The organism is Candidatus Obscuribacterales bacterium (assembly GCA_019744775.1).
Lineage (GTDB): Bacteria > Cyanobacteriota > Vampirovibrionia > Obscuribacterales > Obscuribacteraceae > SBAT01.
On record JAIETZ010000004.1, the window covers coordinates 346,029 to 576,714 of the forward strand.

General features: G+C 47.2%; 192 protein-coding genes (2 of these 192 only partly in view). 78 read left to right on the forward strand and 114 right to left on the reverse strand.

All coding sequences use genetic code 11. The features are described 5' to 3' along the window. The 3 genes from K2Y22_11020 to K2Y22_11030 form a co-directional block, all read right to left on the reverse strand. Positions 1 to 601, reverse strand: partial view of a hypothetical protein gene (locus K2Y22_11020; GenBank protein ID MBX9878977.1) — the 5' portion only. Its footprint begins 575 nt before the window's first position; 601 of the gene's 1,176 nt are visible here — the first part of the coding sequence; the start codon lies at positions 599 to 601; its stop codon lies beyond the left edge, outside the window. Between the two features lie 136 nt (positions 602 to 737). Continuing rightward, positions 738 to 2,066 carry a hypothetical protein gene (locus K2Y22_11025; protein MBX9878978.1) on the reverse strand — a complete coding sequence of 443 codons (1,329 nt, stop codon included), beginning with the start codon at positions 2,064 to 2,066 and terminating at the stop codon, positions 738 to 740. 32 nt (positions 2,067 to 2,098) lie between these two features. Continuing rightward, entirely contained in the window at positions 2,099 to 2,539 is a 441-nt protein-coding gene (locus tag K2Y22_11030; protein ID MBX9878979.1) for a hypothetical protein, read from the reverse strand. 107 nt (positions 2,540 to 2,646) lie between these two features. Between K2Y22_11030 and K2Y22_11035 the strand changes: the two genes are divergently transcribed. The 3 genes from K2Y22_11035 to K2Y22_11045 all read left to right on the forward strand — a co-directional run bounded on the left by K2Y22_11035 (position 2,647) and on the right by K2Y22_11045 (position 5,126). Beyond that, a complete protein-coding gene (locus K2Y22_11035) occupies positions 2,647 to 3,129 on the forward strand; it encodes a YbjN domain-containing protein (protein MBX9878980.1) in 483 nt (160 codons plus the stop codon). Between the two features lie 72 nt (positions 3,130 to 3,201). Next, entirely contained in the window at positions 3,202 to 3,951 is a 750-nt protein-coding gene (locus tag K2Y22_11040) for an inositol monophosphatase family protein (GenBank protein MBX9878981.1), read from the forward strand. Next, a complete protein-coding gene (locus tag K2Y22_11045; protein ID MBX9878982.1) occupies positions 3,948 to 5,126 on the forward strand; it encodes a ribonuclease D in 1,179 nt (392 codons plus the stop codon). Before K2Y22_11040 ends, K2Y22_11045 begins: the two co-directional genes overlap by 4 nt. Here K2Y22_11045 and K2Y22_11050 read toward each other — a convergent pair. From K2Y22_11050 to alaS, 5 genes are all read right to left on the reverse strand, one after another. Further along, positions 5,123 to 5,584 (reverse strand): hypothetical protein, encoded by a 462-nt coding sequence (locus K2Y22_11050; GenBank protein MBX9878983.1) that lies wholly within the window; start codon positions 5,582 to 5,584, stop codon positions 5,123 to 5,125. The two genes, K2Y22_11045 and K2Y22_11050, sit on opposite strands and share 4 nt — an antisense overlap. After that, positions 5,581 to 6,402, reverse strand: coding sequence for a hypothetical protein (locus tag K2Y22_11055; protein ID MBX9878984.1), 822 nt, complete (start codon positions 6,400 to 6,402; stop codon positions 5,581 to 5,583). The genes K2Y22_11050 and K2Y22_11055 overlap by 4 nt, the downstream gene beginning before the upstream one ends. Positions 6,403 to 6,492: 90 nt before the next feature. Continuing rightward, positions 6,493 to 7,437: a branched-chain amino acid transaminase gene (locus K2Y22_11060; GenBank protein ID MBX9878985.1), complete on the reverse strand. Its 945-nt coding sequence runs from the start codon at positions 7,435 to 7,437 to the stop codon at positions 6,493 to 6,495. A gap of 92 nt (positions 7,438 to 7,529) precedes the next feature. Then, positions 7,530 to 7,949 (reverse strand): ribonuclease HI family protein, encoded by a 420-nt coding sequence (locus K2Y22_11065; protein MBX9878986.1) that lies wholly within the window; start codon positions 7,947 to 7,949, stop codon positions 7,530 to 7,532. Further along, positions 7,946 to 10,630, reverse strand: a complete 2,685-nt coding sequence (gene alaS / locus K2Y22_11070; protein MBX9878987.1) for an alanine--tRNA ligase — start codon at positions 10,628 to 10,630, stop codon at positions 7,946 to 7,948. Before alaS ends, K2Y22_11065 begins: the two co-directional genes overlap by 4 nt. 170 nt (positions 10,631 to 10,800) lie before the next feature. Here alaS and K2Y22_11075 point away from each other — a divergent pair, with 170 nt between their 5' ends. Together K2Y22_11075 and K2Y22_11080 are read left to right on the forward strand one after the other, a co-directional pair. Then, complete coding sequence (locus K2Y22_11075) at positions 10,801 to 11,706, forward strand: NAD(+)/NADH kinase (protein ID MBX9878988.1); 906 nt, start codon at positions 10,801 to 10,803, stop codon at positions 11,704 to 11,706. Between the two features lie 5 nt (positions 11,707 to 11,711). Then, positions 11,712 to 13,082, forward strand: coding sequence for a MurT ligase domain-containing protein (locus K2Y22_11080; protein MBX9878989.1), 1,371 nt, complete (start codon positions 11,712 to 11,714; stop codon positions 13,080 to 13,082). A 60-nt stretch (positions 13,083 to 13,142) separates the two neighbouring features. Here K2Y22_11080 and K2Y22_11085 read toward each other — a convergent pair whose 3' ends face one another. Then, positions 13,143 to 14,207: a tetratricopeptide repeat protein gene (locus K2Y22_11085; protein ID MBX9878990.1), complete on the reverse strand. Its 1,065-nt coding sequence runs from the start codon at positions 14,205 to 14,207 to the stop codon at positions 13,143 to 13,145. 79 nt (positions 14,208 to 14,286) lie between these two features. Here K2Y22_11085 and K2Y22_11090 point away from each other — a divergent pair, with 79 nt between their 5' ends. Next, a complete protein-coding gene (locus tag K2Y22_11090) occupies positions 14,287 to 14,802 on the forward strand; it encodes a gamma carbonic anhydrase family protein (GenBank protein ID MBX9878991.1) in 516 nt (171 codons plus the stop codon). Positions 14,803 to 14,904: 102 nt separating this feature from the next. Next, positions 14,905 to 15,711, forward strand: coding sequence for a serine protease (locus tag K2Y22_11095; GenBank protein MBX9878992.1), 807 nt, complete (start codon positions 14,905 to 14,907; stop codon positions 15,709 to 15,711). Here K2Y22_11095 and K2Y22_11100 read toward each other — a convergent pair. After that, positions 15,708 to 16,742 (reverse strand): lysophospholipase, encoded by a 1,035-nt coding sequence (locus K2Y22_11100; protein ID MBX9878993.1) that lies wholly within the window; start codon positions 16,740 to 16,742, stop codon positions 15,708 to 15,710. The genes K2Y22_11095 and K2Y22_11100 overlap by 4 nt on opposite strands. A 150-nt stretch (positions 16,743 to 16,892) precedes the next feature. On the opposite strand from K2Y22_11100, the gene carB reads away from it, so the two are divergent. The 7 genes from carB to K2Y22_11135 all read left to right on the forward strand — a co-directional run bounded on the left by carB (position 16,893) and on the right by K2Y22_11135 (position 29,573). Next, the gene (gene carB / locus K2Y22_11105; GenBank protein MBX9878994.1) at positions 16,893 to 20,165 is read left to right on the forward strand and encodes a carbamoyl-phosphate synthase large subunit; all 3,273 of its coding nucleotides are present in this window, start codon (positions 16,893 to 16,895) and stop codon (positions 20,163 to 20,165) included. 171 nt (positions 20,166 to 20,336) lie between these two features. Further along, positions 20,337 to 20,921, forward strand: coding sequence for an NAD(P)H-dependent oxidoreductase (locus K2Y22_11110; GenBank protein MBX9878995.1), 585 nt, complete (start codon positions 20,337 to 20,339; stop codon positions 20,919 to 20,921). Between the two features lie 94 nt (positions 20,922 to 21,015). Beyond that, the gene (gene deoC / locus K2Y22_11115) at positions 21,016 to 21,684 is read left to right on the forward strand and encodes a deoxyribose-phosphate aldolase (protein MBX9878996.1); all 669 of its coding nucleotides are present in this window, start codon (positions 21,016 to 21,018) and stop codon (positions 21,682 to 21,684) included. A gap of 97 nt (positions 21,685 to 21,781) precedes the next feature. After that, complete coding sequence (locus tag K2Y22_11120; protein ID MBX9878997.1) at positions 21,782 to 22,120, forward strand: hypothetical protein; 339 nt, start codon at positions 21,782 to 21,784, stop codon at positions 22,118 to 22,120. Positions 22,121 to 22,128: 8 nt separating this feature from the next. Next, entirely contained in the window at positions 22,129 to 24,552 is a 2,424-nt protein-coding gene (locus tag K2Y22_11125) for an endonuclease MutS2 (protein MBX9878998.1), read from the forward strand. 125 nt (positions 24,553 to 24,677) lie between these two features. Continuing rightward, positions 24,678 to 28,772 carry a hypothetical protein gene (locus tag K2Y22_11130; protein MBX9878999.1) on the forward strand — a complete coding sequence of 1,365 codons (4,095 nt, stop codon included), beginning with the start codon at positions 24,678 to 24,680 and terminating at the stop codon, positions 28,770 to 28,772. 21 nt (positions 28,773 to 28,793) lie between these two features. After that, entirely contained in the window at positions 28,794 to 29,573 is a 780-nt protein-coding gene (locus K2Y22_11135) for a glycosyltransferase family 2 protein (protein MBX9879000.1), read from the forward strand. Here K2Y22_11135 and K2Y22_11140 read toward each other — a convergent pair whose 3' ends face one another. Beyond that, positions 29,574 to 30,662: a glycerate kinase gene (locus K2Y22_11140; protein ID MBX9879001.1), complete on the reverse strand. Its 1,089-nt coding sequence runs from the start codon at positions 30,660 to 30,662 to the stop codon at positions 29,574 to 29,576. Between the two features lie 106 nt (positions 30,663 to 30,768). Here K2Y22_11140 and K2Y22_11145 point away from each other — a divergent pair, with 106 nt between their 5' ends. Continuing rightward, a complete protein-coding gene (locus tag K2Y22_11145; protein MBX9879002.1) occupies positions 30,769 to 31,230 on the forward strand; it encodes a hypothetical protein in 462 nt (153 codons plus the stop codon). 57 nt (positions 31,231 to 31,287) lie between these two features. Here K2Y22_11145 and K2Y22_11150 read toward each other — a convergent pair whose 3' ends face one another. The 6 genes from K2Y22_11150 to K2Y22_11175 form a co-directional block, all read right to left on the reverse strand. Further along, complete coding sequence (locus tag K2Y22_11150; protein ID MBX9879003.1) at positions 31,288 to 31,899, reverse strand: WYL domain-containing protein; 612 nt, start codon at positions 31,897 to 31,899, stop codon at positions 31,288 to 31,290. A gap of 140 nt (positions 31,900 to 32,039) precedes the next feature. Further along, complete coding sequence (locus tag K2Y22_11155) at positions 32,040 to 32,789, reverse strand: hypothetical protein (protein MBX9879004.1); 750 nt, start codon at positions 32,787 to 32,789, stop codon at positions 32,040 to 32,042. A gap of 12 nt (positions 32,790 to 32,801) precedes the next feature. Next, positions 32,802 to 33,353 (reverse strand): DJ-1/PfpI family protein, encoded by a 552-nt coding sequence (locus tag K2Y22_11160; protein MBX9879005.1) that lies wholly within the window; start codon positions 33,351 to 33,353, stop codon positions 32,802 to 32,804. A 10-nt stretch (positions 33,354 to 33,363) separates the two neighbouring features. Next, entirely contained in the window at positions 33,364 to 33,888 is a 525-nt protein-coding gene (locus K2Y22_11165) for a hypothetical protein (GenBank protein ID MBX9879006.1), read from the reverse strand. Beyond that, positions 33,872 to 34,762: a zf-HC2 domain-containing protein gene (locus K2Y22_11170; protein ID MBX9879007.1), complete on the reverse strand. Its 891-nt coding sequence runs from the start codon at positions 34,760 to 34,762 to the stop codon at positions 33,872 to 33,874. Before K2Y22_11170 ends, K2Y22_11165 begins: the two co-directional genes overlap by 17 nt. Beyond that, a complete protein-coding gene (locus tag K2Y22_11175; GenBank protein MBX9879008.1) occupies positions 34,762 to 35,385 on the reverse strand; it encodes a sigma-70 family RNA polymerase sigma factor in 624 nt (207 codons plus the stop codon). Before K2Y22_11175 ends, K2Y22_11170 begins: the two co-directional genes overlap by 1 nt. Positions 35,386 to 35,558: 173 nt before the next feature. On the opposite strand from K2Y22_11175, the gene K2Y22_11180 reads away from it, so the two are divergent. Further along, positions 35,559 to 36,923: a nicotinate phosphoribosyltransferase gene (locus K2Y22_11180; protein ID MBX9879009.1), complete on the forward strand. Its 1,365-nt coding sequence runs from the start codon at positions 35,559 to 35,561 to the stop codon at positions 36,921 to 36,923. Positions 36,924 to 36,965: 42 nt separating this feature from the next. After that, complete coding sequence (locus tag K2Y22_11185; protein MBX9879010.1) at positions 36,966 to 37,430, forward strand: septal ring lytic transglycosylase RlpA family protein; 465 nt, start codon at positions 36,966 to 36,968, stop codon at positions 37,428 to 37,430. Here the strand turns inward: K2Y22_11185 and K2Y22_11190 are convergent. Together K2Y22_11190 and K2Y22_11195 are read right to left on the reverse strand one after the other, a co-directional pair. Then, the gene (locus K2Y22_11190) at positions 37,427 to 39,007 is read right to left on the reverse strand and encodes a tetratricopeptide repeat protein (GenBank protein MBX9879011.1); all 1,581 of its coding nucleotides are present in this window, start codon (positions 39,005 to 39,007) and stop codon (positions 37,427 to 37,429) included. The genes K2Y22_11185 and K2Y22_11190 overlap by 4 nt on opposite strands. A 36-nt stretch (positions 39,008 to 39,043) precedes the next feature. Then, positions 39,044 to 40,846 carry a GAF domain-containing protein gene (locus K2Y22_11195; GenBank protein ID MBX9879012.1) on the reverse strand — a complete coding sequence of 601 codons (1,803 nt, stop codon included), beginning with the start codon at positions 40,844 to 40,846 and terminating at the stop codon, positions 39,044 to 39,046. A 356-nt stretch (positions 40,847 to 41,202) separates the two neighbouring features. Here K2Y22_11195 and metK point away from each other — a divergent pair, with 356 nt between their 5' ends. The 3 genes from metK to nagZ all read left to right on the forward strand — a co-directional run bounded on the left by metK (position 41,203) and on the right by nagZ (position 45,069). Beyond that, positions 41,203 to 42,456 (forward strand): methionine adenosyltransferase, encoded by a 1,254-nt coding sequence (gene metK, locus K2Y22_11200; GenBank protein MBX9879013.1) that lies wholly within the window; start codon positions 41,203 to 41,205, stop codon positions 42,454 to 42,456. A 76-nt stretch (positions 42,457 to 42,532) separates the two neighbouring features. Further along, positions 42,533 to 43,495, forward strand: coding sequence for an adenylate/guanylate cyclase domain-containing protein (locus tag K2Y22_11205; protein ID MBX9879014.1), 963 nt, complete (start codon positions 42,533 to 42,535; stop codon positions 43,493 to 43,495). Between the two features lie 2 nt (positions 43,496 to 43,497). Then, complete coding sequence (gene nagZ, locus K2Y22_11210) at positions 43,498 to 45,069, forward strand: beta-N-acetylhexosaminidase (protein MBX9879015.1); 1,572 nt, start codon at positions 43,498 to 43,500, stop codon at positions 45,067 to 45,069. An 11-nt stretch (positions 45,070 to 45,080) separates the two neighbouring features. On the opposite strand, the gene nth is transcribed toward nagZ, so the two are convergent. The 4 genes from nth to K2Y22_11230 are packed head-to-tail and all read right to left on the reverse strand — an operon-like array spanning position 45,081 to position 48,967. Continuing rightward, on the reverse strand, positions 45,081 to 45,755 hold the full coding sequence (gene nth / locus K2Y22_11215; GenBank protein MBX9879016.1) for an endonuclease III: 675 nt from the start codon (positions 45,753 to 45,755) through the stop codon (positions 45,081 to 45,083). 7 nt (positions 45,756 to 45,762) lie between these two features. Beyond that, complete coding sequence (gene ispE / locus K2Y22_11220; GenBank protein MBX9879017.1) at positions 45,763 to 46,695, reverse strand: 4-(cytidine 5'-diphospho)-2-C-methyl-D-erythritol kinase; 933 nt, start codon at positions 46,693 to 46,695, stop codon at positions 45,763 to 45,765. Positions 46,696 to 46,706: 11 nt separating this feature from the next. Further along, positions 46,707 to 47,564 carry a 16S rRNA (adenine(1518)-N(6)/adenine(1519)-N(6))-dimethyltransferase RsmA gene (gene rsmA / locus K2Y22_11225; protein ID MBX9879018.1) on the reverse strand — a complete coding sequence of 286 codons (858 nt, stop codon included), beginning with the start codon at positions 47,562 to 47,564 and terminating at the stop codon, positions 46,707 to 46,709. Then, on the reverse strand, positions 47,561 to 48,967 hold the full coding sequence (locus K2Y22_11230; protein ID MBX9879019.1) for a hemolysin family protein: 1,407 nt from the start codon (positions 48,965 to 48,967) through the stop codon (positions 47,561 to 47,563). Before K2Y22_11230 ends, rsmA begins: the two co-directional genes overlap by 4 nt. A gap of 308 nt (positions 48,968 to 49,275) precedes the next feature. On the opposite strand from K2Y22_11230, the gene K2Y22_11235 reads away from it, so the two are divergent. Then, positions 49,276 to 49,608, forward strand: a complete 333-nt coding sequence (locus K2Y22_11235; GenBank protein ID MBX9879020.1) for a hypothetical protein — start codon at positions 49,276 to 49,278, stop codon at positions 49,606 to 49,608. On the opposite strand, the gene K2Y22_11240 is transcribed toward K2Y22_11235, so the two are convergent. Further along, complete coding sequence (locus K2Y22_11240) at positions 49,577 to 50,326, reverse strand: DUF4013 domain-containing protein (GenBank protein MBX9879021.1); 750 nt, start codon at positions 50,324 to 50,326, stop codon at positions 49,577 to 49,579. The genes K2Y22_11235 and K2Y22_11240 overlap by 32 nt on opposite strands. Beyond that, positions 50,326 to 51,153 carry a 5'/3'-nucleotidase SurE gene (gene surE / locus K2Y22_11245; GenBank protein MBX9879022.1) on the reverse strand — a complete coding sequence of 276 codons (828 nt, stop codon included), beginning with the start codon at positions 51,151 to 51,153 and terminating at the stop codon, positions 50,326 to 50,328. Before surE ends, K2Y22_11240 begins: the two co-directional genes overlap by 1 nt. Before the next feature lie 167 nt (positions 51,154 to 51,320). Between surE and K2Y22_11250 the strand changes: the two genes are divergently transcribed. Further along, positions 51,321 to 52,427, forward strand: coding sequence for a hypothetical protein (locus tag K2Y22_11250; protein MBX9879023.1), 1,107 nt, complete (start codon positions 51,321 to 51,323; stop codon positions 52,425 to 52,427). A 9-nt stretch (positions 52,428 to 52,436) separates the two neighbouring features. Here K2Y22_11250 and K2Y22_11255 read toward each other — a convergent pair whose 3' ends face one another. Next, positions 52,437 to 52,883: a helix-turn-helix domain-containing protein gene (locus K2Y22_11255; GenBank protein MBX9879024.1), complete on the reverse strand. Its 447-nt coding sequence runs from the start codon at positions 52,881 to 52,883 to the stop codon at positions 52,437 to 52,439. Positions 52,884 to 53,055: 172 nt separating this feature from the next. Here K2Y22_11255 and K2Y22_11260 point away from each other — a divergent pair, with 172 nt between their 5' ends. From K2Y22_11260 to mqnE, 3 genes are all read left to right on the forward strand, one after another. After that, a complete protein-coding gene (locus K2Y22_11260) occupies positions 53,056 to 54,234 on the forward strand; it encodes a diguanylate cyclase (GenBank protein ID MBX9879025.1) in 1,179 nt (392 codons plus the stop codon). A gap of 23 nt (positions 54,235 to 54,257) precedes the next feature. Continuing rightward, positions 54,258 to 55,448: a DNA double-strand break repair nuclease NurA gene (locus tag K2Y22_11265; protein ID MBX9879026.1), complete on the forward strand. Its 1,191-nt coding sequence runs from the start codon at positions 54,258 to 54,260 to the stop codon at positions 55,446 to 55,448. A gap of 102 nt (positions 55,449 to 55,550) precedes the next feature. Further along, a complete protein-coding gene (mqnE, locus tag K2Y22_11270) occupies positions 55,551 to 56,732 on the forward strand; it encodes an aminofutalosine synthase MqnE (protein MBX9879027.1) in 1,182 nt (393 codons plus the stop codon). On the opposite strand, the gene K2Y22_11275 is transcribed toward mqnE, so the two are convergent. Then, positions 56,729 to 57,739: a tetratricopeptide repeat protein gene (locus K2Y22_11275; protein MBX9879028.1), complete on the reverse strand. Its 1,011-nt coding sequence runs from the start codon at positions 57,737 to 57,739 to the stop codon at positions 56,729 to 56,731. The two genes, mqnE and K2Y22_11275, sit on opposite strands and share 4 nt — an antisense overlap. A gap of 151 nt (positions 57,740 to 57,890) precedes the next feature. Here K2Y22_11275 and dprA point away from each other — a divergent pair, with 151 nt between their 5' ends. Next, entirely contained in the window at positions 57,891 to 59,024 is a 1,134-nt protein-coding gene (gene dprA, locus K2Y22_11280) for a DNA-processing protein DprA (protein ID MBX9879029.1), read from the forward strand. Here dprA and K2Y22_11285 read toward each other — a convergent pair. Then, positions 58,981 to 59,481 (reverse strand): GNAT family N-acetyltransferase, encoded by a 501-nt coding sequence (locus tag K2Y22_11285; GenBank protein MBX9879030.1) that lies wholly within the window; start codon positions 59,479 to 59,481, stop codon positions 58,981 to 58,983. The genes dprA and K2Y22_11285 overlap by 44 nt on opposite strands. 13 nt (positions 59,482 to 59,494) lie before the next feature. Continuing rightward, a complete protein-coding gene (locus K2Y22_11290) occupies positions 59,495 to 60,277 on the reverse strand; it encodes a TatD family hydrolase (GenBank protein ID MBX9879031.1) in 783 nt (260 codons plus the stop codon). 111 nt (positions 60,278 to 60,388) lie between these two features. Here K2Y22_11290 and K2Y22_11295 point away from each other — a divergent pair, with 111 nt between their 5' ends. The 4 genes from K2Y22_11295 to hflX all read left to right on the forward strand — a co-directional run bounded on the left by K2Y22_11295 (position 60,389) and on the right by hflX (position 65,029). Beyond that, positions 60,389 to 61,156, forward strand: a complete 768-nt coding sequence (locus K2Y22_11295; protein ID MBX9879032.1) for a 1-acyl-sn-glycerol-3-phosphate acyltransferase — start codon at positions 60,389 to 60,391, stop codon at positions 61,154 to 61,156. 48 nt (positions 61,157 to 61,204) lie between these two features. Next, on the forward strand, positions 61,205 to 61,765 hold the full coding sequence (locus tag K2Y22_11300) for a TonB C-terminal domain-containing protein (protein MBX9879033.1): 561 nt from the start codon (positions 61,205 to 61,207) through the stop codon (positions 61,763 to 61,765). Continuing rightward, positions 61,752 to 63,212 carry an FAD-binding protein gene (locus K2Y22_11305; GenBank protein MBX9879034.1) on the forward strand — a complete coding sequence of 487 codons (1,461 nt, stop codon included), beginning with the start codon at positions 61,752 to 61,754 and terminating at the stop codon, positions 63,210 to 63,212. Before K2Y22_11300 ends, K2Y22_11305 begins: the two co-directional genes overlap by 14 nt. 89 nt (positions 63,213 to 63,301) lie before the next feature. Further along, the gene (gene hflX, locus K2Y22_11310; protein ID MBX9879035.1) at positions 63,302 to 65,029 is read left to right on the forward strand and encodes a GTPase HflX; all 1,728 of its coding nucleotides are present in this window, start codon (positions 63,302 to 63,304) and stop codon (positions 65,027 to 65,029) included. Here the strand turns inward: hflX and K2Y22_11315 are convergent. Then, positions 65,026 to 67,194 (reverse strand): S8 family serine peptidase, encoded by a 2,169-nt coding sequence (locus K2Y22_11315; protein MBX9879036.1) that lies wholly within the window; start codon positions 67,192 to 67,194, stop codon positions 65,026 to 65,028. The genes hflX and K2Y22_11315 overlap by 4 nt on opposite strands. A gap of 159 nt (positions 67,195 to 67,353) precedes the next feature. On the opposite strand from K2Y22_11315, the gene K2Y22_11320 reads away from it, so the two are divergent. Next, the gene (locus K2Y22_11320) at positions 67,354 to 67,818 is read left to right on the forward strand and encodes a hypothetical protein (GenBank protein MBX9879037.1); all 465 of its coding nucleotides are present in this window, start codon (positions 67,354 to 67,356) and stop codon (positions 67,816 to 67,818) included. On the opposite strand, the gene K2Y22_11325 is transcribed toward K2Y22_11320, so the two are convergent. The 14 genes from K2Y22_11325 to K2Y22_11390 form a co-directional block, all read right to left on the reverse strand. Then, positions 67,815 to 68,504 (reverse strand): pirin family protein, encoded by a 690-nt coding sequence (locus K2Y22_11325; protein MBX9879038.1) that lies wholly within the window; start codon positions 68,502 to 68,504, stop codon positions 67,815 to 67,817. The genes K2Y22_11320 and K2Y22_11325 overlap by 4 nt on opposite strands. Before the next feature lie 107 nt (positions 68,505 to 68,611). Continuing rightward, positions 68,612 to 69,817: a S41 family peptidase gene (locus tag K2Y22_11330; protein MBX9879039.1), complete on the reverse strand. Its 1,206-nt coding sequence runs from the start codon at positions 69,815 to 69,817 to the stop codon at positions 68,612 to 68,614. A 142-nt stretch (positions 69,818 to 69,959) separates the two neighbouring features. Continuing rightward, positions 69,960 to 71,633 (reverse strand): UbiD family decarboxylase, encoded by a 1,674-nt coding sequence (locus K2Y22_11335; protein MBX9879040.1) that lies wholly within the window; start codon positions 71,631 to 71,633, stop codon positions 69,960 to 69,962. 139 nt (positions 71,634 to 71,772) lie between these two features. Further along, positions 71,773 to 72,165, reverse strand: a complete 393-nt coding sequence (locus tag K2Y22_11340) for a type II toxin-antitoxin system VapC family toxin (GenBank protein MBX9879041.1) — start codon at positions 72,163 to 72,165, stop codon at positions 71,773 to 71,775. Next, positions 72,156 to 72,416 carry a hypothetical protein gene (locus tag K2Y22_11345; GenBank protein ID MBX9879042.1) on the reverse strand — a complete coding sequence of 87 codons (261 nt, stop codon included), beginning with the start codon at positions 72,414 to 72,416 and terminating at the stop codon, positions 72,156 to 72,158. Before K2Y22_11345 ends, K2Y22_11340 begins: the two co-directional genes overlap by 10 nt. A 62-nt stretch (positions 72,417 to 72,478) precedes the next feature. Then, positions 72,479 to 72,883 (reverse strand): type II toxin-antitoxin system PemK/MazF family toxin, encoded by a 405-nt coding sequence (locus K2Y22_11350; protein ID MBX9879043.1) that lies wholly within the window; start codon positions 72,881 to 72,883, stop codon positions 72,479 to 72,481. Then, on the reverse strand, positions 72,876 to 73,121 hold the full coding sequence (locus tag K2Y22_11355) for a ribbon-helix-helix domain-containing protein (protein ID MBX9879044.1): 246 nt from the start codon (positions 73,119 to 73,121) through the stop codon (positions 72,876 to 72,878). The genes K2Y22_11350 and K2Y22_11355 overlap by 8 nt, the downstream gene beginning before the upstream one ends. A 159-nt stretch (positions 73,122 to 73,280) precedes the next feature. Beyond that, the gene (locus tag K2Y22_11360; GenBank protein ID MBX9879045.1) at positions 73,281 to 74,270 is read right to left on the reverse strand and encodes a hypothetical protein; all 990 of its coding nucleotides are present in this window, start codon (positions 74,268 to 74,270) and stop codon (positions 73,281 to 73,283) included. Between the two features lie 104 nt (positions 74,271 to 74,374). Continuing rightward, positions 74,375 to 74,962 (reverse strand): RdgB/HAM1 family non-canonical purine NTP pyrophosphatase, encoded by a 588-nt coding sequence (rdgB, locus tag K2Y22_11365; protein MBX9879046.1) that lies wholly within the window; start codon positions 74,960 to 74,962, stop codon positions 74,375 to 74,377. Beyond that, on the reverse strand, positions 74,959 to 77,229 hold the full coding sequence (locus tag K2Y22_11370) for a bifunctional (p)ppGpp synthetase/guanosine-3',5'-bis(diphosphate) 3'-pyrophosphohydrolase (GenBank protein MBX9879047.1): 2,271 nt from the start codon (positions 77,227 to 77,229) through the stop codon (positions 74,959 to 74,961). The genes rdgB and K2Y22_11370 overlap by 4 nt, the downstream gene beginning before the upstream one ends. Positions 77,230 to 77,376: 147 nt before the next feature. Continuing rightward, a complete protein-coding gene (gene lpxK / locus K2Y22_11375; GenBank protein ID MBX9879048.1) occupies positions 77,377 to 78,456 on the reverse strand; it encodes a tetraacyldisaccharide 4'-kinase in 1,080 nt (359 codons plus the stop codon). Next, positions 78,443 to 79,738 carry a 3-deoxy-D-manno-octulosonic acid transferase gene (locus tag K2Y22_11380; GenBank protein MBX9879049.1) on the reverse strand — a complete coding sequence of 432 codons (1,296 nt, stop codon included), beginning with the start codon at positions 79,736 to 79,738 and terminating at the stop codon, positions 78,443 to 78,445. The genes lpxK and K2Y22_11380 overlap by 14 nt, the downstream gene beginning before the upstream one ends. Before the next feature lie 15 nt (positions 79,739 to 79,753). Continuing rightward, positions 79,754 to 82,285, reverse strand: coding sequence for a primosomal protein N' (priA, locus tag K2Y22_11385; GenBank protein MBX9879050.1), 2,532 nt, complete (start codon positions 82,283 to 82,285; stop codon positions 79,754 to 79,756). A gap of 131 nt (positions 82,286 to 82,416) precedes the next feature. Further along, positions 82,417 to 82,911: an HNH endonuclease gene (locus tag K2Y22_11390; protein ID MBX9879051.1), complete on the reverse strand. Its 495-nt coding sequence runs from the start codon at positions 82,909 to 82,911 to the stop codon at positions 82,417 to 82,419. A 436-nt stretch (positions 82,912 to 83,347) separates the two neighbouring features. Here K2Y22_11390 and rpsB point away from each other — a divergent pair, with 436 nt between their 5' ends. Genes rpsB through glmS form a run of 5 tightly spaced genes read left to right on the forward strand, consistent with a single transcriptional unit; the run spans position 83,348 to position 88,362 of the window. After that, entirely contained in the window at positions 83,348 to 84,181 is an 834-nt protein-coding gene (rpsB, locus tag K2Y22_11395) for a 30S ribosomal protein S2 (GenBank protein MBX9879052.1), read from the forward strand. Between the two features lie 46 nt (positions 84,182 to 84,227). Next, entirely contained in the window at positions 84,228 to 85,118 is an 891-nt protein-coding gene (gene tsf / locus K2Y22_11400; GenBank protein ID MBX9879053.1) for a translation elongation factor Ts, read from the forward strand. Positions 85,119 to 85,172: 54 nt separating this feature from the next. Further along, positions 85,173 to 85,910, forward strand: coding sequence for a UMP kinase (pyrH, locus tag K2Y22_11405; GenBank protein MBX9879054.1), 738 nt, complete (start codon positions 85,173 to 85,175; stop codon positions 85,908 to 85,910). Further along, complete coding sequence (frr, locus tag K2Y22_11410) at positions 85,907 to 86,467, forward strand: ribosome recycling factor (protein MBX9879055.1); 561 nt, start codon at positions 85,907 to 85,909, stop codon at positions 86,465 to 86,467. Before pyrH ends, frr begins: the two co-directional genes overlap by 4 nt. A 5-nt stretch (positions 86,468 to 86,472) precedes the next feature. After that, on the forward strand, positions 86,473 to 88,362 hold the full coding sequence (gene glmS, locus K2Y22_11415) for a glutamine--fructose-6-phosphate transaminase (isomerizing) (GenBank protein ID MBX9879056.1): 1,890 nt from the start codon (positions 86,473 to 86,475) through the stop codon (positions 88,360 to 88,362). A 144-nt stretch (positions 88,363 to 88,506) separates the two neighbouring features. Here the strand turns inward: glmS and K2Y22_11420 are convergent, their stop codons facing one another. Together K2Y22_11420 and K2Y22_11425 are read right to left on the reverse strand one after the other, a co-directional pair. Next, positions 88,507 to 91,182 (reverse strand): hypothetical protein, encoded by a 2,676-nt coding sequence (locus tag K2Y22_11420; protein MBX9879057.1) that lies wholly within the window; start codon positions 91,180 to 91,182, stop codon positions 88,507 to 88,509. A 105-nt stretch (positions 91,183 to 91,287) separates the two neighbouring features. After that, on the reverse strand, positions 91,288 to 92,286 hold the full coding sequence (locus tag K2Y22_11425) for a tetratricopeptide repeat protein (protein ID MBX9879058.1): 999 nt from the start codon (positions 92,284 to 92,286) through the stop codon (positions 91,288 to 91,290). 59 nt (positions 92,287 to 92,345) lie between these two features. Here K2Y22_11425 and hemW point away from each other — a divergent pair, with 59 nt between their 5' ends. From hemW to K2Y22_11440, 3 genes are all read left to right on the forward strand, one after another. Further along, positions 92,346 to 93,458, forward strand: coding sequence for a radical SAM family heme chaperone HemW (gene hemW / locus K2Y22_11430; GenBank protein MBX9879059.1), 1,113 nt, complete (start codon positions 92,346 to 92,348; stop codon positions 93,456 to 93,458). Positions 93,459 to 93,568: 110 nt separating this feature from the next. Further along, positions 93,569 to 95,122, forward strand: coding sequence for a protein kinase (locus K2Y22_11435; protein MBX9879060.1), 1,554 nt, complete (start codon positions 93,569 to 93,571; stop codon positions 95,120 to 95,122). A 67-nt stretch (positions 95,123 to 95,189) separates the two neighbouring features. Further along, on the forward strand, positions 95,190 to 95,396 hold the full coding sequence (locus K2Y22_11440) for a hypothetical protein (protein ID MBX9879061.1): 207 nt from the start codon (positions 95,190 to 95,192) through the stop codon (positions 95,394 to 95,396). A gap of 51 nt (positions 95,397 to 95,447) precedes the next feature. Here K2Y22_11440 and aat read toward each other — a convergent pair whose 3' ends face one another. From aat to K2Y22_11460, 4 genes are read right to left on the reverse strand one after another with little or no spacing between them, the layout of a single operon-like run. Then, on the reverse strand, positions 95,448 to 96,074 hold the full coding sequence (gene aat, locus K2Y22_11445) for a leucyl/phenylalanyl-tRNA--protein transferase (GenBank protein ID MBX9879062.1): 627 nt from the start codon (positions 96,072 to 96,074) through the stop codon (positions 95,448 to 95,450). Continuing rightward, the gene (locus K2Y22_11450; GenBank protein ID MBX9879063.1) at positions 96,061 to 96,408 is read right to left on the reverse strand and encodes a c-type cytochrome; all 348 of its coding nucleotides are present in this window, start codon (positions 96,406 to 96,408) and stop codon (positions 96,061 to 96,063) included. The genes aat and K2Y22_11450 overlap by 14 nt, the downstream gene beginning before the upstream one ends. Continuing rightward, complete coding sequence (locus tag K2Y22_11455) at positions 96,398 to 96,949, reverse strand: dihydrofolate reductase (protein ID MBX9879064.1); 552 nt, start codon at positions 96,947 to 96,949, stop codon at positions 96,398 to 96,400. The genes K2Y22_11450 and K2Y22_11455 overlap by 11 nt, the downstream gene beginning before the upstream one ends. A gap of 4 nt (positions 96,950 to 96,953) precedes the next feature. Beyond that, entirely contained in the window at positions 96,954 to 97,763 is an 810-nt protein-coding gene (locus tag K2Y22_11460) for a thymidylate synthase (protein MBX9879065.1), read from the reverse strand. 98 nt (positions 97,764 to 97,861) lie between these two features. On the opposite strand from K2Y22_11460, the gene pruA reads away from it, so the two are divergent. From pruA to K2Y22_11475, 3 genes are all read left to right on the forward strand, one after another. After that, positions 97,862 to 99,439 carry an L-glutamate gamma-semialdehyde dehydrogenase gene (gene pruA / locus K2Y22_11465; GenBank protein MBX9879066.1) on the forward strand — a complete coding sequence of 526 codons (1,578 nt, stop codon included), beginning with the start codon at positions 97,862 to 97,864 and terminating at the stop codon, positions 99,437 to 99,439. Positions 99,440 to 99,667: 228 nt separating this feature from the next. Then, positions 99,668 to 119,365 carry a hypothetical protein gene (locus K2Y22_11470; GenBank protein MBX9879067.1) on the forward strand — a complete coding sequence of 6,566 codons (19,698 nt, stop codon included), beginning with the start codon at positions 99,668 to 99,670 and terminating at the stop codon, positions 119,363 to 119,365. Between the two features lie 114 nt (positions 119,366 to 119,479). Then, complete coding sequence (locus K2Y22_11475) at positions 119,480 to 119,917, forward strand: YlqD family protein (GenBank protein MBX9879068.1); 438 nt, start codon at positions 119,480 to 119,482, stop codon at positions 119,915 to 119,917. Positions 119,918 to 119,956: 39 nt separating this feature from the next. On the opposite strand, the gene K2Y22_11480 is transcribed toward K2Y22_11475, so the two are convergent. The 4 genes from K2Y22_11480 to K2Y22_11495 form a co-directional block, all read right to left on the reverse strand. Then, a complete protein-coding gene (locus tag K2Y22_11480; GenBank protein MBX9879069.1) occupies positions 119,957 to 120,919 on the reverse strand; it encodes a sigma-70 family RNA polymerase sigma factor in 963 nt (320 codons plus the stop codon). 227 nt (positions 120,920 to 121,146) lie between these two features. Next, entirely contained in the window at positions 121,147 to 122,139 is a 993-nt protein-coding gene (ccsB, locus tag K2Y22_11485) for a c-type cytochrome biogenesis protein CcsB (GenBank protein ID MBX9879070.1), read from the reverse strand. Continuing rightward, positions 122,132 to 123,526, reverse strand: a complete 1,395-nt coding sequence (locus K2Y22_11490; GenBank protein MBX9879071.1) for a cytochrome c biogenesis protein ResB — start codon at positions 123,524 to 123,526, stop codon at positions 122,132 to 122,134. The genes ccsB and K2Y22_11490 overlap by 8 nt, the downstream gene beginning before the upstream one ends. Next, complete coding sequence (locus K2Y22_11495; protein ID MBX9879072.1) at positions 123,523 to 124,524, reverse strand: polyprenyl synthetase family protein; 1,002 nt, start codon at positions 124,522 to 124,524, stop codon at positions 123,523 to 123,525. Before K2Y22_11495 ends, K2Y22_11490 begins: the two co-directional genes overlap by 4 nt. A gap of 171 nt (positions 124,525 to 124,695) precedes the next feature. On the opposite strand from K2Y22_11495, the gene K2Y22_11500 reads away from it, so the two are divergent. Then, positions 124,696 to 125,883, forward strand: a complete 1,188-nt coding sequence (locus K2Y22_11500) for an LL-diaminopimelate aminotransferase (GenBank protein MBX9879073.1) — start codon at positions 124,696 to 124,698, stop codon at positions 125,881 to 125,883. Positions 125,884 to 125,885: 2 nt separating this feature from the next. Here the strand turns inward: K2Y22_11500 and K2Y22_11505 are convergent, their stop codons facing one another. Further along, complete coding sequence (locus K2Y22_11505) at positions 125,886 to 127,289, reverse strand: IPT/TIG domain-containing protein (GenBank protein ID MBX9879074.1); 1,404 nt, start codon at positions 127,287 to 127,289, stop codon at positions 125,886 to 125,888. Between the two features lie 129 nt (positions 127,290 to 127,418). On the opposite strand from K2Y22_11505, the gene K2Y22_11510 reads away from it, so the two are divergent. Next, the gene (locus tag K2Y22_11510; GenBank protein MBX9879075.1) at positions 127,419 to 128,150 is read left to right on the forward strand and encodes a dienelactone hydrolase family protein; all 732 of its coding nucleotides are present in this window, start codon (positions 127,419 to 127,421) and stop codon (positions 128,148 to 128,150) included. After that, positions 128,105 to 130,780, forward strand: a complete 2,676-nt coding sequence (locus tag K2Y22_11515) for an N-6 DNA methylase (GenBank protein ID MBX9879076.1) — start codon at positions 128,105 to 128,107, stop codon at positions 130,778 to 130,780. The genes K2Y22_11510 and K2Y22_11515 overlap by 46 nt, the downstream gene beginning before the upstream one ends. On the opposite strand, the gene K2Y22_11520 is transcribed toward K2Y22_11515, so the two are convergent. The 3 genes from K2Y22_11520 to K2Y22_11530 form a co-directional block, all read right to left on the reverse strand. Beyond that, positions 130,777 to 131,433: a hypothetical protein gene (locus K2Y22_11520; protein ID MBX9879077.1), complete on the reverse strand. Its 657-nt coding sequence runs from the start codon at positions 131,431 to 131,433 to the stop codon at positions 130,777 to 130,779. The two genes, K2Y22_11515 and K2Y22_11520, sit on opposite strands and share 4 nt — an antisense overlap. Positions 131,434 to 131,443: 10 nt before the next feature. Then, complete coding sequence (locus K2Y22_11525; GenBank protein MBX9879078.1) at positions 131,444 to 132,526, reverse strand: tetratricopeptide repeat protein; 1,083 nt, start codon at positions 132,524 to 132,526, stop codon at positions 131,444 to 131,446. Between the two features lie 116 nt (positions 132,527 to 132,642). Then, entirely contained in the window at positions 132,643 to 133,824 is a 1,182-nt protein-coding gene (locus K2Y22_11530; protein ID MBX9879079.1) for a 3-hydroxyacyl-CoA dehydrogenase, read from the reverse strand. Positions 133,825 to 134,095: 271 nt separating this feature from the next. Here K2Y22_11530 and K2Y22_11535 point away from each other — a divergent pair, with 271 nt between their 5' ends. Continuing rightward, on the forward strand, positions 134,096 to 134,452 hold the full coding sequence (locus tag K2Y22_11535) for a hypothetical protein (protein ID MBX9879080.1): 357 nt from the start codon (positions 134,096 to 134,098) through the stop codon (positions 134,450 to 134,452). 10 nt (positions 134,453 to 134,462) lie between these two features. Beyond that, positions 134,463 to 135,455, forward strand: coding sequence for a dipeptide ABC transporter ATP-binding protein (locus K2Y22_11540; GenBank protein ID MBX9879081.1), 993 nt, complete (start codon positions 134,463 to 134,465; stop codon positions 135,453 to 135,455). Here the strand turns inward: K2Y22_11540 and K2Y22_11545 are convergent. The 13 genes from K2Y22_11545 to K2Y22_11605 all read right to left on the reverse strand — a co-directional run bounded on the left by K2Y22_11545 (position 135,441) and on the right by K2Y22_11605 (position 154,129). After that, positions 135,441 to 136,241 carry a replication-relaxation family protein gene (locus K2Y22_11545; GenBank protein MBX9879082.1) on the reverse strand — a complete coding sequence of 267 codons (801 nt, stop codon included), beginning with the start codon at positions 136,239 to 136,241 and terminating at the stop codon, positions 135,441 to 135,443. The genes K2Y22_11540 and K2Y22_11545 overlap by 15 nt on opposite strands. A 124-nt stretch (positions 136,242 to 136,365) precedes the next feature. Then, positions 136,366 to 139,179, reverse strand: coding sequence for a hypothetical protein (locus K2Y22_11550; protein MBX9879083.1), 2,814 nt, complete (start codon positions 139,177 to 139,179; stop codon positions 136,366 to 136,368). 198 nt (positions 139,180 to 139,377) lie between these two features. Beyond that, positions 139,378 to 142,383 (reverse strand): type IV secretory system conjugative DNA transfer family protein, encoded by a 3,006-nt coding sequence (locus tag K2Y22_11555; protein MBX9879084.1) that lies wholly within the window; start codon positions 142,381 to 142,383, stop codon positions 139,378 to 139,380. A gap of 17 nt (positions 142,384 to 142,400) precedes the next feature. Then, positions 142,401 to 143,042, reverse strand: a complete 642-nt coding sequence (locus K2Y22_11560; GenBank protein MBX9879085.1) for a hypothetical protein — start codon at positions 143,040 to 143,042, stop codon at positions 142,401 to 142,403. Between the two features lie 16 nt (positions 143,043 to 143,058). Further along, positions 143,059 to 145,872: an ATP-binding protein gene (locus K2Y22_11565; protein ID MBX9879086.1), complete on the reverse strand. Its 2,814-nt coding sequence runs from the start codon at positions 145,870 to 145,872 to the stop codon at positions 143,059 to 143,061. 9 nt (positions 145,873 to 145,881) lie between these two features. Further along, a complete protein-coding gene (locus K2Y22_11570) occupies positions 145,882 to 146,223 on the reverse strand; it encodes a hypothetical protein (GenBank protein ID MBX9879087.1) in 342 nt (113 codons plus the stop codon). 10 nt (positions 146,224 to 146,233) lie between these two features. Next, a complete protein-coding gene (locus K2Y22_11575) occupies positions 146,234 to 146,902 on the reverse strand; it encodes a DUF2225 domain-containing protein (protein MBX9879088.1) in 669 nt (222 codons plus the stop codon). A gap of 136 nt (positions 146,903 to 147,038) precedes the next feature. Then, entirely contained in the window at positions 147,039 to 150,086 is a 3,048-nt protein-coding gene (locus K2Y22_11580; GenBank protein MBX9879089.1) for a DUF4064 domain-containing protein, read from the reverse strand. Between the two features lie 227 nt (positions 150,087 to 150,313). Next, positions 150,314 to 150,745, reverse strand: a complete 432-nt coding sequence (locus K2Y22_11585; protein MBX9879090.1) for a hypothetical protein — start codon at positions 150,743 to 150,745, stop codon at positions 150,314 to 150,316. A gap of 51 nt (positions 150,746 to 150,796) precedes the next feature. After that, positions 150,797 to 151,399, reverse strand: a complete 603-nt coding sequence (locus tag K2Y22_11590; protein ID MBX9879091.1) for a hypothetical protein — start codon at positions 151,397 to 151,399, stop codon at positions 150,797 to 150,799. A gap of 3 nt (positions 151,400 to 151,402) precedes the next feature. Continuing rightward, positions 151,403 to 152,089, reverse strand: a complete 687-nt coding sequence (locus K2Y22_11595; protein MBX9879092.1) for a hypothetical protein — start codon at positions 152,087 to 152,089, stop codon at positions 151,403 to 151,405. 121 nt (positions 152,090 to 152,210) lie between these two features. Next, entirely contained in the window at positions 152,211 to 153,149 is a 939-nt protein-coding gene (locus K2Y22_11600; protein MBX9879093.1) for a hypothetical protein, read from the reverse strand. A gap of 20 nt (positions 153,150 to 153,169) precedes the next feature. Next, positions 153,170 to 154,129, reverse strand: a complete 960-nt coding sequence (locus K2Y22_11605) for a hypothetical protein (protein ID MBX9879094.1) — start codon at positions 154,127 to 154,129, stop codon at positions 153,170 to 153,172. Between the two features lie 254 nt (positions 154,130 to 154,383). Between K2Y22_11605 and K2Y22_11610 the strand changes: the two genes are divergently transcribed. Continuing rightward, complete coding sequence (locus tag K2Y22_11610) at positions 154,384 to 155,022, forward strand: hypothetical protein (GenBank protein MBX9879095.1); 639 nt, start codon at positions 154,384 to 154,386, stop codon at positions 155,020 to 155,022. Here the strand turns inward: K2Y22_11610 and K2Y22_11615 are convergent. The 3 genes from K2Y22_11615 to radA all read right to left on the reverse strand — a co-directional run bounded on the left by K2Y22_11615 (position 155,019) and on the right by radA (position 159,970). Next, on the reverse strand, positions 155,019 to 156,287 hold the full coding sequence (locus tag K2Y22_11615; GenBank protein ID MBX9879096.1) for a replication-associated recombination protein A: 1,269 nt from the start codon (positions 156,285 to 156,287) through the stop codon (positions 155,019 to 155,021). The two genes, K2Y22_11610 and K2Y22_11615, sit on opposite strands and share 4 nt — an antisense overlap. Before the next feature lie 209 nt (positions 156,288 to 156,496). Then, complete coding sequence (gene uvrC, locus K2Y22_11620) at positions 156,497 to 158,389, reverse strand: excinuclease ABC subunit UvrC (protein MBX9879097.1); 1,893 nt, start codon at positions 158,387 to 158,389, stop codon at positions 156,497 to 156,499. 99 nt (positions 158,390 to 158,488) lie between these two features. Continuing rightward, positions 158,489 to 159,970: a DNA repair protein RadA gene (gene radA, locus K2Y22_11625; protein MBX9879098.1), complete on the reverse strand. Its 1,482-nt coding sequence runs from the start codon at positions 159,968 to 159,970 to the stop codon at positions 158,489 to 158,491. A 156-nt stretch (positions 159,971 to 160,126) separates the two neighbouring features. Between radA and lgt the strand changes: the two genes are divergently transcribed. Further along, positions 160,127 to 160,924, forward strand: coding sequence for a prolipoprotein diacylglyceryl transferase (lgt, locus tag K2Y22_11630; GenBank protein MBX9879099.1), 798 nt, complete (start codon positions 160,127 to 160,129; stop codon positions 160,922 to 160,924). Here lgt and K2Y22_11635 read toward each other — a convergent pair. Genes K2Y22_11635 through K2Y22_11645 form a run of 3 tightly spaced genes read right to left on the reverse strand, consistent with a single transcriptional unit; the run spans position 160,917 to position 164,070 of the window. After that, the gene (locus tag K2Y22_11635; protein ID MBX9879100.1) at positions 160,917 to 161,939 is read right to left on the reverse strand and encodes a D-glycerate dehydrogenase; all 1,023 of its coding nucleotides are present in this window, start codon (positions 161,937 to 161,939) and stop codon (positions 160,917 to 160,919) included. The two genes, lgt and K2Y22_11635, sit on opposite strands and share 8 nt — an antisense overlap. Continuing rightward, positions 161,939 to 163,594 carry a glycerol-3-phosphate dehydrogenase/oxidase gene (locus K2Y22_11640; GenBank protein MBX9879101.1) on the reverse strand — a complete coding sequence of 552 codons (1,656 nt, stop codon included), beginning with the start codon at positions 163,592 to 163,594 and terminating at the stop codon, positions 161,939 to 161,941. Before K2Y22_11640 ends, K2Y22_11635 begins: the two co-directional genes overlap by 1 nt. After that, complete coding sequence (locus K2Y22_11645) at positions 163,594 to 164,070, reverse strand: hypothetical protein (protein MBX9879102.1); 477 nt, start codon at positions 164,068 to 164,070, stop codon at positions 163,594 to 163,596. The genes K2Y22_11640 and K2Y22_11645 overlap by 1 nt, the downstream gene beginning before the upstream one ends. A 245-nt stretch (positions 164,071 to 164,315) precedes the next feature. Between K2Y22_11645 and K2Y22_11650 the strand changes: the two genes are divergently transcribed. Further along, entirely contained in the window at positions 164,316 to 167,294 is a 2,979-nt protein-coding gene (locus K2Y22_11650) for a CHAT domain-containing protein (GenBank protein ID MBX9879103.1), read from the forward strand. 215 nt (positions 167,295 to 167,509) lie between these two features. After that, complete coding sequence (locus K2Y22_11655; GenBank protein ID MBX9879104.1) at positions 167,510 to 168,766, forward strand: hypothetical protein; 1,257 nt, start codon at positions 167,510 to 167,512, stop codon at positions 168,764 to 168,766. Positions 168,767 to 168,989: 223 nt separating this feature from the next. Here K2Y22_11655 and K2Y22_11660 read toward each other — a convergent pair whose 3' ends face one another. Together K2Y22_11660 and K2Y22_11665 are read right to left on the reverse strand one after the other, a co-directional pair. After that, a complete protein-coding gene (locus tag K2Y22_11660; GenBank protein MBX9879105.1) occupies positions 168,990 to 169,223 on the reverse strand; it encodes a hypothetical protein in 234 nt (77 codons plus the stop codon). Between the two features lie 143 nt (positions 169,224 to 169,366). Beyond that, a complete protein-coding gene (locus K2Y22_11665; GenBank protein MBX9879106.1) occupies positions 169,367 to 170,605 on the reverse strand; it encodes a hypothetical protein in 1,239 nt (412 codons plus the stop codon). A 105-nt stretch (positions 170,606 to 170,710) separates the two neighbouring features. Between K2Y22_11665 and K2Y22_11670 the strand changes: the two genes are divergently transcribed. From K2Y22_11670 to K2Y22_11685, 4 genes are read left to right on the forward strand one after another with little or no spacing between them, the layout of a single operon-like run. Next, positions 170,711 to 171,604 (forward strand): SDR family oxidoreductase, encoded by an 894-nt coding sequence (locus K2Y22_11670; protein ID MBX9879107.1) that lies wholly within the window; start codon positions 170,711 to 170,713, stop codon positions 171,602 to 171,604. Then, positions 171,604 to 172,467 (forward strand): peptidoglycan editing factor PgeF, encoded by an 864-nt coding sequence (pgeF, locus tag K2Y22_11675; GenBank protein MBX9879108.1) that lies wholly within the window; start codon positions 171,604 to 171,606, stop codon positions 172,465 to 172,467. Before K2Y22_11670 ends, pgeF begins: the two co-directional genes overlap by 1 nt. Before the next feature lie 41 nt (positions 172,468 to 172,508). Further along, positions 172,509 to 174,167 carry a CAP domain-containing protein gene (locus tag K2Y22_11680; GenBank protein ID MBX9879109.1) on the forward strand — a complete coding sequence of 553 codons (1,659 nt, stop codon included), beginning with the start codon at positions 172,509 to 172,511 and terminating at the stop codon, positions 174,165 to 174,167. Then, complete coding sequence (locus K2Y22_11685) at positions 174,160 to 175,110, forward strand: VWA domain-containing protein (GenBank protein MBX9879110.1); 951 nt, start codon at positions 174,160 to 174,162, stop codon at positions 175,108 to 175,110. The genes K2Y22_11680 and K2Y22_11685 overlap by 8 nt, the downstream gene beginning before the upstream one ends. Before the next feature lie 12 nt (positions 175,111 to 175,122). Here K2Y22_11685 and K2Y22_11690 read toward each other — a convergent pair whose 3' ends face one another. The 7 genes from K2Y22_11690 to K2Y22_11720 all read right to left on the reverse strand — a co-directional run bounded on the left by K2Y22_11690 (position 175,123) and on the right by K2Y22_11720 (position 182,179). Further along, positions 175,123 to 175,668, reverse strand: a complete 546-nt coding sequence (locus K2Y22_11690; GenBank protein MBX9879111.1) for a universal stress protein — start codon at positions 175,666 to 175,668, stop codon at positions 175,123 to 175,125. A 68-nt stretch (positions 175,669 to 175,736) separates the two neighbouring features. Further along, positions 175,737 to 176,705, reverse strand: a complete 969-nt coding sequence (locus K2Y22_11695) for a hypothetical protein (protein ID MBX9879112.1) — start codon at positions 176,703 to 176,705, stop codon at positions 175,737 to 175,739. Positions 176,706 to 176,982: 277 nt separating this feature from the next. Beyond that, entirely contained in the window at positions 176,983 to 177,465 is a 483-nt protein-coding gene (locus tag K2Y22_11700; protein ID MBX9879113.1) for a hypothetical protein, read from the reverse strand. 13 nt (positions 177,466 to 177,478) lie between these two features. Continuing rightward, positions 177,479 to 179,245 carry a VWA domain-containing protein gene (locus K2Y22_11705; protein MBX9879114.1) on the reverse strand — a complete coding sequence of 589 codons (1,767 nt, stop codon included), beginning with the start codon at positions 179,243 to 179,245 and terminating at the stop codon, positions 177,479 to 177,481. Between the two features lie 3 nt (positions 179,246 to 179,248). Beyond that, positions 179,249 to 179,767, reverse strand: a complete 519-nt coding sequence (locus K2Y22_11710) for a hypothetical protein (GenBank protein MBX9879115.1) — start codon at positions 179,765 to 179,767, stop codon at positions 179,249 to 179,251. Then, complete coding sequence (locus K2Y22_11715) at positions 179,764 to 180,396, reverse strand: tetratricopeptide repeat protein (protein MBX9879116.1); 633 nt, start codon at positions 180,394 to 180,396, stop codon at positions 179,764 to 179,766. Before K2Y22_11715 ends, K2Y22_11710 begins: the two co-directional genes overlap by 4 nt. Positions 180,397 to 180,619: 223 nt before the next feature. Continuing rightward, the gene (locus K2Y22_11720) at positions 180,620 to 182,179 is read right to left on the reverse strand and encodes a NuoM family protein (protein ID MBX9879117.1); all 1,560 of its coding nucleotides are present in this window, start codon (positions 182,177 to 182,179) and stop codon (positions 180,620 to 180,622) included. 203 nt (positions 182,180 to 182,382) lie between these two features. On the opposite strand from K2Y22_11720, the gene nuoL reads away from it, so the two are divergent. Both nuoL and K2Y22_11730 read left to right on the forward strand, forming a co-directional pair. Next, entirely contained in the window at positions 182,383 to 184,371 is a 1,989-nt protein-coding gene (gene nuoL, locus K2Y22_11725; GenBank protein ID MBX9879118.1) for an NADH-quinone oxidoreductase subunit L, read from the forward strand. A 3-nt stretch (positions 184,372 to 184,374) separates the two neighbouring features. Continuing rightward, on the forward strand, positions 184,375 to 184,587 hold the full coding sequence (locus K2Y22_11730; GenBank protein MBX9879119.1) for a hypothetical protein: 213 nt from the start codon (positions 184,375 to 184,377) through the stop codon (positions 184,585 to 184,587). Between the two features lie 5 nt (positions 184,588 to 184,592). On the opposite strand, the gene K2Y22_11735 is transcribed toward K2Y22_11730, so the two are convergent. The 4 genes from K2Y22_11735 to K2Y22_11750 form a co-directional block, all read right to left on the reverse strand. Further along, complete coding sequence (locus tag K2Y22_11735; protein MBX9879120.1) at positions 184,593 to 184,946, reverse strand: type II toxin-antitoxin system PemK/MazF family toxin; 354 nt, start codon at positions 184,944 to 184,946, stop codon at positions 184,593 to 184,595. Beyond that, positions 184,933 to 185,211, reverse strand: coding sequence for a hypothetical protein (locus K2Y22_11740; GenBank protein MBX9879121.1), 279 nt, complete (start codon positions 185,209 to 185,211; stop codon positions 184,933 to 184,935). Before K2Y22_11740 ends, K2Y22_11735 begins: the two co-directional genes overlap by 14 nt. 89 nt (positions 185,212 to 185,300) lie before the next feature. Next, positions 185,301 to 185,630: a type II toxin-antitoxin system PemK/MazF family toxin gene (locus K2Y22_11745; protein MBX9879122.1), complete on the reverse strand. Its 330-nt coding sequence runs from the start codon at positions 185,628 to 185,630 to the stop codon at positions 185,301 to 185,303. Positions 185,631 to 185,638: 8 nt separating this feature from the next. Beyond that, on the reverse strand, positions 185,639 to 185,929 hold the full coding sequence (locus tag K2Y22_11750; GenBank protein ID MBX9879123.1) for a hypothetical protein: 291 nt from the start codon (positions 185,927 to 185,929) through the stop codon (positions 185,639 to 185,641). A 265-nt stretch (positions 185,930 to 186,194) separates the two neighbouring features. On the opposite strand from K2Y22_11750, the gene K2Y22_11755 reads away from it, so the two are divergent. Together K2Y22_11755 and K2Y22_11760 are read left to right on the forward strand one after the other, a co-directional pair. After that, complete coding sequence (locus K2Y22_11755; protein MBX9879124.1) at positions 186,195 to 188,201, forward strand: 2-oxoacid:acceptor oxidoreductase subunit alpha; 2,007 nt, start codon at positions 186,195 to 186,197, stop codon at positions 188,199 to 188,201. Between the two features lie 37 nt (positions 188,202 to 188,238). After that, positions 188,239 to 189,117 (forward strand): hypothetical protein, encoded by an 879-nt coding sequence (locus tag K2Y22_11760; GenBank protein ID MBX9879125.1) that lies wholly within the window; start codon positions 188,239 to 188,241, stop codon positions 189,115 to 189,117. A 57-nt stretch (positions 189,118 to 189,174) separates the two neighbouring features. Here K2Y22_11760 and K2Y22_11765 read toward each other — a convergent pair whose 3' ends face one another. After that, positions 189,175 to 189,672 carry a hypothetical protein gene (locus K2Y22_11765; protein MBX9879126.1) on the reverse strand — a complete coding sequence of 166 codons (498 nt, stop codon included), beginning with the start codon at positions 189,670 to 189,672 and terminating at the stop codon, positions 189,175 to 189,177. A 152-nt stretch (positions 189,673 to 189,824) separates the two neighbouring features. On the opposite strand from K2Y22_11765, the gene K2Y22_11770 reads away from it, so the two are divergent. The 3 genes from K2Y22_11770 to K2Y22_11780 all read left to right on the forward strand — a co-directional run bounded on the left by K2Y22_11770 (position 189,825) and on the right by K2Y22_11780 (position 193,211). After that, the gene (locus K2Y22_11770; protein MBX9879127.1) at positions 189,825 to 191,381 is read left to right on the forward strand and encodes a hypothetical protein; all 1,557 of its coding nucleotides are present in this window, start codon (positions 189,825 to 189,827) and stop codon (positions 191,379 to 191,381) included. A 79-nt stretch (positions 191,382 to 191,460) separates the two neighbouring features. Continuing rightward, positions 191,461 to 192,630: a hypothetical protein gene (locus K2Y22_11775; protein MBX9879128.1), complete on the forward strand. Its 1,170-nt coding sequence runs from the start codon at positions 191,461 to 191,463 to the stop codon at positions 192,628 to 192,630. A 20-nt stretch (positions 192,631 to 192,650) separates the two neighbouring features. Next, on the forward strand, positions 192,651 to 193,211 hold the full coding sequence (locus K2Y22_11780; GenBank protein MBX9879129.1) for a tetratricopeptide repeat protein: 561 nt from the start codon (positions 192,651 to 192,653) through the stop codon (positions 193,209 to 193,211). Positions 193,212 to 193,282: 71 nt separating this feature from the next. Here the strand turns inward: K2Y22_11780 and K2Y22_11785 are convergent, their stop codons facing one another. The 5 genes from K2Y22_11785 to gap form a co-directional block, all read right to left on the reverse strand. Further along, entirely contained in the window at positions 193,283 to 193,519 is a 237-nt protein-coding gene (locus K2Y22_11785) for a hypothetical protein (GenBank protein ID MBX9879130.1), read from the reverse strand. A gap of 187 nt (positions 193,520 to 193,706) precedes the next feature. Continuing rightward, positions 193,707 to 194,621, reverse strand: a complete 915-nt coding sequence (locus K2Y22_11790; protein MBX9879131.1) for a cation diffusion facilitator family transporter — start codon at positions 194,619 to 194,621, stop codon at positions 193,707 to 193,709. Between the two features lie 4 nt (positions 194,622 to 194,625). Further along, the gene (locus K2Y22_11795) at positions 194,626 to 195,678 is read right to left on the reverse strand and encodes a tetratricopeptide repeat protein (protein ID MBX9879132.1); all 1,053 of its coding nucleotides are present in this window, start codon (positions 195,676 to 195,678) and stop codon (positions 194,626 to 194,628) included. Positions 195,679 to 195,681: 3 nt separating this feature from the next. After that, a complete protein-coding gene (locus tag K2Y22_11800; protein MBX9879133.1) occupies positions 195,682 to 196,905 on the reverse strand; it encodes a phosphoglycerate kinase in 1,224 nt (407 codons plus the stop codon). A gap of 73 nt (positions 196,906 to 196,978) precedes the next feature. Next, positions 196,979 to 198,004 (reverse strand): type I glyceraldehyde-3-phosphate dehydrogenase, encoded by a 1,026-nt coding sequence (gene gap / locus K2Y22_11805; protein ID MBX9879134.1) that lies wholly within the window; start codon positions 198,002 to 198,004, stop codon positions 196,979 to 196,981. Between the two features lie 236 nt (positions 198,005 to 198,240). On the opposite strand from gap, the gene K2Y22_11810 reads away from it, so the two are divergent. Then, positions 198,241 to 198,465 carry a NifU family protein gene (locus tag K2Y22_11810; GenBank protein MBX9879135.1) on the forward strand — a complete coding sequence of 75 codons (225 nt, stop codon included), beginning with the start codon at positions 198,241 to 198,243 and terminating at the stop codon, positions 198,463 to 198,465. Here the strand turns inward: K2Y22_11810 and K2Y22_11815 are convergent. From K2Y22_11815 to K2Y22_11825, 3 genes are all read right to left on the reverse strand, one after another. Next, positions 198,443 to 199,183 (reverse strand): enoyl-CoA hydratase/isomerase family protein, encoded by a 741-nt coding sequence (locus K2Y22_11815; GenBank protein MBX9879136.1) that lies wholly within the window; start codon positions 199,181 to 199,183, stop codon positions 198,443 to 198,445. The two genes, K2Y22_11810 and K2Y22_11815, sit on opposite strands and share 23 nt — an antisense overlap. A gap of 5 nt (positions 199,184 to 199,188) precedes the next feature. Continuing rightward, positions 199,189 to 199,482, reverse strand: a complete 294-nt coding sequence (locus tag K2Y22_11820; protein MBX9879137.1) for a hypothetical protein — start codon at positions 199,480 to 199,482, stop codon at positions 199,189 to 199,191. Between the two features lie 135 nt (positions 199,483 to 199,617). Beyond that, entirely contained in the window at positions 199,618 to 200,409 is a 792-nt protein-coding gene (locus tag K2Y22_11825; protein ID MBX9879138.1) for a hypothetical protein, read from the reverse strand. Here K2Y22_11825 and K2Y22_11830 point away from each other — a divergent pair. Then, entirely contained in the window at positions 200,369 to 202,024 is a 1,656-nt protein-coding gene (locus tag K2Y22_11830; protein ID MBX9879139.1) for a 5'-nucleotidase C-terminal domain-containing protein, read from the forward strand. The two genes, K2Y22_11825 and K2Y22_11830, sit on opposite strands and share 41 nt — an antisense overlap. On the opposite strand, the gene K2Y22_11835 is transcribed toward K2Y22_11830, so the two are convergent. Continuing rightward, positions 202,021 to 202,596, reverse strand: a complete 576-nt coding sequence (locus K2Y22_11835) for a hypothetical protein (protein MBX9879140.1) — start codon at positions 202,594 to 202,596, stop codon at positions 202,021 to 202,023. The two genes, K2Y22_11830 and K2Y22_11835, sit on opposite strands and share 4 nt — an antisense overlap. 239 nt (positions 202,597 to 202,835) lie before the next feature. Between K2Y22_11835 and K2Y22_11840 the strand changes: the two genes are divergently transcribed. Continuing rightward, entirely contained in the window at positions 202,836 to 203,759 is a 924-nt protein-coding gene (locus tag K2Y22_11840; GenBank protein MBX9879141.1) for a hypothetical protein, read from the forward strand. 6 nt (positions 203,760 to 203,765) lie between these two features. Here the strand turns inward: K2Y22_11840 and K2Y22_11845 are convergent, their stop codons facing one another. Continuing rightward, complete coding sequence (locus K2Y22_11845) at positions 203,766 to 204,902, reverse strand: amidohydrolase family protein (GenBank protein MBX9879142.1); 1,137 nt, start codon at positions 204,900 to 204,902, stop codon at positions 203,766 to 203,768. 11 nt (positions 204,903 to 204,913) lie between these two features. Continuing rightward, the gene (locus K2Y22_11850) at positions 204,914 to 206,275 is read right to left on the reverse strand and encodes a glutamine synthetase family protein (GenBank protein ID MBX9879143.1); all 1,362 of its coding nucleotides are present in this window, start codon (positions 206,273 to 206,275) and stop codon (positions 204,914 to 204,916) included. Positions 206,276 to 206,388: 113 nt separating this feature from the next. Here K2Y22_11850 and K2Y22_11855 point away from each other — a divergent pair, with 113 nt between their 5' ends. From K2Y22_11855 to K2Y22_11875, 5 genes are read left to right on the forward strand one after another with little or no spacing between them, the layout of a single operon-like run. Further along, positions 206,389 to 208,098 (forward strand): tetratricopeptide repeat protein, encoded by a 1,710-nt coding sequence (locus K2Y22_11855; protein ID MBX9879144.1) that lies wholly within the window; start codon positions 206,389 to 206,391, stop codon positions 208,096 to 208,098. A gap of 15 nt (positions 208,099 to 208,113) precedes the next feature. Further along, positions 208,114 to 209,679: an aldehyde dehydrogenase family protein gene (locus tag K2Y22_11860; GenBank protein MBX9879145.1), complete on the forward strand. Its 1,566-nt coding sequence runs from the start codon at positions 208,114 to 208,116 to the stop codon at positions 209,677 to 209,679. A gap of 18 nt (positions 209,680 to 209,697) precedes the next feature. After that, a complete protein-coding gene (locus K2Y22_11865; protein MBX9879146.1) occupies positions 209,698 to 210,366 on the forward strand; it encodes a thioredoxin family protein in 669 nt (222 codons plus the stop codon). 14 nt (positions 210,367 to 210,380) lie between these two features. Beyond that, positions 210,381 to 212,051: a lysophospholipase gene (locus K2Y22_11870; protein MBX9879147.1), complete on the forward strand. Its 1,671-nt coding sequence runs from the start codon at positions 210,381 to 210,383 to the stop codon at positions 212,049 to 212,051. After that, the gene (locus K2Y22_11875) at positions 212,026 to 212,757 is read left to right on the forward strand and encodes a sulfite exporter TauE/SafE family protein (GenBank protein ID MBX9879148.1); all 732 of its coding nucleotides are present in this window, start codon (positions 212,026 to 212,028) and stop codon (positions 212,755 to 212,757) included. The genes K2Y22_11870 and K2Y22_11875 overlap by 26 nt, the downstream gene beginning before the upstream one ends. On the opposite strand, the gene K2Y22_11880 is transcribed toward K2Y22_11875, so the two are convergent. Then, entirely contained in the window at positions 212,747 to 213,922 is a 1,176-nt protein-coding gene (locus tag K2Y22_11880) for a cysteine desulfurase (GenBank protein MBX9879149.1), read from the reverse strand. The genes K2Y22_11875 and K2Y22_11880 overlap by 11 nt on opposite strands. A 118-nt stretch (positions 213,923 to 214,040) precedes the next feature. Between K2Y22_11880 and K2Y22_11885 the strand changes: the two genes are divergently transcribed. Further along, on the forward strand, positions 214,041 to 214,538 hold the full coding sequence (locus K2Y22_11885; GenBank protein ID MBX9879150.1) for a hypothetical protein: 498 nt from the start codon (positions 214,041 to 214,043) through the stop codon (positions 214,536 to 214,538). Positions 214,539 to 214,594: 56 nt separating this feature from the next. On the opposite strand, the gene K2Y22_11890 is transcribed toward K2Y22_11885, so the two are convergent. The 10 genes from K2Y22_11890 to K2Y22_11935 form a co-directional block, all read right to left on the reverse strand. After that, the gene (locus tag K2Y22_11890; GenBank protein MBX9879151.1) at positions 214,595 to 214,978 is read right to left on the reverse strand and encodes a type II toxin-antitoxin system VapC family toxin; all 384 of its coding nucleotides are present in this window, start codon (positions 214,976 to 214,978) and stop codon (positions 214,595 to 214,597) included. Beyond that, positions 214,971 to 215,219: an AbrB/MazE/SpoVT family DNA-binding domain-containing protein gene (locus K2Y22_11895; protein ID MBX9879152.1), complete on the reverse strand. Its 249-nt coding sequence runs from the start codon at positions 215,217 to 215,219 to the stop codon at positions 214,971 to 214,973. The genes K2Y22_11890 and K2Y22_11895 overlap by 8 nt, the downstream gene beginning before the upstream one ends. A 59-nt stretch (positions 215,220 to 215,278) precedes the next feature. Continuing rightward, positions 215,279 to 215,749 carry a hypothetical protein gene (locus K2Y22_11900; protein MBX9879153.1) on the reverse strand — a complete coding sequence of 157 codons (471 nt, stop codon included), beginning with the start codon at positions 215,747 to 215,749 and terminating at the stop codon, positions 215,279 to 215,281. A 30-nt stretch (positions 215,750 to 215,779) separates the two neighbouring features. After that, the gene (locus tag K2Y22_11905; GenBank protein ID MBX9879154.1) at positions 215,780 to 216,544 is read right to left on the reverse strand and encodes a hypothetical protein; all 765 of its coding nucleotides are present in this window, start codon (positions 216,542 to 216,544) and stop codon (positions 215,780 to 215,782) included. 76 nt (positions 216,545 to 216,620) lie between these two features. After that, a complete protein-coding gene (locus K2Y22_11910) occupies positions 216,621 to 217,658 on the reverse strand; it encodes an inorganic phosphate transporter (protein MBX9879155.1) in 1,038 nt (345 codons plus the stop codon). A 10-nt stretch (positions 217,659 to 217,668) separates the two neighbouring features. After that, a complete protein-coding gene (locus K2Y22_11915; GenBank protein ID MBX9879156.1) occupies positions 217,669 to 218,301 on the reverse strand; it encodes a DUF47 family protein in 633 nt (210 codons plus the stop codon). 62 nt (positions 218,302 to 218,363) lie between these two features. Next, a complete protein-coding gene (locus tag K2Y22_11920) occupies positions 218,364 to 219,278 on the reverse strand; it encodes a hypothetical protein (GenBank protein ID MBX9879157.1) in 915 nt (304 codons plus the stop codon). A gap of 71 nt (positions 219,279 to 219,349) precedes the next feature. Beyond that, positions 219,350 to 220,114, reverse strand: coding sequence for a 1-acyl-sn-glycerol-3-phosphate acyltransferase (locus K2Y22_11925; protein MBX9879158.1), 765 nt, complete (start codon positions 220,112 to 220,114; stop codon positions 219,350 to 219,352). A gap of 353 nt (positions 220,115 to 220,467) precedes the next feature. Beyond that, positions 220,468 to 220,860 (reverse strand): hypothetical protein, encoded by a 393-nt coding sequence (locus tag K2Y22_11930; GenBank protein MBX9879159.1) that lies wholly within the window; start codon positions 220,858 to 220,860, stop codon positions 220,468 to 220,470. Next, on the reverse strand, positions 220,850 to 221,956 hold the full coding sequence (locus K2Y22_11935; GenBank protein ID MBX9879160.1) for an alpha-hydroxy-acid oxidizing protein: 1,107 nt from the start codon (positions 221,954 to 221,956) through the stop codon (positions 220,850 to 220,852). Before K2Y22_11935 ends, K2Y22_11930 begins: the two co-directional genes overlap by 11 nt. Positions 221,957 to 222,109: 153 nt before the next feature. Between K2Y22_11935 and K2Y22_11940 the strand changes: the two genes are divergently transcribed. Genes K2Y22_11940 through K2Y22_11970 form a run of 7 tightly spaced genes read left to right on the forward strand, consistent with a single transcriptional unit; the run spans position 222,110 to position 230,619 of the window. Continuing rightward, positions 222,110 to 223,900 carry a hypothetical protein gene (locus K2Y22_11940; GenBank protein MBX9879161.1) on the forward strand — a complete coding sequence of 597 codons (1,791 nt, stop codon included), beginning with the start codon at positions 222,110 to 222,112 and terminating at the stop codon, positions 223,898 to 223,900. Between the two features lie 19 nt (positions 223,901 to 223,919). Continuing rightward, positions 223,920 to 224,870, forward strand: a complete 951-nt coding sequence (locus tag K2Y22_11945; protein MBX9879162.1) for a ketopantoate reductase family protein — start codon at positions 223,920 to 223,922, stop codon at positions 224,868 to 224,870. Beyond that, the gene (locus tag K2Y22_11950) at positions 224,845 to 225,423 is read left to right on the forward strand and encodes an ureidoglycolate lyase (GenBank protein ID MBX9879163.1); all 579 of its coding nucleotides are present in this window, start codon (positions 224,845 to 224,847) and stop codon (positions 225,421 to 225,423) included. The genes K2Y22_11945 and K2Y22_11950 overlap by 26 nt, the downstream gene beginning before the upstream one ends. Positions 225,424 to 225,444: 21 nt before the next feature. Beyond that, entirely contained in the window at positions 225,445 to 226,542 is a 1,098-nt protein-coding gene (locus K2Y22_11955; GenBank protein MBX9879164.1) for a ring-opening amidohydrolase, read from the forward strand. 6 nt (positions 226,543 to 226,548) lie between these two features. Beyond that, a complete protein-coding gene (locus K2Y22_11960; GenBank protein ID MBX9879165.1) occupies positions 226,549 to 229,155 on the forward strand; it encodes a thiamine pyrophosphate-requiring protein in 2,607 nt (868 codons plus the stop codon). Between the two features lie 14 nt (positions 229,156 to 229,169). After that, positions 229,170 to 229,883 carry a tetratricopeptide repeat protein gene (locus tag K2Y22_11965; protein MBX9879166.1) on the forward strand — a complete coding sequence of 238 codons (714 nt, stop codon included), beginning with the start codon at positions 229,170 to 229,172 and terminating at the stop codon, positions 229,881 to 229,883. Position 229,884: 1 nt separating this feature from the next. Next, the gene (locus K2Y22_11970; GenBank protein MBX9879167.1) at positions 229,885 to 230,619 is read left to right on the forward strand and encodes a methyltransferase domain-containing protein; all 735 of its coding nucleotides are present in this window, start codon (positions 229,885 to 229,887) and stop codon (positions 230,617 to 230,619) included. A gap of 4 nt (positions 230,620 to 230,623) precedes the next feature. Here the strand turns inward: K2Y22_11970 and K2Y22_11975 are convergent, their stop codons facing one another. Further along, positions 230,624 to 230,686, reverse strand: the final stretch of a protein-coding gene (locus K2Y22_11975) for an FdhF/YdeP family oxidoreductase (GenBank protein ID MBX9879168.1). 2,127 nt of this gene lie beyond the right edge of the window; 63 of the gene's 2,190 nt are visible here — the last part of the coding sequence; the start codon falls outside the window, past its right edge; the stop codon is at positions 230,624 to 230,626.

Below are 230,686 nucleotides of genomic sequence, written 5' to 3' on the forward strand. Positions count from 1 at the left end.
TTGCATTACTAACTGGACAGCTAATTGGTTTCGCCGGCTTGCCGCAAGTGCCGCTATTTTTACTTGTCGTTGGTTTACTACCAGTGCAAGGCGGTTTGGACGAAGTCTTGGGTGGTTTTGAACATGGTGGTTTCTTTTCACCCGGACACGGTTTTTCTTCTTCAGGAGGACATTCCTCAGGCGGCAATTCCGCAATAGGAATCACAGGCGGCATCGTAAATCCTGTAGGCAAACAAGGCGGCGGACAATCCGACGGCAACTTCTCTTGCGGCGGAGCCGGCTCTTGAGCCTTCTTAACCTCAACTACATAACCATTGAGTTCATCTTCATTTTCTTCTTTTTCTTTAGCGGTCTGTCCGACAGGTTCAGCAATTACTGTTCCTGAAAGCGTATCGCCCGTCGCCATATCTTCCGGCAAATTGACACTGATTTTGCCGTTTGGCGTATCAAAAACTGTGGTGTTTAAACCATCACCAATTTTGGACGTTGCACTTATTTGGCTTTGTCCAGTGACTTTTGCAATTAGCACCGGATTGTAAGCAATAAGCGTGGTTAAAGCAAAAGTACTTAGGGTCAACCAACCCAACTTTTTCTTGTTCATTTTCCCGTCCTTTTAGAAAAATCCGACTAATTGCGCAATGCGCACGTCGATCCTTTTACGCCACGGGTGTTATACCCAGGTGGCAATCATCAGCGCGCCATAATCGCGCTATGTAAACGAATCCTAAGTAAAAATATTAGCGAGTAAGTGTCCAGCGTCCTGTAGAACCAGCTTGAGTCCACGTACCTTCCAGCGTTCTTCCGTCAGCGGACAAATTAAGGCTGGCCGTACCATGTACGTTAATCCAATGTTCGTAGTAAGAAAAGTTTACAGTGCCGGCTTTGGGATCATAAACGCCTTCTTCAATCACGCCCTGTTTATCCGCCGCTTGCTGCCAATGACCTTTCACTTGCTGCAAACCATTCGGTTGATTGCTTACTTCCAGTGTCATTGGACCGTAAGTGGAACTCCATGTACCAGCAATGCTTGGTGTCGCAGGTTGACTAGCTTGCTGTGGAGGCGGTTCAATGGGTCGAGTACTTCCGTAGGGCTGAAAATAAGTGACATTGATTATTGGCGGTTCCAGCACCCATGCAACGAAACTAAAAGATCCACTTCTTATCGCGCTGACATTCATTGACTTTGTCCAAGTGCCTGTTTGTTTTTCCAGCTTGACTGTTTGTTTGTCGCCACCATCTAGTTGCACGACACCTGGAGCCAAATTGTTAATTTGAAGATCTACCGGTTCACTTATTCCGTCTAGTCCCCAAACTGTGACAGCAAGAGTGGTTGTCTTGCCGCGTTCAATGTCGGTCAGTCCACATTTTAAGTCCACAGCAAGAATCGTAAATTTACCAGTGGCAATTGCATTGCCTTCGCGCATTTCAATTGTTGTCGTGCCTTGAACATTGTTGGGACACTCAACCACCAGCTTGCGTGGCGACTCGCAAAACTTGACCAACTCTTTGCCTGCAACTTTTACAGATGAATTATTAAAATCGCCATCGCACGGACCACGACACTGTATTGGCCAACCAGCTTGAGCGTAAGGTGGGAGCATGCAAGTCCCTGGATACTTGGCACAAGGAAGCGGTGGAGGCTTATCGTAAATTTTGACGCTGGTCGAACAAACTCTTGTGCCCTTCTTATCTTTCAAGACAAGATCAACAATATTGTTGGCTGTCGGCATTACACATTTGAAATCGCCAAGACGGCAAGGAGCTTTCTGATCGGCGATTTCCACTACATAACCATTTAATTCGTCTTCGTTTTTTGTTTGCTCAGTTTGATTTCTGCCCTTAGGTTCAATAATCACCGAGCCGGATATAGTGTCACCTTCCGATGTATCATCCGGCAGATTAACTCGCAACTGTCCGTTTTTTGTATTAAACAAGATGGCAGACATTCCACCACCGTTGACAGGCATGGCTGTTGCTGTTTGAGAATAAGCAGGCTGACAGTCTATGTCAAAGTGAAAAATAAACTGAAGCAGAAGTGCAACCAGAGTGAGAACCCGTAGTGTCATAAACGCCGCTCTTTCAACTCTAAATGCTGTACCTAGTGACCACTGCAGCTGCTACCAGAACTGTATCCGCCACCGCCGCTGCAAGTCCCGCCGCTGCTATAGCCTCCACCAGAGCTATATCCACCGGAGGAGCTTCCGCCACCTCCAGAGAATCCACCGCAACTATCAACAATTCCCATCACAGAATTGAAAATACTAAGTCCCGTGTTCACCGCAGCCGCACACTCTTCCGGTGTTGGTGCAGGGTTATAAACTCTGCCGGTTACGTAGTCTCTGTGAACAGTGAAATGGACGTGGGGATTTTTCGTGACGATAACAGTACCAACCAAAACATCACTACCGCTGTACTGAGTGCGCGACACACCGCCCTGCAACATTGGGGCCGACGCATCTTGAGCTATTGCGGGCACGAAAGTTCCAGCGAAAGTTGCTAGTGAAAGCACAAGCACCAATGAGTTACTGATATGCCTCATACAAGCATCCCCCCGATCTCGCCACATTCCCTGTGCCCGTACGAGCACTATTTGAAACAACATGTAAAGTATTATTATCGGGTATACTAAATCACGGTGTCAACGACATGGGGCCACAGCATATGGGTCTATTTGGAACACACAAAGCCACCAAGGGCAGCGTCGAAGAAGTAGCGAGCATGATAAGCACTTACTTCAAGAGCCGCGGGCTCAATCCCGATCATCAGGTATTGAAGTCTTCCGAAGGATGCGGCTGGTGGATGAAGCAAGGCTCGGCAAAGGTGTATATCTTTGTGCAAGATGCCGCTGGCGGTCCGGTGTTGCGTCTTACCAGCCCTCTTGTTTTCATTCCCAAGGAAAACCAGGAAGCGTTTTTCAGAAGGCTGCTTGATATCAATTGCAACTTGAGCAGTTGTGCTCTAGCCACCCACGGCGATGTTGTATTAGTTGTTGCACAACGACCGACCTTAGGCTTAAACCAAGAAGAGGTTGATGAACTCGCTTGGTCTGTTGCCTATGTGGCGGATTTGCTGGACGAAGAACTCTCCGGGCAATTTAAAGCTCAAATGTATTCCGACGATCACGCATAGGTAAATACTACGATTACGAAGGACGACATAGGTTTCGTATCTGGTCTGGCAGTGGAAGCAGGCCGGTTGGCCATGGCCATGCGCGAAGGCGTCGGCATCAAGGAAAAAACCGGTCCGCATGATCTTGTTACGGAAGCAGATCATGCTTGTTCAGATATTCTCACCGCCGGACTGCGCAAAAGATTTCCTAACGACATAATCATTTCCGAAGAAGATGAAAATCACCATCAGGAAATTTCCAGCGAAAACATTTGGCTTGTAGATCCAATTGACGGAACAGACAATTACGTCAAAAACGACGGCCAATATTGTGTAATGATTGGCCTTTTGCACAAATTAAAACCGGTCTTCGGCTGGGTATACGCACCTGTCAGCGAACGTCTTTATTTCGGCGGACCAAATCATGGCTCGTTTTTACAAACAGGAGAGCTGCAAGCAAATGCTTGTGCGCCTTTAGGCGACATGCTGGAAATGAAACAAGTAAGGCTGGCAATGGGGCGCCGTGACCGCAGGAATAATCCCTGGATAGGTGACATTCCCGAAATAGAATGGCTGGTTACCGGTAGTATCGGTTTGAAAGTAGCAAGAATTCTCGATAACGAAGCGGATCTATTTGTACATCTATCAGGAAAATTGAAAGTATGGGATTCGGCCGCACCGGTTGCTTTAGCGCTAGGCGCAGGTCTGGATGTAGGGTCATTGGAATCGAATGACTTACATTTTCCACTGCCTGCCATCCGACACGACAGCACAATTGTTATTGGCAAAACCGGCGCTCTCGATTGGTCGCGCAAATACTTAAAGCAGAGGACCAGCCCATGAGCATCATCGTCAATCAACAAGGATTAGATGATCTCTGTGCTCGCATAGACAAAGCAAAACGCTTTTGTCTCGACATGGAATTCATTCCGGAAAAGACCTACAGCACAGAGTTGTGTCTCATTCAAGTTGCGCTCGATGATCTAGTGACGATAATTGATCCATTGGCTGTGCCCAACTTAAAACCTCTTTGGGAAAGAATTGCCAATCCGGAAATTCTTGTTGTGCTTCACGCAGCAGATCAAGATCTCGATCTCGTCTATGCTAATTCCGGACTTGTGCCGCAAAACATCGTCGACACTCAGCTTGCTGCAGGATTTGCCGGCTTTGGCTATCCGGTTGGCTATGCAAAACTTTTGCAAACATTGCTGCAAGTAAGCATCTCAAAAACAGAAAGCTACACGGACTGGATGGTTCGTCCGTTGACGAAAGAACAAGTAGAATACGCCCTCGACGATGTTCGCCACTTGCTTCCTCTTTGGGATCGCGTTGAAGCTAATCTCAAAAAACTCAATCGCTTACCTTGGGCACTTGAAGAATGCCAACGTTACACCGAGCAGGAATATTACATCAAAGACCGCTCGCGGGCCTTCATGCGTGTGAAAGGTGCGAGCTCGCTACCAAGACGCGGACTATCCGTATTACAGCAACTCTACTGGTGGCGCGACGGAGAAGCAGCTAAAAACAACAAGCCTGTACGAACAATTATTTCCGACAATATTCTGCTAGAGCTAAGCAAGCGTCCTCCGCAGCGAATAGAAGACATGCAGAGGCTGAGAAGTCTGCGCCCCGATCAAATTCGCCATTACGGCAATGACATTTTGCAGGCTGTAAAAGTCGGACTGGAAGTCTCGATGGATGACTGCCCCAGTTGGCCGCACTCATCAGCCCCAACCAAACGTGACGTCCTGCAAGGTGATCAACTATACGCAGTTCTAAAAGTGATTTGCTACGACCTCGATCTAGCACCGGAGTTAGTAGCCACTCGCGACGAAATCCAACTCTTAATCCGCATTCACCGCGGCGAGAAAGATGACAACGGCACCTTACCATTGCTTATCGGCTGGCGCAAAGAAATTGCGGGACAAAAACTCCTCGACATTCTCAGCGGAGCAAAAGTCAGCTGGAAGATGGGCAACTCCCAGCACCCTATCGAACTTCAAATAGATAACAATTAGACTTTCTCGACTTTTCGACGAATCCAAAAAGCAGAAAAACCGCACACCATAGCCAGCACTAGCGTACCAGCCACTACCGGAGTTAGCTCCAAACTGACTGGAAAGTAAAAGTAAAACGGATCTGTATGTGAGATCGCTCTAGCTGATGTTAAGGCAAACCAAATGCCTAAGTTGGTCAACGAAAAACAACAGTACAGTACAACAATGTAAATGAGAGAATTTGCGGTAAGCAGTTTTCTTGGTAAAAGAAAGCTAGCCACAAACGCCAACACAACAAAAACGATGTGCGCTAAGGCAACAGACTTGAGATAGCGAGGGTGCTTCAGAAGTTCTGTTGAATCCGCAACAAACTGCTCTGTAAGAGAAGTTTGCATCCAGTAAGACATTCCAAAAAGAACGATACTTCCCAAAAGAGCAAACGCAATCGCTGGCAGCAACAAGGCGCTATGTGACTTCACTCCAGATGCCCTTCCTTGTCCGGATTTCGATAGATGTGAATTTTATACCGACTATCAGGAGCGTATGTGTTCTTAAAGTTGGTTGGGTTAAGCGTCGCAACTGGTGCATCCGGATGCAGTTTCTGCAAAGTTTGAGTCACATGTCCTTTGCCGTCCGTCGCCGATACTATTGCTGAATGGTTGTAGTAGTGACCCTTGCCGTCAGCGCCAGTGTCTTCGACTAAAATTATGTCGCCAGGCTTGGCATTTTTGCCATCCTTCACTTCTTCATAGCCGTGTTGGTGCAAGTAATTTGGAGTTACTTGCTCGTTACGCGCTTTAGCTGTATTTTCCTCCGGCGGAGAACCTTCAATGTGTGACTTCACCAGAAAATGACAGTTATACGAATTCATCGGACGATCTTTTAGATCCTGGATTACACCGAGTGATTCATTTGGAAAATTTGGCTGCGGTTTGTCTCCGGCATTACCGTGTATCAGTTTGCCTAAACCAGCATCGAGCTCAGAGGCCAATTCCGCCAAGCGCTGTTGCACATCCTTACCATAATCATGACTAGCTATCTGATCAATAGTGTCGCCCATCTGTTGCAGTCCACTAGCCATATTGCTCAAGTCCAGATTTAGCGGCAATTTAGGCAAGGTGCCCTTTTCCTCCATCTCTACATTTTGCTTAGCGAGACTGGCGTATTCTTTCGGTCCCAGCTTGGCATACTCGGGCGAGTTAATTGCCTCCGAGCCTACTTTGGAGGGGGACGCTGCGTGATCGGAAGCAACAGGCTTTTCCGATACTTCCTTAGCTTGAGGGTTCTTATTGGCCACTTAATGTCTCAACAAAGGGACTTTCTCCATTATTGGCGAGCCAATACGGAGTGTCAATTAACAAACGGGCTATTTAATGAATTATCGGGTTTACTTAGCCGCAGCAGACTTGGCATAAACGGGCGTCAGCCATTTCTTATACTTTGGCATTTCACCACGGCAAATAGACTCGTACATGTCTTTTATCTTCTGTGAGATAGGTCCAACGCCGCCATCACCAACTGGGCGTCTATCAACTTCAAGAATTGGAGCCACTTGCGCGCCTGTACCGCAGAAGAATAATTCATCGGCAACGTACAACTCGCTTCTGTCGACTGAGCGAATTACTGTCTTCAATCCAAGCTCAGCTTCAGCAAATTCCATTACTGTCTCGCGAGTAATACCTTCCAAAATATTTTCCGAAACAGGTGTCGTTATCAACTGCCCGTTGCGCACCATGAAAATATTCATCGCACTACCTTCAGACACGTGTCCGTTTTCGGACAACACTATGCAGTCATCAAAGCCCGCGCGTACAGCATCTGTTTTTGCAAGTGCGGTATTTGCGTAAGCACCAATAATTTTTCCGCGTGCTGGAATTGCATTGTCTTCCACGCGGCGCCAATTTGAAACCATTACCTTGAGACCAGGTGCACCATGAAAATAATCACCAAACGGCACGGTAAACATACAAAACTCAGACGGGTTATCTGTGAGTGTCGGACCAATTCTCATGCCTGATTTGTAAGCGCTCGGACGGATGTAGGTATCTGTCTTCGGAGCATTTTTGCGCAAAAGTTCAATTGTCAGATCGCAGAGTTCATCTACTGAAAAATCAACGTTCAAATACATGATTTTCATGCTGTCGAACATGCGCTCGAAATGTTCTCTCAAGCGAAAGACATACATCTCTTGCGTCTTGTCTGACCAGTAGCCACGAATGCCTTCAAAGACGGCTGTTCCATACAGGAATCCGTGCGTCATGATGCTTATCTTCGCATCTTCCATGGGCACGAATTTGCCTTCAAAAAAGGCATATGACTTATCTTGGCTCACGGCAATCTCTCTTTGAAAGGGACATATACTTAGTAGATCTAAGCTTCATTATGGCACTAGATGCCGCTTTGAGCTCACACTGGAATTTTTATTTAGCCAGCTCCAGGGCCTATATCCATAGCTAAATTGGCTAGTCTATCAGCCTCTTTGTTTTGCTCTCTGCGCACATGGACAATTACAAAGGAAGCAAAACGGTTTTTAAGTGCCTGAGCTTTCAGAAATAGCGGCTTCAGTCCCTCGTTTTTGACTCGGTATTCGCCATTCATCTGCTTAACCATAAGCTCTGAATCTGTGCGCACTTCAACGCTTTTGATGTCGCACTCGATGCTCTTTTCAAGCGCTCTTATGAGGGCCGTATATTCAGCCACGTTATTCGTCGTAGTGCCGAGAAATTCACTTATGCTGGCAACCGGCTGCCCACCTTTTGTTATGACGGCGCCAATTCCTGCCGGACCGGGATTTCCGCGCGAGCCGCCATCTGTATATATGATCGCTATGTCGTTGCCGGTCATGCTTTTGCATTCATCTCTTGTTGAACAAGAGCCTCTGTTTTGGACAGTGCTTCACCAAGTTTTTCCGGCATCTTGCCGCCGGCTTGCGCCAATTGTGGACGCCCACCACCACCGCCACCACAAATAGTGGCTGCTTCTTTAATAAGCTTACCGGCATTTAGTCCACGCTTCACCAGCGGCTCGGAAACACCTGCGACAAGAGTCACTTTGTCGGCAGCTAGTGCGCAACCAACAATAACAACCAAGTCATTTGCTTGCGTGCGCATTTGTTCAACAACAGCTTTCAAGCCATCTGCTGAAACGTTGTCTACTGTGGAGACAATTAAGCGAATGTCGCCTATTTGTTTAGCTTTGGCTAAAAGTTCAGGGACTTTGGACATTGCCAATTTCTCTTCCAACTGTGCGGCCGCTTTTTCTCTGGCTTTTAACTGATCTTGCAAACGTTCTATCTGATCAATCAAATCGCCAGGACGTACTTTCAATCTATCCGCAACTTGCGAAAGAATATTCATGTGCTGGCTTATATGCAGCCAAGCTTTTGGCCCGGATAGAGCTTCCACACGGCGAACGCCTGATGCAACGCTGCCTTCGGAAATTATTTTGATAGGCCCAATTTCGCCAGTTGATGCCACATGTGTGCCACCACAGAATTCAAGGCTGGCATCGCCCATCTTCACAACGCGCACTACGTCGCCATATTTTTCACCAAACATGGCAATGGCGCCGGTGTTTTTTGCCTCATCCAAACTCATCTCGACAGTTTTGACAGGCAAGTTCATTCTTACCCAGTCATTCATTGTCTTTTCAATTTGCTGAAGTTCTTTAGCTGTCGGTTGACGCTCGAAGCTGAAGTCAAAGCGCATTGTTTCCGGTCCGACTTGCGAACCAGCCTGTACAACGTGCTTGCCCAATAATTCTCTAACAGCAGCATGGAATAAGTGCGCAGTGCTGTGATGCAACACAGTCTGCTCGCGCCTGTCTTTATCAACTAGTGCTTTGACTAATTGATTAGCTTCGATTGATCCGGATAATGCGCGCACTCTGTGAACGTGCAATCCTTCGTGCTTTTTAGTGTCAAGAACAGTAAGCATGCCCTCATCAGAAGACAGCAAGCCGGTGTCACCAACTTGTCCGCCTGATTCGGCATAGAAAGGAGTTTGATCAAGAACAACTTCAGCTTCCTGTCCCTCTTCTAGCTGTTCGACAAGTTTGCCTTCTTGAACAAGTGCGACAATTTTACTTTTGTCTTCGACTGCGCTGTATCCGGTAAATTTAGTTGTACCGTGTTCTTTGAGAACTTTACCTAGAGCCTCATCACCAGTGATGATGACATTGAATTTGTTGACCGAAGAAACATCTTCGTGTTCTTTCTTGGCTTGAGCAAAGCCATCCATATCCACAGTCTTTTTATGTTCAACTGCAATTTCCTGCGTCAACTCCACAGGGAAGCCATAGGTTGCATAAAGATTGAAAGCAGAGCGACCATCGATAACAGGCTCTTTGCCGCCAAGAAGTTCTTCAAGCAAGCTCATTCCACGATCGATTGTTTTACCAAAGCGCTCTTCTTCTTCGCGAATTGTTCTTTCAATCAATTCCTTACTTTGCTTGAGTTCAGGATAATGATCGCCATAAATATCAACAACTGTCGGCACCAGTTTGTAGATAAATGGTTCGTTCAAGCCAAGCAAACGTCCAAAGCGAGCAGCTCTGCGAATAATGAATCTCAAAACATAACCACGGCCGATGTTACTTGTACGCACACCATCAGCAATTAGGAAGGTGACGCAACGAGCATGATCTGTGATGATCTTTAAATAGACATCTTTCTCATTACCCTCTGATCCATCGTAATTGACATTCGCCAACTTGCCGGCCGCTTCCAGAATTGGGAAGAGCAAATCTGTTTCAAATGTATTGCGCTTCTTCTGAAGAATGGTCGCAACACGCTCAAGACCGGAGCCTGTGTCTACGTTTTTCTTCTCTAAAGGTGTGAATTTGCCGTTCTCATCCTTGAAGAGTTCCATCAAGACCAAATTCCAGAACTCTAGATAGCGATCACATTCGCATTTACCAATGCCGCATTTTTCCGGATCGTCATTGCAGCCGTATTCACGACCTCTATCGTAATAAAGCTCGGTACAAGGTCCGCATGGGCCTGTTGGTCCGGGAGGTCCCCAGAAATTGTCGGCACGACCTAGGCGATGAATTCGTTCTTTAGGAACGCCAACTACTTTGTGCCAAATATCATAAGACTCATCGTCAGCTGCATTTTGCTCGTCTCCGGCAAAAACAGATACGGAAATTCTATCCGGCTCCAAGCCAAGATCTTTGGTGCACAATTCCCATGCCCAAGGAATTACATCCTTCTTGAAGTAATCGCCAAAGCTAAAGTTGCCCAGCATTTCAAAAAAGCTGTGATGTCTTTGCGTGCGCCCAATATTTTCAATGTCTGAGTCTTTACCGCCTGCTCGAGTAACTTTCTGCACGGTTACAACACGTGGCGGATCTGTAGGCGGCTTTAGTCCCAGGAAAATCGGCACGAAAGGAACCATGCCGGCTGAGGTCAAAAGCAAAGTCGGGTTATCAGGAATAAGGCTTGCCGAAGGCAAGTACAAATGCCCCCGTTTGTCGCGGAAGTACGCAACAAATTTGTCGCGAATCTGAGCTCCAGTAAGCGTCATTGCTAATAACCTCGAATGCCGCAGTTGTTCTGCGGGATCATTAAGTATATCAGTTGACAGCGGGGGACTGACACGGGCAGCCAAATCTGCTAACCTTCAAGTCCTGAATGCTTGAGTATCCTTAATCTCAACTGTTCTTGAGAACCCTTTGTCATAGATAGTCAAAAGCCGTGAAGCTCTCAAGAGTCCTTATCGTTTACAAGAAATCGACTTACCAGATTCAAGGGGTCGAGCATAAAGAGCCGCGCTTTTTAGAGCTAATTGAACAAGGTCACGCCTCGGTCACGCGTGTTGTTCGCGCTCACGATGAACACTACGGCACTCTTGAAAAAATAAAAGGCGAGCTCACACGTCGCAACATCGAATACTACATGGCGGCACGCGCCGATCTCAACAAAAAAATTGTCACTGATGTAGATCTCATAGTTTCCGTGGGCGGTGACGGCACTTTTCTGGATGCCTCTCATCACACTTTGACGATTCCAATTCTTGGCGTAAATTCGGCGACGTCCTCCAGCTTTGGTCACTTTTGTATTGCCAACGATAGAACTTTCAGCCAGACACTCGATGATATCGAAGCGGGCAAATTAACGCCTAAACCAATTCTACGCTTGGAACTAGTGTTGAACGGTCAAGCAATCAGCCAGCAAGTTTTGAACGAAGTGCTCATCTGCCATAGCAACCCGGCCGGCACAAGCCGCTATTTCATCGAAGTTCCAGGCAAACGCGAAGAGCAAAGATCTTCAGGAATTCTAGTTGGACCGCCGGCAGGCTCAACTGGATTTTTAAGAGCAGCAGGCGGAAAAGTATTTCCAATTACCGATCGCAGCTTCCAATATGTAGTACGCGAGCCCTGCCCGCGCCCCAATGAAAATTGGCATCTGACCAAGGGGCTGATCACAAATCTCGCTGAAGAAATGAAAATAGTATCCGAGACAAGAACAGCAGCTATCTTTATCGACGGCGCTCATATTGTCTACCGCTTCCCATTAGGCGAAGAACTCATTATTCGCGCAAGCAAAACAGATCTCATGGCCTACATCGACCCAAATCTCAATCAAATTTTTCAAGGATGAGTATTTTGTCGCAGGTAACCGACAGTCTTGCTATTGCCGCCGGAAAATTATCCGCGCAAGCTATTCGCGTTGCCGGATTGGGACTCGGTACCAATCTACCCGGAAAAGTTGCAAGGCGTCTGTCTCCTTCTGTTTTACACAAGTTGGCAAAGCAAAGCAGACTTGGTGTAATTGCGGTGTCAGGCACCAATGGAAAAAGCACGACTTCCGGATTTCTAGCTTCAATTCTTTCCAAAGCCGGCTACAAACTGGTGCATAACCGCCAGGGTGCAAATTTGGTAACAGGAATCACCGCCACGCTAATTGATAATGCCAACTGGCAAGGCAGATTGGACACCGATTATTGCTTGTTCGAAATAGACGAGGCAGCGCTTCCTTTAGTTGCCGCCGAGATTGAAATTAACCACGTCATTGTAACCAATTTATTTCGCGATCAGCTTGATCGATTTGGTGAACTTGACACCACTGCCCGCCTAATCAACAAAGGCATTGCCATCAACCATTCGAAGACAGTTTTAAATGCGGACGATCCAAATGTCGCAAGCCTTGCTCCTGAAAGCGATCATCTTTTTTACGGTATCGAATCGATCAATCCCACATGCGTAAGCCAAATTGGTCAGCTTGCCGAACTTTCCTATTGCGGCAAATGCGGCAGTGAATACAGCTATGACTTGATATTTTACGGTCAGTTAGGACACTACGCTTGCCCGAAATGCAGCAATAAGCGACCCAAGCCTGACGTGCAAGCGCATAATGTGACCGTTCATCCGGCAGGTTCCACTTTCCGCGTCAGTCACGGCCACATATCAGCTGAGATTCACCTAAATCTGCCTGGCATGTTCAATGTCTACAATGCATTGGCAGCTGCCGCAATTGCTTTCCAATTGGATATTGCCGGCGAGACAATCAAAGAAGGACTAAATAAGTATTCAACACTATTTGGCCGATCAGAGAAGATCACAATCGAAGGCAAAGCAGTGATTATCCAGCTTATAAAAAATCCGGCCGGTGCTTCGCAAGTTGTGTCCGCAGTTGCTTGTGACCCAAATGCCAAAATCCTTATCGCAATCAACGATAACCTAGCCGATGGACGAGACATTTCCTGGCTCTGGGACGCTGAGTTTGAACAATTGTCTGACGCCAAAGAAGAAGTCATAGTCAGCGGACAGCGCGCAGAAGACATGGCAGTGAGAATGAAATATGCCGGATTGCCAACCGGGCAAATTAGAGTTGTTACTCCACTGGAAGCAGCCTTAAAGCAAGCACTCGAGTCAACAGACGATGATCAGACTTTGTGGATACTGCCGACATACACTTGCTTGCTTGAAATGCAAAAGATTTTGAAGTCGATGGGCTACAACCTGTCGGGCACATAGGCACATAATAAGAAAGGGTCGGCATGCCGACCCTTTCTCTAATTACCTTAGAAGTGAAGATTACTTCTTAGCGCTTTGCTTTGGTAGACTGTTTAGACCTTCCGTTGCTGCTTTGATGTTCGGATTGATTTCCTTCACTTTGTTGTACTCAGCGCGCGCCTCATCGTACATGCCTTTTGCTTTGAGGGCTTCAGCATATTCGAGATGGCTGGCTGTGTCGTTCGCATTCAACTTGATGGCTTCTTTGTACTCTTTTTGAGCTCCATTGAAATCACCAGTTGCATTCAAAGCACTAGCCAATCTTCTATGTGCTGGTCCAAAAGTTGGGAATATCTTGAGGGCCTTGCGCTGCTCAACAATAGCTTCCTTGTGGTTGCCTTGCTTAGCCAACATCCAACCCAAACCGCTGTGTGCATTTGGATGTTCCGGAGCAATCTTCAAAGCTTGTCTGAAGCTCTTAATTGCACCATCAGTATCACCGGAATCACCTTGGATATTACCGAGGTTGATATAGGCTTCAGGAGAAGTCGATTCCATTTGGATGGCGGTTTCTTCTTCTGCGATGGCTTCTTTTACAAGACCCTTTTGCGCAAGCAAAACACCAAGATTGACGTGCGGTGCAGCATCTTTGTCGTTTAGCTTAATTGATTTACGGTAAATATCGATAGCTTCATCGTTTTGACCGGTTGAAGCAAGCATCATGCCGAGATCAAGATGGGCACGGAAGCTTGTCGGCTTCAGCTCGACTGCCTTGCGGAATTCAACGATGGCTTCTTTGTTTTTGCCTTGGTTAGCGTAGATTTGTCCAATTACTACATGGGGCAAGAAGTATGTTGGATCAAGACGAAGAGCTGTTTGTTCTTCCAAAACTGCTGTTTCGTAATCGTCGGAGGCGGCCAATACGGCGCCCAATCTCTGGTGAGCCTTAGCGCTGTCCGGGTTAAGACGAATGGCTTCCCTGTACTGAACGGCTGCTTCTTTGGTTTTCATTTTTGCAAAGAAATCGTTGCCTTTTTCAATACACTTGTCAGCAGCTTGAACATCTGCCGGACTGACTGCTGCAAAGGCGCTAGCGCAGCTACCTACGAGCAGAAGTGAAAGAGCTATTGGCTTCAGGCTTTTCAAGGTAAATCCCCCTCTAACTAAACCGGGAGATATTATAACCTTCTCTAACCTTCTTATATGAGACGTTACAATAAACCTGATGATATATCCGTATAAAGAACTAAAACCTCAAATCGACGCAAGCGCTTACGTAGCGCCGAGTGCAGCCATTATTGGCGACGTTCGCTTAGGAAAAAATTCAAGTGTCTGGTTTAACGCAGTGTTACGTGGCGACATCAATTCAATTGTCGTTGGCGCAGACAGCAATATCCAGGACGGTTGCCTCTTACATGTCACCCACGAACTACCAGTAGTCATTGAAGACCGCGTCACCATCGGACATGGCGCTATCGTGCATGGATGCCACATTGAGTCTGATTGCTTAATCGCAATGGGCGCGGTAATTCTTGATGGTGCCCATATCGGGCAAGGTTCATTAATTGCCGCCGGGGCGGTTGTCTCCCCCAATGCAAAAATCCCACCAAAGAGCCTGGTGATGGGCGTTCCTGCCAAAGTAGTTCGCCAGATGTCCGATGAAGACTTGAATCGGACAAAATTCAACTGGCAGCATTACGTCGAATATGGGCGCATTTACAAAGAGCTTCCCTTAACATAAGTCCAGTTTTTCATTTAAAAATACGTGGTCTCCCCAATGACCAGACAGTTTTGCGCATCTATACTTAGGAGCAGCGATAGTCCCTAAATTACAGGCGACACTTTGTCTTACTTCGAAGACTTACTCGATGACATCAAACAGAAGCAGCGTCCGGTGGATACGGTCCACTACAAAATGCTTTCTGAATCCGGCATTGCCTTAAAACAACCTAGCACTGTACCCGCCGAAAGGGTCAAACCAGTCGAGTCCTTGGTGCGCGCCGGCAACAGCCCAATGACCATGGCTCACAACCGGCTAAATCACAAAGAAGCTATCTTTCGTGTCTTTGCGCGACAAAGCGATGGAGTAAACGTAGGGTCTGGATTCTTTTATGCTGCAAGCGGGGAGTTCATGACAGACCTGCACGTCGTCGGTGAAGCTAACACTTGCCAGGTTTTGCTCAATAACGGACAGGTTTTAAAAGCAGTGGTGGACAGACGAGATCACAATACGGACCTGGCTTCCGGTCATGTGGTTGAACCCAAGAAATCCTTACCTTATTTGATCTTGGAAAAACCAGCCTCGGTTGAGACTTACACTGGTAAAACCTATTCGGCCGGTTACCCCGACGGTAGAGAATTCACTATCGTCCCTGGAAACACCAGCAAGTTGTCGTTTTCAGGAATTGCCTCGGCAGGTGCTTTAGAAATAGGGGAAAACCCATCGCGAACAGTAATTGTCACAGACATTGAGACGCGAGCAGGAATGTCCGGTGGCGTATTATTCAACAAAGACTTCCTGCCAATCGGCATAATCGATAAAGGCACCAAACCGGGATCGAAGTCACCAATCAGTATTTCAACACCAATCACTGATGGCATAAGAATGATTAAACAACCAGTGACTTACAAACTTGAGTCCAAGTTTTAAGATCCAAGTTTTTTACTCGACGATGAATTCGGTTTAGATGCTGACTTGAATATCACGCCTTTTACCTGCGTTTGCGGCATGTGTTGAGTCAACCAGCCGGAAATTGCTTCCAGTGTATTGTCATTGATAAATGCAGTCTCTAAAAGCACGTGCCCACGTGAGTCCAGCCATCTTACTGTTTGATCTTTGGACTTCAAATTAGTCATCAAATCAACTATGCCGTCGGCTTTTATAATCTTGTCGGCACTGCCCTGAATAATAAGTACGGGAATATGCGGCGGGATGCTGCGCACATAAGCAAGTGTTTCCTTCATTGTTTTGCGGCTACCCAGAAGAGCTTTGAGACTCAAAGAGCGACGGGTCAGAGGATCTTTCAAAGCTTCATCGGTGATTCTTGGATCGTCTGACGTGTACGACTTAATGTACGGCTCCATGTTTAACTCGCGCCCGGGGTTTGTACAAAACTTCGCAGCGTCAACAACCATTTGCTTACACAGTGAATGGTGATGAGCAATTGCCGGGCTGGAAAGAATCAGTCCGTCTGTTAGATCCGGGCGAACGCCGGCCAGATGAAGAGCAAGGTCTGCTCCAAGACTTTCACCGATACAAAACATCGGTCGATTGGGATAAAGCGAGCGCATGCGCGCTGCCAGATTTACCAAATCCTCGTAGGATTTTTCGTAGCTTACCTTGTCTCCGCCTTTGAAATTGCCTTTGTCGTCGTGCCAGCGTCCATAGCCGCGCAAGTCCTGCGCAACAACCACATAACCTTTGTCGGCCAAATAGCCGCCGAGCTTATCGTAGGCAGCGCCATGCTTCATCAATCCATGAATGGCAATAACTACTCCTTGTTCGTTTTTGGTCTTATCCGACCATTCGTACACGGGCAATTTCAGCTCGCGAACTAGAACGCCCTGGTCGTTTCGTTCTGCCTGAGTGAATCCAGGCGGACAAGGCGAGGCAATGCAGAGAATTACTGCAAGAGACAACTGCGCAATTTTTCTAGTAAAAGAGCTACCGTGAGCTTGCATTTAAGACCCAGTTTCAAAGATAAGCCGCTACTAGTCATGTACCAACAGATCTAATATTTCAAAACATGGAGACCTGATGTCAAGTGATAAAATCTTGCAGACAAAACTAGTACACTGTCAGTGTTTTCACCTCACATTGAGATTGGACATATGCCTAAACGTACCGACTTGAAAAAGATTCTGGTTTTGGGGGCTGGTCCGATAACGATTGGTCAGGCGTGCGAATTTGATTACTCAGGCACACAGGCTTGCAAGGCGCTCAAAGAAGAGGGTTTCGAAGTCGTCCTTATAAACTCCAATCCGGCGACGATCATGACCGATCCGGAAGTGGCAGATAGAACATATATCGAACCGGTAACTGCATCTGTTGCGCGCGAAGTTATCAAAAGAGAAAAGCCGGATGCACTTTTGCCGACAATGGGTGGTCAAACAGCATTGAACGTGGCTGTTGAATTAGCTGAGTCAGGTTTTCTGGAAGAACAAGGTGTTGAACTCATTGGCGCCAAGCTCAAAGCAATTAAGTTGGCAGAGGATCGCGATCTCTTCAAAGCCAAGATGCTTGAGATTGGATTGTATGTACCAAAATCCGGCATCGCCAGAAAATTGGGTGATGTAAAAGACATCGCCAATGAAATTGGTTTTCCCATCATTATTCGTCCGGCGTTCACGCTAGGTGGCGCAGGTGGCGGTATTGCCTACAACCAAGAAGAATTAGATGAAATTGCTCAATCAGGTCTGAATGCCAGCCCAGTCAACGAGATATTGCTTGAGGAAAGTGTACTTGGATGGAAAGAGCTCGAGTTGGAAGTTATGCGCGATTGCCAGGACAACGTGGTAATCATCTGCTCGATTGAAAACTTTGATCCTATGGGCGTGCACACAGGCGATTCCATAACAGTTGCGCCATTGCAGACAATAAGCGACAAAGAGTATCAAGAGTTACGCAACGCTGCTATTAAGGTAATTCGCGCTGTCGGAGTAGATACAGGCGGCTCAAATATTCAATTCGGTGTGTGCCCTGAAACAGGCCGCATTGTAGTCATCGAAATGAATCCGCGCGTCTCACGTTCATCAGCACTAGCCAGCAAGGCTACCGGCTATCCAATTGCAAAAATTGCCGCCAAATTAGCAGTTGGTTTGACGCTCGATGAAATCCCCAACGATATTACTAAATCAACACCGGCATCTTTCGAACCGGTAATTGACTATGTAATTACCAAAATTCCACGCTTCAATTTCGAGAAATTCGCCGGCGCCGACAATACGTTGACGACACAAATGAAGTCTGTCGGAGAAGTGATGGCAATTGGCCGCACCTTCCAAGAATCAATGCAAAAGGCTTTGCGCGGACTGGAACTGGGTCTAAATGGTTTTACAGCAATACCCTCAAGACTGGAAGCTGACACCAGCGAATGGCGTAAGCGATTGTCGGTTCCAAACCGCCACCGCCTAACAGATATTTTTGGCGCCTTTGAAGCAGGCTTGCCTTTAGATGAAATCGAAGAGCTGACCAACATCGATCCATGGTTTCTAGATAACTTGCTGGAAATCTGGCAAGAGACCAAACAATTAAGCGGCAAAAGCTTAAATGACTTGGATAAGGCCTACATGACTCACTTGAAGCAGCTTGGATTTTCCGATAGACAAATTGCGCACGCAATTAGCAGAGACGGCAAGAAAGTAAGTGAAGATCAAGTCTTTGAATTGCGCTCGCAGTTCAAGATTTTCCCAACTTACAAAACAGTTGATACTTGCGCGGCAGAATTTCTTGCTTCGACGCCGTATCTTTATTCAACTTACGAGAAAGAATCGGAAGTACCACCTTCCAACAAACAGAAGGTAATTATTTTGGGCGGCGGTCCTAACCGTATCGGTCAAGGTATTGAATTTGATTATTGTTGCGTACAAGCAAGCTTGGCTCTGCGTGAAATGGGATTGGAAGCCATCATGGTCAACTCTAATCCGGAAACTGTTTCCACCGATTACGACGTTTCAGACAGGCTCTACTTTGAACCTCTAACGCTAGAAGACATCACGCACATTGCAATGGAAGAAAAGCCGCTTGGTGTAATTGTTCAACTTGGCGGTCAGACCCCACTAAAATTGTCGCGAGGGCTGGAAGCTCGCGGCATCAAAATTCTCGGAACTGCACCTGAATCAATCGACAGAGCTGAAGATAGGGCACTCTTCAACGACATGATCAAGAAACTCGGCTTGCGTCAACCGCCTGGCTCAACTGCCTACAGCATGGAAGAGGCACAACGTATCGCCAGAGAAGTTGGTTATCCGGTTTTAGTCCGCCCAAGTTATGTGCTTGGTGGTCGAGCAATGGAAATTCTTTATAGTGAAGAAGAATTGCAACGTTGGCTTTCCACAGCTCTTAGAGTTGAGCCGGATCGTCCAGTGCTAATCGACAAATTCCTGGAAAACGCAATTGAAATTGATGTCGACGCTATCTGCGACGGACAAGAAACAATTATTGCCGGCATCATGGAGCACATTGAACAAGCCGGCGTGCACTCAGGTGATAGCACTTGCGTGCTGCCGACTCAATCTATTCCGCTCAAAACGCTTGAAGAAATTCGCTCGGCAACAGAATCATTATCACGCGAGCTAAAAGTAGTCGGCTTGATGAATATTCAATTTGCCGTCAAAGATGAATTGCTCTATGTTCTGGAAGTCAATCCACGAGCCAGTCGCACAGTGCCTTTTGTATCGAAGGCAACAGGTGTTCCATGGGCAAAACTAGCGGCTAAAGTAATGGCAGGCAAAAAGCTTTCCGAATTGAACATAAGCCAGCGTCTAATTCCGCCGCATGTTTCTGTAAAATCCGTGGTTATTCCTTTCAAGCGTTTTCCAGGCGCGCAAATTGCTCTTGGTCCGGAAATGCGCTCGACAGGCGAAGTGATGGGAGTTGCCTCTCAATTTGGACTAGCATTCGCCAAAGCACAACTTGCCGCAAGTCACGATCTGCCTGTCAAAGGCCGTGTTTTTATAAGCGTTTCGGATCATTACAAACAAGAAGTGGTGCCGATTGCACAAAGCCTTTATCAGTTAGGCTTTGAACTTGTCGCCACACGCGGAACAGCATCCGTTGTCAGATCAGGCGGCATTCCTGTAGTGACAGTCAACAAAGTTTCCGAAGGCAGACCCAACTTGGTTGACCGCATCAAAAATGGCGAGATCAATCTAGTCATTAACATCCCATCTGGACGCACTGCGCATGTCGACGATCAAGTAATTCGACAAGCGTCTATCAATTACAACGTCCCTGTTGTGACAACCTTATCTGGTGCCCGGGCGACCGTATCAGGTATTTCTGCTCTACAAGCTGGTCCATTGGCAGTGAAGAGCCTGCAGGAATACCACAGCAATATTGCCTACTGGGAAAAAGCAACACGTGAAGTACCCAGCAACGCATAGTTTTTTGTCATTTCGACCGAAGCGCCAAAGGCGCGGAGTGGAGAAATCTGCTACATGTGCTCGAAGAATCTGTTAGACCACGTACAGCATGTATTCAGCGCGGCAGATCTCTCCACTCCTTCGCTAAAGCTCAGTCGGTCGAGATGACAATTTTTGAGAGGAAAGTTCAAAATGTCAACTAAACCAAAAGTGCTTGTTTTCGCAGGTTCACTGCGTAAAAGCTCCTTCAACAAAAAGCTCGTCAAAATTGCCGAAGCAGGTGCAAAGGAAGCTGGTGCTGATACCACGTTCGTTGATCTTGCTGATTTTGATCTGCCTATCTTCAATCAGGATAACGAAGATGCAAACGGACTGCCATCAGGAGCGCGCAAACTCAAAGACTTGATGTTAAGTCACGACGGCTTTTTGGTTTCTGCCCCTGAGTACAACAGCTCAATTACAGCAGCATTGAAAAATGCTATCGATTGGGCATCACGTCCAGTGCAAGGCGAGGGCACACTAGCTTGTTTCAAAGGTAAGGTGGTTGGACTCATGAGTGCTTCACCAGGCGCCTTGGGCGGGTTACGTGGGCTGGTTCACGTACGAGCCATCTTCAATAACATCTTTTCGCTGGTAATACCCGAACAAGTGGCCGTCAGCAAAGCCAATGAAGCATTTAACGACGACGGCTCCTTGAAAGATGCCAAACAGCAACAAGCTGTCATGGATATCGGGCGCAATGTGGCAAAAATTGCAGCCAAGCTGAAAGCTCCATAAGGAAGACTGGCAAAAGCCAAATCCCTGCTTTCAAAGCGCTATAATTGTCGCCTTCATAGACCTTTTGCAAGGGGGATGACCCGTGAGCCAGGATATTGCTAAATACATAGATCACACACTTTTGAGTCCACAAGCCACTCGTGCTGAGATAACCAAGCTTTGCGAAGAAGCTAAAGAGCATAATTTCTACTCTGTATGCGTCAATCCCTGCCATGTTCGCCAGGCAGTAAAAGAACTTTCTTCCAGCAAAGTAGCTGTTGCCTGCGTAATAGGATTCCCTCTGGGAGCCAATCTCACGGATATAAAAATTGCCGAAGCACAACGTGCAATTTCCGAAGGCGCGGAAGAGCTTGATTTGGTTATTAACATCGGCGCCCTCAAAGATGGCGATATTGACTATGTCACAGACGAAATTCGCTCAATAGTAAAAGTATCCAAAGGTGCTCCTGTTAAAGTAATTATCGAATGTGACCTATTAACAGACGAAGAGAAAACCGCTGCTGCTGAAGCATGCGTCAAGGCAGAAGCAGCCATGGTCAAAACTTCAACCGGCTTTGTCAAAGACGGCAAAGGTGCAACTGTAGAAGACATTCAATTGATCAAGAAAGCCATTGCCGGCAGCTCTTTGGGCATCAAAGCCAGTGCAGGTATTCGTGATTTGGAAAAGGCACAGACCCTTATTGATGCAGGCGCCACACGCCTGGGAACATCGGCCGGCGTTGCAATAGTCAAGGGCAAACAGCCCGCAAAAGCAGGCTACTAAAGCGATAGCGGGATTCTTAAGTCCCTTGCCAACCCTGTATTATGGGACAAATTAGATGTAAAGATGTTAAAATCATACTCCACGTGGAGGTGAGGATATGACATCTATGTTCGAGCAGCCGATGGTCAAGCTTTTAAGGATTCTATCGCCAACTATTAATTGGCTAGAAACCAGAGGAACCGTTGAAGTTGCGGACGTCCCCACAGACCACTTGGAAGCCATTAAGCAGTTAGAACGCATAGGCGTTGTTCACAAGCGTAACAATCGTTGCTATGAACTGCAAAGAATTCGTCTGAAGAAACTCATGGGCAGCATGGGCATTAACACGCTGACTCCTATTGAGCCGACACCTTCGCCGACTGTCACTCAAGTTGCGCCGACAATTGAATTGCCGGAAGCTACAGTGCCGATGCCGGTAAATTCTGAACTCAACTAATAACGACCTTGGTTAGCACAAGGCAAGACTGCCGCACCCGCACATTACGCGCTCTTGAATGGGACAGGCTGAAATCTTTGCTTGCCGATGAAGCGCATACTGCTAAGAGTCGAGAACTCTGCTTAAATCTCATGCCTGCGTCAGGACTTAGTGTCTGCCAAATTCTTCTGGAAGAGACAAAAGAAGCTGCGAGTCTCATTGAAAGCAGATCAGGTTTCAACTTTGAACATCTGCCTGATCTAGAAGAAACAATTCAACGACTTAAAGCCGGAGCATCACTTTCCGGCAAAGAACTTGCATTTGTCAAACACACTCTTACAGCGACAAGACTTACACGTTCGAGCTTGTCACTTTTGGACAAAGCAAGTTTTCCGCAGCTGACAAAATTTGCCAACGAATTATTTTCTCTGGAAAAATTAGCCAATGAAATTGAGGCGGCTATTGAAGATGACGGTGAAGTCAAAGATAGTGCCAGTCCGACTCTTAATCAATTGCGCGGACAAGTGCATCATCTGGATAATCAAATACGCGACGAGCTAACGAAAATAATTCACAAGAATGCTCAATCAAAAGTTTTGCAAGAGCCTATTTTCACCAAGCGAAATGATCGGTATGTATTACCTGTTGTCGCCAGCATGCGAGGCTCCATCGACGGCATCGTTCACGATAGTTCCGCTTCCGGATTGACTGTCTATGTTGAGCCAATAAGCGTTGTCGAACTAGAAAACAAACTCCGCTTAAAACAAGCGGAAATTGAGAGAGAAATCGCGCGCATATTGTCGCTATTAAGTGCTTCTTGCCACGCCCATCAAGGCGAAATTGAAGTCTCGTTCAACACTCTTATCCAGTTGGACTTCATCATGTCTCGCGCTCGACTGGGGCTAAAATACAACGGCTACTGCCCACCGCTTGCCAAAGACGGTCCATTAAAACTTATTGCTGCGCGTCACCCATTGATGGTGCTTAGAGAAAAAACGCAGGGCGCACAAACTACAATTCCCAACGACATAAAACTATCAGCAGACGAGAGATCTTTTATCATCACCGGTCCAAACACCGGCGGCAAAACTGTTTACTTAAAGACAGCCGGGCTTCTCTCTTTGATGATCAAATCAGGACTTTCACTGCCGGTGCAATCGGGATCCGAGGCGCTTTATTTCAGTGAGATTTACGCAGATATCGGTGATGAACAATCCATCGAACAGAATCTTTCAACTTTCTCATCGCACATGACTAACATTGTGGAAATTATCGATGCGGCAAAACAAGGTGATTTAGTTTTACTAGATGAAGTTGGCGCAGGCACAGATCCCAAAGAAGGCGCAGCTTTAGCAAGAGCAATTCTTGAGCAGTTAAATTCGGCAATGGTCTATACAGTTGCCAGCACACACTACGGCGAATTGAAAACACTTGCCTATGCCATCAAAGGCTTTATCAACGCCAGCTTAAAATTTGACGAAGCAAATTTGGCACCCACATATCACTTGCAAATTGGTATTCCAGGTTCATCTAAAGCAACCACAATGGCGCGACGCCTGGGACTCAACGCCAATGTTGTCGAAGCAGCAGAAAAATTTCTATTAGCCGGCGAAGCCGACCTGCAAAAAACAATTGAACAGTTAGAGTCAAAACTGAAGGAAGTATCTCAACTCGAAGAGCAAGCGGAAAAAGCAAATAAATTAGCCGTCCTGAAAGAAAGCGAAGCCTTAGCCCAACTAGCGGCAATCGAAAAAGAAAAAGAGAAACTCAAGTCAACTTACGCCAGACAGTTGGAAAAAGATCTCCACTTCGCGCAAGAGACTATTCGCAGCACCATCAAAGACTTACAGAGCAAGCCCTCATCACAAAAAGCTCAGCAAGCTCAGAAGGACATGGCTGAAATTAGACAAGCCCTTCATTGGTCCGATAACGAGATAGGCAAAAGCCTGCCTCAAGACATCAAAGTCGGTCAACGCGTAAAGGTCACCTCGCTCAATCAAACAGGCATAGTTTTAGAAATCCCATCCTCAATCGAGCCAACTAGCCAGGCAACAGTGAAAGTCGGCAATTTCCCGGTTAAGGTAGCGCTCACGGATTTAATAATCGTCGACCACAGCCAAGTTAATAAACCTCAGAAATCTCAGAAGATGAAATATCAAAGTCAGCCTGTAACAGCCTCAAGCGCTCAAGTTAATGTGTTTGTGCAAACTGCCGCCAACACACTAGATTTGAGGGGACACCGGGTTTTGGAAGCCATGGATGAACTGGAGAAATTCCTAGACCACTCAACCGTCGCCCATATTAGTCCGGTGATGATAATTCACGGACATGGCACAGGGGCTGTAAAAGCCGCCGTGCGCGATTATTTGAAGACCTCGTCGTATGTCGATTCATCTCGCCCAGGAGAACCTTACGAAGGCGGAGACGGTGTCACCGTTGTCGAATTAACCTAAAATCTGGATAGATGCGTCTCAAATAAGGGAATTTTCGTATTTCTCCCAAATACAGACAGCCAACGCATAATTAAACTAGGTAGAAATAAACACCCAGTTGCGATGCACTAATCCGGAGAGAAGGCATGGACGACGATAAGCAGGTCACCAAACCAGAAATCGCCTCAGAGGGCTCTAACAGCGCCATGAACGCGCCTTTAGAGAAAGCTGCCGCAGCAGGCAAACAAGACTCATCAGGCGCCTTGTCGCAAGCAGCCACCGAATCTGCCGAAGCCGAAAAAGGCAAAAAGTGGACAGGTGGACAACCAGGCGTTGCCCAACGGGACACTTCGTTCGACTCACCGGCTTCTCAACCAGCTGCGGCAAACACTCGCCCAAGCTCAATTTTCGATTTGGTCAACCAAGCTAGAACCGCACCGGCTCCTGAAGTTGCACCAATTCAAACAACAGAAAACTTCAATCGTCCGCAAGCTGCAGATAGCCGCGTACCAAGTGGTAACTGGAACGACTCAAATTTCTTGAGCCCACTTCCAATGCTTGATGCGTCAATGAATCAAGCGACAGAACAACAAGCTTTCCAACAATTGGCCTATGCACAAGCTGCAGTAGATCTGCTAACGCCGAATAATGTGCGCATTATCGTAAATGATTTAGAGAAGCTACAACGCGCACTTCCACTGGAAATGGAATCCACCAAAAGAGCCGCCATGCAAGAGCGCATTGCTACAGGCACTCGTATTCTCGACAGCCGCTGGGAATGCCCATTACGTCTTGCATTCGGCATGTTGAAAATAGCCTCCGCTGACGGACAACAACCACCGGTAGACGCGTTTCGTCTCTTGCAAGAAGCAGCACGCATAAATCCGGCTCTAAAAGACGATCCGGATGTCAAAGCAACAATGGATAAGTGCGCAAGTCTCTATGGCAATATGGCACAAGCTGTTAAACAGTCCATGGAACAAGCTGTTGTTGCCGGCGCTCAAACACCTGTTCAACAAGAAAGATCCGCCTTTCAAAACGATCCACAATTAGCACAAAGACTTGCTGAGCAAGGACGCAAAGCTCAACTGGATTCACCAGATCCATATGTACATGCCCGCGAGTCCGAAGTTCTAATGAGGACACAAGGCGTTCTCAGTCAAGACGCCAAACGTGAGCATAACTTGGCTATTGAATCAGCCAAGAAAGTTAAGAACTCCAAGGGCGAAAGCTACAATTTAGTTCTTGGCGAAATCACAAAAACCAAGGGCGTTATTACTGAAAAACAAGCTGCCCTAGCGAAACTGCAAGAGCAAATCGCGGAAGCTAAAAAAGCCAGCAAATCCATTGCTTCTGAAGTTATGGCAATTGAAGGTGCACGTGCCGCTGAAGAGCAGAAAACGCGCAGCGCCAATCTCTGGGAAGCTGGTACGACAATCTTCAGCCGTACACTCAAGTCCGTAACCGGCGACGCAGAAAAAGAAGACAATGCCCACAACGCTAAAGTTGCTGAAATGGTCAAGCGCGGCAACGCGTTACGAGATCTCGAAACAAAGCGTAAGGCTTTGGAAGGTGAGATCAAGTCTTCGCAAGATACTCTTAAAACACAGCAGACAAAACTAGCCGAAGTCGGCAAGCCGATTGCAGAAAAACATGTCGGCTATGCCAAGGCTCTTTTACAAGATGCTGAGGCTTGCACCAGTCAAGCCGCCAAAGCACTTGCGGAAAACAATACAGAAGAATTGCAGAAGAGTCAGGCCAAGCAATTGACCGACCTCGTAGAAGCAGCAAAGCAATTAAATAGAGCAGAAAAAATCACTCCGGATTTAGCAAACAACGAAGAGATCAAACAGCTCAAGCAGAGAAATTCCATCGTAAGTTCTTCAATCGGCGAAAACATCAAGGACCTTACGCCAGCACAACAACAAGATCTCGACGATCGCTTTTTAGCTGTGGTTAACGTTTACAATCAACAACGCTCTGACCAACTACAAGCAGCAATTGCCGGCGGCGCCAAACCAACAGAAGCTCAAGCAGCCCTGGTCAAGGAATTAGCCGACCTCGCCGGTTTTGTTCCTGAACTGCAAAAGGATGCAAAATTAAGAGCAGCAGTCGGACAAATTCTCAAAGGCGAGCGAATCACCGAAGAAAGTTTGACTGAATCAGCCAAGATTGAATCGAAATCGTTGAAGTTAAAGGAAAACGTCTTCCTTGGCGAACAAGCCATGCAACAATTTCAGGGACTCTTCCTCAACAGACAGTATAAGGATGCAGCAGAGTCCTTAAAAACGGCAATGGAGAACCAGAAGCCGCACGTTAAGCAATTGAGAAACGAATTGGGGCAAATAACAGAAGCACTAGGCTCCTGCACGACCCTTGAGCAAATGGCTCTTCTCAAACAAGGAAAGCAGGCCCAGGAAGAACTTATTGCTAAGGAAGAAAGCAAAGTTCTACAGTCAATTGGATTGCTCTACCTAACTGAGAAGCTTCCAATGCAGAAAGAAGACGGCTCGACTGTAGAGGTGCAAGGCCCGGGCTTCAAGCCGGAACAAGCAATTCAAGCACTAAATCAAGCCAAGCTGGATTTTCCAGGTATCGAGCGTAATCCTTTGTTTGAAAAACAAATGCTGATGGCTCAGGGACTTGAAAAAGACGTCAAAGCTATGGAGATAAAAGCTCGCGAAGATTCAGAAAAGGCCAAAGAAGCAGGAATAGATTTTGCCACCACTTTAACTAGCTGGGGTGGCGCTGCTGCCGGGGGCGCTCTGGCGACGGCTGGTCTTGTTGGCGCAGGTGTTATGGTAGCCGGAGCTCCAGTTACCGTTCCGATTGCTTTGACAATCTTAGGAGCATCAGCTCTTGTAGGCGCAGCAACAGGCGGTTTGACTAAGTGGGGTCTAGCAAATGCATTTGATGCCAAAGACAAAGACATGGGCAGCAACCTCTCCAAAGGTGCTTGGATAGGCGGCACAACAGGATTGGGTGGTGGAGGACTGAAAGTCGGCGGCATGGTTCTTGCAGAAGGGCTTGTCCTGGCAAAAGGCGGAACCACTCTATATCAGGGCGTCAAATATGCCGATGTTATGAATAAAGTCACAAAGGTAGCACCGATGAATAATACGGTTGCTGCAATACTCAAGGGGGCCAACGGCAATGTAGCCAGAGAAGTTAAACTTGGTGAAGAAATTCTGGAAGCACAACTAAAGCAAGGCAAGATAACTCAAGAAACATTCGACACGGCAAAGTCCTGGTTGTCTGGTGCCGGAACCGTTAAAGGCACACCAGTTAATACAGCCGAAATCCTGCAGAGTGTAGGAGTAAATATGGGTGACGATGTTCTCACCGCCGCTGGATTGAGAATGCAAGCAGCTGGAGGAATGGGTGGCACAAGAGCTATTGATGCCGGCTGGGAAGCGCTGAAAGCGGGTCTACCGCAAGCAAATAATCCTGCCTATCAATGGTGGCATGTACCTGGACACGTCATGAACCTAGGCAGAAGCGGAGTGAACAGCGTAAAAAATCTAGGTACGTTAGCAGCTTATTCAGCACCATACACCGCAGGTAGAACATTTGCTGCCGGTACGGCACTAGCTGCAGGTACCGGAACTTATAACGCCTACAAATATGGCTCAAAAGTAGCTGAAGGCGAAATGACAACAGGCGAAGCCTTTACCGCAACGCTAGGAAACACGGCCGTGGATACAACTGTAGGACTAGCAAGCATGGGAGCGCTTCGCGCGTTTTCTGCAAATCCTGCACTTATTGCCGACATAAAGACTATGGGAATGGCTTCAGTCGGGACAGGGGCTCTCAACTGGATGACTCGAGGAGCATTGAATAAGATGGGCGCCAAAGTGACCGGCGCCGGCTGGGCACAAGCACTTAGCCACGATAATGCCGGCATAGTTGCTCCATTCTTGCGCAACGCTGTACCGCTTGGCGCAAATCCGTTCAAGAACGTTGTTGTCGCAAGCGAACAATCCGATGCTGAATCAAATCAAGTGGCAGGTGTAAAGGGCGATCTCAGAAACTACGAAAGAGAAGTAGCTTCCGAAGGTACCGCAGACGGACAAGCTGAGAAGCCGACAGAAAAAGCTGAAGAATCACAAAAGCAAGATGTGGCTCAACAGGCTCCAGCTCCACAGCAAGCTATGCAGCCAAGCCCTGTAGTAGCCAACGTCGAAGAGACTAGAGAAGCACCTTCGACTGATGGTCCACCACAACCAATTACAGATAGCTAGTACTTAGCCTATACTTAGGGCATGCAAATTCCGTCCATATCGGTCATCGTTCCTGCTTACAACGAAGAGCGCCGCCTGGCAAGCACGCTGGAATCCATCTACGCGCACCTGAAAAAGCGTGGTGCACCCTTTGAAATACTTGTAATAGACGATGGCAGCCTGGATCACACTGATGACATAGTCGAAGAATTCGGCAAGAACAGGCAAGAAGTTCGCCTGATTTCCTATCACCCAAACAGAGGCAAGGGTTATGCCGTTAAGCTGGGTATGCTTTCCGGTCAGTATGATTTGCTCTTGTTTGACGACGCTGACGGGAGTTCACCTATTGATCAGCTTTCCCTTCTAGAGGCAGCTATTGCAGAAGGCAATGACATCGCTATTGGATCACGCAACTTGCCGCAAGAAGGCAAAACAGTTAAGACAGAAGTGTCTCGCAAATACATAGGCAACACATTCAACCTTATTGTGCAATCGCTCTTATTGCCCGGCATCCAAGATACGCAATGCGGATTCAAGTTGTTCAATCGGAAAGCTGCCAAAGATATTTTCTCCGTGACGCAGCTGGATGGATTTGCTTTCGACGTAGAACTGCTGTACATAGCTCGACTGCGCGGTTACAGAGTAAAGGAAATTGCTATTAACTGGACTAACGTAGCCGGGTCTAAAGTCAATGTTGTAATCGATGCCACAAAAATGCTTGTCGATGTTTTAAATATTGCAGGCGGTTCACTATTGGGCCGCTATAGAAAACTAACGACAAAGCAAGCTAAACAGCTTGGTTTGAACCAAGAGGAAAAATAATCAGTACGTTGAACGCATGAATTGCGCGATGTGTTCCTGAATGTCTTTGGCTGCCAATTGCTTAGAGCTACCACCAAGATCAATAACTTCTGTTATTCCGGACGCACGCCAGTTGCAATCATTATCAATAACAGCAGCAGCGACTATGAGTTTTTTACATGCGTTTTTGCATAGAGCGGCTAATTCTCCGGATGCTTTTCCTGAAAGTGACTGTCTGTCTAGTTTTCCCTCTGCACTTATTACTAGATCCGCCCACTGAGTTTTTCTTTCTAAGTCCAGCAACTGTGAAAGCCAATGGAAGCCGGAAATAAGTTGCGCATTCAGAGCCACAGCCAAGCCAAAGGCTGTTCCGCCAGCGGCACCTACTCCAGGAACGTCGCGCATATGCTTCCCTGTTGAACTCTCAAGAACATCAGCAAAACGACTAAGTCCCATTTCTAATTGCTGAACGGCGCTTGCGTCAGCGCCCTTTTGTGGTGCAAATATTTTTGCTGCGCCAATTGCGCCAAGCAACGGATTCTGCACGTCAACGGCAATTTTTAACGACTCTATTTTCTGTAAAGCGGACAAATCACAAGATACTATCTGCCCAAGGTGTCGCCCACCAAGCGAGACTTCCGACTTGTTCTCGTCGAAGAATTTAGCACCGAGCGCTCTTAATGCCCCTGAGCCACCATCGGTAGATGCACTTCCACCAAGTGTTACTACGATGTTATTCTGTCCTTTTTTCAGACAGTCCAATAGAGCTTCACCCAACCCAAATGTATGAGCAGACAAAGCTTTTCTCTCCGGCTCAATTAACCCGAGCCCGCAGCAGGTCGCAAGTTCAACAACAGCGCAATCCGGCAGCTGCAACCACGAAGCCGTATGCACTTCACCAATCGGTCCCTGGCAGTCTACTTGTTCAAAGTTTCCACCCAAAGCGTAGTGCAAACATTCAAGAGTACCGTCACCGCCATCAGCCAGCGGAGTCAGTTCAATCCGGCAATCAATTGCCGACTCGATTAATCCTGCCTCAATAGCTCTGGCAACCGTTACCGGCGACATCGTGCCTTTAAAGGCGGAAGGTGCAATCAAGATTTTCAGCATGTCATAAAAAAGCGTTGCAATTTGTTTTCAATGGACAGTTTACCTCTCGTCAGCTGGAAAGAGATGAAACATACTGATAATAGGAAAACACTCAGGAGGGTTCTGTATGTCAAAGGACGAAGGAAAACACCTGCTGGATAGACTTCTGAGCGTTGCCTGGCATTCGGAAAATAATGCTTCGTACTCGTCGAGCCAAATTGATGATGTAAGACCATATATAGAACAAAAACTCTGGCCCGGGAAAAATTATTTACTGGCAGGACTTTCTCATTTTTCGCAGTACCGCATCATCGGCACGCACCTTGAGACACGCCGAGCTGGGTACTTAGCGGTACTTTGCGAACGGGGCGATCGCTTTCACTGCGTGAGAGTATGCGACGCTTTAATGGCTGATGGATTTGAAGAAATTCTCGGCGAAGACGAACTGCATTGGTTAGCAAGCTTGCCTGCCGACACGCTAATAGGACCGGCTTACGATAGTTGCGGAAAGCGCATTCCAACAGCTTTTGCTATATGGCGCACCATTGAGCAAGATGCGCCTATACATTTAGAAATAGCGCGCAAATAGATTTACGAACGGGCGCATTCAATGCGCCCCTACAAAACAGGAAGATACTTTATGCTGCTATGACGCGAAGGGCAAATGACTATAGGTCAATGAATCTGCCGGTGCTTGAAAGTGTCTTGGTGTTTGAATTAGTTCTTTGATGCGATCTACGCGGAAGATCATTTCTTCATCACGTTCGTGGCAGTACGCCACCATTTTCCAAAGTCCTGATTCTTTGTACAACGCTAGTGGATTTAAGGTAACAACATCCACTGACTCTCTAGCAAAACTATAGTAATGAGCGCGCACGGTACGATGGTTAATTAGTGCTTGCTCGAGAGTAGGTAAAGTGCGATCGGTTGAATACATCGGATAGTTACATGGAGACTCTTCAGCTTCTACCTGATCAATTTCAGCCATGGCACAAGCCCTAGCCAACTCGTCTTCTTCCAGTTCTCCTGAGCTGAAAATAGATTCTAAAATCACTTCGGCAATTTCATCTGAAAGTCCTGCCAGATCCGGCGAAATATGCTGAGATATTTTGCCTATTATCTGCCTGATTAATTCATCTCGATCTTTGGCTTGGATGCTTATGCCTTCCACCAACTTATCTAACAGCCGCGCACCAGTCAAAAGCAATATGGCTTCCTCGGGAGTCAAATCCAACGAGAACTTCTGTCCCATCTGCATGCCTATACTCCTCATAAGTTAAGCCCAGTCCGCCTGAGCCTGTGGACCCCTAACCACTTCTCCTTGACTTCTTCTTTCAGTCTACACCGCAAGGCGAAATCCCGGTAGGGTTAAAGATCCTAGAGCTTTTCTGGTACCGCTTAATTCAATATGCCCAGGCAAGAGTCGAAAACGCGCTTGGCAGCACAAATTAGACCAATTCGAGCCCTGATTAACTCCGGATCGGACAAAGGCAAACCATCCAAAATATGAGACTGGTTTATCTCCAAAGCAAGGCCATCTATATAAGCATAAAAAGACTCATTTTTAGAGTGATGATATTTCGCGCTCTGCAACCAAAATTCATCCAACAAAAGCACCAATTTCTTATTAGCCTCATTGAAAGCCGGTTGGAGAATATGTATATCCCGGAGACACAAAACCTCAATTTCCTGCCATTGGCTGTCACTTAAAACAGGAAGCTCAAGGCAAGACTCAATGAGGTTCAAGCGTGGCTCTCTCACTTGCTGCAATGCGGCAGATAATCTTTGTCCTGTATAGCGCCAGTCAGTCCTGACTGCTTGAGTGCCCAATCCTCGCGGTAGTTCATTTTTTAGTATGTTGTGCACCACTAGAGCCAATGCGCGATTCGAAACTGTAAGGTTGATAAAGCCATTGCCGGCTACTTCCACTTTCTCCAACAAGTCAGAATCAATGAACTTAGCGATAGCTTGCGCTAACGGCTCGGCGGAATTTTTGGATTTTCCGGATAACCTAGCGGCGATTGCACAGGCATAATCTCCTCTGCCATCCTTAGTGGCAGATAGAATTTCTATCTCACCGTCTGCCGCCACTGATCCACTTTGCCACAAGGCAGAGCAGATGAGTTCTTTCAATTGCGTCCGAAGCATTTCCTTGTCGACTCAATGAGCGCGCACGCGGCCCAAAGTCTCCACAATTGTCTCGCCGAATTTTTTGGCAGCTTCCGGTCCATCCGCTGTAATTATGTTGCCGTCAGCAACGACATGCTCTTTCAGGTATTGAGCCTGTCCTTCTTTGAGTACATTTATTGCCGTCTCATCGGGCCAAACTGTAGCTTTCTTGGAGCGCAAGACGCCGGCTTTGGCAAGAACGGCTCCCGACAAGCAAATAGCTGCAACCACTTCACCCTTGTCATTCAAATGGGAGATTATCTTGTGGAGACTGGTATCACTCCAGAGGTGGCTTGGTGAGCCCATTCCACCTACGACAATGACACCCTGGTAATTGCTCGCGTTGGCATCCTGGACAGTCAAACTCGGACTGACTTTAGCTCCAAGCATTCCTTTTGCTTCACCCATGCGAGTTGAAGCAACATCCACTTGAGCACCTGCTGCTTCGAGAATTTCCTTTGGTGTCAGAAGCTCCTCATCACGAAATTCTTCCGGAGCAATCACCATCAAAATTCTTTTGCCGGCAAGCTTTTTATCGGCCATTTTTCCTCCACTACGGAGCACCAGTTTTGCTCCACATGTTGCGAACTTTGTTTATAAGGTTGTTCACACCGTCAGGCATGGCATCTGTCTGTGATCCACCCGACTGTTGGCGTCTTTTTGCGTCCATGTATTGGCGCATGCATTCTTCCAATTGCAATTGCTGCTCTTGATTGAGAATTTGCCTCTTGCGTAAATATATCGATGTGGCAAGCGATCTTAATTGTTCTTTCTTGCGAGCTATGGATTGTTGAAGCGAAACTACCTCAAGCGGATCCGACTTAGTGTCGGCCAGCAAATCCGATAGCCTCTGTTGATCGGCAACCATTTCCGGTTTTATCTGGTTGTAAGAACGATCCCACTGACCGTCAAGAACTGCCAATTGTTGTTGTTGCTGCTGGCTCAAATGGAATTGAGACCAGTCAATTGGGCAATGTGGATCAGTCGCAAAAGAAGCAGACGCGCAGGGTCCGGATGCGGCCAAAATAACCAGCAAAGACAAGGTAATTTGTTTTAGCGTGCTAGTTTTCATAGACAAACTGATCTGGATTATCTCCTTGGTCCTCGAGAGCAGAATCTATCATATAGGCTTCGGCGGTCAGATGCGAGTAACTTTGTTGCTGGCGAGTAACAAAAGCGACCACCAAACCAAGCGCAACAATAGCTGCTGCTATCGCATATGAACGCCGTTTGAACGGTATGACTTTAGCCGGCTGCTTTGGGCGAGCAGCAAAAGGAACGACTTGCAACTTGGCTTTTATTTCCGGCCATAGATCAAAGTCTTCGGGGATATCAGGTTTGTAATTTGTGCGAATAATATTTCCGACTGAATCAAGTTGGTCAAAATTGCCCTTGCAAGTAGGACACTGCATCAGGTGAGCAACGACATTGCGGTGGCGCAATGTGGCCACTTCTTGATCCAGGAATGCCGACAGCTCGCTTTGAATAAGAGCGCAGTCTTCGTTAAGACGTGAGCGCAATGCCGGCCAAATATTAACTTCAATGTCTTCCGGTAAGGCAAGGGCATTCTGGATAAGTCCACTAACTGTCTGCAGTTCACCTTTCTTTGTCGAACAATCGCCGCAGCTATCAAGATGCTCGCGGACGCCTTCAATGGTGGCCGGTGGCAGTTCACAGTCGACATAGGCGGATAAATCTTCTTCGGAGACGTGATCGCTTGATTCAATCTTGCCTGAGATAGCCTGCCAAATATCAGGCACATCGTCCGAGCTACGAGCGCCTGCCAAAAACTTGCTCAATCCGCCAAGTTTGTTAAAGGCATTACGACATGCCTCGCACTCCTTCAGATGAGTGTCGACAATCGTGGCGCGTTCAGCATCAAGCTCTCCGTCAAAATGAGCGGATAAGTCTTCCTTGAAGTTTTCGCAGATAGTCTCAAAATCTGGACCCATTAGCTGGAGACCTCACTGATTGAACCGGATTCTTCCAGGTATGGCTTTAGCAGTTCCTGCAATTTGCTCCTGGCACGGGCGATCCGGGACTTTACGGTGCCCATTTCGGTCTTGGTTAGTATGGCAATCTCCTCGTAACTCAAGCCTTCTACTTCTCTCAAGACGATGGCGGTACGAAACTGTTCCGGCAATTGGAGCATTGCGTTGCGAATTACGCCATTAATTTCACCACTGAGAACCTTTTCATCCGGTTTCATGGACGGATCAGGCACATCCCGGCTTGGACCGTCCTCGTCTTCGTTGCCCCAGGACTCATCCATGGACAAAGTAGACAGGCGCCGCGGGCGTTTTCTTAACTCGTCATAGAACAAATTGGTAACAATTTGCGTAAGCCAGGCTCGAAAAGAAGAGGGGTTACGCAAGTTGTTTATAGAGCGCCAGACACGGATAAAGACTTCTTGGGCCAAATCCGACGTATCATTCCAGTCGGGCGCTAACTGGTAAATAAGGGTGAAGACTGTCCGCTGGTGGCGTTTTACCAACTCTTCAAAAGCTGCCGGCTCTCGGCGCTGGCAAGCTAGGACTAAGTCTCTGTCGCTTCTTTGGTTTTGAGAACTAACCATTGATTAGAATTACCTCCCGCTTAATCCTAACATTCTGAAATCTCCGATAGGTTAAGCTTTTAGGGCATTGAAACCAAAGCAAACCAACCACAAACCCCGCACTTGCTTTGACTCCCAGCCCAGGCGAAAGTTCCTGATTTTAAGGTAAATGAAGACCAAGTATAGGATTAAACATGGCAAGCGCTCCCTCTCTGTTTATTGACAACGAGCATCTTTCAATCGCCACCGATCTTTATCAGATAACTATGATGGCTGGATATTGGGCTTTACAACCAGGCCGTCGAGCAACGTTCGAATTATTTGCCCGCAGACTTCCGGCAAATAGGGGCTGTCTAATTGTTGCCGGAATTGAACAGGCGATTCACTATTTGACTAATTTTAGGTTTACCAAAGAGGACATTGCCTTTCTCAAAAAACAACCGGCTCTGGCAAATACCGATGAGAAGTTCTTCGATTACCTGAGAAATTTTGCCTTCCGAGGCGATGTGTTTGCAGTGCCTGAAGGTACACCAATTTTTCCTGATGAACCAATCGTGCGAGTAACAGGTTCAATTATGGAAGCGCAGCTTGTTGAGTCTTATCTTCTCTCCGTAATCAACGCTCAAACGCTAATTGCCTCGAAGGCGGCAAAGATTATTGAAGCGGCAAACGGCAAACCTGTCTTCGAATTTGGTCTAAGACGAGCACACGGCCCGCAAGCAGCAATTTACGCCTGCCGTGCAGCTTACATTGCCGGGTTTGCCGGCACGTCGAATGTTTTGGCGGCAAAATTGCTCAATCTGCCCGTAGTCGGCACGATGGCTCACGCGTGGGTAATGGCCGGCCAAAACGAAGAAGAAGCATTGCATGAGTTTCGCAAACTTTACCCGCAAGCTACTTTACTCATTGATACCTACAACACGGAAAACGGTGCCGTATTGGCTTGCCGCACGGGTGAAAAACTCTCAGGAGTACGCATTGACTCAGGCGATCTTTATCAATCAAGCATAAATGTCCGCCAAATTCTCGATGAGGCAGGTCAGGCAACAACGAAAATTCACGCCTCCGGCGATCTCAATGAAGTCCTTATCGCTGATCTGGAAAAGAGAAAAGCGGCCTTTGATTTTTATGCGGTGGGCACTGAGCTCATGGTCTCTAAAGACTCGCCATCGTTAAACATCGTCTACAAATTGGTTTCCGTAACAGACAAAAATGGCAGGTGGCATCCTGTAGCTAAAAAAAGCTCCGGCAAAAGAACAATTGGCGGTGCCAAGCAAGTCCACCGAAAACTCGATGCATCCGGCAGATTTTCAGGCGACATTATTAGCCTAGATGATGAGGACGTCCCCGAGTCGCGCAAACTTCTGCAACAAATTATTTCCGATGGAGAGCTTTGTCAAAAATTGCCCAGTCTTGATGAGATTCGCCAGTATTGCGCCAAAAGCCGCCAGGAGTTGGGCTCCGAGTTTTTCAAAACCGGCGCAGACTATCCTAAATATTCGGTTGAACTGAGCCCACACTTGAATAACTTGCAAAACCAGGTTCTTGAGGCAATTTAATCTCGGGCACAAAGGCGTCGCACAAGGGTAAAATATACTCTTATGAAGACGTCAACCAACAACAAGCACTGGTTAGATTTTTCTGGTACCACATTTGGTGCCGTGCTTCTTTTGATGACAATCGTTGCTCCATCTTGTCGTGCCAATTCGAGCAATCTGCAAACCTGGCTATTAATTGCCGATAAATCAACCTCTACAAATACTTCATCACCTAAATCCTTCAGCGGCAACGCTTCCTGGTACGGCCCTGGATTTCACGGCAAAAAAACGGCTTCCGGACAAATTTTTGACATGAATAAATGCACTGCGGCACATCTAAAGTTGCCCTTTTCTACGCGCGTTCTGGTTGAAGATCCACGAACCGGCAATACTGTCATAGTGACTATAAATGACCGCGGTCCATACGTACGCACAAGAGTGATGGATTTAGCAAAAGGGGCCGCTAAAAGACTGGGCACATTTAGTCGCGGCGTTGCTTACATTGACTGTCTTGTCTTGGACGACTAATCGCTAATTTTTGCCTCTATCGCCTCGGCGCGTTTATTCATCTCTTCTGCTTCTTGCGTACGATGCATAAGCATCAGAAGCACTGCATAATTGCGCAAGCTGGCAGCCACGACAGGGCTATCGGGTCCAAAAGCCTTTTCACGCATCGCCAATGACTGTTTATACAAGGGCTCTGCTTCGGCATATTTGCCTTCTTGCCGGTAAAGTCTTGCCAAATTATTCAGGCTAGTGGCAATGTCACCTTCGCTTATGCCGCTTGTTTTTTGTCTTATGTCAACAACACGTTGAAATGACTTTTCAGCGTCGCTGTCTTTGCCTTGTTCTCTATAAAGAAGCGCTAGATCATTGACGCTATTTGCCACATCCGGGTGGTCGGGACCATACGCATTTTCATAAATGGCCACCACTTTCTTGCTCAAGTCTTCAGCATCGAGAAGCTTGCCTTCTACGCGATAGACTTCGCCCAGGTTGTGCATGGCGTCTGCCACAATTGGATTGGCATCACCAAGATTGGCTTGTCTTATATCCAGCGATCGTTTGTATACAGGTTCAGCCAATTCAAATTTTTCTTCTTCGCAATAAAGATTACCCATATCTTCCAATGTGTCGGCAACTTCCAGACTACCGTCACCAAGAGTCTTTTCACGAATGGCAAGCACTTGCTTATAAGTAGCTTCCGCCTCCGGGTAATTTCCCTGCAAACGGTTGAGCATGGACAAATTGCTTAAGCAGGTAGCAGCTTCCTTGCTTTCAGCACCTTTGGTCTTTTGCACTATGTCCAGACCCTGTTGAAAATGTTTCAATGCCTTTTCATAGTCTTCCTTGCGGCTATAGACAAGGCCAAGATTGTTGTACGCAGTGGCAGTGTCCAGACTATCGGCACCATGCACCTTTTGTGAAATCGTTAAGGCTCTGGCATAAAGTTGTTCGGCATCGTTAAGTCTATTTTCTTCTCGATAAAGAACAGCTAAATTGTTCAGACAGACAATGACATTGGCATTGTCCTCGCCATAATTTTTTTCAACAGTTGCCAGCGCTCTTTGCAAAGCGTCTTCAGCTTCTTTTCGCTTACCTTCCTTGTTATATAGAATTGCCAAGTTATTTAAGGCTTTGGCGACTTCGGGATCATCGGGGCCCTTTGTAGACTCAACAATTTTCAAAACTCGTTTATAAGCTTCTTCCGATAATGAGTACTTTTTGCGCAGCAAGTAATGCTGACCCATATTATTTAGAGTGGGCACTAAAGTTTGATTATCAGCACCTGCGATTTTTTCCTTAACAGCAAGAGCCCGTTTGTAAGTAGCTTCCGCCAAATCATATTGCTGGCTTGAGTCATAAGCGAGGGCTAGATTATTAAGTGTTGTCCCTAAGCGCGGGTCATCCTCAGGGAACTCTTCGGCATCCTTAACGGCGGAAGTATACTCTCTAATTGCATCGGCAAACTTTCTCTTGCTGTAAAAATTCTGACCGGCATCCATGTGCGAATCCCAGCTATTCTCATCGCACAGCCCGACCGAACCGAGCCCAAAGGAAAGCGCCAGCAAAGACGAAATAGCGAGTGTAGCAATCGATTTCATTACCCTTATTCTAGCGAGCGGAAAGAATATGGGGTGTTAAATTGTGGATTCTATTAAGGGGCATGCAGGCAAACTGACAGTAAATGTACTGCCGGCATTCTCCTTGCTGTCACACTTGATTTGCCCCTTGTGGGCATCAACAATTTGCTTACACAAATACAGACCTAAGCCCATGCCGCGATTTGCTTCCTTGCCGGCTGCGCCCTGAAAACAGCGCTCGAACAATTTACCGGAATCTTCTTGCGAAATACCCGGACCACTGTCCTTTACAGCGATATGTATCTTGTCGCCGGTACTCCAGGCTTTGACTGTAACTTCCTTACCCGAATCGCTGAATTTAATTGCATTATCGAGCAAGTTTTGCAAAACGCGCCGAATAGATGTTTGATCCACTTCAGCCATACGAAAATCACTGGACATATCCACTCTTATATCAATGCCACGGTTGAGTGCCAAAGGTGAAAGATCGGTGACGGAAGTTTTGATAATTTCACGCATATCAGTTTCAACTAAAGCCAGTGAATGAATGTCTTTTTCATAACGGAAAACATCAAGCATGTCCTGGATCAATTGAAGACAGCGTTTGTTGGTAGTCACTATCTGCAAGAGAAGACTTCTTTGCTGATCGTTCACATCGCCCAACTTGCCGTCAGCAATAAGTTCAACGATGCGATTTACGCCTAAAAGAGGTCCTTTTAGATCGTGAGTAAGCGTTGCGGTAAAATCTTCACGCTGTTCCAAAAGCAAAGTTCGCTGCTCTGTTTCTTCAACTCTTTTACGGGCTATGGAACTGCCCAAGACGTTGGCTACGGCTCTTAAAAAGGTTATCTCATTGTCGTTGAAAAGTCTCTTTGCTTTGGAGTAAACGGCAATGACGCCGTATGGACTGTCATGCCCTTTGACTACAACACTCATAGCACTGGTGGCACCGTGCTCACGCATGAAAGAAGTCTTGAAGCGATCTTCGTGTGCTAGATCTTCGACCAACACGCATTCATCAACAATAAGCGTGTAGCCGGCTAAGGACTCCTTTCCGGCACTAACTGCCGCCTGTCCAACTAAGTCTCCGGGAAAACCGACAGAAGCTTTGACCACAAGTGATCTGCCCATCGGCAATAATTGCATAATAGTGCAATAGTCAACGCCTAAAAGTGAAACCACCTGATGAGCCGCTTGCATGAATACCTTGTTCAGATCGGCTCCGTCTAGGGCGATGCGACCCAGTTGGGCAACAGAAACCTGAAGGTGGAGGTTGTCCGCAAGGGTTACTTGGGCTGATTTCAAGTCTCTTTGAGCCAGTACTCGTTCAATGAATTGTCCAAGCTGCACGCTTGTCGCCTGCAACAAGTCCAACAAATTATTGTCCAACTGCTTCTGGTCACGGCTAAAAAACTCAATCACACCGACAACTTCATTAGCCAAAATAATTGGGAATCCAAATGCGGCATGCAGTCCATACGCTTCTGCTGAGTGCATGCGCAAAAAGCCGCTGTCCTGGGTGACGTCGTCACTCCAAACGTGAGACTTATCCTGCCAAACCTTGCCCGGCATCCCCTGTCCTTTTGCATAAAGCAACTTGCGGCAGGCTTCGACAAAGTCCTTAATTTCGAAGGAATCTTCCTTCCAGACATTCAAGCAAACAAGCATGTCTTCCTGCTTGTCCAGGTGCCATATGAGTCCGACATCCAAACCCATATGTTGGCAGATGATCTTGAGGACCTGCCTAATTGCTTCTTCCAAATCAACACTATTGGCCAGAACGCTGACAATAGCGTACTGAACCCGCAAATGACGCTGGCTACCTTGCCAATCATCCTGCCCTGAACCTGCAAACATCATGTCCGCCCCAATCGAAATTGATGTTCAAAGGATTTCGCTAATTGTCGTGCTAATTCGACGAAGCCCTTACCAACCCTGTAGTTTAGTATACTCTCACATAGCACTCTAGCCTAGCCTCAAAAGTGTGATCTTGACTAGCCGAGTTTTCAAACTGACAAGATAATACTGGCTCAATTTAGAGTTCCTGGATAGTACTTAAATTGGCGGAGCGGGTTGAAAAGGTGATAGCATAAGCTGGAAGTTGAGCTTGTTTCAGCGTTTTCATGCATTGACGCTTAGAAATTCAAGCCAGATTAGTCACTGGTCAAATTCGGCTGGCGAAGCCAAAAAGTGACCGCTAACAAGGAGAAATGCACTTGTCTCACCGTTACCTTTTTACATCCGAGTCAGTTACTGAAGGACACCCCGACAAAATTTGCGATCAAATTTCAGACGCGGTGCTTGATGCCATCCTCACCCAGGATCCCACAGCACGTGTTGCTTGCGAATGTTCAGTAACAACAGGACTTGCGTTGATAACCGGTGAAATCACAACGAAGACCTTTGTCGACGTTTCCAAAATTGCCAGAAAAGTAATTGCCGATATAGGCTACGAAGGTGAACGCTCGGGCGGCTTTGACGCTCACAGCTGCTCGGTTCTTGTAGCATTGGATGAACAATCGACCGATATTGCCGGCGGTGTAACTGATTCTCTGGAAGAAAGACAGGGCAGTGCCGACGCTTCCAGCTCGACAGGCGCCGGCGACCAGGGCATGATGTTTGGTTTTGCTTGCAACGAGACTCCTGAACTTATGCCGATGCCTATCTCAATTGCGCACCGCATTGCGCGCCGATTGGCTGAAGTACGCAAAGAAGGCATTCTCAAATACTTGCGTCCTGACGGTAAGACACAAGTGACAATTGAATATGAAGGCGATAAGCCTGTCAGAATCGACACTATCGTTGTCTCTACTCAACACGATCCGACAATTGACGGCATCACCGATAACGTCAAATTGCAAAAGCGCATTGAGTCTGATTTGAAAGCTTATGTAATCATGCCTGTCTTCCAGGACATGCCGATTAAACCAAATGATTCCACACGCTACTTCATCAACCCATCGGGTCGATTTGTAGTTGGCGGACCGCAAGGCGATTCCGGTTTAACCGGACGCAAAATAATTGTCGATACGTACGGCGGTTATTCAAGACATGGCGGCGGCGCGTTTTCTGGCAAGGATCCAACTAAAGTAGATCGCAGTGCAGCATATGCGGCACGTCACATCGCAAAAAATATTGTCGGCGCAGAACTGGCCGAACGTTGCGAAGTGCAAATTGCCTATGCAATCGGTGTAGCTCATCCTGTATCAATCCATGTCACAACCTTCGGCACCGGCAAAATCAACGACGATGAAATCGGTGAGATTGTCAAAGCCAATTTTGACTTGAGACCGGCAGCAATCATCAAGAATTTTGACTTAACCAATTTGCCTAAGAAAAACAACGGACGGTTTTACCGCAATGTTGCCGCCTACGGACATTTCGGCCGCACAGATTTAGATCTGCCATGGGAAAAACTGGACCGTGTTAACGACCTCAAGCAGGCTCTTAAGCAAGCTGTTCGGGCCTAAGATAAATTCGCGCCTAAGTCATTAATTGCCGATATAATACTTTCAGTGGACTTAAGACTACGGAAAGCATGACTCCATGACTATTGGCTCACTGACGGTTAATCCGGGCGCCCCTGATAGCTATTCAGTTAGACTGGAAAAAGGCAGTTCTTTTAGGATTGGCCGCAAATCTCCTGTTGCCGGCGAAGGCAAGCTGGTCTTGCCATCTGCCGAGGTTTCGGCCCAGCACGCTGAAATCACCCACATGCCGTATGGGCTTATCATTCGCGACACCGGCTCAACGAATGGTACACAGCTAAACAGCGAATGGCTCATACCTGGACGCGAGTACATTTTACGCAACGGCGATCGCTTAACCATCGGTCCATTCAATTTATTAGTCGAACTAACACAGGAAGGCGGCGGCACCGGTCTTGATGCAGACATGGAAACCACCCGCTTACGCATAGATGTGGTCAATGCCACCATTCTCGTAGCTGACTTAAAAGGCTTTACCGGGTTGATGGAAGCTTATGCTCAAGATCCGGGAATTGTCATGCAGGCAGTGCAGCAAGTCTTTCAATATCTAAGAGAAGAAATTCGCACCAACCAAGGTCAGTTGGACAAAATTGCCGGCGATGCAATCATGGCTTACTGGCATGCAGATCCATCTGCACCCAACGAACATGCACTCAAAGCTTGCCAGAGTGCCTTGCAGTTACGCTCTGTAATTAAGACTATTGCTCGCGATCGTAATTACTGGCCCTTCCCGGATTTCCCTCTACAGTTAGATATGGCGATTGCTTCTGGACCTGTTGCATCAGGCACGCTTTTATACGATGAATCAAATCAGGCGGTGTTAGGTGACACGGCGAATTTGGCATTTCACCTAGAAAAACTTATCGGCGAGGACAATGCCGGAGACGTAGTTGTGGAAAGTCACGCCTACGATCTTTCCAAAGATTCCTTCAGCTATGAGAGTCTTGGACAATTCAACATCAAGGGTAGACAGCAACCGGTCACAGTTTTCAGACTGGTCGACTATTTGAGGAATCGATAAAAGTGGCGGCGAGCGAAAGGCTTAAACAAGCAGCAGGTCGTCTCATCGTTGGCAAAGTCCCCGGTAAAATACTTGACGATGAGTCACGTCGCCTGCTTCAAGATGGCACCATGGGCGGTGTTACGTTCTTCAAGGACAATGCGGATAATTTGTCTCAATTGTCTGATTTGGTTTTCGACATTGTGGAAGCTTACGCTTCCGGAACCGAAGCTGTACCTTTCATTACTGTCGATCAAGAAGGCGGAGCCGTCCAACGCTTTGACCAGGTAATTACTCCCCTGCCTTCAGCAATGGCTTTAGCTGCTTGTCAAAACGTGAACACAGTTCGAGACATTACCGCTATTAATGCTCAGGAATTAAAGCTCCTGGGCTTCAACTGTCTATTGGCACCTGTTCTAGACATCACTATCAATGAAAAGAATCCGATTGTTTCAACGCGCGCTTTCAGCAACAACATCCGCACGGCACAGTCACTAGGCAAAGAAGTAATTGAGACTTTGAAAAGTCAGGCAATGCTTGCAGTAGGAAAACATTTTCCAGGACATGGCGGTACAACCGATGATACCCATCTTGCATTGGCCGTAAATGATAAAAGTCTTGCGGAACTGACGGAAACCGAACTTCAACCATTCAAAGAAAATATTTCTCGGCTGCCGGCAATGCTTACATCGCACGTATGGTTCAGCAGCATTGATGAAAATCCCTTACCGGCTAGTTTGTCTTTGAATATAACCACCAAGCTTTTACGGGAAAACCTGAAATTTGATCGTCTTGTAATTACCGATGATCTTCTGATGAAGGCAATAACCAACAAATGGGGACTCGGCGAAGCTGCGGTTATGGCTCTTGAAGCCGGCGCCGACGTAATACTCACATGCGGCACCGCAGCAGAAATCATGTCCGTTCATCAAGCCATAATTAACGCCGTCGAATCAGGCCGGCTCACAGAAGAAAGATTGGAGCAATCACTTACGCGCCTGGAGCGTGCTTTGTTGCCATTGTCCAAAGAACGTTATTTCAGTATTCGCGCAGGCAAACGTCATGATGCAATTACTAAGATCGAAAGCTCACTCACAAAGAATCGCAAAATTGCATTTGAAGCATCCATATCTGCGATAACTCAATTACGTGGAACCTTGCCGGATTTGAATTCCGAAAACTGGATAGTCGTAAGCCCCGATCACCCGCGATATCCTCTTGATCTGGCAAGCTTTGTAAATCGCTCCGGACTTAACATTCGTCAAATACGCTACAGCTTAAACCCAACTCTGGAAGAGTGTCAGTCAATCCAAACTGAAGTAAAAGGCCACAACTGCATCTACCTGACCTTCCGAACAGCTATCTATCAAGAACAGGTATTGCTCGGCAATATGCTGAAATCAGAATGCAAAAACACATTAGCTGTGGCAACGGATGCACCATTTGATGCCAACCATTTACCCAACTGGGAAAATTACCTAGCTACATTTGATCCAAGCGATTTAGCCATGGAAGCATTAGCAAGCATCCTCTGTCTCAAGAGAAAACCAACGGGACAATCACCTGTGGCACTAAGCACCGCTTCAATCAAGTAATTGATTAGTAGTCAAATCAGACTTGATGGACACAAGTGATTGACAGGACAATTCGGACAGTCCGGTTTTCGCGCGTAACAGGTGCGTCTTCCATGCCAGATGAGAGTTATCGATAGTTTTGACCAGTCTTGTCCGGGAAACAGCTTTTGCAAATCCTTCTCGATTTTCAGAGGATCTTCTTGCCTACTAAAACCCAGTCGCTTAGACAGTCTTTGCACATGTGTATCAACTGACCAACCAGGAATATCATGTGCTACACCCAATACAACATTGGCCGTTTTACGCCCTGCTCCTGCTAATGTGGTCAGCTCTTCAACTGTTTTAGGCACTTTACCGCCAAACTTTTGAATCAGTCCTTCTGCACAAGCTTGTATATTACGTGCCTTGGCGTTGAAAAACCCGGTCGGGCGAATAAGTTGCTTTACTTCTTCCAGGTTGGCTTCCGCCAGAGCCTTGGGTGTCGGGAAACGCTTGAATAATTTAGGCGTGACTTTGTTTACGGTTACATCAGTACACTGCGCAGAAAGAATAACAGCTATCAGCAGTTCGAAATCATTCTTGAAGATGAGCTCGCAATCAGCATCCGGATATCTCTTGCACAATAGATCCATAATTTCTTGCGCGGTATCCTTGCTTACCTTTTTAAATTTAAACGCAGTTGTGGTCGCTTTAGGTTTAGTCGGCATGAGTCAATTACCCCAAAACCTTAAGACCATTTTTTACCGAGCTGGCTAACAAAATATCTAATTTGTCCGCCTCAGATCGGGCTTTTAGCTTGCTGCGAACAAAATGCGCCATTTCCAAATCGCTGGTTAGAGCAAAAATGGTCGGACCACTGCCTGTCAGTTGCACATAAGGACAACCGTAAGATTGAAGCATCTGCTTCAATTCAGCCAACTCAGGATAATGGGCATAGACAACAGGTTCAAAGACATTGCCGAACGCCTCGATAGCACTCTCAAGTTCACCAAACGAAATTGCCCCTACGGCATTTTCCAGATTCGGTCGACGAATGCCGCCACTCTTTTCGGCAAGATAGATATCGTATTGCTTGTAGACCCATGGAGTAGAAAGCGCAATGTTTTTTGGTTTGACCAAACAAAAGTTGAGCGGCATACTTGATTCAACAGACTTCAAAAGATCACCACGCCCCAATCCCACAGCTATGCCGCCTGCGACACAAAAGGGAACATCCGCACCAAGTGTCCGCGCCAGATCTTGCAATTCTTCGCCGGCAAGAGGTTGACCGTAAAATTCGTTCAATGCCATAAGCGTAGCGGCTGCGTTGCTGCTGCCACCGGCAAGTCCTGCCGCTATAGGAATGTTTTTCTCTACGTCTACTCTTATTGAAAGTGGTTCTAATTGCGGGCATTTCTTGAAAAACGCGTAAGCTGCCTTATAGATCAAATTGGAATCATCCAGAGGAAACTGCTTTTTGTCTTGCCCTTCCCTCAGCATGATGTCGACATTAAAGGCACCGCGCGTGAACGCAAAGGTCAGGTTATCGCCAAGATCAATTGCTTGCATCAAGGTGGCAACTTCGTGATAACCATCCGGCAGAAGGCTGACAATATCAAAGGTCAAATTCACCTTCGCCTGAGTCTTCACTGCCAATTGCCGCGTCATCGCTGCTTCTCTCACTGTCTAACGTCGTTTAAAGCATCCGCCAACAAAGCAAATTGCTTCAAGGACAACCTTTCGGCTCTTACTTGCGGGTCGAAAGAAAGCTTCCTAAAAACATCGTCTAATTTGTCTTGAGGCAGATTGAGGAAAGACAATGTGTTTTTCAACATCTTGCGGCGCTGACTAAAACCTGCCTTTATGACCTGACGCAAAAGCTTGTTGTTTGTACATTCAATTGCCGGTTTTTCTAATAGATCAAATCGAACAACGGCTGAATTGACATTGGGAACAGGATAAAAAGACTCTTTGGGCACTTTGCGAATTAACTTAGCATTTGCGAAGTAATTAACAAGCAGTGTCACCTGGCTGTAATCCTTGCCGCCAGGGGTTGCTGTAAATCTTTCGGCAACTTCCAGTTGCACAGTAAGCACGACTGACTTAATGCGCTTAAGCCAGGCTGAAGGTTCACCAATCTCACCAAATAAATGCGCGATTATTGGAGCCGTAATCTGGTAAGGCACATTGCCTACAACAGTCAGCTTTTGTCCATCAGTCAAGGCAGAGTTAATGTCATAACGCAAGAAATCGCCGTGCACCACTTCTAGATTGCCGGCATTGAGTTTATCCAGAGACTGAACAGCTTCTCTATCTAATTCAACGGCGACAATATTGGCACCGCTTTCGATAAGAAAACGTGTGAGAAAGCCTGCTCCCGGACCTATTTCCAAAACCCTTTCGCCAGGCTCCAGTTGAGCTGCCTCAACAATGTCCGACAAGGCTTCGGTATCAACCAAAAAATGCTGACCAAGATGTTTCTTGGTGTGAAAGCTTCTTGCCAGTTCAATTAGCTGCTGTTGTGAGGGCAATGTCACTTGGTCGCCTCAACCGACTTAGACTTCTTGCCATTGCCGGATGCAGGCTTAGAGCCGTCAGCTGCTTTTCCATCCGTATCTTGCGAAGCCTCAGCTGCCTCATGTGATTCAGGCACGGCACAAACAAATGGCGTCTTTATCAAACGTACTTTGATGATTCGGTGACGGTCGGCTTCCTCGACCCTGAGTGTAAATTCTTCAGTGCCGACTTCGTCGCCCGGCTTCGGCTCACGACCCAATAGACCAAAGACATGACCGCCTATGGTATTGAACTGTTCATCGGTAATCTCAAAGCCTAGCTTATCCTTCACTTCATCAAGGGAAACTTTGGCATCAAGCAGATACGAACCATCCTTATCTACTTGAACGTATTCTTCGACAATCTCGTGTTCATCGGCAATATCGCCGACAAGCTCTTCCAAGAGGTCTTCTATCGTCACCAGCCCACGCGTGGCGCCGTATTCATCAACAACAATAGCCATGTGTGTTTTGCTTGAACGAAACTCCGACAAAAGGTCATTGACGTTTTTGTTTTCCGGAATGATAAGAATTTTGCGGGCTAACTCGCGCACTTTGGCATTTTCTTTGCGCTCAACAAAAGCTCTTAGCGCATCACGAATGTGCACGGTTCCGAATATTTTGTCTATGTCTTCTTCATAGACAGGCAAACGTGAAAGACCATGCTTCAATGCCAGGTCGCAGAAGGTGCGAATCGTTTCATCAGCCTGCATGCAAATCATGTCGGTTCTCGGCGTCATAACTTCTGAAGCTTCCGTGTCGGAAAAATCAAAAACGCTATGCAGCATTTCTTGCTCTTCTTCTTCCAGTACACCTTCTTCGTGGCTGGCTGACACAAGCATTTTCAACTCTTCTTCCGAGTGAGCAAAATGCCTGCGAGGAGCGTCTTCAACATTTAACAAGCGCAGTACGAACTCAGTAAAGCCGTTCAATATAATAATGAATGGCGTAGCAAGCCAGCACCAGCCTTCCATAGGCCAGATAAGCGGCATAATTACTTGCTCGGGACGTTGGAATGTCCAGGTTTTTGGAATCAGTTCACCAAATACCGTTTGTACAAAAGCAGTTATGGAAAAGGCTGCAACATAACAAGCAACTTTGGCTGCGGCAATAATATGAGGTGCAAATCCTGCAGCTGTGCCGGCACCTATTACGGCATCAGCTAAATCGCTGGCAAAAGCTTCTTCGCCGACAGCACCAAGGGCCAGTGTCGACAAAGTGATACCAAGTTGGCAGGCGGCAATGAATCTATCGGGATCGTTTAAGGCTTGCTGCACCATGCCGGCAGTTTTATTTCCTTCTTCAACCAATTGGTCTATGCGACTGCGGCGCACACGGGCAAGGCCCATTTCTGCCGCCACGAAGAAGGCATTAACAAGGATCAAAAATAGGATGAGCAGAATCTGTAAAATAAAAAAACTCAGTTACGCACTAGCGCAACTGACCCCCTTGAACAAAAATTGCAAAACTAAAAGATCCCCAGTGGTACACAACTGGGGAGGTTCATCAGAACTGGCAATACTACTTCGAGATTCTTCCATCTGTTTTGCTGCTTAAGATTTCCTGGCACGTCTGCCAGAAACCTCCAACACATATCCTATCATAGGCATTTTCGAGGTTATCAAGATATTATCCCTATCTATAGCCGGCAAACCGTCCCTTCATGCCATAATTTGCCCGTCAAACCGCTCTTGTGAACAAGCAAATGCGCATTTTTGCCATCAATTTACTCGTTTTAGCTGCAATGGCTCTGTCCGCGCCGGTTTTTGCCGAAGCAAGCAGTTCCGAGAATCTTAATGTCCCGAAGCTGTCAGATAATCTGGACACCTCGCAAAGGCTTATCATCCGCTTGTATTACATCAAGGATTTGGCACTCGATAATCTGAGACATTTTGCACCTAATGAAGTCGAACAGCTTGACAATTGCTTAGAACTAGTTAAGCAATTAACCGACAAGTGGGAGCTGTCCGTCTCGTTTCCGAAAATACCTTTAATTAGTCCGCTGCAGAATTGGTTGCCGCAATAGGTGGCTTTACAGAAGCCCAGGCTTGAGCAAGTAGTGTAGCGTTGATTACTTGTCCGACAAATAGCGTTGTCGGCAAAAAGAAAAGACCGACAACAGTAACTATTGGAATAACTGTCATCACGACCTGAATGCCCAATCCTAATAACCAGGCTGTAACAAATATCTTGGGCGCCTTTGCTATCTGCATGTAGACTCTCATAACCTGCCAACCGGCTGACATATTTTCTTCAACAGCGAAGTTAACCAGCAAATACGATAGTGTCATGTTGGCTAACATAGTCAGCACAACAATATCGATAATGGCAAAGACTGCAAACGGCAAGAAATATGGAGAAGCAAAATCCATGAAGCCTGACATTGTGCCGATAGACAAAAGACCAAGTGCACTTATAGGAATAGCCACCGTGAAAACAAACTGCACGGCCATCCAACTAAGACCGGACATCAACAAATCCATCCAGTCATTCCAGTCGGGCAATTTTGCATTTGTGTCAGCGGCACGCACACGCGCAACACGCAACACATAGCCGGTAATTAAGGCACTCAATGCCAGTGACACCGGCAAAGTCATTAAAGACGCAGCCCCTAATACCAATACAGCAGCGCTGAGCATACCACCCATGCCTGTTTTGAACATCCATTCCGGATCACGAAAGACACCATCTAAGGCTAATTGAGCGTCAAGTTGATTTTGCCGGGCGCTGTCTGCGCTCATCATTAAGATCTCTCTTTCAAGCTTTGCGGCTCATTCATCGAATGGGCAAAATCTTTCAGCAAACCAAACAAAGACTGAGAATCAGTCATAGTCTTCATTGTTTCTCTATTGGTCATATTGAAAGCAATTGGAGTAATTGAGATCATTTGATTCAAAATTGCCCAAGTATCCGTGCCTTCTTCTTTGGATTCTTCTACGGCATGTCCGGACAACCAGTAATAAACTCTACCGCGCGGATCCATGCGCTTGTCGAAGTGATCGTTGTAGAGTCTGACACCCAGTTCGGTAATTGCTACGCCTTTTATTTCGCTTGCCGGCAGGGCAGGAACATTCACATTCAAAAGTGTCTTCCCCGGTAATTTCACGGAAGGCAAAACCTTCAAAAGTCTGGCAACAAATTCTGCTGCCACGGAAAAATCTTTGTACCCATAACCAGCCAGGCTGACAGCAATGCTTGGTATTTGCAGAAAAGCACCTTCCATGGCTGCTGAAACGGTACCAGAGTAAAGGATTTCATTGGCGAGATTGGGTCCGTGATTAATTCCCGAGACAATCAAATTCGGTATTTCCGGCAGCAGGGCGCTAATTCCAAATTTAACGCAATCGGATGGAGTACCTGTCGTCGACCAGGCACCTTTGGCATTGCCCGGCAAGGTGACTTCTTCCACTCTTAAAGGATCATGCAAGGTAAGTGCGTGGCCGGTTGCGCTGCGTTCTCTATCGGGCGCGACCACATAGACCTGGTATTCAGGCTCTTGGGACAACCGTTGCGTAAGGGTTTGGATTCCGTTAGAGAAGATTCCGTCGTCGTTTGAAATTAGAATGCGCATTAGGTATCCCGATAAGCTTGCTATAAGAGTATAACTCTTGCCCTGGAAACCCACCTGAAACCGAGCCGGGCTTGCTCTTAGGTTGTAAAACCAGTAGTATGCCTTGAGGAGCAAGACCTGCCTGCCGGGCAGATGATCTTAATTTCATTGAGAATTGGGGCTAGAACATGTTTGAAAGATTTGGACCGGAAGCTTTAGCGATTATCGAAGATGCCAAAGTGGAGAGCCAAAGACATAAGGCAGGGTACGTAAACACTACTCATTTGCTCATGGCATTGACCAATGCCGGCGCGGAGATCGCCTGCCAGGCGCTCAATTCGGTAAACGTAACCTATGACAGCATAGGCAGGGAAGCAGCTAAACTCACAGTTAAGCGCGGCGCAGAAGTCGTTTCCGTCTTTCCTCAGCGCTCGTCGGCTTCCTACACCGAAGGCAGCATCGGATTTTCCGAAGCCGCTGCAGAAGTGCTGCATGGCGCACGCGATCAAAGCCGCTACTTCGGTCAATCATCAGTAAATCCAGAGCATATACTTTTGGCAATTACCGAATCTAAACAAGCCAGCGCCATGAAGATTCTTGAAGAGCTAGGTGCCAATATTACTTTCCTTCGCAGACAAGTAATGAGCCTAATGGCGCATGAAGTATTTGCCAGCGACACAGCACCACTTCTGCGCACTACACTCATAGACGGGCTGACGGATGTCATTTCGCACAACTTACAAGCTTCAGATTCACTAAGAAAACTCTCTCAGCGAGCAGCAGGCAAAGAAAAGACTCACAGGAATGGTTTGCCTGATGACAATGAAATCGTGCACATGGCTTTGGTCAGTTACATTCCTGACTTTCTCTATACTCAAGTTACTTTCCAACGCTATTTATTGCAAAAGTCTATTCATTGTTTGACGGAACGTACTGGTCCACTTGATCAAGAATTGTCGGCAAGCATTATTTCGTCTGCAGCACAAAACTTGCGCAAAGAAGTAAGAGAAACAATTGAGTATCTCTGGAGTCACGAGTATCGCATCTTCACACAAGTCCTTGATGATGCCGAACATGATTTGATCGGAAGCGTCATTGAAGATCTCTGGTGGACTGAATCAGAAGAATTGGCTCTTGAAGAACTTTTCGATAACGCGCTGGAAGATCACAGACGCAAACAAGTCTTGAGCCTGCAAAAGCGTAGACTAGAATTAGCGCAGCGTCTCAATCGCCTAAGAGAACGTCTGGAAAGCACCATTCACCAGAGCTTCCAAAAACGCAAAGCGACTGCGTAATAGTTCTGACTACTTCAATACAAACGGGCAACTAATACAAAATGCCTTGGCAAAGGCTATCGGCTTGCCTTCAATATCATACCCTTCCTGAATGCTGCACTTAAGCGTGCCGCCACAATCAGGACACTCAATATCACGTGCGCCCTCAAGAATAGCTTCGCCCAAAGACTCGCGCTCAAGCCTCTGAGCCTCGGATTCGTCCAGGTTGGGTCTAGCTTCCACTTCTAAAAGTAATCGTGGCTCAACAGAAAGTGCTTTGGCCAACAATTGTCTGTCCGTAGAAGACAACCAAGACTCCATACCTGCTTCAATCTCTTCAATTCTCAACTGACCAAGGCGTGACAATTTGCCCAGATCGCGAACGGTCATATTGCGAAAGTCCCGAAGTTGTCCGACTCTTTGGGCAAGGGTCGGCGCCAAAATCATCTTTGCAGGCAGGGGGCGGCTTTGTTTCACGTTTCTACTTTTGTATTTGAAGTTTTTATGTTTGAAGACCTACTAAAATACCAATAAAAGAGCTAGAAGTTGCAAGCAATGGCTCAGACTTACAAATATGTTAAATAGACGGGCAAATGAAAAATCAAGTCTCCTGCCGCGGGCAAGCCGCCAGCGCCGGGAAACCATGCTTATGTCCCGAGAGTCTTTTAAACATCTCCTTCTCAAGTACTGCCAGCGCGAGATTCGCGATGGGCGGGACTTTTGCCTGGCTGGTCTAAAAGTCCTTGAATACGAGCAGGTTTTTCAAGCAAGCGAACAAGCAGCAGACCAGCTATTGCGGCTTGTAGAGGATATTTGCCTGCGCAGCCAGCGCGAAAAGGACCGGCTTTGCCGTCTCGATTCCGGCATTTTTATCCTTGTATTGCCCGACACGGATAAAGAAGCGGCGCAAAACACTCTAGACCGCCTAGCAGTCACCTTAGCCGGAGCCAAAAGCCACTATCACCAGAAGCCACTCAAAGCCAGCACTACCTTTCGCGTGGCTCATTCAAAAGACCTTGGCGCAAATATTGAATCTTTATTGAATGCAATTGGTTGTTGCCTTGATGAGAGAGGCACTATCGAGCTCTTGCAGTCTCAAAAACAATCGGAATTACCATCCACAGATTCGGCTACTTTTGAAATTTGGCGCCGCCGATATAAGGAAATAGCCGGCATTGAAACACAAGCGATGAACATCCAAGGTCATGAAGTTACTAAGACAAATCACAGCGCATGCGATAGTTGGGCGAATAAAAAAATAGTCTTGGAAAAATTCTCTTTTGCGCACAACGGCATGGACACAATAACCAAACGCTTGCGTGTCTTGGAAGAACTGGATCATCCTTCAATTAATGCGGTAAGAGATTTTCAATTCGAAAACAATGAAAGTCTTTGGGTAGCAAAACCGCTTTTGTCTTACCCTTCACTCAAAACGTATATACAAAAGGCCACCATCAGCGAAAGCATAATTCTAGATTGGTGCCACCAGTTACTCAATTTAATCATCTATCTGCAATCCCTTGTGCCGCCTGTCGTTCCGCCATTATTCAGCGAGGAAAATTTGCTTATTGGAGACAACTGCCAACTCATTTTGTCCAACTTCGAAGCAAATTATTTGTTTGCCTGCCTGAAACACGGGGAACAAAATAGCAGTAACACTGATGTGAATTATCAAGCAGTAATTGTTAGTTTGGGTCAGCTCATGCTCAGTATTTCAAACGACAGAGATTCAAAAATTGCAAATCTTCTGCAACAGCTGAAAGATCCTCTCTCAAAAGAATTGAACACTGCTTACAAAGTGCGTCAGGCATTGAAACCATATGCTTAGACATGCGAGAGTGCCAACCAACAATGCTCGACTTCCGCAAGCTTATGTCGCAAATTCAACAGATAGGCAAAGAGTCTCTTCTGGACAAATTGCCTAATGAAGACATTTTGGTCAATGCAACGCAAGTATACGAATCGGCAAAAGAAGCAGCAGTGCAATTTGCCAATCGCATTGAAAGTAATGCAGCCCTTGTTTATTGGCCGGCAGCAACGCCTTTGGAAGTTTTTGGTCACGATTATCGCGTTGAGAAAAACACTAAGCCGTTAACAGTGGTTGCTGTCGACGGCTCGCAAATTATGCCTAGCCACCATGAAGTCTTGAGTTGTTATCTTCTCAATGTCGGAATTACTGTAATTAGCTACGGCGTCGAGAAACCCGCAGTTTTGGAAAGTCAGCCGCATCTTTTCCATAAACCGGATGACTTATACCCATTGGTCAACAAAAGGCGAATTCACATAGATGAACTTTACGTTTCACTAGAACGTAATTTGCTGGAACTTAAAACACTCCTAGAAAGAGCAATCGAGGCAAAATCCAGAGACTTGCCGGTAATAGCTTTCATGGACGGCTCACTATTGCCATGGTCGGTGGACAAAATGCCTGAGTCCTATCAACAAGAATTCTTCCAAAGATTCATTGGCACTCTTAATGAATTTCAAAAAGAAGAGATACCTGTCGTTGGTTATATAAGTCACAGTCGCAGCTCAGACATTGTTAACTGCTTGCGCATCTGGCAGTGCCCATATGAAAAATCCGATTGTCGAAAGAATTGCGGTCATTTAAACGAAGAAAATTTTCCCTGTTCAACAATTTGGCCATTATCCGATAGGCAACTACTCTCGGGCGAACTGGAAAGACACAAACGAACAGCAACATTTGCTTCGGGCGCAGTGGTATCAAAAATAATGCCGCCGCAAACACAAATTTGCCTTTCTTATTTACACACCGGATACGAAGTTGCGCGGCTGGAATTTCCTCGCTGGGTTTTTGAGCGCAAAGACCTCTTTGAGTTGATGTTTTCAGCAATTGCCGCCCAGGTAGAAAAAGGGCAGGGTTATCCTGTTTCCTTATCTGAGGCTCATCACTTGGCTGTCATAAGAGGGGCGGACAGATTGAAATTTTTTGACCTGCTTGCCAGGCAGTTGATATCTCTTGGACTGAAAAGGGTCTCCACGAGCCCGAAAGAGAATAGAAAACGGCGCGGAGTCGTTTAATCTTGACATCAGCCGGTCCGTAATATTAAGGATGACATGTTACGATCTGTAGTCGGCGCTCAGGCGCCCTGATTCTTAGTCCTGCGTAATGAGGAGTCCAGCGTGTCTACAGCACTTGATCAAGCTTTGAATGCAGCCAACCCGTTGAGCGATATCGCCAACAAAGTAGTGAAAGGCGAGCGCATAAGTCGTGATGAAGCTATTCGCATGTACCAATCAGATGATCTTGTCACCATTGGTGCCATCGCTGAATTTGCTCGCATGCGCAAAGCAGGACCCGGCAAAGAAAAGTATGTTTACTACATTCACAACATGCACTTAAATCCAACGAATTATTGCATGGAGACTTGCCGTTTTTGCAGTTATGCTAATCCAGAAGATCAAAAGCGCGCTTACACATGGACTGTAGACAAAGTTTTGGAAGAAGCAGGCAAAGGCGCCGCATTAGGTATTCGCGAAATTCACATGGTCGGTGGTTTGAATCCAGCTTGCGACATCAACTACTACGAAGAAGTGATGTCTGCCTTGCGCAAAAACTTTCCGCATATTCACATCAAGGCAATGACTGCCGTTGAAATAGATTACCTGGCAAATCTGGAAGGCATCAGCGTTGAAGAAACTCTTGAGCGCTTGATCAAAGCCGGACTGCAATCTATGCCAGGCGGTGGCGCTGAAATATTTGATGAAGCCGTGCGTGAAAGAATGGCTGTCAAAAAGACTCCAGCCGATCGCTATCTCTACATACACGGAGCCGCTCACAAGCTCGGCTTGAAGAGCAACGCAACCATGCTCACAGGCATTGGTGAATCTATCGAAAACAAGGTTGACCATATTTTGTTATTGCGCGAGCAACAAGACAAAACCGGCGGCTTTATGTGCTTCATTCCATTGAAGTGCTACTACGAAGGCACCAATATTGCCGATGAAGTAACCGAACCAACCGGCTATGACATTTTGAAAGACGTAGCAATTTCACGCATCTTGCTCGACAACTTTGATCACATCAAAGCTTACTGGATTCAACTTGGCGAAAATCTTGCACAAGTTGCCTTCTCCTTCGGCGCAGACGATATGGACGGCACAATTCTCGAAGAGAAGATTACTCACGCTGCAGGTACAAAGACTCCTCTGCAGTTAGCCAAAGAGTCATTGGAATATCAAATTGCCTCAGCCGGTTACATTCCAGTTGAGCGCGATACGGTCTATAACATTGTCAGAGTTTGTGAGCCTGTACTTGAAGCAGGCATGCCTGAGCCATTGAAGACTCTAGAGCTTGCGCATTAGCGAATAGCTTGTCCGCCACGCAGACCTAAGTTCTGAAAAGAACTGTCACCTTGGGGCGCTTCAAATTTATCAAGCTTGTCTTCCAGACTTGCTGTTACGTTATTCTGTGGTTTTTGAGCGAGATTTTCCGCATGAGCAAGTCCTTGCTTGAATCTTTCATCGTATGGATTGAGCTTCATTGCCTGTTTGTAATAGTCGACTGCTTTATCCGGTTGATTCAGTGCAATGTATACAGTCGCCAGATTGCTTTTGCAAATTGCCTGATTGGGTGACTTTTCATCAAGAGCAAGATACAAATTCAATGCTACTTCATAGTCGCCTTTCATGTAAGCGCGCATTGCCGCACTGGATATTGAGCGGACTTGCACACTGCGAGAATCAAGTCCCGCGTACTTTTTCATCTTCTCTTGAAGCGCCGCTACAGCATTACGATATTCCACTTTTTCCGGTTTAGAGGCTAATGCTTTGCGGTAGCTGGAAAGTGCTTCGGCTAAATTGCCCGAGCCTTCATCAATGATACCGAGACTGAAATTCGCATCAACGTTATTTGGATCAAGCTGAATTACTTGCTCAAATAGATCGCGAGATTCAACCAGCTTGCCACCGCGAAATAGTTTTACTGCTTCGGTCAAAAGTTTTGTTGTCTGCTCTTCATCGGCTGCTTTAATTGCAACTTGTGCACGTTGAATGGCGCAATCTACATCATTGACTTGCGTAGTGTTATCCGTAACCGGTTCAGACGGTTGTGCGGAAGAAATTGCTTGGGAGGAAGGCAAGTCTTTGGTCAAACGGTTTAGACGTTCTTCGGTCGTCCCTTGCAGACTTTCACCGAAGACATTTTTTTCCAATCGGGCGAGCCTAGTGTTTGTGTCCTGACCGACAAAATCATGCAGGAAAAAGCGATTTTCCAGCTCGGATAAGGTCGCTTCATCTCCGGCGAAGGCAGGAAGTGCCATGATGAGAGCAAATATTAGACTGGTTAATTTTGCAAGTTTCGCCAATTTCATAGATCCGTTAGCCCTTGAGTTCTCAGTCAGTCGAGCCATTTCCAGGCGAAATTAATGGTAAAGACTTCCAATTAATCTGTAATTGGGGAAACTACGTAAAAGCAAAAAGTCATGAGCTTATACTGGAATCCGCTGTTAATGGGTGCCGACTATGGAAAATACCCTGGACCAACTAAGCGACGAAGAATTATCCTGCTGGCTGGCATTCAGCTACCTGTCAGGGGCCGGCATCGGCACGCGGCGCATTGCCGCGCTCTACGAGAAGCTCAACAGCTTAATTCCAGTCTGGGAAGGCACACGAAAGGTTCTGGAAAGCCTCTCGCTTTTCACCCCGGACATGATCGACAAATTCCTGGCAAAGCGTGACGCCATTGACCCGGAAAAGCTTTTGAAAGAAGTACGAGATCAAGGAATTGAGGCTTATCCTCTCTGCCACCCGGACTATCCCTATCGACTAAAACAGATTCATGATCCACCTTGTGTCCTCTATGTCAAAGGCAAATTGCCCGCGGACTCTTTTGATCACGCCATTGGCGTTGTCGGCACCAGACGCCCGACCTCCTACGGTTCACGAATCGCCAAAGAGGTGGCGGCAGGGCTTGCTTCCAACGGAGTACTTATCGTAAGCGGCATGGCTATTGGTATTGATTCTTACGTGCACAGAGCAACAATTGACGCCGGCGGACAAACCGTGGCGGTTGTAGCGTCCGGCGTTGACCAATGCTACCCGTCATCAAATAAGCCACTCTACGAAATGCTTATCTCTGGACAACACGGAGCAGTGGTATCTGAATACTTCCCTGGCGTCAAACCGGAATCGTGGAGATTCCCTGCCCGCAATAGAATTATTAGCGGACTAAGTCAGGCAGTTGTCGTTATAGAAGCCGGTGAAAAATCCGGTGCGCTAATCACCGCACGCATGGCATTTGAACAAAGTCGCGATGTATTTGCATTCCCCGGTCGCATTGACAGTCCAGCGTCCGTCGGCGCCAATAATCTCATTTCCAAAAACATGGCTAAACTTACAGTCAGCTACGAAGATGTCTTGAAAGAACTCAATTGGGTATCAACACCAAAATTAAGCGACAAGGTGCAAGTAGTCGAACTTTTCGGAAGGGAAAAGGACATCTACGAATTGCTTTCCAACGAGCCAATGCACTTCGATGTATTGTGCGAAAGAACAGGCATTGCCCCTGGCGAACTTTCAGCCAGCCTGACAATGCTTGAATTAGCTGGAGTTGTTAACCGCCAACCTGGCGATTGGTATGCGCGGGAACATCAGTAGACGCGTGCACATCCAGTCGGTACGGTATCCAATCAGCCATTGAGATTGCGCCTAGTCGGTCATAGAAATCAATTGCTAGTTTGTTCCAGTTCAAGACTTTCCAGTCCATGCGTGCGTAGTTTCTTTCTTTAGCAATTTCATTCAAGCGTTCAAATAATGCTCGTCCGACTCCGAACTTCCGCGCACTGGGTCTGACAAAAAGATCTTCAAGATAAAGTCCTGCTTTGCCTTCCCAAGTTGAATACGACTGAAAGAAAAGAGCAAATCCGGCAGGTTCGCCTTGAACTTCGGCAATGAGACATTCGAAAGGAGGATTTTCTTTCTGCAATTGCTCACGCACCATCTCCGGTGTTGAAGTCACCAGATGAGCAGCATTTTCGTATTCAGCCAATTCAGTTATAAAAGTATTTATTAGTTCAGCATCGGCTACTGTAGCCATGCGGCAATTAACGGTCATTGTTGTCTCCGATTTAAGAAGGCAGATTGAAAAGTCGGCGAGCGTTTTCTACTGTTTGCGAGGCTATTTCATCAAGCGATACGCCTCTTAGCTGAGCAAGCTTTTCAGCCGTATGCCAGACATATGAAGGCTCATTGCGTTTTCCTCGCATGGGTTGCGGCGCTAAATATGGACAATCTGTTTCCACAAGAATGCGATCAGCTTTGACTAATAGAGCTGCTGCTTGAATATTTTTTGCGCTGCTAAAAGTGACAATGCCGGAAAATGAAACGTAAAAGTCTAACGCCTCAATACGGGGCAACACTTCCGGTCCACCAGTGAAACAGTGAAAAACACCGCGAACTTTTCCTTGACCAACTTCTTCAAGTAATTGGAAAGTATCGTCAAACGCCTCGCGCGAATGAATAATTAGAGGCTTGTTTAAATCGCGGGCGATTTCAATTTGCGCCTTGAAGCAAGCGAGTTGGGCTTCTCTATCGCTGTGGTTGTAGTAGAAATCCAAGCCGCATTCACCGATGCCTACAACGCGATTATGCTTGGCGGCTTCGCGGATTGTTTTATCTGCCTCGTCATTCCAGATGCTTGCCTCATGTGGGTGAAGCCCAACACCAATGAAAATTTCCTTGTACTTCTCAGTCAGCTTAACCATCTCGGGAATGGTTTTCAGGTCGACACCGGCCTGCACAATTTGCACGACGCCTTCGGCAAAAGCACGCGCGATGACCTCTTGCTGGTCCTCGGCAAACGAGTCCCAGGTTAAATGGGCATGGCTGTCGATAATTTGACCCTTCGGCATGGGCACTATTGTAGCCAATCAGGCATCTTTGTATAAAACCCTGTTGCCAAGGGGCGGTTAAACGGGGGGTCGTAAAGGGTACGAGAAAGGTGGGCCAACTGAGGTTATGTCATGCCAGACTTCTTCAGCGTTTTATACGGCATTTACTTCTTCACGATGGGTTTCGTGCTACTGACTGTGTCCGCCGCAGTTAAGGTCGTCACTTTTCCTTTCGACAAGACCGGCAAGCTGACTCATCATTTCTCAAGCTTGAGCGGACATCACTTTATACGCGTCAACCCTGGTTGGTCGGTCAAATTCGACGGGCTCTCGACGATCGAGCCAAACATGAGTTATGTATTTGTTTCCAACCATCAATCCCTAATGGATATCTTGGTCCTTTACGGCATTATGCGTCCATTCAAATGGGTTTCCAAAGAGGAGATGTTTCGCGTCCCCGTTATCGGCTGGACACTTACGCTCAACCAATATGTCCGAATCAGACGCGGCAATGGCTCCAGCACAAAAGAAATGCTCAAATCCTGTCGATATTGGTTATCTCAAAAGACTTCGGTAATGATGTTTCCCGAAGGCACGCGCTCGCCAGACGGCGAGATTCAAAAATTTCGTTATGGTGCCTTTAAGTTGGCGGCAGATGCTGATGTACCAATTCTTCCTATCGTGATTGATGGTACAAGGCAAATCATGCGAAAAGGATCTCTGCAAATTGGTTTTCATTCAGATATAAGAGTAAAAGCTCTCGCTCCTGTCTATCCCAAGGATTTCAATTACGACTCTCATGCCTTAAGTAATTACGTACGCAGTCAAATGATCGTTGAATTGAGTAAATTACGTCAAGAAGCCCAAGAGCAGGAAACGCTAGGCATGTCGGTAGCATAAAGCTATTACTGCTGCTATATTTTGAGCTATACGTTAAGACAAGGCTCAATGACAACTCGAATCCTTCTTGCTGGTCTTCTCACTCTTACTACTGCGGGGTTTGCCCTCAGCAAACCGGCATTACATGGCTCCGTTGGGCAAGACGAAAATATCGCACCGGCAAAGCCGGGTAAGTCATCTACTTCACTTGGAAGAAGTGACATTGAGAAGACCTTTGTTCCGGAAAACAAGCCCGAAAGCAAAGAAATAGAACTTGCCTGGGACGCTTGGCACAAACGTTTGGCAGAAGCAATTTATGCGCGCTTTGATTTTTTAGCTCTGCAAAAGTTTGAGGACAGCCCTCCTTTAGGAGTCAAAATCCGCTATGTAGTGACCAAGGATGGCCGCATTGACGGACTAACGGTATTGCAGAAGTCTTCAAATATGATGTTCGATACTCTCGCCTGTCACGCAATTATGTGGCAAGCAAGAAAACCTGATCTTTTAAAATTCCCCGAGGGATCAAACAGGCAATCGGTAGAAAAATTTGCCACCTTCACACAAAACATGGGTGATGAGGGTTATAAGGCAACCGAAGGCGATAAGGAGACGGTAAATGTCGGACACTAAGTATCATCAGTTAGAGCAGGAATTAGTCGGCATCGTCGGACGTGATCATGTTTTATCATCACCCGTGGATCTTGCAGTATATGAATGTGACGGAGAAACGCTGGATACGGCTCGTCCGGATTTAGTTGTACTTCCCGGAAACTCCGACGAAGTATCGGCAGTTGTGAAACTAGCCAATAAGCACAAAGTGCCTATTTCCCCTCGTGGCGCAGGTACTGGACTATCAGGTGGTGCCACCACAATCATGGGTGGTATCAGTCTTGTTCTGACGCGCATGAAGAAAATAATCAATATTGATCCGGAAAATCTCACCGCAACTGTAGAAGTTGGCGTAACCAATATTGCTGTTTCCAAGGCAACAGCCAAATGGGGTCTTTATTTTGCTCCGGATCCATCCAGCCAAATTGCATCAACAATTGGCGGTAATATCGCCGAGAATTCCGGTGGTCCGCATACGCTTAAATACGGCATGACAAACCAGCATGTAGTGGGCGTAAAGGTAGTTCTACCGGACGGTCGAGTTACAACTTTTGGCGGCAAGGCGCGTGACAATTCAGGATTGGATCTTCTAGGTGTCTTTATTGGATCGGAAGGCACACTCGGCATTGCGGTTGAAGCTACGTTGAAGCTAACTCCGTTACCTAAGCAAATTGAAACTATGATCGCCTATTTCCCCTCAGTAGAGAAAGGCGGGCAAGCCGTATCAGACGTTGTTGCTCATGGCGTAATTCCAGCTGCTATGGAAATGATCGACAAACTAACTCTCAATGCTGTTGAGGACGCTTTAAAGTTAGGACTGCAAAAAGATGCGGGTGCACTTTTGATTGTCGAACTCGACGGACAAAAGGCAGGCATTGCCGCACAAAAAGAAATTGTTATTGATTGCGTCAAGAAAAATAGCGCCACTAATATTTCATGGGCAGAAAACCCTCAGGAAAGAATGTCTATATGGAAGGCGCGTAAATCGGCCTTTGGAGCGCTCGGCCGAATTGCTCCACATGCATATGTGTTGGACGGAGTAATTCCAAGATCAAAACTAGCTGAGGCAATTTCTTCAATTGCAGCCATCAGCGAAAAATACAAAGTGATGATCGCAAATGTATATCATGCAGGCGATGGCAATTTGCACCCGGCCATTTTGTTTCACCGCGACAATCAAGAAGAGACTCTGCGCGTGATGAATGCAGCCCGGGAAATTTTAGAGCTGTGCCTGATGCTGGGCGGCACATTATCAGGCGAGCACGGTATAGGAATTGAGAAATTGGACGAGATGCCTTTGGCTTTTAGCCAAACAGATCTCCAATGCATGTCTTATGTGCATACTGCTTTCAATCCAGAAGGTATATTGAACCCCGGCAAGGTTGTTCCGAACCTCAAATCTTGCGGTGAGTCAGGCATTCGCCCCTTGCTGCGTCACCAGCTATCGGCAGCCGGAACATTAAATTAGGCGTCTAATAATTGCCATTTTGGGGTATGATCCCACTGTGAGACTTCAATACTGGGTGCCAAAAAACAATCAGAGAGGTAGTAACTAACTTGCACGGCAAACTTGATCTGTCGAAAAGTAAAGGCCTGAAAAAATCTGAAATTAAGAAGCTTGAACGACTTCTTCAAGAACGCATCCCAGTCGATAAAGTACTCACGCTAGATATTGCCGAATCGGCTGCAGAATTCTCCCACGAAACTGGTTATCCTATATCTCTGGTCATTGACCGGCGTGGTCAGGTCGTAAATGTCACCCTCGGGCAACCCTCCGATGTAAATATGCCGGAGTTGCGCGGCGTGCGTGTGGGACCGGGACGTCTTTGCGGTCATCGCATTATTCATACCCTTTTAGTAAACGGCGGCAATAAGGTCAATCGCCAGACTCCATCTAAAGAAAGTCTGCAAGTCCTTGCTCGTCATCGCCTTGATCTTTTAGCAACGATTGAAGTAAACCCTCAGGGATCATTTAGTAGCAAGAAAGGTGAACATGGCGTATTGGCCGATGTTGTCCATATCGCACATTTGCTGCCTAAGCGTTCCAGCGATGGTGATATTTGGAAGCTGATGCAACCATCTACTGTTCGCATGGCCGAAACTGAAGATTTTGCAGGGTTGATATCTTCTCTGGAAGATGAATTTTCCAAGCTTGCTCCAAACCTGAAATTAGGCAAAGGCGAAGAACGCGCAGTTTTGGCAGGACTAATAACTGCAGAAACCGATGCTTGGATGGTGGAAGACGAACTAGATGAGCTTGCTCAACTAGCTCGATCGGCAGGAGCTACTGTATGCGGTCGCCTTACTCAAAGCCGCTTTACGCCTGACGCACGATACTTTTTCGGCTCCGGCAAAGTGCAGGAGCTTGCCCTTCTCGTACAAGAGATGGGGGCCAATCTGGTTATCATTGATGATGAGCTGACTCCAAATCAACAACGCAATTTGGAAGAGATTGTCGGCGTCAAAGTAATTGATCGGACAGAACTAATTCTCGATATTTTTGCTCAACGCGCACAGACCAAAGAAGGAAAACTGCAAGTTGAGCTTGCTCAACTCAACTATCTTTTCCCACGACTAATCGGTAAAGGATTGACCTTGAGCAGACTGGGCGGCGGAATAGGAACAAGAGGCCCTGGTGAAACCAAGCTTGAAGTTGACAGACGCCGTATCCGCGATCGCATTACGCTTTTGCAAAAGCAAACAGTCAACATTCACAACTATCGTCAAACACAAAGACGCAAGCGCCAGGATGAACATTTGCCGACAGTAGCGCTTACTGGTTATACAAACTCAGGCAAATCAACTCTTTTGAATGCTTTGACTAAAGCTGAAGTGCTTGTGGAAAACAAACTCTTCGCTACGTTGGATCCGGCAACTAGAAGAACCGTCCTGCCGGACAACAGTCCTGTATTGATGACAGACACGGTAGGATTTATCAAAAAGCTGCCGACAGATCTTATTGCGGCATTTAAAGCAACACTTGAAGAAGTTGCCATGGCAGATGTTCTTATGCACGTTGTTGATGCTTCGCATCCAAACGTCTTAGACCAGATAAATTCCGTCTACGATGTATTGAGCGAGCTTTCCGCTATCGATAAGCCGATGATCACTGTCTTGAATAAAGCCGATGTCGTGCGTCAAGAAGATTTAGAATGGCTCGCAGCACAAGTGCCAAATCCAATTGTCGTTTCAGCAATTAAGCGCCAAGGTTTAGGTGGACTACTTAAACAAGTGCAGTCGATTCTCGAAGAGGTTTGTCCGGAGCGACGTCTTTACTCAGCTTAGTGTCCTTTGTCCGGTGTAGCAGGCTTTGGAGCCGGAGCTGAACGTCTCGGTTGGTTACCGCCGGACCTTGATCCTCTGGATTGACCGCCCCTGTCCCCACCACCGGAACTGCCGGCTGCGGTGCCGCTTCCTGCTGAGCTACTGCTGCTATTTCCTCCACCGGAACTACCGCCGCCGCCTCCGTAGCTGCCGCCACCACCCGAGCTGTCACCGCCTCCTCCTGAGCTACCGCCACCACCGCCTGAGCCGCCGCCACCTCCGCCTCCACCACCGCCCGAGCTACCGCTTGGTGGACTACCGCCTCGTGACCCGCCGCCACCACCAGTGCCACCACTGGCAGTTCCACCACTGGCAGTTCCACCGCCTGAGCTGGTTCCTGTACCTTTTGATGGTTCCGACGAGGATGCGTGAGATGTTCCCGGTGCAGAAGCATTTGATGTTTCCGGTGCTGACGAATTTATTGCATCCGCCGTAGATGGTTTCGTTGGCTCTGGAGAAGACGCATTCGCTGTCTCCGGCGCAGATGCTTTTGGTGCTTCCGGCGCTGGTGCATTTGCAGTCTCCGGTGCCTGCGGTCTCGTCGGTTCCGGCGCTGGTGTATTTGCTGTCTCCGGTGCAGATGCTTTTGGTGCTTCTTGCGCTGGTGTATTTGCTGTCTCCGGTGCAGATGCTTTTGGCGCTTCTTGCGCTGGTGTATTTGCTGTCTCCGGCGCAGATGCTTGTGGTGCTTCTTGCGCTGGTGTATTTGCTGTCTCCGGTGCCTGCGGTCTCGTCGGTTCCGGCGCTGGTGTAGCCGGTGCAGATGCATTGGTGGTTACAGGTTGAGATGTTGCAGGTGACGACACAGGTTTGGGAGGCGTTGCAGTTTGAGTACCTGTTTTAGCAGTTGTGCCCGATTGTGGACGCGGCTTCGGAGTTCTCTCCTGAGGTCCTGTTGCAACCATGCTGCCCTCAACAAATGTTCCAGATGCGGCCAGTGCTTTTTCAGCATTGATAATTCCATATCCAAGTCCGGGACCTGAAGACGTTGTGCCTTTCGTTAGACAATACAGTACTTCGTCAGCAGTAAAAGTTGGATGGTTATTCCAAACAATTGCTGCCACAGCAGCTACTTGAGCTGCTGCAAACGACGTGCCACTAACAGTGACGAGCTTGCCCGTATTATCAGTTGCGAAAATGTTACTACCTGGAGCACCAAACCACACAGGACCACCGTAATTGGAAAAACTACAGCGCTGTCCTTCCTTGTCTGCCGCACCCACAAGAATTAGGTTTGGACTAATCCAACCGTTTAGTCTCATACCGGCATTTCCGGCTGGAGCAAAAACGAGTCCGCCATCATCGTGAAACAACCCTATCATGGCGTAGACCAGAGGATGACTCTTTAGCGTCCAACCAGCATCAATTGGACAAGCACCAATAACAACTATCGGTGAATTCGTTTTTTTGCGGGCTTCAGCAAAACCCATGATTATGTGTTCGTCATCCGTTCCATATTGATTACCAATTTTGATTGACATTGCGTAAGCGCCCGTATCCGCACCGGCTATGTCTTTGTTGTTATTACAGATTGCCGCAGCCACGCTTGCGACCTTGGTGCCGTGACCTCCCTCGGGGACTTCATCTAATTGATAATTGCCGCCGTATGAGCTTCCATAAACTACGTCCGCTCCGCCACTAGGGCATTTCCCCTGAAGATCTCCCAATGCAGTTATTCCTGAATCCATAAAAGTTATGTAGTGGTTGTACGCCTTGGACACTTGCCATGCCTTTGGAAAGCTGCAATAGAACAAATTCCATTGATTGGAGAAATACGGATCATTGGCTGCAGCTGAAGTTTGATTCCATGCACAACGGTAGTTAAGCTGTGCACCCACGACCGATGGGTCTTTCGCTAGCGTTGCACAAATTTCAGGTGCCTTGCCCGCTGGAGTCTGAATTCTCAGTAAATGCGCAAAAGTCAAACTACGATCAGCGACTACCTTTGCACCAAGTGATTTCACTAATTCAGTACATTTCAACTGATCAGCGGGTACTGCCAGAACAATATCAGGCTCATAATTCAGTCCGGAAGCATAAGAAGGCGGAACGATACCGGAGAGTATCAAACTGAAAACAACCAAAAATTTCGCAGCAAGAGACCTTATTGAATCACGCTGTCCCATTGATCCTCCCAGTCCAGAGCACAATACTAAGCCTTCTATACATATACCCGCATACTCATACCCGCATACTCACGCTTGGCACCACCAGTTAATGTTAAGCCCTGGTGACTATCAGCTTGCCTATGGGTATATCTGAAATTGGTGAGCGAGAGGCTGCATATGTTAATTCGACTAACGCTGAGTTTGTCATTATTGCTGGCAACAGCATTCTATAATCCTGCCTTTTCGCAGAATCAACCTACCTGGCGACAAACTCTCGGAACACAACAGAAGCAACAGAATTTTTGGGATGGCTGGTTTAAGAATGATCAAGCGCAAGTCACAGCGGAAAACAATCGCAAAAAATGGAATGAACTGCAATTGAAGGCTGAATGCAAAACAACCTTGATGAATCCGCAACTACGTGGCTCAAATGACCCCTCGAAGACTTTTAAGAATATGCTTGGTCAAACAAATACCACTTCCGGGCACATGGCTGGTTACAATGGCAATCAAGGATATGGAACAAATTACGGCACCTATCAGGATGGTGGTCAGCGAGTTACCGGACAGTATGACGGTATGGGCGCAATGGGACAAGACACTGGCGCCGCTCCGGTATCGAGAGAAATGCCACGGTATTAATATAGTTTCGACATATCAAATAAAAGTACTTCTGTCAGCTCGAGAGCAGTCAGACTCAGTTCAGACTCATTGCTAACGGCCACACCATCTCCGTACTGGATCTCCAAATCCCCGATTCGTGCATGGCCTTTTACTACCTGCAGCCAGCAGTGCAATGGCACGGCAAGAGACTGACCAGCATCAATGCTGGATCCCAACAGCACAACATTTTGATGAATACAGAGGCTACTCTCAGAGACTTCTGGTCCGGCTAGAATTTTCCATGAGTTTTTACCGAGTTCAATTTGCTTCTGTTCATAGCCTGGTTGAATACCAGATTTTTCCGGACGAATCCAAATCTGTAATAGGTGAACAGGTTCAGAAGCAGAATGATTGAATTCGCTATGTACGACGCCTGTGCCTGCGCTCATGCGCTGTAATTCGCCTTTACGAATAACTTCACATGTACCCATGCTGTCTTTGTGTTCGAGAGCGCCTTCTATTATGTAGGTAATAATTTCCATGTCCCTATGAGGATGCGAACCAAAGCCCTTTCCGGGATCGATCACATCTTCATTGATCACGCGCAACGGTCCAAAACCCATATGTTCGGGATCGTAATATTCAGCAAATGAAAAACTATGCTTACTATCCAGCCAGTCTGAATTGCTTGATCCTCGTTCGGATGCCTTTCTCACACGAATCATATGAGATACCTCTTTAAGATTTCTGCCCTTGGCACTTAAGAAATCTGCCCCTGGCGCCAATCACTCAGCGTAGGGGCAGAATACCCTCGAACCCAACAATACGGCTTTTACGGAACGAATGAGAGGCTGCCGGAAGGAGCTGGATTGTGCAGTTGGGCAATCTTTTCCTTGAGGTAATCGAGTGCCATTTTTACCTGCTCTTCCTTATCTTTGATTTGAATATCCGGAGCTACACCTACTTTGTTGATGTCGCTGCCGTTTGGCGTGAAGTACTTCGACACTGTAATGTGAATAGCCGCACCCCCCGGTAGACGGTTGATCTCTTGTACGAGACCTTTGCCGTATGTGCGAGTACCGATAACCACAGCGCGAGAGTTATCTTTCAGTGCACCGGCTAAAATTTCACTTGCTGAAGCACTATCTTCATCTACAAGGATAACCATTGGCTGATGCGTGAGTGGCTCACCGGAAGCAACGTCAGTGTGCTTGCCATGGCGTCCTATGGTTGAAACAATTGCTCCATCTTCCAAGAGCATATCGGCAATTTCCAAAGCGTTGGAAAGTAATCCGCCTGGATTGTCTCTCAAGTCGACGATTAAACCATCGGTTGTGGACAACTTCTGCAAAGCCATTCTGAACTCTTTGGATGCATCGTTGGAGATAAAAGTCGAGAGTTGGATGTAACCAATGTTCGGTTGCATGATTTTGTAGGACACAGCGTGAATGGTTATTTCTGCTCTAACGATGTTGAACGCCACAACTTGCTCTTTGTGCTTAACTGCAATCTTCACAGGGGAGCCTAGCTGACCGCGAATTTTTTCAGCGGCTTGCTCTGGCGTAAGCCCGATAGCAGAAGAGCCGTCGATCGCTACAATTTCATCTCCAGCTCTTATTCCGGCAATTTCGGCAGGGCTGTTTTCAATTGTGCGGGTGACGATTAATTTGGTGTTGTCCTTCGATTGCTGGAGGTTTATTCCGATGCCGACAATTCTGGCATCTATCGCATCGTTTTCATCCTGGAAGGCTCTAGGATCTAAAAAGCGAGTATAAGGATCAGACAAGCTCTCGAGCATGCGCTTGATAGCCGCATGAGCGTCGCTGCTGTTACGGATTTGCGCGTCGTACTTGTGCTCCCACGCTGTCCAATTCTGATTGTTGAAATTGGCATCGTAGTAGTTGTCTTTTACCAACTGCCAGGCGCGATGATAAATTTCCTGCGGTTGCGAACGATGTCCCTGGGCAGGCTGGTACATCATCGTAAAAGACACAAAAAGGGCCAACAAGCATGACCCGAGGCGCTTGCTCAACTGCATATGTTTCCGTTTTAGTTGGGTTTAGCCCAGGGAACTCAACTCGAAAAGCCCGAATGAAAGAACTGGACTAGTTTTCAGGGATGACTCTTCTGTTATGCCCGAAATTCACATTTCTAAAACTTAGAACATTAAATCTTCTGGTTCAAAACCCGTAATCGTGCCAGCGCTGGGTTACGAGGCTTTTTATGTCCTCAGACATGGTCAATTCTCGTGGCCAATCACGGTTAAAACCTTCCGAGCGCCACTTGCGAGTGGCATCAATACCCACTTTTGAGCCATAACCCAGAATTGGGCAGGCGTGATCCAGAATGTCCAAAGGGCCATCCACAAACATCGTATCCCGCTTGGGGTCACAGTTGCCAAAGACATTGAGGGCAACTTCGGATAAGTTTTGGACGTTGATGTCCTTGTCGACAATAATCACAAACTTAGTGAACATCAGCTGTCCAAGCCCCCAGACAGCTGCCATAACCTTGCGAGCATGACCTGGATAACGCTTGTCGATGGAGATAATGGCGCAATTATGGAAAACTCCTTCCCATGGCAGATTCATATCCACAATTTCCGGCACGAGTAATTGAACCATCGGCAAAAAGATGCGCTCGGTTGCCTTACCTAAATAGCAGTCTTCTTGTGGAGGCTTGCCGACAATAGTTGTCTGATAAATGGGACTGCGTCTGTGTGTAACAGCAGTCACGTGAAACACAGGGAAAAGGCCAGCCAAACTATAAAAGCCTGTGTGATCACCAAAAGGACCTTCTTCTTTTAACTCTTGCTGGTCTACATATCCTTCTATAACAATTTCGGCCGCTGCCGGCACTTCCAAGTCGACGCTTACGCACTTGACCAATTTAACCGGTGACTTGCGCAAGAATCCGGCAAATACCATCTCGTCAATATCCGGCGGTAAAGGAGCTGAAGCAGCATATGTAATAGCTGGATCACAACCAAGAGCCACTGCCACTTCCAGACGGTTGCCCGGCTTCTCATACTGGCTCTTATCGAAAAACGTGCCGTAATTCGGCGGCTCTTCCGGCTGATACGATGGAGATGGATTTGCACCCGCGTGAGAACGGGCTGCGTTGCCAATGCTGTCGAGCATTTCTTGCAGTCGTCCGGTTTCTTCATCGGATGGTCTAAAGCTTATTGCAGCTTGTCCGCCTTTACCTGTTAAGTGGGCAGACTCCATTGAGTCGCGACGCGAATCTTCAAAATGACGAGCTCCGTCGTGATGCTTGTGCCAGTGCATACCTGTCGTTGTGTTGTCGTAACGCTGCAGTCTGTAAATGGCTACGTTGCGAATGCCTGATTTGGGATCTTTGGTGATGACCACAGGCAGGGTAATAAAATCACCAGCATCAAGCGGCCAGCATTTGATGACAGGCAATTTGTCGAGCATCGCCTGAGTCGGATCAGTTACAACAACTTCCTGACATGGAGCTGCCATTCTTGTCACTTTAGGCGGGAATTGACCGACCTCCATGAGAGTTGGAAGCATGGCCATTTTGGCCATTATTGTTTCCGGCACTTTGGGTTTAACAAGCTTGCGAATTCTGTCGGCTATCTCGTCGAGATTATCTACCTCAAGCGCCAGGTTCATTCTCTTAGTCGAACCAAAGGCATTGATAAGCACAGGCATGTCATAGCCTTTGACGTTGGTGAACAAGAGCGCCTTGTTCTTCCCTTCCGGCGATTTGCTTATGCGGTCCGTTATCTCGGCGATTTCCAAGTCAGTCGAAACCGGCACATCAATGCGCTGCAGCTCACCTTCCTTCTCCAGGACTTTCAAAAATTCACGTAAATCGTTATAAGCCATAAAACGCCTCAAGTGCTTGAGTCAGTCAATTGACAAGTCAAAGACCATGTATTTTAGCCGCTTTTGCGCTCATTTCCCTGATACGCGACTTAAGCAACGAGCTTCAAGACAACTCTTGCTTTCCAGCCAACAATACGTCTTAAGCCAAAATGGGAATCTGACGCAGGTGGTCAAAATGTCGATCCCTGCTAAATAGAATAAGCTCATGCTGAATAGCCAGAGCGCCAATCCAAATATCGTTGGTCGGAATTGGCGTACCTTGCTTTTTCAACTGCAGGAAAATTCGAGCATAATGGTGACTGGTATTGTCGTCAGGACAAAGGACATTTACTCGCGGAGAATTGAGAAATCGCACTAAGAGCTGTTCGTTTTCATTACCGCGCGATCCTAGAAGAAACCCAGCGCGCAACTCAGCTAAAACCACAAGTGGCACAAAAATTTCGCTCGCGCGCCGCAATGCTTCCTTAGCCGAATTATCACCTTTGGAAAAATCAACGTAGCGGTTGGTATCAATGGCAATTCTCACTGCCACATCTCGTGGTCTATTTCCTGTTGGGCCAGTATCGCCTGATCAAATTCGGGATCATCATTCCATCGTCCCGATAATTCATCGAGATCAGTGTGTGTGGCACCACCAGGCAAAATTCCTGCCGCCTCACAAAGTGCCTCAACCAGCGCAGTATTCAGGCTTATAGAGTCGGATTTGGCACGCCTGCTCAACAGTTTTTTGACTTGCTCAGGCACATTCCTAATAGTCAGCTGAACGGTTTTTTGATTATGCATGCTTTTCATGTATACATTATATCTGGTAGTGCATACATTGACAAATAACATTCGCGAATTGGCTAAACCAGGGGATTGTCTCCGATGGCGGACTGGATCCCTTTAACGATTTCCTCAAGGGACTTTTCCGAAACGGGCTGCCCTAATGGTCCGTTAGGGTTCAAGCAAGATTTCGCCATAGTGCTTACATAATCACAACGCGCAAATGAGTCTTTTGGTAACCCGCCTTCGCCCTTCGAAACGAATTTGTGAAACGATGGAAAAGGTTTTGCTAAACCGCTGCTGAAAGGAACCACAATCACGTTTTTCAATGCCCGATTACGTGGATCGGTGGAAATAATCAAAACCGGTCGAGGCAAATGAGGATCGTTGGGAAACACCGGATTGCTTTGGGCCATCCATATTTCGCCACGCCGCGGTACGGGTTGAGTCGCCGCAACTTCAAGTTTCTGTTTTCGACTACTCATCGAGACTTTGCCAGAATGAATAGGTGGTTAGCGCGACCCATGAGGCATCTTCTTCCGTTTCAACGTAATTTGCAAAATATGCCTCCTCTTCTTCCTCCGCCTTTTTCCTCAGCCACATTTCAATAGCCTGCTCAACGGCTTCGCTCCGGTTCACTTTTAACTGCGCTACCTTCTCATCAAGACGATCAACGACCGTCTCTCGAACACTGGCAGTGAATTTGCTTTTGCCTTCACCCATGAGCGAATTCCTCAGACCGTACGGCTGGATTCCCTTATGGATTCCATTTTGTCATACCATTTGTCATCCGTCAAGGACAGAGACTATTCAAGGACCCAACTTACCAAGCGGTTGGCAGCCAGAAAGGAACTAGAGAAGAGGAAGATGGTCTAAAAACAGCTAGTGCCATTCATCAGACAAACCAGACGCACGAGGAATTCCCCACTGGTTATCGAAATCATTTTTGAATTCGATTGACTTGCCCTTAATTTCTTCCCGAAATATTTTGGAACGATCTGGCCAAAATAGATTAGTCACACCAAATAGCGAGGGATGCTTCTTCACCAAATCAACAAAAAGTCTTGAACCATCGGCAGTTTTTTCTGAGCCTAGAACAATGTTATCTTTGGCTACCCCTTCTCTTACTCTGCGGTCGTGATAAAGCCCCATTAAAAAGACAGCCTCTAAATGCTCCTGTTGAGGAATCTTGCTAAACATTTTGGCTAAGGTTTCGGCGTCTTGAGATTCCGCAAACGCCGTTAGCGCAGAAACTGTACCTTCATCGAGACTGGACTTAGCGCCCTTGGCGCCGAGTGAAGGCGCTTTCTCTACGGCGGGACCAACACCATCAAGCAATCCAGCATACTGATCCCACTCAAAAGCTTTCACATTCGCACCGGTTGCATCAGCCAATTTTTGCAATCCAATTGGAGCTAGTTCCCCAGCGCCTGCCTCGCAGCTGTTAAAAGTAATACAAGAACCAGGAGCCATGAAGTTTTTCAACCTGGAAAAGGCGGACAAAACTTTTGGGTCACCAAAACCGTACTTATAACCCCCTAAGGTAAATCCACCTTGTCGAAAACCATGAGCCCCAATAAAGAGATTTCCTAGTGGCTTACCGTGTTCTTTCACTTGGGAAAGAAGTTCATCCACAATCTGCTCCGGGGAGACTGGATTATTTATCAAAATGAAATTCTTGTGCCACTGGCTGTTATTGAAGCTTTGAACTAATTTATCCTGCCCGTTCGGATAACCCGGAATATTATAAGCAGCTACTATCGAGTCTTTGTCCGCTTGTACGTCATTACGACTATAGGCACAATCCCACAGTCTCGAATCTGTTCCTGCAACGTTAGTTTGACTTTCGCCTTTTTTCTCAAATCCACTCATCGCTGCAAATCCTCATTCGGTGGCTACAACTACTCAGATAAATATAATCTCCCAGCACTGCGAGATCATTGGGGAAATTACGAAAGAAAACGAATGTGCCAGTCTTAGGAAGTTTGTAAAAATGACAATACGGACCGCCAAGCTTGTCCTCTATGAGATACGAGATTCTTTTCCTCATCATTCATTTCAGCAGAAGTAATATTGGCTCCTTCGGGAATGAAAATTGGATCATAGCCAAAGCCATTCTGACCTCTCTCTGCAATAGCAATTATGCCATTCCAGCGTTTCTCCGTTTGAAATACTATTTTTCCTGTAGGCGCAACAACAGCCATGGCGCAAACGAAAGCAGCTTGGCGCTCCGATTCAAGAATTTCTTTGAGCTCGGTTAACAACTTGGTTCGTCCATTAGCTTCGTTTCCTTCAGCATAACGAGCGGAGTAAATTCCAGGACGACCATCAAGAGCATCGACACATAGCCCTGAATCATCAGCTACGGAAGTTAATCCGGAAAGCTTGGCCGCTTCGGTGGCTTTGATAATGGCGTTTTCTACAAAGGTCGTTCCGGTTTCTTCCGGATCAAAACCTTCAGGAGCAATGACCAATTCCAAATCTGAAGTGCCGGCAAACTCTTGAGCAATCTTCATTAGTTCTTTGAGCTTGCCTTGATTTTTTGTTGCTAGACAGATTTTCATTCGGATTTTTTGGACTGTGGTCTGTGACGTTGCGGCTTTTGCAGAGGTGTTACGTTTGTGCTAGTGCCTTTGCCGTTTTTCTTTCTGTGGTCTTGGCGCTGGACACGTATTACATCGCTTATTAGTCCAATTGCGCCGCCTATGCGATTGAGTTGCTCGATATCCGAAACGTCAATGATAAGGGTAATTGTGGCTGTCTTATCTTCGCGGTGCGTTTCAACTCGAAGATCTTGCAAGTTTATTTTGTGGTCGGATACTTTCTTAAGGATATCGCCGGCGATGCCTACGCGATCGATACATTCAATAACAAGTGTTGCTGGATAAGCTTGCTGTCTGTCTGTCGACCAGGCAACGACCATTTGTCGTTCGGCATTTTCCTTTGTCAAATTAGTACAGTCGCTTCTGTGGACGGCTATGCCTGAGCCACGGGTGACAACGCCGATAATTTCTTCGCCTGGTACAGGTGAGCAGCACTTAGCTAAATAATGCATTAGTCCGCCGAGGCTGCCGACGTTTGCTGCTTTGGCTTCTTGGACAGGTGCGCTAAGCGGTAATTTGGACTTTTCTTTTCTCTCCGACTCACGAGTTTTGTTGACGACTTGCGACATGGAAATATCGCCATAGCCAATTGCGGCAATAATGTCGTCTACTTCGTTGAGATTTATCTTGCGGCCAATTTCTTTGAAGTTTTCGGACTTAAGAACTTCATCCAGATTTGATTTGCCGAATTCTGCTTCCAGCATTTGCCTGCCTTGGGCAATGTGCTCTTCGCGGTGGTATTTCTTAAACCACTGTCTGATGCGGTTTTTAGCGCCGTGGGTTTTGGCTATGTTCAGCCAGTCCATACGCGGACGCGCATTTTTACTGGTAATTATCTCTACAATGTCGCCGTTTTTAAGTTCAGTACCCAACGGAATAATTCTGTCGTTGATGCGTGCGCCGATACACTTGTGTCCGATGTCTGTGTGAATGCGGTAGGCAAAGTCAATTGGCGTGGCGCCACGCGGTAAGTCGAAGACTTCTCCACGAGGGGAGAAGACGAATACCTCGTCGGCAAACAAGTCCATTTTTACCGTGTCGAGATATTCTTGGGCGTCTTTCAAGTCTTGTTGCCACTCGACCAACTGGCGCAACCAGGATAATTTGCGATCCAGTTGTGAATCAGCGGTTACTGCCTCACCCGATTCTTTGTATTTCCAGTGAGCGGCGATACCGTATTCAGCCACTTGGTGCATACGGCGCGTGCGCATTTGCACTTCAATAGGATGACCATGAGGACCAATTACAGCAGTATGCAGCGACTGATAGCTATTAGCCTTAGGCATAGCAATGTAGTCTTTAAACCGTCCAGGTATAGGACGGAAAAGCGCATGCACAAGACCCATAACCTCATAACACTTTTGAGTGTCGGGATCATTTGATAGTTCGCAGTAATTTTTGTCCTCATAGCTTTCGATGATGATGCGAATGGCAAGTACATCGTAAAGCTCTTCAAAAGCTTTTTCCTGCCGCTTCATCTTCTTCCAGATGCCGAATAAGTGTTTTGGGCGTCCGACTATCTCCGATTCAATTCCTTTTGAAGAAAGTTCGTGGCGAAATTTTGATACCACTTCCTCTATAAGCGATTCTCTTTCTTCTCGACTCTTGGCAACAAGCCTTTCAATTTCGGCAAAGTCTTCCGGATAGAGATACTTGAGTCCAAGATCTTCCAATTCCCATTTCATACGTCCCAAGCCGAATCTATTGGCCAGTGGCGCATAAATTTCCAGTGTCTCTTTGGCTATGTCCTTTTGCTTGTTCGGCGCCATATAGTCAAGGGTGCGCATATTGTGCAGACGATCTATTAGCTTCACCAACACAACGCGCACATCATCGGCAATCGCCATGATTAGCTTGCGGAAGTTTTCCGCCTGACGTTCTTCTTTCGAACTAAAGCTGAACTTACCTAATTTGGTTACGCCCTCGACAATCTGGCGCACGTCCTTACCAAAAGCCTTTTCCATTTCGTCGCCGGAGACATTACAGTCCTCCAGCACATCGTGCAACAGTCCAGCGCAAATAGTGTCGGCATCCGCGTTGTATTCCGCGAGAATGGTGGCAACTTCGACAGGGTGAATGATGTAAGGATCTTCCGATTTGCGGAATTGCCCTTCGTGAGCCTTGGAAGCAAACTCATAAGCCTTGCGGACTTTGGCAACTTCCTCCGGTGTTCGACCTTGCGGTTCCAACACTTCAAAGAGTCTTTTGCCTATAGCTTCCACTGACACTGCGTCTTAAGGGTCCTCATCATCTACCGATGGTCCAAAAACCGGCTTGGGAAGTCCTAACGACTGCCGGGCTCATAGACCATGTTAATCAAGATTATACATTTGGCAAGACCTGATTAACAGCAAAACAGGCAGCCTTATTTCGGATTATAAAGCGCCGTCCTGCCGGAAATTTTCGGGATTCGGGAAATCCCCCTGCCAGGCAGTGTCCAAGTTCAATACATAGACGGGCATATCCGGAGCTAGTTCCGGAGTGATGCGCACGGCATCCTTGGCGGTCGTCACTGCAAGAATGGCGGTGGAATCCTTCATCTCGTCAGAAATTGCTTTCATATCATCAGTGGAAAACCAGTGGTGATCTGGAAAATCCACTTCTGCAACGACCGTGATACCAAGCCCTTCCAGGCTTGTGATAAAACTTTGCGGTCTGGCAATTGCGCTGAAGGCCAAAACTGGTTTGTCCTTCAATTCTTCAAGCTGGTGCTCATGCGAATCATCGATTTTAGTGAGCGATTTGTAGACAAAACTGCATGTTGCAATCTTCGCTTGCGGAGCATGATGGGCAATTTGTTCTTTTAAATTCTCCAGCTTGTCTTCATCTGCATCGTCAGGGACTTTAGTTATAACAACGTATTTTGCTCTATTGAGAGCATCAAGATTTTCTCTCAATCTTCCTGCCGGAAGCAAAGCATCATTTTCCGGATTGTCGTAGTAGTCGATTAAGACTATATCCAGATCACGCGCAAGCGCCCAATGCTGAAATCCATCATCGAGCAGGATGACGTTACAACCATATTTTTCACAGGCGATACGCCCTGTTTCGACACGCTTGCTACCAACGATGACTACTGACTTCGGTACAGACTTGGCAATTAAATACGGCTCGTCACCGGAATTTTCACAAGAGGCGAAATTGCCTTGCCCATCTGAAACAACAACATATGCATCTTGCGATTTTCTCTTATAGCCTCTGCTGAGAACAGCGACTTTGTAGCCGGCATCAGTAAAGCGCTTGGCCAAATCAATCACTACAGGAGTTTTTCCTGTGCCGCCGACGGTGATATTGCCGACGCTTACCACAAAGGCCGGCAGTTTGACGCGCTTCTGAAGTCCCAATTGATAGGCTAATCCACGAATGTTTATGCCTAAACCATAGAAAAACGAAATGGGAGCAAGCGCCACTTGCCCGAGCTTTTCTAGTGAATCACCGGGATTACCCCAACTCATAAACAACTCCCAATTGCTTTTCCAATATGGACAAAGTCTTTTTCACTGCGCCTTGCGACTCGGACAAGTAACTATTACCGGCTTCTCCAATTGCTTTGCGTCTTGCTTCGTCTTTCAGAAGAAGTGCCAGATGGAAGTACAGCTCCTTGCCGTCATTCACCATGATCAGAGCATTCTTATCCAAAAGTCCGTTAGCGATGTCTCTTGTCTTGTCGATGTGCTTGCCGCAAATCACAGGGACATTGTAAGCGTATGGCTCCAATAGATTGTGACCACCGATTGGAACAAGCGTACCGCCGACAAAGGCTATAGTCGCTACACAATAGTACTGAGAAAGCTGACCAATAGTATCCAGAATAAAAACATCATTGTCCGATTCAAAGCCTTCGCCACGAGAATAAAGACGTGGATTCAGTCCCATGGATTTAACCAGTGAAGTCACCGCTTCAAAACGCTCGGGATGTCGCGGCACCAAAATCAAACGCGTAGGAACAAACGATGGGTCCCAACTCCTTTCGGTGATCAATCGCTTATACACGCTAAGCAAGACAGACTCTTCGCCTTCGTGCGTAGAACCACCGATAATCACCGCGTCACTTGCAGACAGGTTTAACTTCTTAGCGATCTCAGCCTTGGTCTCAGGTGTAACGGGCTTCAATCCATCAACTTTTAAATTGCCGGGACAAGTCCCTGGAATTTCGATGCCGGCAAGAGAGCGATAGCGTTCGAGGTTTTTCGGCGACTGAGCGGAAATAAAGCTGAAACTGCGTACCACTGGTCCAAAGAAAAAGCTCAGTTTTTTGTATGTCTTAAATGATCTTGGCGAAATGCAACCGTTTATCACCATGACTGGAATTTTCCGCTTGGCACATTCGTGCATAAAACCAGGCCAGATCTCTGTTTCAACAATTGCTACTAGAGCCGGATTAATTGCCTTCAGCCAATTGTTGAGGGCAAATGGCAGGTCTAATGGGAAATAAAAGACTGTTGCCCATTCTCCGACCTTTTCTTTGGCCTGTTGTTGTCCAGTCGCTGTTGCAGTCGAGACAGCCACCGGAATATCCGGATGAGTCTCATGAAACAGCTTGATCAATGGAAGAGCAGCGTTAAACTCACCGACTGATACGCAGTGGAACCAAATTGGCTTTTTGCTGAATGGTCCAATGCCGGCGGGGACCGAGCCAAATTTTTGGGCAAGACCTTTTCTGGTCTTTGGAATAAGCAGAAGGAACGGCCCTGCCACCAGCAAAACTATAATCACAACCAAGTAGTAAATAAGCACTCTGGATTCCTTCTCTCACACAAAATCGTAGGCATCGACGTCGATTGCCAAAGTTATCTTTTTGTCGACCTTCTTATTCTTCAAAAAGGAGACGACAAGCGCACGACCAGCTTCGCCCATTTGATTTTTCACAATCAGTTGATGGCGATAGTTTTGCTTAAGGCGTTCAATCAAGCAGGGACTTGGGCCAAGCACTTTTATAGAACTATCAGATACGAGATCTTCCAAATGCTTAGCCAATTCCTCGGCAATCTCATCAGCAAATGCCTCAACAGCCGTCAGATCTTCGCCGCTTATCACCAAACGAATCAATTGAGAAAACGGCGGATACTCAAGGTCTTTTCGTGCGCTCAGCTCTTCCTGGACAAACGCATCATAGTCATGACCTTTGGCCCAATTCAACGCAGGCATTTCCGGATTATATGTCTGCATAATGACCGATCCGGGAGCGTGCCCGCGTCCAGCTCTCCCAGCCACCTGAGTCAACAACTGAAATCCACGTTCAATACTTCTGTAATCAGGCAAATTAAATGCGGCATCAGCGGCAAGCACGCCAACCAAGGTAACGTTGGCTATGTCCAGTCCTTTTGCCACCATTTGCGTGCCTATTAAGATATCCGCTTCGCCGCGAGCAAACTGCTTAAGAACAGCTTCGAAGGCTCCACGCTTTTGCGTGATGTCACTGTCTAGTCTTAGCATGCGAGCTTCAGGGAAAAGCTCTTTCAAATCATGTTCAACTCTTTGAGTACCTAGTCCATATTCACGCAAAAACGGCGCCTGGCAAGATGGGCATGTTTGTTTAAATCCAAAAGTTAGACCACAGTGGTGGCAGGCAAGATAACCTTGCGGTCCATGATGCAGAACCATGGACACTGAACAATTGCGACACTTAACCACGTCGCCACATGCCTGGCACTGAACGTAGCTTGCAAAACCGCGTCTGTTGATTAGCAATATTGTTTGTTGCTTCAGCTCAAGGCAGCCGGCAATTGCATCTTCTAATGCTCGCGAGAAAATACCGCGATTCCCTTCGGCAGCTTCAATACGCATATCGACTAATTCAACAGGTGGCATTTCTTGCTTGTGAATGCGCTCCGGCAAATTCAATATTCTGTTGTTTCGCTTGGCATCGAAGTAGGTGGAAACATCCGGCGTAGCGCTACCCAAAAGAAGCATTGCGCCTAAGCGACGCGCTTTCTCCAATGCAACTCGTTTAGCTTGATAGCGAGGAGAAGGGCTCGATTGCTTGTAACTGCCGTCATGCTCTTCGTCCATGACAATAAGTCCAAGTTCGGGCATGTTCGCTAGAATTGCCGAGCGCGCACCCAAAAGAACGCGAACGGATCCGGCACGCAATCTCTGCCATGTGTCAAAGCGTTCACCGGGACTTAAGGCACTGTGCCAGATTGCTACTTTATCTCCGAAGCGAGACTTCAGCCTCTCAGCCAATTGCGGAGTCAAGCTTATTTCCGGCACAAGAAGCATTGCCGACTTGCCTAAATCCAGAGCTTCTTGAATGAGCCTCAAATAAATTTCCGTCTTACCAGAACCGGTGACGCCGTAGAGCAGCCAAGGTATTTCTTCCTTCGATTCAGCGTGCTCGCTGGAGTGCTTGTCTTTCAACGCTGCACTTAAGGTCTCAAGAACACGCGCTTGATTGTCTGTTAGATCAAATTTTTTCTTCTCAGTTGGTTTATCTTTCTCGACTTCACCAAAAGCACGATCCATTTCAATAATCGCCTGCATTGGATCGCGTACTACTTGCTTCTCGAATAATTTGATTAGTCCTAATTCCGCCATTTTCTTCAGCGTGGCGCCAGTTGTTGATGCCTTTTCCAAAAGTCGCGGCACTTCAAGAATCCCACCAGCTTCGGCAAGGCTGGACAATATTTCTGCCTGGCGTTTATTGCCTCCTTCTTTCATAAGAGACACCATGTTGACCATCTTCGGCTTGGCTAAATCAGTAGCTTCTGCTTCCACAGAAATCAAATTCAATTTGCGCAATTGTGATATTTGCTTCAAAAATTCAGAGCGTCCAAGGTTGCTCTTATGCTTTAGCGTATTCATCGCCAAAGCTTTCTCCTTGGACATTTTGAGAGGCGCAAGCAATTTATGCGCGGCACTATTTAAATTACCGTTGGCACTCTCACCTTCGGGAAGCAACTTCACAATTCGCTTCAATCGAGGCGCAAAATCATTGGGAACAGCTGCTGCAATTACCGACGCAAGCGTAGCTCCGTAGTAATCAGCCAACCAATAAAGAAAGTCGATGTAGTTGGCATCAAAAAGCGGATCGCTGCTTAGTAATTCGGCGATGTCTTTGTAGTTGCCTTGCGCTTCTGCTCCCTCAACTTGTTTGATGCCGACAACAAAACCATTTACTAATTCCTGTCCGCCAAACGGAACAAAAACCTGACTGCCGACAAAGGTTTCCTTTATAAGGAAATCAGGCACACGATAGGTAAAAAGCTTGTTCGAAAGTTGCGGCGTGGCAATATCAATCGCCACGTCAGCCAAGGTTTGGACACCGAGATTCGGCTCAACCAAGGGAGACCTCCGGCTGACACTATACTCCCATGACATCACCTCATGACATTCAAAAATTTGATCAGGCGACTCTTGACAGGGTGGGCTGACAAAAGGGCGCATACAATGCGCCCCTACGATAGTCCATCAACTTAAGCGCCGATTATGTACTTCTTCCACTGCCACTCGCCGGTGGCTGTATGTTTCGAGATTTCAAAATAGACGTGAGAAAGCGGTCTGCGAGGAGTTATCTTAAGCGGCATGTCCGCTTCTTTTGGCGTCCTGTCGCCTTTTTTCACATTGCAGCGCAAGCAGGCAGCAACAACGTTGTCCCAGGCATCTATTCCGCCCCGGCTGCGAGGCGTAATGTGGTCTATAGTCAGGTCGTGCTTGCGGACACCGCAGTACTGGCACGTGTAATTATCCCGGTGCATTACATTGCGCCGGGATAAGCTGATTTCTTTATACGGGATTTTGACGTAATTCCTCAACCGGATTACCGAAGGCAGAGGGAAATCCGTGTAAATGACTTTGCCGTTGTGTTCAATTTGCTCAGCCTTACCCTTCAGGAGAAGGACAACGGCACGGCGCCAACTACAAATGTTTAGAGGTTCATATGAGGCATTTAATACAAGTACTTTAGACAAAACGCGACCTCTAAGTTGATGCCTCCCTATCCCTCGAAAAACCCCTTACAGACTTGCACTTGGACCATATTTAGGATTTCTTCAAGTTTCATTTATTATAACGATTAAAACGTGTACTTGTCCATCAAATACTACTTCCAAAGCCCATTATGCTAGAATCATCGAGGTTGTCCTGTCTGGACAGCCTGACTTTTCATCGCCGCAGATTGGCGAGAGGAGGCGCTCCACTTGTAGGGTTCTACAAGAAGCGAAGCAAGGATTGCGATGAGCAATCCGCTAGCGGAGCGATGCCGGAAAGCCGGCAGGCAAGCGAAGGTGTAGACGTAGCGTTATAACGCGTAGTCGGAACCGGAGCGTTAAAGAAGGTGCTGCGAACAGCACCGGATTGCAATAAGGAAAAGCAGCAATGTATGCGTTAAAAGGAGAAAGAACAACCTTGTCACAAGCAACTATGAGACAACTATTGGAAGCCGGCGTCCACTTCGGACACCAGACCAGACGCTGGAACCCAAAAATGCGCCCGTATATTTTCGGTGAGCGCAACGGCATTTACATCATCGACCTCGAACAGACCTCACGTGCTCTAGAAAAAGCATGCGATTTCATCAAGAAGTCTGCCTCCGAGCGCAAGAACATTGTTTTCGTCGGCACCAAGAAGCAAGCTGCCGATATAGTCGAAGAAGAAGCAAAAAGAGCAGGTGCTCACTACGTCAACCGCCGCTGGTTGGGTGGCATGCTCACCAACTTCGAAACCATTCGTCTGCGCATTAACCGCTTGAAAGAGCTGGAAGAAATGCGTGACACCGGCGAATTTTATCGCCGCCCCAAGAAAGAAGTTGCCGTTTTGAACCGCGAATTGACCAAGCTCGAGAAGACCTTGGGTGGATTGAAGAACATGCGCGGCAAACCGGACATCTTGTTCATTATCGATCAAAAGCGTGAGTTAATCGCTGTCACCGAAGCTCAAAAGCTCGGCATCACCACAGTAGGAATCATCGATACCAACTGCGATCCGGACGGCATCAACTACGTAATTCCAGGCAACGATGACTCTATTCGTTCCATCAAATTGATCACCGGCAAAATTGCTGATGCCATCATCGAAGGACGCGAAGGATCCGGCATTAGCCCAATCATCGACGCCGAAAGAATAACAGTTGCAGACACAGCTCAAGTACCTGAGTTGGTTCCAGTCGGTGGAGCAGCAATTCACCTCGATGAGAAAGACCAAGCAATGGTCGACTCCATCGAAGATGAGATGAGCACTTAATTTGCTGACTAGAACGACAAAACTAAGTTAAATACAAGAGGACATAATGAGCACAATGGTAGAAATTTCCGCCACCATGGTTAAAGAGTTGCGCGAGAGATCCGGCGCAGCAATGATGGATTGCAAAAAAGCACTGGTAGAAACATCCGGTGATTTTGAAAAAGCCTTCGAGTGGCTTCGCCAAAAAGGCGTAGCTGTTGCCCAGAAGAAGTCTGCTCGCAGCGCTTCTGAAGGTTTGGTGGTAGCTAAGGTTGCCGACAACGGCAAAACAGGATCAATCGCTGAAATCAATTGCGAAACAGACTTCGTTGCTCGCAACGATGAGTTCGTTCAATTGACCAAAGACTTGGTTGAATTGGCTCTTGCTGAAAAGGCCGCTTCTGCAGATGATCTTTTGAACAAATCAATCAAAGGCATCAAAGTCTCGGACTACATCACTGAAAGAATCGCCAAAACAGGTGAAAACATCATCGTCAGACGCGCAGCTTCCGTTGATCTCGGTGGCAAGCACGGCGTTATTGGACTTTACGTCCATGCTCTGGGCGGCAAAATGGGTGCTCTTGTAGCAATTGAAAGCAACAAGGACTTGAATGGCGCAGCACTAGGCGACACGGCTAAGGACTTGGCTATGCACATTGTTTCTGCCAAACCACAATTTGTCAGCCGCAATGAAATTCCAGCAGACGTTATCGAAAACGAGAAGCGTATTGAATCTGGTAAAGCCGACTTGGCTGAGAAAAAGCCTGAAATGCGCGAGAAGATTGTTCAAGGTCGCGTGGATAAGCTAATGGCAGAGCGCTGTCTCTTAGAGCAGCCTTTTGTTAAGGATCCAAGCCAAACGATCGCACAGTTTTTGGCCAAGAAAGGTTCCGAAATTGGAGCCGAACTCAAGCCTACAAGCTTTGTGATGTTCATTCTCGGCGAAAGCGAAGCATAAGCTAAGCAAGGCAACTTCAACGAATTCCAATATCATTGGGTTAGGACAAAGCAAATGGCGGACATTAAGTACCGGCGGATCCTCCTCAAATTATCTGGGGAAGCCCTTATGGGCTCTCAGACATTCGGTATAGATCCTGTCGTTATTGACCGCATTGCAGAAGAAGTGCGAGCCGTTTACGAGCTTGGCGTACAAATTTCCATGGTTATCGGCGCCGGTAATATCTGGCGCGGTAGCCAGGGAGCAGCCTGGGGCATGGACAAGGCCGCAGCCGATTATGTCGGCATGCTGGCTACAATTATGAACTGCCTGCTGCTTCAGGAAGTATTGAAGAATAAGGGCATCGACACCCGCGTGCAGACGGCAATTGCCATGCCCGCTGTTGCCGAGCCCTTTATTCGCTTACGTGCTATGCGTCATTTGGAAAAAGGTCGTGTAGTAATTTTTGGTGGTGGAACAGGCAACCCGCACGTAACAACCGACACCGCGGCAGCTTTGCGGGCAGCCGAGATAAAAGCCGACGTTATACTCATGGCAAAAAACCGTGTCGATGGCGTCTATGACGATGATCCAAACAAAAATCCCAATGCTAAGAAAATTCAGGACATCAGTTTCGATCAATATATCCGTCAAGGATTGCGCGTCATGGACCCAGCCGCTGTGGCGCTTTGCCAGGAGAGCAACATTCCATTTATAGTTTTTGACTTCGCTCACGCAGGCAGCATCAAGAAAATTGTACAGGGCGAAGAAATCGGTACTCTTGTTGGAGCCCATTCAGGAGGGAAGAAATGAAGACAACAAGCGAGGTCCTCTCATCTGCTGAAGAGCGCATGAAGAAGGCAGCCGCCAACTTAGTTAGGGAATTTCAAACTATCCGCACAGGACGAGCCAACCCAGCCTTGTTGGATTCCATCGACGTTGAATACTACGGCACCCCAACATCCTTGAAGAGCCTGGCAAACATCTCCGTACCTGATGGTCGCTCACTCTTGATTCAGCCATACGATAAAGGCTGCCTCAAAGACATTGAAACAGCCATTCACAAGTCTCAGCTGGGATTGACTCCAAATTCAGACGGCTCGGTCATAAGGATCGGCATTCCACCTCTGACAGAAGAGCGCCGCAAAGAATTAGCCAAAGTTTTACGTAAGTTCGCAGAGGAAGCCAGAGTGGCAGTTCGCAACATTCGCCGCGACGGGGCTGACGAATTGAAGGCCCTCAAGGCGGAGCATATTTCAGAAGATGAAATCAAACGTCAGGAAGAGGCTTTGCAGAAGCTGACCGACAAGTACGTTAAGGAAATCGATAGGCTTACAACTGATAAAGAAGCCGAAATCATGGAGGTTTAATTCCCATGTGTGGAATCGTTGGATATTTAGGTCCATCCAAAGCAGCTCCAGTTCTCTTGTCGGAATTGCGTTGTCTAGAGTATCGCGGTTATGACTCAGCCGGCGTTGCCGTTATTGAGTCGGGCGAACTGGTTGTCCTCAAGGCAGCTGGCAAGCTTTCCAATTTGGAAAATTTGCTGACCGACAAAAAACCGTCCGCTACAGTCGGTATCGGACACACCAGATGGGCTACCCACGGTATTCCCAACGATGAAAATGCTCACCCTCATACGGATTGCACAGGCACCATTGCAGTTGTTCACAATGGCATTATCGAAAACTACCAAGCTTTACGCGCAGAATTAACCGCTGCCGGACACACCCTTGTTTCGCAAACAGACACCGAAGTTGTCTCTCACTTAATTGAAGATGAGTACAAGAAATGCGCAACGGAATGCAATGGCGATGCTCTTCGTGTGGCAATCGAGCGCGCAGTAAGGCGCTTGGAAGGTGCTTATGCACTGGGTGTCGTCAGCCAAAGACATCCGGAGCGCATTTACGCTGTCAACCACAACTACTCACTTTCAGTAGGACTTGGCGAAGGTGAATCTTTCCTCGCTTCTGATAGCGTTGCCGTTCGTCAATTCACCAATAAGCTTATCCGTCTTGAACAAAGCGAAATTGCCGAAGTTACTGCAGACGGAGCGCGTCTTTTCAATTTCGATGGAGCCTCAATTGACAGACAACCAATTGAAGTGGACATGAACCCATACATCATCAACAAGGATGGTTATCGCCATTTCTTGCTCAAGGAAATTCACGAACAACCAATTTCCATGCGTCAGACATTAGGCAAATACATCAATCATCCGGACAAGCCGATTGATTTGCGCCCAACAGAAAACGGCGGCGGTCTCTTCGGCAACTATGGTGTCAACCTTACCGAAAACCAACTCAAGTCAATTGAACGCATCAACATAGTTGCCTGCGGAACAGCTTGTTATGCCGGTATGGCAGGCAAGTACATTCTGGAAGAAATCTGCGGCATTCCTGTTGATGTAGAAATTGCCTCTGAAGTACGTGGTCGCCAACCGTTATTGAATGACAAGACTTTGTGCATTGCAGTCAGCCAATCCGGCGAGACAGCAGACACATTGGCTGCTTTCACCGAAGCGCAAGCAGCCGGAGCAATGTCGCTCGGTATAACCAACCGCGCCGATTCGCATCTGTCGCGCATTACGGATAATCTGATGGTTACCGAGTGTGGCATTGAAGTGTCTGTTGCAGCAACGAAGTCATTCACTGCTCAAGTTGCTTGCTTCTATGTATTGGCGCTCTACATCGCCGAAACAAGAAAGCTGCTGCCGGACAATGAAATCTACAAACTCAAGCAGCAATTGCTGCTGATACCGGCTCTGCAAGAGCGTATTTTGTCTCAAGAAAAGGCAATCAAGCAGCAATCTATTAAGTACGCTGAAGCTCACGACATGCTCTTTATGGGCCGCGGTATCAACTACCCGGTTGCTTTAGAAGGCGCATTGAAACTCAAGGAAATATCTTACATCCACGCCTCCGGCTACGCTGCAGGCGAATTGAAGCACGGCCCAATCGCTGTGTTGGATGCGAAGGTTCCTGTAGTAACTATTGTTGTGCCGGGTAAAGTCTATGAGAAGACCATTTCCAACGCACAAGAAGCTAAAGCACGCAATGCTCAGATGATTGCCGTAGCTGTAGAGGGTGATAAGACTGCCGAAGGAATCTTCGATACGATTCTCACTATCCCACAAGTTGATGAGTTGTTTAGCCCGCTTATAACCGTGTTGCCGTTGCAGTTGATGTCTTACTTCATCGCTGATTATCTCGGCAAAGACGTAGATCAGCCGCGCAACTTAGCCAAATCGGTAACCGTAGAATAATCCGCCAACGGGCGCATGCAATGCGCCCCTACACAAGCAACAGCGGAGCGAAGGGCAGCGATAGAGCTGTCCGGAGCGAGAGCGTGGATTGCGAGCAGCTAGCGAAGGCGATGGCTCTGCATTGCCGGAGCGTTATATAAAAGGTTACATCACCTTTTGCTCAGTGCCTTCTACTAGTGTTGGTGGCTCTTCTTCGACGATTTTCGGCGTGATTAGGAGCATCAACTCAGTACGTCTACGGCCTTTAAGAGTGTTGCGGAAGAACGTACCTAATATGGGTGTTTCTGCTAAGTATGGTACTTTGCCTAGCTGTGCTTCTTCTCTTTCTGAAAAGAGTCCGCCGATAACAAGTGTCTGCCCGTCCTTAACACGCACGTTTTGAGATAAGATTTCGCGGATGCTTAAAGGCGTTACAACAACGGTGTCGTCAGCAAAGCTCTGCTGCGGCAATGGTGTTGATACTCTAGGTCTGAGACGCATGGTAATGAATCCGTCGTCACTGACTTTAGGCACTACGTCTAAGAAAATTCCGGCTTTTTCCAATTCAACGTTGGTTGTAACAACGCCCAACGATACGGTGGTTGTTACTTTGTGAACAACTTCATCCGCAATTACAATCAACGCTTCCGTGTTATCCATAACTACAACGGACGGGTTAGCGACAAGCTTGGCTTTATTCGTCTGAAGCAACAAGTTTAAGCCCAGGTTCAAACCGGCAGGCATAGTTGCAATGTTGGCTCTGCCGCCGGCTTTCTTACCGAGAGTCAAGAAGTTGAAACTGCTGAATGAAGTACTTCTGGGAGCAACAGCAGCTGCAGCCGGAAGAATTGTTGGAACCAAGTTACCCAAAATACCTTGGAATGTTCCGTTAGTCAGCATTCCCAAAGCCGTTGAAGTAGTATCCGTCGGTTGCGACCGTAAGTTGTTTACCTGGTAACCAACAGTAGAACCGACTGGAGGACTGACTGCTGTACCTGACGTACTCGAATTCAAAGCCGAGAAGATTTGACCGACTCCAGGAACCGCTTGAGTAATTAAGTTGGCAATACTTGAAGCTGTCGGGAATCTAGCAACAGAGTTAATCGGAGAAGTTGTAGTGACTGTTCCGCCAACCGTATATCCTGTCGGACCACTAATAGGACCAGGACTGCCCATACCTGGTAAGAATTGCACCATGGGAGCTCGCGCGTTACCCAATACGGTGGCGCTGGCGCCTTGCCCTTGCACACCGATAGTCGCACCAATTTGACGAATACCTTCGTTGGTAATTTCCAAAAGTGATGATTGGATATGCACTTCCGGGGGACGTCTGTCCAACAAACGGATGGCTTCGGAGGCCAACTGCACATCTTCCTGCGTACCAACAACCAACACTTGGCGGTTTCTCGAATCAGGTATACAGATAGTACCGCCACCATTTTGTTCAACCGCATAATCCACGGCCACTTCTTGAGTCGAACGAATTTGCTGTGATCCGGGATCTGTTGCCGAGTTTTGGAAACCTTGACCTTCAGTAGGTGTGGCCTTAGTTTGAGATTTTACGTTGCGGATATTATCAAGCTTGCTCGTGAATTTTAATTCCGAGGTCATGTCGTCAACTTCACCGGCGGCATTGTCGTGAGTTTTAGTTTCAACTTGACTGGTGTCTTTGTCGCCGCCAAATTCACCCGGAGCACGCATTTTTGATGCGCTGGACTCTTTGCTTACTCTACCCACCTTTTCAGAACCGGTGTTTGCCGTCTTCTTAACCATGGCTGAAGTGAAGTCAGGTAGGAAGCCACGGTTGAAAACGGAGGCGTGCAGAATCTGAGCAACATCATAAGGATGTGCGTAACTAAGGTGAAACGCCTTAGCCGTAGTTCTGTTCAATCCCAACAACGTAAAAGCATTTTGCGTAGCAATCATTACCGTATTGCCCGGCAATACGCGTGTTTGCAAACCGGCTGCTGATAATACGTTGGTCATTGCTTCGTTCAAAGTGACATCGTGTAAGTCACCCGTGATTTTTCCAACAACGGACTTATCAACCAAAATGTTCAAATTGCCTCGACGGGCAATTTCAGCAATTACTTCACGAACAGGAGTTTCACGGAAGCTCAAATTGTGGATTATCTCTTCACGAGCAAATAATTTGAACGGTCGCTTAATTTGCACTTCACCAGGACTACCTGGAATGGAAGGACGCTTGAGAGATTCAGGACGTGCGCCTTGAGCTACTTGCTCGCCGTCGGACTTGGCGGCAATACTGGTGGCAGCAGTTTCTTCGTCGCCTAAGGTGGAAGCTTCAGAGCTTGCGGTTTCTTCTGATTCAGTCGCGCCTTTACCGGGTCTTATTGAAGAAGTTGTTGGTGTCGAAGGTGCTGATGTTGCAACCGGTGCCGGCTGAACATCGGACATATCCGCCTCAGAATCAATTGAATCGTTAGCAACTGGCGCCGGCTCAGGCATTTTTACTTGCAATGGCTGAGCAACCGGTGCTGCCGAAGGCGGTGCAACAATTCTTGTCGGTGGCGCACTTGTCTTCTCGGCGACGCCACCACTTTCGGTGCCTGATGCATTATCAGCCGGTGCAATAAGTGTCATCGGCGGTGCTTTTCTATCTGTTTCAGTACTAGTTGGTGTAAAGCTCAATCCGGAAGTTGGCGCTGTCGTTAGGTTGGCAGCAATTTCAGGCGACACCAGAGTTGCGGATACCGGCAGTGGTATCAGCGTTTTAACCGGAACAGACGATTGACCATCTTCAGCCCAAGCAGCCTGGGCACCTAAGAGCCACGCAGATAAGAGAATAAGAGCTTTGGATTTCTCTGAGCGAATAACCATTAAGTACCCAAGTTAAACTACAGCTAATGATTCTTGTTTATTCTACAAGCCTAGAATTAAATTGCAATAAATATATATCCGCCATATATACAGCAATTACTGACGTTACTGATTCGGTTTTTTTGTGCCGGCAAAACCGTACACGGCAATTTCCAAATTGTTGCGCGCGGCTATCAACTTTGGATTTAAACGCAGAGCTAAACGATACTCGTTGATTGCTGAAGCAAAATCTCCTGAGCCGTAAAAAGCGTAACCAAGATCGTTATGCGCTTGCGCGGAGAGCGGATCCAAATTGACGGCTGCTTTAAACTCTTCAACCGCGTTTGTCGTCTCACCATTTGCATACAAACTTCTGCCCATTGCTAAATGAGATGCAACAGCATCCGGAGCAAGTAAGACAGCTTGCTTGGCAGTTACCAGCGCCGCTTGTTTTTCACCAACTTCCAACAAAGCAGCAGTCAAGGCAACTTGTGCGCGCGCGAGACTTTTATCGAGTGATACCGCTTTACGCGCCGAGCGCAGACTTCCTTGCACATCGCCGGTTGCTAGCAAAGCCTCGGATAATCCGGCAAGATATAAAGCAGGCTCTGCCGGGTCGTTTGCACTGCCGGAAATGTTGACTGCACGCCTGTATTCGTTGATTGCTTCGGGAACATTGCCGCCGCATTTTAGCGACTCGGCAAACAAAAAGTGAATCTCTGCATTATTTGGCGCAATCTCTACAGCGCGACGAAATTGTTTCAACGCTTCTGAATGTTCGCCTACGAAATCCAAAACTTTAGCCAACTGCGCGTGTGAATACGGATCAAGTGGTGCAATTGAAATTGCCTTTTTGAGTTCAACACCGGCTCCTTCGTAGTCACCAGCCAAGTACAAATAAGTCCCCAACTTAAAGCGCAACGCAGCTCTGTCCGGATTGTCGGTAATTTGTCTGCGCAAATCGATAATGGAATCACCAAGCAACTTCAAATCCAACTGAGATTTATCTAGTCTCAAAAGGTCAGCCGGCGTCGTATCCAGCGCCATGGCCGCAAACGGCTGGCAAAAGGTCAGTACCAATGCCAGTTTTGCTATGTTTTTGCTGTTGTATAATTGGCTTTTCATAGTTAATGCAGGACTGTTTGCAGCAACCATACAGACAGTCCAGCGACCCTGTCAAGCCAATGCCTAAAAGCGCTTACATCCACATCCCATTTTGCGCGCACAAATGCGATTTTTGCGACTTCGCGGTGGTGACCAACCTGGAAGCTCGCATTCCCGAGTACTGCCGCACCGTGGTCAAAGAAATCGAGCATCGAGTAAACTCGAAATCACCCCTAGAAACTGTGTTTTATGGAGGCGGCACACCAGGCTACATTGACACAAAAGAGTTAGCGCTTATTCACAAGACTCTGAAAGAAACAGCAGGCATAAGCGATGACGCAGAAGTATCTCTGGAAACGACTCCTAACGCTATTTCTACTGAAAAGGCATCTGCCTGGCTGGAGATGGGCATCAATCGTATTTCCATTGGAATTGAATCCGTCAACGATCACGAACTCACGGCCATGGGTCGCGATCACACTCGCGCTCAAGCGTTTGCCGGAGTGAAAGCCGCCCAAGAAGCCGGTTTTAAAAATATTGCCGTTGATCTCATGTACGGACTGCCTGAGCAAACTTTAGATAGCTGGCAAAGCTGCCTGGACGAAACTTTGTCTCTAGGGCTGCCCCACTTGTCCGCTTATGCAATGACATTGGCCACAAATTCGCCTTTGCTCAGGCGCTATCCCATGGGAAGCCCACAAATGCCCGATGATGATTTGGCTGCATCCATGTACGAAATGCTGGTCGCCTCTGCGGAAAAGGCTGGACTTAAGCAATACGAAGTCTCTAATTTTTCGAAAGCCGGCTATGCCTCTAAGCACAATTTGACCTACTGGCACAACGACGAATACTACGGATTTGGCTTGTCCGCCCACAGATATGTGGACGGCGTAAGAAGCCACAACTGGCGTTCTTTCAATCGTTATCTGGACGACTACACAGGTCATGAAAATCTAGAAGTTATAGATGCTGAAACCCGCATCAAAGAAGCCATAATTCTCGGTTTGCGCACAACCGAGGGAATAGATTTTAGCCAATTCAAAAAACGCTATGGCGTTGACCTGCTCACCAAATTTGGTCAAAAGATAGACAAATTCGCAGATCAGGGACTTTTCGCCGCATCCAGAAGCCACCTTAAACTGACAAGCAAGGGCATGCTTTTAAGCAATTTGGTCTTAGCAGAGTTCATCTAAGTCAAGCTCCAAAGGCTCTGCCTGTTGAGGTTTAGAGCATTTCATCTACCTACAAATTTAGTTTAATTAGAGCTTGTCACGGGTATGGAACAAGAGACAGGAGAACGCCCGTGAAACTTTGTCCTGAATGCTATTCAGAATTTGAGGACAACCTGACGCAGTGTCCGGAAGATAAGATCGCGCTTGCCACTCTAGATTCCGACCCGCTGGTGGGCACCAGACTTGCTGATCGCTACACTATCCTTTCCATTATCGGTCGTGGCGGCATGGGCGTCGTCTACAAGGCACGCCACGAAATGATGGACAGAACCGTTGCCATAAAAATGCTGCATGCCCATCTTGTTACGGACACGGAAGCCATGAAGCGCTTTCACAGAGAAGCGAAAGTTGTCTCCCGCGTTCAACACCCGCACAGCATCACGCTTTATGACTTTGGTGTATCCAGCTCGGGCCAGCCCTATATCGTCATGGACTTTGTGCAGGGGATAAGTCTTAAGACCCTAATTAAAGAGCAAGGAGCGCTGCCCTTAGAACGCGTGCGTTATATATTCACTCAAGTAGCGGACACACTCAAATGCGCACACGCTCAAGGTGTAATTCACCGTGACTTAAAACCGGAAAACATTATGCTCACCACTCATGGCGACAATAAAGACTGGGTGCAAGTGGTAGACTTCGGCATCTCCAAACTGGTATCAACATCAGGTGACAAAGATCAAAAAATAAGCCGCATCACGCGAATAGGTGATGTCTGCGGATCGCCACCATACATGAGCCCGGAACAATGCATTTCCGCGCTCAACATCGACAGCAGAACAGATATATATTCGCTTGCCGTAGTTGTTTACGAGGCACTTACAGGACGTTTACCATTTCTAGCTAAATCAGCAATTGAAATGATCGACTGCCATCTTTATGGACAACCGACATCTCTTAAGATTGCCAATCCGGAACTTTCTCTTTGCGATAGTTTGAATAACTTATTCAACAAAGCACTGCAAAAAGAACCGCAGCGGAGACACCAAACAGTTGAAGAATTTGGTTATGAACTTTCAGAAGCTATCAAACAAGACGCATTGCGAATGCGGTCGTTGAGACAGCGGGTCGAAGTCAGTCAATTTAAAAAACTAGTCGATGAAGCAGAAGGCAATGTCGACACAGAACCAAAAATGAATCGCGCCGAAGGCAGAAGCGGCTATCTATCGAACATTCCAGTGAAAGTAATTGGAGATACCGGCAACCAGAAGGTGGGTATCCTGGATAGATTGAAAGCACTTGTTTTGGGTGCGCCAGAGCAAGAGGAAGATGCTGGATTTGTCTTATCCGAATGTCCCTACTGCGGAAAGCCAACCGATCCGCAAGTGAATTTTTGTCTGGACTGCGGCAGGCATTTGGCTACTCCACAAGAAGTTGCGTCATTACGATCAGCCCAACAGGTTTTTGTATATCCAAAGTATCAAAAGAAAAAGGAACAAAAATCCCCACACTTCAGCCGCAAGGCAAAAGTTGCAAGCGCCAATACCAGTAGCATTTCAATTGGCTCATTTCTTGTGGTTATTGTTCTCTTTCTTTGCTTAATGCACTTTGCCAGCGGCGGCAAAGCTTTCAAGGGCATAGTCAACCAAGTAAACGAATTTATCGAACACTCAACTACAACCAAATAGACAAGCTACACACACTAAAACATGTTATAAATAACCCAGATCTACATTTCCGCAAGGAGCTTTACCTATGAACTTCAAATTACTAGCAGCTGTGGCCGTATTTGCTATGGTCGCCTCAACACCAGCTTTTGCAGCCGATGATTGCAAAGCCAAAGAGTGCGCCAAGAAGATCGGCAAAGGAGTTATGTGGGCACCTAAAAAGGTTGCTTCGGGCACCAAGAAGGGCGTGCAAGCAATGGGCCGCGGCGCTAAGAAGGTTATTGGCAAGGACTAATAATCCTGGCTCAATAAATTCAGATGGGGCAGGTAAAACTGCCCTTTTTCTTTAGGCAAACCGGCAATCAAGAGCCAAAGCATGGCTTAGACATCTGACGTATTCGTCTCTAGAAATCATCTCAGCACCAAACCGCGCCAGGTGGTCCGTGTGATATTGACAGTCCAATAACGTAAATCCTCTTTGCTTGAGACGTTCCACCAGAAAGACTACGCAAACTTTGGAAGCATCCGTTTGCCAATGAAACATTGATTCACCCATAAAGGCGCCACCCAAAGAGACTCCGTAGAGCCCGCCGGCAAGCCGTCCATCTAAATAGGCTTCCACACTATGCGCCAGTCCCAATCTATGCAATTCACTGTAAGCCTCGATTATTTCCTCGCTTATCCAAGAGCTTCTGTGAACCAACACATTGCCAAACTCATCGGTGTCTTTTCTTTCCGTCTCGGCACAGGCTCTAATTACCGTTTCAAAGTCTCCATCTACCTTCAATTCAAAGCCACCGTGCTTATAAGTTCTCATCAAGGTATGTGAAGCGTGAAAATTATCGAGATCAATTATGCATCGCGGATCCGGGCTAAACCAAGCAATTTTTCCCTCCACAGACATGGGGAAAATTGCTTGACTGTAGGCCTTCACCAGTAATTCCGGCGTAAGCTTCAGATCACTTTCCGGCATTTGCTGATTTGGGCGTCAAAGAACGAATATATGCGATCAAATCGCACATATCAGCCGGCGGGATTTTCTTCTCATTGAAGCCGCGCATCGGAGTACCTGTTACACCGGTGCGAATCTTCGCTTCCAGTGTTTTATCGTCTTTAAATTCTTCAGCAAACTCTGCGCCCTTGATAGGCTTTTTTGGATTGACGTCATTGCCGCCTTTTGCGTGACATTCAACACAGTCGTTTTTCTTGAAGACCTTGAGTCCGCGTTGAACGTCCCCTTCGGCAAGTGCCGCCTGTGAGACTAGAAATATGCTGCTTAGACTAAGCAACCAAGCCTTACGATGCATTCGGATCTCCTTCTTTTTTCTTGCGCAGTATTCTGAATTTGTAACTAAGACCGTTTTCGTTATGAGGTTGAGACTGAAAAATCTCCTCGAAAGCGCTTTCGTAATCCGGTAAAAACGTATCACAATCGAACTCAGCGTCAACTTCCGTCAAATACACCTTGCGCAGGCGATTGTCCCTCAAGCAAAGGTCATAAATCTGCCCACCACCGATAACAAAACAAGTCTCCACAGGAAAATCTTGAAGTAGTTCCAGTGCATCATCCAGCGAAGCCACTTTCAAAACTCCGTTAGGCACTTTGTAGTCCGCGTCTTTTGTCAGCACAACATTCAACCTATCATTCAACGGTCTGTGCTTAAGTGGTATCGATTCCCAAGTTTTGCGACCCATTATTACGGCATTCTGATAGCTGCCCGTTTTGGTTGTACTTGTAAGTTTGCGAAAATATTTCAGATCGCCCGGCAAATGCCAGGGCAAACGGCCTTCTTTACCAATGCCTCGTTTTCTATCAGCAGCAACAACAATGTCAAAATCTATAACCATCAATTTACACAGCGACAGGGAATTTGATAAAGCCTTGCGGCTGGTAGTTTTTCAATTGAATATCTTCAAAGCATAAATCGAAAATTGACTTGTCGGCAATTTCAACCGTTGGTAAAGGTCCCGGCTGTCTGGTGAGTTGCTCTTTGATGCCGTCCAAATGATTCAAATAAATATGAGCGTCACCTAGCGTATGCGTGAAAATGCCCGGCGTGAGATTGCATTCTTTTGCCACCATCATCATCAACAATGCATAACTGGCAATGTTGAAAGGGACTCCTAATGCCATGTCAGCCGATCGCTGGTAAAGCTGGCAATCAAGACGTCCATTGATTACATAAAACTGGAAAAGCAAATGGCAGGGAGGCAAAGCCATCTTGTCAATATCAGCCACATTCCAAGCACTAACCAAGAGGCGACGGGAATCCGGATTGGTCTTGATTAGGTCAATGACCTGCTGAATCTGATCTATATATTCTTTGCGGTACTGTCCGTCAACTTCGACAAATTTTGGCCAACTGCGCCATTGATAACCATATATAGGTCCAAGATTACCCTCTTCATCCGCCCAAGCGTCCCAAATAGGCGTGTGTTGGGTTAGATCGTCGTTTATGTTGGTCGAACCCCTTAAAAACCAGAGCAGTTCACGCACAACGGCGCTAAACAAGACTTTCTTGGTTGTGATGAGGGGAAAACCCTCGCGCAGGTCGTATTTTGCCTGGGCTCCAAAGATGGAAATAGTGCCGACACCTGTGCGGTCGTCACGTCTTTCACCGTTGTCGAGAATATGGCGAACTAGGTCAAGGTATTGCTTCATAAAGTCAGATTATAGCGTCTTTCAAAATCGTTAAGGCACGGCTATTTTAGGCAATATCACCGGATAATTGATGCACTACCTACCACAAGGGGATGCTCATGATCACTGAATCCAGAGTGAAAGAATTTGTCAACGAACCCTTCACAGATTTTTCCAAGCCGGAAAACAAACAGGCTATGGAAAAGGCAATCGAGACGGTCAGATCGACTTTCGGGCAAAAGTACCCCCTCATAATTGGCGGCAAAGAAATTATGGCGAAGGGCGATGATTTTATCGTCTCGACAAACCCGGCCGATCCAAAAGAAGTAATTGGTTATTTCACCAAAGCAACACAACAAGATGCTGACGCAGCGATGCAAGCAGCTCTCACCGCTTTTGAAAGTTGGAAAAAGGTAAGTCCTGAAAAGCGTGCTGACTATGTATTCAAAGCAGCGGAAATTATGCGCAAGCGTAAATTTGAATTATCTGCTTGGCTCACTCAGGAAATAGGCAAAAGTTATGCTGAAGCGGACGGCGATGTTGCAGAAGCAATTGATTTTTGCGAATTCTACGCTCGCGAAATGTTGCGCTTTGCAGGCAAGCAACCAGTGACACCATATCCTGGTGAAGACAACAAACTCGTTTATATTCCATTGGGTGTCGGACTTGTAATTCCACCTTGGAATTTCCCTCTGGCAATTCTTGTCGGCATGACGACAGCTTCAATTGTCGCCGGCAACACGGTAATCCTCAAGCCATCATCCGACACTCCGGCAATTGCCTATCAATTCATTCGCATTATGCAAGAAGCAGGATTACCCGCAGGCGTAATCAACTTCATGCCGGGACCAGGCGCGTCAGTTGGTGACTATCTGGTTACACATCCGAAGACTCGCTTCATCTCCTTTACCGGCTCGAAAGAAGTCGGCTTGCGCATCAATGAATTGGCAGCCAAACCGAACAAGGGACAAATTTGGATTAAGCGCGTCGTTGCGGAAATGGGCGGCAAGGATTCAATTATTGTCGACAAAGATGCTGATGTAGAAGAAGCGGCACAAGGCATTGTTTCCTCAGCATTTGGTTTCCAGGGACAAAAGTGTTCAGCCTGCTCCAGAGCAATCGTGCATAAAGACATCTACGACAAAGTGCTGGAAAAAGTTGTAGAAAAAACCAAAAAGCTAAGCATCGGCAAAATTGAATCTTCCGATGTATTCATGGGACCAGTCGCATCGAAATCAGCTTACGAATCGATTCTCAAATACATTGAAGTCGGCTCGAAAGAAGGACGTGTATTAGCCGGCGGCAAAGCGCATCAAACACCAACCAATGGTTATTTCATTGAGCCTACGGTTATCGCCGATGTTGATCCAAAAGCAACTATCGCTCAAGAAGAAATCTTTGGACCAGTACTTGCATTCATTAAAGCGGACAGCTGGGAAAATGCCATTGAAATCGGCAATAACACTGAATTTGGTTTGACCGGTGCCGTTTATTCCAACAACCGCGAGCACTTAAAGGAAGCATCCGAAGACTTCCATGTCGGCAACTTGTACTTGAACCGCAAGTGCACAGGCGCTTTGGTTGGTGTTCACCCATTCGGTGGCTTCAACATGAGCGGGACCGACTCGAAGGCAGGTGGCAGAGATTATCTGCTGCTGTTTATGCAAGCAAAGTCCATAAGCGAAAAAATTAAATAGCTTAGTTTCGGTAGGAATTTTAAACTCCTAGCTTAAATTCTAGTTTAAGGATGTCAAGGGACGGGTAAGTAAGTCCTGAAGACGTGTTGGCGGTCTGATTTTCGGAAATGCTTTTGCTAGGTATTGCTGGCTTGAGCACAATCTCCTCATTGGCTTCACGGGCGAACTAGGGAACGGCGAGAATCGCACGGGTCAGCGGCACGTTAATTAAGGACGTGTAGTTTGAAGGTGCCTAAACTACTTATTTGCTTGCTAACCCTGCAGTTCGCTGTGGGGCAGTTGTGTCTCCCGGCGTCAGCGCAAGACGCACCGGCAGCTCCGCCGACAAATAATCTCGACCTTGGTTCCGCTGACAAAACTGTCGCGGCATCGACAGTTATACAACCAGCAGCTCAAGCAACGATCAATCTTGGAGCGAACGCGGTTACCTATACTTCAACAGACATGTTGACGGCAGCGGAAATGGTCGCTGTCCGTCAGGTACTTGCTACAGGCACACAATATCTCCAATTGAACGATCAAGGTGTCGCCGTCGGGGGCGGACTGCATTTACATTACTATGCCAATAACCTAAACAACTTGGTCATTCCGGAAGGCGTGCGCGCTTCGCAAAATGCCGCCGTACTGAGTTCGTTGAACCTAACAGGCAATCTAGCAAATTCAGGCACGTTGAATATTTTCTCCAATAATCCGGCTGTAACAGCAGCAACCATCAACGCCAACAACATCTACAACAATGTTGGAGGACTCATCAATTCCAGTCTGGCGACATTGAATGTGAATGCCGTCAACAACATCGTCAATAATGGCACGATTATGAGCGCCGGTAATTTGAATATGACTGCCGGCGGTAGCATCGTAAATACGGCCGTTATGCAAGCCATGAGCGCAATAAATCTCGCATCAGGCGCTGGTAACATCGTCAATTCCGGACTTATCTCATCACTTACGAGCAATATAAGCGTAAGCACGCAGACTATAAATAACCTGCTCGTCAATAACACAGGCGGCGTCATGCAAGCACTCAACGGCAGCATCAACGTGCGTGATGTTTTGTACAACGCTAAATCGAACACGTCATTAACAGGTGGCGATTGGTTGTCACAAACATTGAATACACATTCCGGCAATGGCATCGTTGATATAAACGTGGATAAACTAACCGGCAAGTTGAACGTCTATGCCGGTGAAGTGCATGTGCAGGCGGCAACAGACAATTTGCTCTTAGGGGACATGATAATCATTGGTGACCCCACTTATTACAACACTTTGGGCGACGTGACCATTGGCGGTAGCTTAAGTTTTTCCGGACAAGCTCTGGCAATTGTGGCCAATCAGAATATCGTCACGACTTCCGGAGCAGGCGCAATAGATACAAGTTCAGCTACAAGCAATGGCGGCAGAATACTCATGTATGCCGGAGTGGCATTTACATCGAATGGTCCAGCGCAAGCAAATAACGACACAACATCGACACTGGCAATTACAGGTGTCTCAAGCACTGGCGGAAAAATCGATCTCAATACAGGAAGTGCAATTACTTCATTGACTTCACGAGGCGCAACCTCTTCAGGAAATGGCAACGGTGGCGCCATTCAACTGGCAGCATTTAAAGGCAGCAATTCAGATTCAGGAACAATAACACTGCCTTCAGCAGTAACAATCACATCAGGCGGTGGCGGGTCAGGCACTAACGGCCTTGTGCAAATGCTGGCTGAAGCAACAAGTGGTGTAGGTATAAGCGTAGGCGCAATAGATACGACCGGTGGCACAGGCACTGCTTCCGGTGCCGGTGCAATTACGCTGCATGCTGATGCAGCAGCATTCGGAATGTTTCCCACTTCCATCACCAACGGAGTCGGTGGCAGTATCGGAACAGTTTCAGATTTAGGCACTTCAACAGCTTCTGTAATTACAGGCGCGCTAACGACAATCTCGACAGGAGCAAACTCAGCTCCCATAAGTATCGTCTCTGGCGGCAATGTCTTCATTAACGGCAACGTTACCATGAACAGTCTTGCCAGTACGACAGCGTCCAACAGCTTCTCAGTCAAGCTAATCAGCTCATCAGCATTTACCATCGGTGCAGGCGCATCCGGAACCGGCATTAACGGAAGTATTACATCTACTCCAGGAACTTCTGCTCCTGGAGCTTTGGTAAGTGTGACGAACAGCGGAACGGGCGGTATCACACTAAGTAATCCAGCCAATATCAGCAAAGCTGCAACTTCCGGTGCCGGCGGTAACTTAACGCTATCAGCACTACAAGGTCCTTTGTCCATTGGAGCAGGGACATTATCAACCAACGCTGCGGTATCCGGCACAGCCGGCACCATGACTCTATACGGCACGACAATCACTGTGACCGGTGGTGGTGTTCTCAACCTCAATGCTAACAGCGTTGGAGCAGGGACAGGCGGCGTGGTAAATATTACAGCGAGCGGGGCTGGTTCTTCATTGACTTTCGCCAACGTTGGCGGAGGCATGATTGTCCAAGCAACAGGTGGCGCAACCAGTGGTGGTGGCGGTACAGTAACAGCTTCTGCGGGAGGCAATATCACTTATAACGCTGCAATCACAATCGCTCCTAATGCTACTAATGGAGCAGGCGGCAACGTTACACTGAAGGCTGGTACGGCAGGAGCAGGTACCTTAAGCATCTCCAATGGATTATCTGTTAGCGCCAACGGTTCCGGAGCTGCTGGCACCCTTATACTTCAAGCTAGTTCACAAAGTGCGCTGACTATTGGAAACAACTTAACGGCATCTGGCGGTACCGGTGGCACCATTAAAATTGCTAACATCGGTATCGGCGGAATCGACTTCACAATTACCAATGCTCTAACGGCAACTGCAACTGGTTCAAGTGGGGCAGGAGGCACAATTATCGTCGACGCAGGAGTTTTAGGAGGAATTACTGCGGTCTCCGGGACATGGTCCGCAAGTGCAAGTACAACAGGAGGCGCAAGTGGAGCCGGTGGAACGATTACAATCAACAGCGCGGCTCTTGTCGTTAGTGGCGGCGCACTTACCATCAGTGCTAATGGTGCGCAGTCTGGTGCGACGAGTAAGGGTGGAACTATCTCAATTACTAACACTGCCGCAACAGCAAACTTCACAGTGGGCTCCGGCTCCGGTCAAGTAATTATTTCAGCAGTTAGTGGAAACGCCTCACTTGCCGCTGGTGGCATAGTGACAATTTCAACCTCACGAAACCTGACAATCGATCCTGCGTCGCTAACTGTAGTAAACAATGGAACTGAAGTTACGGGCGGTATTCTGACACTTTCTGCAGGCACGGCAGGACAAGGCAATTTATACATTAACGGCAGTTTGAATGTCAGTCCGTTTTCTTGCTCGTGTGGTTCAAATGGTGGCACTATCACTTTAAACTCAAACAGTAGTACCACTTTCACAGTAGGAGCAGGTGCTACAACCAATGGTGTTAACGGGACGCTAACATCAAATGCGGGTAATATCGGCAGCACGGCTGGAACAATCAATATAACCAACCTGGGAACTGGCGGTATAACAATTCTCGATCCGGCAAATTTGTTAGTAGGCTCCAATCTTGCCGGAGCAGGTGGCACAATTAAGTTAGAGGCACCAAACGGGCCACTAGCATTCTCCACTGGTGGAACACTTTATGCCAGTTCAAGTTCAGCAAGTACACCTAATGGCGGATTCATTACTCTTTATGCACAAACCATAAGCGTGTCGGGAGGAACAGCACTTACCGTAGCTGCTAATGCTGGTGGTGGCACAGGCGGCATTGGCGGCACAATATCCATGACGGCGCTAAATCCGACTGCCAGTCTTACAATTGGTTCTGCCAGCGGTCAGTTTATCGTATCAGCAATAGGCTCAGGAGCCTCCGGCGCAAAAAATGGCGGAATAGTCACTATCTCCTCAGGCGGCAACTTAACCATTAATACCGCGAACCTGACTGCTGAGGGCACCGCGAATGGCGCAGGACCTCAACTTACATTTACGGCAGGGACCGGCGGTTCAGGCAATCTATTTATCAACGGTACATTGAATGCGCGCGGTAACGGCTCAGGTACTGGTGGCACCGTCATTCTCAATTCCAGCAGCAGTACGACTTTCAATATGGTTTCAGGCGCTACGACTAACGGCGTAAATGGAGCCGTAAATGTACAGTCTCAATCAAGCGGTGCCGGCGGCACGCTGCGTGTGAGAAACTTTGGGTCTGGTGGCATTTCAGTTGGCGGTACAAGTAGCTTCAACTTAGCAGCCGTATCAGGAGCTGGCGGCACACTAGAATTAAATGCCGGTACGGGCACTCTCAACTTCGCCGCAAATACCATAATGGACGTAAATGCTGCAAGCAGCGGGCTTGGCGGCACAATAACTCTTACAGCAGGAAATATTACAGGCTCAGGCAACATGGATTTACGAGCTGACGGAGCAAGTTCAAGCAATGGCGGAAACGTTACAATAACGACAACCAACGCAGGAAGTGCTTTAACAATTGGAACGGGAACCGCAGAATTCCAAGTTACGGCTCGGTCTGGTACATCCGGTGGAAACGGCGGCGTGGTCAACTTTTCCGCTGGCGGCAACGTTACAGGTGCCACCGCTTCGCTCACCATTGGACCTCGCGGCACCAACGGAAACGGCGGACAACTGACACTTACAGGCGGCAGCAACGGCTCTGGCAATGTATTCCTAGACAATTCCTTTAGCGCCACAGGCAATGGAACTGGAAACGGTGGTTCAATTACAATTAGTTCCAATAGCAGTACAGCTTTCACCTTAAGCAACGGTGCAACCGTTAACGGAGTTGGCGGCGGCTCTCTAACTGCAACTGACGGTTCAACCGGAAGTGGTACTACACTGGGAGGCACCATTTCAATTACCAACCGCGGCACTGGCGGTATCACTTTTACTGCGACAGGCTCCGTGACCGTAAACCAAGGAGCAGGTTCCGCCAAAGGTGGAACGATCACGTTGAATGCCGGCCCTGGTGTTCTGACAGTCCCTGGGGGAACAACTATATCAGCCAATGGTACAGGTACGTCGTCAAATGGTTTTAACGGCGGGACGATTACAATTACAGCGTCGTCTCTATCCATATCCGGCGGCACACTGACACTACAGGCAAACGCTAATTCCGCAGGTTTGAGTCCGGGTGGAACGATAAACGTCACAACCACAAGCAGCGCTTACGACATCGTGGTCGGCAGCGCAACCGGAAATTTGGTATTACAAGCAATTGCCAGCAATTGCTCCGGATGCTCAGGTATTGCCCGTGGTGGCAATGTTAGCCTCACATCAGCTTCAGATATAACTATAGCCCCCGCCTCACTAAATATAAACACTACCCAATCAGGCAGCGGCGAAGGCGGTACTCTCAGTCTTGTTGCAGGGACTTCAGGGATGGGCAACGTATTCATTAGCAGCGGACTGTCAGTGGATGGACATAATGCCGGTGGCGGCGGCACAATCACAATTGTCACCAATAGTGCATCACCATTCACCGTGGGCACCGGAGCTTCTACCAATGGTATTAACGGAGTCCTCAGCGCTCAATCCGGCACTTTAGGCGGCAACCAATGGGGCGGTGGAACAATTTCAATTACAAATAATGGAAATGGTGGCATAACACTGGTCAGTACAAGTAGTTTGACAGTAGCCGGTAACGGTTCAAACGCATATGGCGGAAATTTAACTCTGAATGCAGGACAAGGCATCTTTACCACACCCACAGGCACACTCTCAGTCAATGCTATCGGCAATTCATTCGGCAATCCTGGTGGAACAATAAGCATTACTGGCTCTCATCTCAATGTAACTGGTGGTGCTCTTACACTTACTGCCAATGCCGGTAGCAATGGATTCGGCGGTACGATCACACTGACGCAAACAAGCAACACATTAGATCTAGCCATAGGAACCGGCACTGGACAATTCATCCTTTCAGCAACAGGAGCGAGCACATCAGGTCAAGGCGGCACCATCAATCTCTCCTCCGGAAGGAACCTAACAATCTCAACAGGATCCATAACAGCAAATCCAGGCACAAACGGAAAAGGCGCTACTTATTCGTTTACAGCCGGTGCTACCGGCTCAACCGGTAATCTATATATCAATGGCAGCCTCTCTGCCAACGGTGTGGGTTCATTGGGACAAGGTGGTTCTGTTACCTTAGTATCGCGTAGCTCGACAACCTTCAATGTCGCAGGCGGCGCTACAACTAATGGAGTAGCTGGATCGATTTCAGCTGACAACAGCAGCTCATCGGCAACACCCGGAACAATTTCAATAACCAACAATGGCACGGGCGGCATTACTCTTGGCGCCCTCTCAAATTTATCCGTCAATGCAGCAGGGGTAACAGCGGACGGCGGCAGCATTACATTGAATGCAGGCAGTGGCACGCTAACTCTTCCAAGCGGCACACTTTCCGTCAGTGCTATCGGAAGTTCAACAACTAATGATGGAGGCACACTAAACCTTACAGCTCAGCAGTTAGCTATTACTGGCGGTAATCTTTCTTTGACAGCCGACGGTCAATTGGCAGGCAATGGTGGAACCATATCCGTAACCACAGCCAGCTCCACATATGACATTGTTGTAGGCTCAGGCAGCGGACAGATTTCGATATCAGCAACCGGGGGAGACATTGGAAGCAGCAGTGGCAATGCAGGAACCGTCACCATATCTTCCGGAAATGATCTAACCATTACCCCCTCCAGCCTTGTAGTCACATCCTACAGTTATGGCACAACAGGCGGCACCCTGAATCTGACCGCAGGCACCGGAGGAACGGGTAATCTCTTTGTCAATGGAAGTCTCAGCGCATCCGCAGGCTCGGTCTTATTTGGAGCTGGTGGTGGCACAATAAATATCACCTCACGAAGCTCGACTGCCTTCACGATTAATGCCGGCGCAACAACGAATGGTATCAATGGTACGCTAACGGCATCAGCCGGAATACAAGGCAATGGCGGAACAATTTCCGTCGTCAACCTCGGTACAGGCGGTGTAACCGTCACATCGTTAGCGAATATTTCTGTTGCCGCAGGCGTTCTTACCGGTAATGGCGGCTCATTAACTTTGAATGCCGGATCAGGAACTCTGACTGTAGCATCCGGAACAATCTCCGTATCCTCAGCCACAGGAAATGGTGGCACCGTTACTCTATATGGCACCCCAATTACAATTACCGGCGCAAGCGCACTCACAATAATGGCCAATGCCGGCGGGACAGGCAACGGCGGACAAATATTTGTTACTACCTTGGGCGCAACTACTGATGTGACGACTGGCACAGGCACGGGACAATACTTCCTTTCCGCCAACGGCGGATCGCCATTTTCGGCATCCGGCAATGCCGGCAGTATTGTATTGATTGCTGGCAGAAACGTTACTAGTGCGAATGATTCAATTGTGGCACAGCCATTAGGGCTGAGTGGAAACGGAGGAACACTTAGTCTTACAGGTACAGGGAATGTATATGTTGGCAATACCCTATATCAAATAGGCAAGGGTACCGGCAACGGAGGAACCATCTCTCTATCAAGTACTAGTTCGACTGTCTTCAATATTGCATCAGGAGCAACTACAAATGGCGTCAATGGCTCACTCGTTGCAGGTGCGGGTATTACATCGGGAGATGGCGGAGCAGTCATCGTTCGTAATTTGGGATCCGGTGGTGTGACGCTCAGCGACACAAATAATTTCACAGTTTTACCATCGTATGGAGGCGGTGCGGGAGGGACGCTAACCTTACAAGCCAGCGGAACCTTAACGCTTCCCGGCACTACAACAGGTGCCTATTTTGTCAGCGCAACAGGCACCGGCAATAAATCCGGCGGAAGTGTCACCCTTATTGGCGCACCAATCACTCTTACATCCAGCAGCCAACTCTCAATTCGCGCCGATGCCAGAGGGACAGGAGCCGGTGGCACAATTACAATTACATCAGGTGGTAGTACATCCGATCTCACAGTAGGTGCTGCAAATATTTTCTTGTTGTCCGCAATGGGCGGTTCGGCAAATTCAGCAAGCGGCTCAGGTGGATCTGTAACAGTTACAACCGGCAGAAATCTTACGGTAGATCCAGCGTTAATTACCTACAATCCGCAAGGACTAAACGGAAATGGCGGTCAAATTTATTTGCAATCTGGTCTATCCGCCTCAGGAAATCTTGTAATAAGTTCATCGATATCAGCCAACGGCAAAGGCACGTCCTTAGCGGGAATAGTTTCCTTGACTACGAATAGCTCAACTACATTCAATATCGGTACCGCCGGCACAAGTGGTTTAACTGGAACAATTTCAGCCAATTCGGGATCCTTCGGCGGCAGCGGGGGCACAGTCTATGTACAGAATTCCGGTACCGGCGGCATAACACTTCCTTCTGCTGTTAATATATCGGTTAATGCATTAGGAACTGGAGGAGCTGGCGGAGGTATCACCTTAAGGGCAGACTCGGGAGCCCTTACATTGACTTCGGGTGTATTGTCGGCCAACGCAGCAGGCACAGGCAACTACGACGGTGGCACGATATTACTGCGTGCTAACTCATTCTCCATTTCCGGAGGCGCCTTCACAGCAAACGCCAACGGTGTTAATAGCGGAAATGGCGGATTCATCACAGCAACGACCTTATCGTCCACAGCAAGCGGTGCTATAACAATTGGCTCAGGCAGCGGCAATTTAGTCTTGAATGCAACAAGCGGAAGCGTTGGAGGAGGTGGCGGCAAAGTCACCGTCACCGCCGGACAAAATCTCAATGTCAACACTGGCTCTCTTTCGGTAGCCACCCTCGGTCCCAATGGCAATGGTGGAACTATCACGCTTACAACAAGTGCCGGACTAATGTTAATCACCGGCACACTTTCAGCCAATGGTGTTGGTACAGGAAATGGCGGTTCTATAACTTTGAATATTCACAATAGTAGCAGCACATACTTTGTAATTGGCGGCGCATCAACCAATGGCATCACCGGAAATCTAACAGCAAATGCAGGCTCCAATTATGGCAATGGTGGTTCAGTAACAATTAACGACTATCAAAATTGGGGCTCACAACTGACGGCAACGTCAAATATTTCCGCGGCTGCTTCAGCAGGTGGTGGCAACGGCGGCACGATTAAGATTATAGCTTTCGGCACAAGCGATCTACAACTTCCCACTGGCACGCTATCAGTTGACGGACAAGGCAATGGAAATGGTGGCACAATCGAATTCAATACATTCTACTTTAGCGGAACTCCAACCACAACTCTTTTCGCAAATGGCGATGGCTACGGTAATGGTGGTTCTATTAGCCTGACTGAAACACAGGGAGGTAGTCGATTTATTACTGTAGGTCCAAGTGGATTTACAATTGCCGCCAATAGCGGTGCATCCGGCGGCAATGGCGGCACTGTCTATCTTAATGCGGCCGGCTCAGCGCTTACAGTCAACATGTTGTGGCTAACTGCTGATCCTTTAGGCACAAACGGCAACGGTGCAAACTATACTTTCATAAACGGAAGTAGCGGATCACTCGGCGCACTGCAAATAACGGGAGACGTCAATGCAAATGGCGTCGGCAATGGCAACGGCGGCTCAGTAACAATCATTTACTCAGATGCCACCAATCCGTTTACCGTTGGCACAACAAGCAGTCAATTCGTCTCAGGGGATATATTTGCCAACGCACCGACTACCGGCAATGGTGGCTCTATTTCAATTACAAATACTTATGCTACTGGTCCTCTCACTGTAAACATGACGGACAACATTACTGCCAATTCCGGCAGCGGCACGCTGGGCACAGTGACCTTCAACAAGTCCGGACAAGCGGTGTCAGTAACAGGTAGTGGTCAATTGATAGGCAATGTAATAGCAACAGGAGCATCAGTAACCTTATCTCCACAATCAGGACTAACGGCAAAAACGATAACATCATCAGCCGGCAATATCTTGTTATCTGTTAACTCCGGCGCCCTCGCACTAGCAAGCTCTGCAGCACTGTCAGCCACTCAGGGTAGCATAACTATCCAAAACAACGACACTACGACAGGAACCATAGCGATTGGTGCAAACTCCACTATCTCTGCAACCTCTACCACTTCCGGACAGGGCAGAGTCAATATAGTCATAGGCTCTGTTCCTGGCTCACCTGTTGCAGGCATTCAGCCTAGCAATTTCACAGCAAATCTAACCAATGCCGGAACAATCTATTACGGCAGTCCTAACTTTACGTCAAATTCCCCAACCAACACGGCCAACGTAGATGGTGGAAGAGTCCTCTTCAACAACACGGGCAGCATCGGTGCAACCGCAGTTACTTTGAATGGTGGCGTTGTCATCAATTCAACTGCACCTGGACTTCCAGTCTTAACCAGTCTTGACCTTACAGATCCTTCCATCACATCGTACATACAAACTCAACAAGGATTGGGCACACTCGGTGGTACTCTCATTCTTTCCAGCGGCGTCGCGCAACCAGGCAGCACACTTACAATTCAACCCGGCAATTTGTCAGCGTCACTTTCGTCATTTAACATCCCAGCTGGTGTCGTCGTCACAATGGACTCCTTCACCGGCTCCAATACAATCACCATCGACATAACTGGTAGCAGCTTCACCACACAAGCAACCCTCACCGGAACAACCGCATTCGGCTCCGGCTCCGGCACCCTCGTAATCAACTCCACACAAGCCGGCAATGCATTCCTAATCAACTCCGCTGGTGTCCTAAGCAGCACAGCAACTCTCGACATTTCAACGAACAGAAGTGCAAGTATCGCCGGCACAATTACAGCTACAACACTAAATATCACCACAACTGCAAACAACGGCGCCATAAGCGTAACGGGAAGCATCACAGGTTCTGCCGGAGTCAACCTAACAACTAATGGCACCGGTAACGTCACCAGCGGTGTATCGTCGTCTATTCTAGCAACCAATAATCCAATTACAATTACTGCAAATGACGTTGCTTTCTCCGGCTCCGTAAATGCTGGAACAGGCACAGTGACTCTGAAACCAAACAGCACGCAAACCATGTCTCTGAACGGAGCTGGCGGAACATTCTCAGTGCTTTCGACTGATTTAAACAACATCATTGCCGGGACAATGGTCCTTGGCTCCAACACCAATTCAGGAACTATCACTCTTGCAGGCGCACTAACACTGCCAGGATCAGGCTCAGCTGGAACGACCGCCGGTCTCTACAATCTGGAACTCAGAAGCGGAGCTGCCGGTGGCACATATTCAGCCGGTTCAAATGCATTGAATGTCAGAGGACAAAACCTAACAATCAACGTTGCCGGTAGTGCCAATACAGGAAGCGGCGGAATCTCCGGAACCTCCGGCACCGTAGCAATCACCGGTGGTGGCGTGACTCTTGGTGCAGCAATCACATTATCCGGCAACGGCACAATCAACCTTACTGCTACAGGCAGCACTAATCTCACCATGAATGGCAATGTTCAAACTGCATCGGGCGGGCAAATCTTGTTAAACACCGGAACTGGGGGATTCAGTCAGGGTGCCAATATCTCGACGGGCAGCTTAGTCTTTACCAGCACAAGCGGCTCCGCATCCCTGAATACAACCGTTAGCAACTTTACAGCCAACACAACCGGCAGCATCAACCTAACAAATACAGGTGCTCTAATAATTGGCCCGGCAGGGACTACTAGCACAGCCAACACCTTCACCGTATCGAATAATCAAACAATCACTGTGAACGGTGGCATTACAGCAAGTTCTATTTCCGGTGTATCTCTGACAACAACTGCCAACAGCGGCAATATAGACGTCAACGCCGATGTTACAGGAGGCGGTATTACATTCAGCACCAATGGCAATGGCATAGTGACAAATGCTGCCTTAACAGATATCGAAGCAACTAATGGAACACTGCAGATAACAGCCAGCAACGTACTTTTCAACGGCACCCTGACTGGTCCTAACGATGTCCTACTTCTCGCCAATGGCAGTATTCCAGTGGTTATAGGCGGTACCAGCGGTACTTTCAACGTTACAAGTTCTGTGATAAATGCTGTAACCGCTAACAACCTACTAATCGGTTATGGTTCGAGCATGACCGTAGTCGGTCCTGTGGATGTCTCAAGTGCAAACTTCAACGGATTCTACCTTCAACCGACCGGAAGTTACTCGGCTAACGGACAAACGATGACAATTGGTGGCAAGACATTGAGTGTTCAAAATTTAGGGTCAGGAAGCATCGATACCGGAGCGGTTACCGGCAACAGCAGTTCTAGTATTACCTTCAGCGCTTCTTTGTCTTTAACAGTCTCAGGAGCTATTACTGGCGGCGACATGCAATTCTCTAACAGTTCTGGAAACATGACATTTGCAGCAGGCGTATCAGGCACTTCAATAAACACCAACAGCCCCGGTGAAATAATTCAAAGTTCGGGAACTATTGCAGGAACAAGTCTAAATCTTAATGCCACCAATGGTATTGGACTTCTAAGTCCTATTCAAACGGCTATTACTTCGCTCATAGTGAATACGGGGTCATCTTCTAGCGCTTTCATTTCTAACGCTGGAGCATTACAGATAAATTCATCCACCGTCGGAAATCAATTCCAAGTAGCCACAACAGGAGCAAGCGCAAACATTACAGTGAGCGGTACAGTAACTGCAACCAATGGACAGCTTCAACTAAGCGCAAATGGCAATATAACCACCAATGCCGCAATTTCCGGAAACACCTTGACTCTCCAAACGTTAACCGGCACCAACGGTACTATTGCTCTTAACCATAACGTAACCGGAACTAATGGAGTTACGATCACCACAAACGGAAATGGGAACGTCACAAACGCAGTTACTCGCTCAATAACCGCTACAAACGCTTCAATTTCCATCACCGCTAATGATGTAATTTTTAGCGGTTCGGTCAACGCGGGCACAAGCGGATCAGTTTCACTGATACCAAATGGTGCTAAAGCTATTACCGTCGGCGGAGGCGCTGCAACTTTCAATGTCAGCTCCACAGAGCTTGCTGCGATTACTGCTGGCACTTTAACGATCGGCACAACGGCTCAAGTAGGCGGCTTCACCGTAGGTGGCAATTTGAATGTTTCCGGCGCAGGTCCAGCCGGTGCTTACAACTTGGTGTTCAACAATGGCGGCAATTACACAGCAGCTGGTCGAACAATCACGTTGGGTACTAAGACGCTGACAGTCAATGCTCTAGGCACTGTAACTACCGGTACAGTGACAGGTGGCAATACAACAGTACTGATTACATCAGGTACCGGAACTACCGTTTCGAATGCTGTGACTGTCACCGGTGGCACAGTTACTCTTAATACGACCAACAATGGAAGCATTCTCATTACTGCCAACGTAGGCGGCGGCGCAACTACTAATATAGATGTGCACGGTTCTGGCAATATCGATCTGGCAGGCAGTGGCTACAACGTTACAGGTACCACAGTAAATCTTTCATCGGATAACGGCATCATAGGCACAACCGGTGGTGGAGTACCGACAATAGCCGGCACGTTGACAATAAACGGCGGCAGTGACGCACTGGTTACAAATACCGGAGACGTAATACTCGGCACCTCGGCTACCGGTGGTTATCTGAGACTAATTACTGCAACAGCCGGTTCAGACATCAGCACGTCAGGGACAGTAGCCGCGACTGGTGCACTTATATTGGAAGCAACAGGCAACGTCACAACAAGCAATCCAATCTCCGGCGATGAGGTAAGAGTAACATCCAATGATGTATCATTTGGCGCCACCGTTACTTCACCTAACCTCATTTGGCTTCAACCGTCAGGCAGTCAGTCAATCTCCATCGGTGGAGCAGGGGGTACGTTCAGCGTATTGAATTCGGACTTGGCACAAATGAGTGCGCCGAGAGTGATTATTGGGTCGAACACAACTCCTGGAAATATTACTGTAACGGCAGGCGTAAATATTTCAGCCCGGAATTACGACTTACAAATAGAAACCGCCGGAACTTATTCTGCTGCTGGTCAAACGGTGACTCTCGGCGCAAATGACCTTAGCGTAACCTCTACCGGTACACTCAATGCCGGCACAGTAACCAGCACAGGTGGTCAAATATCCCTGACAGGGGCAACCGTTACCGCCGCTGATTTAACAACGGCAAACAATGGCAGTGGCTTCTCCGGTAACGTTTCTATTGTCTCTGGTGGCACTGTCACGGTGTCGGATATCTCTACGGGCTCCACTTCAACAGCTATTGCAGGCGGCATTTATATAACCGCTGTCGGCGCAATCACTACGGACACACTGAGCACAAATACCAATTTAAATGGCGTTGGAAATCCTAACGCATCGGGAAGTGCCGGCGGTGAGATTCAACTGGAAAGCAACAGCGGCACCTTCAATCTCAATTCCATAAATACATCCAGTGGTGGCAGCACCGCAGGCGAATTGACATTTTCGCAAAACGGTAGTGTGTTAACAACGCCGACTGTAACCTTTGCTACAAATTCCAACATCACCATGAAGAGTGTCAGTTCCAGCACCGGACCGTCTGTATCAATTAACTTAGCCAACGCAAATACACTTGGAAGCATAGATACATCAAACAATGGCAGCGGTGTCTCGGGCAATGTAAATTTGACGTCCGCCAGCTCTATAACTTTAGTAGACATTCATACTGGATCTGTCGGCACAGCTCAAGCCGGTACCATTACGATCAATTCCGGCGGTGCGGTTAACGTAAGAGACCTATGGGCAAGTACTAGTACCAATGGAGTCGGAAATCCCAACGTGGTAGGCGGTGCAAGCAACAACATATTAGTGATCGCCACCACATCTATCACCACACGCGACCTTAACGCCAATGTAGCAGGCTCTAATGCAGCCGGTACTGTCACCTTATCCGCAGGCGGCGCGATTATCACAAGTGATGTTTTCACTGGCTCCACAGGCAGTGGAGTCGCCGGCACCATCACCATGACTGCAGGTGGCTCTATCACAACAGACACCCTTAACACAAATACGAACTTAAACCCAGTCGGAAATCCTAACGCCTCTGGTAGTGCCGGTGGTGACATCACGTTGGACAGCAGCACCGCCACCTTCAGCCTTAATTCCGTTAACACGGCTAGCGGCGGCAGCACAGCCGGAGCCTTGATATTCAAGCAAAACGGTGTTGTGCTGGGAACGCCGACCGTCACTATGGCTACAAACTCAACAATCACCATGAGCAGCGTCAGCTCCTCTAGTGGACCTTCTCTATCACTTAACCTAGCCAACTCCAATACACTCGGAGCCATAACCACATCCAACGCTGGCACCGGTGCAGCAGGTGACCTTACCTTGACCTCCAGCGCATCAATCACGACGGGAGCTCTAACTGCCACTTCAGGAGGCGCTCTGGGTGGTGATATAACCGTCACATCAACAACTTCTACGGTAGCCACAGGAGCGATCACAACAAGCAATGCGGCAGTGACGATTACTGCCAGCGACGTGTCCCTAACTAGTGCAGTCAATGCCGGTACTGGTACCGTCAGCCTCTTGCCAAATAGCGCATTGTCGATATCAGTTGGTGGATCAGGAGGCAGCTTCTCCGTACTCGCAACTGATTTAGCAAACATCACTGCAGGCACTCTAGTTGTCGGCACTACATCTCTAGCCGGTGATTTTACAGTGGCAGGCAATCTTAATGTCTCAGGAACAGGCGCCGGCAAGTACAATCTAGAGTTTAATACTGGTGGTAACTACACGGCCGTTGGTCAGACAATTACTCTAGGCACCAAAACGCTCACTGTTGCCGCGCTAGGCACATTGAATACAGGAACAGTGACCGGCGGAAATTCGACAGTGCAACTAACTGGTGGCACAGGTATGACTGTGTCGGGCGCAATTACATCGACAGGTACTGTAAATCTCGACACCACCAACAGCGGCTCCATCTCCATTGGTGCCAATATTTCTGCACCTACGTTGGATGTAACTGCTGATGGTGCAGGAACAATTACCCGCTCTGGTAATTTCACATTGACGGCTACTACGTTGACGCTGGCTTCGACCTCCGGTGACATTGGTCAATTCGGCACTCCGCTTCTGACTGATTCCACTTCGATTACAGCTTCGACAGCCGGCTCCATTTACATTACAGAAACCGGGAACGTAAACCTATCTTCATTTACTGTCGGTTCGGGTAAAACTCTTCAGCTTTCGACAACCGCTGGTGGTTCGATCATTGTTGACACCAATTTGACGACGGCAAGCACAATTTTTCTTGATGCTGATGGAGCCGGAACAATTACACGGTCTGGTAATTTCAACTTGTCGGCTACCTTGATCACGTTAAGTTCAGACACCGGCAATATTGGTCAAGCAGGAACACCATTGAAAGCTGACGCTGTCGTACTTATCGTCTCTACAGGCGGTTCAATATACTTAAATAGCAGTACAGATTTGGCTACAAGTTCATTTACTGTTGGTGCCAATCAGACACTCGATCTTTCAACTTCAGCCAACGGCTCTATATTGGTTGACACAGATGTCACTGCCGACACAATTCGACTGTCGACCGCTGGTAACGGTGATATCACACGCGCGGGCAATGTTACTCTCACTGCCAACACTATCGCCTTGAGCACGTCGTCAGGTAATATTGGTGACTTTGGCACAGAACTTCAAACCAATGCCGGCACTCTAACGATTTCGACCGGTGGATCCGCTCTTATCAATGAAGCCGATTCGGTCAATCTTGGTGCTTCAAACATTAGCGGCACGCTTGAATTAACTACAACTGGCAACGACGGTAGTATCACCGTAACGGGCAATGTCTCAGCCACAAGCATGCTTCTGTCCACCGATGGTGTCGGAGAAATTCAGCGTTCGGGCAACTTTACTCTCAGCGCAACAGCCGTAATCAACTTAGGTTCAGACAACGGCAATATAGGAACATCATCGTCGCCACTGCTAATTGATACAAACACGATAACCATTCAGACAGGTGGTTCAGTCTTACTCAGAGAAGACGATAGCATCAACCTTGGTTTTACAAATGTCGGTGGCACGCTTGAACTCACAACTCTAAATGGTGGTGATATTGTCTTATCAAGCACGATAACAGCCACATCAATGACGCTCACTGCCAATGGCGCCGGCTCAATTCTCGACGGCGGTAGTGGCTCTTTGTCAGCTACATCTGTAATCAATCTCGCTTCAACATCCGGCGATATTGGTGCATCGGGCAACGAGATAAACACCAGCACAAGTACCCTCACTGCTAACACCTCGGGCAACATATACATAATCGAAGTCGATAGCGTTAATCTCGGATTTACTAATGCAGGCGGAGTACTGGAACTTACAACAACTGCCAACGGCACTATCACTCTGTCGGATCAAGTTACAGCCACAACAATGATACTAACAGCTAACGGAACAGGCGAAATTCTCCGTGGCGGTACGCAAACAATTTCCGCCAACACTATGACGCTAAGTTCGACACTGGGCAATATCGGTAGCCCAACGACTCCAATACTTACAGATGCCGGCGTACTGACAGTAAATACAGCTGGACATTCCTATGTCGTCAACACCAACAGCTTGACCCTAGCTAATTCCAACGTAGGCGGAACACTTTCACTATCAACCAACGGAACCTTGACCACGTCAACCGCCAACAGTGCTCAAACGCTCGATTTGACCGCTGCTTCAGTAAACAATAGCGCAACTCAAACAGCTACCGGTCCGACAGGAACCATAACAATAACTGGAGCAGGCGGTTCAAGCGTTACGATAACCGGAGGCGGTACACTAGCCGGCGCAGGCGGTATAAACATCAACGCTACCACCAACGATGTGATTTTCGCAGGCAGTCAAACTTTTAACGGCAATGCATTTATAGATGCAACTGGTACTTCTGGTGATGTGATTGCAGCCAACGGAGTGACCGTATTCAGCAATGCCAACATGACTGTTAACAGCACAACACCAGTTGTAAACACGGCAGCTTTCGGCGCAGCAGGAACTCTTTCAATCAATGCTGGTCCTCCTGTACCGCCGACGCCTCCTACGCCAACTTCTGAAGAAACCACAAGCCCGACTTTAATAGCAATAGTTGCTGATGCGTCCAGCGCCAGCACATCGGCTTTCCAAACAAGAAATGATCCCATTGTAATTTCAACAGACCAAAACCAAGGCATCGCCGGCAACAGCTTGTCACAAGCCTTGCTTAACAACGTTACCAACGGACTATCAACAATCTTGTTCGGCGGCGGCGGTTCTACAGCTGCACCAAGCAGCACCATATTGAACAGCAACGTCATTTCCAATGCTCCAAATCCCGGACCGATAACAGGTAGCAGCATCAACAATTCAACTAACAGCAACACCATCGTAACAAGCGATGTCGATCTCACACCATTTGCCGATTTGTTGCCTACTGGAGACACGACTGTCAGCGGGCAAATTGTTGACAGCAAAACAGGAAATATAACTGCCGGAAATTTGCCAAATGAACTATCAGCGACACCTGGCACAATAGTTCCATCACGTAGTCCATCCGACAACCAGAGCGGACAGAGCAATCCTCTAAGTTCGCTGGGTGAGATGTTCAAGGTTGGCGAAACACGCACAAATTTAGTCATGTTCACGATGGCGAACCAAGTATTCTCCGGATTCATCGGCGGCAATAACGACACTATGGTCAGCGGCACACCAGGAACCATATTCAGCACTGACAAAAATACTGTTGTTCTACATACCGGCCACATGCTAACCGACAACGGGAAGCAAGGCATGACCGTATTCACAAATCAAGCTGCCGTAATGATTGGAGCAGATGCCGCAGCAGTTGTTGATGTTCATCCAGGCTCTCCTACTCGTGTAATGGCTGTTGCCGGACAGGGAAGTTCATCGACCACAGTGCGCACGAGAGACGGTTTGGTTATTCCATTAGCGGCCGGGCAAGAGGTGATCATCGGACAAACAGACTTGTCCGATGAAGACCTCATTCCGGTCGATGGCATGGATCGTGAATTCGTCTCCGGCGGAATCCAGGTCGCTAGCCGTAAAGTCGCTAAGGACAATTTCTCGCTCGATGAATTCATGGACAAGGAAATCATGGTTGCGGGAGTTCCTGTAAGACTAGGCGGCAACAACAAGAGATTGCATGGAAAGATTAGCGCTGCCGCCAAGAGAGCACGCAACACAAATATTGCCGCCAATTACCGCAAGAAGAAAAAAGGCGATGACGACAGCGAAGATGAAGAAAAGAGCGCCCCAATCATAACCAAGGCTCCGGATGGGCAAGATGTTGTTGAAGAGTCCAGCGAACCAGCTAGAGTACTAGCCGAGAAAGAAACGCAATTCAGTCTGACACAGCCGGGAAGAATGCAGTTACTTAAAGGCTCTCTATTCATGCACAATGCTGACCCTACTATTGTCGATACCCCATTAGGTCAGGTCCGCGGCGTCAAAGATTCTATGTTCAAGGTATCCTCCGGCGACGGCACGACACGCGTCCAAGCTATGTCTGGTCCTGACGAAGTATCTGTTATTGCCGGCAAACGTCTGATACCTCTCAATTGCGGCAAAGAAGTCTTTATAACTGATCACAAACCGAATCAGTCGGAATCCGTTCCGGCTGACGGGGTAGGACGTAGAGGAATGTCGGCATTTTCTCTCGATGGAGCATTGAGTGCAATTGTTGGTGACTTCTCGATGGTCACATTGCTTAACAGCACACAATTCTTGAATCCACTGAAACACCCAGTGTCTCAAAGTGATCAACAATTACATGAACAAATAGTCAAGGCTGCTGCTGTTATTCAGCACGTACTCGGCAATCGCGGACGCTATTACATTGCTCCCAAGGAGCGAGCCTCACTGCCAATTCCCGAGTGGGTGATAAAGACGACTGGCAGCAAGCAGGACAGCACGCAGTTATTGAAGGCAATGCTAAACGCCCAGTAAATCCACAAATCACCCCCTCCTGACAAGCGCTTGTTGATACGTTTCGGGCGACACGTTGTCAGTAAATTTATTCTGCTAAACTAGATGGGCTGTTTAGCAGGTTCAGGAGGTTCTATGGTCGAGTCCATTCAACTCATGCGTCAAGTATCCGTCCGCGCAATAGTCACGGAAAATTTCAAGAACCAGGTCGCCGGTGAGATAAGCAAAAACCTAGCGCAAATTGATGCTGAACTGCAACAGCTTGAGTTCAAAGCAAAGCGCGCCGTTGCCGATATAGAAAAGCGCGCCATCAGCCCAATGAGTAATGACACTAAAGCTCAGGTTGAAGCCATTCGCCAACAAGTTGAAACTGAAAAGATGCGCTTGGCACAACTCAAGGAAGAGATGACCGGCCAAAACCAGGCACTAAATGAATTGCCGGTTGGCAGCGTCGTCACTCAATTCACCTTAGAAAATCCAGTTGAAGTACGCGTCGGCGAAAACATCTTCCAGCGCCTTGAAGGCGGAGAAATCCTCGTCAAAGACGGCGTCATTCAGGAAATTAGACTCTAACCATTAATGTTGTAGGGGCGCATTGCATGCGCCCTTATTTTAATTGCCCAGATAATCTTTAAGTTTGGAAGTTTCTTCCGACTGCCGCAAATTGCGTAGCGCTTTAATTTCTATTTGACGTGTACGTTCGCGCGTAATACCGACCATGCGTCCGACTTGTTCAAGCGTCTTCGGCAAGCCATCGTTTAAACCATAGCGCAGCATGAGAATGTCACGTTCACGAGGCGTGAGCAATGACAGCGCATCACGCACATCGGCAGACATCAAATGAGACTCTGTCTTATCGTCAGGAGAAACAAGGTTTTCATCTTCAACCAATTCGGCAAGTGAATTATCTTCGTCTTCGCCATAAGGTGTATCCAATGACAAAGGCGTACGCGTAGCAGCCAGAATGTCCTTTACTTTCTGGATATTGACGCCTAACGACTTAGCAAGTTCTTCCAAAGTAGGTCTGCGACCTAATTCTTGCGAGAGTTTGCGTGTTGTTTTACGTAAGTTGTTTATGGTTTCAACCATATGCACCGGCACGCGAATTGTGCGTGACTTATCGGCCAACGCTCTTGTAATTCCCTGGCGAATCCACCAGGTGGCGTAGGTAGAAAACTTAAATCCACGTTCCGGATCAAATTTTTCCGCTGCACGAATTAAGCCCATGTTTCCTTCTTGAATAAGATCAAGAAATGGCAATCCACGACCTTGATATTTTTTAGCAACGCTAACAACCAAACGCAAGTTAGATTGAATCAAGCGTTTTTTAGCGACTTTATCACCATGACCAATTCTGCGCGCCAAATCAATCTCTTCGGCTGCAGTCAGCAGTTTGATGCGACCAATGGCTCGCAAGTAGACTTGCACAGAATCTTCAGCTTGAACCTTCTCAGGCTCTTCTTCAACTTCTTGCGGTTCTTCATAGTCTGCACCACCAAAAGCTGCAGCAGAAAATCCTGGAATCAGTTCATCCAGGTTTATATCGTCAACAGTAGTTGTGTATTGTCTAGTCATAAAGTTGCCGTTCTTTCCGGTTTTTGGAGTTAAAAACGTGCTGTAACCTGTATCTCCCGATGGCAAAGCGGAGGTCTATTAATTAACCTCGTTAGCCTGGTGTGTAAGACGCCTACCTCAATTAAAAGGTTCCTAGGCAAGAACCTTAATAGGGTTAACCCTGGATTTAGGCGTTCCTAAATCCATCGTAGCCGCTCGCCCCCACGGGACTTAAGGAATCTACCTTTTTATTTAAATTTTCCGTAGCTATGGAGCCCGCCAAAGCCCAAAGAATTGAAGCCCAGATAGGTCAGTAACGTTAAAAGCATGCCCACAACGGCTACCAGAGACAGCTTTTCGGCTGAACATTCCCGGTGGATTCTAAGATGGATATAGGCGGCAAAGGACAACCAGGTGACTAGAGCCATGGACTCTTTGGGGTCCCAGGACCAGTACGTGCCCCAGGCGTGGTTAGCCCAGAGACCGCCTGTAATAATGCCGATTGTTAGAAGAGGGAAGCCAATCATGATGGCGCGGTAGGAGACTTCATCATATAAGGAAGCCTTTTCCTCGTTGGCAATAGCCGTATTGACCGATTTAAGATTCCACCAGGCGAGGCTTACACCGACAAGACTACCGCCGACAAAAAGTATTTGCAGCCAGTAGCTATCTATCGGCGTGTATGTGCCCAGACCAATTGCAAGTGAACTCAAAAGTAGTGCAACAACGGCACAAGCTAATGAGCGCAAACGTCCTGCTTGCCACAACTGCAATAAGCCGGATGTGCCGGACAAGAAAAACATTGCATACGAAACAATCAATGGTGGCACATGAATCTGTCGCCAGTAGCTAACCAATGCCGGCACCAGCGGTGTGATTTGGTGTTGCGATGACGGCAACCAACTTCCGTACAAAAACATGGTGGCAGCTACCAGGCTGGCCAGCCATCCGAGTTGTTTGACGCCATATGTTTTTTCCAGCAAGAGAAAACAGCCCATTGTTGCCCAAGCAAACCAGAGAAGAGATTCATACAAGTTAGCCAGAGGAAAACGTTGCGCTTCAATTCCTCTATCAACGATCGCTGCAGTCAGCGTGAGAAATCCTATCATCGTCACAATGACGCCTATCTTTTGCATGGCGTCCTTGCGGCGGGCAAAGGCGTTCGCGATAACAAACACCCAAAACGAAACGATGGTTGAAATACCTGCCGTATTCGTGAGCGTCAACTGCAAATCAGACATTTACCTTTTCCTCTGTCACTGAATGTTTGGGATTACCCAGTCCTTCAACTATTTGATTGAGACTTTTCTCGAATGCTCTTTTGGCTTTCATGCTGTGTCCGCCGACGGACAATTCGCAACATTCTTCAGGGTTGTTGCCGTCTACGTTTTTTGCGCTTGCCCATAACTGTCTATGGGGAATTGCCGCCAACATAACGCCGGCAATGATGAAGGCAAACGCCACATATGTAATTGGAAGACCAGGGTCACATTTGTATTGCAAACCAGTTATTGCGAAAACCTTTTGGTAGCCAACTTCAACGCCACCTAATTTAGCCGAACCACCCAAAGGAATTTCCGTCAATAGTTTCGGTCCAGCCCAGCCATCAGTCTTAGCAAAGACGCGCAATGGTTTTACCTGGTCTCGCACGGAAAATAGAAGAATCGTCTTCTCGTCTAATGGCATGAAAGCGGCATACAACTTGCCCATCGGTCTTAGGTTGAGAACTCTAACAGTGTCATTAAAGGTTAGGACTACGCGATCAAGTCCCCAACTCGATTGATAAATATCAACATCACCATAAGTGAGTGGATTGTTGACCGAAATCTGCTGCCGTTTCAAAACCTTGCCGCCGGGCTCTACAACAGCCAGGTCTGTATACCACTGTTTTACGTCACCACTTGGATAATCTTCGCGCCAACTCTTTTCTGCTTTCACAGACCACTTCGGCAATTTTCCAATCCACAATTTGCTGTGTTCGGAAGATTCGAAATCCATGAAGCTTCCAACAGGAATAGGTTGAAATCCGGTGAAGCCGGTCCATGAGGTTATGGTGACGCCAAGCAATAAAGTCAAAAGCCCGATATGCGTAACAGTCGGAGCAAGCTTGCCTACTTTGCCGAATTCAGCCGTCAGTCCGGTGCCTTCTTTCCTAACTGTGTAGCCTTTGCGCTTAAGCTTCTCGGTAAGCCTGTGCAAAGCTGTCTCAGGATGCACATTGAGAACGACCTTCTTAGAAGCTGCCAGCTTGTCTATTGCTTCACTTTTCAAATACGGCATCACTTGCTTTAAGGAGCGTACTTTGGGAAATACTCTTTGCACACTGCAAGCAATCATATTGATTGTCAAAAATCCAATCAAGGACAAAAACCATGATGAATGGAAAATGTCCGTTATGCCGACTTTGCTGAACAATAATGCCGTCTCTTCACCGAACTGGTCGATGACTTTCTGGATTCCACCTTGACTCTCTTGTGGGCACCAGGCACCAATAAGAACAGTCAGGGCGATCAAAGTGAGCAAGAGCACTGTCAATTTGACAGAAGCCCAAGGCGTCCAAAAACTACCCGCCTTGTTAGGAGTGGGTTTTGGCTTTGCTGTTTTCTCTTGTGTTACCGTTTGCGTCAATTTGTTCTTACCAATAGGTAATCTGCTATTGCAGCAAGTGAATCCTTGTATGTTGAAGGCGACAAGCAATCGAGATTTTGCTTAGCTGCCTGCGCATACTTAGTAGCCAGTTGAACCGTCTTTTCAACGCCGCCTGCCTGATTGATGATAGATAAAGCTTCCGCCAGTCCATCTGGTTGGGAGACAGCACGAGTGTTAATAAGTTCTTTCAGGCGATTTGCATTAGCGTCATTTTGCTCTAATACGAACAAAGCAGGAGCTGTTACAACTCCGTTGGCGAGATCACTGCCGGCAGCTTTGCCCAACTGATCCGTATTGCCTGTAACATCCAAAAGATCATCTACTATCTGGAAGCAGACTCCTAAATTGACGCCGTAAGACTTAAGCGATGCTACAACGTCCTCGTCTCTTCTGTTCAATATCGCACTTGATTGGCAGCCCGCGGCAAAGAGCGATGCTGTTTTATTTACGGATTTTTGAATATACGTATCCCAGTCAACGGAAGTTGAGAATTGTTGACGCATCTGTTTAATTTCGCCGGCGCATAGATCGCCGAGTACTTGTCCATAAATACCGACAATCTGCGGGTTCATCAAGCGTGCCAAGCAAATTGAGGCTTGCGCAAAGAGCAAGTCGCCGATAAGCACAGCAAGTTTGTCGTTCCATTTTTTGTTTACTGTTGACTCACCACGACGCAGTGAAGCCTGGTCAATTACGTCGTCGTGAACAAGGCTGGCTGTGTGAATAAGCTCAGTCAAAACCGCAAGAATTATGTGCAGGCGCGAAATCTCATCGCCTTCTTTCAAACTGGCTTTCGATGCAAGTATCGTTAATGCCGGACGAAGGCGTTTGCCGCCCGCTTTGAATACCTGCGAGAGCAAATCGGAAACAAAATTATTGTCGTCAATGAGGTTACTAGTAAGCCAAGTATCCACGAGCTGCATCTCCGGCTTTATCGGCGCGAGCAATTGATTTAAATCGACAATGGTACTTTGCATTGACTCTTAGTTTTTCGTCAGCAATAAAAGCGTGAATGTTGAGACAAAGGTTAGTAGAATAGGTAAGCATAACGTCTAAGTTATTATTCAAATGAGGCCTTACTTGAATTCTTAACCTTAGGTTATGGTAATCTCGGGCAGAACACCCGGAAATGGAGCCAGGTCTGGGACATGGAAATATCAAATAGAATTAAGTCAATTCCTCCTTATGTTTTCGCAGCCCTCGACAAGAAGCGCCAGGCAGCGATTGAGCGCGGGGTAGATGTCATCAACCTAGGTATTGGCGACCCTGACCAGCCAACTCCCAAACACGTCCTTGAGGCAATGCACAAGGCGATAGACGAGCCGGCCAATCACCGTTACCCACCATTTGGCGGAATGAAGGAATACAAGCAAGCCGCAGCCGAGTGGTGTCACAAACGTTTCGGCATTGATATTGATCCCGATTCGGAATTAACTTCACTTATAGGCACCAAAGAAGGGCTTCACCATACCGTTTTAGCTATGGTTGATCCGGGCGATGTTACGTTAATTCCTGATCCTGCTTATCCTGTTTATCGCACATCAACAATACTCGCAGGCGGCATTCCGCACTTCATGCCGTTGCGTCCGGATTTTGATTTTACGCCGGACCTGGAAGCGATACCAGATGCGGTGGCAGACAAAGCGAAGTTGTTGTTTATCAATTATCCAAACAACCCGACTGCCGGATTTGCCGACATGGCGTTTTTGGAAAAAGCAGTTGCCTTTTGCAAAAAGCACGACATTCTTTTGTGTTCCGATTTAGCTTATTCGGAAATGACTTTTGACGGCAATGTCGCACATTCCATTTTTGAAGTTCCTGGAGCCAAGGATATTGCTATTGAATTCCACAGCTTATCCAAGGGCTTTAACATGACCGGCTGGCGAGTCGGCTATGCCTGCGGCAACAAAGAAGCAGTGAAAGCTTTGGCTCAAATAAAGGCCAATGTCGACACTGACATTTTCCGCGCAATTCAAATTGCAGCTATTGCCGCATTCAAAGGGCCAAGAGATCATATCGATGCTTGCAACAAGTTATACAAAGAGCGTCGCGACCTGGCCGTCACGGCATTGTCCAGTCTCGGCTGGCCTGTAAAACCAAGTAAAGCGACTTTCTACATGTGGTTGCCTGTACCAAAAGGCATGACCTCAGCCACCTTCAGCGAGCGCATGCTGGAAGAAGCAGGCATTATGGTTCCTCCGGGCACCGCTTACGGACCATCGGGCGAAGGTTATTTCCGCCTGTCTTTGTGTGCCGACAAGAATCGCTTGCAAGAAGCTTTCAATAGAATGAAGGCGCACAACATTGTGTTCGAGCCGGCTAAAGCTACGGTCTAAAATTATCGCTGGGCTTGCGAGGCGGGCTTCAGTCCTGGTTGTGCAGGCAAGGGCAACGGTTGAATATTTGATGTCGTTGGTTGCGTTTCGGATTGAGCCAGATCCAATGCCTTTTGATAGTCATTGTCCGTTCCACCGAGCGACATGAACAATTGCCGTTCGTTGGTCAACATGTTATTTAGACGCGCACGTCGTTCTTTCAATACTTTCTCTTGCTTGTCTTTTCGCTGACCTGCCGGATCACCTGGTCCGGGTCCTGTATTTTTCAGCGTAGCTAGACGCTTATCGATTGCAATCAAACGCCTCTTCAATCTCGTGATGTCACCTAGATTTGTTTGTCGTACAAGATTCACAAAATTACTGTCGCCGACATATTCTTCCGAACCTGGTGCTCCCGGCAAATTCGGCAATATACGCACATCAACAAGAAATGGCACCGGCTCCTTAACTTGTATATCGACAGCCACCAAATTTCTTTCACCACCGGGTGTAAGCACGCTGGATACGGTAGGCAACGTAGAGCTACCCGGCATAGACAAATTGACAATGTGCGGAAAGCGATTTTCAATTTCTAGAAGACAGGGGAAGTTAGTACCAATGACTTGAATTCGACCATGGTAAATTGCGCCTGGCTCAAGCGCTGTTTCCCGATAGATAAGCTCAGCATTTGCCACATCCACTTCGCGAGCAGTTGATGGATCATCACCCACTTTGACAAATATTTCTTTCAACGGACCGATGCCTGTACGAGTCGGCACCATGCAAAGGCACGAGACAGGCGATGACGACACAACAGGAATACTCACTCCGTCCAGAATGACTTGCACATCTTCCGGATTTGCAGAAAGATTGTGACCAATTATCATAAGCTCCAACCCCGGAGCAGTGACTAATGGTGCATAGATTAGCGTCGGCGCATTGCCTGCAGGCGGACTGGCATCCAATAACCTGCTTATCAATGAACCACTCAAAGGCTGAGCAACCAATTTGCCGGCGGATGCAACATATTTGCGCTCATAGAGAACTTTGTGCGTGGCATCCATCAGCGAAAGCGTAAGTCCACCTGAATCAGGTGCAGTAAATACAGCCAAGCCTTCCAAGTCAGTGTTTACGGGCATGCCATTGACCATAACAGACACATCGGCAGCAGCCCTATTGCGCGAATTCACAGCTGTAACAAACACAGACTGTCCGGGAAGCAAAACGGGCACGCAGGCAATTCTTGTACCTGGGGTTGCCGGTTTGAACTGAGCCCCTATGGCTACAAGCCTATTCCATGGGCGCGCGGTCTCTTCTTTGTTGGGATAAACAGGGGCTGCCAAAGCACGACAAAAGCAGATCGCACTGACCAAGGTCAGAGCGGCCAAAACAAAACTATAGAAACGATCGTGCTCTCTTATCTGCACCTCTGCGAGGCCTTAATAGCTAGTGTCCAATTTGGGATTACTCCCGCCCACTTTGATTGTACCCACGGAGCCGATTTGACGATAGCCAGGGCCGTGCTAAGCTGTGCCTCCGGGGGTATTTTGGCGATTATGGGTCTCAAATTGGCAGTCGAAAGCCTTAAAACTGACCTGGGCAATATGCCTGTTTTTACGACTGGGCCAAACGACGAAAGAAAATACCCTGGTCTGATAATCATTCACGAAATTTTTGGACTCGACGACCACATTAAAGATCTTGCGCAACGCTTTGCCAGACTGGGTCTTCGGGTTTGGGCCCCGGACCTGTTTTGGCTGGCTGCTGAACAAGGTCTAGACCGCAGTAATTTGGACCAAATGCGCTCATTTTTCTTCTCTCTGGAAGACAACCAAGTTGTCTCACTGATGAAGACAGTCTTCAACTCTGCTCAGCAAAACCCGGGCGTAATAGCCGATAAAATTGGTGCCGTCGGTTACTGCATGGGTGGCGCACTGGCATTTATGCTCGCCGGACGAGAAAATCTCGCTTTTGTAATCGACTATTACGGAAGAGTCTTATATCCTGAGACTTCCGAGAAAAAACCGCTCAGTCCAATTGAGTACGCAGACGGAGTTAAGTGCCCGGTTCTTGGTCTATACTCCGGAATTGATCCAATCATTCCGCTAGACCAAATCAAATTATTTGAGAAGAAACTCCAAGAACTAAAAATTACTTATGAGCTAAAAGTCTACGACGACGCTGAACATGCATTCTTCAACGATCGGCGTCAGCATTACAATAAAGAAGCGGCAGAAAATGCTTGGGCACTTACTACCGCATTTATCGACAAACATACGCGCATATGACAGGCTCGGTAAAAAGGAAAAATTCACCACTAGCCTATTTGCGGCAGATAGTTAGTACTCTGCCTGTAAATAGCGATAATTCTTCTTTGGTTCTTTACTTAAGTGCGTTGACTTTTTTGCATCGCAACAACAGGCTCAAGCATTTAGCAAAAGTTCCGGTAAAGTTTTCCAGTTCGGGACTCAGGCAACTAGTAGAAGTACTCCACGACCAACTAAATGCGTTTTCCGTCACAACCGCGTCTTTGGAATTTGCTCATGCAGATGATGAAGTTTGGACGACAATTTGGCAAAAGTTGCAAACCAAACAATTAGACAACCTATGGTTGGATGAAACGACATTAGGCTATGTCCATCAATTTCTTTGCTTGCCGCAAAGATCCCTATCAATCGATAGATTGTCTCAATCCGACAAGACTATTGACACGCAAACACTTGTAGCCTTCACTCAGTTGTACACGCCCCACTGGGTCGCGGATTTTCTGCTGGAAAGCACAATCTTGCCTCAATGGCGTGAAAAGATTCCCGCCGAGAAATTAACGGTTATGGACCCAGCCTGCGGCGCTGGAAATTTTCTTTTGAAAGCATTTGATTTACTAAACAGACTCTATCTTGAAGAAGGTGCAACAGAAAAAGAAGCCTGCAAGAAGATTCTGGAAAAGAATCTCCACGGCGTGGATATTGATGAAAGATCACTTTCTGTTACTGCTCTTGCGCTACTCACAAAAGTCCTCAAGACAGGTGCAGTCGAAAGCCTGCAAATAAAGAATCTGCAAGCGGCAATTAAAACTGATCCAACAGAAAATATCCTTGGCAGTCTAAATAGACATTGGTCAGAAGATCACCTTTTAGCTGGTCGTTATCGTGTTGTTGTGGCTAACCCGCCATATATTGGACGAAAGCTTATGGATAGATCGCTCAAGCACGCGCTTAAAGTCAATTATCCAAATTCACACAACGATCTAGCCGGTGCATTTCTGGAGCGCTCAATTGAATTGGCTGAACCAGACGGCATGGTGGGTCTTATCACGCAATCTTCAATTATTTCATTGCCTAGCTATACAAAGCTACGAAATGCTCTCCTGGAGAAAACTAGTATTGATACTTGTGTCGAGTTAGGTCCTGGTGTATTCCCGCTGCAAGGAGGCGAGAAGATAAACAGTCTCTTGCTTATCTTAGCCAACAAGCCTTTTAAAACAGGAAGCAAGATAATGTCCAGATTTATAGATCTGACATCAAGCAAGGACAAAGAAGTTGACCTCGCGCAAGTTGATACGGCGAAGGCTTATTCGGTTTCACAAGAGACACTCAAACAGAACACCAACTTTGTTTTCAATTACCGTTGTCCGGAAATAGTTTCGCATTTACTAAAAGGGGCCTTACCGCTTGCCGATATTGCTGACGTACGTCAGGGGCTGGCAACCACTGACAATGAACGATTTTTGCGCTACTGGTGGGATGTAGATGCCAACGAAATCGGACAGCGCTGGTTTCCCTATGCAAAAGGAGCGGGAGTAAAGCGTTGGCACAACCCCATCAAGTATGTTGTTAATTGGCAAAACGACGGGCAAGAGATAAAAGAAGCAGTCACACAGGCTTATCCCTATTTAAACGGCAATAGCGCCTGGGTAGTAAAAAATGAACAATACTATTTCCGGCAAGGACTGACATTTTCCTTCATCGGCGGCCACGATTTTTCCGTGCGCTACCTGCCTGCCGGATGTATTTTTGATGTAGCCGGGTCAGCCATTTTTGTAGACGAGCAATCTATATTTTGGTATTTGGCTTACTTGAATTCACATTTCATTCGAGCGATTGCCCAGAATTTAAATCCGTCAATCAACTTTCAAGTGGGCGACTTAAAAAAGCTTCCTGTCATTCAATTTCTACCGACGGAAAAGACTACGCTTGACTCACTTGCCAAACAATGTTTTGCCATCAAAGAATGGCTTAACGGATTTGATCCAACCATATACTCACAAGACCTTCCAGAGGAATTGCAGAAGATAGTCAGCGGCAATTCCATTGAAACAAGCTGGAAAAGCTACTCCAACAAATATCAGAACTTAAGTACCGAACTTGTCCAATTGGAAAATTCAATCGATGAAATTGTTTTGACTGCTGTAGAAAGACAGTGGCAATTGAACAAGCCGGATTTGAAAATGCTCACAGACTGGATATATCAAGTTTGTCAACCAAGCAATCAATACGAAAATCCAACTGCCGCATCGTTCGCCAAAACCAGCTTGCATCACTTGATGCGGCATTATTTAAAAGACCATGCTTTCCTATCGGTTGCGCTAAGCGAGAACCAAAATGATTTAGCTCTGAACGAGGGCGATCTCAATTGGCTATCGAGCGAACTCAATCAACCGCTCAATAAATATCTCGTTGAGAAATTCAGTCTCGATCAAGCTAAGCAATTCCATGGAAGTCCACAACTATTCTGCCGGCAATTAGAAGGCAACGGACACGCCATAGTATTTTCCACTCAAACCCTGCGGAATATCGGACGCAAGAAGCTGCCTATGGAAAGCACGACTGAGGTTAACATGCTAAATAACCTTGCGGCAAAAATGTCCCATGTAAAAGACTGGACCGGCAAACACTTCCTTGGCTCAACCGGCGTTTAGTTTTCTTTGACACGCTCATAGTCATTCTTGACCCAGGTATATCCTGGATTGACATTGCGTCCGGCGACATAGTCAGCCTGATACGTCACAACCTGTCTGCGTGAACCTGAAGGGAAGGTCAAACCTGAGTTACCATTTAGACTTTCAATTGAAGCTAGAAGTCCACTATTGAATGCCGGCGTGCCCGTGCTGTTCAAAATGTCAGCCTGGATACTATGATTTTTGGTCACCGTAATTTTTACAGTTGCCACGCCAGGATATCTAGCTACATCACTCCAGCGATCATAAATAGCACCAGATAGTTGTTTATGCCAACGCTCCCAAGCAAGGATCATTTCACGAGACTTGTCCTCATCCAAATTTGCTTGCGCAGGAAGACCTTTTGTAAAGTCAGAATCGTTCAAAAGACCTTTAAGCGGATTGCCTGAGTCTTGAGCACGTCCTGCTAGTGGAGCCTGTCCACGATCCACTGAACCTTGTCCGTAATTAAAACGCGGTTGCACCGGTCGCGATATACGCATGGAATCATTATTGTCTAGATCATGATCTAGTTTTACGCCACCTTTAAGTGGAGCGGCTTGAGCAGCACTTAAGAGCTGCCCCATTAACAAAGCAACAGCCATCATTCTCGTTAAATTACTAAAGCTCGCCATGGTGCATCACCTACCTTCCTGAAAATCCACCGAGCATTAAACCAAGGGCACCACCGTAAACAGCACCACGTAAGGCACCGCCACGGCGATCATACTTATTTGTAAAACCACCCATCAGGGCTCCCAATGCAGCACCTGCCGCACTGGCTCCCACAGCTTTTACCAATCGTCTTTTCTTATCTTGTGTCTTCCAGCGACCAATTGGTTCTTCACTTCCCATTCCACCTGAATTCATCGGCACGATATCGCCAGGCGGCAAACTAGAATCAGCAACTTGATCCTGGTCGCTGGCGCAGCTGGTTTCTTGGTTAAGGGAGGCATAAGCTCTTTTGTAAGTTTCATTATTAGGATCAAGAGCCATAGCATTGGTCAAATGATAACGAGCTTGTCCAAGATTTGATTTTGCTTTGTAGGCTTGCGACAAACCGAATTCAACATCAGGATCTTTGACATTGGAGTTTGATATAGAACTCAACTTCTGAATCGCTTGATCATAATTGCCTGATTGGAAGGCAGTCTTAGCATCAAGTGCTGCTTGTTTCATTTGCTGATTTTGTTGTTGAGTAGCAGCTTGCTGTCTTTGCTGCTGTTGAACAGCCTCCGCTTTGGCCGTTTGCAGTCTGGAGGCGACAGCTTGGTAGGCTTCAAGAAAATCCTTGTCTTGCGGATTAGCCTTGGCTGCAGCTTGGTAATGATTCAATGCTTCCGGCAGATTTCCTTGCTGCTCGGCAATAGCGCCCAAATTGTAGTGAGCATCGCCATTGTTTGGATTTATCGCCAGAACCTTTTGGAAAAGCGAAGCAGCTTCTTGGACATTGCCGGCTGAATATGCCTGTACGGCCTTTTGGAGAACTGACTTGCTGGCGTCGGGAGCTTCATTGACTGATTCAGGATCGTCGCCATAGTTGTTGGCTGCGCTATCCGGAGCCTGTGACGGCTCCAGATAGTCGAGCTGTGGCGCTAGGGGCATAAGTTTGGCCACCGACTGAGAACCTGGTATAGGAGCGGAAGCAGAAGCCGGAACAACCGGTACAACGCTCGCGATAAGGGCGATTGCTACTAACCTGACTGAATAATCCCTCAAAAGCCTCATAGGCTTCCCCTTTATGCATTTTTAGTACGCCATGAGCCACCAGCTAGGGCAATAGCTAGGATGGTCCGCTATGCAGGTTGACGGAGGGGGGAGGGGAATGTTCCTGAGAAAGTGGCTTAAATTAGCTTTTTATGTCCGGCAAAAACGTATCTTTTAAGCAGGGGGGCAGGGCGGAAGCGTTCTCCGTACTTTTCAAACAGGCTCTGCATTTGCTTAAGGCAATTATCCAGACCCATATCACCGGCCAGCTCAAGCGGGCCTTTGCGCATGCCGAGACCTGCCTTAAGAGCCGGATCCAAATCCTCGGCTCGGCAAATCTTTTCCTGCAAAGCTAAAAACGCCTCGTTAATCATCGGCAAAAATAGTCTCTCCGCATTTAGAGAACCGTTGGCGGAAGATGCACCCTTCACCACGGATGAAAGCTCCGGGTTGATACCTGCCTTTTTCTTGGTCTCGGAATCATAGGTGTAAAAGCCACGACCGGTTTTTTGTCCAAGCCAATTGTTGGTCACCATTGACTCCAAAATTCCCGGTACGGCAAAACGTGGTCCATATTCTTGGAAGTTAAATCGGGCAACAGCCAAACCAATGTCGCAGCCGTTCATATCGCGCAGGGTGAAAGGACCAACCGGCATGACGTAGTCGCAAACCGCTTGGTCAATTTGCTCGACATTACCCAGTCCTTCCTCCAGGCAGAACAAAGACTCGTTCATATAACGTCCAAGCAAGCGGTTAACCAAAAACGAAGCGCACTCTTCAACACGCACCGGCATCTTGCCTAACTTTCGCGCAAAATCCATGGCGGCTTCCACCGTGGACTCGTTGGTATCCAAACCCGGTATCACTTCGACAAGCTTCATCAAATGCGCCGGATTGAAAAAGTGCAAACCGACTACCTTGTCGGGGCGTTTAGTAAATCGAGCCAATTGCGATATCGGCAGGCTGGATGTGTTTGTGGCAATTATGACACCCGGCTTGAGAACCGCATCAAGCTCGGACAAGACTGCTTCCTTTATATGGAGTTGTTCGGGCACGACTTCAATGACAAAGGAAGCGTCGGCAATGTCTTTGATTTCTGTCGTCCCCGTGATAAGCGCGCGACGTTTTGCCGCATCACTTTCCGACAAACCTTTGCGCACTTGCGACGCAATCATCTTCTCAATGCGCTTAATACCATTATCAACAGCTTTACTATCTACATCCTTCAAAACGACCGGCAGTTCACTCATTGCCACCGCAAGAGCAATTGACGAACCCATGGTGCCCGCACCAACAACTGCCACCGTATTTAATGTCATTATCGCTTTATCCTCATTTAACAAACTTTGCAGCCAGCACTCCAAGTGCTGAATATATCTACTGGTTGTCTATTCAGCCCCCTAAATTACCAGACGTGACCGATAAACGTGAGATTTAACCACTTGGGTTCCGATAAAAGCTTAAAAACCATAGCTTTTTTGTAACCAATCGTTAAAATGACATCAAGTTTAATCCTCACTTAATTGTTGACCTCTACAACTCAATACACAAGTTTCAACCTCAGCAACAGGCACAGCCTGGGGGTAGTCCATGCTCATGTATTTAATCATCATCCTTGAACTGGCATTCTTATATGCTGCGTTCTGGTACATATATCTACGTGAACCAAAGCCCCGCAAAATTACAGGCAACCCTTGGGGCAACTATGCCAGCCCAATAACCGGTAAGCAGTATGCAACGCGTGCCGTTGATCCATCACTGCCACCAATCGGTCAGCCGGTATTAATTGACAAGCAACCAGGTACTCGCACCTGGCAAGTACAAAATCCAGGATTTACCAACATAGTGCCGGCGACAGCCAGACAATCAGGTGAAGGTCAGTTAGTTATCGACTTTCTTTCCAATTTGAAGCAATCAGTTAACCGCTTATCGGTCAAACTGCCATAAAATAGTGGCGATGAATACGCCAACCATCTTACTAAAAGTCAAAAACCTCAAGAAACACTTTCCGATTCGAAAGGGCTTCTTCAACCGTCAAGTGGGAGCGGTGCGCGCTCTTGATGGTATCAACCTGGAAGTCTTTGCAGGCGAGACACTTGGTCTTGTCGGCGAATCCGGTTGCGGCAAGTCCACTTTGGGTCGCGTTATCTTGCGACTACTTCCTGCCACCGAAGGTGATGTCAACTTCTCAGGCGTCGATGTCTTTGCTGCCGACAACAAGCAAATGAAAGCACTGCGTCGTGAAATGCAGGTTGTCTTCCAAAATCCATACGCCAGTCTTGACCCGCGCATGAACGTAGCGCAAATTATCGGCGAGCCTTTAACAGTCCACAAAGTTGCCTCAGGCAAAGACTTGCACAAGCGCGTCCAACACCTGATGAACCTAGTTGGTCTTTCACCCGAGATGATGGACCGCTACCCTCACGAATTTTCCGGCGGACAACGCCAGCGAATCGGCATCGCTCGCGCGCTGGCATTGAATCCAAAACTAATTGTTGCTGATGAGCCGGTATCGGCACTTGATGTAAGCGTACAAGCACAAATTCTCAACTTGCTAGCCGACCTTCGCAAAGAATTCAATTTGACCTATGTATTTATCGCACACAACTTAGATGTAGTGCGTTATATAAGCGACCGTATCGCTGTTATGTATCTCGGCAAGATTGTTGAACTGGGCACAACCAAGGAAGTTTATAGCCAGCCTCTGCATCCTTATTCGCAGGCACTGATAAACGCAGCACCAATTCCGGATCCGACAGCCAATCGTGAAGATCGTGTAATTCTAAAAGGTGATTTGCCAAGCCCGGCTAATCCACCTGCCGGATGCTCATTTCACACTCGTTGCCCAATTGCTCGCGAAAAGTGTATGAGTGAGACGCCGCCATTGCGCGAAGTAATTCCCGGACACTTCTCCGCATGTCACTTTGCCGAAGAACTACTTAGGTCGTAATTCGGACACAGTGCCATCGGCTCTAAACCAGCGCGCCGACAAAATTCCCTTTTCCATAATTTCCGAAAAGTTGGCAAAAACACATTTGCCGGCACCGACTCCACTTGCCTTGAGCATAGGCAATGTCCACTCTTGCAGAGTGCGAACGCGGTTTTCGTTATTTGCCACCACCCAAATTGGGTTGCCCGTAAAAAGGAAATTGACTATCTTTGGCTCCCACTGTTTCGTTTGTCTAAAATTCCCTGTATCCAACTCCAAAAGAATTACCATCGGCTCTCCTTTTGGATAGGCAAAAGAAACTACAGCATCAGGACACTCTGTCATAGTGGCGCCGTTATTTTCCGCCCACTTCATAGCAAAGTCTTCGCCCTGCATCCAAGCAAAATTTCGAATTTGCCCGGCATCTTCGGCATCTTGCAATGAAATGCGTATGTCAGCCAGTTTTAAAAAATGCTCTTTGTGATAAGTATGCGCCGGACCTGTCGGAATCTCTCGCCTATCTAAACTACGCCTCTGCTCAAGCACATTGGCTCCATGCTGCGTCAAGTAATAGATAAGCTCAGGGCGTCCTCTTTCCTCACTTCTTTCAGATGATGCACATCCTATTAGATTACTCTGCATCAACCTACGCATCCGCTTGCGCGCAGTCTCGTAACTTATATCCCGGAAGGTTAATTGAGCCAGTTGACCTGAAGTAAGCGTACGGTGAACATAGAGCTGATAGAGAGACTCAACGTCTCTATCCATCACTACGAGTCCTTTTTTCTTCACTTTAGTAGTGCGCATTAAATCAACCGCTTTGGCCTACCCCATAAATATTCTAGTAGATACGCCCACAATATTTGTAGGGGCGCATTGCATGCGCCCGCTTGAAAATATGAACGCAAGTATTGCTGGACTATTTACAAGTTTACGTATGCCATGGCAACGGAAATGGCACGCAGTATGTGGTCTCTATGAAAGTGCGACTTTTGAAGTCGCCCCATTTGGTGTGTACGGTGAAGCCGCTAGGGTCAACAGCGGAGCCAAAGAATGGCGCGCAAATTGCTTGTGCGTTAGTGCCTTCGCTTACTTGCTGAATAGTCACTGCTTTTTCGCCGGCTATGCCGTGATAGAAGCCGTGATAGGTTAGCTGTAATTTTGGCATCCAGCATTCAACGTTAGGTTGCACAATTGGACAAGATACCGACCAAGCGGCAGACAAATTAGGATGTTCACCGTATTCAGTAAAGTAATGCGCAGCGTCGCCAGGTTTAGATGCTTGCTCGGTGCTTGTCTCAGGATATGCGCTAGCAGCTAAATCTTTAGCTTGCACTTGATAAAGCACTCTAGGCACACAATTGCCTGCCGGTGTATCTCCAAAGGCAGTTAGGTTCTGATAGAGATACTGTCCTTTTGGTGTCGGTACGGTTGCGTAACGATCAGCAGGGACTTGAGCAATCTGTACATTTTGCTCACCTGATCCGGCAGTTGGATTAGCTACCTGGAAGCTAAAGCTAAACAATGAGAATGGTGGTTGAGAGCTTTGGGCCAATACAGGCTGCAAATAATCATGACTTTCAATTTGAATGCGCTCACCAATAATCGGCTCACTTGTACGCTTATATATATTGATTTGACTAACGGCCATGCCATTTTCATTTTTAACCAGGTTGCCCAAGTAATTCGGACCAACTGATATTGGTCCTGGATGTATACCTACCAGATTGTAATTGAATGTCTTGGGGTAGAAATCAGCACCGGCCAAAATGTAGTGACCTAGTTGTTCATAAGGCACCCATACGCTTACAGGCGGTACCGAGTGCACGCCATTGCCTGTAAGCACCTTCATGTTTTGCACAATGGTGTAACAGACTTCCATCATGTATGTCGTATTTACAATTGTCGAAAACACATATGGATTGTTGTCGAAATATCTTCCCATTGCTTCAAATTTAGCTTTGGTCAATTGCGCTTCTACAACATCAATGTCAGCTTGTGTGGAGGTTCCTTGATTCAGCCTTTTTTTCAAAGTATCTATCTGTCCATTCAGTTGTTTTACAACAGAATCGTTTTTGACCCCATTATCCATGACGGTGATAGCGCGATTGTATTGCTCACAAGCAACCCAATCTGTGTAAATCAAGTCACGCAAGAAAAATTGCAAATTGAGAATGTGAAATCCATCAGCTGTTTTTAGTTGTCCGTTACAGTCTTTTAGCGCCATTAGTGCAGTCGGCTTGATATTGCCGTCTGCCGGAGTGTACTTCCACATATTTATTTGTTGGCGCTCGTAAGCAACAGGATCTTTGTAGAAGTTTTCTAGCGAACGTGGATCATCACCAGCCATACCAGGATAAACAGTTAATACCGGCGTCGAAGCAGCACAGTTATTTGCGGCCGCAGCATAGACAGGCTGCATAAACAATTGATTGGAACTGGTGAAGATTTTTGGGCTTGATGGCGGGTTTGCCTTGAGATCATAAGACAGCGCATCGATTACCGACCGCATATTCGGACGAGTACCCAAAGTTTTCAACCAGTCATAAACTACAAACGAAAGGGCTACACTTGGATCGTCATTGTTTGATTTGCCGCCAATACCTTTGAAAGGACGAGCTGTCAGACTGTTGACGTTGTTTGAGACACTTCCACCAAAATCACCACCTTGAGGCACATACCAGGTGCCCTTACTACCTTTATCCCAGCCTGTATATGGACTTGATGGATCAGTCTGTCCAGGAGCAATTTGAGAAGCATTCATTATTGATTTGACGCTTTTGAATGAAATTGCCGGCGTGTCCTCCGGAAACCCACCGTTGAATCCGACATTGAGAGCACTGGAGTTCCCCGAAGTCATTGAGCGCCCACCTACTTGCGCGGTGGAGACTACATGCATAACTTGAGAAGTGTTATTACGGCGCGTCACGTCAACTATAGGTTGATCGCAGGAGACTTGAGCAAGGACTGGTGCAGCGCTTGCACTCAATGCACCAAAATCAGCGGCGCTAGCCAATGTTGGGCTTGAACCAACTGCTGCAAAAGACACTGTCTTTGTCAATCCAGCCAGAGGAAAGGCGAAATTAGGACGGTAATAGCGAACGCTGCCGACCATATACGAATTATTATTCGTGTAGTTAGTATCATCGAGATTTGCCGGACTTGGAGTTGGTACTTGCGTTGTACCGTTGCCTGTGCCCACGAAAGCTCCAATAGCAATAGCAAATTTTTCCGGTGGCTTACTTGTGCCGGACATGCGCACTGAATTGTTTACATAGGCGTTGTAGGCATCGCTTTTTATTGTTACCGGCTTACCATGCTTGTCGAAGGCACCACTGTCACTAGATGCCGACGACAGAATACGTTTTTGCAAAAGATCAGTCGCCTTGGACAACAGTGTTGCATCGTTATCGACCAGATAGAGCATTGTCGTATTGCCTAATTTGTTAGCAATGATGGCATCAATTCTCAACGTGGCAGCAACAGTATTTATACCTAAAACAGGATAAGGCGAATCACCGCTTGGGTCATCGACAAGTGCCATGCGTCCAAGAGGTCCGTCAACGACAATTCGACTCATGTCTTTAGCGGCTTCAAGCGCTGCGGAATCTATTGCCGACATTGCCTGCTTATGCGTGCCTATCGTCTGGTTGTAGAACAAGACAAACATAGCGATTAAAAAAACAAGCGCCCCTAGAGCCGCCGCCATAAGTGCCAAAGTATTGCCATGCTGGCTGGTACGCATAATGTGATGCCTCGATATTAGTAAGAAAATGATGGCGATAAGCAATATCTGCCCCAAAAGAAGGTAGGCAGAGCGTTTACAAAGATTATATAAGTGTAATGTTGATCCTATCCGGACAATTGAACCCTGTCAATGCCGTACTGGTGCAGGCTCAACATCCTGCACCAGTGAATAGCTTAATTCGCGGCTGCTAGTTGTCTAGAATTCGACGTTCTTGCTTTTATCTTCGGCACCGAACCAGACATTGCCTGGATAGCCGACTTGTTCCGGCTTCGGCAAGTCTACTGGTGGCTGTGAAAGACCAGGCGTTGCTTCACGTCGAGGTATGCGACGAAATGGATCTTCGTGCAGACTCTTGAGTGGTGCTCGTCTTTCTTCACCAGGTGCGGTGGCTACTGGTGCAGCTGTCTTTTTCTCGACGGCAAATCCTGGATCGCTCACCGGGTTGGTTGTTGAGGCTGGAAAGCGTGAAGCCGTTGGCGGCTGCGCTGGAATCTTCAGTTGCCTTAGAGTGTCGGATAGATCTAGTGCCGACAAACCAGTGTTGCCTTTGTCCGGCATTCCCAATTCTTTGCCGCACTCGATGCAGAAACGTCCTTTTCCGGCTTGCTTGGAGCAATACGGACAAACACGTCCTTTGGAAGGCTCCTTAGCTTTCGGCTTCGGAGCTTCAGTTGCAGCAGTTTCGGCAATCACCTTTGCGCCGGCGTCTTCAGCAACAGCTTTGTCGAGAAGCTCAGCTTTGACTGCCAATTCCGCATCATCAGTTTTAGCAGGTTCCTCTTTGGGAGGCTCTTGCTTGCGAATTGGGGTCTTCAAATGCTCGGCAATATTCTCAATTGAGTGTGCTGCCTTGGAAAGACCTTCAGCTGTTTTGTGCGCAGCTTCTTCTGCCACAACTGCCGCTTCACCTTTGATAATTGACATTATGTCGTTTGCCATTGGTGGAGTTGGTGCCGTAGCACCAGCAAACATCGGCAATACATCAGCTGACTCAGAATAAGATTCTTCGTCTGCCGGCGTCGGTGCAGCTGATTCAGGTCCGGGCTTGTTGGATACGTTATGCAACAAGTGCAAGCGTGCAATTTCTTCAATACCACGCAAGTCGACCATGAGCGGTTTGGTTTCGCCAAATTCGCTGTCACCGGCTGGAGCCATAAAGACAAGCGCGTGATGTTTTTCCATACGCTTGATGGAGTCAGAATCCACACGGGCGACAACTTGCTGACTGTGAATACGTCTCCAAGCTACAGGGAATATCGAATCACCCGTAAATTGGTCGGCAATACCCGGGACTATAACGGCATGTTTGCCGATTTCATCCGAGAAGAAGCGAGAAGTGGATTCATCCGCGTTGTGCAAACAAATGCGCACTGCCGAGTTAGAGAAGATGGTCTTCAACTCAGCACCACCGGATGATGTCGGATCACCCGACATTTTGCCGGCAATCTGCGTGATGTTCTGCAGAATAACGGCCAATCCACCATTGGCACCACGAACGATAGCTGAAAGTTTTCCAGCTATGTCGATATTCAATGTTTGATACTCATCGAAGAAGGCAAACAATGGAAGTACCGACGCAGTTCCGTATCTTGTGTGCAACGCTTGTTCTAACTGGTAGACAAAGCAAGCAGACAAGGATTCAGCATCAGGTCCCAATGATGCCGGAGCACCAAAGATGAATACAGTCGGCTTGTGCATTGAACCACGCACATCGACGTTGGATTCTTCAGTGACACGCAAAATATTGGCATTCTTGAACATGCGCAAACGTCCACGCACCCCTTGAATGTTTTTATCCCAATCGCTGTCTGTACGGATGATTGAAGAAAGAGTTTGCGTTAGCTCATTCAATTCGGCCGGGTCAACATCAGGATTGTTTTTCAAATTGCGCAGAGACTCGACAATGTTGCGTCTATTGTTAACCAGGCGCATCAAACCACGTGGATTGCACGGTAAGGTCATTATCTCAGTCGGCACGCCATTTTCATCTTCACCGGATACTTGTACGGCACCCCACTTAAGCAAGGTGGCCAATCCGGCAATGTAGCCGTGGTCACGTTCTGCCCAGTGCTGTTCTTCCGGCGGCAAAGAGTTAACATCTCGCACGATGGAGGAAGCAAACACCAACGGTTCAAGATCCAATGGATTCCAATGAATGGAATTAGCATCTAACGGGTTGAAATAGAGCGTTTCAAAACCAGCTTGCTGGGCTTCCGGCAAGATTGTGTATTTGAAGCCTTCTCTTCTTTCGTCCAAATCCGGATCGTTAGCTTTAGCTTCCAAGGCAATAATGACGCAAGGCTTGGCTAACATGGCTTTGATAATGGCACGCATCAAGGTTGTTTTACCGGAGCCGGATGGAGCAACCATGAACATGTTTTTGTTAGGCAAGCGACCCAAAGGTACTGTAATCGGCAAGTGCGTGCGGGCAAGGAAACCAAACGGCAACACTATACCGTCTTCTTCTGTCCAAGTTGCATTTGGATTGCGCTTACCCATGCGACCATGCTTACGCAAGTTAGGAGGGCAAAGGAAAGATCTTTCATATTCACGAGGGGTCATCAAACCGGATGGCGGGTTAAACGTGCGCACGGTTTGCCACGGGAATAATCTCTTCTTGTGAGCCGCCGCAATGATGATAGCCAAAATGACCAATGTCGGGATCATCAAAGCAACTGATGTAGCATCGATAAAGCCTTTTGGTTTGTAGGATTGGTTACCATGCTGCTGAGCCGGCTGGAAGAACATATTCGAATTTGCGGCTGGAGTAGAATTTGACTCTAAGCGCAAGTTCTGTCCTGTCGTGCCGACATTATTTATAGGTTGTCCCTGCTGAGGTTGTGCTTGAGGAGCAGCGGCCATTTGCTGACCTTGCTGTCCGCTCGCCATCTGAGCACCATTTTGAATTAATGGGCTCGTACCAGGATGTGCCGGATAAGCCGAAGTCGATTGCACAACCATGCCATTTGGCTGGACGACTTGTTGCGGAACAACAGGATAGCCGCCACCGTTCGGCACATAAACGCCATTTTCGTTTACGTGTCCGCCGGCAGGCGCAACCGTCATTTGCGGCATTGCCGAGCCGGGAGCAAGTAGATATTGATTATCCTGCATTTGCAGTCGACGTTCGTATTCTTTGGCGGTGATGGTCTCACCGGTATCCGTATTGCGGTACCGGGCGACAACGCCACGATCGTTCATTTGTGCTCTCCAGGTCATTAGCTTGATTGACCTCCCTCGCTAATACCAACTATTTTCATGCCGTCAGGCGTGTTCTTAACCATGTACTCCAATTTCACCGGACGGGCTGTTTGGCCTTTTCCAGGAATTTGAAGCGTCTGCATGCCATCAACGAAAACAACTATGGCACCGTCATGCGAACCGCCGGCAAAAACCCTGTCAGCTTTGAAGCTGCTCTTAACACCGGAACCTTCAATTTGTTCAGCCAATTCCGGCGACCAGACATTCTTACGATATGTCGCTGCAACATCAGGCGTCATGAAGGCAATGGCTTTTTCTTGAGATGATCTGGCTGTTGCGGCAGACAAATCCCAAGCCAGAGGCAGCCAGGCAATAATCATCGATTTTGCTTGATCAGCATCTGTTGATGAACCTGACTGGGCTTGTGGTGGAGCAGCTGCTCCTTCAACCATGCGATTACCACTACGCATGGAGCCCTGCCCATCTCCTCCTCTGCCTGTCACATCAGGATCGCTCATCCATTTTTGATAAGCCACCTTGCGTTCAGGAGCAGGAGTCGGCATCAGAAGAATAGTCAAAAATATTCCGGCCAAAAATCCCACGGCAGCGACCATGATAAGGGTCAGGCGATATTTTTCTCCAGCTTGATAATCAAACATCTTTTATCACCTCCACCTAACTCGCCTGCGCATGCGGTTGTTGCACAGTCTCAGGGCTGATACCCTGAGCAAGCAAATGGCATGCCATGCGTATGTCGCCGTTGCAAGCTTCAATCATACGAGCGCGCAATGGCTGATCGTTGTTTGGCTCTGTGGTGGCAACCCAATACATAAAGCGCGGTACAACCAATTTGACGACGCCGCGCGACATCTTGTGATAGATGAGAAACGCTTCTGAGTATTCACGGTTTTTGCGCGTTAAGTGTCCAATCGAGGACATCTCTTGCGGAGTTAAACCGCAAGCATCCTTAATCAAATCAAAGTTAGCCGGGTCATTACCTAGAATGACTTTTATCGCACTGTTGCTGGCAAGAGTTCTTGCTCTGTCATCTTTCAGCAGATCGTTCAACTCCTGAGATATGCCGATGAACAATAGACCTAAGTGTCGGCTTGTACGTGATGCATCTTCTACAAGAGTTTTGCCACCCTCGTAACGCAATAGTCTCCACAACTCGTCTATACAGAACACAAACCGTGCCGGTTTGCCTTTTGCCATTTGCTCCATCTTGTGTTGATGAGCGCGTCTCAAGACAAAGTCGGATACGAAAAGTGTGACGACCGCTTCCAATGTTTTGTCATGGGCAAGATCGGCGGTATCAAATACCATCAACTGCGAATCCATTGGGATGGAAGTTTGTCCGTCAAATAATTTACCAAAAATGGCTCCGCGACAATACAAGCCCAAACGGTTAGCTAGATCTTCGGCAACCTCGCCTCGGCGATAGCCTTTGTTTGCTTCTGCTTCTTTCTTCAGCCAGGCAACCAAATCGGATTCGACTGGAATTCTGCCTTCAGCAGCACAGCTCTTATAAATTGCTTGAATGCCCTGCATAAGGATAGGTTTTTCATCCTTGGTCATGGCTTGCTCACCACGCTCGCCTAACATGACGGAGTGGAAATTGAGCAGTTTGATGATATGCGACTCTGGTGGATTAGCCGGATCAATAGGCTTACCGTCAGAAGTAGCAAAAGGTAAATCATAAAGGTTGATACAAACTGATCCGTCAGGACCGAGTCTAATGTATGCAGCATCATCATAAACATCGGTTAGCACCTTGTAGGAGCCCGAACGGTCAATGATAACGGACTTGGCGCCAGCCAGAGTTTTCATTTGAATGATTTGTTGGGCGACCATAGATTTACCTTCACCAGGCTGACCGAAAACAATGGCCAGGGCGTTAGGTAGTCTTTCATCGTACGGATTCAAGAATACAGGCTCCAAAGTCTCTTTGGAAAAACCAAGCCAGTCGCCTTGTTCCGAACCCAATTGTGCATGCACAAACGGGAATGAATTGCGCACTGTCGGTGTTCTTACAGCTTTGCCGCGACGGGTGACATCAAGTCCCAATCCAGGCAAGCTGCCGACAAACAATTGCTTTTGTTCATGGAAGCCGACTACAAAGCGAGCACCACGGCATTGTGGAGCAGCGCTACGCACTAGTTCCGTATTGCGGTTCAAGTCTTCCAAGCTGTCGGCATTCAAAGTGAAGTAAACAGCGTAGTTGAATATTTCCATGTTGGTTGTATACAACTCGGAGCCGATGTGGGCAGCTTCTTGAGCCTTTTCCGCTTCTTCCTGGTTAGGTGCGGAGCGCTGTCCCAAAATGCCTTGATATGTGTTGGCTGTTGCTTGTGATTGCTTGCGCTGTAATCTCTTGCGGAATACTTCCTTGTCCAACTTGTGAGCAAAGATATTCATGCGCCATTCGCAGTTAAGTCTCAATAGCGGCGACAACCACAAAGGACCAGTACGTTCCGGCAGACGTGACATGTACAAGCTGCGCACATATTTGCCTGTCGGCTTTGTCATATCTTCTGATTCGGACAAGTCGCTAATCAAAGCATAGTCCGAATGTGTAAAGTCATATACGGACTCCGCCAATTGTTCGCGCAGAGTTGCCGGCTCCATATCCGGGAATATGGCACGCAAGTCAGGAGTCATAGATGCTGTCTGCGGTCTTATCGGGTGCGGCAGCCTTTCTGATGAAACAGTGCTTGCTGCCGGATTGAGCTCTTTATAAAGCATCTGGAAGTATTCAACGCCGCCAATTGGACGACCGCTCATACCACAGTGATTCAACTGCGCAACATGCCCCATTGATCTCTGAACAAGAGTCTGAACATTTTTCAGGTGATGCTCTTTGCTCTGGCTGGCAGCCTTATTTGTAAATACATCTATGATGTGACCAACAGTGCTTTCAATGAAGGACTGTTTTGCCGGCTTTTCTTTGGGTGGTCTGAAGCAGAAAGTTACGTAAAACTTCAATTCCGGAATGAAGTTTTTCGACATCAAGAATGCTTCGTCATTTTCCACACCACGAGCAACGTACTTGAGAAACTCATCGTCGACTACATCAACCGGGTGACGCAAGAAGTACTCGCGCTTGGTGATGTTGTGACAGACAATCGTTAATTGAACCGAGGTGTCAACACTATTCAAGAATCCAGTGAAGTGTTGCATAAGTGAGCCAAGACGTACTTCATCAAAACCGGATACGTGTACGCCATCAACTTCAAAGCAGCAGCGGTAGCTGCCATCTTTCAAAACAACAATGCCTAATCCTGATGCTTCATCGTGGAAGAGATCCCACAGCGGAACAAGTCCGGCTGCCGATGGATTAGTGCGCGGCACAGCAGCAGAAGGCAATTTAGATAAACGAGACTTGCGCATCTGACGATCTAAGTCTTGAGCGCTCGACTTTTGTCCTCTGCCCAGGAATCCCAGGAGGCTATTTTCAGCTAGATTTGAGCGGGATAGTGATGAATCCATAATTACACCCTAATCAATGAAGTCAGGCAAGTCTTCGTCGGATATAAACCGCTTCGGACTTGGATCTGGTCCAGGGACATAAACAGAAGGAGAAAAGAATGACTCAATCATTGGCTCAAGCGAAGCTGTTGGTCCGGCCAATGTAATAAGTGCATAAGCAGGTCCGATGATCATGACAAAGATGGTCAAATCCAAGCGCAGATCATGACCTAAAAACGGTATCGGGTTGAGCCACGAATAAAGCTGCGAACCAAGCAACAAGGAAATGAGCACAGCAATAAGCTGGTCATAACGCATACCAAATAACTTTGGTTGGTCTTCTAGGTTTAGTGGTGTGATATCTTCCATCATTTCCTTTTACCTAGACCTTTGCACCTTGATCAACAAACATCAGTTCAACCAAATGAGAAGGCATAACTGCAGGATCGCAGTCTCCAGAAATAGCCAAAACCTTTTGTCTATCTAGAAGCTCTTGCGGAATATTGGCAATTGGTGTCACTTTTTCAAAATGCAGTATTGCTGCCTTGAAGTCTCTCAACTGACGGCAGATTTCACCCATCACGTAGTGGTAGTAGCCACGGCTACCTTCCCAATCGTCTAATTTGAGGGTGTTGTCCATCTCGTGATGGGCAAGCTCCAAGAAGCGTATCTCGGGGTTTCCGGCTTCACGGCTGCACCAGTAGCCATTTAGAGCTAAAAGAGCCAAATCGAGGCTGTGGGAGCCACTTGAGCGCCCTGTTAGGACGGCATGGGCAAAGCGCTTGGGATACTCCAAGCTAAGTGGTTTAGGTAGGAGCTTGCTGTCGAAAGGATGGGTCTTAAAAGCTTGTACCCACCAGGCATAGCCACAGGCAGGGCACATAGCCACAAAAGCCGCTCTTAATGCCGGGTCCGGCAATACTCTATGCAAGTCGGCTTCTACAGTGGTCTCAGCAGTTATATCAGGCGAGGCAACCAGCGTCTTAGTACCGAACATGGAATTACATGTTGGGCAAAGAAGCGTCGTATCTCTTAGAACAAATTCTTTCATAACCTGCATCGTGCCTACCAGAAGGGAAGCTCTAATGCATATAGCTTAGGGATAAATAAGCCCCAGGTAAATCGGGGGAACTCCCATTCTCGTGGGAGTATTCCCACACTTTTGATTAAGTCTTAGAGCGCTGGATTCAGGGGTTTCTGCCCTTGGGTCCTCTATTGCCGAGCATGCTGTTTACAGCAGACATGCTAGGTATTCCGCCGTTATTTAATATGGTTTCGGCAGCTCGCAATTGCTGAGCGTTGATACGGCTTACATCCCAGTTCTGGGTACGCATAGCGTTGACTGTGTAAGCGGTGTTCACTGTTGTGTCTCCGGCGCCCAATACCTTTGCGCTGACAGCAAGATCCGGAATTATCTCCGTCTCATTATTAGCCGTGAAGTTATCTATTAGTTTGCCTACTTCGACCATGTCTTTGTGTTGGAGCTGCATTTCACTCATGCCGGCGTCGCGAGCGGCTTGAATGAAATTCACTCCAGCTTCAATGCGCGATCTGACAGTAGACTTGCCGGAGTAGCTACCTAGAATTGAATAAGCTGTGCCGGCTTGTCTTATATGTCCGCTACTGGTCAGAGTCTGAATGCCTGCCTTAATATCTTGATTGAGTGTCGGCAATTCAGCGCCGTTCGACTTGACGTAGACTTGCGTGATCACGTCCACATCTTGAGCATCTAGACTGTTGGACAAATTTCCAAGCGTCGAACTTAGCTCGGCACCTTCCAATCCGGCAACGCCAGGTTGTGCTTGTATATAAGCAGATACTGCTCTAATAGCTTTTGCTTGCTGACCTTTGTTCATGGACATAATCCATGGATTGCCTGCGGCAGCTCTATTCTGAACGGTTGGTTTCATAGCAAGCGAAGATAAGTTATCACCGACGGTGCCATAGGATGCATTCCATGGTGAATCAGGTCTTTGAGTATCAACCATCATCGAGTCGACATCAGCCTGTCTGTCGCCGCTCCAATCGCCGTGCATTTGCCTGAGCATCGCAGTATAGTCGTTGCCCTTCTCATTGCGATAATAAGCCTCGGCACCTTCAACGGCATAACGCTGCGCACCCTCACGTGCACGGAATTTACCGATTGTAGATTCTTTATAGTCTTTGCCTTCGATATTTGCTCTCTGTAAGTCACCGGATTGCGGAGCATCGTATCCCATTTTCTGGGAACCATGTTCAGCTGTGTGCTTAGCCAAATCATTGCTATTAATAAGTCTAGCGCTGGCGCCGACAAGAACACGTCTACCGATGTCTTCCTGGCTTGAGCCTTGCGGAATATTTATTTGCTTCAAATCACTCTTACTGTCAAAGACGTAACCTGCCTTATCATTTTCACCATAAGCAATTCCAACATCGCCATCCGCGATATCACCGACGAAGCTACCGATGTCATTCTTGAATTTGGTCTTCGGTCCAAAGATATCAGCGGCATTGAAAGCTGTTTGAGCTTGTTTGCCAGGCGGCATTGCGCCTGCACCTACGCCTCCAGGTCCGCCACCAATAGTTGGTCCTTGTCCTGTAAGCGGAGTACCTGTAGCACCAGCTGAAGCAGTTGTCGCACCCGCGCTTGAGAAAGTAGCGCCACCACCACCAAGTCCCGGTGTCGGTCCCGGAGTTGGATTGGGTCCACCGCCTGGCGTTCCTGGAGCAGAAGGTCCACCCAATCCAAGTATTCTCGGACCAGGCAATCCCAGAGGTTGCCCAGGCGTATTAGTTGCAGCAGCGGATCCGGCAGTTGCAAGAGCAGGTCCGGTACCACCAGCGGCGGCACCAGCCGGCATAGCCTGATTGGCACCGTAAGCGGCAAATGCCGGCGAAGCACTGGCATTAATTGTGCTGGAAGATGGTACTGGTGTAGGTCCGCCTTGCACGCCTTTCCACAGGCTGGAAACAGCACCGGCAGCTACTCCTGGAACACCTCTAACTTTATCGATAATGTCTTTTGCATCAAGGAAAGAAAGTTTTGGTTCAATCGAGCCGGACATCATGAATGCCGGCCCTTGAATCATCAATTGCAAAATTCCAAGCACAAGCAAAATTTTGCCCCAAGGATTATTTGCTGAATTCAAGACAATAATGAGCAGCCTAAATAATGCAAGCCAGACAAAAGTCCAGAGACTTACAATCACGAAGCTGTACATGTACTTAACTGTAAAGCTTTCAGTGTCAGGCACTGCGAAAAATACAATGAACAAAGGCGCGAACATATATTGAGCAATGAGAATTGCTGTTTGAACTGCCTTGAGCATGAGAATTACAAGCAATTGCCCAATGATGATTGCTGTTAAAAGACCAAAAATAAGTTCGGCGGCAAATGAAACCGTACCGCCTACCGCACCTAATACCCAACCGCCGAAGCCGACGTTGGTACCCACTGTACCCATGACTGGCGCCAAGGCTGAAACCAATCCGGCTGCAGTGTCAACCAGACCTGCTTTGATGATGGTGACTATAGCTTGATCAAATTCAGCCATGCTGTCTGCAGTGTTAAACCAAATAGCTTTGATCATCTGGTTGGCTAATTCAGTAACGAATGAATAGACGGTCGGCCAAGCAAGCAATACGCCGGCAGTAGAGATGAGGCGCATGACAGAACCCATCGGGTTGAGCATGCCTCTCCAATTAGCTTCTGCCCAATACTTCCAAATACAAAGTATGAACAGCAAGAGCAAAAGATCTATGGCGATGGACATCATGATGTCGGCCATCTTGTGCACCGACAATGAGATGTCGTCTTTCCCTTGCGCAACGTTGTTGGCAATATTTGGGTTCAAAACGAATGTAGCAAGAGCTCCTGTAAGGAAGCGCACTACGTCGCACATCCATCCAGTAATAAACTCATAAAGCCATTTGCCGAATAGTTGACCAATGCCTGCAAACAGGTTATCGAAAATGTCATCTGTGTACCACTGGTGCAAGCCGTTGTAGACGTCATTGCCCATGCCCATTGGATTGGTTAAGTCCCAAGTGACTTTCCAGTCCATGTTTTGTTCAGCAGCCTGCTGAGCTAAATTTGTCGCCTCACCATGACCTTGCGGAAAATTAGGCACATTGTGGTCATATGGTTTTGGTGGCGTTGTTTCGTAAGCCGGATCACTCGAGTCACTGCTGGTGCCTGAGCTGCCACCGGCAGATGGATTTTGACTGTTGATTGGATCGTTCCAAGAACTTTGCACACCTGGTTTTGTTTGCGCCAAACATGAAGAGGCAAAAACAAAATAAGGGGCACACACCAACAAAAGCATAACTAGAGCAGAAGCTTGGCGCTTCCACCCTGTCAATTTCGTGTGTATTCCTGGAAATTTCATTAGTTAAAAAACTTTTGTCGCCTTAAGTGGGGAAAACCGCCTTAAAGGCATCGGGCCGGTACCAGCTTTTGATACCGACCCGATTGGGAAACGGTTTAGAGACCGCCGCCCAGTCCGCCGAAGTTGTTGATGGCGAACGTGCCAATTAAGTGGACGGCAGTAGGACCGCCGAAACCGATACCGAGACCTTTGGCGACGTTCATGGCAGATTCACCACCATCACGGCTACCGAAGGCAACCTTCATACCAGCGACGGATGAAGGAATTGTCGATAAAGCAGTTGAAACTCTGGAGATGTCTCTTGCGGAGTCATATCCGAAGTCGGCCAACTGACCCACTTCATTGGACTGCCCGTAGCGAGGGTCTACCGGGGGACCCACTAGTCCTTGCGCATGGGCTACTTGATCGTAGACACCAATTGCAATTAGGAGCAGTTGAGGGGCCAGTAGAAAGCCCACGCGACAGGCAACCTTGAAGGCGCGCGAAGAAGTTACCTTCTTCGTTATTGCTGTTACTTTAGGAACCATTTGTAACCTCCTTGTTTAGGTTGATGTGTCCTGTAGCGTCTGGAATAAAACTTAGTTTTTCAAAACCTTGCCGTGTACATCGGCATTTCTCTGGTAGCCGTCACTAGCCGAAGTTGGCAGATAGGTTCCCGGAGCGTAACCGACGTTCTTGTCATAGCTAGCCAATTGAGCCGGAGTTGCATCAAGCGCACTTGGTGCTTTCTTTCTCATTAGCTTGGCATTGACAGAAGTTGTATGGTGCCCACGATGCGCAATAATCGGACGAGCCGTCAGCGGCTTCGATTTAGCTTGCGCCATCATTGGTTTTACTTCGGCAGGCGGAATAGCCGGCTGACCAAAGGCACTGTTAAACTCTACTTTCGGAGTGACCGTTGTGAATGCCGGACGCGCAGCTACTTGCTCACGGCTCTTCGGCTTTTCCAACATGCTTGGATCAAGACCCAAGAAGTTGGCACCTTTCGGTACGCTGCCGCTTTGTACGGCATGACTCATTTGAGGAACCTTCGGCTCTTCCGTTTTGTAATAGTTGGGAGCAAAACTGAAGCGAGCTCCAGCTCTTTGTTGAGCATTAGCCGGATTGACTGCTATCAACATAGCTGTCAACGCCAGTGCACTCATTGCAAAATATTTGATGTTCATATTTGTCTTACTCATGGATTATCTTCCGCCCCCTGCGATTCCGCCAAAGCCAATGCCAGGTCCAAGAAATGTTGTTGGTATTTTCAGGAGTCCTGGAATCGAGCTGAAGGCATTAGAAGCTCCGCCGCGACGTGTATCACGTCTGACTATTGGATTGGTCGAACCACCAGTTAGTGTTTGTGACTGACCAAAGCCAGGACCATCACTAATTGGGGAATTGACCGCCACCATACCTTGGTTGACCATATTTTGTGCGGCTTGGTTCGGTATCGGGTTGGTGCCCATAGGAACCAAATATGGATTAGTTCCGCCCATGTTGGCGTTGATTTGATTCAGTTGCGCTTGGTTGTTTGGAAAAGCCGGCATTGCAGCTCTTCCATGCATTGAATCATTCATTGCCTTTTGCATTTGCTTATAAGGATTGTTGTTTGCACCGGCTTGATAGTCAGGCACTAGTCCAGGCACATTTGCCGAATCCGGTGTTGTGTCAAAACTAGATTGACTGTGCGATTGGTTGCGAGCCATTCTTGCAGCCACTGCCGGATCAACAGGCACAACTTCTGGGGGAAGAAGTGAATCTTGATCCATACCAAGACCCTGTGCAAAGGCACCATAAGAAATAGAGCCAAGCAAAACAAAAGACAAAGGAAGTGCAGCAAGCTTGCGCTTGGCGTTTCCTTTCATTTGTATGTTGGTCAGTTTCATTTGGTTTTTCCTTGAAATGCTTCCCTGGGGGAGCTATTAGGTTGCAGATTTTAGGCTATTCACTATCCTGTGAGAAGCGGGGGAATTCCCATCTGAGTGGGAGTCTTCCCATTAGCCCTGTCTAAAAATTGGTCAGGACTGCATAAGGCAAGAGCAATTGATCTTGCTTCTGCGGGTTGGTGTTGGATGGGTCAAACTGCATGTAAGGAAAACCGAAATCGGTTGTCTTGCTGCTGTATTGCGGTTCACGTCTCATACCTTGACCAAATTCATAAGCTTGGCGGGCATTGAGAGGTGCCATCGGGTTATCACGCGTGGAGCTCAAGCCGTAGTCTTGCAGCGCAGTCCCTGTAGGGATCGTGCAGCAATCGCCGGCGCTGAAGCGTCTGCCGCCGCCCAAGTCGATTGAACTTGAACGAAGACCGTCGCCAGTTGGCACGCCGTAAGGCACGCCCCAACCAGCCCATGGACCAAGTCTAGTTACTTCATCCTGGCTGCCGTCGCCGCCGCCGCCCAATACTGAGTTGCGACCACGATAACCCCATTGGTGTGATTCCTGACCACCACGTCTAACCGTTGGGATAGATGTGTAGTAGCCACCAGTACCGGGAATGCCACCACCAGGATTGATGTTTTCAATCTGTGCCGGGTTGAATGAACCGTAAGGAGCCGTCATCGGACCAGGATCCACACCAGGAGTGGAAGGTGGAGCTGGAATGAAAGGCGTAAGCATCGGTCCTAGAACACCTGGCGGTGTAACAACTGATGGCGTAACCGGCAATGGAACACCGGAGGAAGCAACACCAGCTGTGTTGGCTGGAATATTGGTTACCCAAGGCTTCAATTCAGGTGAGCCACCCATACCGGGCGTCACCGGCGCCGACGTTGGTCCATCGCCTACTGCGGGCGGTTGACCTTCCGGCGGGCAAACGAATGGCGGTGAGGATAAAGCACCCGAAATAAGCGGGTCACGCAACATCGATGCCGATTGCGCGTGAGCTGCCTGCGCTGCAGCGAGTACTGCAAGTGGGAGCATTATTCTAGTCATTGTCTTGAACATAATTGGCCTCCTGGAGCCGATTAGCGCTTAACCAATGTGGTTTGCGGACGAAGTGGGGGATTACGACGATTCCATCTCTGGCGATTGCCATAAAGGTTTTGAGTTTCAGTAGCATTGGGCAAGTTAGGATCTCTATTGCTTGTTGCATACATAGAAACTGATTGTGAATTTGCTGTTGGACGAATACCGGATTGAGATTGCGTTGGTTTAATTACCGCAACATCTTTCAAATATTGTCCGAAGTCATAAAGCTGTGTGCCGGTGCCATGATCAACACCAAGGTCTCTTGTCTTTTGCGAGGCCCAACGTTGAATTGGCGGGTTGCCCATAAGACCACCCTGCGGTTGAATATTGGTTACTTCAACAGGAGGCATTGCACCTGCGTCTTTTGCATATATAGGACCCGGATCCGGTCCTTTCAAAAGAGGTGCAGATGGTGGCATGTCGGTTGAGCGCGCATAGTCTTTACTTTCACTACCATCAAGAAGTGGAAATTGCATATGCGTCGGCGGTAAAAATGGAGCACCCCAATCACCAGGATTGATACCAACGGAAGTCGGTCCATCACCCCAAGCAGGCATCTGGCTCATTGGAGCTTCCTGATAAGGCTCAGTCACCATCGTCCCTGGAATATAGGGATTGCGGAGAGTTTCGTTTGATCCGGCATCTGACTTGGATATAGGATAGCTGCCGTTTCCCGTCATTGGATAACCGGCAAAACCTCTAACGGGCGTCCCTTGACCGTAATCTGTGTACGGATCACCTGGCGTATAAGGCACGCGAGTCATACTGCCCGGACGGCCAAAAACGTGGTCGTCATCACCGGCAAGGGCAGGTATCTGGCAAGCAAAACCGGCAGCCAAAAGCAGAGGCATAAGCTTCGCCAGCTCTTTCTCTTTTGCCAATTTAGTTGTCTTTGTGTTTTGCATTGCGCTTGTCTGATCGGTACTTTGGGGGCTTTTACCCCAGTTGGCTAACATTAACTTGCAGCCTGCCCGTTGTCTGTGGGGTTATTACGCAACGGCTTGCGGTTAATACGAATTGGGGCCGCATTAAGGAAGTTTGATCAGAAATTCGTCTTAGATTTAACCAAGCAAAAAATCAAAAAAAGCCGGAAAGTCCGATCCCTAGATCGTTTCGCATCACGGGCGGTATCACACCTGCAAAATCAAAACTGCTGGCACATTTGCAAACTTGCCGTTATCATATTAAGCATTGAAGGGGAGACGACACCGTGGACAGTGCCAGCCAACATTTAACGAACTCACTTACTAATTTTTCAATTCCCGCACACGATCAAAATCTCAGTCTTGAAGGCCTCGAAGGTCTCTTTAACTGGGCTTCTGATCTGGTGGCTGACGGGCAGGATCCTCAAGTCAAACAAGTCAACGAACAAAAACTGCGTCGCCGGGTTTTAGAAGTAGTGCAACAAGCTCGCGAACAAAAGGTTGCCAGCGAAGTAAGCACTGAAGTTGCTTATCTACAAAGAAGAGTAATGGCACTTTTGAACGGACTCAGCTCAATGAGCAACGAGAATGCCGAATTAAAACAGATCATTCTTTTGCAAACCTTTGCCATGCAAGCAATTCCAGAGTTAGAAGCAGAAGTCAAGAAGCTTCAAGGTTTTGAAACCGAGCGCAAACACCTACTAGCTACTCAAGAGTCGCTCATGAATACGGTATCCAAGATCAAAATCGAGCGTGACATCATTGATGATCTCTTGCGCGTGGTTGAACTGGAAAACGATCGCCTGGGTAGAAAACTTAACGAAGCCAGAGAACAAGTTACCGTTTTGTCGTCGCGCCGCTGGTGGCATTACTTCACACCAAAGTTTATGCGCAGCAACCAAATTCTTGACGTGAACAAGGGCTAAGCCGAAGCGTCACCCGGAAGCTTACCTTCAAAGCCGCGTTTAGTCGGCACGTAATATTTTCTGCCCTTTAATTCCTTGGGCATACAGTCCATATCCGCTTTGCCCCCTTCATAATCATGGGCATATTTGTATCCGGACGAATAACCAATCTCTTTCATTAACTTCGTCGGTGCGTTGCGCAGATGCAATGGCACTGGATGCTGAACCGTATTCAAAGCATCTTTAGCGGCCGAATTGTAAGCCGCGTACACGCTATTTGATTTTGGAGCAGTTGCCATGTAAACAACAGACTGCGCTAAAGCAATTTTGCATTCAGGCATACCGATGAGTTCAACCGCCTGCATGGCTGAGACTGCCTGAGGCAATGCTTGCGGAGCAGCAAGCCCAATATCTTCCGATGCAAATCTGACAAGACGTCTGGCAATGTATAAAGGATCTTCGCCCGCTTCCAACATTCTAGCCAACCAATACAACGACGCATCAACATCGGAATTACGAATTGACTTATGCAGTGCGGAAATCAAATTGAAATGATGTTCGCCGTCTTTGTCATACTTCAGTACAGCTTGTTGAACCGCTTGTTTTATATCCGCTTCAGACAACTCATTTGCGCCACGTCTTTTTGCAACCAAGACCGCCAATTCCAAACTGTTAAGCGCAGTTCGTGCATCGCCAGACGCGTAAGTAGCTAAAAAACTCAGCAAGTCATCTGATACCACCAAAGATTCATTGCCCAAACCACGAACTTTGTCTTCCAAAGCGCGACGCAAAATAAAAACGACATCATCCACTCCTAATTCATCCAGGACAAATACTTTCAATCGAGAAAGCAAAGCCGAATTGATTTCAAAAGAAGGATTTTCAGTTGTTGCACCAATTAAAACAATTGTGCCGTTTTCCACGTAAGGCAAAAACGCATCTTGTTGCGCCTTATTGAAGCGATGAATCTCATCGACAAACAAAACAGTCCGCCGCTTTTCAAAATTCATGAAGACTTCAGCTTCAGCCATCAGCGCCTTAATTTCTTTAATGCCGGCAATAACCGCCGAAAAAGAAACCCATTTACTGTTTGTCTTATTGGCAATTATCCGAGCCAAAGTAGTCTTTCCAGTACCCGGCGGACCCCACAGAATGAAAGACGAAAGCTGGTCACCTTCAACCATCTGCCGCAAAAGCCCACCCTCAGCCAAAAGCCTATCCTGGCCGACGAACTCATCGAGGTCGGTAGGACGCATACGCTCTGCTAGTGGCTGTTTCGAGTCCATAGGTTAGCGACCAAGCATAAACACTGATGGGAGCAGCGTCCCAAGGAAACAGATGATCATTAACCAGATAATGGCTTTATAGTTCCGCCGAAAGAAGTCAAGCATAAACGCCTCGATTACTGCCCCACTACATATATAAGGTAGGGACAAGCGCCTATTTTATCTCAAAATCGCCCGGGTTTGCCCGGACGCAAGGACATCAAGGAACCCTAAGCATCTGCTTTGTGGAGTACGGCATGAATACTGGCTGCCAGTTTGGCAGAAACTCCAGGAACTTCTGCCAACTCCACTACAGTTGCTTGTTTTATTTTGTCGAATGAACCAAAGTGATCCAGTAGCAATTTTCTGCGCTGAGGTCCAACACCTGGTAAATCGTCCATCCCGGAAACTAATGATCTTTTCGCGCGGCGCTTGCGGTGAAAGGTAACTGCGAATCTGTGCGCTTCGTCTCGTACACGTTGCAGTAAGTGCAATGCCTCACCCCTGCGCGGAAGAAGTACCGGATCAGATTTGCCAGGTAGGTAAACTTCTTCCTGTTTTTTGGCTAAGCCAACAATATCGATATCATTGATACCTAATTCAGTGAGCGCTTCTTTCGCCGCACCAAGTTGTCCTTTTCCACCATCAATAATAATGAGGTCAGGCATTGATTTGCCCTCTTCCGTGATGCGCTTATAGCGCCGGCCAACAACTTCTTTCATTGAAGCAAAGTCGTTAGCTTCACCTTCTACTCCGCGGATTTTAAAAGTCCGGTAGTCTGATTTCTTGCTTTGCGCGTTTTGGAAAACAACCATCGAAGCAACGTTGTCCACGCCTTGAATGTTTGAAATGTCGAAGCACTCAATTCGACGAGGCAATTTACTTAAATTGAGTTCTTCCTTGAGATTAGACAATAAGAGCGCCGTCTTTTGATCTTCATGCGTTTCTTCTTCAAGCATTTGCATCAAGTGCGATTGCGCATTTTTCATTGCAAGATCAATTAATTCTGACTTGCGTCCTTTTTTCGGTGTAATAACTTTAACGTTCCTTTTGGCTTTACCGGTGAGCATTTCCGTCAATGCTTCCGTATCTTCAAGATCAAGGCTGACCAAAACTTCTTTCGGCACTGCGACGTCTTCGCAAGCAGTGTAGTACTGATCAACGAAACTCTGAAAAGCTTCCTGCGCGCTTGTCTTTTCCACCAGCGGTAAAGTATAAGTATCGGAAGCAACCAACATACCTTCTCTGACACGCAACAAACAAATGGCTACGGTCTTTTCGGTGTGCGCTTCGGCAAGCACATCTTGACTGAGTTTTTTGTCTGCAACAAATACTTGTTGCCTCTCAACTACTGTCTCCAATGCGCGAATACGGTTACGAATCTTAGCAGCCTTTTCGTACTCAAGTTCCTTGGACGCTACAGTCATCTGTCTTTTCATTAGATCCAGAACTTCATTCTGGCGCCCGGCCAAAAACATCTCAACTTGGCCGACCATGATGTCGTATTCAGCCTCACCAACTAGTTTCTGGCAAGGAGCTAGACAAAGACCGATGTGATAATTCATGCACGGACGATCTTTAAATGGCGGAGTTCTCTTTTGACGCATAGGAAAAACCTTGCGCAAAATTCGCACTGTCTGCCACATCAAACCAGCTTCTACGTATGGGCCGAATACTTTCGCTTTAGGATTTGTCTTGCGAAACTTTGATGGCTCTCTCACCATGATCAGACGTGGAAAAGGTTCATCATAAGTAATAGCCAACCACGGATAACGCTTATCGTCTTTGAGCGCCACATTGTATCGGGGTCTATGACGTCTCACCAAAGTAGACTCAAGGATGAGCGCTTCCTTTTCGGAATTGGTCAAGATAGTTTCGATGCACACTATTTTCGGCATCATAACTAAGAGCTTAGGGCGCTCGCGCCAGCCGGTGCTATTCCAATAGGATTTAACACGCGATCTGAGGCTTAAAGCCTTTCCTATATATACAATTTCTTGGTCTTCGTCCTTAAATAGGTACACGCCAGGAGTGTCCGGAAGGGAGGCAAGCTGCCGTTCCAACTCGTCACTTAATTTCTTCTCGCGACTGGGCTCTTCAGAGCCTGCGCTCTTCCTTGCCAATCCAACACCTACATTAAAAGGGCTTGCCGTATCTAATTCTACATTTTACCGGCTAAATATCGCTGGCGAGCATGCCAAAAGGGCGCATGCAATGCGCCCCTACACGGACTGGAAAGTCGGGTCTGGTTTAGGCTGAGGGGACATGTCTTGAGCGGGGGATTTGCGGCGGGAAGTCTTAAAGCCCGGCATAGCAGCCTCGAGAGCTTCGCTCAAGTATTCAACGGTGATTACTTCCAAGCTGCCTTTTTTGAAGCCAGTCAATTCGTTACCGGCTGAGACAATGGCTTTGGTGAAGCCCATGCGCTGGCACTCTTTGAGACGGCGATCAATGGCTGCCACAGGTCTCAATTCACCTGATAGTCCAAGTTCACCGATAACAACTAGTCCGGGATCAACGGAGCGATCCAGAGAAGATGTTGCAACTGCCAGCGCGACTCCCAGATCGCCTGCCGGATCTGAAAATTCAAATCCACCAACTACGTTTACATAAACATCTTCACGAGCCAATGAAAGACCAGCTTTCTTTTCCAGCACTGCCAATATTTGCAAGACTCTGCTCAAATCAAAACCATTGGCTACACGTCGTGGGCTCGGATATGCGGATGTGCCAACAAGTGCTTGGACTTCCAGAAGTAACGTTCTTGTTCCTTCACCCGTTGCCACAATTGCTGTACCTGATGCGGCTTGCTTGTGTCCAAGTCGTTTCAATCTATCAGCAAGAAATAAAGCACTCGGATTATCAACTTCCTTCAGTCCTTCTTCCTTCATAGAGAAGATCGCCACTTCTGAAGTTGAACCGAATCTATTTTTTACTGCACGCAAAATTCTCAGTTGTCCGTGACGTTCGCCTTCAAATTGAAGTACAACATCAACAATATGCTCAAGTACTCGTGGTCCGGCAATTGATCCGTCTTTCGTAACATGACCTACGATGATCATGGAAATGCCGCGCGACTTGGCTAGTACTTGCAAAACTCCAGCACATTCGCGGACTTGTCCAACAGATCCAGGAGCAGAACTAATGTCCGGATGATAAATAGATTGAATACTATCGATTACAACTAAATCCGGTTTACTCTCAATTATGTAACGCTCAATTGAATCCAAGTTTTGTTCAGACGTAATTAGAACATCGACTTCTTCGTCTTCACCCGTGAAGCTGCGTCCTATGCGAGCAGCTCTTAGTCTCACTTGTTGTGCCGATTCTTCCGCAGACACATACAATACGCGTCCACGCTTGGCCATTAATCTAGCCATTTGCAAAAGCATTGTTGATTTACCAATGCCTGGATCGCCGGCTAAAAGAATTACGGAACCCGCAACGACTCCACCACCTAAAACTTCATCAACCTGTTTAAGTCCTGATGGAAATCTCGCCTCATCAGCAGGTTGAACAAAATCTAGAGTGATTGGTTTGCTTTCAACTTTCGACGATTCTTTCAGCCGACCCTTGCCTGTTGACTCTGTTGAAATTTCTTCTACAAGGGAACTCCAAGCACCGCACTCCGTGCAACGCCCCAAAAATCCAGAGGAAGCAAATCCACACTCTTGGCAGACCCAACGTGATTTCGATTTTGGCATATTATATAACGCTCCGGCTCGCATAGCCTCGCCTTCGCTAAGCTTGCCAGCATTCTAGGTTCGCTACGCTGCGACCGGCTCGTCGCCGCTCTTGCTTCGCTTCAGGGTAAGTGTAGTCGCTTCTGGACCTCTTGTAAATGTTAGAATTGTTAGCTTATGCAATCGCCTGGCTCGATAATATTTACCTTAGGTCCTTTAGTCATTCGCTGGTATGGCGTAATGATTGCCCTGGGCTTCATTGCGGCAACTTACTTTGCCCACAGGCTGGCCAAGGGTTATTCAATAGACCCGGATAAGTTGGTCAATACAATTTTGGTTTCCTTCATTGGCGGCATTGTCGGCGGGCGACTTTACTTTGTCGCCCTTGAATGGCCGGCCTTTGCTTTACATCCGGAAAATATCTTCGCTACCTGGCAAGGCGGGCTTTCAATACATGGCGGCATGATTGGCTGCGTTTTGGTCGCGTATGCCTATTGTCACTTCAATAAGATCCCCTTTTTGAAAGCGCTTGATATAGGCGGCATAGTGGTATCACTTGGGCAAGCAATTGGACGCTGGGGCAATTTCTTCAACAACGAATGTTTTGGGGGTCCGGTTGATCCGTCATTCCCATTTAGACTTTACATTCCGGAAGAAATGCGACCGGCTAAGTATCAGCATGAGTCATATTTCCATCCGGCTTTTCTCTATGAGTCAGTCTGGGATCTGCTGATTTTCCTACTTCTATATTTCTATCTTGGCAAAAAACTTAAGAAGTATCCGGGCGTAACTTTTATGGCTTATCTGGCGCTCTACTCAATCGGCAGACTGCCTATAGAACTATTGCGTACAGACAGCATAATGAAATTCGGCATACAGGTGCCGGTAATTGCTTCGATAATCACGTTTGTGATTGCCATAGCAGGCATAGCCTTATTCATGGACAAATACCGCAAAGAAAGCAGTTCTACTTAGTAGATGTAGGCGAGCTAATTCGGTTACAAAAAGCGTCCCATGCTGTTTTGTTAACAATATTTGACGGCGCCTTGCCGGAAAACGCCGAGATAAGTCCATCGACGGCTAGTTCCGACATTTTCTTGCGTGTGTCTTCAGTTGCACTGCCTATATGCGGCAACAAAGTGACATTATTCATAGCTATGAGTTCGGCGGGTACTTCAGGTTCGTGTTCGTAAACATCAAGCCCTGCACCGTAGAGTTTGCCATTTTTCAGCGCGGCAATAAGGGCATTGATGTCGACAACAGGTCCACGAGATGTATTAACAAAAATGCAACCAGGTTTCACTAGAGACAAAGCACGCTCGTCTATCAAATGCGTGGTCTCTTTTGTCAGCGGGCAATGAATACTTATGAAATCAGAGCGCTTCAGCAGTTCGTCAAGATTGACATGGACGGCGTTCAATTCCGATTCAATTTTTGCATCGGCTCTATTTCTCTGGCTGTATATGACTTTCATGCCAAAGCCCAAGCATCTGCGAGCAAAAGCCTGTCCAATGCGACCAAGTCCAATAATTCCGACTGTCTTGCCGGCAAGATCTTCTCCCAGCATTAGATCAAGACGAAAGCCTTCCCACTTGCCTGCTCTTACAAATTTGTCGGCTTCAACAATTCGTCTTGCAGTTGAGATTAGCAGGGCAAAGGCGATGTCTGCTGTTGCGTCATCTAAAACCCCAGGCGTATTGAGAACAAGAATTTCCTTCTTTGTTGCTTCCTCCACGTCAATATTGTCATAACCAACGGCGACATTAGCTATAAGCTTGAGAGTCGGATTGTGATCGATTACATCCTTTGTTATAGGCCCGGACAATTGACAGACAACCGCATCACAGCCTTGCAGTCTCGTGATGAGTTCCTGACCCTCTAGCTTATTTTCACTACGATAGAAATCAGTTTCAGCAAAAGACGAAAGCTTTTCAGCCGCATGCTCTGTAATTGGTCCTGTAACCAAGACTTTCAACTTTGAAGGCATCATCAAGCCGGCACACAAACTAATTTCAAATGCTCATCCAGCAATGAATCAACCGCTTTGAGTTCATGATCCATACGCACGGTGTCCCAATTGAGCAACTGAGCCATCAGTTTAGCCACGCGTGGAGCCGCCTCCATGCATTGGCGCTGATGCACAAGACCTAGTCTTAAGCGCCTGAACAGCATGTCTTCCAGCGACACGGCCATTTCTTGCTCAACACAGAATTTCACGTCAGCCATTAATGGCGGAAAGTCAGGACAAATTCTTTCAGACAATTGCGGCTCTGCCTCTAAATAATCGAGTACTCTTTGCGCGTCAGCTCCATAACTGGAGACTAAATGATCAATTGCCGCCGGCTCCAGTTTCATTTTACGCGCGCGTGCAGAAATCGCCGCAGACGCCGTAAGAAAATCTTGTTTATCAAGCCAGCCGCCCAGCATAATTGTTTGCGTTCTAGATTTACCGATATGATCTTGCTCTTCTTCCGGCAATTTCAAAAGGGCCTTGTCCACAACTTGCTTGGCCATTAAGCGGTAGTTGGTCAATTTTCCGCCTGTTAAACCAATAACTCCATACGGACCATCAAAGATACGATGTTCGCGCGAAGCACCTGATGAATCTTCATCGTGCAGAGGATCTTCAACAAGCGGTCGCAGTCCGGCAAATGAGCCGGTAATATCTTTGCGACTCAACTTATGCGAATCCGTATATTCATTGACGACAGACAACAAGTAATCTATTTCATCACCTGCAGGAATTGGATTTTCCAGTTCACCATGATATGGGTGATCAGTTGTGCCGATCATCAATGCTCTTTGCCAAGGAATAACAAAGACGTATCTGCCGTCAGTTGTCGGCAAGAATAGCGCGGTGCTTGTTTCAAAAGCGGAATTAGGAACAATGATATGAATTCCCTTGGAAGGTGCAACATGCTTGCCCCAGTTACGATCCAGCATTTTGAATACTTGATCGACCCAGACGCCTGTAGCATTTACAAACGATTGTCCTTTTATTACAAATTCCGTGCCGTTCAAACGATCCCGGCAATTGACTCCAACAAGACGTCCGTTCTCGATAACAAATCCTTTTGCTTCCGTGTAATTAACTGCTGTTGCACCTAAGTGACAGGCAGATTTAATTACTTCAACAACAAGTCTTGAATCATCAGTAATAGCGTCATGGAAACGCAGACCACCGGAGACCATCTTATTGGAAAGCGACGGCGCTACGCTTAGCGTTTCATCCTGCGACAAGGCTTCGTGTCTCTGGTGGGTTGCCGACCAAGAAACAATATCGTAAATGGTCAACCCGAGTCGCGCCTTCAGTCCAAAAAACCAGTTTCTACGTCCTGTCGGCAACACGAAGTTGAAATCGCGCACCATATGTGGTGCCAACTGCTCCAACAGTTCTCTTTCTTGACAGAGTTCTCTTGTTAGCTTGAAGTGCATTTGCTCCAAGTACCTGAGTCCGCCGTGTATAAGTTTTGTTGTTTTAGAAGAAGTACCGGAGGCAAAATCTTCCTTCTCAATAATGATTACCGAAAGTCCACGAGAAGCGGCATCCTGTGCGATTCCCGCTCCAGCGATGCCGCCCCCAATAACAACGAGGTCAAATTCTTGAGTCTGTGCTACCGAAAGTCCGTGATCCCTGTGTTTCATTACCTGAGTTTATCTTTCAAGAGTGCTGCGCCGAGACCAACAGCGGCACCAGCGGCCGTCAGTTGTCCGACCTTCTTGGATTTATTGTAACCGCGGCTAGATGCCAAACCCAAGCCCAGACCAGCTACTGTACCAGTTGCTACAGTCTTGACTATTGGATGACGCTTCAAAGTTTCACTGGAATTAATTGCGCCGACACCAGCACCGGCACCGGCTCCAATTAGTGCCCCGCGACCAACACCCTTGCCTGTTACCAAGCCGGTAACTGCTCCGGCAGCAACACCAACGCCTGCACCAACTGTGGCGCTACGTACTTTTGGATGTGTTTGGAAAAACTTCTTCGTAGCACTTGACTGCGTGGTGTTTTTGCTTGTACCACCGTACAGCTGTGTATTGGCTGCAACTGCAGGCAACGCCATATTGATAATTAATGTGCTCGTTGTAAGTAGATACGCAATTCTTCCGCTTTGAATCATATGAACCATCCTCCTAGAATCTTGGTCTATTCAAGATACAGCTGACTACCGTTTGATACTCATTGGATATCTTTTGATACCACTCCTTGAAAACAACTCTGCTAAACAGAATTAAGAGTAGGTTGGTCGACGCCTATTATCCTTTAATTGTTCCTATTTGGGTGAGTCAACTTATCTGCCACTACAGAAGCTTCTCTCTTATAATATGGTTTGATAATTCCGTCATTTGAGTGAAGGGGACTTCTGTGAATTACAACAATCTCTTGTCTTCTACAAGAACGACAATGTCGTTGTTGCTTGCCCTGTCTATCGGCTTGCCGGCAGTAGCTGCTTCCGGTGTAAAGACGACGACAACACCCGCTGCTGAAGCTGTTATCAAAGCTTCCAAAGCCCCTGCGAATGAAGAAGATCCGACACTTCAGTATTTGCCGATAGTCCCGCAAACTGCTGAGACGATAGACAAACTTAAGAAGTTTGAAGCCGAAGGCGAAGCCGCATTTCAAAAACACGATTTAGACAAAGCCTTATCAAAGTGGCAAGAAGCCTATGGTTTATCAAAGGAAATGCGCTCATCAGAAGGTGAAGGCCGTGCACTTACTAATATGTGCCGCCTCTACTACGATCGTGGGCAATTAGTACGTGCAAAAGAATTAGGTGAGAATGCTCTTGAGGTTTTAAGCAACAGCTCCGATCAAAAAGCTATTGCGCGTGCACGCGTTGCAATGGCGCAAGTATATTTCAAACAAGACAACCATGCTCTTGCCGGACAATTGCTCGAAATGGCGATGAAATCTTATGCCGAGTTGGGTGTTGACGATGCACCGGATGCTGCAAAAGTTATGAATCTCGCCGGCAACTTATTGGCAAACACCGGCAAATTGAAAGAGTCAATTCCATTTTTCCAGAATTCCGCTTCCTACTATGGAAAAGCTGGTGACTACGCCAATGAAATTACAATGCGCACGGCAATTGCTGCCATGTACCAGGAATTGGGTTACTTAGTTGCCGGTGAAGAAGAAGCCAATCAAGCACTGACTTCCGCACTAGCATCCAAAGAGCCGGCGCTTGTAGTCGGTGCGCTTGCCACATTAGCAAACTGTCAATACAACTTGGGCGAGTATGAAAATGCTTTGCAAAAATACGACATGGCAATGGCCACACAAGTGAAGCTTGCTGATCAATTAGCAATCGCTCAATTTCAAGCAGGCTATGGTTCAACGTTGTCGGCACTTGGTGAATTGGAAACAGCCAAAACATATTTGGAAAATGCTTGTGCCATTTTGAAGACCAAAGGAAATGCCTTATCGCAGGCAACGCTTTTAAATACTTTGGCAATTGTTGAAACACAACTCGGACAATATCAGCCGGCATTCCAACACTTCCAACAAGCGCTGGAGATGCAAGCAATAGCAACTCCAAGACGTCCGAAGCTCAATGTCATCATCATGCAGAACCTGGCTTACGCTAGGGCTCGTTCGGGCGACAACAGAGGAGCAAAACAAACTCTCACAGCAATATTGCCAAACTTCAAAAAATTGGACAACCAATTTCTTGAAGGTCGCACATATGCCGCACTCGGTGAGATATGTCTTGCCTTGAAAGAGACATCCGCTGCAGAATCATTTATCAAACAAGGCATCGCAATTAGCGAAAAAATACACGACGATGCCAGCCTCTGGCGCAACTACACAAATCTTGCCCAGATTTACATAAATCAAGCGCAAATCCCTGCGGCTCAACCTTTGACACAACAGCAGTTGCAGCAACAGCAGCAACAAATCAAGGACGCACTAAATAGCGCTGTTTCATTTATACGTTCGCCGCAAGCAGGCAACTTCGGCAGCGCGGAAAGTCTCAACTTCCCAACAAGCAGAGAAGATCTATCCTACAAGCTGGTATCACTTTTGGTGGGACAGAAAATGGCCGGCACTGCATACAGTGTCGCAGCGCAGCTCAAGGAAGAGTCATTCATTTCGGATTGGAAGCGCTCGCAAGGGATTGTGAAAGCGGCTGATCAAGAAATCTACAACGATCTCTACAAGCAAAGAATTCACATCCACGCAGCCGAAATCGGCAGCAACCCGACCAACTTGGTCAAAGAATGGCAAAACTGGATGGGTCGTTTTGCTCAGTTAGCTGCTGAGAATAAACCATTGGCGCGCCTGGTGGCACCATTGCCGTTAACCGCGCAAGAAATCACACGTCTGGCACAACAAAAACATTTGACTGTGCTCGATTATTTTGTGGGCAGCAATTCCTCAATGGTATTTAGCATCAACCCGCAAGGTAAATTAGCTGCCTTCAGCTTACCCGTCGGACGTAAACAGCTCGAGTCACAAGTGGCTTCACTTATAAACGCTTCGACAAAACCGGAAACCACAGCTACAGCTCCTGCATCTGATGCAGACAAGAAAATGTTGCAGATTCTAGGCACTGAACTGATGCCGCCGAATGTTATGGCGACACTGCCTAAAAATGAAGACGACACTCTGGTTGTTATTCCGGATGCCGTGTTGTTGAATGTTCCGTTTGCAGCTCTTATCGACAACACCGGTAAGTTTTTGGTCGAAAGCCATACGCTTTCCATGTTCGCTTCCGCCGCGGCTCTCGTCGACGGTGCAAGCTCCCAGGACAAGACCGCCGGACAAAATGTAGTCCTTGCCGAGCCGGCTGCAGGCTCTGTTGTAAAAACCAGTGCCGAAGTAAATGCTGTGGCTTCAGCATTTGAACCGGAAAACATCACCATGTTGACAGGCAAAACTTCTCTGCCCGAACTTGAAGAAAAATCAGCAGGCAATAGCTACCTCCACTTGGCGACACAACTAACCTTGCCGGCAAACGATCCGCTGATGGTAGAAATACCTGTCCTTGTCAACAAGGAGAAGAACAGTCCTAAGCTTTCGGCCAAGCAGCTGTTTCAAACAAACCTGACGCCGGATTTGTTTGTCTTATCAGGAACGACAGTAAATCCCAAAGATACGCGCGGACATGCAGTCAAGGTGTTTAGCCGCGGGCTCAACTACACAGGCGCACGCAATGTAATGATGAGCCTATGGCAAGAGCCCGTTGAAGACAGATCAGGTCAACTTGCTGAGTTCTATAAGGAATCGCATGGTGGCTTGAGCCGGGCAAAATCCCTGCGCAAAGCGCAACTTAAAGGACTATCTCGCAATGCTTCGCCCAGACTCTGGGCGGCGTATCAGATATGGGGACCAAGCTTCTAGCTTGGTGTCTGGTTTCGGCTGTATGCGGTGGATTAATTCAGTTATCAAGGAGTTTGGTAAGTACTTATCGGTTGTATATGATCAATGCCTGGCTTAGAAGGCATGCCGGCACTGAGAAATCAGAGAGCCGACAAGAAATTGCACAAGCTCCAAGGCGTCACGAAAGGACCAGAAATAAAATGACAAAGCGCGCCACAACTTTACGGAAACCTGGGATGATGCCACTCGCCCTAAGCCTCATGCTTGCATCGCAACTGGGACTTGGTACTTGTGCCTTTGCTGACGACTCAGCAAGCATCGAAATGTTGCAGAACAAAAATCTGCCGATACCGACAACACTGAAAGTCGAATCACAAGACTTAGTCGATGCCGCTCAAGAATCCAGCAAGAGCATCGCAGTTAGATCCGACATTACCCCAACCGAAACTACGACAACAGAAACGACTACAACCGTCGTCAAAGCATCTGAATCAACCTCTGAAGCTCCCGCTCCAGGTGCGGTTAATACAAACACCGCCCTTTCGCTTGGACCAATTCCATACGTACCGGCAGCACCACAGACTCCGCAAGCTCCTCTAACAGAGGCAGCAACAGCCGGTGGACCAATCATCATTGATAACGATGAAGAAGTAGAGACACAAGAAACAATCAAATATGAGGAAATGCCGACCGATGACGGCAAAACCGTCATCAAAGCCGGTGCTCGCTTCCCGGTTGTTATGCAGTCTGAACTAAACAGCAAAACAACCAAGAAGGGTGATCCCTTCCAAGCAAGAGTTAAGTACGAAGTAAAAATCGGCGATCGTCACATTGCTAATAAAGGTAGCCTTGTAACCGGTCACGTAAACTACGTTTTGCGCGCAAGAACAATCTTGGGCTCCATGGTAACGACAACACGCTTCTATCGCAACTCTGGTGTACTCGGATTTGAATTTGACGAACTCATCAATGAAAAAGGTGAGCACATCAAATTGGAAGCGCAACCGGCAAGAATGGCCCGCATCATTAAGAACAAGGCTGAGGGTCGTGAACTTGGTGTTAACCACAAAGGACAAATCACAGGTCCATGGTCAACTCAATTACGCTACAAAGCCATTCGTATCGGTATGAACTTCGCCATGGCTCCTTTAGGTCCGATGACCTTCGGCGCAATGCCTGTCGCCCTTGGTGTGATGGGGGCAATTCATCCGGATTTCGCTTTTGCTAAACCGGTAGGCTTAAACGTCCGTCACCGCCGTCTCAAAGGTTTCTTCTGGGGAGCCTTGAGTGGAGTGCCGGGATCGTGGTTGATTGAAGATACAACTGTTCGCGGACAGGAGGCAATCATTAAACCAGGTGATGAATTCCTCGCAGAAATGAATGAGAAGTTCACAGGTGAACAGGTAACTGATGCTTCGCTTATGCCGAATGCTTCAACCAAGGTTCGTGGCTCAATCGTGAAGGAAAAGCCATCCAAGGCAAAATCTAAATAAGTTCCTTGTCGATAACCTAGTAAATCAAAACAAAAGCCCTGCCTTACGGCAGGGCTTTTGTTTAAGGCTTGAATCGCACTCACATATCGATTGTACGATCACCAATTTTCTCTGCGAAGAGCCGCTGCATACGTGCCTCTGTCCTATGTAGGGGCGCACTGCGAAGGGCCCGCGCCTCTGTCCTGCGTAGGGGCGCATTGCATGCGCCCGTCCTTGTGTCGCGCTAATCCTCAATCAAATTAAGCCAATACTCGGTCCGCTCTTTCCAATCACAACCGTCGTTGCCGCAGGTAAGCGTCACGCGCGAGCCGCGCGAATCAATCTCTACAATATTGAAGCCGTCACGAACAGCATCAATGGTTTCAGCGTACTTTTCAAACTTTTGAACAGGCTTCTTGCACTTCGGGCAAAGCATCTTCTTGTTGGCAATTGCTTCTTGAATAATCGAAAGAGACATAGGACCTCGCTAAAATGCAATACATTGAAAGTATACTGCATGCGTGTCCTGCGCTCTGCGCCGGCAACATATATCGCAACTAAAAAGCCCCGCAGAAGCAGGGCTTTTTAGAGTTATCTATTTAGTTTACCTTGCAGTTGGAGCTAGAAGGCACCAGTGTACGGAGGTACTCCACCACCGGATATGGATACAGGAGCATCCAATTGCACTTGCATGCGCTGTCCGGATAGGATTTTCACATCATTACCCTTACGCATGGTCACGCTCTGAACGGCGCCTAAACCACCACCAATTGCTGTTCCCGACCAAGCACCACGGCCGGTGGCACGACCGGAACGTCCGGCGATTGCACCAACTGCTGTACCAAGAGCGGCACCAGCGCCTGCACCAACTGCTGTTCTAATTGCAGCTTGTCCAAGCTTGGTCTTCATGGTTTCCCCTTTGACGATATCGCTTTGGTCTCCACCGATGTCGGCGTACTTACCAATGCCACCAACAATGTGAGCACTGATTGGTGTCTCTATACCGTCCGGTGTGCGCAGGCGGTTGAACTTAATTCCAAGCATTCCGGATCTGCCAAAGAAGCCGCCGGATTTTGCTTCGGTTATCTGTCCAATTAGGACAGAGCCGGCTGGTATTGTACCTTCACCGAGATTTACCGGTTCGGCAACATTCGCTTGAATGGTATCACCGGATTGTGCAACTTGCGTTGAGATTGAAGTCGACAAAATGGTGTTCATAGTCAAGCCGGCAGGAGCGTATATTACGCGTCCTTGTCTCATCGCCGGATTCGGGTAGTTGGGGGTTGCTGCATAGTTAGTTGGAGGAGCGTAGCTGCCTTGTTGAGGATAGCTTGTCTGCGGCGGGTAACTTGCTTGCTGGTAGCTCGGTTGTTGGGGTTGCTGTGGTGCAGCCGCTGCTTGCGGAGCGCTGGCACGATAATCGCCGGACAACTGAGCGATATAGCTTTCTACAGAACCTGTGTCAACAAGCACGTGCCTTATGCCATCTGCCCACGTCTTAGCTAGAAGTGTCGGCGTGGTGCCGGCAGCTTTTGCGTTGGCATCATCAACAGTGGCAATTTGATAGCCATCGAGCGTGATAACAGGCAGTCCTTTTACATAGACAATATCAACTGCTTGCGGTGTGCGGTTCTTCGCAGCAACCAGTGCATTATCTAAATTACGTTGAATTGCTTCTGTGCGTTTGTCGGCAGTCATACCACCGGCAGCACTTCTATTTGTAATAACAACTTGTCCGGCCAATCGGACAGTTCCATCAGCAGCAAATACTGATAGCGGAGCAAATGCCAATGTCTGCGACAAGGCTATTGCTACGGATAAGACTTTTACTTTTGACTTTGACATATTTGAAAAACTCATTTTTTCCTTCACCTGTAGATACGGATTTGCACCCATCGAGAGTGATAGACTGCCAAAGTGTACCAATGTTCCCGCCCAAGTTGCTGAGAGCAGCCTAAGCTCTGCTTGAGATCATCTATAACCAAAAGCTGTCAAGCAGCCCGAGGCATTGAGATCTACTTAAAGCTAGGACCGCCTCAAGAGTCGACAATTGAGCCAATTATGCCTATAAATGGAACCAGTTTGAAGGGTAAAACGGCAGTAGTTACAGGTGCCAGCCGTGGCATCGGCAAAGCAATTGCATTAAAGCTTGCCGAATCAGGTGCCAATCTGGCTATTTGCGCTCGCAACCTCAAGACACTAAGCGATGTCAAGCAAGAGTGTGAATATTTTGGCATAAAGTGCTTTGCGCAGGTGGCTGATGTTTCATCTGAGCCGGCAGTAAATGACTTCATTCAGGCAGCTATAGATGAGGTAGGTGATGCCGACATCCTTGTCAACAATGCCGGCATTTACATAACCGAGCCTATCACCAATCACTCAACTGCTGGCTGGCAATCAGTAATTGACACCAATTTGACCGGACCCTTTCTCATGAGCCGCGCCCTCATCCCTTTGATGATCAAGAAAGGCTGGGGTCGTATTATCAATATATCGTCCATTTCCGGCAAAGTCGCTGAAATCTATGGCAGCGCCTATTCAGCCTCCAAGTTTGGTCTCATCGGACTGACGCAAGCACTTGCTTTAGAGACTGCCAAACATGGAATCACGGTCAATGCCATCTGTCCTGGTTGGGTAGCAACGGATATGACTTTTAATCAGTTGAATGACGACCAATACCTGACTCTCACAAACATTGAGCAAATTGATTCGGTTGATGTAGCCAGGCTTTCAGTGCCCCAAATGCGCTTTATCGACCCGGTTGAGGTCGCCGATCTCGTCACATATTTGTGTTCAGACAATGCAAAAGGTATCCATGGACAGGCCCTTAACATCTGTGGTGGTTTATCATTGCATTAATGAGTATGCAAGCACAGTCTCAAATGGATCTTGCCGCCAAGGCTCTAATCAAGAACGATTGGCCATTGGTGGAGACAGACGGCTTAACTCTTTTGTACTCCCCGCTTTTATCTCAATACAAAACTCTTACGCATGCTTTTACTACTCGTCTCGGCGGACAAAGTGTCGAGCCTGTTAACTCGTTCAATTTAGGCAAACATTGGGACGCAGATGGAGCACGAGCTGACGCTATAAGAAACAGGCAAGCACTGTGCAAAATATTTGATCTGCCGTTTGAAAATCTCATTGTGCCTCAACAAGTTCACTCAAGAAACGTTGCATGGATAACGGAGCACCAAGACTTGCCGGAAACAGATGGTGCCGCCACAGTCGACAGTCAATTTCCTATACTCCTGCAATTTGCCGACTGCGTACCTGTAATTCTTTTTGATAGAACAACAGATGCAGTATGCGTCGTGCACGCCGGATGGCGCGGAACGGCTGCCGGTATTTCCTCTTATGCGGCCAATATGCTGGCTTCTGTTTTAAACTCACAGACAAAAAATATTGTGGCAGCTATAGGACCATCAATTGGAAATTGCTGCTATCCAACAGGACTTGATGTAAAGGCTCAATTAGAGACGACAACATCAGCCAATTCATCTGAGTTGATAAGTTGGAAAAATGACGTTCCCCATCCTGACCTTAAGGCTTTTAATGCTCTGCAGTTGTACGAAGCAGGTGTGTCGGAAGTTGATGTCTGCAATAGGTGCACATCGTGCCAGAGCGACATTTTCTATTCGCACCGCCATAGCGGCGGAAAAACAGGCAGGCAAGGCGCATTGGCAGCCATTAAAAACAGGGAATTGGCGAGATGCAGATGAAGCAAGGTAATATCAACATAGAAGCCATAAGAGGTTGAACTGTGCGTAGGCAGGCAAGTCAAATTGATCCTCCTGTGCGCCGTTTAGGCATAGCTTTGCTGTCCGCGCTTGCACTTAGCTCTAATGTTTGTTTTGCTCAACATCAAAACATTGCTGTAGCCAGCCCGACTTTGCAGAAAATGACGCCTATTGCCGACAAGACTCAGGCTCCGTCCGCACCTGCTAAACCAGTTCATCCAGTAGCCAAAGAGCCGCAGGCTACACCTAAAGAACCCGGCAAAGATGAGTATCCAACTCTTGCCCGCATGGAAAACATCACTTTCGGTCATGCTAATTCCGGACTGCCTTTAGAAACTCGCTTGAATTATCTGGAAGCAACCATTTTCAGGCAGTCTTTCAACACTTTGACCCCCAACCAGCGTGCGGCAAAGTTGCAGGAGACATTATTTGGTGCTGTTGAAGATACTCATTTCCCAGGGGCTGTGGGCGGCGCCAGTCCAACACATCCACCACAAACTCCGCCTGCTCACCAAGCTCATCAGGCTCCAGCTCATGAGACATTAATGGAACCGGCAACCCCTTCCGGCGAATCAGGTGCTGTTAAGACGCAACGACAAGCAGAACAGCAACAAGAAGTCGAAGGACAGCAAGCTGAAGATCAACCTTTCTATCAAGCACAAATATCGATGGATGAACTAAAAATATTTGTTTTGCAAATGATCAACGACAGACGGCAAATGCAAGGTTTATCAACACTGTCTGTTGATGAAACAGCGGCCAAGATGGCCCAAGCCCAAGCTGACGATATGGGCAAGCGCAACGCAATTTCTCACTACAACGAAAAGGGTGAAAATCCAGACCAACGTTACACAAATGCAGGCGGCTCAGACGCTATAACAGAGTGTCTCACACTAGTTAGTGATCACGGTAAAATCAATCGCTTACTTGGGATGTACTTCCTGCGCGACTTGCTGAAAAGGCAAGACGACAGAGATGCCATCATGTCACCGGAAGCAACTGGATTTGGTTTTGCAGCTGCAGAAAATCACAACCACAACCGTGCATATGCCTGCTTTGAACTTGTGAGCAAACACGGCTTGATGCAACCAGTACCAAAAGAAGTAAATGCCGGAGACAAAATAGAAGTTAAAGGTGCAGTTTTCGATCCGTATACATTAGATCGCGTAACGCTGGCTTGGGAAAATCCAAACCCTGAAGCATTAGCCGGCGCCGATGAATCGGAAGAGGCATTACCTTATTTCCCGCCCTTGGATTTCGTGGCTTATGCAGGCAAATCAGAAAAGGACTGGTCAACTGGTATCGCCATGCTTAAAGCAGCAGGCATAGTTGCTTGTATGGCAGGCGGCATGTTCATACCACCAGTAGCATTGGCAGCACCAGCGATTACCATGATGGGTAATCCAGATCCAACTGCGGAAGCAAAGCCGGTATCCGATATTCCTGTAAAAGGCGGACTGAAAATGTCCGGTCCGCTGTTTAACGTGAAGATCGGCATTAGTAACGACAGCAAGCCTGGTCTTTATTACCTAACCGTGTGGGCAATACCTGCAGGCGGATCCAAAGCCGTGCCAATCAGCAGGAGAATTATTGTGGCAACCAATGATCACGCGAAGGGTCATGACAAAGATCACAACAAGGAAAATGATGACGACAAGAAACAGGAAAAGTCGCATGACTAGAATAATTCTGTTAGCGACAATTTCGCTGGGACTTCTCTTACCGGCGAAAGCTGCTGATGTAAAACCACCTTGCAATTGTGAGCACCTCGTGGCGCAAAAGCACGGCACATCTCTAACCGAGCCAACTCTGGGCATGCAAGAAACCGTGCCTTATCAGAAAGAGCCTTTAAGATCAGGCACGCAGTCAACAACTCTACGCAGCGGAACTGAATCCACAACGCTGCAAACGGGGACGAAAGGCGCGCTTATTCAAGGACAAGTCGAGCAAGAAAAAGGCCCGGTCAATATCTTAATACTGATCGATGCTTCTTATTCCATGAAGGAAGAGCTTGGTGGCGACATGCAAAAAATGGATGCCGCCAAACAAGTTTTGCAAAATGCTTTGACGCGCATTCCTGCTGATGTAAATTTGGGTCTGCGCGTGTTCGGTCACCGCTTCGAAGGAAATCCCTCTATAGACTGTCAACAAACTGCTTTGTTGGTGCCTTTGGGCAGAGGCAATAGACGCTCCATTATCGAGCAAATGCGGACAGTAAAACCGTATGGCTTGACACCTTTGACGTACGCCTTGCGCCAAGCCGCATTGGATTTAACGCCCATGCAAGGACCTAAAACAATCATTCTTTTAAGCGATGGTGCTGAAACCTGCGGCGGAGATCCTTGTTCGTTTATTGCCCGGCTGGAGAACATGGGCATCAAACTCAAAGTTGACATTGTCGGTCTTGGATTAAGACGCGACAAAGAGGCCAAAGAGCAACTCAATTGCATAGCTACCGTGTCAAATGGCAAATACTATGACGCCAATACTGCGGCAGAACTAATCGACAGCGTTGCCAAATCCGTAAACACAGCCATTCAAGGTCGAGTAATAACCAAAGTCAAAGATTCCGCAGGAATTATTGAAGTAGCTCCGGAAGTTGAAACCAAGCCCTTAGGAAAATGAGAGAACAATTTGTTAAATAGTTACGCGGGTGTCTGTCTTAATATTCATGTCAGTTAAGTGTCTGGTCACAACGTGTGCAAAACTTGAATTTGTTTGCTCGGATTCGAAAAGATCGACCGCACTGCTCGATTTAACAACAATGACAGGACACGGCAATTCACCAGCTAGTTTTTCTGCCAAAACTCGATTGTCCTTCGTCTCAGCCAGCATAATTACACTGGCGTCAGTTGATCTTGCCTTTATCTGCTCAAAAATATCACCGGTATCGACAAATTCTTCTACAGGTATGCCGTATCCTTCTGCTACCGCGGTGAAGAATTTCATTAAATAGCCACCCAATTCCTGTAAAGCGATGGCAATTTTTTGCTGCGCGTCGATGAATACTCCACTGCCGCATAGCCCTCGTCCGCTAAATTCCTCCAAATCCATAATCTGATGAGGATCGATAACAAATTGCGCAATAATATTTGAATTTAGCCGACGGGCCAACTTAATAGCCACATCGGCGGCGGTTAAACATATAGGAGGTCCTTGAATGCGTAAAAGAATAGTGTTCATGTTCGCCTCCAGCAACTAAAGTCAGTTCTTTTCTATTATTAACAGTAACCCCCAGAGCAGGCATCATCCTAGCGAACGATGTGTTCAGACGACTCGTTACTAGCCGAGCCGATGGATTGCTTCTCCAGAGAGGCAATTTCATCCAAAACCTTTGGTTCAGCAAGGGCAATTACGCCATTTATATTGCGAACATACAAACCCTTGCCGTAAGTATCATCGATTTCTTTTTGATCAAGTTCCTTGACTATCTCATAAAGGCTCGGTCTGAGCATTCCCAACGTCTTCCTGCTGGCAGAATTGAAGCGATAAAACACTATTGCTTCAGACAACATTTCCATCGGACTTACGAAGTACAAGCTTGCTGGAGTTATTGTGGCTTTCGCCGCCATTTCAGAAGACGTAATCCGCTGCGCGTCTAATTGCCTCAACACAATTCGACCATCAGTGGTCATTGGTCGCCCTTGCCGATCGCAACGCACCCAGAGGCGCGTACTATCATTGAATTTGTATAGATGCAAGGCACTTTCTTTCGATTTCAGCAACCATCCACACTCATTAGTTTTTGGATTATAAAACGATGAATAACCAAGCTTTTTTGCAATTGACCAATTCTCAGCCCGATAAGGCTTCCAGCCTAATTTGAATTGCATGTGATGCCCCAACTCATGCATCAGGCTACGCTCCAATCCGATTAACGATACTGTTTCATATGGTTCCACAAATATGGCCGGTCTGTTGTCCTTGTCAAAGCCCCAATTAGCAGCAGACCCCAGACACCTGGGTTCAGCCAGAAAATAAAACTTTATTCCCTCACCACAGTTCTTCTTCAATAATTGGCTGGGAGTGGAGTGAGATAAGGCATATTCGAGAGCCTGCAATTCTCTTTCTGTTGGTGTACGGGCTTTGACATACCAGACTTTTTGAGAATATGGTCCATAACTGGCATCTGTTGTTAGCTCACCATCTTGTCCGATCTTTACATCATAAGTTCTACAAAGGTCTGCGATCTTTTCTACAACACGAGTTCGGTTTTCCATTCTATAACTGGGTTTGGAAACTGGCGCGCTATTGTCGGGACTCTGAGCGGTTATTGCCACCGTAACTTTTGCCCTTAAACCATCAAAGGCTGTCCTTCGCACATACATGTAAGCGAGAAGGACAATTATCAAAAATAACAGTAGACAAACCCGTACTTTCATAATTGCAGCAACACTAAGGTGCGGTCAAAACCTATTTCTAGTTGACCTCACTTTAGTGTTAGTCAGCTTCCATCCAAAGAATGATTGATTGGATAAAGCTAACTGACCACGTTAATTAAGTACTGAAACGAAAACGCACTATGGGGAATGTATACGTGCGAGAAAAGGTATAGGTGCCTGATTGCGTGAAGCCGTTGTTAAACCAGACAATTGGCGCAAAGGGTAATTTTGCCGTTGATCTTGTTTCCACAGTTACGAAAGGCGTCTGTGTGGGCGGGGGATTACCTGCATAATCGTTATAGATGATATTTCCGTACAGTGCCGGTGAGCTTGTGAAAAAGCCGCCGCCGGCATGAGCCTTCAAACTTGTTTCTGCCAGAGTACGCGCTTCCGTGGGGTTAGAGCCATGAGCAGCAGCACGTGCCGCATCGCGGCAAGCGCGATCGTTAGCGGAGGCGCCCAATAGCAAAACACATATGTCAGTGCAAATGTACATAAACAGTAGAAGCCAAAAGGCAAAACAGACAAATTCAATGAGGACGTGTCCGGCATTGCGGCAGCGCATTCTTGCAACTTTTCGAGATCTTATACTAGTCACTTTCAACGCCTCTTTAATCAGAATGCACAAGTTCAACCAGGTGTCTGGCAATTTGCTCAAATACTCTTCTCAGATTGCCGCTATTGGTGACCAAACTAAATGTGCCGCCATTACCGGCAATAGCTGCCATGCCACCAGTAGTTTCATTGCTATTAGTGTCATTGAGAATTGCTGTTTGTCCCGGAATAATGTCCGGATTTTGAGCAAGACCAATTGTATAAATGGACACTCTGGCATTTTTTGCTTTTACTGCCGCCTTTCTGGCGTTACCCCAAGGGTCACCATCCAATGGACCGCCATAAGTAGGCTGACCATCAGTGAAAAGAACAATCGCCTTTTTAGAGCCTAGCCTTCCGTGCGTTGTTAATTCGTCGACAGCCTTGCTGACGGCAGCGCCGATATTTGTACCACCCAAGGGCACACATGAAGCAATCGCCGCGTCGGTTTCCGGATAATGTCTGGCACCAGGTGCAGGATCCAATGGAATGACAGGCAAAGGAAATCCTGTATTGGCACCGTAAGTAGCGGCATCATCAATTGCGTATCTTGTTTCAACAGAAGTCGGACCACTGCCAATTTGATGATCGAAGGCCACAAAACCGAAGTGAGCATCAGTGTCTGTATTCAAAATATCAATGAATAATTGTCCGGCCGATTTAGCATCTTGCAGTGGCTGCAGTTTTGATTTTGCCAAATTGAAATAAGCTTGCTGATAACCAGGACTCGGACTGACAGCAACAGCGGTATTTGCTTTGCTGTTGTTAAATACCGTGGCATTTTCTAGATTACCTCTGGCAGCTTCTACCATAGTCGCCACGTTCGGGAAGCTGTAACCGTTACCGTTGAAACTGGTGAATGTGTTGTTGCCATCTAGATTAACTACAACGTCAGTAAAGACAGCCCAACCAGGATATGTTGGTGCCGTGCCTGGTGGATAATTACCTGGAGGCGAGCCTGCTTCGGACGCACCTCCGGAAAGTGATCTCAATCCGGGAACGCCATAGTATTGCGCAAGATATTCCGAAAACCAGAGTTGCGCATTGTAATACGCATCTGATGCTATGTGCGGTTGGACACCATTTAGACTTGTGCCATTTGGTCCAGGCAGCATTATGTCGTACTGCTTACCGCGCGCTGGTCCATTAGCACCGGTCGGCACCTCGTAGACAATTTTGCCTAGAGTTGCATCCCAAGAACGCTTAATGAAAGTCACAGGCGTCTGATCATCTATGGAGCCCGAGGTGTCAAAACAAAGTACAAGATCAAGAGAAGGTACAGCACCGAAAGCAATTGTCCTCAATGCAAAATTTGATAGACCCAAGAAAGGCCCAAACGCCGGTGTTGCGCCAAAGGTTGAATAGAGTTTCACCACTTTGCCGTTTGGGTCATTCATGCCGACAACATTGTGTGTGACAGGGTCAATAAATTCAAAATACAAAACGGCTTCACCAGGAGCCGGATTGGCATTCATAGCACCGAGGGTACTGTTTGTTAATTGAATGCCGATGATGCTGTTGCGCTTAAATAAATTGACGGCAGTATCAATTGCATCCTGGTGAGCGGCGGACGGATCAGTATTTTCTTCGCATGTAAGCGTTGCCACAGCAGCAAGCGCTGCAGCATCGGTCACGTTTTGCAATTCTTGGTGAGCAATCTGCACTCGCCCAATTTCAAAAGCAAATAGACCTATGATAGGCATTAACACAAAAGCCAGCCCAAGCATGAGCATGGTTAGCGAAACACCTTTTTGATTACGTTGTCTGATCAAAATCAATTTCATGAACTACACACTAAGACCTTGAGCGTTTTCAGCATAGCGCTGGTCTTTCACTGTCAGATTAATAGGCGTTGTCAGTCCCGGAATGCTGCCGAAAACACCAACGTTGTATGGGATCAAGGGCTGAATGACACCATTCAAGGTAACTTCGATATGATAGGTGTTGGCAATAGAGTCAGCCGGTGTTGTTAACGGGCTCGTGAAGCGAGCGACTGCTTTTGTGGCGGTATTGGTCACTAAGATTGCAGTTTGCATGCTGGCAATTTGCACACCACCAAAATTGTTAATTGTCTGATGTGCAACACTGTCTGCAAGTGTGGCGGCAGTCGGATATCCATTAATGCTGGCAGAGAAAGAACGCGCACGACTAGCCGCTGTCACCGCATTGTGAGCAGCCATAAACAAGAAAGTGGTGCGGATAGTGACTGCCACCAAGTCAAGCATGGGGAAGAAAAGTAAAAAGATGAGGAACCAAAGTACGATTGGTACTTCGGCAATAAACGATCCTCTTTGACGGCGCTTCACTTCTTAAATCCCCCTTGAGGCTGTTCTTTCACGCTGCGATCAATGCGATCGAGCATGGCAGGCAAATTAGTTGGTTTGCTTACTACTTTGAGCAGGCTCGCTAATTGTCCTCGTACTTGCGCGTCACGGCAGCTATTGATGCCTTCAGTACAAGCTTGCTTGGCCTTTTCCATATCCTTATTTGCCATATAGGTCTCAGCCAAACGACCATGAGCAATTGATAATTGCGGGTCTAATTTCACTGCTTCGGCAAGAGCTGCAGCAGCTTCAGTACGTCTATTGGCGTGCAAATAAGCTTCGCCCAACCAATAACGGTCCATAGCGTCACTGCCCGTCATTTTGGTCACATCTAAATAAATTTGGGCTGCTTCATTGAATCTCTCCGATCTAATAAGAGCAAGACCGAGCATGCGGCGAGCATCAATGTCTGAAGGCGCCATGTAGACCGCTCGATTCAAAGATTCGACAGCCTGCGGGTAAGCACGTGTCTCCATCAGGGAGCGTCCCTGACTGAAAGCTGCTTGAGCTTCAGGGTTTGTTGGATTAGCCTTAGCCGACATCCAAAGACCGAACGACATGCAGGCAAGTAAAAACAGCGTCCGCTTGTTGCTATACAGAAGGTAATACATCAAAGTAGATTCCTTTTGCGGACAGATAAGTCCGCGTTGGTTTCAGCAGGCCATAGGAGCGGGCGCATACAATACGCCCCTACAGTCCACTTGATGTTACCAGCGTAATAGTTAGGCAGACAAGACTCTGCTTAATCAAACGTATGGTGGTCTTCCCACTTAAGGCATGTTATTTAACGAAAGGGCGCCAATCACATAGTTTCTGCGCGCCCCTACGAGAGTTTTACTGCACTACCTGATTGGTGCTCATGCTTACTTGACGAGCGGTAATGTCTTTCGCCATGCGGTCAGCAATTTGCTGGTAGGTATTGGTCATCATCATTGGGTAAATTCCCAATACGATGACGCAAACTGAGAGCACCGCACCGACAAATACTTCTTGCGGTCTGGCATCTGTTAAATGGTGAGCCCACTTAGGCATCTCCGGTCCGTAGAAAAGACGCTTCAATAGCCAGAGCATGTAGCCGGCGGAAAGAATTACGCCTGTTGCTGCAAAGATAATCCAGCCATGTACAACATCTGCATTAGCAGCAATGGCAGCCAACGGTGATGTGTATGAGCCGTAGAAGACTGTTGCTTCAGCAACGAATCCGGCAAGACCAGGCAAACCGATATTTGCTAAGGCAGCCAACATCCAGAAATAGAAGATGATTGGCATTTGAGCGGCCAAGCCGCCACCAATTTCTGAAAGCTTACGTGTATGGCAACGCTCATAGACACAGCCTACGAGGAAGAACAATAGTGCTGAAATAAATCCGTGGCTGACCATTTGGAAAATGGCACCACTTAGTGCGGCCGATGACAAACATGCCATGCCCATCAAAACAAATCCCATGTGGCTGACACTGGAATAAGCGATGATGCGCTTCATATCGTCTTGCACCAAACAAGCAATGGCCGCCCAAACAACGTTGAAGGCACCAAGTGCTAATAAGAAAACACCATAAGTAATGATTACATCCGGGAAGAAGCCCATGCAGATACGGACCAAACCGTAAGTACCCATTTTCAAAAGAAGTCCGGCCAGAATCATTGATATTGGAGTTGGAGCTTCAACGTGCGCATCCGGCAACCAAGTATGGAATGGGAAGGATGGCAGTTTGATAAGAAACGCCAGTAAGAATCCCAAGCAACCAAGTCCCTGGACTTGGGCAGTAAGAGCTGGGGCAATTTGAGCCAGCTTGACCATGTCGAATGTTTGGAATTCAGGTCCGCCTTGTCCGACACTGAAGTAAAGATATAGAAGTGATGCCAGCATAAAGATGCCGCCGGCAAACGTATAAATAAGGAACTTCATGGCTGCATAATCGCGACGTGGTCCGCCCCAGATAGCAATCAAGAAGTACATTGGAACCAATTCGAGTTCCCAGAGGACGAAGAATTGGAGCAAATCAAGAGAAATAAACACACCGACGATCGCTGTAGTGAGCAACATAAGCATGCTGTAATAAAGTCTTGGTCTGTGCTCAGCAATTGTGCCTGAAGCATAGATTGACATCAACGTGACAATTGAGGTCAATGCCACCAAGCAGAAGCTCATGCCATCGACACCGACGTGATATTCAACCGGAAACGGTGACGATATCCAGCTTATCTTTTCAACGAACTGCATGGCTCCGTCAGCCGGATTGAAGTTAAGTCCAAGTATTACCGTCACGGCAACCATTGCCCAACCAAGCGCTATTGCTATCTGGCGAGCAGACGATGCAGGTGCCCAGGCAATTGCGAAAGTGCCCAGCAGGGGTATCAAAATCAAAGCTGTCAATATGTGTTCAGGTGTCACGACTTAACTCCGGGAATAATTCCACTAATTTAGTACGAATAGTATTTCAAGAAAAACCGCTTTGCTTCTATGTTTTGAAGATATATTCAAGCGAAAAATATTTTTAGGTCGCTCGCAAGCCCCTCTCTGCAATACTGTTAGCTTGTGTATTTTAAATACGAACGTAGTTGGAGGTTCCCTTGTTTGACTTCAGCCCGAATGCAATCTTGAGCTCGGCACAATGGATTGTGCTGGTGCCATTTTTAGCAGCGACAATAATCATCCTCTTCGCTCGATTTAACAAGACACTGTCGATGGCGCTGTCCGTCGGTTCCGTTTTCTACGGTTTCATCCACTCACTTTTGATTTTGGATGTACTGAGAAAGCATCCGGAACTTGCGCCTTATCAAGTCAACTATGACTGGTTTGTGTCCTCTGCATTCAAGCTGTCTGTCGGCGTGCTTGTCGACAACTTGGCTGCCATCATGCTCATTGTTGTCTGTGCAGTTAGTTTGCTTGTGCAAATTTACACGCATGGATATATGCGTGAAGATCCCGGATACAGCCGCTTCTATTCCTACCTATCATTATTTACCGGCTCCATGCTTGGACTGGTTGTTTCCACCAACTTATTCCAGATGTATATGTTCTGGGAATTGGTCGGAGTTTGCTCTTACTTCCTCATCGGTTTCTGGTTCTACAAGCCAACAGCAGCAGCAGCTTGCTTGAAGGCATTTGTTGTAAACCGTATCGGTGACTTTGGATTCTTAGCGGGACTCTTGATGTTCTTCGCAGCAACATTTGGTTTCTGGAACGGACATTCAATACTTGCCTTTACCGATCCAAATGGAATTGATTTAACAGGAGCAATTAAGTGGGCAGCAGACAACGGTTCATTGACTGCAGCATCGCTCACAGTAATTTCCATTCTTGTATTTATGGGTCCAATGGCCAAATCAGCACAAGCACCATTACATGTATGGTTGCCTGATGCGATGGAAGGTCCTACACCAATTTCAGCACTTATTCACGCTGCCACAATGGTTGCCGCCGGTGTCTATCTTGTAGCCAGAGCCTATCCAATTTGGCTCACTCCGGATGGTTCAACACATTCAGCAGGACTTGCTGTTGTTGCCTGGGTAGGTGGACTAACAGCATTCATGGCTGCCACCATTGCTCTTACACAGTTTGATATCAAACGTGCTCTAGCCTGGTCGACAGTCAGTCAATTGGGTTACATGTTTGTCGGTCTTGGTTGTGGTGCTTATACAGCAGGTATGTTCCACCTCTTCAATCACGCCTTCTTCAAAGCCATGCTCTTCCTTTGCTCCGGTGCTGTAATTCACGGCTTATCCGGTGAACAAGACATGCGCAAAATGGGCGGACTATGGAAGAAGATGCCAATTACCGCATGGTGCTTCTTAATAGGTACTATTTCTATATCCGGTGTTCCAGGATTCTCCGGCTTCTTCTCCAAAGACGAAATTATTGCTTCGGCCAATCATTTCAACTTTGGTGCAATGGCAGGACTTCTTGGACCATTGATGACATTCACAGCATTTCTTACTGCCTTCTATATGTTCCGCATGTTCTTCATGACTTTCACCGGAAAATATCGTGGCGAAGCACATGCTCACGAATCACCTTTGGTTATGACCATGCCATTGATGGCGCTTGCTGTGCCTTCAATTGTTTCCGGTTATCTCGGTGTTAATCCGCAAGCCTTGTTGCAAGTGCTTGCATTCCAAACACCAACAGCATTCCCAAATGTGTTTACACAATTCCTGCACTTTGGTCATGTTGAATACGAAGCGTTGAATCCAACAGTGATGTTTGTTTCAACAACCGTTTCGCTTATTGGTATCGCTCTCGCCTTCAATTGCTATGTGCAAAAGTCCGGCGTCAACGAAAAGATTGCCAAGTTAAGTGGACCACTCTACGGCTTCTCTTTCAACAAGTGGTACTTTGACGAGCTTTACTTGGGCTTGGTCAATAAGGTCATATTGCCTCTGTACCGCGCCGTATGGTCCTTAGTCGACCAATTCATCATCGATAACCTGGTCAACCTCTCAAGCCTTCTTACAGTAGGCACCGGCGAAGCTCTACGCTACACGGAAAACGGCAAAGGTCAGTACTATGCAATGGTCATCTTTGCCTGCGTAGCCGGCTTCAGCCTGATATTCCTGCTCTATAGAACGTACGTAGGAGGTTAACCCATGGGACACGATCACGGACATGGCAGTCATGGGCACGGAGCTGCAGCTGCAGGCGTAATTCCAGAAGGAAGCTTGCAAGACAAAACGCTTACCTTAATCGCCTTCTTGGTAATGGTATTCATGACCATAGCCGGCACCCAATGGTCTCTTTCGATTGGCTGCGCGCCACCAGAAATGCCTGCCGAACACGAGTCTGAGCACCACGCCGAATAAATAATTTAGTGGTCAACAATTTCTTGGACAGAACGCACCACTTCCAGCAACTTGTGGGCAGTAACAGTACCCAGCTTGTTTGTAAAACGAGTGTGCGATACGGTTCGGACTTGGAAGGCCATGGAATAACTTGGTTTGGTCAAACCGCCTTCCGGAGGAAGAATTTCGACCATCGCCGGAGATAGTTTTCCTGACTTGGTATGCCAGGCAGTTCCCGTGAAAGGCACTATGATGCTCAATTCCATTTTGGTATTCATCAGATCGTTGCTGATCACGAGGCATGGACGAATTTTGGCCTGCTCGTGTCCCTGAGCAGGATTAAGATCTATCTCCCAAACTTCGCCTTTAAGAGGCATCATCCAACCCATCAGACAAAGCAGAATCCCAAGCTGTCTCATCAGCTTTGAATTCTGCAAATTGCTCGACATTACTGCGTGCTAGATCGAAGGATTCGCCTAAGTCTTCTAGATACTTTTGCCGTCGTCGCTCTTCGCACATCGTATGGATGACCTCGGCAGCGGTTAAACCAAACTTCCTGGCTTCTTCATTTATGAGCGCGATGTCCTGCTCAAAGGCCTTCACTGTCTTTTGCATTGTTTCTTTTGCTTTGGGCTCTAGAGTCATTACAGCCTCCCAACCCTCGGGCCTGTATACAGAATTGTATACCAATACGGACACGATGTCAACAGAATACTTGCGTACCTTTTGCCTTCTTACGAGCCAATTAGCCCGAGCAATGCAGCTAGCGCTACGTTTACTTTGCGCAACGTGGCAGCATCAATGCTTCCTAAGCGCTGACCTACCTTCTGGCGGGGAATGGTTTGAGGTTTATCCACCATTATTTGAGATACCTTACGCAATCCCGTTCGCTTGTCTGGTTGAACCGTAATGCGCAATAGCGGCGCATCATGGAGTTCGCTTGTTAGCAAAAGCACAGTAACTGAGGGCAGCTCGGTAAAAGCATCCGACTGTATTACTAAAGCAGGGCGCGGTTTTCCATAATCGCCAGACAATGCAACTGTAACCAAATCTCCACGTTTCATTCTCAGCCCTATTGCCAGTCTGCGCGCTGAGACAATTCGTCGAACTCCCTATCCAAGTGACGCAGAACTTCTGCCTCATCGCTATTAGAGGAGTTAGCAGCATTTGCAATAACTTTGGATTGCAGACGTGCTTGTCTGAGAAATTCATTTTGACGTTTTGAACTAACCAGCTCCCGTATAAACCCACGCAAAACTTCTCCAGCTGGCTTGTTCTGGGATTCCACCAATTTGACAAAGTCCGCCTTGAGGTCAGACTCAATTCGAAAGGTAAAAGTGTCCATCTTAGGGGTATTGCTCATTGGCTCAATCCAGTATGTTACATCTTGTAATTACATATTATAACACATCCAATGACAACGAGACAAAGGCTTCATGAAGGTTGCTCTACCTGTGAAAGCTCTATGTTTCCGTTTAGTTAACAAGAAAGCTAAGACAAAGCAAAATCTTAAGCCTTTAAGTCTATTAGCTGACAAGATATCTGGTCCCACTTGAAGCGGGTGTCGGCAGCCGGCCGAAACTCCGCTATTAAGCAGGGTTAAACACAATATCGAGGTTTCTAAATCAATGCATGAAGTTACCGTAGGGATCGCTGGTGCAGCCGGAGACGGTCTGGATAAGTCAGGCGATACGCTAGCTAAAACATGTGGCAGGCTAGGTCTTTTCGTCTACGCCTATAACAGCTATCAGTCCATTATTCGTGGTGGTCACATTTGGCTAAAAGTCCGTATCGGACAAGACAAAGTTCGCTCCCACGGCGACAAGTTGAACATATTGGTTGCCTTGAACCAGGACTCTATTGAGCGTCATTCCCGTGAGATTGACAATGACGGAGCCATTATCTTCAACGGCGACAGATTGAAGTGTGACCCTTCCATGGTCAAAGAAGGCGTTCAAATTCTTTCCATCCCGATGAGCCAAGTAACGGCCGATGTGGTCAAAGAATTTGGACCAATTCAACCAATCATGCAAAACACAGTCATGATCGGTGCCGTTCTTTATCTCGGTAATTTTGACTTCAGCGAAGCTGCCAGTGTTTTGACCGATACCTTCAAACACAAAGGCGAAAAGATAATCAACTTAAACGTTGGTCTTTTGAAGGCTGGTTATGAATACGCCAAGACCCACTTCAAGGCAGTTGCCGGCGAGTGGAAATTCAGCCGAATCAAGCGTCCATTCACCACAGGCAACGAAGTAATTGCATTAGCAGCAGCTGCTGCCGGTTGCAAATTCTATTCTGCATACCCAATGACACCAGCATCAACCATTCTTCACTGGATGGCTGATCATGCTCAGAAAGTGGGCATCGTCGTGAAGCAAGCAGAAGACGAATTGTCTGTTATTAACATGGCCATCGGTGCCGGACTAGCAGGCGCACGTTCAATGTGTGCAACTGCCGGTGGTGGTTTTGCCTTAATGACCGAAGCTGTCGGCATGGCAGGCATCATGGAATGTCCAGTTGTTTGCGTTGAAGTACAACGTGGTGGTCCTTCGACAGGTCTGCCAACAAAGACAGAACAAGCTGACTTGTTCCAAGTCTATGGCGCTTCGCAAGGTGAATTCCCACGCTTGATTGTGGCACCGCGTGACACAGCTGATGCTTATGGAACAACTGTTGAAGCTTTCCACATCGCTGACAAATATCAATTGCCGGCGCTCATCATGTCCGACTTGCTCTTGTCCGAGCACCCGGAAACAGTTGATAAAGAAGTGTTTGACTCAAACATCAAAATTGATCGCGGACAAGTTGTTAAGGAATGGAATCAGGACAATGGCAAATTCAAGAGATTTGCTTTGACCGAATCAGGTGTTTCACCAAGAGTAATTCCAGGAACAGCCAACACTTGTTTCGTTTCGGCAACAGACGAACACGACGAAGAATCTATTTTGATTTCAGACATGTTCACCGCAGCTCCAATACGTCGCAAGATGATGGAAAAGCGCGGTCGCAAAATAGAAAACATGCTCAAAGATCTTCCGGCGCCAAAGCTGGAAGGCCCAGCTGATGCTGACGTAACATTACTTACCTGGGGTTCAACCTGGGGTGTAGTTAAAGAAGCAATTGAGCTTTTAGCTGCCAAAGGCGTCAAAGCAAATCACTTGAACATCAAGTACATCTTCCCGTTCCACGCCAAAGAAGTAACTGAAATACTTTCAAAGGCGAAGAAGAAGATTTCAGTAGAAGTCAACTTCACCAGCCAATTGGCACGCTACGTGAGAAGCGAAACCGGCATTGCCATGGATGGTCATGTTAACCGCTATGACGGCGAACCAATGGAACCTGCATATGTGGTCGAACATGTTCAAAGAATTCTTTCCGGCAAAGAGTGGAATCTCGATGTGACCGAAGAGGAAGCACGTGAAATCGGCTATCACTACCTGCGTACGCACTATGCTGAAAAGCTGCGTCCAGGCAAGATAACCCGTGGCACAAGCAAAGGCATTTCAGAAGATGTCTGGAATGTAGAGCTTGTTGATAGAACCTCGGGCGAGAAACAAGCCGAAATGGTAATTGGCATAAGCACGGGTGCTACTTATTCGTATAAGTCGCTTGTACCGGCAGCCGCTAAATAATTCACGAGCCAACATAAACAAAGAGGACTAATAAGAAATGGCAACTGTTGTAGAACTACCAGTAGATTTGTTTAAAGGACCAGTCGATCCCGATTGGTGTCCAGGCTGCGGTGACTTCGGTGTTTTGAAGTCCGTACAGATGGCAGCGGCAGCAAATGGCGTCACGCCAGAAAACTTGCTTGTCGTATCCGGTATCGGCTGTTCGTCTAACCTGCCTGGATTTATCCACGCATACGGTATCCACAGCTTGCACGGACGCTCTGTTGCAGTAGCAACCGGCGCGCACCTGGCAAACACCGATCTCAAAGTGGTTATCACTGGTGGAGACGGTGATGGATATGGTATTGGTATTGGACACTTCATCCATGCTATGCGCCGCAACCTTGATGTCACCTATGTCGTAATGGACAACCAAATCTACGGCTTGACCACAGGTCAAACATCACCAACAACAACACTCGGTCACCGCACCAAGTCAACTCCAGGCGGCAACGTGGAAATTCCATTGAATCCGTTGGCATTGGCAATTACTTGCGGCGCAACTTATGTTGCACGAGGATTTTCCGGTGAGCAAAAGCAGTTAGCTGATCTCATCGCCGGCGGCATTGCCCACAAAGGCTTTGCTCTCATCGATGTCTTCAGCCCATGCGTCACTTACAACAAAGTGAACACCTATCCATGGTTCAAAGAGCGCGTCTATAAACTGGAAGATCAAAATTGGGATCCGACAGATGAGAAGAAATCACTCGATAAATCCTTCGAGTGGGGTGACAAGATTCCTTTAGGCGTTCTCTACAAAGCCGATCAACCAACCTATGAAGACTCCGAACCAATCTTCAAAAAGGGAGCGCTTGTTAAACAACCATTAGGCTTGGACAAGCAAATCTTCAACGAACTCATTGAAGAGATGATCTAGATTTGTCGAACTCAACAACTTGAACTCAGAAAGGGCGCATATACTGCGCCCTTTCTTTTAGACTGCTTTTTTGCGAATCGCTTTACTTTTGCTTTTTTCCAAACGCTTCTGAACTATGCGTTGAATGTCGTCACCCATGTCCTTTAGTGCTTCGTACAGAGTCATATCTTGCGCGTCAACAACAGTGCCACCCGATTGCGCTTGATAAAAAAACAGAAGAAAATCCAGCAACTCCCCCTGCGTACAAACAAGTTCCTTCGCTAGACTCTTCAACTGTTTCTTAGTCTTTACTTTCACATCTGCGTTAAAAGCGATTCTTCCTTTTGATGGTCTGCCTGGCTTGTCATAAATATGTTTCAACCGACCCTCTAGGTAAGATTCGTAAGCGGTATCAACATGACTTTCAAAATTGCTGTAGGCAGCTTGCCTAGTTTCACCAATACCAGCAGCAACTTCCAATAGTGGAGACTCAACAACGAAACAGTCATCGTCATTACTGAAATAACAAACGGCGGTATTCAAAATGGCTTTCTTATTCACCTTGCTTCCCATCATAATATTGTCTTGACAATATGTCAATTTCGTCTTGCCAGCGACCTTAGCTGTCTGGCGGCAACGCAAATGAATTTGAGCGACTTTGGGAATTCCCCCATTGAGGACGGAGATTAAATTAAATATTCTGGCGGCACACTAGGGAGGGACTTTGCGTGTCTAGCCATAAAGAGACAGAGAGCAGTAAAGAGACTCTGCTTCAAGAGTTGACTTCTCTGCCTGGCGACTTCGTCCAGGCTGCCGTCAGCGCTGCCTATTGGAACCCCGTCAGAGGTGTCACGCAGCTAAAAGACCGCATTTACCACCCAATCAGGCCAGGCAGCCTAGAAGACGTTCAGTCCGAGCATAGGCCATCGGCATTCGGCAGTTTGCGTTGGCACGCTGAGCAGCTGGGCGGCGCAGTCGGTACAATGCTTCCCTACTGCATATTGAACAAAGCAGTTGGACTCGTCGGAGTAGCAAAAATCCTTACGCCTTTCGCCACAGGCGCTCTTATGGAAGGAGTTTTCAGACCAATTGAGAGAACCGAAGGTGATTTCAACAAGGCGCGCATTGTGAACGCTCTTACCGGCATGGCAACTTTCGGTACACTTGGACACTTGCCCGGCTATTTGAAATCACGAGATGTTATGCGTTTTCAAATTGATCAGCCTTGGCTCATAAATTCATTTACCAGTGATCTCAAACGTCATCTTGTATCCGGCGTTGCAGCGGGAGTAGTTGATACTGAATCCAGATCACTTTTTTCAGGCAAAGGATTGAATACAAACGCCGAAGAAATTATTCAATCAGTCTATTCCTACGGTGCGCTTGGCGGACTGATGTGCAGTGCAAGCGAAGTTGGACCATATCTAAGCAAAGGCCGCACAATAAACGACATAGTGCAAACAAGTCCTTATTTGAGCGAACGAGCAAAATTAGATCCTGTAGCCAAAGAATTAATTGTCGAGTATGGCGAACAACGAGTTAGAGCAAAAAATAGATCTGCAGCGCGCGATATCTACGATCTCTTTGCTCACGCAAACGTAGCTGAGGCAATGGAATTAAAAAACAATTCGATGAACGGGACAATTTCTTTCACTGAAAAGCAGTCACATCCGGTAGAAGAACTTCTACGTACTAACCTGCCGATTGAGAAATTCCCTTTTTATTCATACCACCCGACAAGTGCCTATGCCGAAGCTTTCAAAAACTCGTCTAAAGAAGCAACTGGTTTTCTTGGTGTCGGCTTTGACTCGGTTGTAATCAAGCTAAAAGATGGTGGAGCGCTAAAAATCAGCTCGCAATTGCGAGATGCTGAAATGGGCCAAAGAATTTTTGATATGCCGATTCTAGAAGAAGGACTATTCGATACAAAGAAAATTGCCGATGCAATATTGGAAAACCCGCAAGCTTCCGAATGGCAGAAGATTCAATTACGCTTACTGCATGAGCCCAAACGTGGTGTCAACTATATTGTGCAACCAGAGGCAATGACAAAGATTCCCATTAAACTGATTCAACGATTCCGTGAGCATATGCCCAAAATCGGCTATGAGTTTTGGGACTGGCAGCATGACCAATTAGGTTATTACGATGGGCGGATTGTATTGCTTGATTATTTTGCCGTCAAATCGGCAGAGGTGTTAAAAGCCGAACGGGATAAAAAGGCTAGGGAAGACAACCAACGACCAATTGCCACACGTCTCGAGGAAATTGTGGAGAAGTTATAGGATGAACTCCAGTTTCTTTAAAACAAGTCCTGAGTTATACTCCTTTCACCAACTCTGAACATCTAGATCGAAGGACTTCTTGGCCAAAGCATTATCAGCTGCATTGACAGCGATGCTTGTGGTTGCCACCATCCCAGGTGGCACAGGGCAAGCCTGGGCAAAAGCGAAAGCAGAGCCTATTAGACACTTGGTCACCCTGCCGCTTCCACCTGAACATCCGGAATTGGATGTGCCACCAGCCCTAATTGAGCAGGAAAATAAAATCAAAGCCTCAGGCTTGATGCTGAAAGGCGGCGTCACTTTGGTTGTTCCAAAAGGAACACCAATCAAGCTCAAGTTAGCAACCGTCCCGACAACCGGACTCAAGATGATGGACAGGGATGAAGATGGAAATTTGCCGCCTGCCCAATTAGGACAACAGATCACAGCGAAAACAACCGAAGACTTGTTTGTTGCTGATAACAAAGTTTTGCCGGCAGGCACTATTTTCCGCGGCGAAGTCTCAAGAATCTATGAACCGAAGCGCGTTGGCAGACCAGGCGCACTGGCACTGTCGTTTAACGAATTCCAAACACCGGACGGTCGCAAGTTTGCATTCCACTGCGAAGCCGATAATCGAATTGAATCAACCTGGAAAACAAAAGGAAAAGGACTAGGACAGATAGCTGCGCACATGGCAGGTGGTGCAGCTACTGGTGCTCTAATTGCTTATCAATTGTTCGGCATGGAACAAACAATTGCCATGCACGGCTACAACATTGCCGGCGGTGCTGCTGCTGGTGCTTTAGGAGGCATGGCTGTAGCGCTTTTGCGCAAAGGACACGTTGCTGTTCTGGAGCCTGGTGATGACCTCAACATGTCTATCGATAGCGATCTGTTGCTGACAGCAGCGGTAGACAAAAAGGTCAGGAAAGATCCTAAGCTTGAAGGATTGGACATCGAGGTCTTGACTGCGAAAGTTATCAAAGACGGCTTAGATGGCCACTGTTTGAGAGTTGATGCTTACATCACAAACAATACAAAGTACCGCTTAAGCTCCTTGGATCTCTTCTTGGAAGACGACAACGGTGGACGCTATCCTGTCTGCACAAGTATGGAATGGGACGCAGAAATTTTGTTTAGAGTCGAGCCTTACTCAAGCAAACATGTTCTTTTTAACTTCCAGGTCGAATTTCCAAAGTTGAAGCGCAAGCTCGTCTGGCTTGAGCATGCCTCCCAAACTGTTTTGACAAAACAACCGTTACCCTAATTGACCAGAAAGGAAAAGTCTTGAAAAAGTCATTTCTTCTGCCGGTGCTTCTTGTGCCAATCATTGCGCGGATGACCATGCCTGCAGGGGCAGTTCCTCCTTCAATATTGCCAAAACTGCCTGAATCGTCCACTCCAGCACAAGAGTCAGTTAAGGTTAACGAGCATACTATTGAGCTTAAAGGCGCCAGCGCCAATAAGGTCAAAGCAGTCGAATTATTAAACGAAGCGACGACCCATGCCGAGGCAGGCGAATTTTCCGACGCTGCCAGAAATCTCGAAGATGCCGTTCTCTATTTAAACGACTCAGATGCCAAACTAGCAGCCGCCCTGCACATGAATTTGGGCAGCTGCTACGACCATTTGGGCAAACTTAATGAGGCTATAGGCGAATATGAAAAGGCAGCCAAATTAGATCCAGGCGAATTGGAAATCCTCTATAACGAAGGCTTGGTCTATGAAAAGCTCAAGCGCTATGACGATGCTGTCTCCTGCCTAAAGCGATATGTAGCCAAACAACCAGACGCCAAATTGCAGCATGAAGGCGTTGCCACCCTCGAGAGAATTGAAGCTCTAAAGTAGCCTGAAAAGCCAGAAAACCCCCCGTAAACGGGAGGCTCTCTGACAGGAGGAAGGCGGGAGGAAAACTTTAGTTAGGCTGCCTGCAACTGCACGTCATAAGCCAGACGCACAATTTCATATTCAACGCGAACCGACACTGTATTTACTGTGCCGAATTCGAGACGTACCCGCCCCAGATTGCCGGTCGAATAGTCCTGCCAGTGTCTTGGCACGGATACAACGACGTTCTCTGGACCCCACTCTTCAACAAATGCTTTTAATACCTGGCAAAGCTTCTCTTCGTCTTGTGGATTTTTAAAAATGCTCATGATACCTACTCCTGGGAACCTTCATCCTGTAAGCGTTTCAGCCGCTTTTGATGACACAAGCTTAAGGAAAAACGAACCTAATGACAATTGGTGGTTTTCCCATCTCATTCGTAGAAATGCGAAAGCGAATGGCAAAGCAAAACAGGGGTGCATTTTATGCCCCACGCTCGTTTGCCAACTTACCTATTTAGGCGCAGGTATCCGTGCCCTTGCACTCAGTCTCTTCAACTTGAAAGGTTGTGTGGTTAATGCCGAATTCGTCTTGCGCTATGCGGGTAATTGAGGACAACACATTTTCTGCCGGCACTTCCCTATTTATGGTGACGTGACCGGACATGGCATCGCGTCCTGAGGTAATTGTCCAAACATGGATGTCGTGCATTTCCACAACTCCAGGAACAGCCAGCATGGCATTTCTCAGTTTGACTAAATCAATGTGTCCTGGTGTGCCTTCCATCAAAACATTGGTGCACTCTTTTAAAAGGTTCCATGTTCGAGGCAAAATCATAAGACCGATCAATCCGGAAATGATTGGATCAGCCATGTACCAACCTGTCGCAAGCATAATGACAGCGGCAACAATGACACCAACCGTAGCAAGCAAATCCGACATCACTTCCAGATAAGCGGCCTTCATATTGACTGATTCTTTAGACACACCATGCAAAAGTTTGAAAGCTACAAGATTTACAAGCAAACCCATTACTGCAACAACCAGCATTGGCAGTGACTTCACCTCAGGTGGATCACTCAAACGCTGATATGACTCAAAGAGAATAAAAACCGACAGTCCAACGAGCAATACGCCATTTATCAAACCAGCCAAAATTTCTGATCGATAATAGCCGTATGTCTTCAATGGATTTGGTGGGCGAGAGCCAAACCAAATTGCCACCAATGCCAATATCAAAGACCCAACATCAGATAACATGTGACCGGCATCAGCTAATAAGCCCAAGCTTTTCGTATAGTAAGCGCCCACTATTTCCGCAAGCATATAAGCGGCAGTCACATACAATACAATCAAAAGGCGGGACTTGCTCTCTTGCCTGAAGCTTCCGTGCCCGTGCGTATGGCTGTGGTGATTGTGGCTTGTGCTCATTTACCTATTTACTTAGAGTTTCGAGATTTGGCTCAGAATACAATCTTACGATAATTTCCGCATCACGCTTAGACGGCATCAACCATTTGTCTTCAATTGGCAGGGAATAAAACATCACGTCGGAAGGGTCAGGACTATGTCCCCTCAGTCCTAATATATGCCCGACTTCGTGCAAGCAAGCTTTTCTAAGCTGATTAGCGCTCACTGTCTGCGTCCGATCCATAAGCACAGTCAACAGTTTAATCGTACCTTTCAGCAGACAATGCTGACGATAGGAAAAGTCGGCAAAACCGGCCTCTGCCGGATTGGGCAACTCTTTTGGATCTGCAGTCCAAACAACCTTAATATCAGCATTGTGAGGGTCTGATACAAATGTAATTCTTATGCGTCCCTGCGCTGCATTCACCCAGTCGATAAAACTGTTTCTGGCAATATCGATAAACTCCGGGCGAAAATTAGGAACACCTTGCCCATCAGTAATAAAGATACGCACAGGCAAAGAATTCGAACACCAGCGCACCGGATTCTCGGTTGTTACTTGCCTGAAATACGTATCTGCCTCTGAAAGTCCGCCGGCAGACTTTTGCCGATCTGCTTCTTCTTTCAATTTACTAATTAGTCCTTTTACTTCAGCCTTGTCGGGAAAATCCGGAAATCGTTTCAAAGTCTCCTTATAAGTTTCCAGAGCTTCTTGAAGCCTGCCACTTGTTTGATAAGCACCACCGAGGGTAAGTAAGCTCATTGCCGACTGTGGATTCAATTCGACAGCCTTTTTCAACTCATCAATTGCCTCTTGCGTATGGCCAACTTTAGAATAGGCTAGACCTAGATTGTGATGAGCTTGCGACAACTGCGGATCAAACGAAAGCGCCTCTTTAAGTACAGCAATAGCCTTCTCATTTTCATTGGCTCGCATGAGGCTCATAGCCTCTGTGTTGAGATTGCTTGCTTTGTATTGTGCTTCTGTTATTGGCTTGCCATCACGAAAATAGCTTTGGGCAAATGCCGCACTGCTGAAAAGCAGTATGGCAAAAACTCCAAGAACCAAATTCTTCATTTCTTACCTGACACCGGAAGCAAGATTTGCATCAAGGGCTGCAACTCCCGGCAGTTCGATACCTTCAAGAAACTCCAGTGAAGCCCCACCGCCTGTAGATACGTGACTGAAGTAATGATCTGCAGCACCATAGGCTTCTATGGCAGCCAATGAGTCGCCTCCACCAATTATTGTTTTGGCACCTTGCTTAGTCAATTCGATAAGCTCGCCGATAACGGCATATGTTGCCTTTTCAAAACTGGCAATCTCAAATACGCCGAGTGGTCCATTCCATAGAACGGTTTTAGCTCCTTTCAATGCTTCTTTGATTTTCTCAATGGATTTAGGTCCAAGATCCAGACCCATTTGATCGGCAGGAATTGCATCAACTGATACGACTTCGGATTTAACACCGGCTTTCAATTCAGGTGCAACAACAACATCAACCGGCAGTACAAGATTTACGCCTTTTGCTTTAGCTTTTTCAATTAACTGACGGCAGAATTCGAGTTTATCGTCTTCAACCAAAGACTTGCCGACTTGTTTACCTTGCGCCTTCAAAAAAGAAAAAGCCATTGCGCCGCCGATAACAAGTACATCAACGCGCTCTAACAAATTATCGAGCACACCCATTTTGGAAGATACTTTTGAACCGCCAATTATGCAAGCAAAAGGACGCACCGGATTGAACAATGCTGAAGACAAGGCATTGAGTTCCTTTTCCATCAAAAATCCTGCAAGACAGGGCTTGACGTGTTTGGTTACACCCTCTGTAGATGCATGTGCTCTGTGAGCCGTGCCAAAAGCATCATTTACGTACATGTCAGCCAAACTAGCTAATTGTTTTGCAAAAGAAGGATCATTCTTCTCTTCTTCTTTGTGGAAGCGGACATTTTCCAGTAGACAAACTTCGCCGTCTTTCATTTCTTGGACGAATTTGCTTACTGCATTGCCAATGCAATCTTCCAAGCAATGCACTTTTTGTTTAAGCAGCTCAGAAAGTCTTTGAGCAACTACCTTAAGACTAAGCTCTTCAGATGGACCTTTAGGTCTGCCGAAGTGGGAGACAAGAATTACACGCCCACCTGCCTGTTTCAAATGCTCGATAGTCGGTATCACAGCCTTTATGCGAGTGTCGTCGGTGATATTTCTTTTGTCATCGAGCGGCACATTCAAATCGGCGCGCACCAAAATGCGTTTGCCTTTGAATTCATTTTTGTCGACTTGGGCAATTGTTTTCTTGTTCATCTTATTTTCCCTAAAATACCTTGCGGGCGCCGCCCAAGCTAAGCTTGGTGCGACGCCCACAGAAGGTTTTCTATTAGACGCGAGCTACTGCCATTTTGTTGGCGACAATACCGGCCAACTCGATCAAGCGGTTGCTGTAGCCCCACTCGTTGTCGTACCAAGCAAGAACTTTCACCATGCGTGGTCCAACAGCCATTGTCAATTCGCTGTCAACGATGGACGACATCTTGTTGCCACAGAAGTCTGTGGAGACAAGCGGCAAATCGCAAACGGAAAGAATGCCGTTAAGTTCACCGTTGCTGGCTTCTTTCAATGCCTTGTTAACACTTTCAGCAGTAACGTCTTTCTTAGTTGTAATAACCAAGTCAACGATGCTTACATTAGGTGTCGGCACGCGCATTGCAAAACCGTTCAACTTTCCTTTCAAACCTGGCAACACCAAACCTAATGCTTTAGCAGCACCTGTTGTTGACGGCACCATCGATAAAGCAGCAGCACGGGCACGGCGCAAGTCGCTGTGTGCAGCATCGAGCAAACGCTGGTCGCCAGTGTAGCTGTGTACTGTGGTCATGGCACCGGATTCGATACCAAATACTTCATCGAGTACTTTAGCTACTGGAGCCAAGCAGTTGGTTGTGCAGCTAGCATTCGAGATGATGTGGTGTTTGGCTGGGTCGTAGTTCTTATCATTGACACCAAGAACAATAGTGATGTCCTCGCCTTTTGCAGGAGCGGAAATTATCACCTTCTTGGCGCCAGCTTTGATGTGACCGCCGGCTTTTTCAGCATCGGTGAAAACACCGCTGCACTCAAGTACGAGGTCTACGCCAAGCTTGGACCATGGGCAAGTAGACGGGTCCTTTTCACGGAAGAACTGGAAGCTCTTGCCATCGACAACCAGGGCATCTTCAGTGTGGCTGACGCTATTTGGCAACTCACCCAAGATTGAGTCATATTTAAGCAAGTGAGCCGATTGCGCCACACTCTGAATAGGGTCGTTGATAGCTACGATTTCAACGCCTTTTACAGGGTTCTCGAGAAGTGCCCGTAGAGCGTTACGGCCGATACGTCCAAAACCATTAATTGCTACTTTTGCCATCGTGATTTCCTTCAATTTTGAAAGGGCTAGAAATACCGCTCCCGGGCAGCGGCTGACAATTCGATAAATGCTCATTAAGTTGAGCATCTATAAGCATATAACTTTAATGCTCATTATGCCGAAGCTTTATCAGGGTTTAAGACTAGCTAAAGGGTTGCTATGAAGTAGAGCTTCAACTGAGTATAATTATGCTAAGGCCGTTCAGAAAGCGGTCATATATTAAAGAGGTCATGAACATGCGCGACAAGATAGAGACTGTTTTGGACAAAATCCGTCCCATGCTGATGGCTGACGGCGGCAATATTGAGCTAGTGGATGTTAAGGAAGCCGAAGGGCAAGTCTTCGTTCACCTGACAGGCGCCTGCGGTATGTGCCCAAGCTCAACCATGACCCTGAAGATGGGTGTTGAGCGTGCGCTAAAAGAGCACATTCCGGAAGTCACCCAAGTGATTCAAGTCTAGAGCGAAACTCGTCGCTCAAATAACTGCTTATCACACAAGATTCGTCTTGTGTGTTTTGCTTTTTTGAAATGCGCGCACAAGATAACTTCGCTTGTTCAATAGATACAGCGGCATTTTTCGCAACGTCACTTGCCAGCATTTTTACATGAGCTTCAAGATTGCTTGAGTCTAAATAATCATTGATCAATCCAATTTGCTTAGCTCTTTCAGCATTTACAACTCGTGCCGAAAAAATAATTTCTTTTGCGCATGCGACACCGACAAGTGATACCAGTCGCTCAATATTTCCATCATCAAGAACTATGCCAAGTTTTGCAACAGGCAAAGCAAAACTGGCATCTTCGGCAGCGTAACGCAAATCGCAAGCAAGTGCTAAGAGCAATCCGCCACCCATGCAATTGCCGACTATAGAGGCGATTGTCGGCAATGAAAATTGCGCAACGGCTTTTAAACAATTAGCTATTGCGTACCAGTTTTCTCTAGCTTGCGAGTAGTCTTTTATCTGAGCAAGCTCTTTAAAATCAGCACCTGCAGCAAATGAATTACCTTGTCCGGATATGACTACAACTTTGGCACCACGCTGTCTCAGCGTGTCTAGTGCTTCGGGCATCGCTTCCCACATCCGACGTGAAATTGCATTATGCACCGTTGGCCGGTTGAGAGTTAAACACCCAACTGAACCCTGAACATCTAAAAGAAATTCGCCGGTATCAGACACGGCTGCTAGTCTCTTGAGTTAGCAGCAGCCATTGGATAACGAAGCTGATAGACATTTCTATTTCGTGCAGCATATGCTCTTTCAGCGTGAGCGCGAGCAACTTTCATTCTGTCCCACTCAAGTTGACGTTTTTCTTGATGGTCTTTTTGCTTATTTCTATCTTTGCGCCACGACCAGAAACTAAATCCTAGTCCGGTTGCCATAAACATAAGGAGTACCGACTGCCAGGTAACGGATGCCACAACAACCGAAAGACCCAAAGCAGCAGATCCGGCACGAATAGTACGTAACTGGCCCATGCGCCTGCCCCTTGAAAATATTAAATTGAAGTAAGTGTATATACAATACCACTACTTCAAAATATCGCAAGACCTTGATAATTATTCCGATTGAATATCCATTAAGATGTACCCCAGCCATCTATTGACCACTTGCTACTGACTAAATGGATCCGCCTTCTTGTTTAGAGGAAGGGATTTGGGAGTGGCTGATAGTGGTTCTTCTTCAACTGGTGCAGACTTGGTCTCTGCTTGAGGTGGTGGAGTTGAAACTGGCGGACCGGAAACAGGTTCTTGCGCTGGAGTTTGCACAGCCGGCGCAGTTTCGGCTGGTGCTTCAACCGGTTTCGATTCTTGCACAGGTTGACTTGCAGGAGGATTTTCCTGCGTTTTCACAGGAGCAGCCTTGTCGGCAGCGTCATCGTCAGCATCAATTTCCTTGCCTTCTTGCTGCGCCTTCTGAATATCTTTCATGCGCACCGACTCCCACATTGAGCCGTCGCTGAATTTGACTGCCAGCACACGTATCTTGGCTTGATGAATATTGCTGCGCAATTTGTAATGAGCAAACTTGCCGCCGGCTAAGCCACCCTGGGGTACAAATGCCTCATCGTTGGCATGAAAAGTACCGCGGCTTGCCCCGTTTTTATCCAAATAACGAACCCTAAACTTAACGGCGTTAATAGCTTTATCAGAGACATTCTTGTAATCTATATACGTTTTACCGAAAACGGGCAGACCGAAGGAGTCAAATCCCAGTTCTGTACGTCCACCTGTAATTTCTACAGGGCAACCGGATTCCGGCACGACATCCATGGCAATGGTCTGTGTGGTGAAAGGCGTAATTTCCTGAGCAGTACAAAGTCCGGGGAATAGTCCACAAAGCAAGACAAAGGAGAGAACTACTATGCAACGTTTATTCAGGCTTTTACTTATAGCCTCAGTCATAACGCTCAATCTCCCCGGTCTTTCCGCATCAGCTCAATCCGGCACGTCTCAATTTACAAAACCGGATCTCGTCCTCACCATCTTACATACTAATGACCTGCACGCACACGAAGACTCATTTTTAGAAAACGGCCGCGTGCTTGGCGGTACCGCCCGATTAACCTACCTAATACGTGCCATTCGAGCCAGGACACCAAACGTATTAACTATAGATGCCGGTGATATTTTCCAAGGTACAGCCTATTTCAAGTTTTACTCGGGAGCCACAGAGGTTGCCTATTTGAACAATGCCGGCTACGACATTTACACAATCGGCAATCATGAATTCGATAATGGGTCGGATAATCTAGCCAAGCAATTGCAGTCAGCCAAATTCAGCATTATCTCCGCCAATATAGACGCTTCGGCAAAACCGGAATTAGCCAAACTCATTAAGCCCTCTACAATTCGCACCATTGAGGGAAAGAAAGTTGGTTTTGTCGGTGCCGTCACGCCTGATCTTGAAAAAATCTCTTTAACGACAGGCGACGTACACATCAAAGAATCCGGCGAACCAACAGCATGGATAAAACCCATTGCCGACGAAGTAGATCATCTTAAACAAGAAGGCGTGGACAAAATAATTTTAGTAACGCACTGTGGCGTTGACAGAGACAAGGTGCTGGCAGAAAACATCCCGGCAGTGGACGCCATTATTGGTGGTCACAGCCATACGCGCCTAAACAAACCAGTAGTAATAAATCGCGCTGACGGCAGCACTTGCACTATTGTGCAAACAGGCTGCTTTGGACGCACACTAGGCAAATTGCGCTTGTCCTTCGACAACAAAGGACAGGTAATGACACCACTTACAAAATACAGCCTTATTAGCATCAACGAAAAAATCGGCGAATCTCCCGATGTAAAAAAATATTTGGCCAGCAAGAGTCAGCCAATACTAGCTCTGCGAAATAATATCCTTGGATTTGCCCTAGGCAATTTCGACAATCGCTCACAAGGACTACCGGCTGATACAGCCATGGGCAACCTGGTTGCCGATGCAGTATACGAATTAGGCAGCAAATACGGAGCCACCATCTCCTTCCACAATCGTGGCGGCATTCGCGGTCGCATTGATCAAGGACCGATTAGTCTGGAAAAAATAGAGGAAGTCTTACCGTTTAACAATGCAGTAGTAGTTGCCACTGTTTCTGGTGCCACTATAAAAAACGTAATTGAGCATGCGCTTTCCAACAACCCCAGTGGTAAGTTCCTAAACGTACACGGACTAAAAATTACCTATGATCCAACAAAGCCTTCAGAGCATCGCGTTGTAAGCCTGCTTGTGGAAGCAACTCCCAATAACTGGAAACCGATTAATTTGGAAAAGAGTTATCGCGTAGCACTCAATGACTACAACTTCTCCGGCGGTGAAGGATTTGATTTTGCCGGCGCCACTGATGTGACATCAACCAAAATAAGATTGGCAGACGCACTGGTGGCTTATCTCAAGAAACATCCCAAGATAAGCCCAGTCAGTGCTGTAAGAGTAACGCCGGTAGACAACACAATTTCGGATAATCATTTTAGTTCAACACCGAAAGGTCGCACCAGCGTAAAGGGTGCCGTCAACTAGAAGCCGAGAATATTTCTCAGCCCTGAGAGCATCGACGGATTATTGTAGAAGCCCGTACCGGAAGCAATACCGTTTTGCACATTGATGATGCGGTTTAGGCGATCTTGTACTCTAACTGCCCGGTCAGGACTTAGCGTTCCCGATGAAAGCAACTGTTGAAGATATTGCTGCTCGGAAGTTAGGCGATTGTTCCAATAGCTATTCAAGCCTGTTTGCTGTCCTTGCAGTCGTGTCAATTCTGCTTGCAGGCGGGCTTGTCTGTCCGGTGACAAATTGCCATTGGCCAAACGCTGCTGGATTCTAGCAAGCTTATCGTTAAGATTGGTTTGCTGTCCCCAGTATGGTCTTACTTGAAGACTGTTGGCGCCAAATGCTCCATAGCCTGCATTGTTATAGCCATTGTTGTTGTAGCCATTTATTCTATTGGCAAAACGATCTTGGTTGTTGCGCCAGCCATAGTGGTTTCCATTATTTCCCCTGCTGTTGTTGCAAGATTGTGCATCTGCCGGAATCACTGCCGAAAAAACCATGGCAGCCGCAAGACTTACTGCACCTAGAAACTTTGCGTTCATTTAGTAACCTCCAAAATAATTGCGTGAAGCGCACTCTAGAGAGGCAGACGACGCTGACCATTTAAGGTTCCGAAAATTGGCTCAAATTTCCTAAACTAATTGCCAGAAATCCTGACAACTTGGGCGTTTCCGGCTCTGGTCAGGCTCAGGAGAAAAGCCTCCCCCGTTTGGGTACATAGTCAGAGAGGGGAATAGCCTCAGAATTCTCGTCCCATTCTTTATATAGAAGGCATTTCAGCATGGCATCGAAAGGCTTTGAGAACAAGGATTCCAGAACAGAAAAGCAGGAAGGGGGCAAGCAGTCCGGCGGTCCCAATTTCGATGTTTTGGGTCTTATGAAGATACAGAAGGACATTGAAAAAAATGTCGGGCAAGCCGTAGATGGATTGATGCATCTGTTCGGACAAGCTGAACAAGCCAATCACAAAGACACTCAGGATTTCAAACGCGGCAGCTTATTGAATGCAGGTGAGCATGGCAATGACCAAAAGAAAGTTTTGACCGGCCATTTGTCCCACAATGAGAGCGTACATGCTGGGCAAGACCAGCATCATCTAAGAGGGGCATTGCTGAATCGTCTGAAACATGACGGACCCACGCATCAAAACCCCAGTCATCTGAGCGCATTTCTGCTTAAACGACTTCATGAACGTGAAGGTCGGCACCCCACACAAGCTACAATCCAACCGCAATCATTTCAATTCGATCAGCCAACGCCTATCAACCAACAAAGTTTTGATCAGCAATCGGCTCAAAATCCTCAGCGATCGGAAGCGCCACAATGGCGCCAGGATATGTACAATGCCCGGCGAGATCTTGCTCAAGCAACAATGGATGCAGCTGTGCCTGTTGTTAGCGCAATGCCTTTCAGTGAATTCAATCCTAATAACCCCAATGTCAATCGTGCTGACCTATCCGCCCAGGGAATGCCTTTCACCAGGGGTGTACAAGAGGACTTTAACAGGGTAATGGAGCATGTTGTAAGGCCTGTTATGGAACGTCGCGCGGAAAAGTTTCAGAGTCAAATGTCCAATGTTGGACATGGATCCTTTCATTCATATGCTTCATCGCGAGTATCGGACAATTACTATCAAGGACAACACAACCAACTGCCGTATGGCGGCTTCAAAAGCAATATCTCGTACTACCGCCGCGAAATGTAATTTGATTTAGGCAAGTCCTTCGAGGTTATAGAGCTTTTTCGCATTCTCGTGAAGAATAGCCGCGGCAATATCATGCGCCTGTTCCTCATAGATTAGCCCCGCAGAAATCAAGGCATTCAATGCAATAGACAGTACGCGCTTCCAGGATAATGCTCCATACCAGTGAGCTTCCGGTACAGTGTGCCCATCGGAGGCCGCTAGAATTTTCGAAGTAGGAGCCATTGAAAGCGCCTGCCGCAAGAGATAGCGGGCATAGGGCGAAGCAAAGCTTATGGACAATGAAAGATCCATATAGACATTGGGATAAATTGAGCAAAAATATGCAGCCTCGCTTACGTACGGATAGCAATGAAGAAGCACAAATTGTGTCTTATTGAATCTTTCCGAAATAAATACATCGCGCAACACCAACGGATTCGTTTGCCGCAAGTCTCCATCATCGTCACCGATACCTGTATGCAATTGCACGGGAAGATTGAGGGAACCGGCAATTTCAAAGGCTTCCAAAAGGGCATAGTGATAGAGATTTTTTGTATCCGGTCCGCCAATGCGAATTCCCGAACGTGTCTTTAATCCATCATATTCTTTTCGCGCCGCCTCAACAGGAACTGCTTGCAAATCAAGACCGCCTCTATACCCGGCAATTGTCTTCACACCTACGGCATTTGTCGATTTGGCCTGTTCAAGAGTTGTCTTAAATAAAGACAGCACCTCATGAAAGCTTGAGGCTTTACCTAATGCTGCTTCTAAAATTTGTTCAAGGCGAAGGCATCTCCAGACAGGACGCTGCGATATTGCAGACATCTCTTCGATGGACATCGAGTCACCTGTAACATAGCCATCATCGACAATCATGCCGCCAATTGATACGTTGTCCCAGAGCCTGTTTAGATATTCTTTTTCCGGCAGTGACTGTCGTTTGGCAAATACCTCCTTTTCACCGTAAACCTCGAAGAGATCGCCAAGCCTGTTTAGAAGATCCATATAGAAAACAGAAGTAGGCATATGTTCTTCAATTTGAGTTATCGACCGGCTTTCGGAAAAGCTTTTGCGAAAATCAAGCAAATCCAATTGTTGCTGCCGCTTGCGTAACGGATGGCAGTGCTGATCAAGGAAAACAAAAGTCTTTAGATCGATTCCCACAATGTCTCCAATTAGTATTTAAACCTATGCTGACTCAATTCAAACTCAATATCCTTACCGCCGAACATAATAATTTCAGATTCTTTAACTATGGAAAACGTTCTCAGCAGAAACGGTCCAACAATTGACTCCAGTAACGTGTCTGCCTTAAGTTCTGCCAAAGCATTTTTCAGTGAATCAGGCAAACGTCTAATTTTATTGGCTTTCAGTTGTTCATCACTTAGCGTGCTTGGCTCTACTTCAATTGGTTTAGGTGGCGTAAGTTTTTGCTCAATGCCGGAAAGTCCTGCACCGATTATGGCGGCCAAAGCCAGATATGGATTGGCGCTACTATCCACGCACTTTATTTCAATGTTGGTGGACTCCTCCTCGTGCCCCCAATATGTTGTTGGAATACGCACCGCTGCTTCTCTATTTTCATAACCCCAACACGTGTAGGCTGAACTCCAAGATCGTGGTTTCAAGCGCCTGTAAGAATTAACAGAAGGGCAGCTTAAGGCTACAATGCCGGGCAAATGCTCAAGAATTCCCGCCACAAAAGACTGTCCAATTTCGCTTAATTGTCCGTTTGCCGCAAGCAAATTCTGAGTGCCGTCGGGATTCCACAATGACAGATGCAGATGGCAGCCATTACCTGCTTGATTTTCAAATGGCTTGGGAGCAAGGCTTGCATCGAATCCCAATTGAAATGCAGTCCCCCGCAGTGTTTCCCTATAAGTAATTTGCCTGTCGGCAGCCGTCATAGCCGATGAATGTCGAATGCTTAATTCATGCTGACCATGTCCCAATTCCGGATAGTACTGCTCAACGGGCAAGCCCTGACTTTCAAGATTGTCGACAAATCGAGAAATGAATTCGGCGGCCCGATTCATACCATCAGTTGAGAAACAAACACTTCGATCGATAGGTACGTATTGTCCTTCTAGCATACGTCCAAGGCTAAACTCCGGCTCAAAAGCTGCCTGGACAGAAATGCCTAAATGAGCAGCTTTCTCAATTTGCCTCCTCAAGACAGCCCGTGGACACAAATCCCAGGGTGAGTGATTCAATTCGACTAGATTACAAAGAACTTGTGCTTGACGCTCAGTGTAAGGCAAGACAGTAAAGGTCGATAAGTCCGCCAGCAAACGAACTTCGCCGGTTGCTCCCAATCCGGTTTCAGCCTGTGGTTCGTCGAGCATATTCATAGACAGCTGACCTTTAACAAGACCAATGCCTGAAGAGGCTTTGTCGGCAAAACGTGTGATGTTGGCAGATTTTCCGCGAATCATGGAACTTAAGTCGCAGTAGAGGAAGCGAACCAACTGAATATCGGCAGCTTTGGCTCGCTCTAAAGTAGCATCCAGTTGCGGTGACTTACCTAGCCCTACCATTTGCCTCCCAGATTTTATCTGCCGTTTGCAGATAAGCTTGTAAATATCATTTACCCAGGGAATCAACAATATCAGAACTGGGCATAGGTAAAAATATAATTGGTAATAGATATATGCCAGCGAATCAAAAAAAACTCGTTTCCATCTTCTCGGCCATTTTCTTGGCTGGCAGTTTTGCAATTGCAACCTTGCCGGCACCAGCCATTGAGTCCAACTGCCAAAAATGCATGGCAGAGGCAACCAAGTTGCTTTCCACTGGTGATGCAGTCAAAGCAAGCGAGTTGCTTAAGGCACAATCGGCTGAGTGCGCAGACAATGCAGCGTTCCAGACTCTATTGGCGACGATCTATTTGCGTCTGTCTAATTTAGCAGGCGCACAAAGCGCCGGACTTAAGGCCATTGAACATGCACCAAATTCAACAGCCGCGCATTTTCAATATGCTCTTGCCTTGAAAGGTCTCGGTAAAAAAGAAGCAGCCATTGTCGAATTTGACAAAGTTGTCGACCTGGATCCAAGCAACTGGGAATCTTGGGCAAGCCTCGCAGATCTCTACAAAGAATTGCATCAAGACGATAAAGCCAAGCAATGCGAATACAAAGCTGCAACTTTGGCTGCTCCAACACTTGATGCACGCAACAACGTTTTTAGAAATCTCGTCCGGCAAGGAAACTTGACCAAAGCAGAAGATGAATTTTCAAAATCGATAAATGCCAATGAGCACAATCCGGTCGTATTGCAACAATTAGCCAAGCAAGCACTAGTGTTCAATTTTTGGAATGAGGCGATTGTTGCCGCAAGTGAAGTGTTAAAAACATTTCCCGACGCACAAGATGCACTTCTGTCAAAGGCAACAGGCGAATATTTTCTGCACAAATATTTAGACTGCCAAAACACGTTGAATTCAGTTTTAAAAACCAGTCCCGAAAATAGTGAAGCAAAAATTCTCTCTGCGTTGTGCTTCCTGGATTTAGGCGAGTCAACAAAAGCAGCAGAAATTCTGGAATCTGCAAATGCTCCCAAGCAAAATTCTCCTTTGTCTCAATTGGCAGTGGGTAAGTGGCATCAAGCTCGTGGTGATCTAAAAGCAGCCGAAACCAGCTACGGAGCGATTTCAGATGACATGCTCTCACAAGAAGCACAACTAGCTTTATCCAGAGTTTATGCAAAACAAGGCAAGGTCGATGATGCAGAGGAAAAAGCCGCTTTCAATGTCACAAGTCAAATTTCGTTAGCTCGATCATTGGCAGCTCAAGCTGAAGCAATATGCCAACAGGATTCTAAAACAAAAAGCTTGGACAAAGCTCGTGAATTGGTGAGCAAAGCACTAACAATTGCTGAAGACGAGCCTTCTTCACTTCTAGCAATGTCGAAAATTGACCTAGCATACGGCAAAGACGAAGACGCGAAGACTCTGGCTAATAAAGTAATTCAAATGGTGCCTGGGACATCCGATGCATATCTTGTTTTGGCAAAAATTGAATCCCAAAAAGGCAACACTAAACAAGCGGAACTACTATTAGACAAAGTTTTGGCATTGGCTAATGATGATCCCGACGCCAGTCTTATGCTCGGCACCATATATCTTAGAGACGGCAATACTAAGCAGGCTCTGGACGCTCTTAAAGCCGCCCTGGCAGGAAGACAAGAAAGCGCTGAGATTTGTTACGTATTAGCAAAAGCCCTGGAACAAGACGGTGATATAAATGCATCTCTCAAGTACTATAAACAAAGTCTATCCTTGGGTCTTGTGGGAACCGAAAACGCGGAAGCCTCACAAGCAATCAAACGTCTTACCGGCAATAGCCAAGAGCAAATGCGCTAAGAGCATGAGGTAAACATGGCAGTCGACCAGGCTAGCACAATTAAGTCATTCAACCCGGCTACAGGCGAGCTGTTAGGTGAGGCACCTTGCCTGAATGCCGATGAGGTACAGGCGGCCGTCGACAAAGCATGGTCGTCCTTTGAAGAATGGCAATTACTTGACTATCCCAAGAGACGCAAGTTGGTCCTCAACCTGCACAAAGTCTTGCGTAAGCACTCTGACGAAATTGCCAAACTTATAACTCAAGAAGTAGGCAAGCCGTTATTTGAAAGTTACACAGCGGAAATTACAGGCTCGCTGGATGCGTGTATTTGGTTCGCCGAAAACTCAGAAAAAGCCCTCAAAGATCAAACCATCGGCATGACCAATCCATTATTGGCCAGCAAGCAAAGCATAATTAGTTTTGAGCCAATTGGGGTCGTCGGCATAATTTCTCCCTGGAACTATCCATTTGCCATTCCGATGATGGCAATAATTATGTCTGTCATGGTCGGCAACACAGTTGTTTTAAAGCCGTCTGAAAAATGCCCTCTCATTGGTATCAAAATAGAAGAGCTTTTTGCTGAAGCAGGATTTCCGGAAGGTGTCGTAACCGTAATCACAGGCGACCGCACAACGGGACAACACTTATGTCAAACATCCCTTGCCAAAATTTTGTTTACCGGTTCTGCTGAAGGCGGCAGCAAAGTAATGGCTCAGGCAGCAAAGACATTGACGCCTGTCGGATTAGAACTTGGCGGAAAAGATGCCGCAATAGTTTTGCCGGATGCGCCTGTTGAATGGACAGCCAAAGGAATTGTTTGGGGAGCATTTACCAATTGCGGACAAGCCTGCGCATCTGTTGAGCGAGTCTATGTCGTCAAAAGCAAGAATACGGAGAAGCTGATTTCGTACATGATGTCCTATACCGAGAAATTAAAACTCGGTGACGGCTTAGATACAAAAACAGAAATTGGCCCTGTTATCGATGAAGGACAGCTTGCCAAAATAGAAAAACAAGTCAATGAAGCACGCAACATGGGTGCAACAGTCGTTTGCGGCGGCAATAGAAGAAACGATCTTGGCGGTCATTTTTACGAGCCGACAATATTGACCAACGTCGATCACTCCATGGATGTGATGACCAAAGAAACATTTGGTCCTGTTTTGCCAATAATGGTTGTTAACTCCGAAGATGAAGCAATTGAATTAGCTAACGACAGCGAATATGGACTGTCCGCTTCCATCTGGACCAAGAATTTGACCAACGCCGAAGATATCGCTCGCGATTTGGAAGTTGGTACTGTTTTTATAAACGACGGACTCTTCTCATTTGCCTGTCCGCAATTACCTTGGGGCGGACTTAAAAAGAGTGGCTTTGGCCGCACACATTCCTACTTTGGGCTGCTTGACCTTGTGAATATAAAGCATATTACTATTGATGCCGCAGGCGGCGCCACTCGCCTATGGTGGTATCCGTACGGCCAAGCACGAATTGAAATCGCCAAAGCCGGCGCTGCCCTTCTGCATGGTGATGTACCACACAAAGTAAAAGGCTTATTTGATTTTGTCTTCAATTCCATTCGTGGTATCAAGAGCTAGTTTCTTAGGAGAAAGAAAATGCGCATAGCAAAAATGGGCTTGGCAGTACTTGCAATTACTGCACTAAGCTTGCAGTTGACACTGCCATCAGGTGCCAAGGAAACACGCAAAGTAGCTGAGTCATCTACAACAATTGCAGCAGTGGCTGAATGCGGCAAAAAGGCTCCGGATTTCACTTTGCCTAATACTCAAGGCAAAAACGAATCGTTATCCGATTACGCCGGCAAATTTGTTGTTTTGGAATGGGTTAACTTCGGTTGCCCTTTTGTGAAAAAGCACTACGAGAGCAGCAACATGCAGAAACTCCAGGACGCATACACGAAGAAAGGCGTCATCTGGCTCTCCATTTGCTCATCAGCAGATGGACGTCAGGGTAATATGCCGGCATCAGACATCAATAAAGCCATTAAAGAGAAGAACGCTCATCCGACCAGTTACTTAATTGATAAGGACGGCAAAGTCGGCAAAATGTACGGAGCTAAAGCAACTCCGCATATGTATGTCATCGATACTAAGGGCACTCTCGTTTACAAGGGCGCCATTGATGACAAAGCATCCGTCGATCAAGAAGACATAAGCGGGGCAAAGAATTACGTCAAAGCGGCCTTAGATGAGGCAATGGCTGGACGCAAAGTAAGTACGGCATCCACCAAGGCTTACGGATGTTCCGTTAAGTATCAACAGTAATTCAGAGGCTAAAAATGACAAGAACAATCAAAGGTTTCCTTTCGCTGACCCTGTCAGTTAGTTTGCTGTGCGGATTTTCAACAGCACAAGCACAAACAGCTCAAAGCGAATCAACACCTGACGGACAAGCATTAACGCTGCTTATCGCAGGCAAAGAAAAGGAAGCTAAGGATAAACTTCTAACTGCCTACAATGCTCAATCAAAATCCGGAACACTACAGTGGGATATCCCTTATTTCCTAGCCGTCTTTGACTTGCGCGTGAACAACGAAGAGCAAGCAATCAAATACTTGAATGAAGCGATCAAACTATATAAAGGGAATGACCCCAAATCCATCTTGCTTTTAAATAAACGCCTGGCGGACTGTGAATATCACGCTCACGAGCCGAAAAGAGCGCTTGTTGAATACAACAAAGCCTACGTACAGGCAACGCTGAATTCCGGAGTGCCACCAATTGTCATAGCCGAACTTTTGGAATCAATTGCAGCGTGCGAAGAAGAACTCAAATTAAATGACGAAGCAGAGACACATTTGAAGCAACTCATTGCCTTGACAGGGCAAGGAGCAAAATCACGAGATCTGGCAGCCGTAGTGAGATACTGGTGGGCTCTGGCACAGCTTGCTGATTTTTACAGACTGACAAATCAGCAGGAAAAACTTGATGTTGTAAAAAAACAACTGAGCCCAATTCTAACCAGCATGGTTGAAACGCGAGCTAGTGCCGAAGTAGAAGGCACTATGCAGGATTTCGACAGTCTTGTTCGTCAATACAGGCAGCAATACATAAATGCTTACGGTCCTAGTAGCCCTGCTGAACTTGCTTGGGCGGCTATTGATTTTAAAGTAAAGTCATTGCCTGTAATTGCCTGGAAAACCCAAGTTGCCAAACCATTGGCGGCTATTTTATGCATTCACGGATTGGGTTTAGAGAACAGGGCATTCCAAGCCACAGCCAAGGAATTGAATCGTCGTGGCTACATGGTGTTTGCGCTGGATGTACGAGGCTTTGGTTCATGGGCGCAAACTAAAGGTGTCGAGGAACTGGACTATGAGCAAACCATTGTCGATATTGCCAATGCCGTGCAGGTAATTAAGAATCGCAATAACAATATTCCTGTTTATGTCTTGGGAGAATCAATGGGAGGTGCTATCGCTATTCGAGCCGGTAGTAACCTGGGCAAGAAAATCGACGGCGTTATCTCGTCTGTGCCGTCAGCAGAACGCTTCCAACAAAAGAAGATGACAATGCAAGCCACTCTACATTTCCTGAAAGACCCTAAAGAGCCTTTTGATGTTGGCTATGTAACAGAGATGGCAACGTCAAATGAAGAGACAAGAAAAATGTGGGAAGAAGATCCAAATTCAAGATTGGCTATGACGCCGGTTGAATTATTGGAGTTCGCGGTCTTCATGCGCCGCACCAAACCACAAGCAGAGAAGATCACCGAGTTGCCTATACTCATGTTGCAAGGTCTAAAAGACAGACTGGTTAAACCACAAGGAACTTTCGATCTATTCGATGCAGTAAAGTCTCCGGACAAAACAATATTGATTATCGGCACAGCCGAACACTTGATGTTTGAAAATCCGCATCCGGATAAACTCTTAATGGATACAGTTGACTCCTGGCTGAAATCCCACCTACAGAATCGACTAAGTGGAAAATCTCCAACTAACAATTAACGCCTCTCTCGTTGCCGTCTTAGCCGGAGCAATTGCTTCAGTTAGTGGATTCGGAATCGGCAGTCTTTTAACTCCTGTAGTTTCCCTGGGGGCAGGCACGAAACTAGCTGTTGCTATCGTGGCAATTCCACATTTTGTCGCCACCGCGCTCCGCTGCTTTATGCTAAGGAAAGACATTGACCGAAAAGTGCTCGTGTCTTTTGGCATTACAAGCGCTCTAGGTGGTTTGTCCGGAGCCCTCATGCACAACTATTTGCAAACGACAACGCTTACATTTGTTTTTGCCTGCATTTTGATATTTGCCGGGCTGATGGGATTAACAAATTGGCTGAACTTGCTTTATTTAAAAGGCTGGTCTTCTTTTTTAGCAGGTGGTTTATCTGGGTTTCTCGGAGGAGTGGTTGGCAATCAAGGCGGAATTAGATCAGCGGCACTGTTTGGTTTCGACTTAAGTCCGCGAGTATTCGTGGCTACAGCCACGGCAATTGGAGTAGCTGTCGATTTGGCCAGACTACCTGTGTATTTAGTTGCCGAATACAAGGAAATAACTACTTACTGGCTTCTCACACTAATACTTTGTGTCGCCGTCACTATAGGAACACTTGCCGGCACAGTCATTTTAAAACGAATGAACGAGACGCTATTTAAGCGCGTTGTGTCCGCGGCAATTCTTGCTCTAGGGATTTTTCTTCTAATTAAGACTTAGACTGTGCTGCCGGTTGCTTGCGCAAGGATTTAAATACATTCACCAAAATATCGGCTGCGCGATTGATTTCATCTTCACTGTTGAAACGTCCTGCAGAAATTCGGGCTGAGCCTAAAGCATATTCTCTAGGCAAACCTATAGCTTTCAGCACCGATGAAGGTTCGATAACACCAGAGTGACAAGCAGATCCTGACGATAGACAAATTCCTTGCAAATCGGAGCGTAGAATAATGGCTTCGCCTTCGGCACCTTGCACGCCGACGCTTACGTGTCCTGGTACGCGTTTTTCCGGATCGGTTGGGCCTGTTATACGAACGCCATCGACTGCCAACAAACTATCCGTCAAAGTCTTTTGAGCCTTACGTAATTGCTTGTAAGACTCTTTGAGTTCTTTGTGTGCCAATTCAGCTGCCACACCAATACCGACAATGCTGGCCAGATTTTGCGTGCCCGGGAATAATCCCTTTTCTTGTCCGGCACCAAAAACGACAGGCATCAAGTTGACGCCTGTGCGCACATACAAAATACCGATACCTTTTGGCGCGTAGAATTTGTGCCCAGAAAGCGACAAAGTGGAAATAGGCACATTGCCCATATTCATTTCAAGTTTGCCTGCAGTCTGCACGGCGTCAGTATGGAAATAGATTCCTTTCTCTTGCGCAAATGCGGCAATTTCTTCAATGGGTTCGAGGGTGCCTATCTCGTTATTGGCCCACATGATAGAGATAATGCTGGTTTCTTTCGTGACAGCCTTTTTGAATTCAGCAAGGTCAATGAATCCCTGCGCATCAACAGGCAAATATGTTACTTTCCAACCTTGTGATTCAAGATGTTTGGCAGGACCAATTACACTTGGATGCTCAATAGCTGTTGTTATCAGATGACGACCTTGGTCATTGGCTTCAGCAAATCTTGCTCTACCGATAAGCGCAACATTATTGCTATAAGTGCCACACGGTGAAAAGTAAATTTCCTCAGGCAAGCAATGCAAAAGCTTGGCTACGTTTTGACGTGCCTTCTCGATACCCTCTTTAGCCAGACGCCCCTGCAAATGCAAAGAAGAGGCATTGCCGAAGCTATCTGACAAAAAAGGCAACATTGCTTCAACAACTTCCGGTCTAACCTTTGTTGTCGCGCTGTTATCGAGGTATATTGAAGAGGACATTTTGAGCTCCTGGCGATTTGCCCCGGCAAAACCAAACTTAAGCATGTTAGCATGCAGAGCCCAACTTCTTGATATCGTTTCGGATTCCAATTTCATAATGTGAACAAGGGAGATAATTATGCAGACCAAGCATTTACTAGCAGTTCTTACGGCAACCGTCCTCGGTATGGGTCCAGCTCTAGCTGACAACAAGGTTGTCGACGGCACCAAGAAATTGGGTTCCGACATTAAGTCCGGCACTGTAAAAGCCGGAGACGCCGTGGTCAAGGGCGGTAAGGCTGTCGGCAAAGGTACCGGCGATGTCGTGAAAAAGACCGCTGATGGTACAGGCAAAGCTGCCAAGGCTTTGGGCGATGGCACCGGCGACGTTGTGAAAAAGACCGCTGAAGGCACAGGCAAAGGCGCCAAAGCTTTGGGCGATGGCACCGGCAAAGTCGTTAAGGGCACTGCTGATGCTACAGGTAAAGCAATCAAAGGCACAGCTGACGCCACAGTGGACGGCACCAAGAAAGGCGTTGAAGCTGTCGGCAAAGGCACCAAAGCCACTGTCGATGCTTTGGGCAAAGGCGCCAAGAAAACAGGTGAAGTGTTCGGCATCGGTAAGAAGCACGAGTAAGTAACGGCGCATAAAGCCACATACTGAAAGAAAAGCCGGGTCGATCGACCCGGCTTTTATCGTATCAATTTTATTTTGCACCGAAGATTGAGCTTTGCCCAAGCTTTATCCGAAGTTAGAACAACACAACCAAGCTTCTGCGCCAGAGCTAAACAAGCACGGTCACCGAGCGATAAGCCAACGCCCTTAGTAGAATCAACCAATTCCGCGGTGGCATAAGCCATATCATCGTCGAAGGCAACTGTCCGCAATCCCAAATTGGAAACCGTAGCAACTGCGAAGTTCGGAGGCATGCCATGCTTTATCAACTGCGCAATCACTTCAGAAACATTCACCGCACTCATCACTGAATACTCAAGCTGTTTTTCCACCAGCAGAGCACCTGGCTCCTCATTCAATAATGCGAGCAATGCCGAGGCATCGAGTACAACGTCAGTCATTTTCTGCTTCACTCCGCCTGTCGCGGATCAAACTAGTGGACAAACTCACGTTGGTCTTGATATATTTTTTCACCAACTTACGACTCTGCTTTAGCGCAGACTTTAAGCTGCCAATTCGCAGCTCATCATCCTGAATACGTAGAAGTACTTCGTCACCTGGTCTAAGATCCAATTCTTTTCTCAGAACTGCCGGAATCAACAGTCTGCCATTTTCGGTAATTTTTGCCCTAAAGTCTTGCATCTGTCAAACTCCTCATCTTATGACAAGTATATCATTTCCTGACAGATCGGCACATCTTCTCAGTCTTGCTCCCAAAGTCGGTATTCGGCGACTTGCTTTCCAGATGGATCCATCTTTAGGCATAAATACCATGGGTCGAGAGTTTCCCATGGAGTGGTTTCACCTATACAGTAATTCATGCTATTACTGTCGTAGTAGCCGCCTTTTGCCCAACTTGTGGCATACCTGTCACCAAGCAAGTCAACAACTTGTTCTCGAGTCATGCCTTCTAATTTGTGGCGCAATTCCAAATCTTTCACCATACGAAGACGTTCGCAGTGAAGGCTGGAGCCACACTGGTGCTCCGCCTGAAGCCAGTCCCCGCGATCAAATTCTCTGGCCGCAAGATCATGAAACCAGAAAAAAGACGCAGCATCAACAGTTCTATAGCCGACAAAAACAATTGCCAGAAACCAAACTGGCGAGGTAGCTAAAAGGACCAAGAGTGCGCCAACCTCAACCTCACCGTTAAATTTACTAAGAACAGTCATTGGAATTTCGTGCTTTATACCGAATAGATTCTAAAAAGTCTTCGCGCTCTGCTTGCGGTCATTCTGCACAATACGCAACATGTGTTTGCGCACAGAGTCAACACCGCAAAGATCGTCGCGTAAGGCACCGGCCAGTCGAGCAATGTATTGATTATCGTAATTAGGTCCGGCCATTGCTGTCTGCAATTGTCCGTAATCGGTTTGGATTTGTTTGCAGCTGTCTTTCATCACATCCATCTGAGCGGAAATAGGTGTGCCACCTTGTTCCGGTAATACGAGCGCTGCTGCGTCATTTTTGAGAAGCGGCATTAACTGTGTTAGTTGATTGGAATAATAATCCATCCACTTCTTGCGTGCAGGCAATGGTTGACCAGTGCGCATGCCTTCCATTGATACAGGCTGCATAGGATAAAAATAGTCTGACTGCAAAGTTGGATCCATAAATGTCTCATCCATATCTACAGGCGTTGGCATATCGTAGACTTGAATGCGCTGCACTTCGTGAGTGATTTGCGAAAGCACATGCTTTATCTTGCCGATGGTGTCACGAATTTCCGTTAGTCCTTGTTCCGACTCGGAAATCACAGGGGGAATTCCAGGTTGCACGGCGGTTAGTACTTGCTGATCAACAACGCGAGTCGGAACGTTAATTGACACTGGTGTCGATACATTTGTTGAGCTGTAATCTGCTGAAAGGTTTGATTGAGCTTGCGAAAATTGCTCCTGCGCGTTTGCACTTATGGACAAAGTTGAAGCACAAAAAAGAAGTGCCAAAAATCTATTGCTGCTGTTCACTGTTAATTCCACCTGACAACCAATGTGTTTAGGCCGCTATTATCGCTTTGAAGCTGTTTCCAAGCCTTTGATTGAGTTAATGCAGCTTGACGATCAGGTTGTGAAAGACGACAGCGTACAGCAAATAGGCAAATAGACCGGCACAAGGTATGGTCAAAAACCAGGCAGCAAATACATCTTTGAACACCAGCCAACGTACAGCCTTGAAGCGCTGCGAACTGCCAACTCCCACTACGGCGGAGGAAATCACCTGAGATGTAGCGACAGGTCCTCCAATAAGTGACGCCGTCAGTATCACAGACTCGGAGGCAACCTCTACGACAAAGCCGTGCAAGGGGCGCAACTTAAAAATATCGTAGCCCACTCTTTTAACAATCCCTGGGGCAAGCATAATAACGCCGAAAGCCATGGCAATGCCTGTGATTATTCGTGCCCATAAGGGCACCAGTCCGCTATGGCTGATACCACAAGACTGCAATGACAGAACAATTACGGCCATCGCTTTTTGTGTGTCGTTAGCTCCGTGCGCAAAAGCCAATATCGGTACGGTAATCCATTGCAGAAGACGAAGAACTTTATTCATGGCAGGAGTTGCGCTGACAAGCAACAATGCGGCAATTCGCAACAGCAGGTAGCCGGCTGCAATTCCAATTAGCGGAGAAATGAATAGACTCAGTAGCACTCTGGTGACACCAGTTGAGTGAATTATGTCGTTCACGTATCCTGTGTTGACATATTTAAATCCGTGAGCAGCAGCGACCATAGAACCGATTAATCCACCTACCAAAGCATGTGTGGAACTTGATGGAACGCGCAAAAGCCGCGTTGTGTAATTCCACAAAACTGCTGCGCACAATGCTGATATTAAAACCGGAATAAAATCGGGGCGTTTGGGCCACGTGGTTAAGTCATGCACAGCACCCACTACAGATGAACCGCCAAGAAGCGCGCCGAGAAATTCAAATGTCGCTACAAGCAACATCGCTTGCAATTCAGTCATGGCTCCGCAAGCAATTGGGGCAGCCGTAACAGAACTGCCATCCTGAAAGCCGTTTGTAAATGTATAAACAAGAGCGAGAAGAACAACGATGAGAACGAGAAAGGTAATCAACATTAAGACCTACCTAACCATTCTTCACGATCACATGAATGAGTTTTTCTCCAAGCTTATCTATGCGTTCGGCAGTTTGCAGCATATTACGGTAGACTTCGTAGGTCTTTAAAATTGTTTTCAAATCGTCAACTGCAAACAGTTCATGCGTTGCCTGACGATAGACTTTAGTAAACCGGTTTTCCGATTTGCGCGCAAGAAAAGCTTGATTGCCTGCTTCTTTCGGATTTGATTTCAGAGAGGCAAAAGCGTTGTGTATACAGCGCGTTCCTTCCAATAAGATAATGGAGAATTGCTCAAGCAGCTCATTTTTCGGATGCACATCCATAGCTTCCATTTCGCGAACGATGGATTTGGCTCCATTTATTACTTCATCGATTTTCACAGATAAGTCAAAAATATCCTCGCGGTCAAACGGAGTTATAAATGTTTGTCCAAGTTTGATTTGCAGATCCAGTTTCAGCGCATCAGCCTGTCGTTCGATCTGCGGAACTTTCTCTCGATGTTCTTCATCGGCGGTTTCAATCCAAGCTTCCAGCTCTTGCATGCCCTCAAGAGTCTTGGCGGCATGCTGTGTAAGCAAGTCGTAAAAATCAACCGGCTTCTTGTGAAAACGCGACAGGAATGTCAGTTTTATCTGACGCATGGATATGGTTTCCTCTGACCCTTTCCTTCCCGGACAGCTTTGGAGAAAAACCCTTGATAACCTTAGTGTGTTAGCCCTTCAACAATGAAATTGGTTGCCAGAGCCTGTCTTAGCGCTATGCCAATTTGCGGTGCTGGATCAGGCAAACTATCGGTAAAAACAAAGGCGGCATTGTTATCGAAGTGCCCAATCATGTGCATCACCTTGCCGCGACCGAAAGGAAAGGTGAAAGCTAATATGCCGTTTCGGTCTGGATCTTCTTGAGCCAATTCATTGCTCACCGCTATTACTCTGACGGCAGAAGGCTTAGTAATACGAATAGTATGTGCAGCATCATCTAACTTCCAACCGGCAATAGTCACTGTGTTTGCTACCAGAGAAGTCTGTTTATCAATCAAACGAGCATCAACAACAGGCGTGCGCGAACGCCCGCGATTCCACTCAGCGTAGCCGGGAAACACTTTCTGCAAGCAACCATCCAACGCCCAGTCGGTGGTTAGTAAATAACCGCCGCCTATTACAAAGTCACGAATTTTCTGATACGACTCATGCGGCACTTCACCTGCGCAATTAATTACCAACACACGCACACCGGATAAATTCAATTCTTTCAGTTTGCCACGGCGAATACTTGTGTGATTGATATTCAATGATCGAAGCGTGCGTGCTGCATCATCCCATTCACCTTTCACTTCTATGACACTTGTAGGCGGAAAAGTGCCGGCAGATGCGAAAAAGTGTGGATGAGTACGCGAAATCCAGGCACGAAATACTTCTGGTGGCGCGTGTCCCGATTGCGGTTTTATGTAAGTAGTACCAACATCTATAACGCTGTCCGAGGCTTTAATTGGTTGTTTTAAATCAACAAATGTTTTTACGTTGCCTTGAATAGGCGTGTAGGAGGAGTCCAGCGCTGAGGCAGCAACAGTAAACTGGAAAAGTCCGGCGAGGAACAAACCAAATATCGCATTTTTCACACTCAAACATGACCTTTCTTTAAAAGAGCATCTTTAAAGACAAGACAGGAGCGAAATACAAATGTTCCCGCCTATGCTTTTACAAGGTTCTTAGACTCTTTATTCTTGCGCGCTCTTATTTCCGCCAGGTTAGTCTTCATCAGCTCACGGACGTGTTCACGAAGGGCACCAGGCTGGTTTTGAAAATCTGCTGGATAAACAGGCGGCATAATTTTGACATAGATGTCAACGTTAAAGTTAACCGTCTTGCCACGCTTGGAAATGATGTCTTTGGCGCCATCTATAACCATCGGCAGGATGGGGATATTGAATTCGCAAGCTAGCTTGAAAGCACCGTCTCTAAAGGGCAAAAGTTCGCCATCTTCCGAGCGCGTGCCTTCCGGGAAAATAAACATGGACACGCCACGGGCAAGCCACATGCGCGATGCTTCCATTGTTTCGCGAATGCTTTTCTTGTCACCACGCTGCACGCAGACATATTGGTTTAAGCCCATATTCCAGCCGAAAAATGGAATCTTCAGGACTTCGCTTTTGGAAATCCACTTAAACGGCTTAAACAAGCCATAAACGACTGGAATGTCTGCTGTCGATTGGTGATTGCCGACATAAATACAGGTCTTCAATCCCTTGAGATGCTCCCTGCCTTCCCAGTGACAGCGCCAAAAGGGATTGATGTAGATGTAGTGGTAAGCCCACAAACAAGAGATGTAGTGAATAAGCTTGCGGTTCTTATCAAAAGGAAACGTAAAGGCGCGCACAAGCACTTCCAGGTAATAGAAAAATGCTCCGGCAATGAAGAAGTAAGCGAAATATAGCCACGAAAAAATATGAACCACGGCCACTATCCTTTGTAAAAGCGGTGTAAAAGCCGCAAGAAAGGCTCCTGGCTAATTATAGCGAGAAATAGAAAGGGAGCCTCAAATGCGAGGCTCCCTGATAAGGAGTTTATGAGTTGCTTACTTATTTAACTTCTTGAGGCTCTGTACGAATCCCAAGCGGAGCCTCCGTTGTCTGGTACTACGGCGTTCCATAGATTTTTAAATAAGCTCGAAAGCATTCTCATTAGGTTCTTCCTTCTATTTTCATTGGAGTTGGAGTTGGTCATAGATGGTAAATCGGTCCTCACACTTAATACATTCCCGAAACTGTTAGCAAGCTTCGCTTGACATTGAAATATTTTTGGATTTAATCAAGGCAGCGTCTTCATAGCAACCTCTTTCTCCTTAAGACTGACGGAAGCCTTGGAAAAAGGTTCCTCATAGCCATATTTAAAAGCGTTGCCCACGCCATGGACTGTGCCAAGAATGCTGCCACTTACCAGCCCATAAGGCACAGTCATGAAATAAATCAACAATCGCGTTTGCGAAATAACAGGGTCTTGAAAAACCTCGAAATCAGATTCGAGCGTACCTGTCATGCGTTTTGTTTCCGAGAAAATATCACGAGCAATTTTAATGGGGACTCCGACAGTGACACCATATGCAACACCAGCCACTCCCAAAACTTTCGGCTTAGCAAATGATGCCTGGGGAAGCAAAAATGCAATCAACAACAAAGCGGCAACAACTGCTTTATTTTCCAAGGGAAACCTCCTTAACAGCAACTCTTTCACCAATAAGATCAAGACTAATTTCATTGACCGAGGCACAGCCGCATAAGGCCATTGCCTGATCAATTTCTGCACGCAAAATATCCAGCACTTGCGCCACACCATCACCGCCGCCATTGACCAATCCCCAGAGTATAGGACGGCCTACCAAAACTGCTTTGGCACCCAATGCGATTGCTTTCACGACATCTGTGCCTCGTCTGATACCGCCATCCACCAAAAGTTCAGCGCGACCATCGACAGCTTCAGCAACTTCTTGCAAAACTTCTATTGTTGCAGGAGCAGTGTCGAGCTGGCGACCGCCGTGGTTGGAGACAACTATTCCTGAAACACCACTTTCCACAGCGGCCTTAGCATCATCACCTCTGACAATTCCCTTAAGCAAGATAGGCAATTTGGTAATTGATTTTAGCCACTCAATGTCTTTCCAACTAACACTGGGATCAAACAAAGCTGAGGCATAAGTTGTGAGCCCCGATTGATCAGCTGGTTTGGGCATGGAAGCGAATTCACTTGTACCGAAATTGCCCATCTGCAAACCCTTGGGCAAGGCAAATCGATTGCGCACATCTCGTTCGCGCCTGCCGGAAACAGGCAAATCAACTGTGACAACAAGCGCGGCACAACCGGCTTTTTCAGCTCGTTCAACTAGAGACTTTGTCACTGAGCGATCTTTGTAGATATAGAGTTGAAACCAAACTGGACCGGATGCCGCCTGCATAATCTGTTCAATAGAAAAATTAGAGAGAGTGGAGGCAATCATGATGGTACCGGCGCCACCGACTGCCCTGACTGTTGCCAATTCACCTTCCGGATGAGCCATTGCCTGGAAAGCCATGGGAGCGACAATAACAGGCATAGACAGGGTGTGTCCTAATACTTTGGTCGAAAGGTAGCGCTCGCTTACATCGACAAGAACTCTATAACGCAAGCAAATTTTGTCGTAGGCAGCGCGATTTTCGCGCAGAGTAATCTCATCGTGAGCGCCGCTTGAATAATAGTCCCAAACAGGTGTCGGCAGCTTTTTGTGCGCCTTCTCTTCAAAGTCAAATAGGTTAATTAAATGCATAGGGACATAAGTATAAACCGTAAGTTTCCCACTGAGCCCGTAGATTCCCCCTTGATAGCTAGGGACTTCTCTTTTATATTGCGCGCAGGGGCAAGCTATTTTGATCCATATACACGAGCCACGACCATCCCCTCGACCAAGGAATCCCCCAAAATGTCCAACCCCCTTACCGGTGCTCACATAGAAGCGCACGATCGCCAAGCTTCTAAACTTAACAACGACGAAACGTCGAAAAAAATGGGTCTTGAGGTAATCGGCTCAACGGCCAACGCGTTTGTCGGCGCGCTAGTTGACTCTGCCTTACAGACTCCTGTTAACGGACTTATTCAACTTTTCAACCCACAAGAAGCCCATGCAGTGAAGCTTGTGGAGAACAAACAACAAGCCCTGGGAAGCGCCGAATGGTACGGTCAACTTGTCGGTTCCGGCGCCGGCTCGCTCTTAAACTTCGTCGGTTTGAGCAAACTATTAAAAGGCTCAAGCGAATCCATAAAATTCCTTGGAGCGCCTGCAACCAGCAAATTCTGGCGACCATTAGCCAATACTGTTTCACTTGTCGAAAAATCTCCATTTGCCCAAAAGCCCTTGCTTACGGCAGCAACTACTGGTGCCTTTTATGGTGGCATTCTGACACCGGTTGATCCGCAGGGTGAAAACATGGTTGCGGCTAGATTGAAAAATGCGGGTGTAGGCGCCGCTTCTGTTGCAGCGATGATCCTGCCCAACCAGATTAGATTGAGCACCAATGCAATAAAAGCCGGTGATGCAGGAAGCAAGGTCCATGAAGCTATTGCGCTGGCCATGGGCGGACCTCTGGCTGGGCTTGTACACGCACAAGGTCGCGCGCTTTGCGAGGGCAAATTTGCGCCTGATATGAATAGTCGAGAATTCAAAGAGTCCGTTGTTGGCTACAGCATTCTTGGTGCAGGTTATGCAGGCTACCGAAGCACAGGCAGAGCTGCAAAAGCGCCTGAAGTCGAAGAGTACGAATCAGCAGACAAACTTAGAGCGACACGCCGTCCGGAAAGAACCAATCCGCCTAAAACACGTGACGAACATGCAGCAATGGTTCGTGAGTGGAAACAATTCGTTGAACTTTGTGATAAGACGGTGAGCACCGATATCGATAATTCACCTATTACCGATCTTTCCAAGATTGATTTGAAGGTGCAGCATCAACGAGGACTGAAGCAGCTAGAATCCGATCCGGCTAATATTCACAATGTCGATTCCTACCAAAAGCATTTTGACTACATGTACAAGCTGCTTAGCAAGGCTATACGTCATGACAAAGAGCTCGTTGCCGCAGCAAACGAAGCAACACAAAGAGCAATTGACGAATGGAATGCCGCGCATCCGGACTTGCCGGCGCAGCCAGGCGATTTAGTTATTCCAAACTCAACCTATCAACCTCAGTTTCCAGCGACGTTTGAACAAGTGCAGCAAAAGGCAACTACTCCGGCAATAAGCGATCAATGGAATCCATTTGAGAGTCAACTGCCTGCTCCTACATACGATGGGCAATCAATGAATGTGCAACAAACAAAGCCGATTACAGAGCCATTGGCTACAGATTTGGTACCAAAAGCCACCGGACTGACAAATTCCCAGCTTGGACGGAAAGCATTCAACATGAATCAGTCCATGGCTCAAGCGAAGCGTGCCAATGTAAACACACCAGCAAGTATGCAGGGCAAGCAAAAAGATCTAGCCGAAACCATGCACTCAAAGAAAAACTCTGACGATCCAAACAAAGTGCGTGGTTTAAGCTTTAGAAACACAACTTTCGAGAAAAAAGGCTATACTGCCGAACAAACCAATAAGAAAGCTATGGTCAACGGCATAACCGGAGCAAGCAAACATACCTCAGAAGGTATAGGCAGCGCGGAAGAACTTCATCAAAAGAGCAAGTTTAAGCAATGGAACGGCAAGGAAGAACCATAACCTCTAGACAAGGCGCAACGTGCTAAAAAATTTGGTAATTGGTGCAGGCAGCATGGGTCTCATACTGCAGTATCTGATTCAAGAATCAGAAGAATCCCACTTACTGGCGCGCGATTCATCCTGCGCAGCTTTGCTGGACAAACCACTTGAAGTAACAGGTGCTGTCGAAGGCAGTCTAAACATCCAGTGTTATTCATGGTCAAAATTTCCCCAACTTTCTGACGACGCAGCGATATTTGTTGCCACCAAAGCGCATGAAATACCTGTGGTTTTGCAAAACTTGGCACCACATATAAAATCATCCAACAAAATAGTTTTGATGCAAAATGGATTAGGCATTTACGAAATGGCCAAACAAATTTTGCCGGACAATTCTCTTTTTAGACTGCTTTGTTATATTGGCGTCCGCAAAGTTTCACCTTGTCACATTCACGTTGCCGGAATTCACAAGTATGAGTTTGCCGGCGAGCAGGTTCACGCAGATTTCTTGAACAAATGGCAAAAGGTACTGCTCGATAAAGGCATCGATACCACGGTCAATTTCAATCCACTGAAATCAGAATGGCAAAAGGCATTGTGGAATTTATCCATCAATGGACTGTGCTCGATTGTCGACGAACCAAATGGCGCAATTGCCGACAGTCCGGAATTGAACAATTTGGCTCGGCAAGTCGTATTAGAAGCCGTGGAAATTGCCCAACTGGAAGGAATTCACCTGACAACCGAGCATTTAGAGGATGTATTTAAATCTCTTGAAAGGACACGAGAAAACATCAATGCTACACTCCAAGATCTGAGGGCAGGACGCCACCCCGAGCTGGAATTTCTCAATGGGGCCGTTGCCAAAATTGCTGCCAAGCACGGGCGCCGCGCGCCACTCAACGAAGCAATTTTCAACCTGGTGACCTTCCTGGAAAAGGCAGAAAAGCGTAAGGAGATTGAAGATGGTCGAAGTGGCACCAAAGGCTGATGTTATTGAAGTACCGATCATTCAAGCGACACCGGAAAATACTAAGGACTTTGGTCTTTTCATAGGCACTGAAGTACCGAATGCCGGTCTGACTATCCCCTTCTACAAGGGTTCTGTCGAAGAGGGTTTCAATATCCCATTTGAATGTCAAGGGAGCGCTGTCATCCGCACGGCACGTATAAGCAAGCGCTCAGGCGATGTAATTTGGCTCGAGCGTCATGTGGAAATGACTCAGCTTTTTATTGGTTTAGGTGATCAACCTTTTGCTATGGTGCTTGGCAAACCCAACCACGAACAGAAGGGTGAAGTACCGGAACTGAAAGAAGTGAAGTGTTTTGTTTTTCCAGCAGGTCACGGCATCATGCTCTGGAAAGGCACATGGCACGATTTCCCGCTCTGCGTAAAAGAACCTGTTACTTGCATGACGGCCAATTCGCCTGCCGTTGTTGAAGCTCTAGCTTCAATGAAGACAGCGTCGGAAATGAATCACGGCGATGTGTACAAGATTGATATTAAGGCTCGCACTGGTAAAACTCTGCACGTAAGTTTGTAAACTGAAAGCGAAGGTTTTGTCATGCAAGTCAAAGCAATAAAGATTGCAACCAGCAATCCTGCCGATGTAAGCCAACTTACAAAGTACATGGATGACGGGACAATTAATCCCGCCGATGTAATTTGCATCATCGGTAAGACCGAAGGCAACGGTGGTCGCAATGACTTCACCCGCGACTTAGCAATGTCGGCGTTTGAATCATTGTTTTCAGCAAGACTGGGCATTTCTCGGCAAGAAGTTGTCGACCGTATAATCTTTTCGCTTTCAGGCGGCTGCGAGGGTGTTGTTAGTCCGCACATTGTTGTATTTTGCAAATCCGGGGAAACATTGAAGGACAAGCGTACAGAAAAACGCTTGGCTGTCGGAATTGGTTTTACGCGTGCTTTTGCGCCCAATGAAATTGGCCGTATGGCACAAGTCGAAGAAACCGCACGTGTGATAATGCAAATCGTCAGTGATTTGAAAGTCGAATCCAATAGTGACGTGCATCTCATTCAAATGAAAGGCGCTATTCCTAAATTCACTTACGAGGAAGAACTAGACGCAGCTAAAGCCGGCAAACCAATCCGTTCGGACATGGTCTTTTCTCGCGGGGCTTCGGCGCTGGGAGCAGCACTTGCCCTCGGCGAAGTGAAACCAACGGAATTAAATGACGATGTCATTTGCAATGACTGGAATCTATATTCGACCACGGCTTCATGCTCGGCTAAACCTGGACTTGAACGTACGGAGATTATGGTTTTGGCCAACAGTCCCTATTGGGATGGCGATCTTATGATCGAGCACGGCATTTTGAAAGACATGCTCGATACAAAATCGGTAATTGATGTTTTAGCAAAACTAAAAATAGACTGCAATCTGCAACTCACACCAAAACAAGCTGAAAAAATTGTTGGCGTGTTTGCCAAATCAGAAGCAGATCCACGCGGCACCATTCACGGCAGACGCGCGACAATGCTAACCGATGATGACATAAGCGACACCAGATATTCTCGCTGCGTATTGGGTGCTGTTTTGTCCAGTGTCCTTTACGATCCGACTGTATACATAAGCACGCGTGCCGAACATCACGGTCCATGCGGCGGCGGAACATTGGCAATAATCGCTAAACAAGAGTAAAAATCTATGACAATGCAATTGAACAAAGCGCACGTTAAGTCTGAGACAAAAACATCTACAGTCAAATTATCCAACGGTGCCGAACTCTTCATGGCTGAAAGTGGGCAAGGAGATGAGCTGGTTGTTTTCTTGCATGCAGTAGGCGGAGATAGCAGATCTTGGGCAACACAAATGTCGTCCCTTGCATCGCTTGGCTATAAGTGCCTCGCTGTTGATTTCCGTGGTCACGGAAAATCAAAGTTTCCCGGTCAAGACACCTACAAGGAAGTTACCGTAAAGTCCTTTGCTCAAGATGTTATTGCTCTTATTGAACAATTGGGATATGCGAAGGCACACTTCGTTGGATTATCAATGGGTGGCGTTGTTGCCTTAAATGTCTTCCAAGAGAAAAAAGCTATAGTTCAATCTTTGACATTGGCCAATACCTGGTCATTCAATCCGCAGGCATCCGACAAAGTTGCCTTCATGAAAGATCGCTTGTCGAAAATGAGTCTCAAAGAAAGCGCGGCTGAACTTATACCGGCACTTTTTGCCAAAGGCACAGACAAAGAAATAGTTGCGCAAGCAGTGGAAATTGAGGGCACAAAAGACAAGGATGTCTTTCTCGCCTCCTGGATTTCAATGTTTGCCGATGACTACAGGGACGTTGTATCAAATATTGATGTCCCCGTTTTATTAATTGGTGGCAGTGAAGATCAAATAACACCAACAGATCCTCTCTTGACCGAAATCCACAGATTATTGCCGGCGTCTCAGCTTGTGAATATTGAGGGAGCCGGACATTTTTCCAATCTCGATAAACCCAATGAATTTGAGAGCCTTTTGTCTGCCCACCTGAGACGTGCACGCATGTCACAGCGCCAACAAATAAGTCCTTTGAAGACACAAAAGATAGAAGCTGGTACGGTTGCCCACGCACTGATGGGACTTTTGAATAAGCGCGGCATCAGATATTTCTTTTCCAATTCGGGCACGGACTTTACACCAATCATTGACGCCCTTGCTTGCTACAGCGACGACCCGGATTTCGAATTAGAGGAAATAGTTGCACCGCACGAAAATACCGCCATTGCCATGGCACACGGATATTTTCTTCTCTCAGGCAAACCTCAAGCAGTGATGGCACACGTCAATGTCGGTACAGCGAACATGGGATTGGGAATTATCAATGCCAATAGAAGCCATATTCCCATGCTTGTCCTGGCAGGTAAGAGCCCCTGGTATGAACAGCCTTCAAACGGCGTCCAAGAAATAGAAGGATGTCGCACTAATTTTGTGCAATGGGGTCAGGATACTTTTGACCAAGCAGCCTACTTCCGTGAATTCACCAAATGGGACTACGAACTGAAAGGTTCTTTCAATCTAGAATCTGTTGTCGATAGAGCGCTTGCTATAAGCAAGAGTCAGCCGGCCGGTCCTGTTTATTTGACATTGCCCAAAGAAGCACTTTGTGAGCAGATCGAATCATTCACCTATTCAGAAACACCACGTCAAAGCCCTGCTGCTGCCAGCGCACCTGTGCAAAGTGCAATCGATGCTGCCGCCAAAGCAATCGCTTCAGCCAAGAAACCTCTTATCGTCACTGCCGAACTGGGTCGCTATCAAGGTGGTGTGGAAGCACTTTCGAATCTGGCTATGAAACTAGGAATTGGCGTTGTTGAGTTCGGCAAGCACAACTTCTTCAACTTACCCACGGATCATCCCATGCATCTGGGATTCGATCCTGCACCTTATATTGCAGAAGCTGATTTAATTATTTGTATCGAAAGTCATGTTCCCTGGATTCCGGCCATCACCAAGGTGAAGGAGCCTCTCGAAAGAGGCAAACCAATAATCCAAATTGGCGTCGATCCTTTAGCCGGCAAGCTACCAATGCGCAGCTTCCCTGCAGATATTTGCTTAGCAGGCAATCCAACTGAGACCTTAAGGCGAATTTGCGAAGCATTGGACGCACGCCAGGACAAGTCACGTTTTGCCGCCATTGAATCCGAACACAAGAAAGTATTTGAGACAGCGAAGAAAGAAGCGGCGAAAGATGCCTCTTTGCCAAAAATCAGTAAGCGCTATATCTCATACTGCTTAGGAGAAATTGCTGACGACAAGACTGTAATTTTCAACGAGTACAACTTGGAACCAACACTGGTACCTAGACACCTATCCGACAGTTGGTTCGAGAATTCAATCGCCAGCGGACTTGGCTGGTCGTTGGGAGCTGCGCTTGGAGCTCAATTGGCAGCGCCTGATCTGACGATGGTAGCCACACTAGGCGACGGCAGCTACTTATTCAACACACCGCTTTCAGCGCACTATGTGGCAGCAGCTTACAAGTTGCCCATTGTTATAGTCGTGTTTAACGACAGCGCCTGGTCCACAATTAAAAAGTCCTATTTAGGGACAACCAAAAATGGCTGGGCTGAGAAGAAAAACAGCTTCGCTTTATGCAACCTGGAAGTAGACATCTCATTTGAGAAATTAGCCGAAGCTACAGGCGGTATTGGGCTTACTGTCGACAAGCCGGCTGAATTACCTGCTACTCTGAGAAAAGCAATAGATATTTCGCGTAAAGATCGCAAGCACGTACTGGTAAATGTAGTCTGTGAAAGAGATACGTAAAATCGCAAGCTAACATGACGAAATCAGACAACAAAAAAAATCTCAAGTACGTCGAAGCTTTTTACGGAGCCAACGGGCAATCTTACGGCGAACCAGCCGACTACACATGGCACCAGTTTATTCTCACCAAGGAACTTCAAGATAAAGAAGATAGCCTCGGGAAAGAGCACCCGGAGTTATCCGACACCCTGCACAAATTGGCATTAACCTATTTTGCCCAAGGTGAATTTGGACAGGCAGAAGATCACTGGCAGCGCGCTCACAAACTGCAAGAGACCAATTCAGCCAAAGACGATCCCCTGCTATTGGAGACTAAAAGATGTCTGGCAATTCTCATTTACTTCCCACTTAAGAAAGATGGGGAAGCCGAGATGATGCTCAAGGAAATTGGCGAGCGTAACAAGATATTTCTGGCAGAGACATTAAATGACCTGTCGGCTATTTATGTCCAACAGAAGGAATTCGCCAAAGCGGTCAAATTTTATGGTCAGGCGCTGGAAATATGGCAAACCGAGCTGGGAGCTGAACATATCGCCATACCGGATATGCTCGACAACCTGGCGTCCCTGCATTATCACCAGGGCGACCTGGCTCAGGCGCAAAGCTTATCCAAAAAAGCTCTTGACCTGGCTCAAAAAGTTCTTGGCGCCGATCACCCCGGAACCACTAAAATAAACAGTAACTATGCGATTATGAATAAGACCGGATTCGCTGGAGGGACAAATTAATATGCTCGGATGCTTGTCTAGAATAGCCTTATCAGTAGTTTTGCTTACTCAACTGCTGGGCTCTCAGTCGCTGGCTGCCGACAAAACAAAGCCCCTAGCCAATCGTGCACCGGTAGAGACAGCTAAGGACGATGCCGCTGCTGAGAAAGAGTGGAATAAGTGGCTGGAAACCTTTGAAAATACAACCCGGGAAATCTATAACCAGCGCGTTAATATCATCAAGGCGCTTCAGCTAAAACCTGGAATGAGTGTTGGCGACATTGGTTCTGGAACAGGCTTTTACACATTTTTGATCGCCAAAGAAGTAGCTCCCAATGGACGGGTTTATGCCGTAGACATTAACAAAGCCTTTCTCAAGCACATAGACGAAAAAGCACAGGCTCAGGGCATGAAAGAAATGCGCACAGTGCTTTGTACTAAGAAGTCGGTAAATCTCCCAGCTAACTCAATTGATTTAGCATTCGTTTGTGATACCTATCATTACCTCGAATATCCAAGTCACACGCTCATTTCCATCAACAAAGCTTTGCGTAAAGATGGCAAATTGGTCGTCATCGATCTCGATCGTAGACCGGACAAAAGTTCTGAATGGGTGATGAAAAATGTACGAACCGGCAAAAAAGAGTTTATCGCGGAGATAGAAGCAGCCGGCTTTCGTAAGGTCAAAGAAGAAGACTTCTTGAAAGAGAACTTCATGGCCACATTCGTTAAAGACCCAACAAAGAAAAAGAAGTAAATCTCTAAACGACTATTCGTACAGGAGCACTCTTGAAGTTGGGTGTTCGTGATCGCTTGTCGATATT

Coding starts and splice junctions, on each gene's coding strand:
- K2Y22_11955 (MBX9879164.1), top strand. CDS start 225,445: ATGCAAGTCAAAGCAATAAAGATTGCAACCAGCAATCCTGCCGATGTA.
- K2Y22_11500 (MBX9879073.1), top strand. CDS start 124,696: ATGGAAATATCAAATAGAATTAAGTCAATTCCTCCTTATGTTTTCGCA.
- frr (MBX9879055.1), top strand. CDS start 85,907: ATGAAGACAACAAGCGAGGTCCTCTCATCTGCTGAAGAGCGCATGAAG.
- K2Y22_11320 (MBX9879037.1), top strand. CDS start 67,354: ATGTTAATTCGACTAACGCTGAGTTTGTCATTATTGCTGGCAACAGCA.
- K2Y22_11190 (MBX9879011.1), bottom strand. CDS start 39,007: ATGAAATCGATTGCTACACTCGCTATTTCGTCTTTGCTGGCGCTTTCC.
- K2Y22_11440 (MBX9879061.1), top strand. CDS start 95,190: ATGAACTTCAAATTACTAGCAGCTGTGGCCGTATTTGCTATGGTCGCC.
- ccsB (MBX9879070.1), bottom strand. CDS start 122,139: ATGTCTGATTTGCAGTTGACGCTCACGAATACGGCAGGTATTTCAACC.
- K2Y22_11160 (MBX9879005.1), bottom strand. CDS start 33,353: ATGGCCGATAAAAAGCTTGCCGGCAAAAGAATTTTGATGGTGATTGCT.
- K2Y22_11510 (MBX9879075.1), top strand. CDS start 127,419: ATGGGTCTCAAATTGGCAGTCGAAAGCCTTAAAACTGACCTGGGCAAT.
- tsf (MBX9879053.1), top strand. CDS start 84,228: ATGAGCACAATGGTAGAAATTTCCGCCACCATGGTTAAAGAGTTGCGC.
- surE (MBX9879022.1), bottom strand. CDS start 51,153: ATGCGCATTCTAATTTCAAACGACGACGGAATCTTCTCTAACGGAATC.
- K2Y22_11585 (MBX9879090.1), bottom strand. CDS start 150,745: ATGGTTCCTAAAGTAACAGCAATAACGAAGAAGGTAACTTCTTCGCGC.
- K2Y22_11850 (MBX9879143.1), bottom strand. CDS start 206,275: ATGGTAGGGCTAGGTAAGTCACCGCAACTGGATGCTACTTTAGAGCGA.
- K2Y22_11835 (MBX9879140.1), bottom strand. CDS start 202,596: ATGAACGCAAAGTTTCTAGGTGCAGTAAGTCTTGCGGCTGCCATGGTT.
- K2Y22_11360 (MBX9879045.1), bottom strand. CDS start 74,270: ATGAGTGGATTTGAGAAAAAAGGCGAAAGTCAAACTAACGTTGCAGGA.
- K2Y22_11185 (MBX9879010.1), top strand. CDS start 36,966: ATGAAGACGTCAACCAACAACAAGCACTGGTTAGATTTTTCTGGTACC.
- K2Y22_11290 (MBX9879031.1), bottom strand. CDS start 60,277: ATGCCGAAGGGTCAAATTATCGACAGCCATGCCCATTTAACCTGGGAC.
- radA (MBX9879098.1), bottom strand. CDS start 159,970: ATGCCAAAATCGAAATCACGTTGGGTCTGCCAAGAGTGTGGATTTGCT.
- K2Y22_11275 (MBX9879028.1), bottom strand. CDS start 57,739: ATGAAATTGGCGAAACTTGCAAAATTAACCAGTCTAATATTTGCTCTC.
- rdgB (MBX9879046.1), bottom strand. CDS start 74,962: ATGAAAATCTGTCTAGCAACAAAAAATCAAGGCAAGCTCAAAGAACTA.
- K2Y22_11285 (MBX9879030.1), bottom strand. CDS start 59,481: ATGACCGTTAATTGCCGCATGGCTACAGTAGCCGATGCTGAACTAATA.
- K2Y22_11870 (MBX9879147.1), top strand. CDS start 210,381: ATGACAAGAACAATCAAAGGTTTCCTTTCGCTGACCCTGTCAGTTAGT.
- K2Y22_11120 (MBX9878997.1), top strand. CDS start 21,782: ATGACATCTATGTTCGAGCAGCCGATGGTCAAGCTTTTAAGGATTCTA.
- K2Y22_11915 (MBX9879156.1), bottom strand. CDS start 218,301: ATGCGTCAGATAAAACTGACATTCCTGTCGCGTTTTCACAAGAAGCCG.
- glmS (MBX9879056.1), top strand. CDS start 86,473: ATGTGTGGAATCGTTGGATATTTAGGTCCATCCAAAGCAGCTCCAGTT.
- K2Y22_11425 (MBX9879058.1), bottom strand. CDS start 92,286: ATGAAAAGCCAATTATACAACAGCAAAAACATAGCAAAACTGGCATTG.
- K2Y22_11715 (MBX9879116.1), bottom strand. CDS start 180,396: ATGTATTACCTTCTGTATAGCAACAAGCGGACGCTGTTTTTACTTGCC.
- K2Y22_11145 (MBX9879002.1), top strand. CDS start 30,769: ATGTCAAAGGACGAAGGAAAACACCTGCTGGATAGACTTCTGAGCGTT.
- K2Y22_11885 (MBX9879150.1), top strand. CDS start 214,041: ATGCAGACCAAGCATTTACTAGCAGTTCTTACGGCAACCGTCCTCGGT.
- K2Y22_11640 (MBX9879101.1), bottom strand. CDS start 163,594: ATGAAACACAGGGATCACGGACTTTCGGTAGCACAGACTCAAGAATTT.
- K2Y22_11150 (MBX9879003.1), bottom strand. CDS start 31,899: ATGCAGATGGGACAGAAGTTCTCGTTGGATTTGACTCCCGAGGAAGCC.
- K2Y22_11260 (MBX9879025.1), top strand. CDS start 53,056: ATGTCCCGAGAGTCTTTTAAACATCTCCTTCTCAAGTACTGCCAGCGC.
- K2Y22_11950 (MBX9879163.1), top strand. CDS start 224,845: ATGGTCGAAGTGGCACCAAAGGCTGATGTTATTGAAGTACCGATCATT.
- K2Y22_11960 (MBX9879165.1), top strand. CDS start 226,549: ATGACAATGCAATTGAACAAAGCGCACGTTAAGTCTGAGACAAAAACA.
- K2Y22_11900 (MBX9879153.1), bottom strand. CDS start 215,749: ATGACTGTTCTTAGTAAATTTAACGGTGAGGTTGAGGTTGGCGCACTC.
- K2Y22_11295 (MBX9879032.1), top strand. CDS start 60,389: ATGCCAGACTTCTTCAGCGTTTTATACGGCATTTACTTCTTCACGATG.
- K2Y22_11345 (MBX9879042.1), bottom strand. CDS start 72,416: ATGCATAATCAAAAAACCGTTCAGCTGACTATTAGGAATGTGCCTGAG.
- K2Y22_11555 (MBX9879084.1), bottom strand. CDS start 142,383: ATGAACGATCGTGGCGTTGTCGCCCGGTACCGCAATACGGATACCGGT.
- K2Y22_11830 (MBX9879139.1), top strand. CDS start 200,369: ATGCAACGTTTATTCAGGCTTTTACTTATAGCCTCAGTCATAACGCTC.
- carB (MBX9878994.1), top strand. CDS start 16,893: ATGCCTAAACGTACCGACTTGAAAAAGATTCTGGTTTTGGGGGCTGGT.
- K2Y22_11250 (MBX9879023.1), top strand. CDS start 51,321: ATGTTTGAAAGATTTGGACCGGAAGCTTTAGCGATTATCGAAGATGCC.
- K2Y22_11330 (MBX9879039.1), bottom strand. CDS start 69,817: ATGCAGTTGAGCAAGCGCCTCGGGTCATGCTTGTTGGCCCTTTTTGTG.
- K2Y22_11660 (MBX9879105.1), bottom strand. CDS start 169,223: ATGTCTCTTTCGATTATTCAAGAAGCAATTGCCAACAAGAAGATGCTT.
- K2Y22_11750 (MBX9879123.1), bottom strand. CDS start 185,929: ATGAGCAATACCCCTAAGATGGACACTTTTACCTTTCGAATTGAGTCT.
- K2Y22_11025 (MBX9878978.1), bottom strand. CDS start 2,066: ATGACACTACGGGTTCTCACTCTGGTTGCACTTCTGCTTCAGTTTATT.
- K2Y22_11765 (MBX9879126.1), bottom strand. CDS start 189,672: ATGATGGGAAGCAAGGTGAATAAGAAAGCCATTTTGAATACCGCCGTT.
- K2Y22_11520 (MBX9879077.1), bottom strand. CDS start 131,433: ATGGCGAGCTTTAGTAATTTAACGAGAATGATGGCTGTTGCTTTGTTA.
- K2Y22_11065 (MBX9878986.1), bottom strand. CDS start 7,949: ATGACCGGCAACGACATAGCGATCATATATACAGATGGCGGCTCGCGC.
- K2Y22_11530 (MBX9879079.1), bottom strand. CDS start 133,824: ATGACATTAAATACGGTGGCAGTTGTTGGTGCGGGCACCATGGGTTCG.
- alaS (MBX9878987.1), bottom strand. CDS start 10,630: ATGACGCTTACTGGAGCTCAGATTCGCGACAAATTTGTTGCGTACTTC.
- K2Y22_11730 (MBX9879119.1), top strand. CDS start 184,375: ATGGGACACGATCACGGACATGGCAGTCATGGGCACGGAGCTGCAGCT.
- K2Y22_11790 (MBX9879131.1), bottom strand. CDS start 194,621: ATGAGCACAAGCCACAATCACCACAGCCATACGCACGGGCACGGAAGC.
- K2Y22_11860 (MBX9879145.1), top strand. CDS start 208,114: ATGGCAGTCGACCAGGCTAGCACAATTAAGTCATTCAACCCGGCTACA.
- K2Y22_11335 (MBX9879040.1), bottom strand. CDS start 71,633: ATGGCTTATAACGATTTACGTGAATTTTTGAAAGTCCTGGAGAAGGAA.
- K2Y22_11535 (MBX9879080.1), top strand. CDS start 134,096: ATGCTCATGTATTTAATCATCATCCTTGAACTGGCATTCTTATATGCT.
- K2Y22_11935 (MBX9879160.1), bottom strand. CDS start 221,956: ATGCATTTAATTAACCTATTTGACTTTGAAGAGAAGGCGCACAAAAAG.
- K2Y22_11045 (MBX9878982.1), top strand. CDS start 3,948: ATGAGCATCATCGTCAATCAACAAGGATTAGATGATCTCTGTGCTCGC.
- K2Y22_11325 (MBX9879038.1), bottom strand. CDS start 68,504: ATGATTCGTGTGAGAAAGGCATCCGAACGAGGATCAAGCAATTCAGAC.
- K2Y22_11705 (MBX9879114.1), bottom strand. CDS start 179,245: ATGAAATTGATTTTGATCAGACAACGTAATCAAAAAGGTGTTTCGCTA.
- K2Y22_11840 (MBX9879141.1), top strand. CDS start 202,836: ATGGCATCGAAAGGCTTTGAGAACAAGGATTCCAGAACAGAAAAGCAG.
- K2Y22_11695 (MBX9879112.1), bottom strand. CDS start 176,705: ATGGAAAACCGAACTCGTGTTGTAGAAAAGATCGCAGACCTTTGTAGA.
- K2Y22_11890 (MBX9879151.1), bottom strand. CDS start 214,978: ATGACTGACGTTGTACTCGATGCCTCGGCATTGCTCGCATTATTGAAT.
- K2Y22_11195 (MBX9879012.1), bottom strand. CDS start 40,846: ATGATGTTTGCAGGTTCAGGGCAGGATGATTGGCAAGGTAGCCAGCGT.
- K2Y22_11265 (MBX9879026.1), top strand. CDS start 54,258: ATGCTCGACTTCCGCAAGCTTATGTCGCAAATTCAACAGATAGGCAAA.
- K2Y22_11590 (MBX9879091.1), bottom strand. CDS start 151,399: ATGAGTAAGACAAATATGAACATCAAATATTTTGCAATGAGTGCACTG.
- K2Y22_11155 (MBX9879004.1), bottom strand. CDS start 32,789: ATGCTTCGGACGCAATTGAAAGAACTCATCTGCTCTGCCTTGTGGCAA.
- K2Y22_11460 (MBX9879065.1), bottom strand. CDS start 97,763: ATGAAGCAATACCTTGACCTAGTTCGCCATATTCTCGACAACGGTGAA.
- K2Y22_11030 (MBX9878979.1), bottom strand. CDS start 2,539: ATGAGGCATATCAGTAACTCATTGGTGCTTGTGCTTTCACTAGCAACT.
- K2Y22_11685 (MBX9879110.1), top strand. CDS start 174,160: ATGACTAGAATAATTCTGTTAGCGACAATTTCGCTGGGACTTCTCTTA.
- lpxK (MBX9879048.1), bottom strand. CDS start 78,456: ATGAGTTGGGGTAATCCCGGTGATTCACTAGAAAAGCTCGGGCAAGTG.
- K2Y22_11110 (MBX9878995.1), top strand. CDS start 20,337: ATGTCAACTAAACCAAAAGTGCTTGTTTTCGCAGGTTCACTGCGTAAA.
- K2Y22_11635 (MBX9879100.1), bottom strand. CDS start 161,939: ATGATGCCTTCAAAGTTGAAAGTCTTGGTTACAGGACCAATTACAGAG.
- K2Y22_11690 (MBX9879111.1), bottom strand. CDS start 175,668: ATGAACACTATTCTTTTACGCATTCAAGGACCTCCTATATGTTTAACC.
- K2Y22_11940 (MBX9879161.1), top strand. CDS start 222,110: ATGTCCAACCCCCTTACCGGTGCTCACATAGAAGCGCACGATCGCCAA.
- K2Y22_11420 (MBX9879057.1), bottom strand. CDS start 91,182: ATGGTTATTCGCTCAGAGAAATCCAAAGCTCTTATTCTCTTATCTGCG.
- K2Y22_11810 (MBX9879135.1), top strand. CDS start 198,241: ATGCGCGACAAGATAGAGACTGTTTTGGACAAAATCCGTCCCATGCTG.
- K2Y22_11910 (MBX9879155.1), bottom strand. CDS start 217,658: ATGTTGATTACCTTTCTCGTTCTCATCGTTGTTCTTCTCGCTCTTGTT.
- pgeF (MBX9879108.1), top strand. CDS start 171,604: ATGAGTATGCAAGCACAGTCTCAAATGGATCTTGCCGCCAAGGCTCTA.
- K2Y22_11175 (MBX9879008.1), bottom strand. CDS start 35,385: ATGGTTAGTTCTCAAAACCAAAGAAGCGACAGAGACTTAGTCCTAGCT.
- K2Y22_11240 (MBX9879021.1), bottom strand. CDS start 50,326: ATGATGAGCGCAGACAGCGCCCGGCAAAATCAACTTGACGCTCAATTA.
- K2Y22_11605 (MBX9879094.1), bottom strand. CDS start 154,129: ATGTTAGCCAACTGGGGTAAAAGCCCCCAAAGTACCGATCAGACAAGC.
- K2Y22_11135 (MBX9879000.1), top strand. CDS start 28,794: ATGCAAATTCCGTCCATATCGGTCATCGTTCCTGCTTACAACGAAGAG.
- K2Y22_11315 (MBX9879036.1), bottom strand. CDS start 67,194: ATGGGACAGCGTGATTCAATAAGGTCTCTTGCTGCGAAATTTTTGGTT.
- K2Y22_11495 (MBX9879072.1), bottom strand. CDS start 124,524: ATGCAAAGTACCATTGTCGATTTAAATCAATTGCTCGCGCCGATAAAG.
- lgt (MBX9879099.1), top strand. CDS start 160,127: ATGCAATCGCCTGGCTCGATAATATTTACCTTAGGTCCTTTAGTCATT.
- gap (MBX9879134.1), bottom strand. CDS start 198,004: ATGGCAAAAGTAGCAATTAATGGTTTTGGACGTATCGGCCGTAACGCT.
- K2Y22_11755 (MBX9879124.1), top strand. CDS start 186,195: ATGCATGAAGTTACCGTAGGGATCGCTGGTGCAGCCGGAGACGGTCTG.
- K2Y22_11800 (MBX9879133.1), bottom strand. CDS start 196,905: ATGAACAAGAAAACAATTGCCCAAGTCGACAAAAATGAATTCAAAGGC.
- K2Y22_11305 (MBX9879034.1), top strand. CDS start 61,752: ATGTCGGACACTAAGTATCATCAGTTAGAGCAGGAATTAGTCGGCATC.
- aat (MBX9879062.1), bottom strand. CDS start 96,074: ATGCCGGAAAGTGATCTGAAGCTTACGCCGGAATTACTGGTGAAGGCC.
- K2Y22_11760 (MBX9879125.1), top strand. CDS start 188,239: ATGGCAACTGTTGTAGAACTACCAGTAGATTTGTTTAAAGGACCAGTC.
- K2Y22_11825 (MBX9879138.1), bottom strand. CDS start 200,409: ATGACTGAGGCTATAAGTAAAAGCCTGAATAAACGTTGCATAGTAGTT.
- K2Y22_11565 (MBX9879086.1), bottom strand. CDS start 145,872: ATGGATTCATCACTATCCCGCTCAAATCTAGCTGAAAATAGCCTCCTG.
- K2Y22_11895 (MBX9879152.1), bottom strand. CDS start 215,219: ATGCAAGACTTTAGGGCAAAAATTACCGAAAATGGCAGACTGTTGATT.
- K2Y22_11035 (MBX9878980.1), top strand. CDS start 2,647: ATGGGGCCACAGCATATGGGTCTATTTGGAACACACAAAGCCACCAAG.
- K2Y22_11455 (MBX9879064.1), bottom strand. CDS start 96,949: ATGGTTATAGATTTTGACATTGTTGTTGCTGCTGATAGAAAACGAGGC.
- K2Y22_11735 (MBX9879120.1), bottom strand. CDS start 184,946: ATGATGCCTCTTAAAGGCGAAGTTTGGGAGATAGATCTTAATCCTGCT.
- K2Y22_11550 (MBX9879083.1), bottom strand. CDS start 139,179: ATGCGTACCAGCCAGCATGGCAATACTTTGGCACTTATGGCGGCGGCT.
- K2Y22_11090 (MBX9878991.1), top strand. CDS start 14,287: ATGATATATCCGTATAAAGAACTAAAACCTCAAATCGACGCAAGCGCT.
- K2Y22_11615 (MBX9879096.1), bottom strand. CDS start 156,287: ATGGACTCGAAACAGCCACTAGCAGAGCGTATGCGTCCTACCGACCTC.
- K2Y22_11965 (MBX9879166.1), top strand. CDS start 229,170: ATGACGAAATCAGACAACAAAAAAAATCTCAAGTACGTCGAAGCTTTT.
- K2Y22_11140 (MBX9879001.1), bottom strand. CDS start 30,662: ATGCTGAAAATCTTGATTGCACCTTCCGCCTTTAAAGGCACGATGTCG.
- hemW (MBX9879059.1), top strand. CDS start 92,346: ATGCCTAAAAGCGCTTACATCCACATCCCATTTTGCGCGCACAAATGC.
- pruA (MBX9879066.1), top strand. CDS start 97,862: ATGATCACTGAATCCAGAGTGAAAGAATTTGTCAACGAACCCTTCACA.
- K2Y22_11880 (MBX9879149.1), bottom strand. CDS start 213,922: ATGTCCTCTTCAATATACCTCGATAACAGCGCGACAACAAAGGTTAGA.
- K2Y22_11645 (MBX9879102.1), bottom strand. CDS start 164,070: ATGATTCAAAGCGGAAGAATTGCGTATCTACTTACAACGAGCACATTA.
- K2Y22_11595 (MBX9879092.1), bottom strand. CDS start 152,089: ATGAAACTGACCAACATACAAATGAAAGGAAACGCCAAGCGCAAGCTT.
- K2Y22_11100 (MBX9878993.1), bottom strand. CDS start 16,742: ATGCAAGCTCACGGTAGCTCTTTTACTAGAAAAATTGCGCAGTTGTCT.
- K2Y22_11450 (MBX9879063.1), bottom strand. CDS start 96,408: ATGCATCGTAAGGCTTGGTTGCTTAGTCTAAGCAGCATATTTCTAGTC.
- K2Y22_11745 (MBX9879122.1), bottom strand. CDS start 185,630: ATGAAACGTGGAGATTTGGTTACAGTTGCATTGTCTGGCGATTATGGA.
- K2Y22_11855 (MBX9879144.1), top strand. CDS start 206,389: ATGCCAGCGAATCAAAAAAAACTCGTTTCCATCTTCTCGGCCATTTTC.
- K2Y22_11480 (MBX9879069.1), bottom strand. CDS start 120,919: ATGACTAGACAATACACAACTACTGTTGACGATATAAACCTGGATGAA.
- K2Y22_11740 (MBX9879121.1), bottom strand. CDS start 185,211: ATGACTCTAGAGCCCAAAGCAAAAGAAACAATGCAAAAGACAGTGAAG.
- K2Y22_11785 (MBX9879130.1), bottom strand. CDS start 193,519: ATGAGCATTTTTAAAAATCCACAAGACGAAGAGAAGCTTTGCCAGGTA.
- K2Y22_11040 (MBX9878981.1), top strand. CDS start 3,202: ATGGCCATGCGCGAAGGCGTCGGCATCAAGGAAAAAACCGGTCCGCAT.
- K2Y22_11525 (MBX9879078.1), bottom strand. CDS start 132,526: ATGAGGCTTTTGAGGGATTATTCAGTCAGGTTAGTAGCAATCGCCCTT.
- K2Y22_11545 (MBX9879082.1), bottom strand. CDS start 136,241: ATGCGCACTACTAAAGTGAAGAAAAAAGGACTCGTAGTGATGGATAGA.
- K2Y22_11560 (MBX9879085.1), bottom strand. CDS start 143,042: ATGTTTGATTATCAAGCTGGAGAAAAATATCGCCTGACCCTTATCATG.
- K2Y22_11170 (MBX9879007.1), bottom strand. CDS start 34,762: ATGGGTCCAGATTTTGAGACTATCTGCGAAAACTTCAAGGAAGACTTA.
- K2Y22_11600 (MBX9879093.1), bottom strand. CDS start 153,149: ATGTTCAAGACAATGACTAGAATAATGCTCCCACTTGCAGTACTCGCT.
- dprA (MBX9879029.1), top strand. CDS start 57,891: ATGGAAAATACCCTGGACCAACTAAGCGACGAAGAATTATCCTGCTGG.
- nth (MBX9879016.1), bottom strand. CDS start 45,755: ATGCCGACTAAACCTAAAGCGACCACAACTGCGTTTAAATTTAAAAAG.
- K2Y22_11300 (MBX9879033.1), top strand. CDS start 61,205: ATGACAACTCGAATCCTTCTTGCTGGTCTTCTCACTCTTACTACTGCG.
- K2Y22_11795 (MBX9879132.1), bottom strand. CDS start 195,678: ATGAAGAATTTGGTTCTTGGAGTTTTTGCCATACTGCTTTTCAGCAGT.
- K2Y22_11570 (MBX9879087.1), bottom strand. CDS start 146,223: ATGATGGAAGATATCACACCACTAAACCTAGAAGACCAACCAAAGTTA.
- K2Y22_11820 (MBX9879137.1), bottom strand. CDS start 199,482: ATGGGCCAGTTACGTACTATTCGTGCCGGATCTGCTGCTTTGGGTCTT.
- K2Y22_11655 (MBX9879104.1), top strand. CDS start 167,510: ATGATGCCACTCGCCCTAAGCCTCATGCTTGCATCGCAACTGGGACTT.
- K2Y22_11355 (MBX9879044.1), bottom strand. CDS start 73,121: ATGGGTGAAGGCAAAAGCAAATTCACTGCCAGTGTTCGAGAGACGGTC.
- K2Y22_11665 (MBX9879106.1), bottom strand. CDS start 170,605: ATGAGTTTTTCAAATATGTCAAAGTCAAAAGTAAAAGTCTTATCCGTA.
- K2Y22_11540 (MBX9879081.1), top strand. CDS start 134,463: ATGAATACGCCAACCATCTTACTAAAAGTCAAAAACCTCAAGAAACAC.
- ispE (MBX9879017.1), bottom strand. CDS start 46,695: ATGACGCGGCAATTGGCAGTGAAGACTCAGGCGAAGGTGAATTTGACC.
- K2Y22_11970 (MBX9879167.1), top strand. CDS start 229,885: ATGCTCGGATGCTTGTCTAGAATAGCCTTATCAGTAGTTTTGCTTACT.
- K2Y22_11575 (MBX9879088.1), bottom strand. CDS start 146,902: ATGAAAGAATTTGTTCTAAGAGATACGACGCTTCTTTGCCCAACATGT.
- pyrH (MBX9879054.1), top strand. CDS start 85,173: ATGGCGGACATTAAGTACCGGCGGATCCTCCTCAAATTATCTGGGGAA.
- K2Y22_11475 (MBX9879068.1), top strand. CDS start 119,480: ATGGTCGAGTCCATTCAACTCATGCGTCAAGTATCCGTCCGCGCAATA.
- K2Y22_11865 (MBX9879146.1), top strand. CDS start 209,698: ATGCGCATAGCAAAAATGGGCTTGGCAGTACTTGCAATTACTGCACTA.
- K2Y22_11205 (MBX9879014.1), top strand. CDS start 42,533: ATGACTATTGGCTCACTGACGGTTAATCCGGGCGCCCCTGATAGCTAT.
- K2Y22_11180 (MBX9879009.1), top strand. CDS start 35,559: ATGGCAAGCGCTCCCTCTCTGTTTATTGACAACGAGCATCTTTCAATC.
- K2Y22_11130 (MBX9878999.1), top strand. CDS start 24,678: ATGGACGACGATAAGCAGGTCACCAAACCAGAAATCGCCTCAGAGGGC.
- K2Y22_11350 (MBX9879043.1), bottom strand. CDS start 72,883: ATGAGTAGTCGAAAACAGAAACTTGAAGTTGCGGCGACTCAACCCGTA.